Annotated in this window: 241 protein-coding genes, 2 tRNA genes, 1 other RNA gene, 2 pseudogenes, 1 riboswitch and 1 other annotated feature (2 of these 248 only partly in view); of the genes and pseudogenes, 219 read left to right on the top strand and 27 right to left on the bottom strand. The window is 43.3% G+C overall.

Annotation, left to right across the window (positions count from 1 at the left end; genetic code table 11):
- The 7 genes from PGR14_RS00310 to PGR14_RS16190 all read left to right on the top strand — a co-directional run.
- A protein-coding gene (locus PGR14_RS00310; protein ID WP_270222826.1) for a GIY-YIG nuclease family protein crosses the window boundary here: on the top strand, positions 1-697 show its 3' portion. Its footprint begins 182 nt before the window's first position; only the last 697 of its 879 coding nucleotides appear in the window; its start codon lies beyond the left edge, outside the window; its stop codon occupies positions 695-697.
- A 90-nt stretch (positions 698-787) separates the two neighbouring features.
- A complete protein-coding gene (locus tag PGR14_RS00315) occupies positions 788-1075 on the top strand; it encodes a hypothetical protein (RefSeq protein ID WP_227084519.1) in 288 nt (95 codons plus the stop codon).
- Positions 1076-1203: 128 nt separating this feature from the next.
- Positions 1204-1701 carry a YaiI/YqxD family protein gene (locus PGR14_RS00320; protein ID WP_055155661.1) on the top strand — a complete coding sequence of 166 codons (498 nt, stop codon included), beginning with the start codon at positions 1204-1206 and terminating at the stop codon, positions 1699-1701.
- Positions 1698-2129: a flavodoxin family protein gene (locus PGR14_RS00325; RefSeq protein ID WP_055155660.1), complete on the top strand. Its 432-nt coding sequence runs from the start codon at positions 1698-1700 to the stop codon at positions 2127-2129. Before PGR14_RS00320 ends, PGR14_RS00325 begins: the two co-directional genes overlap by 4 nt.
- Before the next feature lie 542 nt (positions 2130-2671).
- Positions 2672-2747: riboswitch (cyclic di-GMP riboswitch) on the top strand.
- A 77-nt stretch (positions 2748-2824) separates the two neighbouring features.
- Positions 2825-3079 (top strand): hypothetical protein, encoded by a 255-nt coding sequence (locus PGR14_RS00330; RefSeq protein WP_055155659.1) that lies wholly within the window; start codon positions 2825-2827, stop codon positions 3077-3079.
- A 137-nt stretch (positions 3080-3216) separates the two neighbouring features.
- On the top strand, positions 3217-3846 hold the full coding sequence (locus PGR14_RS00335) for a nuclear transport factor 2 family protein (RefSeq protein WP_270222828.1): 630 nt from the start codon (positions 3217-3219) through the stop codon (positions 3844-3846).
- A 142-nt stretch (positions 3847-3988) separates the two neighbouring features.
- Complete coding sequence (locus PGR14_RS16190; protein ID WP_242860780.1) at positions 3989-4171, top strand: ATP-binding protein; 183 nt, start codon at positions 3989-3991, stop codon at positions 4169-4171.
- A 148-nt stretch (positions 4172-4319) separates the two neighbouring features.
- Here PGR14_RS16190 and aroC read toward each other — a convergent pair whose 3' ends face one another.
- Positions 4320-5438, bottom strand: a complete 1119-nt coding sequence (gene aroC, locus PGR14_RS00345; protein ID WP_055155656.1) for a chorismate synthase — start codon at positions 5436-5438, stop codon at positions 4320-4322.
- Between the two features lie 305 nt (positions 5439-5743).
- Here aroC and PGR14_RS00350 point away from each other — a divergent pair, with 305 nt between their 5' ends.
- From PGR14_RS00350 to aroB, 15 genes are all read left to right on the top strand, one after another.
- Positions 5744-7633, top strand: coding sequence for a L,D-transpeptidase family protein (locus tag PGR14_RS00350; protein ID WP_270222829.1), 1890 nt, complete (start codon positions 5744-5746; stop codon positions 7631-7633).
- Between the two features lie 22 nt (positions 7634-7655).
- Complete coding sequence (gene tgt, locus PGR14_RS00355; RefSeq protein WP_022220357.1) at positions 7656-8789, top strand: tRNA guanosine(34) transglycosylase Tgt; 1134 nt, start codon at positions 7656-7658, stop codon at positions 8787-8789.
- Between the two features lie 86 nt (positions 8790-8875).
- Complete coding sequence (yajC, locus tag PGR14_RS00360) at positions 8876-9154, top strand: preprotein translocase subunit YajC (RefSeq protein WP_008374927.1); 279 nt, start codon at positions 8876-8878, stop codon at positions 9152-9154.
- A gap of 130 nt (positions 9155-9284) precedes the next feature.
- Entirely contained in the window at positions 9285-10829 is a 1545-nt protein-coding gene (malQ, locus tag PGR14_RS00365) for a 4-alpha-glucanotransferase (protein WP_044999358.1), read from the top strand.
- Between the two features lies 1 nt (position 10830).
- Complete coding sequence (locus tag PGR14_RS00370) at positions 10831-11877, top strand: LacI family DNA-binding transcriptional regulator (RefSeq protein ID WP_022220358.1); 1047 nt, start codon at positions 10831-10833, stop codon at positions 11875-11877.
- Positions 11862-14120, top strand: a complete 2259-nt coding sequence (locus PGR14_RS00375; RefSeq protein ID WP_270222830.1) for a glycogen/starch/alpha-glucan phosphorylase — start codon at positions 11862-11864, stop codon at positions 14118-14120. Before PGR14_RS00370 ends, PGR14_RS00375 begins: the two co-directional genes overlap by 16 nt.
- 232 nt (positions 14121-14352) lie before the next feature.
- Complete coding sequence (locus PGR14_RS00380; RefSeq protein ID WP_270222831.1) at positions 14353-15669, top strand: Na+/H+ antiporter NhaC family protein; 1317 nt, start codon at positions 14353-14355, stop codon at positions 15667-15669.
- Positions 15670-15811: 142 nt separating this feature from the next.
- Positions 15812-16897: a 3-isopropylmalate dehydrogenase gene (leuB, locus tag PGR14_RS00385; protein WP_055297292.1), complete on the top strand. Its 1086-nt coding sequence runs from the start codon at positions 15812-15814 to the stop codon at positions 16895-16897.
- A gap of 103 nt (positions 16898-17000) precedes the next feature.
- A complete protein-coding gene (gene ilvD / locus PGR14_RS00390; RefSeq protein WP_008374941.1) occupies positions 17001-18671 on the top strand; it encodes a dihydroxy-acid dehydratase in 1671 nt (556 codons plus the stop codon).
- Between the two features lie 28 nt (positions 18672-18699).
- A complete protein-coding gene (gene ilvB / locus PGR14_RS00395; RefSeq protein ID WP_022220361.1) occupies positions 18700-20391 on the top strand; it encodes a biosynthetic-type acetolactate synthase large subunit in 1692 nt (563 codons plus the stop codon).
- A gap of 47 nt (positions 20392-20438) precedes the next feature.
- Complete coding sequence (serC, locus tag PGR14_RS00400) at positions 20439-21521, top strand: 3-phosphoserine/phosphohydroxythreonine transaminase (protein WP_022220362.1); 1083 nt, start codon at positions 20439-20441, stop codon at positions 21519-21521.
- A gap of 1 nt (position 21522) precedes the next feature.
- Positions 21523-22683, top strand: a complete 1161-nt coding sequence (locus PGR14_RS00405) for a phosphoglycerate dehydrogenase (RefSeq protein ID WP_195412846.1) — start codon at positions 21523-21525, stop codon at positions 22681-22683.
- A 454-nt stretch (positions 22684-23137) separates the two neighbouring features.
- Positions 23138-24007: a shikimate dehydrogenase gene (locus PGR14_RS00410; protein WP_055155649.1), complete on the top strand. Its 870-nt coding sequence runs from the start codon at positions 23138-23140 to the stop codon at positions 24005-24007.
- A 78-nt stretch (positions 24008-24085) separates the two neighbouring features.
- Positions 24086-24356 (top strand) — a binding site (T-box leader).
- A gap of 102 nt (positions 24357-24458) precedes the next feature.
- Positions 24459-25472, top strand: coding sequence for a 3-deoxy-7-phosphoheptulonate synthase (aroF, locus tag PGR14_RS00415; RefSeq protein WP_008374949.1), 1014 nt, complete (start codon positions 24459-24461; stop codon positions 25470-25472).
- A 28-nt stretch (positions 25473-25500) separates the two neighbouring features.
- Positions 25501-26559 carry a 3-dehydroquinate synthase gene (gene aroB, locus PGR14_RS00420; RefSeq protein WP_215633976.1) on the top strand — a complete coding sequence of 353 codons (1059 nt, stop codon included), beginning with the start codon at positions 25501-25503 and terminating at the stop codon, positions 26557-26559.
- A 349-nt stretch (positions 26560-26908) separates the two neighbouring features.
- Here the strand turns inward: aroB and PGR14_RS00425 are convergent, their stop codons facing one another.
- On the bottom strand, positions 26909-28081 hold the full coding sequence (locus PGR14_RS00425; RefSeq protein ID WP_008374954.1) for a ribose-phosphate pyrophosphokinase: 1173 nt from the start codon (positions 28079-28081) through the stop codon (positions 26909-26911).
- A gap of 172 nt (positions 28082-28253) precedes the next feature.
- On the opposite strand from PGR14_RS00425, the gene der reads away from it, so the two are divergent.
- The 4 genes from der (at position 28254) to PGR14_RS00445 (ending at position 33786) form a co-directional block, all read left to right on the top strand.
- Complete coding sequence (der, locus tag PGR14_RS00430; RefSeq protein ID WP_055246914.1) at positions 28254-29582, top strand: ribosome biogenesis GTPase Der; 1329 nt, start codon at positions 28254-28256, stop codon at positions 29580-29582.
- Position 29583: 1 nt separating this feature from the next.
- Complete coding sequence (gene plsY, locus PGR14_RS00435; protein ID WP_022220366.1) at positions 29584-30234, top strand: glycerol-3-phosphate 1-O-acyltransferase PlsY; 651 nt, start codon at positions 29584-29586, stop codon at positions 30232-30234.
- A 6-nt stretch (positions 30235-30240) separates the two neighbouring features.
- Complete coding sequence (locus PGR14_RS00440) at positions 30241-31251, top strand: NAD(P)H-dependent glycerol-3-phosphate dehydrogenase (RefSeq protein WP_055246909.1); 1011 nt, start codon at positions 30241-30243, stop codon at positions 31249-31251.
- An 84-nt stretch (positions 31252-31335) separates the two neighbouring features.
- Positions 31336-33786 carry a cation-translocating P-type ATPase gene (locus PGR14_RS00445; RefSeq protein ID WP_270222832.1) on the top strand — a complete coding sequence of 817 codons (2451 nt, stop codon included), beginning with the start codon at positions 31336-31338 and terminating at the stop codon, positions 33784-33786.
- 51 nt (positions 33787-33837) lie between these two features.
- Here PGR14_RS00445 and PGR14_RS00450 read toward each other — a convergent pair whose 3' ends face one another.
- Positions 33838-34821, bottom strand: coding sequence for a cation diffusion facilitator family transporter (locus PGR14_RS00450; protein ID WP_270222833.1), 984 nt, complete (start codon positions 34819-34821; stop codon positions 33838-33840).
- A 212-nt stretch (positions 34822-35033) separates the two neighbouring features.
- Between PGR14_RS00450 and spoIVA the strand changes: the two genes are divergently transcribed.
- From spoIVA to PGR14_RS00480, 6 genes are all read left to right on the top strand, one after another.
- Complete coding sequence (gene spoIVA / locus PGR14_RS00455) at positions 35034-36506, top strand: stage IV sporulation protein A (protein WP_270222834.1); 1473 nt, start codon at positions 35034-35036, stop codon at positions 36504-36506.
- 164 nt (positions 36507-36670) lie between these two features.
- A complete protein-coding gene (locus PGR14_RS00460; RefSeq protein ID WP_008374969.1) occupies positions 36671-37156 on the top strand; it encodes a MogA/MoaB family molybdenum cofactor biosynthesis protein in 486 nt (161 codons plus the stop codon).
- An 8-nt stretch (positions 37157-37164) separates the two neighbouring features.
- Positions 37165-37854: an MBL fold metallo-hydrolase gene (locus PGR14_RS00465; RefSeq protein ID WP_055260580.1), complete on the top strand. Its 690-nt coding sequence runs from the start codon at positions 37165-37167 to the stop codon at positions 37852-37854.
- 11 nt (positions 37855-37865) lie between these two features.
- Positions 37866-38339 (top strand): ribonuclease HI, encoded by a 474-nt coding sequence (rnhA, locus tag PGR14_RS00470; RefSeq protein WP_008374972.1) that lies wholly within the window; start codon positions 37866-37868, stop codon positions 38337-38339.
- Positions 38340-38385: 46 nt separating this feature from the next.
- Positions 38386-38733: RNase P RNA component class A (gene rnpB, locus PGR14_RS00475), an RNA gene on the top strand.
- A 231-nt stretch (positions 38734-38964) separates the two neighbouring features.
- Positions 38965-39894: a hypothetical protein gene (locus PGR14_RS00480; protein ID WP_270222835.1), complete on the top strand. Its 930-nt coding sequence runs from the start codon at positions 38965-38967 to the stop codon at positions 39892-39894.
- 393 nt (positions 39895-40287) lie between these two features.
- Here the strand turns inward: PGR14_RS00480 and PGR14_RS00485 are convergent, their stop codons facing one another.
- The gene (locus PGR14_RS00485) at positions 40288-40734 is read right to left on the bottom strand and encodes an aspartate carbamoyltransferase regulatory subunit (protein ID WP_008374977.1); all 447 of its coding nucleotides are present in this window, start codon (positions 40732-40734) and stop codon (positions 40288-40290) included.
- A 14-nt stretch (positions 40735-40748) separates the two neighbouring features.
- Positions 40749-41669, bottom strand: a complete 921-nt coding sequence (gene pyrB, locus PGR14_RS00490) for an aspartate carbamoyltransferase (RefSeq protein WP_173685709.1) — start codon at positions 41667-41669, stop codon at positions 40749-40751.
- Between the two features lie 217 nt (positions 41670-41886).
- Here pyrB and pheA point away from each other — a divergent pair, with 217 nt between their 5' ends.
- Genes pheA through thiI form a run of 6 tightly spaced genes read left to right on the top strand, consistent with a single transcriptional unit; the run spans position 41887 to position 48471 of the window.
- Positions 41887-43017, top strand: coding sequence for a prephenate dehydratase (pheA, locus tag PGR14_RS00495; protein WP_055155638.1), 1131 nt, complete (start codon positions 41887-41889; stop codon positions 43015-43017).
- A 23-nt stretch (positions 43018-43040) separates the two neighbouring features.
- Positions 43041-44330, top strand: a complete 1290-nt coding sequence (locus PGR14_RS00500; RefSeq protein ID WP_055246896.1) for an ATP-binding protein — start codon at positions 43041-43043, stop codon at positions 44328-44330.
- Between the two features lie 13 nt (positions 44331-44343).
- Positions 44344-45306, top strand: a complete 963-nt coding sequence (prmA, locus tag PGR14_RS00505) for a 50S ribosomal protein L11 methyltransferase (RefSeq protein WP_211133250.1) — start codon at positions 44344-44346, stop codon at positions 45304-45306.
- 19 nt (positions 45307-45325) lie between these two features.
- Positions 45326-46063, top strand: a complete 738-nt coding sequence (locus PGR14_RS00510) for a 16S rRNA (uracil(1498)-N(3))-methyltransferase (protein WP_117823152.1) — start codon at positions 45326-45328, stop codon at positions 46061-46063.
- Between the two features lie 59 nt (positions 46064-46122).
- Positions 46123-47280, top strand: coding sequence for a cysteine desulfurase family protein (locus tag PGR14_RS00515; protein WP_008374989.1), 1158 nt, complete (start codon positions 46123-46125; stop codon positions 47278-47280).
- A gap of 9 nt (positions 47281-47289) precedes the next feature.
- Positions 47290-48471: a tRNA uracil 4-sulfurtransferase ThiI gene (thiI, locus tag PGR14_RS00520; protein WP_008374992.1), complete on the top strand. Its 1182-nt coding sequence runs from the start codon at positions 47290-47292 to the stop codon at positions 48469-48471.
- 92 nt (positions 48472-48563) lie between these two features.
- Here thiI and PGR14_RS00525 read toward each other — a convergent pair whose 3' ends face one another.
- Complete coding sequence (locus tag PGR14_RS00525; RefSeq protein WP_008374994.1) at positions 48564-48797, bottom strand: HPr family phosphocarrier protein; 234 nt, start codon at positions 48795-48797, stop codon at positions 48564-48566.
- A gap of 134 nt (positions 48798-48931) precedes the next feature.
- On the opposite strand from PGR14_RS00525, the gene mtaB reads away from it, so the two are divergent.
- The 8 genes from mtaB to PGR14_RS00565 all read left to right on the top strand — a co-directional run bounded on the left by mtaB (position 48932) and on the right by PGR14_RS00565 (position 56078).
- Positions 48932-50257, top strand: coding sequence for a tRNA (N(6)-L-threonylcarbamoyladenosine(37)-C(2))-methylthiotransferase MtaB (mtaB, locus tag PGR14_RS00530; protein ID WP_008374996.1), 1326 nt, complete (start codon positions 48932-48934; stop codon positions 50255-50257).
- Positions 50258-50308: 51 nt separating this feature from the next.
- Entirely contained in the window at positions 50309-50566 is a 258-nt protein-coding gene (locus PGR14_RS00535) for an IreB family regulatory phosphoprotein (RefSeq protein ID WP_008374998.1), read from the top strand.
- A gap of 12 nt (positions 50567-50578) precedes the next feature.
- Complete coding sequence (gene ruvX, locus PGR14_RS00540; RefSeq protein WP_044999233.1) at positions 50579-51007, top strand: Holliday junction resolvase RuvX; 429 nt, start codon at positions 50579-50581, stop codon at positions 51005-51007.
- Positions 51008-51046: 39 nt separating this feature from the next.
- Complete coding sequence (locus PGR14_RS00545) at positions 51047-51313, top strand: DUF1292 domain-containing protein (RefSeq protein WP_055246887.1); 267 nt, start codon at positions 51047-51049, stop codon at positions 51311-51313.
- Between the two features lie 122 nt (positions 51314-51435).
- Positions 51436-53100 (top strand): ribonuclease J, encoded by a 1665-nt coding sequence (locus PGR14_RS00550; RefSeq protein WP_022220372.1) that lies wholly within the window; start codon positions 51436-51438, stop codon positions 53098-53100.
- A gap of 154 nt (positions 53101-53254) precedes the next feature.
- A complete protein-coding gene (locus PGR14_RS00555; RefSeq protein WP_173686487.1) occupies positions 53255-53902 on the top strand; it encodes an O-methyltransferase in 648 nt (215 codons plus the stop codon).
- 36 nt (positions 53903-53938) lie between these two features.
- Complete coding sequence (locus PGR14_RS00560; protein ID WP_055155632.1) at positions 53939-55174, top strand: peptidase U32 family protein; 1236 nt, start codon at positions 53939-53941, stop codon at positions 55172-55174.
- Positions 55167-56078 carry a CPBP family intramembrane glutamic endopeptidase gene (locus PGR14_RS00565; protein ID WP_173686488.1) on the top strand — a complete coding sequence of 304 codons (912 nt, stop codon included), beginning with the start codon at positions 55167-55169 and terminating at the stop codon, positions 56076-56078. The genes PGR14_RS00560 and PGR14_RS00565 overlap by 8 nt, the downstream gene beginning before the upstream one ends.
- Positions 56079-56152: 74 nt before the next feature.
- On the opposite strand, the gene sigK is transcribed toward PGR14_RS00565, so the two are convergent.
- Positions 56153-56785 carry an RNA polymerase sporulation sigma factor SigK gene (sigK, locus tag PGR14_RS00570; RefSeq protein ID WP_055260587.1) on the bottom strand — a complete coding sequence of 211 codons (633 nt, stop codon included), beginning with the start codon at positions 56783-56785 and terminating at the stop codon, positions 56153-56155.
- 182 nt (positions 56786-56967) lie between these two features.
- Here sigK and PGR14_RS00575 point away from each other — a divergent pair, with 182 nt between their 5' ends.
- From PGR14_RS00575 to PGR14_RS00640, 14 genes are all read left to right on the top strand, one after another.
- Entirely contained in the window at positions 56968-58338 is a 1371-nt protein-coding gene (locus PGR14_RS00575; protein ID WP_243868426.1) for a Mur ligase family protein, read from the top strand.
- A 10-nt stretch (positions 58339-58348) separates the two neighbouring features.
- On the top strand, positions 58349-59083 hold the full coding sequence (locus tag PGR14_RS00580) for a type 1 glutamine amidotransferase (RefSeq protein ID WP_022220376.1): 735 nt from the start codon (positions 58349-58351) through the stop codon (positions 59081-59083).
- 458 nt (positions 59084-59541) lie between these two features.
- The gene (locus PGR14_RS00585) at positions 59542-61068 is read left to right on the top strand and encodes a YifB family Mg chelatase-like AAA ATPase (RefSeq protein ID WP_055155628.1); all 1527 of its coding nucleotides are present in this window, start codon (positions 59542-59544) and stop codon (positions 61066-61068) included.
- Positions 61069-61073: 5 nt separating this feature from the next.
- Positions 61074-62171 (top strand): DNA-processing protein DprA, encoded by a 1098-nt coding sequence (gene dprA / locus PGR14_RS00590; protein WP_008375019.1) that lies wholly within the window; start codon positions 61074-61076, stop codon positions 62169-62171.
- Positions 62172-62203: 32 nt separating this feature from the next.
- Complete coding sequence (gene topA, locus PGR14_RS00595) at positions 62204-64291, top strand: type I DNA topoisomerase (RefSeq protein ID WP_055246879.1); 2088 nt, start codon at positions 62204-62206, stop codon at positions 64289-64291.
- Between the two features lie 154 nt (positions 64292-64445).
- A complete protein-coding gene (codY, locus tag PGR14_RS00600) occupies positions 64446-65228 on the top strand; it encodes a GTP-sensing pleiotropic transcriptional regulator CodY (RefSeq protein WP_022220379.1) in 783 nt (260 codons plus the stop codon).
- Between the two features lie 87 nt (positions 65229-65315).
- A complete protein-coding gene (locus PGR14_RS00605; RefSeq protein ID WP_008375025.1) occupies positions 65316-65621 on the top strand; it encodes a hypothetical protein in 306 nt (101 codons plus the stop codon).
- A gap of 118 nt (positions 65622-65739) precedes the next feature.
- Positions 65740-66024, top strand: coding sequence for a co-chaperone GroES (locus tag PGR14_RS00610; RefSeq protein WP_022220380.1), 285 nt, complete (start codon positions 65740-65742; stop codon positions 66022-66024).
- Between the two features lie 83 nt (positions 66025-66107).
- Positions 66108-67733, top strand: a complete 1626-nt coding sequence (gene groL, locus PGR14_RS00615) for a chaperonin GroEL (RefSeq protein ID WP_055246877.1) — start codon at positions 66108-66110, stop codon at positions 67731-67733.
- Between the two features lie 100 nt (positions 67734-67833).
- Positions 67834-68325: a DUF6106 family protein gene (locus PGR14_RS00620; protein ID WP_008375032.1), complete on the top strand. Its 492-nt coding sequence runs from the start codon at positions 67834-67836 to the stop codon at positions 68323-68325.
- Between the two features lie 207 nt (positions 68326-68532).
- Complete coding sequence (guaB, locus tag PGR14_RS00625) at positions 68533-69987, top strand: IMP dehydrogenase (protein ID WP_055155624.1); 1455 nt, start codon at positions 68533-68535, stop codon at positions 69985-69987.
- Positions 69988-70263: 276 nt separating this feature from the next.
- On the top strand, positions 70264-70992 hold the full coding sequence (locus PGR14_RS00630; protein WP_055260590.1) for a peptidoglycan recognition protein family protein: 729 nt from the start codon (positions 70264-70266) through the stop codon (positions 70990-70992).
- Positions 70993-71098: 106 nt separating this feature from the next.
- A complete protein-coding gene (locus PGR14_RS00635; protein ID WP_022220383.1) occupies positions 71099-71890 on the top strand; it encodes a shikimate kinase in 792 nt (263 codons plus the stop codon).
- On the top strand, positions 71883-72398 hold the full coding sequence (locus tag PGR14_RS00640) for a YqeG family HAD IIIA-type phosphatase (RefSeq protein WP_055155622.1): 516 nt from the start codon (positions 71883-71885) through the stop codon (positions 72396-72398). Before PGR14_RS00635 ends, PGR14_RS00640 begins: the two co-directional genes overlap by 8 nt.
- A gap of 225 nt (positions 72399-72623) precedes the next feature.
- Here PGR14_RS00640 and PGR14_RS00645 read toward each other — a convergent pair whose 3' ends face one another.
- The gene (locus PGR14_RS00645; protein ID WP_055155621.1) at positions 72624-74624 is read right to left on the bottom strand and encodes an oxidoreductase; all 2001 of its coding nucleotides are present in this window, start codon (positions 74622-74624) and stop codon (positions 72624-72626) included.
- Between the two features lie 396 nt (positions 74625-75020).
- Here PGR14_RS00645 and PGR14_RS00650 point away from each other — a divergent pair, with 396 nt between their 5' ends.
- On the top strand, positions 75021-75911 hold the full coding sequence (locus PGR14_RS00650; protein ID WP_055246875.1) for a LysR family transcriptional regulator: 891 nt from the start codon (positions 75021-75023) through the stop codon (positions 75909-75911).
- Here the strand turns inward: PGR14_RS00650 and PGR14_RS00655 are convergent.
- The gene (locus PGR14_RS00655; protein ID WP_055260592.1) at positions 75908-76792 is read right to left on the bottom strand and encodes a LysR family transcriptional regulator; all 885 of its coding nucleotides are present in this window, start codon (positions 76790-76792) and stop codon (positions 75908-75910) included. The two genes, PGR14_RS00650 and PGR14_RS00655, sit on opposite strands and share 4 nt — an antisense overlap.
- A gap of 216 nt (positions 76793-77008) precedes the next feature.
- On the opposite strand from PGR14_RS00655, the gene PGR14_RS00660 reads away from it, so the two are divergent.
- The 13 genes from PGR14_RS00660 (at position 77009) to PGR14_RS00720 (ending at position 90554) form a co-directional block, all read left to right on the top strand.
- Entirely contained in the window at positions 77009-77887 is an 879-nt protein-coding gene (locus PGR14_RS00660; protein WP_055260593.1) for a shikimate dehydrogenase, read from the top strand.
- Between the two features lie 72 nt (positions 77888-77959).
- The gene (locus PGR14_RS00665) at positions 77960-79174 is read left to right on the top strand and encodes an MFS transporter (RefSeq protein ID WP_008375049.1); all 1215 of its coding nucleotides are present in this window, start codon (positions 77960-77962) and stop codon (positions 79172-79174) included.
- 18 nt (positions 79175-79192) lie between these two features.
- Complete coding sequence (gene aroD / locus PGR14_RS00670) at positions 79193-79957, top strand: type I 3-dehydroquinate dehydratase (RefSeq protein ID WP_055260594.1); 765 nt, start codon at positions 79193-79195, stop codon at positions 79955-79957.
- Between the two features lie 283 nt (positions 79958-80240).
- Positions 80241-80756, top strand: a complete 516-nt coding sequence (locus PGR14_RS00675) for a TRAP transporter small permease (protein ID WP_022220386.1) — start codon at positions 80241-80243, stop codon at positions 80754-80756.
- Positions 80741-82030 (top strand): TRAP transporter large permease, encoded by a 1290-nt coding sequence (locus PGR14_RS00680; protein WP_055260595.1) that lies wholly within the window; start codon positions 80741-80743, stop codon positions 82028-82030. Before PGR14_RS00675 ends, PGR14_RS00680 begins: the two co-directional genes overlap by 16 nt.
- Positions 82031-82041: 11 nt before the next feature.
- A complete protein-coding gene (locus tag PGR14_RS00685) occupies positions 82042-83049 on the top strand; it encodes a TRAP transporter substrate-binding protein (protein ID WP_055260596.1) in 1008 nt (335 codons plus the stop codon).
- A 142-nt stretch (positions 83050-83191) separates the two neighbouring features.
- Positions 83192-83749: an elongation factor P gene (gene efp, locus PGR14_RS00690; protein ID WP_022220387.1), complete on the top strand. Its 558-nt coding sequence runs from the start codon at positions 83192-83194 to the stop codon at positions 83747-83749.
- Between the two features lie 251 nt (positions 83750-84000).
- A complete protein-coding gene (locus tag PGR14_RS00695) occupies positions 84001-84834 on the top strand; it encodes a DUF5688 family protein (protein ID WP_055260597.1) in 834 nt (277 codons plus the stop codon).
- Between the two features lie 15 nt (positions 84835-84849).
- The gene (locus PGR14_RS00700; RefSeq protein ID WP_055260598.1) at positions 84850-85227 is read left to right on the top strand and encodes a PBECR2 nuclease fold domain-containing protein; all 378 of its coding nucleotides are present in this window, start codon (positions 84850-84852) and stop codon (positions 85225-85227) included.
- A gap of 347 nt (positions 85228-85574) precedes the next feature.
- Positions 85575-86288: a response regulator transcription factor gene (locus tag PGR14_RS00705; protein ID WP_008375063.1), complete on the top strand. Its 714-nt coding sequence runs from the start codon at positions 85575-85577 to the stop codon at positions 86286-86288.
- Positions 86278-87435 carry a sensor histidine kinase gene (locus tag PGR14_RS00710; RefSeq protein WP_055260599.1) on the top strand — a complete coding sequence of 386 codons (1158 nt, stop codon included), beginning with the start codon at positions 86278-86280 and terminating at the stop codon, positions 87433-87435. Before PGR14_RS00705 ends, PGR14_RS00710 begins: the two co-directional genes overlap by 11 nt.
- Before the next feature lie 69 nt (positions 87436-87504).
- Complete coding sequence (locus PGR14_RS00715) at positions 87505-88170, top strand: ABC transporter ATP-binding protein (protein WP_055260600.1); 666 nt, start codon at positions 87505-87507, stop codon at positions 88168-88170.
- Positions 88167-90554, top strand: a complete 2388-nt coding sequence (locus PGR14_RS00720) for an ABC transporter permease (RefSeq protein WP_055260601.1) — start codon at positions 88167-88169, stop codon at positions 90552-90554. Before PGR14_RS00715 ends, PGR14_RS00720 begins: the two co-directional genes overlap by 4 nt.
- A 198-nt stretch (positions 90555-90752) precedes the next feature.
- Here PGR14_RS00720 and PGR14_RS00725 read toward each other — a convergent pair.
- A tRNA-Arg gene (locus tag PGR14_RS00725) sits at positions 90753-90824 on the bottom strand.
- 258 nt (positions 90825-91082) lie between these two features.
- On the opposite strand from PGR14_RS00725, the gene PGR14_RS00730 reads away from it, so the two are divergent.
- The 6 genes from PGR14_RS00730 to PGR14_RS00755 all read left to right on the top strand — a co-directional run bounded on the left by PGR14_RS00730 (position 91083) and on the right by PGR14_RS00755 (position 101916).
- Positions 91083-91706: a hypothetical protein gene (locus tag PGR14_RS00730; protein WP_055260602.1), complete on the top strand. Its 624-nt coding sequence runs from the start codon at positions 91083-91085 to the stop codon at positions 91704-91706.
- A 252-nt stretch (positions 91707-91958) separates the two neighbouring features.
- Entirely contained in the window at positions 91959-93725 is a 1767-nt protein-coding gene (argS, locus tag PGR14_RS00735; RefSeq protein WP_055260708.1) for an arginine--tRNA ligase, read from the top strand.
- A gap of 51 nt (positions 93726-93776) precedes the next feature.
- Complete coding sequence (locus tag PGR14_RS00740) at positions 93777-94922, top strand: alanyl-tRNA editing protein (protein WP_022219956.1); 1146 nt, start codon at positions 93777-93779, stop codon at positions 94920-94922.
- A gap of 19 nt (positions 94923-94941) precedes the next feature.
- A complete protein-coding gene (locus PGR14_RS00745; protein WP_055155607.1) occupies positions 94942-95721 on the top strand; it encodes a CPBP family intramembrane glutamic endopeptidase in 780 nt (259 codons plus the stop codon).
- Positions 95722-95868: 147 nt separating this feature from the next.
- Complete coding sequence (gene gltB / locus PGR14_RS00750; protein WP_055155606.1) at positions 95869-100404, top strand: glutamate synthase large subunit; 4536 nt, start codon at positions 95869-95871, stop codon at positions 100402-100404.
- A gap of 12 nt (positions 100405-100416) precedes the next feature.
- Positions 100417-101916, top strand: coding sequence for a glutamate synthase subunit beta (locus PGR14_RS00755; RefSeq protein ID WP_270222841.1), 1500 nt, complete (start codon positions 100417-100419; stop codon positions 101914-101916).
- Positions 101917-102020: 104 nt separating this feature from the next.
- On the opposite strand, the gene PGR14_RS00760 is transcribed toward PGR14_RS00755, so the two are convergent.
- Entirely contained in the window at positions 102021-102389 is a 369-nt protein-coding gene (locus PGR14_RS00760; RefSeq protein WP_117556070.1) for a VOC family protein, read from the bottom strand.
- 385 nt (positions 102390-102774) lie between these two features.
- Between PGR14_RS00760 and PGR14_RS00765 the strand changes: the two genes are divergently transcribed.
- A complete protein-coding gene (locus tag PGR14_RS00765) occupies positions 102775-103953 on the top strand; it encodes a C40 family peptidase (protein ID WP_270222843.1) in 1179 nt (392 codons plus the stop codon).
- A 181-nt stretch (positions 103954-104134) separates the two neighbouring features.
- On the opposite strand, the gene PGR14_RS16365 is transcribed toward PGR14_RS00765, so the two are convergent.
- Positions 104135-104491, bottom strand: coding sequence for a zinc-ribbon domain-containing protein (locus PGR14_RS16365; RefSeq protein ID WP_215633957.1), 357 nt, complete (start codon positions 104489-104491; stop codon positions 104135-104137).
- Between PGR14_RS16365 and PGR14_RS00770 the strand changes: the two genes are divergently transcribed.
- The 13 genes from PGR14_RS00770 to PGR14_RS00830 all read left to right on the top strand — a co-directional run bounded on the left by PGR14_RS00770 (position 104485) and on the right by PGR14_RS00830 (position 114782).
- Positions 104485-104871: a site-specific integrase gene (locus PGR14_RS00770; RefSeq protein ID WP_117834088.1), complete on the top strand. Its 387-nt coding sequence runs from the start codon at positions 104485-104487 to the stop codon at positions 104869-104871. The genes PGR14_RS16365 and PGR14_RS00770 overlap by 7 nt on opposite strands.
- Before the next feature lie 155 nt (positions 104872-105026).
- The gene (locus PGR14_RS00775; RefSeq protein WP_270222845.1) at positions 105027-105584 is read left to right on the top strand and encodes an RNA 2'-phosphotransferase; all 558 of its coding nucleotides are present in this window, start codon (positions 105027-105029) and stop codon (positions 105582-105584) included.
- A 29-nt stretch (positions 105585-105613) separates the two neighbouring features.
- On the top strand, positions 105614-105781 hold the full coding sequence (locus PGR14_RS00780) for a hypothetical protein (protein ID WP_008375100.1): 168 nt from the start codon (positions 105614-105616) through the stop codon (positions 105779-105781).
- A gap of 47 nt (positions 105782-105828) precedes the next feature.
- A complete protein-coding gene (ispH, locus tag PGR14_RS00785) occupies positions 105829-106683 on the top strand; it encodes a 4-hydroxy-3-methylbut-2-enyl diphosphate reductase (RefSeq protein ID WP_008375102.1) in 855 nt (284 codons plus the stop codon).
- Positions 106664-107743, top strand: a complete 1080-nt coding sequence (gene rpsA, locus PGR14_RS00790) for a 30S ribosomal protein S1 (protein ID WP_008375104.1) — start codon at positions 106664-106666, stop codon at positions 107741-107743. Before ispH ends, rpsA begins: the two co-directional genes overlap by 20 nt.
- Positions 107744-108068: 325 nt before the next feature.
- Positions 108069-109388 carry an electron transport complex subunit RsxC gene (gene rsxC / locus PGR14_RS00795; RefSeq protein WP_022220469.1) on the top strand — a complete coding sequence of 440 codons (1320 nt, stop codon included), beginning with the start codon at positions 108069-108071 and terminating at the stop codon, positions 109386-109388.
- Between the two features lie 25 nt (positions 109389-109413).
- The gene (locus PGR14_RS00800; protein ID WP_022220470.1) at positions 109414-110385 is read left to right on the top strand and encodes an RnfABCDGE type electron transport complex subunit D; all 972 of its coding nucleotides are present in this window, start codon (positions 109414-109416) and stop codon (positions 110383-110385) included.
- A complete protein-coding gene (locus PGR14_RS00805; protein ID WP_022220471.1) occupies positions 110385-110987 on the top strand; it encodes an RnfABCDGE type electron transport complex subunit G in 603 nt (200 codons plus the stop codon). Before PGR14_RS00800 ends, PGR14_RS00805 begins: the two co-directional genes overlap by 1 nt.
- The gene (rsxE, locus tag PGR14_RS00810) at positions 110980-111681 is read left to right on the top strand and encodes an electron transport complex subunit RsxE (protein WP_022220472.1); all 702 of its coding nucleotides are present in this window, start codon (positions 110980-110982) and stop codon (positions 111679-111681) included. Before PGR14_RS00805 ends, rsxE begins: the two co-directional genes overlap by 8 nt.
- A gap of 14 nt (positions 111682-111695) precedes the next feature.
- Complete coding sequence (locus tag PGR14_RS00815; RefSeq protein ID WP_055155598.1) at positions 111696-112271, top strand: electron transport complex protein RnfA; 576 nt, start codon at positions 111696-111698, stop codon at positions 112269-112271.
- Positions 112272-112289: 18 nt separating this feature from the next.
- Positions 112290-113081 (top strand): RnfABCDGE type electron transport complex subunit B, encoded by a 792-nt coding sequence (locus PGR14_RS00820; RefSeq protein WP_008375116.1) that lies wholly within the window; start codon positions 112290-112292, stop codon positions 113079-113081.
- A gap of 251 nt (positions 113082-113332) precedes the next feature.
- The gene (locus tag PGR14_RS00825) at positions 113333-114301 is read left to right on the top strand and encodes a hypothetical protein (protein WP_270222846.1); all 969 of its coding nucleotides are present in this window, start codon (positions 113333-113335) and stop codon (positions 114299-114301) included.
- Positions 114302-114350: 49 nt separating this feature from the next.
- On the top strand, positions 114351-114782 hold the full coding sequence (locus PGR14_RS00830) for a DUF2752 domain-containing protein (RefSeq protein ID WP_227084694.1): 432 nt from the start codon (positions 114351-114353) through the stop codon (positions 114780-114782).
- Between the two features lie 162 nt (positions 114783-114944).
- Here the strand turns inward: PGR14_RS00830 and PGR14_RS00835 are convergent, their stop codons facing one another.
- On the bottom strand, positions 114945-116345 hold the full coding sequence (locus PGR14_RS00835) for an aldehyde dehydrogenase (RefSeq protein WP_270222872.1): 1401 nt from the start codon (positions 116343-116345) through the stop codon (positions 114945-114947).
- Positions 116346-116559: 214 nt separating this feature from the next.
- On the opposite strand from PGR14_RS00835, the gene PGR14_RS00840 reads away from it, so the two are divergent.
- Together PGR14_RS00840 and murI are read left to right on the top strand one after the other, a co-directional pair.
- A complete protein-coding gene (locus PGR14_RS00840; RefSeq protein WP_173686573.1) occupies positions 116560-117090 on the top strand; it encodes a DUF3877 family protein in 531 nt (176 codons plus the stop codon).
- Between the two features lie 157 nt (positions 117091-117247).
- Positions 117248-118030 (top strand): glutamate racemase, encoded by a 783-nt coding sequence (gene murI / locus PGR14_RS00845; protein WP_055246832.1) that lies wholly within the window; start codon positions 117248-117250, stop codon positions 118028-118030.
- 115 nt (positions 118031-118145) lie between these two features.
- Here murI and PGR14_RS00850 read toward each other — a convergent pair whose 3' ends face one another.
- Positions 118146-119882: an Rqc2 family fibronectin-binding protein gene (locus PGR14_RS00850; RefSeq protein WP_055246830.1), complete on the bottom strand. Its 1737-nt coding sequence runs from the start codon at positions 119880-119882 to the stop codon at positions 118146-118148.
- Between the two features lie 196 nt (positions 119883-120078).
- Here PGR14_RS00850 and PGR14_RS00855 point away from each other — a divergent pair, with 196 nt between their 5' ends.
- From PGR14_RS00855 to PGR14_RS00895, 9 genes are all read left to right on the top strand, one after another.
- Positions 120079-120957, top strand: coding sequence for a YicC/YloC family endoribonuclease (locus PGR14_RS00855; protein WP_008375132.1), 879 nt, complete (start codon positions 120079-120081; stop codon positions 120955-120957).
- 69 nt (positions 120958-121026) lie between these two features.
- Positions 121027-121650 (top strand): guanylate kinase, encoded by a 624-nt coding sequence (gene gmk, locus PGR14_RS00860; RefSeq protein WP_022220477.1) that lies wholly within the window; start codon positions 121027-121029, stop codon positions 121648-121650.
- Between the two features lie 16 nt (positions 121651-121666).
- Positions 121667-121909, top strand: a complete 243-nt coding sequence (gene rpoZ, locus PGR14_RS00865; RefSeq protein ID WP_022220478.1) for a DNA-directed RNA polymerase subunit omega — start codon at positions 121667-121669, stop codon at positions 121907-121909.
- Positions 121910-122027: 118 nt separating this feature from the next.
- Positions 122028-123368, top strand: coding sequence for a 30S ribosomal protein S12 methylthiotransferase RimO (rimO, locus tag PGR14_RS00870; protein WP_008375138.1), 1341 nt, complete (start codon positions 122028-122030; stop codon positions 123366-123368).
- Entirely contained in the window at positions 123365-123907 is a 543-nt protein-coding gene (gene pgsA, locus PGR14_RS00875) for a CDP-diacylglycerol--glycerol-3-phosphate 3-phosphatidyltransferase (RefSeq protein ID WP_055155589.1), read from the top strand. Before rimO ends, pgsA begins: the two co-directional genes overlap by 4 nt.
- A 1-nt stretch (position 123908) precedes the next feature.
- Positions 123909-125159 (top strand): competence/damage-inducible protein A, encoded by a 1251-nt coding sequence (locus PGR14_RS00880; RefSeq protein WP_055246828.1) that lies wholly within the window; start codon positions 123909-123911, stop codon positions 125157-125159.
- A 43-nt stretch (positions 125160-125202) separates the two neighbouring features.
- On the top strand, positions 125203-126678 hold the full coding sequence (locus PGR14_RS00885) for a GNAT family N-acetyltransferase (RefSeq protein ID WP_055246826.1): 1476 nt from the start codon (positions 125203-125205) through the stop codon (positions 126676-126678).
- Positions 126679-126777: 99 nt separating this feature from the next.
- Positions 126778-127470 carry an iron-sulfur cluster assembly scaffold protein gene (locus PGR14_RS00890; protein ID WP_022220480.1) on the top strand — a complete coding sequence of 231 codons (693 nt, stop codon included), beginning with the start codon at positions 126778-126780 and terminating at the stop codon, positions 127468-127470.
- Between the two features lie 60 nt (positions 127471-127530).
- Positions 127531-128541, top strand: a complete 1011-nt coding sequence (locus PGR14_RS00895; RefSeq protein ID WP_008375150.1) for a GGGtGRT protein — start codon at positions 127531-127533, stop codon at positions 128539-128541.
- A gap of 128 nt (positions 128542-128669) precedes the next feature.
- On the opposite strand, the gene PGR14_RS00900 is transcribed toward PGR14_RS00895, so the two are convergent.
- The gene (locus tag PGR14_RS00900; RefSeq protein WP_270222873.1) at positions 128670-129104 is read right to left on the bottom strand and encodes a tyrosine-type recombinase/integrase; all 435 of its coding nucleotides are present in this window, start codon (positions 129102-129104) and stop codon (positions 128670-128672) included.
- Between the two features lie 121 nt (positions 129105-129225).
- Here PGR14_RS00900 and PGR14_RS00905 point away from each other — a divergent pair, with 121 nt between their 5' ends.
- The 7 genes from PGR14_RS00905 to PGR14_RS00935 all read left to right on the top strand — a co-directional run bounded on the left by PGR14_RS00905 (position 129226) and on the right by PGR14_RS00935 (position 135042).
- The gene (locus PGR14_RS00905; RefSeq protein ID WP_055260607.1) at positions 129226-129453 is read left to right on the top strand and encodes a polymorphic toxin type 50 domain-containing protein; all 228 of its coding nucleotides are present in this window, start codon (positions 129226-129228) and stop codon (positions 129451-129453) included.
- 2 nt (positions 129454-129455) lie between these two features.
- Positions 129456-129668, top strand: a complete 213-nt coding sequence (locus PGR14_RS00910) for a hypothetical protein (protein ID WP_055155584.1) — start codon at positions 129456-129458, stop codon at positions 129666-129668.
- A 300-nt stretch (positions 129669-129968) separates the two neighbouring features.
- Positions 129969-130262: a phage holin family protein gene (locus PGR14_RS00915; protein WP_172676441.1), complete on the top strand. Its 294-nt coding sequence runs from the start codon at positions 129969-129971 to the stop codon at positions 130260-130262.
- A gap of 13 nt (positions 130263-130275) precedes the next feature.
- Positions 130276-131316 carry a GH25 family lysozyme gene (locus PGR14_RS00920; RefSeq protein WP_055260608.1) on the top strand — a complete coding sequence of 347 codons (1041 nt, stop codon included), beginning with the start codon at positions 130276-130278 and terminating at the stop codon, positions 131314-131316.
- Between the two features lie 125 nt (positions 131317-131441).
- Complete coding sequence (locus PGR14_RS00925; protein ID WP_008375159.1) at positions 131442-132134, top strand: hypothetical protein; 693 nt, start codon at positions 131442-131444, stop codon at positions 132132-132134.
- Positions 132135-132287: 153 nt separating this feature from the next.
- Positions 132288-132995 (top strand): response regulator transcription factor, encoded by a 708-nt coding sequence (locus PGR14_RS00930; protein WP_008375161.1) that lies wholly within the window; start codon positions 132288-132290, stop codon positions 132993-132995.
- Complete coding sequence (locus PGR14_RS00935; RefSeq protein WP_055260609.1) at positions 132967-135042, top strand: sensor histidine kinase; 2076 nt, start codon at positions 132967-132969, stop codon at positions 135040-135042. Before PGR14_RS00930 ends, PGR14_RS00935 begins: the two co-directional genes overlap by 29 nt.
- Before the next feature lie 105 nt (positions 135043-135147).
- Here the strand turns inward: PGR14_RS00935 and PGR14_RS00940 are convergent, their stop codons facing one another.
- Entirely contained in the window at positions 135148-136134 is a 987-nt protein-coding gene (locus tag PGR14_RS00940) for an FAD:protein FMN transferase (RefSeq protein ID WP_008375163.1), read from the bottom strand.
- Between the two features lie 411 nt (positions 136135-136545).
- Between PGR14_RS00940 and PGR14_RS00945 the strand changes: the two genes are divergently transcribed.
- The 29 genes from PGR14_RS00945 to PGR14_RS01085 all read left to right on the top strand — a co-directional run bounded on the left by PGR14_RS00945 (position 136546) and on the right by PGR14_RS01085 (position 165943).
- Positions 136546-136950 (top strand): NusG domain II-containing protein, encoded by a 405-nt coding sequence (locus PGR14_RS00945; RefSeq protein WP_055247193.1) that lies wholly within the window; start codon positions 136546-136548, stop codon positions 136948-136950.
- Between the two features lie 3 nt (positions 136951-136953).
- A complete protein-coding gene (locus PGR14_RS00950) occupies positions 136954-137457 on the top strand; it encodes a Gx transporter family protein (RefSeq protein WP_008375166.1) in 504 nt (167 codons plus the stop codon).
- Positions 137458-137471: 14 nt separating this feature from the next.
- On the top strand, positions 137472-138083 hold the full coding sequence (ruvA, locus tag PGR14_RS00955; RefSeq protein ID WP_055260611.1) for a Holliday junction branch migration protein RuvA: 612 nt from the start codon (positions 137472-137474) through the stop codon (positions 138081-138083).
- Between the two features lie 10 nt (positions 138084-138093).
- Positions 138094-139095 carry a Holliday junction branch migration DNA helicase RuvB gene (ruvB, locus tag PGR14_RS00960; RefSeq protein ID WP_022221063.1) on the top strand — a complete coding sequence of 334 codons (1002 nt, stop codon included), beginning with the start codon at positions 138094-138096 and terminating at the stop codon, positions 139093-139095.
- Between the two features lie 14 nt (positions 139096-139109).
- Positions 139110-139907 carry an FAD binding domain-containing protein gene (locus PGR14_RS00965; RefSeq protein WP_008375170.1) on the top strand — a complete coding sequence of 266 codons (798 nt, stop codon included), beginning with the start codon at positions 139110-139112 and terminating at the stop codon, positions 139905-139907.
- On the top strand, positions 139897-140364 hold the full coding sequence (locus tag PGR14_RS00970; RefSeq protein WP_008375171.1) for a (2Fe-2S)-binding protein: 468 nt from the start codon (positions 139897-139899) through the stop codon (positions 140362-140364). The genes PGR14_RS00965 and PGR14_RS00970 overlap by 11 nt, the downstream gene beginning before the upstream one ends.
- Positions 140361-142643: a xanthine dehydrogenase family protein molybdopterin-binding subunit gene (locus tag PGR14_RS00975; RefSeq protein ID WP_008375173.1), complete on the top strand. Its 2283-nt coding sequence runs from the start codon at positions 140361-140363 to the stop codon at positions 142641-142643. Before PGR14_RS00970 ends, PGR14_RS00975 begins: the two co-directional genes overlap by 4 nt.
- Positions 142633-144057, top strand: coding sequence for a selenium cofactor biosynthesis protein YqeC (gene yqeC, locus PGR14_RS00980; RefSeq protein WP_172679835.1), 1425 nt, complete (start codon positions 142633-142635; stop codon positions 144055-144057). Before PGR14_RS00975 ends, yqeC begins: the two co-directional genes overlap by 11 nt.
- A gap of 136 nt (positions 144058-144193) precedes the next feature.
- Positions 144194-145525 (top strand): uracil-xanthine permease family protein, encoded by a 1332-nt coding sequence (locus PGR14_RS00985; protein WP_055155574.1) that lies wholly within the window; start codon positions 144194-144196, stop codon positions 145523-145525.
- On the top strand, positions 145526-146314 hold the full coding sequence (yqeB, locus tag PGR14_RS00990; protein WP_055260612.1) for a selenium-dependent molybdenum cofactor biosynthesis protein YqeB: 789 nt from the start codon (positions 145526-145528) through the stop codon (positions 146312-146314). It abuts the gene before it with no gap.
- Positions 146315-146442: 128 nt separating this feature from the next.
- The gene (locus PGR14_RS00995) at positions 146443-147480 is read left to right on the top strand and encodes a molybdopterin-binding protein (protein ID WP_055260613.1); all 1038 of its coding nucleotides are present in this window, start codon (positions 146443-146445) and stop codon (positions 147478-147480) included.
- 4 nt (positions 147481-147484) lie between these two features.
- On the top strand, positions 147485-148381 hold the full coding sequence (modA, locus tag PGR14_RS01000; protein ID WP_270222848.1) for a molybdate ABC transporter substrate-binding protein: 897 nt from the start codon (positions 147485-147487) through the stop codon (positions 148379-148381).
- 12 nt (positions 148382-148393) lie between these two features.
- Positions 148394-149098, top strand: coding sequence for a molybdate ABC transporter permease subunit (modB, locus tag PGR14_RS01005; protein ID WP_055247202.1), 705 nt, complete (start codon positions 148394-148396; stop codon positions 149096-149098).
- The gene (locus PGR14_RS01010; protein ID WP_055247203.1) at positions 149092-150141 is read left to right on the top strand and encodes a sulfate/molybdate ABC transporter ATP-binding protein; all 1050 of its coding nucleotides are present in this window, start codon (positions 149092-149094) and stop codon (positions 150139-150141) included. The genes modB and PGR14_RS01010 overlap by 7 nt, the downstream gene beginning before the upstream one ends.
- A 56-nt stretch (positions 150142-150197) precedes the next feature.
- Positions 150198-150872: a Crp/Fnr family transcriptional regulator gene (locus PGR14_RS01015; RefSeq protein WP_055247206.1), complete on the top strand. Its 675-nt coding sequence runs from the start codon at positions 150198-150200 to the stop codon at positions 150870-150872.
- 94 nt (positions 150873-150966) lie between these two features.
- Positions 150967-151380: a cell division protein ZapA gene (gene zapA, locus PGR14_RS01020; protein ID WP_008375194.1), complete on the top strand. Its 414-nt coding sequence runs from the start codon at positions 150967-150969 to the stop codon at positions 151378-151380.
- Positions 151381-151481: 101 nt separating this feature from the next.
- The gene (locus PGR14_RS01025; RefSeq protein WP_055247208.1) at positions 151482-153896 is read left to right on the top strand and encodes a U32 family peptidase; all 2415 of its coding nucleotides are present in this window, start codon (positions 151482-151484) and stop codon (positions 153894-153896) included.
- 8 nt (positions 153897-153904) lie between these two features.
- Complete coding sequence (locus tag PGR14_RS01030) at positions 153905-155437, top strand: FtsW/RodA/SpoVE family cell cycle protein (RefSeq protein WP_055247210.1); 1533 nt, start codon at positions 153905-153907, stop codon at positions 155435-155437.
- 76 nt (positions 155438-155513) lie between these two features.
- The gene (locus PGR14_RS01035) at positions 155514-156851 is read left to right on the top strand and encodes a peptidoglycan D,D-transpeptidase FtsI family protein (RefSeq protein WP_055247399.1); all 1338 of its coding nucleotides are present in this window, start codon (positions 155514-155516) and stop codon (positions 156849-156851) included.
- A 20-nt stretch (positions 156852-156871) separates the two neighbouring features.
- Positions 156872-157198: a hypothetical protein gene (locus PGR14_RS01040; protein ID WP_055247212.1), complete on the top strand. Its 327-nt coding sequence runs from the start codon at positions 156872-156874 to the stop codon at positions 157196-157198.
- Positions 157195-158310 (top strand): DUF2953 domain-containing protein, encoded by a 1116-nt coding sequence (locus PGR14_RS01045; RefSeq protein WP_055247214.1) that lies wholly within the window; start codon positions 157195-157197, stop codon positions 158308-158310. Before PGR14_RS01040 ends, PGR14_RS01045 begins: the two co-directional genes overlap by 4 nt.
- Positions 158311-158346: 36 nt before the next feature.
- Positions 158347-158754, top strand: coding sequence for a GerW family sporulation protein (locus tag PGR14_RS01050; protein WP_055155563.1), 408 nt, complete (start codon positions 158347-158349; stop codon positions 158752-158754).
- A 53-nt stretch (positions 158755-158807) separates the two neighbouring features.
- Positions 158808-158945, top strand: coding sequence for a hypothetical protein (locus PGR14_RS01055; RefSeq protein WP_008375213.1), 138 nt, complete (start codon positions 158808-158810; stop codon positions 158943-158945).
- A gap of 187 nt (positions 158946-159132) precedes the next feature.
- The gene (rpsB, locus tag PGR14_RS01060; protein WP_044999249.1) at positions 159133-159876 is read left to right on the top strand and encodes a 30S ribosomal protein S2; all 744 of its coding nucleotides are present in this window, start codon (positions 159133-159135) and stop codon (positions 159874-159876) included.
- Positions 159877-159921: 45 nt separating this feature from the next.
- Positions 159922-160854 (top strand): translation elongation factor Ts, encoded by a 933-nt coding sequence (gene tsf, locus PGR14_RS01065; protein ID WP_044999250.1) that lies wholly within the window; start codon positions 159922-159924, stop codon positions 160852-160854.
- A 304-nt stretch (positions 160855-161158) separates the two neighbouring features.
- Positions 161159-161296 (top strand): hypothetical protein, encoded by a 138-nt coding sequence (locus PGR14_RS01070; RefSeq protein WP_156330620.1) that lies wholly within the window; start codon positions 161159-161161, stop codon positions 161294-161296.
- 444 nt (positions 161297-161740) lie between these two features.
- Entirely contained in the window at positions 161741-162967 is a 1227-nt protein-coding gene (locus PGR14_RS01075) for an efflux RND transporter periplasmic adaptor subunit (protein WP_082424141.1), read from the top strand.
- Positions 162968-162970: 3 nt separating this feature from the next.
- Entirely contained in the window at positions 162971-164671 is a 1701-nt protein-coding gene (locus tag PGR14_RS01080; protein WP_055247216.1) for a hypothetical protein, read from the top strand.
- A gap of 15 nt (positions 164672-164686) precedes the next feature.
- Entirely contained in the window at positions 164687-165943 is a 1257-nt protein-coding gene (locus PGR14_RS01085; RefSeq protein WP_055247218.1) for an ABC transporter permease, read from the top strand.
- Positions 165944-166025: 82 nt separating this feature from the next.
- Here the strand turns inward: PGR14_RS01085 and PGR14_RS01090 are convergent, their stop codons facing one another.
- The gene (locus tag PGR14_RS01090; RefSeq protein WP_055247220.1) at positions 166026-166961 is read right to left on the bottom strand and encodes a LysR family transcriptional regulator; all 936 of its coding nucleotides are present in this window, start codon (positions 166959-166961) and stop codon (positions 166026-166028) included.
- 139 nt (positions 166962-167100) lie between these two features.
- Here PGR14_RS01090 and PGR14_RS01095 point away from each other — a divergent pair, with 139 nt between their 5' ends.
- The 4 genes from PGR14_RS01095 (at position 167101) to PGR14_RS01110 (ending at position 175119) form a co-directional block, all read left to right on the top strand.
- Entirely contained in the window at positions 167101-168537 is a 1437-nt protein-coding gene (locus PGR14_RS01095) for an aspartate ammonia-lyase (RefSeq protein ID WP_055247222.1), read from the top strand.
- A 97-nt stretch (positions 168538-168634) separates the two neighbouring features.
- On the top strand, positions 168635-172252 hold the full coding sequence (locus PGR14_RS01100) for an ABC transporter ATP-binding protein/permease (RefSeq protein WP_055247224.1): 3618 nt from the start codon (positions 168635-168637) through the stop codon (positions 172250-172252).
- A 25-nt stretch (positions 172253-172277) separates the two neighbouring features.
- The gene (locus PGR14_RS01105) at positions 172278-173678 is read left to right on the top strand and encodes a uracil-xanthine permease family protein (RefSeq protein ID WP_055247226.1); all 1401 of its coding nucleotides are present in this window, start codon (positions 172278-172280) and stop codon (positions 173676-173678) included.
- A 547-nt stretch (positions 173679-174225) separates the two neighbouring features.
- A complete protein-coding gene (locus PGR14_RS01110) occupies positions 174226-175119 on the top strand; it encodes a LysR family transcriptional regulator (RefSeq protein WP_008375245.1) in 894 nt (297 codons plus the stop codon).
- A 188-nt stretch (positions 175120-175307) separates the two neighbouring features.
- Here PGR14_RS01110 and PGR14_RS01115 read toward each other — a convergent pair whose 3' ends face one another.
- Positions 175308-177683, bottom strand: coding sequence for a phosphoketolase family protein (locus tag PGR14_RS01115; protein WP_008375246.1), 2376 nt, complete (start codon positions 177681-177683; stop codon positions 175308-175310).
- A gap of 310 nt (positions 177684-177993) precedes the next feature.
- Between PGR14_RS01115 and PGR14_RS01120 the strand changes: the two genes are divergently transcribed.
- The 12 genes from PGR14_RS01120 to recG all read left to right on the top strand — a co-directional run bounded on the left by PGR14_RS01120 (position 177994) and on the right by recG (position 188303).
- Positions 177994-178908: a nucleotidyltransferase family protein gene (locus PGR14_RS01120; RefSeq protein ID WP_055247228.1), complete on the top strand. Its 915-nt coding sequence runs from the start codon at positions 177994-177996 to the stop codon at positions 178906-178908.
- A gap of 22 nt (positions 178909-178930) precedes the next feature.
- Positions 178931-179641: a YveK family protein gene (locus PGR14_RS01125; RefSeq protein ID WP_070098610.1), complete on the top strand. Its 711-nt coding sequence runs from the start codon at positions 178931-178933 to the stop codon at positions 179639-179641.
- The gene (locus PGR14_RS01130) at positions 179638-180414 is read left to right on the top strand and encodes a class B sortase (protein ID WP_055247232.1); all 777 of its coding nucleotides are present in this window, start codon (positions 179638-179640) and stop codon (positions 180412-180414) included. The genes PGR14_RS01125 and PGR14_RS01130 overlap by 4 nt, the downstream gene beginning before the upstream one ends.
- Positions 180404-181387, top strand: a complete 984-nt coding sequence (locus PGR14_RS01135) for an LCP family protein (protein WP_055247234.1) — start codon at positions 180404-180406, stop codon at positions 181385-181387. The genes PGR14_RS01130 and PGR14_RS01135 overlap by 11 nt, the downstream gene beginning before the upstream one ends.
- A gap of 63 nt (positions 181388-181450) precedes the next feature.
- Positions 181451-182059, top strand: coding sequence for a hypothetical protein (locus PGR14_RS01140; RefSeq protein WP_055247236.1), 609 nt, complete (start codon positions 181451-181453; stop codon positions 182057-182059).
- Positions 182060-182144: 85 nt separating this feature from the next.
- Complete coding sequence (locus PGR14_RS01145) at positions 182145-182849, top strand: CpsB/CapC family capsule biosynthesis tyrosine phosphatase (RefSeq protein WP_055247238.1); 705 nt, start codon at positions 182145-182147, stop codon at positions 182847-182849.
- A gap of 44 nt (positions 182850-182893) precedes the next feature.
- Complete coding sequence (locus tag PGR14_RS01150; protein WP_022219989.1) at positions 182894-183607, top strand: CpsD/CapB family tyrosine-protein kinase; 714 nt, start codon at positions 182894-182896, stop codon at positions 183605-183607.
- Between the two features lie 107 nt (positions 183608-183714).
- Positions 183715-183903, top strand: coding sequence for a 50S ribosomal protein L28 (gene rpmB / locus PGR14_RS01155; RefSeq protein ID WP_022219990.1), 189 nt, complete (start codon positions 183715-183717; stop codon positions 183901-183903).
- Between the two features lie 123 nt (positions 183904-184026).
- Entirely contained in the window at positions 184027-184149 is a 123-nt protein-coding gene (locus tag PGR14_RS01160; protein WP_008375261.1) for a hypothetical protein, read from the top strand.
- Between the two features lie 44 nt (positions 184150-184193).
- Positions 184194-184553 (top strand): Asp23/Gls24 family envelope stress response protein, encoded by a 360-nt coding sequence (locus PGR14_RS01165; protein WP_008375262.1) that lies wholly within the window; start codon positions 184194-184196, stop codon positions 184551-184553.
- A gap of 17 nt (positions 184554-184570) precedes the next feature.
- Positions 184571-186238: a DAK2 domain-containing protein gene (locus PGR14_RS01170; protein ID WP_055157854.1), complete on the top strand. Its 1668-nt coding sequence runs from the start codon at positions 184571-184573 to the stop codon at positions 186236-186238.
- A gap of 4 nt (positions 186239-186242) precedes the next feature.
- Positions 186243-188303, top strand: coding sequence for an ATP-dependent DNA helicase RecG (gene recG / locus PGR14_RS01175; protein ID WP_055260615.1), 2061 nt, complete (start codon positions 186243-186245; stop codon positions 188301-188303).
- A gap of 40 nt (positions 188304-188343) precedes the next feature.
- On the opposite strand, the gene PGR14_RS01180 is transcribed toward recG, so the two are convergent.
- Positions 188344-189567: a transglutaminase domain-containing protein gene (locus tag PGR14_RS01180; RefSeq protein WP_055247240.1), complete on the bottom strand. Its 1224-nt coding sequence runs from the start codon at positions 189565-189567 to the stop codon at positions 188344-188346.
- Positions 189568-189695: 128 nt separating this feature from the next.
- On the opposite strand from PGR14_RS01180, the pseudogene PGR14_RS01185 reads away from it, so the two are divergent.
- Positions 189696-190577: pseudogene (locus tag PGR14_RS01185) on the top strand (carboxypeptidase-like regulatory domain-containing protein); the annotation flags it as partial.
- Positions 190578-190631: 54 nt separating this feature from the next.
- Here the strand turns inward: PGR14_RS01185 and PGR14_RS01190 are convergent.
- From PGR14_RS01190 to PGR14_RS01210, 5 genes are all read right to left on the bottom strand, one after another.
- Entirely contained in the window at positions 190632-192119 is a 1488-nt protein-coding gene (locus PGR14_RS01190; protein WP_270222852.1) for a recombinase family protein, read from the bottom strand.
- A 353-nt stretch (positions 192120-192472) separates the two neighbouring features.
- The gene (locus PGR14_RS01195) at positions 192473-193234 is read right to left on the bottom strand and encodes a type II toxin-antitoxin system PemK/MazF family toxin (protein ID WP_215633829.1); all 762 of its coding nucleotides are present in this window, start codon (positions 193232-193234) and stop codon (positions 192473-192475) included.
- Positions 193235-193435: 201 nt separating this feature from the next.
- Positions 193436-193933 (bottom strand): hypothetical protein, encoded by a 498-nt coding sequence (locus PGR14_RS01200; protein WP_270222853.1) that lies wholly within the window; start codon positions 193931-193933, stop codon positions 193436-193438.
- A 126-nt stretch (positions 193934-194059) separates the two neighbouring features.
- Positions 194060-194584 (bottom strand): NINE protein, encoded by a 525-nt coding sequence (locus PGR14_RS01205; RefSeq protein WP_215633831.1) that lies wholly within the window; start codon positions 194582-194584, stop codon positions 194060-194062.
- Between the two features lie 54 nt (positions 194585-194638).
- A complete protein-coding gene (locus PGR14_RS01210) occupies positions 194639-195268 on the bottom strand; it encodes a LexA family protein (RefSeq protein WP_082424145.1) in 630 nt (209 codons plus the stop codon).
- A gap of 157 nt (positions 195269-195425) precedes the next feature.
- On the opposite strand from PGR14_RS01210, the gene PGR14_RS01215 reads away from it, so the two are divergent.
- Both PGR14_RS01215 and PGR14_RS01220 read left to right on the top strand, forming a co-directional pair.
- Positions 195426-195623 (top strand): helix-turn-helix transcriptional regulator, encoded by a 198-nt coding sequence (locus PGR14_RS01215; RefSeq protein ID WP_070098893.1) that lies wholly within the window; start codon positions 195426-195428, stop codon positions 195621-195623.
- A gap of 51 nt (positions 195624-195674) precedes the next feature.
- The gene (locus PGR14_RS01220; protein ID WP_055296924.1) at positions 195675-195893 is read left to right on the top strand and encodes a hypothetical protein; all 219 of its coding nucleotides are present in this window, start codon (positions 195675-195677) and stop codon (positions 195891-195893) included.
- A 118-nt stretch (positions 195894-196011) separates the two neighbouring features.
- Here PGR14_RS01220 and PGR14_RS01225 read toward each other — a convergent pair whose 3' ends face one another.
- On the bottom strand, positions 196012-196620 hold the full coding sequence (locus PGR14_RS01225) for a hypothetical protein (protein WP_215633832.1): 609 nt from the start codon (positions 196618-196620) through the stop codon (positions 196012-196014).
- 104 nt (positions 196621-196724) lie between these two features.
- Between PGR14_RS01225 and PGR14_RS01230 the strand changes: the two genes are divergently transcribed.
- The 47 genes from PGR14_RS01230 to PGR14_RS01460 all read left to right on the top strand — a co-directional run bounded on the left by PGR14_RS01230 (position 196725) and on the right by PGR14_RS01460 (position 222716).
- A complete protein-coding gene (locus PGR14_RS01230) occupies positions 196725-196868 on the top strand; it encodes a hypothetical protein (RefSeq protein WP_156330621.1) in 144 nt (47 codons plus the stop codon).
- Between the two features lie 36 nt (positions 196869-196904).
- Positions 196905-197141 carry a hypothetical protein gene (locus PGR14_RS01235; RefSeq protein WP_055296928.1) on the top strand — a complete coding sequence of 79 codons (237 nt, stop codon included), beginning with the start codon at positions 196905-196907 and terminating at the stop codon, positions 197139-197141.
- Positions 197119-197316, top strand: coding sequence for a hypothetical protein (locus PGR14_RS01240; protein WP_055296930.1), 198 nt, complete (start codon positions 197119-197121; stop codon positions 197314-197316). Before PGR14_RS01235 ends, PGR14_RS01240 begins: the two co-directional genes overlap by 23 nt.
- Positions 197313-197666 carry a DUF3846 domain-containing protein gene (locus PGR14_RS01245; RefSeq protein WP_055296932.1) on the top strand — a complete coding sequence of 118 codons (354 nt, stop codon included), beginning with the start codon at positions 197313-197315 and terminating at the stop codon, positions 197664-197666. Before PGR14_RS01240 ends, PGR14_RS01245 begins: the two co-directional genes overlap by 4 nt.
- 164 nt (positions 197667-197830) lie before the next feature.
- Positions 197831-198667 (top strand): rolling circle replication-associated protein, encoded by an 837-nt coding sequence (locus tag PGR14_RS01250; RefSeq protein ID WP_242859465.1) that lies wholly within the window; start codon positions 197831-197833, stop codon positions 198665-198667.
- Positions 198579-199019, top strand: coding sequence for an RNase H family protein (locus PGR14_RS01255; protein WP_082424149.1), 441 nt, complete (start codon positions 198579-198581; stop codon positions 199017-199019). Before PGR14_RS01250 ends, PGR14_RS01255 begins: the two co-directional genes overlap by 89 nt.
- Positions 199009-199284, top strand: a complete 276-nt coding sequence (locus tag PGR14_RS01260) for a hypothetical protein (RefSeq protein WP_055296937.1) — start codon at positions 199009-199011, stop codon at positions 199282-199284. Before PGR14_RS01255 ends, PGR14_RS01260 begins: the two co-directional genes overlap by 11 nt.
- A complete protein-coding gene (locus PGR14_RS01265; protein WP_215633833.1) occupies positions 199281-200636 on the top strand; it encodes a ParB/RepB/Spo0J family partition protein in 1356 nt (451 codons plus the stop codon). Before PGR14_RS01260 ends, PGR14_RS01265 begins: the two co-directional genes overlap by 4 nt.
- Position 200637: 1 nt before the next feature.
- Positions 200638-200919 (top strand): hypothetical protein, encoded by a 282-nt coding sequence (locus PGR14_RS01270; protein ID WP_215633834.1) that lies wholly within the window; start codon positions 200638-200640, stop codon positions 200917-200919.
- Positions 200876-201229, top strand: a complete 354-nt coding sequence (locus PGR14_RS01275) for a hypothetical protein (protein WP_178413923.1) — start codon at positions 200876-200878, stop codon at positions 201227-201229. Before PGR14_RS01270 ends, PGR14_RS01275 begins: the two co-directional genes overlap by 44 nt.
- A gap of 76 nt (positions 201230-201305) precedes the next feature.
- On the top strand, positions 201306-202424 hold the full coding sequence (locus PGR14_RS01280; RefSeq protein ID WP_215633835.1) for a DUF4317 family protein: 1119 nt from the start codon (positions 201306-201308) through the stop codon (positions 202422-202424).
- A gap of 75 nt (positions 202425-202499) precedes the next feature.
- Positions 202500-202721, top strand: a complete 222-nt coding sequence (locus PGR14_RS01285; RefSeq protein ID WP_270222856.1) for a hypothetical protein — start codon at positions 202500-202502, stop codon at positions 202719-202721.
- A 2-nt stretch (positions 202722-202723) separates the two neighbouring features.
- Positions 202724-203128, top strand: coding sequence for a hypothetical protein (locus PGR14_RS01290; RefSeq protein ID WP_270222857.1), 405 nt, complete (start codon positions 202724-202726; stop codon positions 203126-203128).
- On the top strand, positions 203121-203339 hold the full coding sequence (locus PGR14_RS01295) for a hypothetical protein (RefSeq protein ID WP_178024565.1): 219 nt from the start codon (positions 203121-203123) through the stop codon (positions 203337-203339). The genes PGR14_RS01290 and PGR14_RS01295 overlap by 8 nt, the downstream gene beginning before the upstream one ends.
- Positions 203340-203353: 14 nt before the next feature.
- Positions 203354-203620, top strand: coding sequence for a hypothetical protein (locus PGR14_RS01300; RefSeq protein WP_178024563.1), 267 nt, complete (start codon positions 203354-203356; stop codon positions 203618-203620).
- Positions 203621-203851: 231 nt separating this feature from the next.
- Positions 203852-204082: a hypothetical protein gene (locus PGR14_RS01305; protein WP_215633838.1), complete on the top strand. Its 231-nt coding sequence runs from the start codon at positions 203852-203854 to the stop codon at positions 204080-204082.
- Between the two features lie 41 nt (positions 204083-204123).
- On the top strand, positions 204124-204420 hold the full coding sequence (locus tag PGR14_RS01310; protein WP_215633839.1) for a DUF551 domain-containing protein: 297 nt from the start codon (positions 204124-204126) through the stop codon (positions 204418-204420).
- On the top strand, positions 204417-204632 hold the full coding sequence (locus PGR14_RS01315) for a hypothetical protein (RefSeq protein WP_215633840.1): 216 nt from the start codon (positions 204417-204419) through the stop codon (positions 204630-204632). Before PGR14_RS01310 ends, PGR14_RS01315 begins: the two co-directional genes overlap by 4 nt.
- 52 nt (positions 204633-204684) lie before the next feature.
- A complete protein-coding gene (locus tag PGR14_RS01320) occupies positions 204685-205017 on the top strand; it encodes a hypothetical protein (protein WP_215633841.1) in 333 nt (110 codons plus the stop codon).
- The gene (locus PGR14_RS01325; protein ID WP_178413916.1) at positions 205007-205234 is read left to right on the top strand and encodes a hypothetical protein; all 228 of its coding nucleotides are present in this window, start codon (positions 205007-205009) and stop codon (positions 205232-205234) included. Before PGR14_RS01320 ends, PGR14_RS01325 begins: the two co-directional genes overlap by 11 nt.
- Entirely contained in the window at positions 205227-205739 is a 513-nt protein-coding gene (locus PGR14_RS01330; RefSeq protein WP_178413915.1) for a YopX family protein, read from the top strand. The genes PGR14_RS01325 and PGR14_RS01330 overlap by 8 nt, the downstream gene beginning before the upstream one ends.
- Positions 205739-205963, top strand: coding sequence for a DUF551 domain-containing protein (locus tag PGR14_RS01335; RefSeq protein WP_215633842.1), 225 nt, complete (start codon positions 205739-205741; stop codon positions 205961-205963). The genes PGR14_RS01330 and PGR14_RS01335 overlap by 1 nt, the downstream gene beginning before the upstream one ends.
- 28 nt (positions 205964-205991) lie before the next feature.
- Complete coding sequence (locus tag PGR14_RS01340; RefSeq protein WP_173698902.1) at positions 205992-206288, top strand: hypothetical protein; 297 nt, start codon at positions 205992-205994, stop codon at positions 206286-206288.
- Complete coding sequence (locus tag PGR14_RS01345) at positions 206276-206728, top strand: hypothetical protein (RefSeq protein WP_055296961.1); 453 nt, start codon at positions 206276-206278, stop codon at positions 206726-206728. Before PGR14_RS01340 ends, PGR14_RS01345 begins: the two co-directional genes overlap by 13 nt.
- Positions 206729-206920: 192 nt before the next feature.
- Positions 206921-207274 carry a hypothetical protein gene (locus PGR14_RS01350; RefSeq protein WP_055296963.1) on the top strand — a complete coding sequence of 118 codons (354 nt, stop codon included), beginning with the start codon at positions 206921-206923 and terminating at the stop codon, positions 207272-207274.
- 106 nt (positions 207275-207380) lie between these two features.
- Positions 207381-207650: a hypothetical protein gene (locus tag PGR14_RS01355; RefSeq protein ID WP_055296965.1), complete on the top strand. Its 270-nt coding sequence runs from the start codon at positions 207381-207383 to the stop codon at positions 207648-207650.
- A complete protein-coding gene (locus PGR14_RS01360; protein WP_156330622.1) occupies positions 207586-209019 on the top strand; it encodes a hypothetical protein in 1434 nt (477 codons plus the stop codon). Before PGR14_RS01355 ends, PGR14_RS01360 begins: the two co-directional genes overlap by 65 nt.
- The gene (locus PGR14_RS01365; RefSeq protein ID WP_055296971.1) at positions 209019-210452 is read left to right on the top strand and encodes a phage portal protein; all 1434 of its coding nucleotides are present in this window, start codon (positions 209019-209021) and stop codon (positions 210450-210452) included. The genes PGR14_RS01360 and PGR14_RS01365 overlap by 1 nt, the downstream gene beginning before the upstream one ends.
- A complete protein-coding gene (locus PGR14_RS01370; RefSeq protein ID WP_055296974.1) occupies positions 210397-211680 on the top strand; it encodes a VG15 protein in 1284 nt (427 codons plus the stop codon). Before PGR14_RS01365 ends, PGR14_RS01370 begins: the two co-directional genes overlap by 56 nt.
- Before the next feature lie 5 nt (positions 211681-211685).
- The gene (locus PGR14_RS01375; RefSeq protein ID WP_156330623.1) at positions 211686-211844 is read left to right on the top strand and encodes a hypothetical protein; all 159 of its coding nucleotides are present in this window, start codon (positions 211686-211688) and stop codon (positions 211842-211844) included.
- Between the two features lie 26 nt (positions 211845-211870).
- Positions 211871-212011 carry a hypothetical protein gene (locus PGR14_RS01380; RefSeq protein ID WP_156330624.1) on the top strand — a complete coding sequence of 47 codons (141 nt, stop codon included), beginning with the start codon at positions 211871-211873 and terminating at the stop codon, positions 212009-212011.
- A 64-nt stretch (positions 212012-212075) separates the two neighbouring features.
- Positions 212076-212570, top strand: coding sequence for a DUF2829 domain-containing protein (locus tag PGR14_RS01385; protein ID WP_055296978.1), 495 nt, complete (start codon positions 212076-212078; stop codon positions 212568-212570).
- Between the two features lie 116 nt (positions 212571-212686).
- Positions 212687-213133 carry a capsid assembly scaffolding protein Gp46 family protein gene (locus PGR14_RS01390; protein ID WP_215633843.1) on the top strand — a complete coding sequence of 149 codons (447 nt, stop codon included), beginning with the start codon at positions 212687-212689 and terminating at the stop codon, positions 213131-213133.
- A 5-nt stretch (positions 213134-213138) separates the two neighbouring features.
- Positions 213139-214035, top strand: coding sequence for a phage major capsid protein (locus PGR14_RS01395; RefSeq protein WP_215633844.1), 897 nt, complete (start codon positions 213139-213141; stop codon positions 214033-214035).
- A gap of 1 nt (position 214036) precedes the next feature.
- Positions 214037-214318, top strand: coding sequence for a hypothetical protein (locus PGR14_RS01400; RefSeq protein WP_055296984.1), 282 nt, complete (start codon positions 214037-214039; stop codon positions 214316-214318).
- 8 nt (positions 214319-214326) lie between these two features.
- Complete coding sequence (locus tag PGR14_RS01405; protein WP_055296986.1) at positions 214327-214704, top strand: Gp19/Gp15/Gp42 family protein; 378 nt, start codon at positions 214327-214329, stop codon at positions 214702-214704.
- Positions 214697-215029: a hypothetical protein gene (locus PGR14_RS01410; protein WP_055296988.1), complete on the top strand. Its 333-nt coding sequence runs from the start codon at positions 214697-214699 to the stop codon at positions 215027-215029. Before PGR14_RS01405 ends, PGR14_RS01410 begins: the two co-directional genes overlap by 8 nt.
- The gene (locus tag PGR14_RS01415) at positions 215022-215246 is read left to right on the top strand and encodes a hypothetical protein (RefSeq protein ID WP_055296990.1); all 225 of its coding nucleotides are present in this window, start codon (positions 215022-215024) and stop codon (positions 215244-215246) included. The genes PGR14_RS01410 and PGR14_RS01415 overlap by 8 nt, the downstream gene beginning before the upstream one ends.
- The gene (locus PGR14_RS01420) at positions 215227-215562 is read left to right on the top strand and encodes a hypothetical protein (protein ID WP_055296992.1); all 336 of its coding nucleotides are present in this window, start codon (positions 215227-215229) and stop codon (positions 215560-215562) included. Before PGR14_RS01415 ends, PGR14_RS01420 begins: the two co-directional genes overlap by 20 nt.
- 15 nt (positions 215563-215577) lie before the next feature.
- Positions 215578-216132 (top strand): phage tail tube protein, encoded by a 555-nt coding sequence (locus tag PGR14_RS01425; RefSeq protein WP_055296994.1) that lies wholly within the window; start codon positions 215578-215580, stop codon positions 216130-216132.
- Entirely contained in the window at positions 216132-216395 is a 264-nt protein-coding gene (locus tag PGR14_RS01430) for a hypothetical protein (protein WP_242859466.1), read from the top strand. The genes PGR14_RS01425 and PGR14_RS01430 overlap by 1 nt, the downstream gene beginning before the upstream one ends.
- 185 nt (positions 216396-216580) lie before the next feature.
- Positions 216581-216778 (top strand): DUF5361 domain-containing protein, encoded by a 198-nt coding sequence (locus PGR14_RS01435; protein ID WP_242859467.1) that lies wholly within the window; start codon positions 216581-216583, stop codon positions 216776-216778.
- 1 nt (position 216779) lies between these two features.
- Positions 216780-218651 carry a phage tail protein gene (locus PGR14_RS01440; RefSeq protein WP_055296999.1) on the top strand — a complete coding sequence of 624 codons (1872 nt, stop codon included), beginning with the start codon at positions 216780-216782 and terminating at the stop codon, positions 218649-218651.
- On the top strand, positions 218648-219487 hold the full coding sequence (locus PGR14_RS01445) for a hypothetical protein (RefSeq protein WP_055297001.1): 840 nt from the start codon (positions 218648-218650) through the stop codon (positions 219485-219487). Before PGR14_RS01440 ends, PGR14_RS01445 begins: the two co-directional genes overlap by 4 nt.
- Positions 219478-220482: a Gp37-like protein gene (locus PGR14_RS01450; protein WP_055297003.1), complete on the top strand. Its 1005-nt coding sequence runs from the start codon at positions 219478-219480 to the stop codon at positions 220480-220482. The genes PGR14_RS01445 and PGR14_RS01450 overlap by 10 nt, the downstream gene beginning before the upstream one ends.
- Positions 220482-221327, top strand: coding sequence for a hypothetical protein (locus tag PGR14_RS01455; protein WP_270222860.1), 846 nt, complete (start codon positions 220482-220484; stop codon positions 221325-221327). Before PGR14_RS01450 ends, PGR14_RS01455 begins: the two co-directional genes overlap by 1 nt.
- Positions 221328-221726: 399 nt before the next feature.
- Positions 221727-222716, top strand: coding sequence for a tyrosine-type recombinase/integrase (locus tag PGR14_RS01460; protein ID WP_118199360.1), 990 nt, complete (start codon positions 221727-221729; stop codon positions 222714-222716).
- A gap of 489 nt (positions 222717-223205) precedes the next feature.
- Here the strand turns inward: PGR14_RS01460 and PGR14_RS01465 are convergent, their stop codons facing one another.
- Positions 223206-223499, bottom strand: a complete 294-nt coding sequence (locus PGR14_RS01465; protein WP_270222861.1) for a hypothetical protein — start codon at positions 223497-223499, stop codon at positions 223206-223208.
- Between the two features lie 74 nt (positions 223500-223573).
- On the opposite strand from PGR14_RS01465, the gene PGR14_RS01470 reads away from it, so the two are divergent.
- The 10 genes and pseudogenes from PGR14_RS01470 (at position 223574) to PGR14_RS01515 (ending at position 228513) form a co-directional block, all read left to right on the top strand.
- Complete coding sequence (locus PGR14_RS01470; RefSeq protein ID WP_270222863.1) at positions 223574-223987, top strand: hypothetical protein; 414 nt, start codon at positions 223574-223576, stop codon at positions 223985-223987.
- Between the two features lie 64 nt (positions 223988-224051).
- Positions 224052-224192 (top strand): CD1375 family protein, encoded by a 141-nt coding sequence (locus PGR14_RS01475; RefSeq protein WP_172676495.1) that lies wholly within the window; start codon positions 224052-224054, stop codon positions 224190-224192.
- Between the two features lie 13 nt (positions 224193-224205).
- Entirely contained in the window at positions 224206-225090 is an 885-nt protein-coding gene (locus tag PGR14_RS01480; protein ID WP_270222864.1) for an Ig-like domain-containing protein, read from the top strand.
- Positions 225091-225101: 11 nt separating this feature from the next.
- Entirely contained in the window at positions 225102-225485 is a 384-nt protein-coding gene (locus PGR14_RS01485) for a PF13754 domain-containing protein (RefSeq protein ID WP_270222865.1), read from the top strand.
- A complete protein-coding gene (locus tag PGR14_RS01490) occupies positions 225472-225738 on the top strand; it encodes a hypothetical protein (protein ID WP_055262293.1) in 267 nt (88 codons plus the stop codon). Before PGR14_RS01485 ends, PGR14_RS01490 begins: the two co-directional genes overlap by 14 nt.
- The gene (locus PGR14_RS01495; RefSeq protein WP_172679836.1) at positions 225738-225899 is read left to right on the top strand and encodes a hypothetical protein; all 162 of its coding nucleotides are present in this window, start codon (positions 225738-225740) and stop codon (positions 225897-225899) included. Before PGR14_RS01490 ends, PGR14_RS01495 begins: the two co-directional genes overlap by 1 nt.
- A gap of 16 nt (positions 225900-225915) precedes the next feature.
- Complete coding sequence (locus PGR14_RS01500; protein WP_117835815.1) at positions 225916-226389, top strand: phage holin family protein; 474 nt, start codon at positions 225916-225918, stop codon at positions 226387-226389.
- A gap of 28 nt (positions 226390-226417) precedes the next feature.
- Positions 226418-227608: a GH25 family lysozyme gene (locus tag PGR14_RS01505; protein WP_270222866.1), complete on the top strand. Its 1191-nt coding sequence runs from the start codon at positions 226418-226420 to the stop codon at positions 227606-227608.
- Between the two features lie 80 nt (positions 227609-227688).
- Positions 227689-228078: pseudogene (locus tag PGR14_RS01510) on the top strand (peptidoglycan-binding protein); the annotation flags it as partial.
- A gap of 228 nt (positions 228079-228306) precedes the next feature.
- Positions 228307-228513, top strand: a complete 207-nt coding sequence (locus PGR14_RS01515) for an alpha/beta-type small acid-soluble spore protein (RefSeq protein WP_022220917.1) — start codon at positions 228307-228309, stop codon at positions 228511-228513.
- A 90-nt stretch (positions 228514-228603) separates the two neighbouring features.
- Here the strand turns inward: PGR14_RS01515 and PGR14_RS01520 are convergent.
- Positions 228604-228676 (bottom strand) — tRNA-Thr (locus PGR14_RS01520).
- A 237-nt stretch (positions 228677-228913) separates the two neighbouring features.
- On the opposite strand from PGR14_RS01520, the gene PGR14_RS01525 reads away from it, so the two are divergent.
- Both PGR14_RS01525 and carB read left to right on the top strand, forming a co-directional pair.
- On the top strand, positions 228914-229984 hold the full coding sequence (locus tag PGR14_RS01525) for a carbamoyl phosphate synthase small subunit (protein ID WP_008375271.1): 1071 nt from the start codon (positions 228914-228916) through the stop codon (positions 229982-229984).
- Positions 229984-230686, top strand: partial view of a carbamoyl-phosphate synthase large subunit gene (gene carB / locus PGR14_RS01530; protein WP_008375273.1) — the beginning only. 2498 nt of this gene lie beyond the right edge of the window; the window shows 703 of its 3201 coding nt (coding positions 1-703); it begins with the start codon at positions 229984-229986; the stop codon falls past the right edge of the window. Before PGR14_RS01525 ends, carB begins: the two co-directional genes overlap by 1 nt.

Genomic DNA, 230686 nt, shown 5'->3' on the forward strand with positions numbered 1-230686 from the left:
TGGAACAGATTCAGTATATATCGGAGAAGCGGAAAATGTAAAAGAACGTTTGTTGCAACATTTGCGAGACTATCAAGCTGAAAAAGAGAAATATTATTGGACCACGGCAGTGATTTTTATAGGGAGAGACCTGAACAAGGCATTGATTCGTTATCTTGAAAATCGATTTGTAGATATTGCAAGACAGTGTAAACGGTATCTGGTGCTTACAAAAAACACATATCGAAATACGGTGATGAAGGAATCGCAAATAGCAGTCATGGAAGAATTTATTGATAATGTGAGAATTTTGATAAGTGTTTTAGGATACAAAGTATTGGAACCTGTCAATAAACCAGCAACTATAGAAGAAAATGATGGTAACGAAATTGAAAAAGAAGAAATAAAGTTGCACTTAGAGAGAACGGTGAAGGGAATAGGAAAGATAGAAGCTGATGGTATTTGTACATCTGAAGGTTTCGTAGTGCTAAACGGAAGTCATATTGCTCCAGAGGATGATGAGACAATCTCAGCAGGTATTAAAGAAAAGAGAAGTAAAGCTAATATTGTAGAGGGTATTCTACAGGAGGATGTTTTGTTTTCAAGTCCATCTGGTGCAGCAATGTTTGTGGTAGGTAAGAGTGCTAACGGATTGACAAGCTGGAAAAATGCAGACGGTATTACACTTAAAGATATTGAAAGCGATGAAACAAAATGAAACTAATGTTATTGCGAATCGAATGAGAATTAAATGTGACTTTGTTTAAGTTTACGAATGAAATTCTTGGAGTATAGGAGCAAGATGGATATGTGGAATGACATATATAAGCCTGATTCGATTGGAAGTGAGGGCGGTACGATTATTGCAGATGAGGAATATAAAGAATCGTGCAGGATAACCTTGGAAAGATGTGAAAGGTATGATGCAATTACATGTGGTGTATATGGAAGTATGATGCATACAACTTTTTGTGATAAAAGTCATAGTCAGGAAGTATTTGATAACATGAAAAGAGATCTACAGGAATTTATTGATAAGGATACAACAGCTGAGGAAGAAGATATTTTCTATGAAGAGTTTACAAGTAAATATTGATTGGAAGATTGGTTTGATGACAGGAAAATGGAACAGATTCTGCATCAGAAACCGGTTCAGCTGAAGCGAGAGGCAGAATACGAACAGCAGAGCTTATTCTTATAATGGTTCAGAGGAGGAATAGAAAGATGCAAATATTTGTTGATGCAGATGCCTGCCCAGTGGTTGCAATCATTGAAAAGATTGCAAAAGAAAATAGTATTCCGGTAACGTTGTTGTGTGATACGAATCATGTTCTGTCATCGGCTTATAGCGAAGTGATTGTAGTAGGGGCAGGAGCAGATGCAGTAGATTATAAACTGATCAGTATCTGCCATAAAGGAGATATTGTCGTATCACAGGACTATGGTGTTGCAGCAATGGCATTGGGAAAAGGTGCTTATGCCATTCATCAATCGGGCAAATGGTACACGAATGACAATATTGATCAGATGCTTATGGAACGTCATTTGAATAAAAAAGCCAGAAGAAGTTCCCATAAGAATCATATCAAGGGACCGAAAAAACGAACAGAAGAAGATGATGTAAGGTTTGCACAGTCTTTTGAAAAAATGCTCATGATGGTACAGGAGAAATTTCAAAAGAATACTAAAACAATGGAGACAGGCAGAAAGGAAAACAAATGAGAAAAGCAATCGTATATGCATCTGTACATCATGGAAATACAGAAAAACTAGTAAAGGGCATAGCAGAAGAATGCCAGGTCGATTTGATTGATGCTGTAAAACAGCCAGATGTAGATCTGAGCAGTTATGATATGATTGGATTTGCATCCGGAATCTATTTTTCAAAATTTCATCAGTCAATATTGGGATTTGCAGAGAAGAATCTACCGGACAATAAAAAGGTATTTCTGATCTGTACTTATGGTGGAAGTGCGAATTATAAATCCATAGAGCAGATTTTGGACGAGAAGCGTTCTAAAGTGATAGGAAAATTCGGATGCAAGGGTTATGACACATTTGGTCCATTTAAACTGGTAGGTGGTATTGCAAAAGGACATCCGGATGAGGAAGATATAAAAAATACAGTTGAGTTTGTAAAAGGATTATAAGTAGCCCGCAAATAAAAAGTCAAGGCTAAAACTTTTATGTGACAAACGTAGCTGTCTGTGATATTATAAAGATGATATAAGCGAAAAAGACTTTTGCGGAAACGAAAGTATCTTCAAATTTTATTTTACGGATGTACTTCCTATAATAAAACTAATTACTTGCAAAATTGATAACTAATATTTTTTCTGCTATTACAGGTACAATAAGAACATGTAATAACAGAAATGAGGTATAGTTACTTGCAGATAGAGAAGTATATATCAGATAAAATAACATCTATATGTGAGAAGCGTGATATCAGTAAATGCAGATTATCGCAGCTGCCGGGAATTTCCCAGTCGTCACTGAGAGAATCATGACGCAGGAAACAGTAATGTCAATGCTGCGTGGACTTTGGAAGTAGGAGAACAGTTCGAGTATATGTATCGGCTGTTCTTTTTTATTTTTCAGCGTTAAAGCGGTGAGGTTTTTCTTATGCACGATAGATTGTGGGAGTATAATAACATCAATATTTTTGCATAAGTTTAAAAACTATAAATAATAGGATGATCGGCAAACCAGATGAAAATCTGGGACGCAAAGCTACAGGGCCTGTAAAATGGCAGCCAGTTGCATGAAATGAGATGCACTGTCTGTAGGACAGTGTTTTTTTTCATAGATGTAACTATAATAATTTTATAAGGATGACAGAGGAATGAGAATCAAATTCATCTGTTTATGCCAAGTATCGCTTTTTATGGATCTGAAAATTGCAGAAGAAGGATCTGTTTCTGTGGCGTCACAGGCAGAAACAGATGAGCATATCGCTTCTGTCAGGCTGTGGCAGCAAAAGCGCGAAAAAAGAAGATGCAGAAACAATCACGGTGTACTTATTTTGATGACTGCTATCGGTCAGAGCCAGTCCGAGTCAGAGGCAGATGTATATTACTTGTGGAAGACAATGAACTGAACAGTGGCATGAATTCCATTGATTACAATGCAATTTCAGATCAGTTAACTATAATTATGGTCGCCTTTAAAGAAGGATGGATACATCGGGATCATTGGATATTTTGACAGTTAAGTTTTTTAAAGAGAGGGTAGCGTATGGATGATTTTAAAAAACTCACAGAACAACTTTTGAAAATATATATTAATGCCGGATCAGTAAATAATCTTGGTATAGAAAATTATTTTGATGAAAATATCAGTCTGATTGGAACTGGGAAACATGAGTTATTCACGAATCTGCATGAGTTTTTAGAATCATTCAAATTTGATGTAAAACGAAGAGAAAAAATCAGACTTGAAGTAAGAAATTTACATCAGGAAGAAGAAAGACTTGATGATGACCATGTTCTTGCACATGGAACAGTAGATTTTACTGGTCTGTTTAAAGATGGTTCAATCTGTTTTAAAATGGAGACAAGATTTACGATTATCTATAAGTGGACGAATGGAAAATGGATGGTTCAGCATCTGCATCATTCAACACCGGATCTGGAACAGATGGACGGTGAAGAGTTCCCTCTCGCATTGGGGAAGCAGGTCAAAAAAACCCGGCAGGCCCTTCATGCATTAGGTACTGCTTATTATCATATCTCAAGGCTGAACTTAAAAACAAAGAAGATAGAACTTGTTAAAAGATCTCGAGAAATGGATATGGGTATTAAAGAGAATACTTCAGATTGGGATCCTCAGTTCAAGATTATCGAAGATATTTCTTGCAAGAATTGAGAATGATAAGGTTGAGATGGAATACACTGTTTCAAATGTCCATGAGTGCTTTGAAAATTGTGTCATTATGTTCCAACAACAGGCAGAAAGTAAAAATCAGACGATCTCTTTGACAGAACAAATCATGTATCCGTATGTGTATATGGATGCACCTCACCTGTCAGAAGTCTGTCTTAATATAATAAGCAATGCAATAAAGTATACAAATACAGGAGGTTGGATATCCTGTAATGTTGTACAGAAATCCTGTGAAAAAGAAGACTGGTGCAATATGATCATTAGTATTACCGATAATGGAATCGGTTATAAAAAGCCACCTGTCTGAGGTGGCTTTTTGTGTGTCAGAAATTATTTCAAAGCCCAGACAGTTATTATAAAAAATAAGGAGGAACTCTATGGAATAGAAGTCTGACGGTATAATAGCAGATAAAACATACAAAATATACATGAAGTTTTATCTTGAAAATCAGATATCAAAATAAGGCCACCACATCAGTGCCGTAGAAGCTTTTGAGTTTGTCCATTCGGGCACTCATGTTGGTGAAGAGCAGATCGAGGATCGTGATTGCGGCCATGGATTCTACGACTACGACGGCGCGTGGGACAATGACCGGGTCGTGACGTCCTTTAATGATCATTTCGGTGTTTTCTCCATCTTTGGTGACGGTGGACTGTGGCTGTGAAATGGACGGAGTCGGCTTTACTGCCGCGCGGAAGATGATCTTGCTTCCGTCACTCATACCGCCGAGGACACCGCCTGCATGGTTGGTGTCTTTGGTGATCCTTCCATCTTTTGTATGGAAGGAATCATTGTTGATACTTCCTTTTGTATCTGCAGCTTTAAAGCCGTCACCGATCTCAAAGCCTTTGACTGCTCCGATGGACAGCATTGCTTTGGCAAGATTGGCGTCCAGTTTTTCAAATACGGTATCACCGATTCCTACCGGCATACCGGTAACAACACATTCAATGATGCCTCCTGAGGAATCCTGATTTTTAATACATTCTTCCAGATAGGCAGATGCTTTTTGGGCATATGCGTTGCTTGGCATATAAATCGGGTTCTGGAAAATCTCTTCTGGATGGTATTCATTTTCCGGAACAGATACCGGGCCGATTGCTTTCGTATAAGCATGTACTTCAATGCCAAGTTCTTTCAAAATCTTAGCAGCAACTGCACCTGCTGCAACTCTGGCAGTAGTTTCTCTTCCGGAAGAGCGTCCCCCTCCTCTGTAATCACGGAAACCATACTTTTCATCAAATGTATAATCTGCGTGTCCCGGCCTGTATGTGTTCATAATATTTCCGTAATCACGGGAACGCTGATCCTGGTTCTGTACGAGAATTGAAATCGGAGTTCCGGTCGTCCGGCCTTCAAATACGCCGGACCAGATCTGTGCCATATCACTTTCCTTACGGCCGGTTGTAAACTGGCTTTGTCCGGGTTTTCTTCTATCCAGATAAACCTGGATATCCTCCTCTGAAAGAGAAAGCCCTGCCGGACATCCGTCGATCACAACACCGATCCCCTTTCCGTGCGATTCCCCCCATGTAGAAATCTGAAACAATCTTCCATAAATAGATCCTGCCATACTATATACCATCCTTTCTGTAAGCTTTTATTTATAAAGAATTAATTTGTGAATCAGTCAAAACAAAAAACGAACAATAAAGCAGAAGAACACTTGCGCGATGGGATTTGAAACATTTCGTTTATTCTATTTGTCATCACAACGCAAATCATTCATTCCCCCAAAATCACCTCATTATTATAATAGAAGATTCCCATCCCAACAAGTGATAAAAATATGAAAGTTAAAGTTATGTATTGTATTTACACGCCCCTTCGTATTATAATGACTACATATTGAGTGAAAAAAGGAAGTCAATAGTATAAATGAGTGAAAAAAGTATGAATGAAAAAAACGAAAGAAATCTTGACAGCACAGTAGATGAAATCATGGAAGAGATCAGAGAGCAGAATGTAAGTGAGGTGAAGGACATCAATGAAAAAGAACAGAAAAGCGAAGAAAGACCGCGGAAAAAGAAAGTCACTAAAACAAAACGTCCTTCAGGCTATCACGTATCTGGCGATGGTGTGGATCATAAAGCAGCCTCAGGCGAAGATCGACCGGTTAAGAAAAAGGCTCCGCGCCGGAAAAAGAAAGTAGTTCGTGAAGAGACCGGGCTTCTGGATCTGGATGGAGCAGAAGAATGGCGGGATGAAGAAGAGACAGCAGTACCACCGGTTATTAAAAGTGCAGATATTTTAAGCAGTGGAGATGCAGAAACATTCAATCCGGATGAGGAAGAAATTTTTGATGATTCTTTCTTTGATGAAGAAGAGGAAAAGCCGCATAGAAGAACTAAACGGAAGAAAAAGCAAGGCTCAAAAAAGTCCGGTAAAGTGGTTAAAATTGTAGTTGGTGCTGTGGTTGGAGTGGCAGCGGTTGTTTACCTTGGATTTTCCGTATATTTCATGAATCATTTTTATTTTAATACGAAGATCAACGGTGTGAACTTCTCCGGAAAATCAGTTTCGGCAGTAGAGTCATACATGAAGAGTCAGGTAGATGGATATGTTCTCACGATGAAGGAATCAGACGGAACAGAAGAGAAGATTGCCGGAACAGATATTTCTCTTGCGTACAAAGCAGGAGATGAACTGCAGAAGCTCGTAAAAGAGCAGAATGCATTTCTGTGGCCGGTCTGCCTTGGAAAGACACAGACAATTACGGCATCAGTCGGTGTTACATATGACGAAAACCAGCTGGATACCCTGATTAACGGTCTCGAGTGTATGCAGGCAGATCAGCAGGTTGAACCGGTAAATGCACATCCGGAGTATGACGGCAATTCGTATGTAGTCAAAGCCGGGGAGACCGGAAGTAAGATTGATACCGAGAATTTCAAAAAGGTAGTGAAAGAATCAATCGAAGGTTTCAAAAGCGAGATTGACATGACCGCTGAAGACTGCTATGTAGAACCAAAATACACAATCGAGTCAGAAGAAGTGAAGAAAGCATGTGACGATATGAATAAGTATCTGAAGGCAAGTATCACTTATACCTTTGGTTCGAATACAGAAGTTGTAGATAAAGATCTGATTTCCCAGTGGGTAACGGTAGATGATAACATGGCAGTTACCTTTAACAGTGATGCAGTTGTAAAATATGTACAGCAGCTGGAGAGTAAGTATGACACTTACCAGACAAAGAGAACATTTACAACCGGAGGCGGTAACAGTGCAACGGTTGAAGGTGGAGACTATGGATGGATCATTGATGAAGCTGCCGAGATTGCAGCCCTTGAAGCGAATATCCGCAATGGAGAGACTGTAACGAGAGAGGCGAATTATTCACAGACTGCAGCAAGTCATGACGGAGCAGACTGGGGGAATACTTATGTTGAAGTCGATCTGACAAACCAGTATATGTATCTTTTTGTAAATGGTGCAATTGTGACACAGGGACCGATCGTTACCGGTAAGCCAAGCAGAGGAGATGCTACACCGCAGGGAGTATATATTCTGAAATACAAAGAAAAAGATACAACCCTTCGTGGACCAAAGAAGGAAGATGGAAGTTACGAATGGGAATCACCGGTTACTTACTGGATGCCGTTTAACGGTGGAATCGGACTGCATGATGCACCGTGGCAGACGAACTTTGGCGGGGACTGGTATCTGGAACATGGGTCACGCGGATGTGTCAATCTACAGTATGATGTTGCAGAGACAGTGTTCAACAATGTAGATTCCGGAACACCGGTTGTATGTCATTACTAAATTTGAGAGAGAGGTCAATTTTATGTATGAACTGATAAAAAGGGACGGTCGCGCCAAGCGCGGCCGCTTCCATACCGTACACGGAGTGATCGAGACTCCTGTATTTATGAATGTAGGAACAATTGCAGCGATCAAAGGGGCTGTTTCTACCGCAGATCTTGAAGAAATCGGAACACAGGTGGAGCTGTCTAATACTTATCATTTGCATGTGCGTCCGGGGGATCAGGTAGTGAAAAAGCTTGGCGGGCTGCACAAATTTATGGCCTGGGATAAGCCGATTCTTACTGATTCCGGCGGATTCCAGGTGTTTTCTCTTGCCGGACTCAGAAAGATTAAGGAAGAGGGTGTATACTTCAATTCCCATATTGACGGAAGAAAGATTTTTATGGGACCGGAAGAAAGTATGCAGATTCAGTCGAATCTGGCGTCTACGATCGCAATGGCATTTGATGAATGTCCGTCCAGCGTAGCGGAAAGGAAATATATGCAGGCATCGGTAGAGCGTACAACGAGATGGCTCGCAAGATGTAAAGAAGAGATGGCAAGACTCAATTCTCTTGATGATACGATCAACAAACATCAGATGCTTTTCGGGATCAATCAGGGTGGTGTCTATGAAGATATCCGTATTGAGCATGCACAGCAGATCGCAGAGATGGATTTGGATGGATACGCAGTCGGCGGACTCGCAGTTGGTGAGACACATGAAGAGATGTACCGGATCCTGGATGCAGTAGTTCCGTGTCTTCCGGTTGCCAGACCGACCTATCTGATGGGAGTCGGAACGCCGGCAAACATTCTGGAAGCGGTAGACAGAGGTGTGGATTTCTTTGACTGCGTATATCCAAGCCGTAACGGAAGACATGGACATGTTTATACAAAACATGGTAAGCTGAATCTGTTCAATGCAAAATTTGAACTGGATGAACGCCCGATCGAAGAAGGCTGTCAGTGCCCGGCCTGCCGCCGTTATTCAAGAGCTTATATCCGTCATCTGCTGAAAGCAAAAGAGATGCTTGGAATGCGGCTTTGCGTTCTCCACAATTTATATTATTATAATCATCTTATGGAAGACATCAGAGAGGCGATCGAAGAGGGAAGATATGCCAGGTTTAAGAAAGAGACACTGGCAAAAATGGAAGAAAAAGAAGATTAGGATAAAAAAATTCTAAAATGTCTTGATGAATGTCCTATTATTGTGTATGATGGTAACAGTGTCTATTTTAGCAGGAGGAAAGAAGAATGAATAATCCAATCGTACTTATTTTATTTTACGTTGTAATTATCGGAGGATTCTGGTGGTTACTGATGAGACCACAGAAAAAGGAACAGAAGAGAGTACAGCTGATGTTATCTGAACTGGCTGTAGGAGATACTGTTCTTACAACAAGCGGTTTTTACGGGGTTGTTATTGATATTACAGATGAAGACGTAATCGTTGAATTCGGAAGCAACAAGAACTGCCGTATCCCGATGCAGAAATCTGCGATCATGCAGGTTGAAAAGCCGGAGAACAACTAAATCAAATTTTTTGAAAAAGTTGAAAAAAAGCATTGCATTTTATATGCAATGCTTTTATAATACAATTATTGGAAACGTTACCGATACCGATACCGAAACCGTTGCTGTAGAAAGATATGAGGTGCATATTATGAGAACAAGCGGTATATTACTGCCGGTGGCAAGTCTGCCATCAAAATATGGAATAGGTGCTTTTTCGAAAGAAGCATACAAGTTTGTGGATACACTTGAGAAGGCAGGTCAGAGCTACTGGCAGATCCTTCCGTTAGGCCCGACAGGGTATGGAGATTCGCCGTATCAGTCTTTCTCGACTTTTGCAGGAAATCCGTATTTTATAGACCTGGAAAAGCTGATAAAAAAGGGCTGGATTACAAAAGATGAATGTAAGGCATATGACTTTGGTGATAATGCAGGATATGTGGATTATGAAAAGATTTATAACTGCAGGTATGAGATCTTAAGAAAAGCATATGAAAGAAGCCGGATCGCAGATGATGCAGATTTTCAGAAATTCTGTAAGGAGAATAAAGAATGGCTGGATGATTATGCGCTTTATACGGAGATCAAAGCCGCGAATGATGGGAAGAGCTGGAGTGAATGGGAAGATGAATATCGTCTGAGAGATGAGCTGGCGCTGGAAAAATTCGCCAAAGAGAATCGGGAAGGCATCCTGTTCCAGAAGTTTATGCAATATGAATTTGCAACACAGTGGGGTGCACTGAAAGCATATGCGAATGAAAAAGGGATTGAGATCATTGGTGATATCCCGATTTATGTAGCGTTCGACAGCGCAGACAGTTGGTCGCATCCGGAACTGTTCCAGTTTGATGAGAACGGACTTCCGACTGGTGTTGCAGGGTGCCCGCCAGATGCATTTAGTGCAACCGGACAGCTTTGGGGCAATCCGCTTTATAAGTGGGAATATCATAAAAAGACCGGATATGCATGGTGGATGAAGAGAATCCGTCATTGTGTTGAACTTTATGACGTGATCCGAATTGATCATTTCCGTGGATTTGATGAATATTATTCCATTCCATACGGAGATCTGACAGCGGAATTCGGACATTGGGAAAAAGGACCGGGAATGGATATTTTCCGGACGGTAAAAGAGACTCTGGGTGATGTGAAAATTATTGCAGAGGATCTTGGATTCCTGACAGACAGTGTGATCCGGATGGTGGAAGAGTCCGGATATCCGGGAATGAAAGTTCTGGAGTTTGCATTTGATTCCAGAGAGCCTAGCAACTATCTGCCACATAATTATGATAAGAACTGCGTAGTATACACGGGAACCCATGACAATGAAACACTGGCAGGATGGTACAGAGAATTAAAAAAAGAAGATAAGAAGTTCGCACTTCGCTATATGGGAAGAAAGAAACTCAGTGTCAATGAAGCAGTATGGGAAATCATCCGTCTTGCGCAGTCGAGCGTGGCGGATACCTGTATCATTCCGATTCAGGATTATCTCTGCCTCGGTAATGAAGCGAGGATCAATCATCCGTCAACCCTTGGCGGTAATTGGATCTGGAGACTTCATAGGGATGAGATCTCAAAAAAACTTGTGAAAAAGATCCGCAGGATGACAGAACTTTATTGCAGGATCCCGGAGAAGACAGAGATGCTCCTTAAGGCTGAAGATGCGGAGGACTTAGGAGAAGAAAAGAAATAAAATGGGAATGACGATTAAAGATATTGCGAAGAAGTGCGGGGTCGGAGTCAGCACCGTGTCCCGTGCGCTGAACAATCATCCGGATATCAATCCTGAGACCAAAAAGATGATTTTAAAGACGGTTGAAGAATCAAATTTTGTGCCGAATAACAGTGCGAGGAATCTGAAACGGACCGATTCGAAATCCATTGCGATTCTGGTAAAGGAGATTGATAATCCATTTTTCGCGACGATGATGCGGGTAATGGAAAAAAAGATCCGCAGACAGAAATATTCCTTTTTTATCCAGCATATGGGAAAGGATCAGGATGAGGTCGATACCGCACTGGAGTTGATCAAAGAAAAAAAGCTCAGAGGGATTATTTTCCTGGGTGGGGATTTCAGGAAGAACAAAGAGCGGATTGCAAAGATAAAGGTTCCGTTTGTTGTAAGTACGGCAGCGTTTGATAAACTGCCGGAGAAATGTATCGCATCCTATGTATCAATTGACGACCGTGCGGAAAGCCGTAAGATCGTAGATTATCTGTGCGAGACCGGACATAAAAAGATTGCAATCCTTGCCTCGGATAAGAAAGATGAGAACATCGGAAAACTCAGACTGGAAGGTTACAGGGAAGCACTAAAGGCACATGGCCTGGAAGCGGATGAGGAAAGAATCTGTTATCTGGATGAAGAAGATACCACTTATTCGATGGAAAACGGATATCGGATGATGAAAAAACTGTTGAAAAAAGAAACAGAATTTACCGCAGTATTTGCAATTTCCGATCTGATGGTGATTGGTGCATGCAAGGCACTTTTGGAAGAGGGAAAAAGGATTCCGGAAGATGTGGCGGTTGCAGGATTTGACGGACTTGACTATACCGGATTTTATCAGCCAGCGATCACTACGATGGCGCAGCCGGTTGAAGAGATCGCGAGACAGTCTGTCGGGATTCTGTTTGACATGATAGAAACAAAGAAAAGCCAGGAAGGAAAATATCTTCCGGCAACACTGAAAGAAAGAGAATCAACTACAGGAGGTAGAAGAACATGGAAGCAAGACTGACAGAGATTTTACAGGAGAAATTCCAGACAGGACTTGAACAGGCAACGAATGAACAGGTATATTATGCGCTGCTTACACTGACAAAGGAACGGATCAAAGAAGGACCGAAGAACGAAGGAAAGAGAAAACTCTATTATATTTCCGCAGAATTCCTGATCGGAAAGCTTTTATCCAACAACCTGATCAACCTTGGAATTTATGATGAGACAGCAGAGGTGCTGAAAAAGCATGGGAAAAATCTTGCAGAGATCGAAGAAGTTGAACCGGAACCGTCTCTTGGAAATGGTGGACTTGGACGATTGGCAGCCTGCTTCCTGGATTCCATTGCAACACTCGGACTTCCGGGAGACGGAATCGGGCTGAACTATCATATGGGTCTGTTCAAACAGGTATTTACCGACCACAAACAGGATGAACAGAAGAATCCGTGGATTGAAAAAGACAGCTGGCTCAATGATACCGGTATTTCATTTGAAGTCCCGTTCAAGGATTTCAGTCTTCGTTCCCATCTGTATGATATTGATGTAACCGGATACGAAGGCGGAAGCAACAAACTTCATCTTTTTGATGTAGAGACGGTAAATGATGCAATCGTTGGAAACGGAATCAATTTTGATAAGAACGATATCCGTGAGAACCTGACGCTGTTCCTCTATCCGGATGACAGCGACAAGGCAGGAAATCTGCTCCGTATTTATCAGCAGTATTTTATGGTTTCCAATGCAGCACAGTATATCATCCGCGAGTGTGAAGAAAAGGGATATGATCTCAGAAAGCTTCATGAGCATGTGGCGATCCAGATCAATGATACACATCCTTCTATGGTTATTCCGGAGCTGATCCGTCTTCTTGTTCAGAAACAGATCGACTTCAATGAGGCGATTGAGATCGTACAGAAGACCTGCGCATATACCAATCACACCATCCTCGCAGAAGCACTGGAAAAATGGCCGGTTGATTATCTGGAGCAGGTTGCACCGCAGATCGTTCCGATCATCCGAGATCTGGATGCAAGAATTAAGGGAAGATATAAAGATCCGAGAGTCCATATTATCGATGATCAGAATCGTGTACATATGGCTCATATGGACATCCATTATGGATACAGTGTCAACGGAGTTGCGTATCTTCATACAGAGATCCTGAAAAATGAAGAACTGAAACCGTTCTATGACATTTACCCACAGAAATTCAACAACAAGACTAATGGTATTACGTTCAGAAGATGGCTGCTGCACTGCAACCATGAACTGACTGCATGGCTGGATGAGAAGATCGGACCGAATTACCGAAAAGATGCAACAAAGCTTGAAAAACTGCTTGACTATGTAAATGATGAGGAAACTTTAAAGAGCCTTCTTGTAGTAAAACAGAAAAAGAAAGAGGATCTGGCAGCTTACTTAAAAGAAACACAGGGACTGGAAATCAATCCAAATTCAATTTTTGATATTCAGGTAAAACGTCTGCATGAATACAAGCGTCAGCAGATGAATGCATTATATGTGATCTATAAATATCTGGAGATCAAGAGCGGAAAGAAACCGGAGACTCCGATCACGGTAATCTTTGGAGCCAAGGCTGCACCGGCTTATATTATTGCAAAGGATATCATTCATCTGATCCTCTGCCTGCAGGAGCTGATTGATAACGATCCGGAAGTTGCACCGTATCTGAAAGTGGTTATGGTAGAAAACTACAACGTGACACTGGCAGAAAAGCTGATCCCGTCCTGTGATATTTCTGAACAGATTTCTCTTGCATCCAAAGAAGCAAGTGGAACAGGTAACATGAAATTCATGCTGAACGGGGCTGTGACAATGGGAACAGAAGATGGAGCCAACGTAGAAATCCATCAGTTTGTAGGGGATGAAAATATCTACATCTTCGGAGAATCCAGTGAACAGGTTATCGAGCATTACCGCAAGATGGATTATAATGCAGTTGATTACTATATCAATGATGAAGAGATCCGCAGACTGGTAGACTTTATCATCAGCCCGGAACTTCTCCGTATCGGAGATAAATACCTGCTTCTTGAACTGCATGCAGAACTGATTCGTAAAGACTGGTTCATGACACTTCTTGATGTGAAAGATTATATCCAGAAGAAAGAACAGGCTTACACAGATTATGAAGACCGCATGGCATGGGCAAAGAAGATGGTTGTGAATATCGCAAAAGCAGGATATTTCTCATCTGACAGAACCATTGCTGAATACAACAGAGACATCTGGCATCTGTAAAATGTATATGTAAAAAACAGAAGTCTGTCCTGAAAAAACAGAGACAGACTTCTGTTTTTTGTGCAAAAGTGTATTTTTATACGGTTTCTGCAGGAACTTTCTGTATTTCCCTTGTTGCGGGAAAAGAGAAGGATATGCTATGATAAGGAGAAATATTGCTGTTTGTTTTCCGGATATGGAAAAGTTTTTGGGAAGATCCGGGAAGCAATAGAAGCAGATGAGAGGTGAATATATGGAAAAAAGAAGAAAAAGTGCATCACTTTTGCCGGTCGGTGTATTTCTGGTATTTTATCTGGGACTGGGTATTTTATTTGAATACATAATGAAAATTCCAATGGGGTTTTATAATGTACCGATCGTAGTGGCGTTTCTGGCGGCACTCCTGGTCGCGTGTCTGCAGAACAGAAAGGTTGGCTTTGATGAGAAGCTGGAGATCATGGGACGGGGAATCGGAGATAAGAATATTATCACAATGCTGCTGATTTTCCTGACGGCGGGAACTTTTGTGGGAGTGGTTGGAAGAAGCAGTGCAGAGAGTGTGGCGTATTTTATGCTATCGATCATCCCGGCACGGTTTGCGGTTGCCGTTCTGTTTGTGGTTGCATGTTTTGTTTCAACAGCAATGGGAACTTCGGTTGGGACGATCACCCTTCTGACTCCGATTGCGGCGGCAGTTTCGCAGTCGTCCGGTTTTTCCCTGGCACTTTGCGTGGCATCGGTGATGGGAGGCTCCATGTTCGGGGACAATCTTTCTTTCATATCAGATACAACAATTGCTGCCTGCAACGGGCAGGGATGTGAGATGAAAGATAAATTCCGGGAAAATTTCTGGATCGCACTTCCGGCGGCGATCGTATCGCTGGTTCTGATTCTGGTCAGCTCTTTCCGGGCAGAGATCGGAACGGCAGTTACGCACGAATACAATCTGACGCAGATCATTCCGTATGTGCTGGTGCTGGTCGGCGGGATCGCAGGGTTCAACGTCTTTCTGGTACTTTTGACAGGAATTGTGTCCGGTGCGGTGATCATGCTTGCAATGGGGCAGGTAACACCGTATGAAATGCTTGCTGCCATGGGCTCAGGTGTATCCGGGATGTTTGAAACCTGTATGGTGGCGGTGCTGGTTGCTGCAATGTGTGCGCTGATCCGGGAAAATGGTGGCTTTGATGTATTGCTGGATGTGATCCACCGTGTCTTTAAGGGATCGAAAAGTGGTCAGCTGGGTGTTGGTATTTTGGTAGCGCTTCTGGATGTGGCAACAGCGAACAATACCGTAGCAATTGTGATGGCTAATCCAATTGCAAAGGAAATGGCAGATGATTATCAGATCACACCGAGAAAGACAGCCTCCCTTCTGGATACTTTTTCCTGTATTTCACAGGGGGTGATCCCGTATGGTGCGCAGATGCTGGTGGCAATTTCGGCAGTGCATGAGCTCGGCGGTGAGATTTCTGCATTTCAGATCATTCCGAAGCTTTTTTATCCGGGAATGCTGTTTGTCAGTTCGCTGATCTTTATCTTTGTGATTCCACAGAAAACAGGAAAATAAAACAGAGTTCACTCTGGATTTTTATACTTTTACAGATTAAAGGGTTGAAACCTGACGAAAAATACGGTATTATAATGTTTAACAGATTTTTGGAACGAAAAATGGTACAAAAATCACAGATACATAGAAGGGAATGACAAAGATGAGCCTGAAAATCGGAGTAATTAAAGGTGACGGAATCGGTCCGGAGATTGTAACGGAAGCGATGAAAGTTCTTGATAAAGCAGGAGAGGTATACGGATTTGACTGTTCTTATGAACAGCTGCTTCTTGGGGGCGCATCCATTGATGTACATGGAGTCCCGCTTACAGATGAGACGGTAGCAAAAGCAAAAGCATGTGATGCCGTACTGATGGGATCTATTGGAGGAGATGCAAAGACTTCCCCGTGGTATAAGCTGGAACCGTCAAAGAGACCGGAGGCCGGTCTTCTGAAGATCAGAAAAGAACTGAACCTGTTCGCAAATCTGCGTCCGGCGGTTTTGTATAATGAACTGAAGGGTGCATGTCCTCTGAAAGAAGAGATTACAGAAGGCGGATTTGATCTGATGATCATGCGTGAACTGACAGGCGGTCTTTATTTTGGAGAGAGGAAGACAGAAGAAGTGGATGGTGTGATGACTGCATTCGATTCACTTACCTATAATGAGGATGAGATCCGCAGGATTGCGATCCGCGCGTTTGACATTGCAATGAAGAGAAGAAAGAAAGTGACAAGCGTCGATAAGGCGAATGTACTGGATTCTTCAAGACTCTGGAGAAAAGTAGTAGAAGAAGTTGCGAAAGATTATCCGGAAGTTACACTGGAGCATATGCTGGTTGACAACTGTGCAATGCAGCTTGTAAGAGATCCGAAGCAGTTTGATGTCATTCTTACAGAGAATATGTTCGGAGACATCCTTTCTGATGAAGCAAGCATGGTAACCGGTTCGATCGGAATGCTGGCAAGTGCAAGTCTGAATGAAACCAGGTTCGGACTGTATGAACCAAGTGGCGGTTCGGCACCGGATATAGCAGGACAGGGAATTGCAAACCCGATAGCAACAATTCTTTCAGCAGCAATGATGCTTCGTTTCAGCCTGGATCAGGATAAAGCAGCAGATGCGATTGAAGCAGCAGTTTCCCAGGTGTTAAAAGATGGATACAGAACCGGGGATATTATGTCAGACGGATGTACAAAGGTTGGAACAGCCCGGATGGGAGATCTGATCTGCGAAAGAATTCGATAGTCAAGGATTGGGAAAGATACAGTTCCGTACTGCTATGGGGAAAGAGAAGCAGGACGGAACTGTAATAGAATAGAGCCAAAAGTTACAGGAGGATTATAAAATCATGAGAAGTGATAATGTAAAAACAGGTATGCAGCAGGCGCCGCACAGATCATTGTTCAATGCGCTTGGTCTTACAAAAGAAGAACTGGAGAGACCGCTTGTCGGAATCGTATGTTCTTATAACGAAATCGTTCCGGGACATATGAACCTGGATAAAATTGCAAATGCAGTAAAGATGGGAGTTGCCATGGCAGGTGGAACACCGATCATGTTCCCGGCAATCGCAGTCTGTGACGGTATTGCAATGGGACACATCGGTATGAAGTATTCTCTGGTAACGAGAGATCTGATCGCAGATTCGACAGAAGCAATGGCAATGGCGCATCAGTTTGACGCCCTTGTTATGATCCCGAACTGTGATAAAAATGTACCTGGGCTTTTGATGGCAGCAGCCCGTATTAATGTACCTACAGTGTTCGTCAGTGGCGGACCAATGCTTGCGGGACATGTAAAAGGACAGAAGAGAAGTCTTTCCAGCATGTTCGAGGCAGTTGGATCCTACGCAGCAGGAACAATGGACGAATGTGATGTATGTGAATTTGAAAATAAAGTATGTCCTACCTGCGGATCATGCTCCGGAATGTATACAGCTAACAGCATGAACTGTCTGACAGAAGTACTTGGTATGGGACTTCAGGGGAATGGAACAATTCCGGCTGTATATTCAGAAAGAATCCGTCTTGCAAAACATGCAGGTATGCAGGTAATGGAAATGTACAGAAGAAATATCCGTCCGAGAGACATTATGACAAAAGAAGCCATCTTAAATGCCCTTACTGTTGATATGGCACTTGGATGCTCAACCAACAGTATGCTTCACCTTCCGGCGATCGCACATGAGATCGGTATGGATTTTGAGATTGATTTTGCAAACGGAATCAGCGAAAAGACTCCGAACCTCTGTCACCTTGCACCGGCAGGTCCGACATATATGGAAGACTTGAATGAAGCGGGTGGTGTATATGCTGTTATGAACGAGCTGAATAAGAAAGGTCTTCTTTACACAGACTGCATGACAGTAACCGGAAAGACAGTTGGAGAAAATATCGCAGGATGCGAAAACAAAAATCCGGAAGTAATCCGTCCGATCGACAATCCATACAGCCAGACGGGTGGACTTGCAGTCCTCAAAGGTAATATCGCACCGGACGGCAGTGTTGTAAAACGTTCTGCAGTTGTACCGGAAATGCTGGTACATGAAGGACCTGCAAGAGTATTTGAATGTGAAGATGATGCGATCAAGGCAATTAAAGGAGGAGATATCCATCCGGGAGATGTTGTAGTTATCCGTTACGTCGGACCAAAGGGTGGTCCTGGTATGCCGGAAATGCTGAATCCAACTTCTGCAATCGCAGGTATGGGACTTGGTTCATCGGTAGCACTTATTACAGACGGCCGTTTCAGCGGTGCATCCCGTGGAGCTTCTATCGGACACGTATCACCGGAAGCGGCAGTCGGCGGTCCGGTAGCACTGATCGAGGAAGGCGATATTATCGAGATCGATATCCCGAACCTGAAATTAAATGCAAGAATTTCAGATGAAGAACTTGCAAGAAGAAAAGAAAAATGGCAGCCAAGAGAACCGGAAGTTACAACAGGATATCTTGCAAGATATGCAGCAATGGTAACTTCAGGAAACCGTGGAGCAGTTCTGGAAGTTCCACACAAATAAAATAAAATCTGGACAAGGGGAATGTACAATGCAGTTAAATGGTGCAGAAATACTGATAGAGTGTTTAAAAGAGCAAGGCGTGGATACCGTATTCGGATATCCGGGCGGCGCAATTTTAAATGTATATGATGAATTATATAAGCATAGTAATGAAATCAGACATATCCTTACATCGCATGAGCAGGGAGCTTCTCATGCGGCGGACGGATATGCGCGTGCCACTGGTAAGGTTGGGGTGTGTTTTGCAACCAGTGGACCTGGAGCAACAAATCTCGTAACAGGAATCGCGACCGCATTTATGGATTCTATTCCGATTGTTGCGATCACCTGTAATGTAGGGGTACCGCTTCTTGGAAAAGACAGCTTCCAGGAAATTGACATTACCGGTATTACGATGCCGATCACAAAGTATAATTTTATTGTGAAGAATGTCAATGATCTTGCAAAGACGATCCGCAAGGCGTTTGAGATCGCACAGTCCGGAAGACCGGGACCGGTGCTGATCGATATCCCGAAAGATGTGACAGGCAATAAAGCAGAGTATGAGCCTGTCAAAATCCAGCCAATCGTAAAATACAAAAAAGAAATCTGCATGGAAGATATTGACAAGGCAGTAGAGATGATCGAAGAAGCAAAGCGTCCGTTTGTATTCGTCGGAGGCGGAGCTATATTATCTGATGCAAGTGAAGAACTCCGTGCATTCGTAGACAAGGTACAGTGTCCGGTATGTGATTCCCTGATGGGAAAAGGTGCATTTCCGGGAACTGATGAACTTTATACAGGAATGCTTGGTATGCATGGTACCAAGACATCGAACTTTGGAGTCAGTGAAAGCGATCTTCTGATCGTAGTCGGTGCAAGATTCTCCGACCGTGTCACAGGTAATCCAAATAAATTTGCAAGTAATGCAAAAATTCTCCAGTTTGATATTGATGTGGCAGAGATGAACAAAAATGTCATTATCGATGAAGGTGTGGTTGGAGATATCAAAGAAGTACTTGCGGCAGTTAATGAAAAACTGCCACAGCAGGAACACACCGAATGGATCAAAAAGATCCAGGAATATAAAGCAAAATACCCGCTTGCCTATCATCCGGAAAGTCTGACCGGTCCGTATGTGATCGAAGAGATTTACAAACAGACAGAAGGTGATGCGATCATCGTCACAGAAGTTGGACAACATCAGATGTGGGCAGCGCAGTATTATAAATTCACAAAACCGAGAACACTGCTTACGTCAGGTGGTCTTGGAACCATGGGATACGGTCTTGGAGCTGCAATCGGAGCCAAGATGGGAAGACCGGAGAAGACGGTAGTCAATATCGCCGGAGACGGATGCTTCCGTATGAATATGAATGAAGTTGCAACAGCGGCGCGTTATAACATTCCAATTATCCAGGTTGTAGTGAACAACCATGTGCTTGGTATGGTAAGACAGTGGCAGAATCTGTTTTACGGACAGCGCTATTCAGCAACTGTTCTGAATGATGCAGTAGATTTTGTGAAACTCGCAGAAGCGATGGGGGCGAAAGCGGTAAGAGCTACGACCAGAGAAGAATTCGCAGATGCATTTAAGTTTGCTTTAAATGCAGGCGGTCCGGTGGTGATTGACTGCCAGATCGACAGCGATGACAAGGTATGGCCGATGGTTGCTCCGGGTGCTCCGATCAGTGAAGCTTTTGACGAGAAGGATCTGCAGGAAAAACAGCAGACAAACTAAAAAACATATGCAGCGACAGATACGCAGAGCAGGAATGGAGGAGTAATATGAAACGAGTTTACAATTTTTCAGCAGGACCGGCAGTACTGCCGGAAGAAGTTTTACGAGAAGCAGCAGATGAGATGCTGGATTACAAAGGATGTGGAATGTCCGTTATGGAGATGAGTCATCGCTCGAAAGCTTTTGCTGAAATCATTGAAACCGCTGAACAGGATCTTCGTGATTTGATGGGAATCCCGGATAATTACAAAGTACTGTTCCTTCAGGGTGGCGCAAGCCAGCAGTTTGCAATGATTCCAATGAATCTGATGAAGAACAAAGTAGCGGATTATATTGTTACCGGGCAGTGGGCTAAAAAGGCAGCTGCCGAGGCATCCAAATATGGAAAGGTGAATAAGATCGCATCGTCCGAGGATAAAACCTTTTCGTACATTCCTGACTGTTCGGATCTGCCGGTTGATGAAGATGCAGATTATGTATATATCTGCGAAAATAATACAATTTACGGAACCAAATTCAAGGAACTTCCGAACACGAAAGGCAAGACACTGGTAGCGGATGTATCATCCTGCTTCCTGTCTGAGCCTGTAGATGTGACAAAATATGGTCTCATCTATGGCGGAGTCCAGAAGAATATCGGACCAGCGGGTGTTGTTATCGCGATCATCCGTGAAGATCTGATTACAGAGGATGTACTTCCGGGAACACCGACCATGCTTACATACAAGACACATGCAGACGCAGGTTCTCTTTACAATACACCGCCGGCATACGGAATCTATATCTGCGGTAAGGTATTTAAATGGCTCAAAAAGATGGGCGGACTGGAAGTTATGAAAGAACGCAACGAAAAGAAAGCCAAACTGCTCTATGATTACCTGGATCAGAGCAAACTGTTCAAAGGTACGGTAGAAAAGAAAGACCGTTCTCTTATGAATGTACCATTTGTGACAGGCAGTGATGAGCTGGATGCCAAATTTGTAAAAGAGGCAAAAGAAGCAGGTCTTGAGAATCTGAAAGGACACCGTACTGTTGGGGGTATGCGTGCAAGTATTTATAACGCAATGCCATACGAAGGTGTGGAAGCCCTGGTTGCATTTATGAAGAAGTTTGAGGAGGAGAATCTGTAATATGTATAAATATTTTTGCCTAAACCCGATTTCTCCTGTTGGACTGGAGAAATTCAATGATGACTATGTGCCTGCCGGTGAGATGGCAGGAGCAGATGCGGTACTTGTAAGAAGTGCCGGAATGCATGAACTGGAATTTGATAAAGATTTAAAAGCGATTGCCCGTGCCGGGGCCGGTGTAAATAATATTCCACTGGACAAATGTGCGGAGCAGGGAATCGTTGTATTTAATACACCAGGGGCAAATGCCAATGGTGTAAAAGAGCTGGTGATCGCCGGTATGCTGCTTGCATCCAGAGATATCCTTGGCGGTATCAACTGGGTACAGGAGAACGAAGAAGATGGCAATATTGCCAAAGATGCAGAAAAAGCGAAAAAAGCATTTGCAGGCTGTGAGATCCAGGGAAAGAAGCTTGGTGTGATCGGTCTTGGTGCAATCGGTGTCCTGGTTGCCAATGCGGCTACGCATCTTGGGATGGAAGTGTATGGCTATGATCCATATGTTTCTGTAGATTCTGCATGGAGACTTTCAAGAAGTATCCATCACACTAAGAATGTAGATGAGATCTACAAGGAGTGTGATTATATCACAATCCATGTACCGGCACTGGAAGATACAAAGGGTATGATCAATAAGAATGCCATCAGTCTGATGAAAGAGGGCGTTGTGATCCTGAACTTTGCAAGAGATGTACTGGTGAACAGTGAAGACATTGTGGATGCACTTGTTGGTGGAAAAGTCGGACGCTATGTAACTGACTTTCCGACACCGGAGATCGCAGGAGTGAAGCATGCGATTGTCATTCCGCATCTGGGAGCGTCAACTGCTGAATCAGAAGACAATTGTGCAAAGATGGCAGTAGAAGAGCTGAAGGATTTCCTGGAAAATGGAAATATCCGTAATTCTGTCAACTTCCCGGCATGCGATATGGGTGTAAGGGATAAAACAAGAATTACGATCCTGCACAGGAATATTCCGAACATGATCGGTCAGTTTACTGCGCTTCTGGCAAAGGATAATGTCAATATCGATGATATGACGAATAAGAGCCGTGGCAGCTATGCATATACGATGATCGATGTGGATAATGATGTGGCAGAAGACGTGGTAAAAGGTCTGGAAATGATCGAGGGTGTTCTGAAAGTCAGAGTAATTGCATAAAAAGTGACAGAGGATGCGTTTGGAAAAGCGCATCCTCTTTTGATGCAAGGGAAGGAATCCAGGTAAACGGTCATTTTTTCAAACTGATCGGTTTTTATGATAATGAATGGGGATATACCAGTCAGATCTTCCGCATGATTTCGCATATGTACCAGGTGGACCATGGTGTAAAATAAAACAGATTGTAAATGAAAAAGTAAAACGTATATCAACAGTAACAGTCAGAAGCCATGAAGGAAAGAGTATCACGTGAACAAGAAGAAACGTGATACTCTTTTTGTTACATAGGAACATTCATTCTGATTTGGTATTCAAAATTTTTCAAAATGTTTTTTCAAAGGCAGAAAATATCGTCTTTTTTATAACGATGCTTGCGTATTTTGAAAAATATGGTATGATAAAGGACAAAAGTAGCACTTTACAGTGTGAAAATGTAACGCAGGAGGAAGAGATAATGGCATACGAGATTACAGGACATACAGTCCTTACCGGATTACTGGGGAGTCCGGTAGCACACAGCATTTCCCCAATGATGCATAACGAGGCATTTCGCCAGCTGGAGCTGGATTACGCATATTTGGCATTTGATGTTGGAACAGATAACTTAAAGACAGCAGTAGATGGTCTGAAAGTCATGGGAGTCAGAGGATTCAACCTGACTATGCCTGACAAGAATCTGATGTGCTCACTGGTTGATAAACTTTCACCGGCATCTGAGATCGGTGGGGCGGTCAACACTGTTGTAAATGATAACGGTGTCCTGACAGGTTATACGACAGACGGAATTGGATTCATGCGTGCAGTCAGTGAGACAGGCGTTGATATCATTGGCAAGAAAATGACACTTCTTGGAGCGGGTGGAGCCGCAGCAGCGATTCTGATCCAGGCAGCACTTGACAAAGTAGCAGAGATTTCGGTATTCAACATCCGTGATGAATTCTTCACACGTGCGGAGAAGACAATCGAGAAACTTCATGAGAAGACAGACTGCAAGATCAACCTCTATGACTTCTCTGACCCGGAAGTCCTCAAAAAGGAGATCGCAGAAAGTGCAATTCTGGTAAACGGAACTTCTATCGGTATGGCACCGAAGACAGACAGATGTATCATCACAGATGACAGTGTGTTCAGAAAAGATCTGTTTGTATTTGATGTAATCTACAATCCGGAAGAGACGTTATTCCTGAAGAAAGCAAAAGCAGCAGGATGCCAGACACTGAACGGTCTGAACATGCTGTTATATCAGGGTGCTGCATCATTTGAACTTTGGACAGGAAAAGAAATGCCGGTTGATATTATCAAAGAAAAATATTTCTCGCGTTAATTTGCTGTAAATGATTGACAAAGCCTATTGATTCGTGTAACATAAGCTATAGATTTTAAAAATTACATATTCTACTATCAAAATACAATGAAAAGAAGTAGTAAATATAATAAGACGTCACAGAGAGTCCTTTATCGGTGGAAGAAGGATACCGAAGATTATATTGAATTCCTCTTGGAGTAGGATACTGAATGCATTCTTTTGAAGAATTGTTAATAGGTATTTCCGGTAGCAGCCGTTATCTGCAAGGGTATAACCGTTATGAACGACGTACCTGACGAGGCAGTTGTCGTGAGACAATTGTAAAATGAGGTGGAACCACGAAGTATATAATACTCTCGTCCTCTGTTTTTACAGAAGACGGGGGTTTTTTGTTTCATAGGAAATTCCGAAGGAACTTCTAAAAGACATATTCGATGATTAGTAGAGAGAAGAGAAAGGGAAAAAGATTATGATTATCGTATTAAAACCAAGAACAAGTGATGAAAATGTAAAACGAGTTGAGAATATGGTCCGTGCAAAGGGACTGGAAGTACATACTGTAAAAGGTGAGGATCTTACAATTATCGGCTGTATCGGCGATACGGTCCGTGTGGATCCAAAGCTTTTCGAAGTAGACTCTTCTGTTGAGAAAGTTATGCATGTACAGGAACCTTATAAACTTGTAAACCGTGCATTCCATCCGGACGATACCATCGTAGATGTATCTGGTGTCAAAGTTGGTGGCGGACATCTGGCACTGATCGCCGGACCTTGTTCTGTGGAGTCAGAAGAGCAGGTGATCGAGATCGCAAAGGCTGTTAAGGCATCCGGTGCAAATATGCTCCGTGGTGGTGCATTCAAGCCGAGAACAAGCCCATATTCATTCCAGGGACTGGGTCTTGAAGGTCTGGAAATCTTATGTGCAGCAAGAGAAGAGACAGGGCTTCCGATCGTAACAGAGCTGATGTCACCGGAATATCTGGAAATCTTCGATGAAAAGGTAGACCTGATCCAGATCGGTGCACGTAACATGCAGAACTATGACCTGTTAAAACAGCTCGGACAGACAAAGAGACCGATCCTTTTGAAGAGAGGACTTAATGCAACTTACGAAGAATGGATGATGTCAGCAGAATACATTATGGCATCCGGAAATCCAAATGTTATCCTCTGCGAAAGAGGAATCCGTACCTTCGAGACTTATACCAGAAATACACTGGATCTTCAGTCTATTCCGGTAGTAAGAAAACTCAGCCATCTTCCGGTAGTTGTAGACCCGAGCCACGCAGGAGGAAAATGGTGGCTGGTTGATCCGATGGCAAAAGCATCAGTTGCGGCAGGAGCGGACGGGCTGATCATCGAAGTACATAACAGTCCGGAAACGGCACTTTGTGACGGAGCACAGTCGCTGAAACCGGAAAAATATGATACACTGTTAAAAGAGATTACCGGAATCGCAAAAGCAGTCGGTAAAGAAATGTAAAAAACAGCAGCCTGGGAGGAACAAAACGATGAAAATGACGGTAGATTTAAAGAAACACAGCTATCCGATCTATATTGAAAGAGGAATTCTGAAAGAAGCAGCAGAAAGAATAGCGGAAGTGTATCAGGGATCAAAGATCATGATCATTTCCGATGACAGAGTTTATTCTTATTACGGAGAAGCGCTTAAGAAAAATCTTTCTGAAAAATATGAGTGTGCGGAAACCGTGATTCCACATGGAGAACCGTCAAAAGCATTCGAAACCCTTCCGGGGGTATACAGTTCTCTTCTGGAAGCAAAGATTTCCAGAACAGACCTGATCGTTGCACTTGGCGGTGGAGTGGTAGGAGACCTTGCCGGATTTGTGGCAGCGACCTTTCTTAGAGGAATCAAGTTCGTACAGATTCCAACTTCCATTCTTGCACAGGTAGATTCTTCTGTTGGTGGAAAAGTTGCAGTCGATCTTCCGCAGGGTAAGAACCTGGTAGGTGCTTTTTATCAGCCGAAGATGGTACTGATCGATCCGGATGTGCTGGAAACCTTGCCGGATCGTTACGTGACGGATGGCATGGGGGAGATTATCAAATACGGATGCATCAAAGACCGCAAGCTTTTTGATCTTCTGGAAAAATGCGGATGCTATGAGAATCTGAAAGAGCATTTAACTGATGTGATCGCAACCTGTGTCGATATCAAACGCCGTGTTGTGGAAGAAGACGAGTTTGATACCGGAGAGAGGATTCTCCTGAACTTCGGACATACCCTTGCCCACACCATTGAGCAGCACTTCCACTATGAAAGAGAAAGCCACGGTGAAGCCGTAGCCATCGGAATGTACCAGATCACAAAGATTGCTGAAGAGAAAGGACTCACCAAAAAAGGCGAAGCCGAGCACATCCGGAAAGTCCTGGAAGCTTATAAACTTCCGGTAAAAGCCGATGTCCCACTCCCACAGCTTACCGAAGCAATCAAGCTGGATAAAAAAACACTGAATAATAAATTAAAAGTCGTCCTTCTCCATGAAATCGGAGATTCCTATACATACCCGACCGGACAGGAATTCTTTGATGGGGACAGGACAGTATAAGTAAATACGATAAATAAGAATGCCGTAAAACCATGAAAGATATTGGTTTTACGGCATTTTAGTTAAAATGATGCAGTATTTTCAAAATAATATGATATAAAAAAGAGCTTCTTGTTTGCCAGAAAAGTAAAAATATACTAACAAACAGCCGCAAGAGAACCATAAAACAGGACAGATTCCATTTTTGTGCAATGGAGATGAGACTCAAAAATCGTGGAAGCCATTGCTGAACACGATTTTCGCTTTCAGAGGCTCATCGGAATGGTTTGCACAAAGGAAGCTGTCCTGTTTTATGGTTCTTTTGCGGCGTCTGTTCGCTAATATATCCTTACTATCCCGCCAACAAAATTTATCTCATATTTCTCTTCGCAAGCAAATCATGAATCTTATCCGTCGGATTCATAACCGCACTAATAGATGTAGAATGATTCATCGAATCAATGATCAGTGCAAGGAACTTACTCATATCTGCTTCAATGAAATACGGTTTATCATGAAGCTGAGGAGGCAGATAGGTCAGATTGGTTGTGATCAGTCTGTCCAGATAGCCCTTTTCATAATATTCATCGAACTTGTCAAGACCTTCTGTGAAGAGACCAAAAGTAGTACATACAAATACACGCTCAGCACCGCGGTCTTTTAACTGCCTGGTAACATCCAGCATACTTTCACCGGAAGAAATCATGTCATCGATGATGATAACGGTCTTTCCATGTACATCGTCACCTAAGAATTCATGTGCAACGATCGGATTTTTACCATTTACGATGGTAGAATAATCACGGCGTTTGTAGAACATACCCATATCAACACCGAGTACGTTGGAGAAGTATACGGCTCTTTGCATTGCACCTTCATCCGGGCTGATGATCATCAGATGGTCTTTGTCTGCTTTCAGATCCGGTTCTGCTTTAAACAGAGCTTTGATGAACTGATACAGAGGGTTGAAGCTGTCGAAACCATTGAGTGGGATCGCATTCTGTACACGCGGATCATGTGCGTCAAATGTAAGAATGTTAGATACACCCATTGCGGTTAATTCTTCCAGAGCCATTGCACAGTCCAGAGATTCGCGTTTGGTTCTCTTGTGCTGGCGGCTTTCGTAAAGGAATGGCATAATTACATTTACACGGTGTGCCTTTCCTGTAGAAGCGGAGATGATACGCTTCAGATCCTGATAGTGATCATCCGGTGACATATGATTGATATGTCCGTTTACTGTGTATGTCAGGCTGTAGTTGCAGACATCCACCATAATAAAGAGATCTTTTCCGCGGATACTTTCGCCAAACATTCCCTTTGCTTCCCCCGAACCAAAACGTGGGCAACTGTTCTTTGCAAGATAAGAATCCGCTTCATAAGATGAATAGATTGCAGGATCCAGAAAATCATGCAGAGAATTTTTGCGGAACGATACGATGTACTGATCCACTTTTTCTGCCAGATCCTTGCAGCTTTCCAGGGCAGCAATTTTAAGTGGTGCTGTCGGAAGAGCTTTTTCCATAAGTTCGATATTTGTCATGAGTGCCTCCTTATAATAAGCGTTTTAAGTGCTTTTTATCTAATCTTACTTATCTTTTATACCATTATTTAAAAGCAATGACAAGAAAGAGGCGTTAAAAAATTGCATTTTTTGAAGAAATCTAGTATGATATAGAAGCAGAATTCCGAATAAATATCAGGAGGAAGAAAATATGAGTAAACCAGTTGTTGCCATTGTAGGGCGGCCGAACGTTGGAAAGTCGACGCTTTTTAATGCACTGGCAGGAGAAAAGATAGCAATCGTTAAAGATACGCCGGGTGTTACCCGCGACAGAATTTATGCAGAAGTGAATTGGCTCGATAAAGAATTTACGTTGATCGATACCGGTGGAATCGAGCCGGACAGCCGTGATGTGATCCTCTCCCAGATGAGAGAGCAGGCACAGATCGCCATTGACACTGCGGATGTGATCCTGTTTATGACAGATGTAAAGCAGGGACTTGTAGATTCCGATTCAAAAGTGGCAGATATGCTCCGCCGCTCCCACAAGCCAGTCATCCTTGTTGTCAATAAAGTGGACAATTTTAACAAGATGATGCCGGATGTGTATGAATTTTATAATCTGGGAATCGGAGATCCGGTTCCGATCTCAGCATCGGAACGAATTGGAATCGGAGATATGCTGGATAAGGTTCTGGCACATTTTCCGGAAGGGGCAGGCCAGGAAGAGGAAGATGACCGTCCGAGAATTGCAATCGTTGGGAAGCCGAACGTTGGGAAGTCTTCAATCATCAACCGTCTGATCGGAAAAGACCGTGTGATCGTATCCGATATTGCCGGAACTACAAGAGATGCCATTGACACGGAAGTAGTGCACAATGGAAAAGAGTATGTATTCATTGATACAGCAGGACTTCGCCGTAAGAATAAGATCAAAGAGGAACTGGAGCGCTACAGTATTATCCGTACAGTTACGGCAGTAGAAAGAGCGGATGTGGTCCTGGTTGTGATCGATGCGGCAGAAGGAGTAACCGAGCAGGATGCCAAGATCGCAGGAATCGCACATGAGCGTGGAAAAGGTGTCATCATCGTTGTAAATAAATGGGATGCCATTGAAAAGAACGATAAGACCACGAGGGAATATGAGCATCAGATCAGGATGGTGCTGTCTTTCCTGCCTTACGCAGAGATCATGTATGTGTCTGCACTGACAGGCCAGAGACTTCCGAAGCTCTTTGACATGATCGACACCGTTATTGAGAACCAGACACTCCGTGTGGCTACGGGTGTCCTTAACGAGATCATGACCGAAGCTGTTGCAATGCAGCAGCCGCCGTCAGATAAGGGAAAACGGCTGAAACTTTACTATATTACCCAGGTAGCGGTCAAACCGCCGACATTTGTCATCTTTGTAAATGATAAAGAACTGATGCATTTCTCTTATACGAGATATCTGGAGAATAAGATCCGTGAAGCGTTTGGCTTCCGTGGAACGTCTCTTAAATTCTTTATCAGGGAGAGAAAGGAGAAAGACAAATAAGATGGAACGTCTTGTATGTTTGCTGATCGGCTATATATTTGGTCTGTTTCAGACCGGCTATTTCTATGGAAAAACTCAGGGGGTAGATATCCGCAAGATGGGAAGCGGAAATGCAGGTTCTACCAATGCACTTCGCACCATGGGAATCAAAGCCGGAATGATCACCCTGCTAGGTGACTGCTTCAAATGCGTGATCGCAGTTCTGGTGGTCCGCGGAATTTACGGACAGTCTCACGCAGATATTTTACCGCTCCTTTCGCTGTATACAGGTTTTGGGGCAGTGCTCGGACATAATTTTCCATTCTATCTGAAGTTCAAGGGCGGAAAGGGAATTGCAGTTACGGCAGGTATGATCTTATCTACAGATATTCGGATTGCGGCAGTATGTTTGATCGTGTTTATCGTAATTGTTGCCGTGACACGTTATGTATCACTGGGATCGCTGGTGATTTCCGTACTGTTCCTTGTCGGACTCGTCGTTGACGGACAGATGGGAATGTTTGGAATGATGCAGAAGTATCTGTTTGAAATGTATGGAATCGGAGCACTTTTTGTTCTCTCTGCATTTATCCGTCACCGTGCGAATATCGGACGTCTGAGAAATGGTACAGAGAGCAAGATCAGTTTTTCAAAAAAGAAAAATAAGAGGTAATAATTTATGGCAGAAATCGGAGTTATCGGTTCAGGAAGCTGGGGAACGGCTCTGGCCCTGGTACTGAATAAAAACGGACATCATGTAACCATCTGGTCTTATTTAAAAGAAGAAGCAGATGAGATCAGAAAAAAGCGGGAAAATCCAAGTAAGCTTCCGGGCGTTCATATCCCGGAGGAGATCGAGATCACAACAGATCTGCAGGGAAGTGTGGAAGGAAAAGATGTGGTCGTTCTTGCAGTTCCGTCTATGGCAACCAGAGCTACGGCGAAGAAAATGTGCCCGTATGTAAAGGAAGAGCAAATTCTGGTCAATGTGGCAAAAGGAATTGAAGAGGGTACTTTAAAGACGCTTTCTGAGCAGATTGAAGAAGAGATTCCGCAGGCAAATGTAGCTGTTCTTTCTGGTCCAAGTCACGCAGAAGAAGTAAGCCGCGAACTTCCGACAACGGTTGTAGTCGGAGCAGAGACAGAAGAAACCGCCATTTATCTGCAGAAAATTTTCATGAATGATGTATTTCGTGTCTACACAAGCCCGGATATTAAAGGAATTGAGCTTGGCGGTTCCCTGAAAAATGTAATCGCACTTGCAGCCGGAGTTGCAGATGGACTAGGATACGGGGATAACACCAAAGCTGCACTGATCACCAGAGGAATTGCGGAGATCACAAGACTTGGTGTAAAGATGGGCGGAAAGCTGGAATCCTTTACCGGACTTACCGGAATCGGTGATCTGATCGTCACCTGTGCAAGTAAGCACAGTCGTAACCGTAAGGCAGGTGTTCTGATCGGTGAGGGAATGACGATGGAAGAAGCGATGGCTGAGGTCAAGATGGTAGTTGAGGGTGTGTATTCAGCAAAAGCGGCAAGAGAGCTGGCTGAAAAATATGAGGTATCCATGCCGATCGTGGAAAAGGTCAATCAGGTACTTTTTGAAGGCAAACCCGCAAAGGATGCGGTAAGTGAACTGATGATGCGTGACGGGCGCAGCGAATACAGTAACCTTCCGTGGGATTAAAGTTTCAAAGAAATTTCATAAAGTCTTAATGGAAAATCCTTCCGTATAGGCGTATAATGACGTGTATACAGGAGGATTTTTTGTATGAAATTCGGAAAAAAAGAAAAAGAAACACAAGAGGAAGAAGTCGTTCGCGGCGAGATCCAGCGTGTGGTTCCAGACTACCGGGTAGGTCTTAATCCCGAGCAGATCCGGATAAGGGAAGAGAATGGCTGGACCAATGATGAGGTTGCTCCACCGGGACTTACGACAAAAGAGATTGTTCATAATAATATATTTACCTATTTCAACCTGATCTTTCTGATTCTGGCGATTCTGCTGTGCCTGGTAGGTTCTTTTCGAAATCTGACATTCCTGCCGGTTATCATCTGTAATACACTGATCGGGATCATTCAGGAGATCCGTTCCAAGAAAGTACTGGATAGGCTGACCATGCTGAATGCACCGCACGCGGAAGTAATCCGTGGAGGGGTATCGCTGAATCTGGAGGCGGATCAGCTGGTTGTGGACGACATTGTTGTATTTCGTGCAGGGAACCAGATCTGTGCAGATGCGGTTGTTGAGGCTGGCGAGGTTCAGGTCAATGAATCTTTACTTACCGGTGAATCTGATGAGATCACGAAAAAGCGTGGAGACCGTCTGATGTCAGGTAGTTTTGTGGTATCAGGAAGCTGTCATGCACGCCTGGACAAGGTTGGAGCGGATTCCTATATTTCACAGCTGACTCTGGAAGCAAAAGCCATGCAGCAGGGGGAACAGTCGGAGATGATCCGTTCCCTGGACAAGCTGGTAAAAATGGTCGGAATCGCACTGATTCCGATAGGAATCATTTTGTTTGTGCAGAGTTATTTCTATAATCACGACAGCTTCCGGCAGAGTATTATCTCCATGGTTGCTGCAGTGATCGGCATGATCCCGGAAGGATTATATCTTCTTGCAAGCGTGGCACTTGCGGTAAGTGCAATGCGTCTTGCATCGAAAAAGGTATTGCTCCATGATATGAAGAGTATCGAGACTCTGGCGCGGGTTAATGTGCTTTGTGTTGACAAGACAGGTACGATCACAGAAGACAGTATGTGTGTCAGTGAAGTGGTGAAAGCCAAGGCCTATGACGAAGAAAAGATGCCGGATCTGAACCGGATGATCGGCGATTTTGTCAAAGGAATGGACGCGGATAACAGCACGATGCATGCGATGCAAGAACATTTTACAGAGCATTCAGATAAAGTGCCGGAAAAAGTGATTCCTTTTTCTTCCACGGTCAAATACAGCGGAGTAATTTTCAAAGATCAGGCATATGTGCTTGGTGCACCGGAATTTGTCCTGCGTGAGGATTATACAAAGTATCAGGGAAGAATAGAACAGTATACGTCCAGGGGGTTCCGTGTACTGGTATTTGGAAGCTATGATGGAGAGCCGGATGGTAAGCCGCTGACTGGAACGGTAACGCCGCTTGGTTATGTCCTCCTTCTCAATAAAGTCAGGGAAGAAGCGCCTGCGACTTTCAAATATTTTGCGGACCAGGGTGTTGCGATAAAAGTTATTTCGGGTGATAATCCGATCACCGTATCGGAGACTGCGAAGCAGGCCGGAATTGAAGGCGCAGAGAATTACGTGGATGCGGGAACATTAAAGACCGAAGAAGATATTGCCCTTGCGGTGAGCAAATATACGGTCTTCGGAAGGGTAATCCCGGAACAGAAAAGACAGTTTGTGCAGGCACTGAAAAAGCAGGGAATGACGGTCGCTATGACCGGTGATGGTGTTAATGATGTACTTGCCCTGAAGGATGCAGACTGTTCGGTGGCGATGGCATCAGGAAGCGATGCGGCGGTCCAGGCGTCCCAGGTGGTACTTCTGGAATCCGATTTTTCAAGGATGCCGGAGGTTGTTCTGGAAGGAAGAAGAGTTGTCAATAACATTCAGCGTTCAGCAAGTCTGTTCCTGGTGAAGAATATTTTTTCCTTCCTGCTTGCAATTTTCTCGGCAGTCTTTATGATTACCTATCCGCTGGAGCCATCCCAGGTATCGCTGATCAGCATGTATACGATCGGTATTCCGGCATTCTTCCTGGCACTGCAGCCGAACCGGGATATCATTAAGGGACACTTCCTGACCAATGTGTTCTTAAAGGCACTTCCGGCAGGACTTACGGATGTACTTGCGGTTGGTGCGCTGGTTGTATTTGGACAGACGTTCGGAGTTGCATCCAAAGATATTTCTACGGCGGCGACGATGCTGCTTGCAATTGTCGGATTCATGATCCTTTACCGAATCTGCCAGCCGATGAATGCACTGCGTATGATCGTCTGGATCGGATGCGTGATCGGACTGTTAGGATGCAGTATCTTCCTGCCACAGTTATTTGCGATTACGGGAATGTCCAGAAAATGCATTATGCTTTTTGTAATATTCTCTATTGCGACCGAGCCGGTACTTCGGTATCTGACGAAGCTGATCGAATGGCTGAGAAAGCAGTACATAAAATTTATCAAGAATCCAATCAAAGAATTTAAAGGAAAAGCTGCCGTTTAAGGCAGCTTTTCTTGGAAAATGAGTATTTTTAAAGAATAAGGATCAGATAATTCAGTCTGCAAATTTTGCATTCTGATCCACTTCTTCCGACTGGCTTACGATATGATTGGTCAATGCCTCATCATCCGTGGTAAACACAATATCCGGCAGAAGTTCAAAATAAAAATCCGTATATTTTTTCGCAAGAGCCTGGATACAGAAATTCTGTACGATCTTAAACCGGGTAATGGAAACCAGATCTTTGTCAAAGGTGATGTAAACACTGATCCAGAGCTTTCTTCCGGTACGGAGAATGTCATAGTAGAGTTTTTTGTAACCATAGGCATTTAGGACAGGTTCGATCGTTTCTTTAATTTCATCAACAGTCTCTTCCTCCGGCGGGATCAGGAACAGATCCCGAAGTCCGGTTATTACCGTCTTTATCGGTGTCGGCAGCATAAAGATGGACAGGGTGACGGTAATGATCTGGTCAAGATAAGGTGTTATGGGTCTGAACCATGGAAAAGGCAGCAGAACCGGAAGAAAGAAGGCAATTGCCATACCGAAAGAGGCAATACTGTCGATCTCCCAGCCTTCCATTTCCATTGTGATCATTGGGGAATCCATCAGACGATTCTTATATTTGAGATAAATGGATACGGTAATTCCCAGAAAAAATGCAAATAATTCAAACCAGGCAATGGTATCAAAAGCGACTTTTCTGCCACCATGGATCATGATTTCGATATTGTTCAGGATCAGCCCGACGGTAACGCCAGTCATGGTAATGCCCTTGACAACGACAAACATAGATTCAATCTGCATATAACCGAACGGGTGCTTTTCATTGGATGGCTTGTAAAGTAGCGGAATCAGAAAAAGCGACGGCAGGAGCATGCAGAACTCGACTCCGTCATAGATTGCGTCCAGAAGAACTGCCTGGGAACTGGTGTAGATTGCCATGACGATCTCAACGATAACGAAAAACAGATTCCCGTACAGGGAGACAGACATGGCTTTTTTTTCTCTTTTTTGTGCTTTTCTTCCTACGTGCATAGGATACCTCCTTTTTTGACTGTAAGAAAATCCCAATAGGATTTTCTGATAAATGAAAGGCATTACGTGCCTGTAATACGTTTTTTTGTTACCATTTATCATACCCGATTTTGAAATTGATGGCAAGAAAGTAAAAGTGAACTGGCAGTATAGTTGTTCTAAACAGGGGAAAGCCCGCATACACTGTATCAGCAATCAAAGGGGGACAGTGTATGGATACATTTGATTTATACAAGGATATACAGTGCCGGACGAATGGAGAGATCTATCTGGGTGTGGTAGGACCGGTACGGAGTGGCAAATCAACCTTTATCAAGCGTTTTATGGATGTGCTGGTGCTGCCGAAAATGACCGATGAGCATGCAAAAGAGCGGACGGTGGATGAGCTTCCGCAGTCTGCGTCAGGGAAGAGCATCATGACAACGGAGCCGAAATTTGTGCCAAAAGAAGCTGCCGAAATCCAGCTCGCAAAGGATGTGAGTGTGCTGGTGCGTCTGATCGATTGTGTGGGCTATATGGTGGAGGGAGCCGCCGGTTACATGGAAAATGGAGCAGAACGTCTGGTGAAAACGCCGTGGAACGAAAAAGAAATTCCGTTTACAAAGGCGGCAGAAATCGGGACGAAAAAGGTAATCCATGACCACTCTACGATCGGGATTGTTGTGACGACAGACGGAAGTATCGGAGAGCTTCCCAGAAACAGCTACCGGGCGGCAGAAAAGAAAACGATCCAGGAGCTGAAAAGCATTGGCAAGCCGTTCGTGGTCTTGGTCAATACCCGGAAACCGTACAGCGCAGAGGCAAAAAACGTGGCAGAAGAAATCCAGAAAGAATATCAGGTAACGGCACTTCCGGTCAACTGTGAACAGCTCCGGGAAGAAGATATCCACCGGATCATGGAAAATGTGCTCTTTGCATTTCCGGTCACAGAAGTAAAATTTTTCCTTCCAAAATGGGTGGAAATACTTACAGCAGATCACAAGGTCCGGGAAGAGCTGGTATCTTATGCAAGAGAAGTCATGGGCAGAATCGGAGAAATCCGGGATGCGATGGAGATCCGGAAGCCGGAGCAGAGTACCTACATAAATGCAGTAAATGTAACAGGTGTGTCCATGGATACCGGTGAGATCTCGGTTGAAATCAAGGTGGAAGATGGCTGTTATTATGAAATGTTAAGTGATCTGACCGGAACGCAGATCAGCGGGGAATATGATCTGATCCATACAGTGCGTAATCTTGCCATGCTCCAGAAAGAATATGAAAGTGTCAAAGATGCACTTGCTTCGGTTAAAATGAAAGGCTACGGTGTAGTCAGCGCGACAAGAGAAGAAATCCGGCTGGACGATCCAGTGGTAATCCGGCAGGGCAATAAATACGGAGTAAAGATCCGTTCGGAAGCACCTTCTATCCATATGATCCGAGCTAACATTGAGACCGAGATCGCGCCGATCGTGGGGAGTGAGCAGCAGGCAAAGGATCTGGTAAATTATATCAACGAGGCGGCAAAGAGCCCGGATGGAGTCTGGGGAACCAATATTTTCGGAAAATCGATCGAAGAGCTGGTGATGGATGGCGTGCGAAACAAGATCGCCATGATCGGAGATGAGAGTCAGGCAAAACTGCAGGACACCATGCAGAAGATCGTCAATGACAGCAACGGAGGTATGGTTTGCATCATTATCTAAAATTTTTCTTAAATCAATTCGATTGGCGGCAGGAAACTTGCATGGCAATCCGAGAGTATGTTATACTAAAGTCTATACGTTAGGGGATACATTTTCATGGAATGAATGGTCATATAAGATACCATGAAATCTATACGTGAGGAGAAAAGAAAAGAGGGACATCTATGAAAGTAGCAATTGTATCAGCAGACACCATGATATACAGAAAACAGAAGGATGATACGTGTTCGCCAATCGTGCGAAGAGTGCTCGATCAGGTCAGCTTCAAGACAGAGCTTGTACAGCCGGTACCAAATGACAGGGAGGTTATCCGCAAGATCCTTGCGAAGATCGCGGATGCACAGATGGCAGATCTGATCCTTACGATCGGTGGGATCGGATGCAGAGAAGAGGACTGTGTTCCGGAAGCGACAAAGGCAGTGGTCGATAAGGAGATTCCGGGGATCGGAGAGTCGATGCGTCTTTTTATGACACGGACCAGAAAAAGGGCAATGCTGACGAGAGGAACAGCAGGTATCCGGGGTAAATCCCTGATCGTCAATCTTCCGGGAAGTCCGAAGATCATTAAAGAGTGTCTGGAATATGTTCTTCCGGAGATTGTTTATGCGACAGAGACGGCAGCCGGTGAACATGATGATGTTGAGGAGTAGGCAGACAGATGAGGGTGACGTATATCGGACACAGCGGATTTTCGGTGGAACTGGAATCCCATATTCTATTATTTGACTATTATGAAGGAACGATGCCGGAGTTTGATCCAGCGAAGAAGCTGTTGGTGTTTGCCAGCCATTCCCATCCGGATCATTTTAACAGAGAGATCCTGAAGCTTGCGGATGTGTATCCGGATGTGGAATATATTTTCCCGAAGGATATCAGAATTGCGAAAAAGGAGCAGCGTGAATCGGAACATTTCATGCGAAAAAGGGATGAGATTACTGTCGGGGATACAAAGGTAAAAAGTCTGTGCTCAACCGATGAAGGGGTTGCCTTTCTGGTAAGATGCGAAGACAGGATCATTTATCATGCAGGGGATCTGAACTGGTGGCACTGGGAAGAGGAAGATGATGCGTATAACCGGATGATGCGCGGCGATTATCAAAAGGAGATTGAAACGCTGGCCGGTGAGAAGATCGATCTTGCATTTGTCGTGCTTGACCCGAGACAGGAAGAGCAGTTTTACTGGGGCTTTGACTGGTATATGCGGCATACGGATACGAAGATTGTATTTCCGATGCATATGTGGAAGCAGTACGAGGTGCAGGACCGGCTTATCGGAATGGAAGTATCAGAACCATACCGGGAGAAGATCATGCGGGTCCGGGAAAAGGGACAGGTATTTGAACTATAAGGAGACAATTTATGAAAGTCAGTATTTATACAGATGGAGCGGCAAGAGGTAATCCGGACGGACCGGGCGGTTATGGAGTCGTTCTGGAATATGTAGACCCGAAGGGAGAACTTCACGTTAAAGAGCTTTCCGGCGGCTATGTGCGGACAACCAATAACCGGATGGAGCTGATGGCTGTCATCCGGGGGCTGGAAGCGCTCAACAGACCTTGCGAGGTAGAGCTTTATTCTGATTCCCAATATGTGGTCAATGCATTCAATCAGCACTGGATTGAGGGATGGATCAAAAAGGGCTGGAAGCGTGGGAAGAATGAGCCGGTCAAGAATACCGACCTGTGGAAGCGTCTTCTGGAAGCGAAAAAGCCGCACCAGGTGAACTTCAATTGGGTAAAAGGGCATGATGGACACCCGCAGAATGAACGTTGTGATACTCTTGCGACAACGGCCGCAGACGGAAATGAGCTGCAGGTTGATCCGGGAGTGTAGAAGAAATCCTTTACACTGATAAAAAAATGTGATAAAGTATCTAAGGCAAGTAAGACAGACGTTCGCGGATGCAGGTGCCGAAAGGCCGCAGACGAGGAAAGTCCGGGCTTCACAGGGCAGGATGCCGGATAACGTCCGGTAGAGGTGACTCTAAGGATAGTGCAACAGAAATATACCGCCTGCAGATGCAGGTAAGGTTGGAAGGGCAGTGTAAGAGACTACCGCCTGGGTGGTAACACACAGGGCATATGTAAACCCCATCCGAAGCAAGACCGAAAAGAAGTGGTATGGCGGCCCGTCATGCTTCAGGTTGGTCGCTTGAGTCTGCTGGCAACAGCAGAACTGGATAGATGAACGTCCACGACATAACCCGGCTTATCGTTTTGCTTGCTTTTTTATTTTTAATTGAGAAATTTTGAAAAGAATCTGTATTCATATTCATGAAGGATATAGATTCTTTTTTTGTTGCGGTGCCATTTAAAAAACTTTAATTTTTATGATATTGTAGTATTGTGTGAATGATTTTTTGAGTGGAATGAAAAATAAAAAAACGTGATAATCCGTTTGACAATCGTTTGGAAAATATGGTAGTTTTAGGAGGATTAAAGTTATGTAGGAGTGTCAAATGAGGAATGATTGTTTTCAAAGTCTGGAAAGAGGAAATGTAGCATATTACCATCTTCCGGGCTTGTTTGAATTTTATGAACTGTACAGACTTTTTTTGCCGCTGTTTTATACACACAGGGAGTATTTCTATGACTGGTGTGAGATTGGTTCCATTTATGGAGCCCCGGAAGACTGCCTGTGGGGCGGAGGACGTGTGGAAGCAGGAGAAGCAGAGACGGAAGAAGTGCTTGCACTTATGCAGAAGTACGGGATTTCTGCCCGTCTGACCTTTAGTAATTCTCTGCTCAGGAAAGAGCACCTTGCGGATCAGAGATGCAATATGCTTTGTCAGTTATTTGAGAAAAGCACAGGTGTGAAAAACGGTGTGATCGTGCATTCAGAGCTGCTGGTGGATTATCTGAAAAAGAAGTATCCGGGGTTCTATCTGGTTTCATCTACCACGAAAGTGTTGACCGAATTTCAGGAGTGTCTGCGGGAAATCCAGAGAGAAGATTTTCAATATGTCGTGCCGGATTTCCGTCTGAATAAGATGTTGGATAAATGGAATACATTATCAGAAGGTCAGAAGGATAAAGTCGAATTCCTGTGTAATGAGTGTTGTTGGTTCGGCTGCAGGGACCGGAAAGCCTGTTATGAGGATGTGAGCCGGAAGAATCTCGGAGAAGATGGAGAGGAACACCGGTGTACTGCGCCAAATGCAAAGGAAGGCTATCGTTTTTCAAAAGCAATGACAAATCCGGGATTTATCAGTGTAGATGATATCAAAAATATCTATTTGCCGATGGGATTTACAAATTTTAAGATCGAAGGCAGGGGACTTGGAAGTGCGCTGATCCTGGAATTTCTGCTGTATTATATGACAAAGCCGGAATATCAGCTGCATGTAAGAGAGGAATTGTATCTGGATAATATGCTGGATTTGTTTTAAATCAAGAGAAAGATTTTTATGGACAAATACCAGAAGTTTCGAAGACATATTCGCTTTTGTTTTTCTGCGTCTATAGGAGGTATTTTTTATGTTATTAAGTATTGCGCTGATCCTGCTTGTTGGAATGTGTATGAGTTGGATATGTCAGGACTGAAGAAAATAGGAAGATCCGCAGTGATGATGTGCTTTGTCCCTGCAAGCCTATGACTGCATTCTGTCAATATCCACTGTATGCTGTGCCGGACAAACATACTGCAGAAAACAGGACGAGCAATACCAAGATCTCCTTTCTTACTGTACGAAGGAGACAAAAAATAAAGGACGCATGAAAAAATTTTCTTTTTTCATGCGTCCTTTGCGTGGCACCTGTCCGCCTAGTCCAACAAGCCGACGCTAGCCCCGCTTTCTGTTGTATTTCTCTTCACAGTATTTACATCTATACACTTCGTTCTCCGGATCAGTCAGTACAAACACATGATCCAGTCCCTGTTCAATTGAAGTAATACATCTCGGATTGTGGCATCTGATCACATTCTTGATTTCAGATGGCAGTTTCAGTTCTTTTTTCTCAACAATCTTGGAATCTTCGATAATGTTTACCGTGATATTATGATCGATAAAACCAAGGATATCCAGATCAATGATATCGATCGGGCATTCAATCTTGATGATGTCCTTTTTACCCATCTTGTTACTTTTGGCATTCTTGATGATGGCTACGCAGCAGTCAAGCTGATCAAGTTTCAGATATTTGTAGATATCCATGCTTTTTCCTGCTTTGATGTGATCCAGTACGAAGCCCTCTGAAATTTTCCCAATGTTCAGTGTATTTTCAACCATGTCTTTCGCCTCCCTTAATCTACATGAATATCCAAAAGTGTCAGGATCAGTGCCATACGGATATAGACACCATACTGTACCTGCTTGAAATAAACAGCTCTTGGATCATCATCAACTTCAACAGAAATTTCGTTGACACGCGGAAGTGGATGGAGAACCAGCATATCTTTTGGTGCAAGTTCCATTTTCTCTTTGTCCAGGATGTAGAAATCTTTCATACGGATATAATCTTCCTCGTTGAAGAAACGTTCCTTCTGAACACGTGTCATATAAAGGATATCGAGATCCGGAAGGGCATCCTCCAGGCGTTCTACTTCTGTATATGGGATATTTTTCTTATCCAGTACGTCTTTGCGTACATAACCTGGCAGACGGAGTTCCTCCGGTGAAATAAGTACAAACTCGATGTTCTCATAACGCACCAGGGCATTGATCAGAGAATGTACGGTACGACCGAATTTGAGATCTCCACAGAGTCCGATCTTCAGATTATTCAGACGTCCTTTTAAAGAACGGATGGTTAAAAGGTCAGTCAGTGTCTGTGTAGGATGCTGATGTCCGCCATCACCTGCGTTGATCACCGGGATTGAAGAGTACTGCGCTGCAACCATCGGTGCACCTTCTTTTGGATGTCTGATCGCACAGATATCTGCATAGCAGGAAACCATACGGATCGTATCTGCTACGCTTTCCCCTTTGGTAGCAGAGCTGGAAGCTGCCGAAGAAAAGCCAAGTACATTACCACCGAGATTCATCATTGCTGCTTCATGACTCAGTCGGGTACGGGTACTTGGCTCATAGAATAAAGTGGCAAGCTTTTTGCCTGCGCAGGCGTGTGCATATTTTTCCGGATGAGCTTCGATATCACCTGCAAGATCCATAAGCTGGTCGAGCTCTTCCACAGAAAAATCTAAAGGACTCATTAAATGTCTCATAAGAAACCTCCTTAAAAATAACCGCAGAATATGTGCGGGTTCATATATTCTTTATCTATAATATAACAAAAACATGGTTATTTCAACAAAGTTTTACATGTTTTTTCTGATCGGGTTTGCGAAGAAATGTAGATTTTACAGAAAAAATATATTATAATGAAAAATTAGTAACGTCAGCGTAAGAAGACATAAGGATAAAACGATAAGGAGTGGGACAATGCAGAGTCTGGAAGAGATGAGAAAAGAGCTGGATGTGATCGATGACCAGATCACCACGCTTTATGAGAGACGTATGAAGGTCTGCGAAGGAGTTGCAGAATATAAGATAAAGAACGGACGAAAGGTATTTGATAAGACAAGAGAGAACGAGAAACTGGCAGCAGTAGCAGAAAAGGTGTCCACAGATTTTAACAAAAAAGGGATCCGGGAGCTTTTTGAACAGCTGATGAGCATGAGCAGAAAGCTGCAGTACCAGCGTCTTTCTGAGGAAGGAGTTCTGGGAAGACTTCCCTTTATCGGACTGGATCAGCTGGATCTTGATGGTGCACGTGTGGTCTTCCAGGGAGTGGAAGGAGCCAACAACCAGGCAGCTATGTTAAAATATTTTGGGAAAAATGTGAAAAACTTCCATGTACCGTCATTCCGTGATGCAATGGAAGCAATTGAAGAGGGAAGCGCAGATTATGCAGTCCTTCCAATTGAAAATTCTTCCGCAGGTCCGGTGACACAGGTGTATGACCTTCTGGTGGAATTTGAAAATTACATTGTAGGAGAGACGGTCCTTCCGATTAAGCATATGCTTGCCGGAGTGAAAGGAACTACACTTTCCAGCATTGAAAGAGTGTATTCACATCCACAAGGACTGATGCAGACATCCCATTTCCTGGATGAACACGGAACCTGGCAGCAGATCAGTGTTGCCAATACTTCTATGGCGGCCAAGAAGATGATGGAAGACCAGGATACCACGCAGGCAGCTGTCTGCAACGAATATGCAGCAGAGCTTTACGGACTGGATATCCTGGCAAGAGAGATCAATGACGAATCTGACAACAGTACAAGATTTATCATTGTCACAAACCAGAAGGTATTCCTGAAAAATGCATCCAAGATCAGTATTTGCTTTGAAATACCGCATGAGAGTGGATCGTTGTACCATCTGCTTTCCCATTTTATTTACAATGACCTGAACATGACAAAGATCGAATCCCGGCCGGTAGAAGGAAAAAGCTGGGAATATCGTTTCTTTGTGGACTTTGAAGGAAATCTGGCAGATGCCGCAGTGAAAAATGCGATCCGTGGACTGAGGGAAGAAGCACTGAATCTGAAAATCCTTGGAAATTATTAGACTGAAAAAGAGAGGACACGGCTATGAGAACAAATGAACTGATATTATATCGTTATATGGAACATGAAGATCTGCTTCGGGACATGACATTTCTGATCGACAATGCAGATAATGATTATTACAACAAAGAGGATTTGAAGAGCCTTCTTTTCGAAAATTTAAATGAGCTGATCGAGCTGGCTGCAAACTATGGATTCGAGGGGAACCTCTGGCATACCTTCCTGACGTTCCTGCTTGCCAACAGTGAGAATGCTTACAGCACAGCCTGTGAAGTGGTAGGAGAGGTAGAGGGAAGCGTCAATAAAGCAGCCCTTCATGATTTTAAGATTTTCAAAGAACTGTTCGAATATGATCTGAAAGAGATGGGTGAAAAGCTCGGTACAGACAGCCTGGAACTGATTGAGGACTATCATCCGGTCAATGCCAAGGGACATGTATTTAACAAGAGGATTCGCGACCGGATCTGCGACTTAAGCAAAGCTCTTGCGCAGACAGATGATGCAGAAGAATTTAAGACAACTGTAACCCAGTTCTACAAAGAATTTGGAGTGGGAACTTTCGGACTTCACAAGGCATTCCGTATTGAGCATACGGAAGAAGGAGCACAGATCGTGCCGATCACCAAGATCGCACACGTCCATCTGGACGATCTGGTGGGCTATGACATTGCCAAGAAGAAACTGATCGATAATACCGAGGCATTTGTAAAGGGTAAAAAAGCTAATAACTGTCTGCTTTTTGGTGATGCCGGAACCGGTAAATCTTCTTCGATCAAGGCAATCCTGAACCAGTATTATGACCAGGGACTTCGTATGATCGAAGTGTACAAGCATCAGTTCAAAGACCTGAATGATGTGATCGCACAGATCAAGAACCGGAATTACAAATTTATTATTTATATGGATGATCTTTCTTTTGAAGAATTCGAGATTGAGTACAAATATCTGAAAGCGGTGATCGAAGGCGGTCTGGAGAAGAAACCGGATAATATCCTGATCTATGCAACTTCCAACAGAAGACATCTGGTACGTGAGACATTCAAAGATAAAGCTGACAGAGATGAAGAACTGCATACCAATGATACCGTACAGGAGAAACTTTCGCTGGTAGCAAGATTCGGCGTGACCATTTATTTTGGAAAACCGGATAAAAAAGAATTCCAGAAGATTGTCACCACGCTTGCAGATCGTTACGGTGTCGAGATGGAAGAGGAAAAGCTTCTTCTGGAGGCAAACAAATGGGAATTGAGCCATGGTGGATTAAGCGGACGTACTGCACAGCAGTTTATTGATTATTTGCTTGGACAACAATAAAAGGAGAACCAATATGAAGTGGAATAAATTCAGATTAAAGACAACAACCGAGGCAGAAGACATTGTCAGTAGTATGCTGATGGACCTTGGTGTACAGGGAATCGAGATTGAGGATAAGATTCCGATGACACAGGCGGAAAAAGAGCAGATGTTTGTTGATATCCTTCCGGAGACAGGAATCAATGACGGCATCGCATATATCAGTTTCTATCTGGAAGAAGATGAAGATAAAGAAAGTCTTCTGGAAGCTGTGAAAAATGAACTGGAAGATATGCGTGCCTATGTGGAAGTAGGTGAAGGAACGATAGAAGAATCCCAGACAGAGGATGTGGACTGGGTCAATAACTGGAAAAAATATTTTCACCAGTTCTATGTGGATGATATCCTGATCATTCCGTCCTGGGAAGAAGTAAAGCCGGAAGATGAAGGCAAGATGATCGTGCATATCGATCCGGGAACTGCATTCGGAACGGGAATGCATGAGACCACACAGCTCTGCATCCGTCAGCTCCGCAAATATGTGACAGAGGACACCAGAATTCTGGATGTAGGATGCGGAAGTGGAATTCTTGGAATGCTGGCGTTGATGTTCGGTGCAAAGTATTCTGTAGGAACAGACCTGGATCCGTGTGCGATTGATGCAACCTATGAAAATATGGAAGTCAACGGTATTTCAAAGGATAAATACGAAGTAATGATCGGAAATATCATTGATGATAAGGAGGTCCAGGATAAAGTTGGTTATGGATGCTATGATATCGTTGTGGCGAATATTCTTGCAGACGTACTGGTGCCGCTGACACCGGTGATCGTGAACCAGTTAAAAGATGGTGGTATCTACGTGACAAGTGGTATCATCGAAGACAAGGAGGAGACGGTAAAAGCAGCGGTAGAGGCAGCAGGACTCACGGTCCTGGAGGTTCATCATCAGGGAGAATGGGTATCTGTAACAGCGAGAAAAGAAACGAAAGCGTAGGCAGAGAGGATCAGAAAAGATGCATCATTTTTTTGTAACACCACAGCAGATCTCCGGAGATAAGATCCGGATTGAAGGCGGAGATGTTAATCATATGAAGAATGTGCTCCGGATGAAGCTGCATGAAAAGGCTGAAATCAGTGACGGAGAAAGCAGAACCTATCTGTGCGAGGTGGAAGCCTATGAAGAAGATGTGGCGGTTCTGCATATTCTGGAAGAGATGGAAGCGGACACGGAACCGGCGTCAAAGCTGTATCTTTTCCAGGGGCTTCCTAAAAGCGACAAGATGGAGCTGATCGTACAAAAAGCGGTGGAGCTTGGCGTGTATCAGGTGATTCCTGTAGCGATGAAGCGTTCTGTTGTTCGTCTGGATGATAAGAAAGCAGCGAAAAAAGCAGACCGTTGGAATTCCATCGCAGAAAGTGCGGCAAAGCAGGCCGGAAGAAGCCGGATCCCGGAAGTTACCATGCCGCTTTCTTATAAAGAAGCACTGAAAATGGCAGAAGAGCTTGATGTGACGTTGCTTCCGTATGAACTTGCAGGTGGTATGGAAGTGACAAGAGAAGTGATCCGCCAGATTAAAAGTGGACAGTCTGTTGGGATTTTTATCGGACCAGAGGGTGGATTTGAACCGGAAGAAGTTGATGCAGCAGTCAGTATGGGGGCGAAGGTCATCACCCTGGGCAGGCGGATCCTGCGGACAGAGACAGCCGGACTTGCAACGCTTGCTGTACTGATGTTTGAACTGGAACAGTAGACCGGCAGGCAAAGAACTGCATAAGATAAAGAGAAGAAGTGTTTGGGAGACAAAGAAAAATGGAAGTTTATCTGGATAATTCAGCAACAACGAGAGCCTATGAGTGTGTTCGGGATATAGTCGGAAAAGTGATGTGTGAGGATTACGGCAATCCATCCTCCATGCATAAAAAAGGTGTGGATGCAGAAGCGTATGTCCGTGAGGCGAAGGAGACACTTGCAAAAATTCTGAAGGTGCAGGAAAAGGAACTTTATTTCACATCCGGTGGAACAGAAAGTGACAACCTTGCATTGATCGGAGGTGCACGTGCCAATCACCGTGCCGGCAAGCATCTGATCACCAGTTCAATTGAACATCCGGCAATTCTCAATACCATGCGTTACCTGGAAGAGGAGGAGGGCTATCGTGTGACCTATCTTCCGGTTGATGAGTATGGACGGATCCGCCTGGATGCGTTAAAGGAAGCGCTCTGTGACGAGACGATCCTGGTATCGGTCATGTATGTGAATAACGAAGTGGGATCGGTTCAGCCGATTGCAGAAGCATCTGCGATCGTAAAGGCTTATAATAAAAATATCCTGTTCCATGTGGATGCAGTACAGGGATTTGGAAAATATAAGATTTACCCGAAAAAGATGGGAATCGATATGCTTTCTGTAAGCGGACATAAGATCCATGGACCGAAGGGAATCGGTTTTATCTATATCAATGAAAAAGCAAAAGTAAAACCGATCATTTTCGGAGGCGAGCAGCAGAAAAACATGCGTTCCGGAACAGAAAATGTACCGGGGATTGCAGGAATCGGGCTGGCAGCAAAGACGATTTACACAGACCTGGATGAAAAGGTGGCACATATGCGTGCCTTGAAACAGCACTTTATCGAAGGGGTACAGAAAATCGATCATACTGTGATCCACGGACTTTATGATGAAACAAGTGCACCACATATCATCAGTGTGGGATTTGCAGGAATCCGGAGTGAGGTTCTTCTTCATACACTGGAAGAGAAGGGAATTTATGTATCATCCGGTTCGGCATGTGCATCCAACCATCCGGCGATCAGCGGAGTGCTAAAGGGAATCGGAGCCGGAAAAGAATATCTGGACGCAACGCTCAGATTCAGTATGTCAGAATTTACTACAGAAGAAGAAATTGACTATACGCTGGAAACATTATATAATTGTGTACCGATGCTTAGAAAGTACACACGCCATTAGGAGGAAAGAATGAAGTTTCAGACTTATTTGATAAAATATGGAGAAATCGGAATCAAAGGAAAGAACCGCTATATGTTCGAGGATGCGCTGGTAAGACAGATCAAGCATTCATTAAAGGACCTGGATGGATTATTCCATACTTATAAAGCACAGGGAAGAGTTTATGTGGACTGTGACGGAGATTATGACGGAGATGAAGTGGTAGAAGCTCTGAAAAGAGTATTCGGAATTGTAGGGATCTGTCCGGTTGTCCGTGTAGAGGATAAAGGATTTGAAGAACTGAAAAAAGATGTGATCGCATACATGGATGAGGTTTATCCGGATAAGAATATCACATTTAAGGTAGAGTCCCGTCGTGCAAAGAAAACCTATCCGAAGAAATCAATGGAGATCAATTATGACCTCGGAGAAGCTATTCTGTATGCATTCCCGGAAATCCGGGTAGATGTACACCACCCGGATGTACTGCTTCATGTAGAGGTAAGAGAAGAGATTTATATCTATTCCGAGATCATTCCGGGACCTGGCGGTATGCCGATCGGGACCAATGGAACCGCGATGCTTCTGCTTTCCGGTGGAATCGACAGTCCGGTTGCAGGTTATATGATCTCCAAACGTGGCGTCGGACTGGAGGCAACCTATTTCCATGCACCGCCGTACACCAGCGAGAGGGCCAAACAGAAGGTAGTGGATCTTGCAAAGCAGGTTTCCAAATATACAGGACCGATCAAGCTGCATGTAGTCAACTTTACCGATATCCAGCTTTATATCTATGAAAAATGCCCACATGATGAACTGACGATCATCATGCGCCGTTATATGATGCGGATTGCAGAGCATTTTGCAAAAGAAGACGGATGCCTGGGACTTATTACTGGTGAAAGTATCGGACAGGTGGCAAGCCAGACCATGCAGAGCCTGATGGCAACCAACGATGTATGTACATTGCCGGTATATCGGCCGCTGATCGGATTTGACAAGCAGGAGATCGTAGATATTTCAGAGAAGATCGGAACCTATGAGACTTCCATTCTTCCATACGAAGATTGTTGTACGATCTTCGTGGCAAAACATCCGGTAACCAAACCGAATGTAGAAGTGATCCGCAAATCAGAAGAAAACTTAAGTGAAAAGATTGATGAACTGTTTGCAGAAGCAGTGAATACTGTGGAGACGATCATCGTAAAATAATAAAAGAAAAAGGGGAGCTTTTTCAGGCTCTCCTCAAAAAAAGAAAGGACGCAGTACAGAAAATGTACTGCGTCCTGATACTTCACATTCTATTATACTAAGTATGGTTTCAGAAGTTCGATGATGTTATCAGCATCCTGGTTCTCAGCATGGATGTTCAGATCGATCGGTTTAGAAAGATCAAGACTGAAGATACCCATGATAGATTTTGCATCAATCACATATCTTCCGGATACCAGGTCAAAATCGTAATCGTATTTTGTGATTTCGTTTACGAATGATTTTACTTTGTCGATAGAATTTAAAGAAATTTGTACGGTTTTCATTGAAAACACACCTCCTTGATTTCATTTTCTATAGTTATATTAAAAGTTATACATAAAAAAGTCAAGGAACAAAACGCCGAAGAATGAATGAAATTTTCGTTAAATGTTATAAATATTGAAAGTAGGATGAATTTATGAAAAAAGCAGCATTACACAACCTGGGCTGTAAGGTAAATGCTTATGAAACAGAAGCGATGCAGGAACTGCTGGAAAAGAACGGATATGAGATCGTACCGTTTCATGATCTGGCAGATGTCTATGTGATCAATACCTGCTCGGTGACGAATATGGCAGACCGCAAGTCCAGACAGATGATCCATCGTGCCCGAAAACAGAATCCTGATGCAGTGATCGTAGCGGCCGGCTGTTATGTGCAGGCGCAGGCGGATATGGGTGAGCTGGATGAGAATATAGATATTGTAATCGGGAATAATAAAAAAAAGGATCTGATCCGCCTTCTGGAAGAATATTTTAAAGAAGACATTCCGGAACAGATGCAGGAGGTCATTGACATTAACCATACCTTCGAGTATGAGAGCCTCCATCTTTCCCGGACAGCAGAGCATACAAGGGCATATCTGAAAGTGCAGGATGGCTGCAACCAGTTCTGTACCTACTGCATCATTCCTTATGCGAGAGGACGCGTGCGCAGCAGGAAAAAGGAAGATGTAGTGGAAGAGGTGCGTACACTTGCGGAACATGGGTATCAGGAAGTGGTGCTTACCGGAATCCATCTCAGTTCTTACGGATTGGAATGGAAAGATGAAAATGGAAAGCAGACAGAAGGACTCCTGGATCTGATCCGCGCGGTACATGGAGTTGAAGGGATCAAAAGGATCCGTCTGGGTTCTCTGGAACCGCGTATCGTGACGGAAGAATTTGCAAAAGAACTGGCTTGCCTGCCGAAGATATGTCCGCATTTTCACCTGTCTCTGCAGAGCGGATGTGATGCAACCCTGAAACGGATGAACCGCAGATATGATGCGGCAGAATATCGGGAAAAATGTGAGCTTCTCCGGAAGTATTTTGAAAATCCGGCACTGACAACCGATGTGATCGTAGGATTCCCGCAGGAATCAGAGGAAGAATTTGAAGCCTCCCGGGACTTTGTAGACAGCATCAATTTTTATGAGACTCATATATTTAAGTATTCAAAGCGCCAGGGAACGAAGGCTGCGAAGATGGACGGGCAGATCCCGGAACATGAAAAAACGCGAAGAAGCAATATCATGCTGGAACTGAACCGTAAAAAAATGCAGCGCTATGAAGAAGGATGGCTTGGAAAAAAGGTGGAAGTTCTATTTGAAGAGATGACAGAGCGTGATGGGAAAAATTATGTCACAGGGCACACCAAGGAATATCTGCGGATTGGGGTTCCATGCGAACCGGAACAGGCAGACCGGTGGACCAATCAGTTAAAAGAGATAGAACTTACTTCACTTTCACAAATTATGCATTGAATTTTTGTATAGATTATATTAAAATGAATATGAAGTATTGGAGGTCGTAAGATGAAAGATATAACGAATACACAATTTTTTCAGGTAGAGACAGGACCACAGATCCAGGCAAAAGATATTCTGGAAATTGTATATAATGCTCTGGTGGAAAAAGGATATAATCCGGTGAATCAGATTGTAGGATACATTATGTCCGGTGATCCTACATACATTACCAGCTATAACGGAGCAAGAAGCCTTGTGATGAAGGTTGAGCGGGATGAGATAGTAGAAGAATTATTAAAAGCTTATATCAGACATGAACTGTAGGTTGAAGATATGATGCGGATAATGGGACTTGATTATGGTACGAAGACCGTAGGTGTTGCTGTAAGTGATCCTCTGGGGATTACGGCACAGGCAGTGGAGACGGTTACGAGGAAGGACGAGAACAAGCTTCGGAAGACACTGGCAAGGATTGAGAGCCTTGCAACCGAATATGGAGTAGAGAAGTTTGTGATCGGTTTTCCGAAACATATGAATAATGATATCGGAGAACGGGCAGAGAAGGCACTGGAATTTGGAGAGATGCTGAAGCGGCGTACCGGCATTGAGATCGTGATGTGGGATGAGCGCCTTACAACGGTGGAAGCGGAACGGACACTTATGGAATCCGGCGTAAGACGGGAGAACCGCAAGCAGTATGTGGATCAAATCGCGGCTGTATTTATATTGCAGGGATATCTGGACTCTCTGGGTATGCAAAAGTAACAGGCTTTGGAATACAATCAGACGATAAGGGGAAAGTATATGAAGAATGAAAAATTAACGTTTACATGCGGAGAAGGCGGCGAAGCAGAAGAATTTTTTGTTGTGGAGCAGACCAGACTGAATGGAGTGACTTACCTTCTGGTTGCAGATTCAGAAGAGGATGATGCAGAGTGCCTGATCTTGAAGGATACAAGTACGCCGGAAGAGAAGGACAGCGTTTATGAGATGGTAGAAGAGGAAGTAGAGCTTAATGCCGTACTCAAGGTGTTCGAAGAGCTTCTGGAGGATGTGGAGATTGAAGTGTAGACGGAACTGTCAAAAGAATATTTCTGACAGATAAGAACGGGGTTCGCACACAGAGGCGGACTCCGAATTTTACGATAATTAAATGTACGGATGAGATACATAAAATATATGGAGGTGTGAGATTGAAGAAAAAAAGCAACTCAAAACTTAAGATCATTCCGCTTGGAGGCCTTGAAAAGATCGGAATGAATATCACTGCCTTTGAATATGAAGACAGTATTATTGTAGTAGATTGCGGATTGTCGTTCCCGGAAGATGATATGCTCGGAATCGATCTTGTAATCCCGGATATCAGTTACCTTAAGAGCAATGCGGATAAGGTGAAGGGTTTTGTGATCACACATGGACATGAGGATCACATTGGAGCGCTTCCTTATGTGCTTAAAGAGATTAATCTGCCGATTTATACAACAAAGCTGACTATGGGAATTATCGAGAAAAAGCTCACAGAGCACAATCTTCTCCGCTCAACCAAAAGAAAAGTAGTGCGCCATGGACAGTCGATCAATCTTGGAAAATTCAGAATTGAATTTATCAAGACGAACCACAGTATCCAGGATGCATCGGCACTGGCAATCTATTCGCCGGCAGGTATTGTTGTGCATACCGGAGACTTTAAGGTAGATTATACACCGGTATTTGGTGATGCGATTGATCTGCAGCGTTTTGCAGAAATTGGCAAGAAAGGGGTACTGGCATTGATGTCAGACAGTACCAATGCGGAGAGACCTGGTTTTACACAGTCAGAAAGGACAGTGGGAGCTACATTTGACCGGCTTTTTGCCGAACACTCCAATACAAGAATTATTGTAGCAACCTTCGCTTCGAATGTAGACCGTGTACAGCAGATCATCAATACGTCTTACAAGTATGGACGTAAAGTAGTTGTAGAAGGCCGCAGTATGGTAAATATCATTTCGGTTGCATCAGAGCTTGGCTATTTGAATGTGCCGGAGAATACGCTGATCGAGACAGATCAGTTGAAAAACTATCCAAGAGAGAAGACAACGATCATCACAACCGGAAGCCAGGGAGAATCTATGGCGGCTCTGTCACGTATGGCAGCAGATATCCATAAGAAGATCTCGATCATGCCGGGTGACACGATCATTTTAAGCTCTAATCCGATCCCGGGTAATGAAAAAGCGGTATCGAATATCATCAATGAACTCTCTGAAAAGGGAGCGAATGTTATTTTCCAGGATACGCACGTATCCGGACATGCGTGCCAGGAAGAGCTGAAGCTGATCTATTCACTGGTAAAACCAAAATATGCAATTCCGGTTCACGGAGAATACCGTCATCTGAAAGCGAACGCAGGTATTGCAAAATCTCTTGGGATTCCGAAGGACAACATTTTTATCCTCAAGTCAGGCGATGTACTCGCACTGGATGATGAAAGTGCAGAAGTTTTAGATAAGGTACACACAGGAGAAATCCTGGTAGATGGACTCGGTGTTGGTGATGTCGGTAATATTGTACTGCGTGATCGTCAGCATCTGGCAGAAGACGGAATCCTGATTGTTGTTCTGACACTGGAAAAGCGTACCAACCAGCTTCTTGCCGGACCTGATATCGTATCCCGTGGATTTGTTTATGTACGTGAATCTGAAAGCCTGATGGAAGAGGCACGGAAGGTTGTTACGGAAGCGGTTGAAAAATGTCTGATGAGCCGTCATGCTGACTGGAGCAAGATTAAGCTTGTGATCCGCGACACAATGAATGATTTTATCTGGAAAAGAACCAAGAGAAAACCAATGATCCTTCCGATCATTATGGATGTATAATATAAAGATGCCTGTGGCATTTTTATGAAAATAAGCAGATGCGAAGATATCTGCATAAAGAAGCGCAGTCAGAGTTGAAAAGAAAATAAACTTTGTCTGCGCTTCTATGATAAATGTATAGGATAAGAATTCCCTTGGAAGAAAAGAGGAAGATATGATAGTAGAAGAACGACTGACGACTTACCTCCATTCTCTGGAAAGCGCGGACATCCCCGTTCTCGATGAGATCGAACAGGAAGCCCTTGCGGACATGGTTCCGATCATCCGCAAAGAGACAAAAAGTTTTCTGAAAGTAATGCTGGAGATCAAACGTCCGGTAAAGATTCTTGAAATTGGGACAGCAGTTGGATTTTCGGCAATTCTGATGGGAAAATATTCTCCGGAGGAATGTCGCATTACAACAATCGAAAATTACGAAAAAAGGATTCCAATTGCCAGAGCCAATTTTGCCAGGGCAGGTATGGAACAGAAAATTATGTTGCTTGAAGGCGATGCACTGGAGATTATGAAAGGCATGCCGGATGATGCAGGATTTGATTTTGTGTTTATGGATGCCGCAAAGGGACAATATCCGGCATATTTAGAACAGGTGATGCGTTTCCTTGTGCCGGGAGGGATCCTGATCACGGATAATGTGTTGCAGGACGGAGATATTATTGAGTCACGGTTTGCGGTGGAAAGAAGAGACCGCACGATCCATAGCCGGATGAGGGAGTATCTGTATACTCTGAAACATCATCCTGAGCTTGAGACATCTATTCTTCCGCTGGGAGATGGAGTGGCACTGAGCGTGCGAAAATAAAAACAGGAGATAACAGTAACAGAAAGGAAAAAAATAATGTCAAGACATCCTGAATTATTGATACCGGCAAGCAGCCTGGAAGTGTTGAAGACTGCAGTCGTATTTGGAGCAGATGCAGTTTATATTGGAGGAGAAGCATTTGGACTTCGTGCAAAGGCAAAGAACTTTTCCAAAGAAGATATGATGGAAGGAATCCGGTTTGCACATGAGCATGATGTAAAAGTATATGTAACTGCAAATATTCTGGCACATAACTACGATCTGGAAGGCGTGCGGGAATATTTTAAAGAGTTAAAGGAAATAAAACCGGATGCATTGATCATTGCTGATCCGGGTGTATTTGAGATCGCAAAAGAAGTATGTCCGGAAATTGAAAGACATGTGAGTACACAGGCCAATAATACAAATTATGCAACTTATATGTTCTGGTACAGACAAGGGGCGAGCAGAGTTGTATCTGCAAGAGAACTTTCCATGCGTGAGATCAAAGAAATCCGTGCACATATCCCGGATGATCTGGAGATTGAGACATTCGTACACGGTGCAATGTGTATTTCTTATTCCGGAAGATGTCTGCTCAGTAATTTCTTTACAGGCAGGGATGCAAACCATGGCGCATGCACTCATCCGTGCCGCTGGAAATATTCTGTTGTGGAAGAAACCCGTCCGGGAGAATATATGCCGGTTTATGAAAATGAGAGAGGAACGTATATTTTCAATTCAAAAGACCTCTGCATGATCGAACATATTCCGGAGCTTATCGATGCGGGGATTGACAGCTTCAAGATCGAAGGAAGAATGAAAACGGCTCTGTATGTGGCAACTGTAGCGAGAACATACCGGAAAGCAATTGATGATTATCAGAAAGATCCGGAGCTTTACAGGAAGAATATGCCGTGGTATCTGGACCAGATCTCGAATTGTACCTATCGGCAGTTTACAACTGGATTTTTCTTTGGAAAACCATCGGAAGAGGCACAGATTTATGACAGCAACACCTATATCCGGGAGTACACATATCTTGGAATCACAGAAGAGATTAAAGACGGTATGGTGAAGATCGAACAGAGAAATAAATTTTCGGTGGGCGAGACGATTGAGATCATGAAACCGAACGGAGATAACGTGGAGGTTCAGGTAAAACGGATCGTAAATGAAGAAGGAGAAGAACAGGAGAGTGCACCACATCCGAAGCAGGTACTGTATGTAGAACTGTCCGGTAGGGCTGACAAGTACGATATTCTCAGAAGAAAAGAGGAAGCAGATGAATAAAAAAACGTGGAAGCCATATGCGGCGATCGTACTGATCCTTCTGTACGGCGTGGATATATTCTGGCTTTCCAGATTTTGTGTCTATTATTTTGGTGAGTGGGGAATTCCAATGTATGAGGGTCTTCTTGCGGTGCTGGCACTTGGAATAGTAGTGCTTTTCAGGGAAGACGTAAAGCGTGCATTTCCATTTCACAGACCGACGATCGCAAAGACTGTCGGAACATTGCTGATGTGGATCGGAACCCTTCTGATCACGATGATTCCGACATCGATCCTGCTTTATGTATTTCCGGAGCAGATGAGTGGGGCTACAGAAAGTGTGAGTGAATTATCCGGCGGACTGCCGTTTGGACTTGCATTTCTTCTGATCTGTGTCACGCCGGCGATTTTTGAGGAAATAGCATTCAGAGGCGGGCTTTTCAGCTGTTTTCGTGGCTTTAGGAGTCCATGGCCGGCAATTCTGATCAGTGCAGCAGTGTTCGGTGCATTTCACGGAAGCTTCTGGCGGTTTGTGCCGACAGCGATGCTTGGAATCGCCATGGGATATCTGCTTGCCGAGACGGATAACATGTTTTATAACATGTTCTTCCATCTGATCAATAATGCGTTACCGACATTGCTTTTACAGCTTACTTCCAGTGTGGCTTCAGAGCAGATGGAAAGTGCAGAAGCTATGGCATCGACAGGCATTTTGCTTGTGACGGTGGCGGTGTATTTTATTTATGCTTCGGCAGGACCGTTTCTGATTTATGCGGGAAATTACCTGATCCATAAAGGACAGCCAGGATACGACAGGGGACTTCTGCCAAGAGAGAAAAAGAAAACTCTGTTGGGGCTTGTGCTTGTAAGTAGCGTCTTTCTGGGACTTGGCATTCTGCTTTTTGGTATAGGAATGTTTGAGTAGAGTGTCCTGTCTGCCGGTGTGAAAGAAGCATCATGAATTTTAAAATGGACAGACAGGATTTAGACCGGCAAAAATTAAAAATGAGAAGGAAGAAAGCAGGGGCGGAGTTTTTGAATCGCCCCTTTTTCAATTCGCGAAACGTAGGAACGTGAGATGCCAAGAGAAGCTGCAACTTCTTTCTGGGTATATTCTTTTTCACCATAAAGACCGTAGCGTTTTTTCAGTACCAGCTGTTCGCGGTCGGTGAGAACGGATTCCAGTTTTTCATAGAGAAGAGAAATATCATTTTTCAGGGCAAGCTGCATACAGGCATCTTCTTCATCAGATTCGATGACATCATACAGGCGGATCTCATTCCCTTCCCGGTCTGTACCAATCGGTTCGTATAGGGAGGTTTCCCGGTTACTCTTCCGCTTGGTGCGCAGCATCATCAGAAGTTCATTTTCGATGCAGCGGCAGGCGTAGGTGGCAAGCCGGGCTTTTTTGTCCGGGTTAAAGGTGGAAACTGCTTTGATAAGGCCGATGGTTCCAATGGACAGAAGATCTTCTGTATCGTCCTCCAGATGCTGATATTTTTTTATGACATGAGCGACCAGACGGAGATTGCGCTCGATCAGAATATGACGGGCCTCATTGTCACCGTCTGCACTGCGTCTCAGAAGCTCGGATTCCTCTTTTGGAGTAAGAGGCGGAGGAAAGGATTTCAATACGATTACCTCAAAATAGAGTTACTAACATTGTATGTAAAAGTGAAATGTTCTGTGCTTTTCCATTCGGGTTATTTTGCGCTTGTGGTACGTCTGAAAATGCGTTATAATGAGCGTTGAATCATGTAGTAGCAGATATGTTTTACAAAAGAAATGAGATTACGAGAGAAAAGGAAAAAATTATGGGAATAAGGACAAGATTAGCGGTACTTGCCTGTAAGACATCCAATGCAGTTCTGCGGCGGATGGGACGAGGCGGAACGAACCTGCCGGGCAAGATCGCATTAAAAATTGACAAAGATATTTTAAAGGAATTATCACGTGGGGTGAAGGTTACGGTAGTGACCGGAACCAATGGAAAGACGACCACGTCCCGTATGATCGAGCAGGCATTTGAAGAAGCCGGATATAAGTACTTCGCAAATAAATCCGGTGCCAATCTTCTGACCGGGATCATTACGGTGTTTGCACAGCACTGCAGTCTTTCTGGCAAGTGTTCCTACACACACGCACTGATCGAGTGCGATGAGGCAGCGTTCCGTAAGACCAGTGAGATGCTGCCGGTAGAGTGTCTGGTAGTCAACAATATTTTCCGTGACCAGTTGGACAGATATGGGGAGATCACCCACACGTTGAATGCAATCCGCGAAGGAATTACCCACGTACCGGATGCAACCCTGTGCCTGAACGCGGACTGTTCATTGACGTCATCTCTTGCAGATGATGTACCGAATAAGGTTGTATGGTTCGGGGTGGATGTGCCGATTTACAAAGAGACAGCGTTTGAATTGTCTGATGCAGTGTACTGTATTCATTGTAAGACAGAATATGAATACGATTACAGAACTTACAGCCATCTTGGTGGTTTCCGCTGTCCGAAATGTGGATATCACCGGCAGACACCGCAGGTTGGCGTGACGCAGGTAGTGCGTACCGGAGCAGATTCTTCGGATATCGTGTTAAATGCATTCGGGCATAGCCATGATGTGCACATTAATCTTCCGGGAGGTTACAATATTTACAATGCGGCAGCCTGTGTTGCGGCTGCGAAGATTGTTGGAATCGATGAAGACACAGCAGTTGATGCACTCAGCAGATTTGAGTGTGGTTTCGGACGTGCGGAACAGTTTGAACTTGGCAAGTCTAAAGCACGTATGATGCTTGTCAAGAACCCGGCAGGGTACAATCAGGTCATCAACCAGATCTCTAATGATGAGGAAGAGTGCAAGATTGCGTTCCTTCTGAATGACCGTTATGCAGATGGAACCGATATCAGCTGGATCTGGGATGTGGATTTTGAAGCACTTGCCCGCCAGAGCGCACGTTTTACCCGTATTCTGGTATCCGGAGTCCGTGCAGATGATATGGCGCTCCGCCTGAAATATGCAGGATTTGACACTGGACGGATTGAAGTGATCCGCGACTATGAGAACCTTTTAGAAGCAATCGGAGCGGATGAGACACCGACATTTATTATGCCGACTTATACCGCTATGTTTGATCTGCGCGGCGAGATCAGCAAGCATACTGATATCAAGGCATTTTACGAATAAGGAGGGAATTATGGAACTGAATATTTGTCATCTCTATCCGGACATCCTTAATCTGTATGGAGACCGGGGCAATATCATTACAATGAAACGTCGTATGGAGGATCGGGGAATCAAGGTCAATGTAGAAGGCTGCTCGATCGGAGAAACTCTGGATGCAAACCGCTATGATATCTTCTTCATTGGCGGAGGTCAGGATTTTGAACAGGAAGTCCTTCTGAAAGACCTGGGGACCGGAAAAGCAGCAGAGATCCGCGCGGCTGTGGAAGATGAAAAGACCTTCCTCGCAATCTGCGGAGGCTATCAGATGCTTGGCCAGTATTATAAGACCTGGGATGGTGTCCAGCTCGATTTTACCGGCGCGATCAACATTCATACCGTTGGATCAAAAGAGCGTATGATCGGCAATTATATGTTTGAGACCCTCCCGGAGAGCAGTGGAGCTGTCGTAGTCGGCTTTGAAAATCATTCCGGCAAGACCTACCTGGGTGAAGGCGTATCACCACTCGGCAAAATGCTCAAAGGCTACGGCAACAACGGAGAAGACCAAACCGAAGGAGCCCGCTACAAAAATGTCTTCGGAACCTATTCGCACGGCTCCCTTTTACCAAAGAACCCGGTACTCTGTGATTTTATATTACAAACTGCCCTAGAACGTAAATACGGTCAAATAGAACCACTTGCGCCACTGGAAGACACCCTGGAATTAAACGCCAACGAATACATGAAACAAAGATTAAGCAAATAATGCTTATTTAGAAAATGCCACTGCACACAGGGTTCCATCCCACCTGTGCAGTGGCATTTTGTCCCATCTATGATACAGCAAGGCAAAACTTTGCCAGTAAAGTACGGCGGTTGTCGTGGGAAAATCATCTCTTTCGATTTACTTATTGTGCAATGGAGAGAAGACTCAAAAATCATTGAAGCCATTGCTGAAAATGATTTTCGCTTTCAGAGGCTTCTCGGAATGGTTTGCACAATGGAATCGAAAGAGATGATTCTCCCACGATGACCTCACAACCTACTCCCACAAATTTCCCCTCCCAATCATCTTGACAAAATCCCCTCCCCATACTATCATAAGGATACATTTTCTAAAAGATATCGGTTTTCTTTTAGCAAATCACTCATGGCATTTCGCCATACATTTTCTGAAATAAAACTTCTGAACTTTTGCCGGGGAAAGGCAAGGGTGAATTTAATATGGGATTTTATAAGGTACATTCGGCAACGATTCTGGGGCTGAAAGTAGAATTTGTGCAGGTAGAGGCAGATGCAGGGAACGGACTTCCAATGTTTCATATGGTGGGATATCTGTCTTCTGAGGTAAAGGAAGCCGCAGAACGGGTAAGAACTGCCATGCGCAATGCCGGTTATACCATGCCGGCGAAAAAGATTGTGATCAATCTGTCGCCGGCATGTGTCCGCAAGAAGGGATCGGTATTTGACCTTCCAATTGCAGTTGCAGTACTTGGGGCAATGGGGATTTTCCCGGAAAAAGCAGTGGAGGATATTTTACTTGCAGGAGAGCTCGGACTGGATGGAAAGCTACAGCCGGTAGAGGGAATCCTTCCGATTGTTCTGGAAGCAAAGAAGGCTGGTTTTAGGTGTTGTGTGATTCCAAAGTCAAATGAGGATGAGGGAAGGCTGGCGCAGGGAATACAGATTTTTGGGGCAGAGACTCTGGAGGAGGTATGCAGATGGCTGAAGGGTGAGTATATGCCTCAGATGGAGAAACCTGACCAGGAAGAGGCTCATGGAATGGAAGAATGGGACATAGATTATAGTGATATTCAGGGACAGGAAGCAGTAAAAAGAGCGACGATGGTGGCGGTGGCAGGAGGACATAACCTGCTTTATGTCGGTCCGCCTGGTTCCGGAAAGACGATGCTTGCCAAACGGATCCCGACGATCCTACCACCGCTTGACCGGGAAGAAAGTCTGGAGATCACGGGGATTTACAGTACGGCTGGACTGCTTAAAAGAAAGAATCCGCTGATCTGGCAGAGACCGTTCCGAGAGGTCCATCATACTGTGACACGGGCAGCGCTCATCGGAGGCGGACGAATCCCATCGCCGGGAGAAGCAACACTTGCGCATGGAGGTGTGCTTTTTCTGGATGAGCTGGCGGAGTTTCCGAGAGGTGTTCTGGAAGTGCTCAGGCAGCCGTTGGAAGAAAAATGCATTCATCTGGCAAGGCAGCAGGGAGCTTATATTTTTCCGGCAGACTTTATGTTGGTTGCTGCAACAAATCCATGTCCCTGCGGAATGGCTCCTGGTCCCCAATGTACCTGTACGCCCGGGCAGATCCGGAATTATCAGGGAAAGTTGAGCCAGCCGTTTCTGGATCGGATTGATATCTGCATGGAGGCACCCAAGGTCGAATATGAAGAACTGACCGGAAAGGGAACAGGGATGGATTCCAGAACCATGCGAGGAAAAGTGATGCTTGCAAGAATGCGTCAGATGGATCGTTTTCGAGAAGAAAAGCTGACAAAAAATGCGCAGATGGGGCAAAATGAAATTGAAAAATACTGCCGTCTTGGGAAAGAGGAAGAACGGATGATGCGCCAGGCTTATGAAGTGATGAAGCTGACGGTGAGAAGCTATCATAAAGTGTTGAAGGTGGCACGGACGATTGCAGATATGGAGGAAAAAGAGGAGATCGATCTTGTGACACTCCGAGAGGCACTGGGTTATCGGGTTATGGATAAAGAATACTGGGGATAAGAGAAATGAGTGAAATGTGGTATACATACTGGCTGGCGTGTGTGGAAGGAATCACAGGTGACAGAAAGTGTGAATTATGCAGAAAGAACGGATCTGCGGAAGCAGTATATTATATAGAAGAAAAAGGGATCAGAGAACAGATAATTACAGAAAAAGAGTGGGGGATCCTGAAAGAAAGTAAGAAAAAAAGGAATTGGAGGGAAGCGTATCAAAAAGTGGTGGATCGGGGAATTCAGATGGCAGTCCGGGGACAGAACAATTATCCGAAACGGTTTGAAGAACTTGCGGGAATGCCGTATGCACTCTTTTTTATCGGGGAGATGCCACGGGAGGGAATGCCGTCGGTGGCAGTGGTGGGTGCCAGAAGATGTAGCAGCTATGGTGAGAAAATGACGCTTCGCTTTGTTGAAAGACTTGCGGAGAGCGGAATCCAGATTATCAGTGGAATGGCACTGGGAATTGACGGAATGGCACACCGGGCTGCATTAAATGTCGGAGGGAAAACATTTGCGGTTCTGGGAGGCGGAGCAGATGTATGTTATCCTGCGGCACATAAAGGACTCTATAAAGATTTAATAAAGCGGGGAGGCATACTGTCTGAACAGCCACCGGGAACGCCACCGGTTGCCTGGCATTTTCCGGCAAGAAACCGTCTGATCAGCGGACTTGCCGATGTGGTACTTGTTATGGAGGCAAAAGAAAAGAGCGGATCCCTGATTACAGCAGACATGGCTCTTGAACAAGGAAGAGACATTTATGCTCTCCCGGGGATGGTGACAGAGCCACTGAGCTGTGGTTGTAACCGCCTGATCCGGCAGGGAGCAGGGATTCTTCTGAATGAAGAAGATTTGTTGGAAGAACTGGTTATAAAAGGGCTGCTAAAGAAGAAAATCGCAATTATATCAGACACGAAAAATAAAATAAAGCTTGAAACGAAAGAAAATTTGGTGTATAGTAAGCTCGGTTTGTATCCGCGGGGGCTGGATGATTTACAGAGAGAAACCGGACTTACTCCACAGGAGGTGATGGGAATCTGTGTATCTCTTCAGTTGAAAGGATGCATTCAGGAAAGATCAAAAAATTATTATGTCAGAGCTAAATGATCTGACACTATTAATATGGAGGAATATAATATATGGCACGTTATCTTGTGATTGTAGAGTCACCGACAAAAGTGAAGACCATAAAGAAATTTCTCGGCAGCAATTACGTGGTAATGGCATCAAACGGACATGTAAGAGATTTGCCGAAAAGTCAGATGGGAGTAGACCTGGAGCATGACTTTGAGCCGAAATACATTACAATCAGAGGAAAAGGTGAGATCCTTGCAGGACTTAGAAAAGAAGTAAAAAAAGCAGATAAGATTTATCTTGCAACTGACCCGGACCGCGAAGGAGAAGCAATTTCCTGGCACTTGATGAAAGCACTTAAGCTGGAAGGAAAGAAAGTATACCGGATCAGTTTTAACGAGATCACTAAAAGTGCGGTAAAGGCATCCCTGAAAAATGCACGTGATATCGACATGGATCTGGTAGATGCGCAGCAGGCGCGTCGTGTGCTGGATCGTATCGTGGGATATAAGATCAGTCCGGTTCTCTGGGCAAAAGTAAAAAGAGGACTTAGTGCCGGTCGTGTGCAGTCTGTGGCACTTCGCATCATTGCAGACCGGGAAGATGAGATCGCAGCGTTTATTCCGGAAGAATACTGGTCACTGGACGCCAATTTCAAGGTAAAGGGAGAAAAGAAGCCTCTTACAGCAAAATTCTATGGAACAAAGGATGAGAAGATCACCATCCATAACGAAGAAGAACTGCATAAGATTCTTGCAGATCTGGAAGAGGCAGAATATGAAGTGGTCGATGTAAAACGCGGAGAGAGAAGTAAAAAAGCACCGCTTCCGTTTACGACCAGTACCCTTCAGCAGGAGGCATCCAAAGCACTGAATTTTGCAACTTCAAAGACGATGCGTATCGCACAGCAGCTTTATGAAGGTGTAGATATTAAAGGAAGTGGAACGGTTGGTCTGATCACTTACCTGCGTACGGATTCGACCCGTATTTCTGAGGAGGCGGATGCAAATGCAAGAGCCTATGTTGGAAAAGCCTACGGAGAAGAGTATGTGGCAGAGACTGCATCGGAACAGAAGCAGAAAAATGACGGGAAAAATATTCAGGATGCACACGAAGCCATCCGCCCGTCAGATGTTACCCGTGTTCCGGCAGAAATCAAAGAATCTCTTACAAGAGACCAGTTCCGTCTGTATCAGCTGATCTGGAAGCGTTTTGTGGCGAGCAGAATGCAGCCGGCAAAATATGAGACAACTTCTGTTAAAATTGGAGCAGATGATTACCGTTTTACGGTATCGGCATCTAAGATTATATTTGAAGGTTTCCGTCTGGCATATGTGGAAAGCGATGAGGAAAAACAGAGTGGAAATGTAATGGTCAATAGTATCGATAAAGATTCAGAACTGACGAAAGAATCCTTTGACTATAAGCAGCATTTCACACAGCCACCTGCACATTACACCGAGGCATCTCTTGTAAAGACACTGGAAGAACTTGGAATCGGACGTCCGAGTACCTATGCACCAACAATCTCTACGATCATTACAAGAAGATACGTTGCAAAAGAGAACAAGAATCTTTATATGACAGAGCTTGGTGAAGTGGTCAATAATATTATGAAGCAGTCTTTCGCAAGCATTGTTGATGTCAACTTTACCGCTTATATGGAAGGACTTCTGGATATGATCGCAGAAGGAAAGGTAGAGTGGAAATCGGTTATCAGCAATTTCTATCCGGATCTGAAAGAAGCGGTTGAAAAAGCAGAAAAAGAGCTGGAAACAGTTAAAATCGAGGATGAGGTAACCGATGTAGTCTGCGAAGAATGTGGAAGAAATATGGTTATCAAATACGGTCCCCATGGAAAGTTCCTTGCATGTCCAGGATTCCCGGAATGCCGCAACACCAAACCGTATCTGGAGAAAATCGGAGTTGCCTGCCCGAAATGTGGAAAAGACATTGTATTGCGCAAGACAAAGAAAGGCAGACGTTATTATGGATGTGAGGATAATCCGGAATGTGATTTTATGTCATGGCAGAAGCCGTCAGAAGAAAAATGTCCGAAATGCGGAAGTTATATGGTAGAAAAGGGAAATAAACTTGTCTGCGGTAATGAACAGTGTGGGTTTGTTAAAAATAAAGAGAAAGATGAAAAATAAATCAAATTTCATTGAACTATTCAGAATTGTATGATAATATATTTGTGTGCACATTTTTTTGACTAATTTGTGTGCATAATTTCAACAATATTTCATATTCGTAAAAAATGCGACCGGAAACGCACATTTTTAATAAAAATATATGGAGGCAGATATGAGCGTACAACTATTGGATAAAACAAGAAAAATTAACAAACTGTTGCACAATAATAATTCAAGCAAAGTTGTGTTTACAGATATCTGTGAAGTTTTGACAGAGATTCTGGCATCGAATGTACTGGTAGTCAGTAAGAAAGGAAAGGTACTCGGTGTCAGCACATGCGAAGGAGTCCCGGAGATCCATGAGCTTTTGCAGGACGAAGTGGGAGAACATATTGATCCGATGTTAAATGAACGTCTTCTAAGTATTCTTTCCACAAAAGAGAATGTTAATCTGCAGACACTTGGATTTACAGCTGATGTATCCCAGGGATATCAGGCGATCATTACTCCGATCAACATTGCAGGAGAGAGACTTGGAACTCTGTTTTTATACAGAAAAGAGTCCATGTACGAAATTGATGACATCATTTTGAGTGAGTACGGAACCACTGTCGTGGGACTTGAGATGCTCCGCTCTGTTAATGAAGAGAGTGCAGAAGAGACCAGAAAAGAACAGATCGTACAATCTGCGATCAGCACCCTTTCTTTCTCTGAGCTGGAAGCAATCATCCATATTTTTGATGAACTTAACGGAATGGAAGGGATTCTGGTGGCAAGCAAGATTGCAGACCGTGTGGGAATCACCCGTTCTGTAATTGTCAATGCACTCCGCAAATTTGAGAGTGCGGGTGTGATCGAATCCCGTTCATCCGGTATGAAAGGAACTTACATCAAGGTTGTGAATGATTACGTGTTCAAAGAACTGGATAAGATAAAAAAAGAAAAAATGAATTAAGGATAAAAGTAAAAGAGGGGTATCAGACAAATCTGATGCCCTTTTCTTTAACGGGGAATTATATTTGTAAAAAGGAGAGAAGAGAGCATGTATGATGGAGATAAAGCTGTACTTACGATGGTACAGTATCTGAAAGAAGATAAGGAAAAAGATGAGAATATTTATGAGGCAACAGTCATAGAATATCAGAAGGAGATGGAGCAGGTACATCTGATCCTGCGCTCAGGCAGTCTTTCTGATATTTCACTGGATGCAGTATATGAATGCCGGATCCGGACGATCACTTGTGAGACTGTGTGTACAGGGATGATAAAGGAGCGTTATGAGAACCGTGCAGGTATGATTCTGGTCCTGCAGGTGACGAATGGATTTTATGAAATAAATCTAAAGTAATTATAAAATTCAAAATCGAATGTTGACAAAAAAGAAAGAGAGTGCTATCTTATACCTAGAAAGTTTTTAGCACTCGATTTTATTGAGTGCTAACAAGATAGAGTTAGGAGGAATTATAATGAAATTAGAACCATTAGCTGACAGAGTTGTATTAAAACAGTTAGTTGCAGAGGAGACTACCAAATCAGGAATCGTACTTCCTGGACAGTCAAAGGAAAAACCACAGCAGGCAGAAGTTGTTGCTGTAGGACCTGGCGGAGTTGTTGATGGAAAAGAAGTTACGATGAATGTTTCAGTAGGTGATAAAGTTATCTATTCCAAATATGCAGGTACAGAAGTAGAACTCGATGATGAAGAATACATCATTGTAAAACAGAATGATATTCTTGCAGTGATCAGATAATCCGGCAGGATATCATATACAGATAAAAATCAGATTTTCAGATCAGAACAGAATTTTATTTTTAAGAATCAGGAGTGATAGAAATGGCAAAGGAAATTAAATACGGAGCAGATGCAAGAAAGGCACTGGAAGCAGGTGTCAACAAACTTGCTGATACAGTAAGAGTAACAATCGGACCAAAAGGAAGAAACGTAGTTCTGGATAAATCATTCGGAGCACCGCTTATCACAAATGACGGTGTAACAATCGCAAAAGAAATCGAACTGGAAGATGCATTTGAAAATATGGGAGCACAGCTGATCCGTGAAGTTGCATCTAAGACCAACGATGTTGCAGGTGATGGTACAACAACAGCAACTGTTCTTGCACAGGCTATGGTACACGAAGGAATGAAGAACCTGGAAGCAGGTGCAAACCCGATCGTATTAAGAAAAGGTATGAAGAAAGCAACAGACTGTGCTGTAGAAGCTATCAAGAAGATGAGCAGCAAAGTTACAGGAAGAGAGCAGATCGCAAGAGTAGCAGCTATCTCAGCAAGTGATGACAGTGTTGGTGAGATGGTAGCAGAAGCTATGGACAAAGTTTCCAACGATGGCGTTATCACAATTGAAGAGTCAAAGACAATGAAGACAGAGCTTGACCTTGTAGAAGGTATGCAATTTGACCGTGGATATATTTCAGCATATATGTGCACTGATATGGAAAAGATGGAAGCAAATCTTGACGATCCATATATCCTGATCACAGACAAGAAGATTTCTAATATTCAGGAAATCCTTCCACTGCTGGAACAGATCGTACAGTCAGGAGCAAAACTTCTTATCGTAGCAGAAGATATCGAAGGAGAAGCTCTTACAACTCTGATCGTCAACAAACTGCGTGGAACATTCAATGTAGTTGCAGTAAAAGCACCTGGATATGGTGACAGAAGAAAAGCTATGCTGGAAGATATTGCAACCTTAACAGGCGGACAGGTAATCTCAGAAGAACTTGGTCTGGAACTGAAAGATACAACAATGGCACAGCTTGGACGTGCAAAATCTGTAAAAGTTCAGAAAGAGAATACAGTCATCGTTGATGGTATGGGCGATAAGGCTGCTCTGGAAGCCAGAATCGGACAGATTAAAGCTCAGATCGAAGAGACAACATCTGATTTTGATAAAGAAAAACTTCAGGAAAGACTTGCAAAACTCGCCGGCGGAGTTGCAGTTATCCGTGTAGGTGCTGCTACTGAGACAGAGATGAAAGAAGCAAAACTCCGTATGGAAGATGCTCTTAATGCAACAAGAGCAGCAGTAGAAGAAGGAATCATTGCAGGTGGTGGATCAGCATACATTCATGCATCAAAAGAAGTTGCCAAACTTGCAGAAACTCTGGAAGGTGATGAAAAGACAGGGGCAAAAGTAGTCCTCAAAGCTCTGGAAGCACCATTATTCCACATTTCAGCTAACGCAGGTCTTGAAGGTGCAGTTATCATCAACAAGGTAAGAGAAGCTGAACCGGGAAATGGCTTTGATGCTTACAATGAAGAATATGTAGATATGGTGAAAGCAGGTATCCTTGATCCTGCAAAAGTAACAAGAAGCGCACTGCAGAACGCTACAAGTGTTGCATCTACACTCCTTACAACAGAATCCGTTGTTGCTAACATCAAAGAAGATGCACCGGCTATGCCGGCAGGCGGAGCTCCGGGAATGGGCATGATGTAAGCTAAAAATATGATTTTTAGAAAACTCCTCAGAAGAGGAGTTTTCTTTTTATTATAAAAGTGTTACAATAGTTCTAATATATAAATTTGGAGGTTAGGATATGGGTGATTTTTACACAGAACAGCTGGTGAAGAGGCAGAAAGCATCTTCGACGACGCTGATCAAAGCAATACTTATCATACTTACTGTTCTGTCGGTCGTACTTATATTTATGATCCCATTCGGAATAATTGGTCCGGTGATCATGATCGCACTGGATGTTTTTTTGTTCCGGAGTATGGATGTTGAATATGAGTATTTATTTGTGAATGGGAGTCTTGATATTGATAAGATTATGGCAAAATCCCGTCGGAAAAATATGTTTTCCATGGAGATGACGGATCTTGAGATGATGGCACCTTCCGGTTCGCCGGAACTCAGACCTTATCAAGGACTGAAAGGAACCGATTACAGTTCAGGTATGCCGGGGGCAGATACATATGAGCTGATCGTTGTAAATAACGGGGAAAAGAAAAAAATTATTTTTGAGCCAAATAAGGCAGTTTGTGAAGGACTGAAGATGCTGGCACCAAGAAAAGTATTTTGTAAATAATTCCCGAAAGACGTGCAGAAAAGCTTGCAGGTTCCGGGGTACAATTGCATCCAGAAAGACGGTTACGTAAAATTATCAGTGATCTGTAGAAATGTGATTGTCACGGACGGACGAATGTACTCGATAAAGGACTTGACATAGCATAGATTTATGCGTTATCATAGCAGATAATCAAAATTACAGACGAGAGAGAAAGGAAGAAAAATCATGGGAAAGATTATTGGAGAAGGAATCACCTTCGATGATGTACTTCTGGTACCTTCTTATTCAGAAGTAATTCCAAATCAGGTTGATTTATCAACTTATCTTACAAAGGGCATTAAGCTTAACATACCGATGATGAGTGCGGGAATGGACACTGTTACCGAACATCGTATGGCGATCGCTATGGCACGCCAGGGAGGTATCGGTATTATTCACAAGAATATGTCGATTGAACAGCAGGCAGAAGAAGTAGACAAGGTTAAGCGTTCTGAGAATGGTGTCATTACAGATCCATTCTATCTGTCGCCGGAGCATACACTGGCAGATGCTAATGAACTGATGGCGAAGTTCCGTATTTCCGGAGTTCCGATCACAGAGGGAAGAAAGCTGGTAGGTATCATTACGAACCGTGACCTCAAGTTTGAAGAAGATTTCTCCAAGAAGATCAAAGAATCCATGACAAGCGAAGGTCTTGTAACAGCACAGGAAGGTATCACCCTGGAAGAAGCAAAGAAGATCCTCGCAAAAGCAAGAAAAGAAAAACTTCCAATCGTAGACAAAGATTTTAACTTAAAAGGTCTGATCACAATTAAAGATATTGAGAAACAGATCAAATACCCACTGTCAGCAAAAGACGCGCAGGGAAGACTTCTGTGTGGTGCAGCGATCGGTATTACAGCGAACTGTCTTGAAAGAGCAGAAGCTCTTGTAAAAGCAAAAGTTGATGTAGTAGTACTTGATTCGGCACACGGACATTCAGCAAATGTACTTCGTACCGTAAGAATGATCAAGGATGCATTCCCGGATCTTCAGGTGATCGCAGGTAACGTTGCAACAGGAGAAGCAACAAAAGCACTGATCGATGCAGGTGTTGATGCAGTAAAGGTTGGTATCGGACCTGGATCCATCTGTACAACCCGTATCGTAGCCGGTATCGGTGTACCACAGATCACAGCTGTTATGGACTGCTACGAAGCAGCAAAAGAGTCGGGAATTCCGATTATTGCAGATGGTGGTATTAAGTACTCAGGTGATATGACAAAAGCGATCGCAGCCGGAGCCAACGTATGTATGATGGGAAGTATCTTCGCAGGATGCGATGAGAGCCCGGGAACATTCGAACTCTATCAGGGAAGAAAATACAAAGTATATCGTGGAATGGGATCTATCGCAGCAATGGAGAACGGAAGCAAAGACAGATACTTCCAGACAGATGCGAAGAAGCTTGTACCGGAAGGCGTAGAAGGACGAGTTGCCTATAAAGGATCTGTAGAAGATACTGTATTCCAGTTAATGGGCGGTCTCCGTTCCGGAATGGGTTATTGTGGAGCACCAGACATCGAAACTCTCAAGACAACAGGACGTTTCGTAAAAATTTCTTCTGCATCCCTCAAAGAAAGCCATCCACACGACATCCACATCACAAAAGAAGCACCAAACTACAGCGTAGATGAATAAGATGCAAAATTAATCAAGAGAGAAGAATCATTTCCGTAAGAGAGACGATTCTTCTCTCTTACATTATCCAACTATTTTCAAACTTCACCCAAACCTTCAACAGTCAACTGAATCCAGCGGCAATTGTTTTTTCGGAGGGGTACACGTCCCCTTCCGACTACCTTAATAAAAAAATAATAATTTTTTCAACAATTTCTCATCATTTTATGATAGTCTGGATATAGTTAGGATTCCAACAGAAAATTTGCAAAAAACACAAAAGATTGAGATGACGAAATGAACCGAAGAAAGAAGAAAAACACCAGAGCCAACCTGTACAGGGGTGGCGATGGAAAAAGCTATTATGAGGCGAATAAGAGGCGCAGAATGAGCCGTTATATAAAGGTGGGGAGTACGATCCTGATCACACTGCTTCTTGCACTTTCTATTATGAAGATCAGTGGAAGAGGAATCTTTGCACAGAGAGCATACAGTGAGCTTTCTGATGAAGTGATCAGTGCCCAAAAGCCGGATATTGATGTAGAACTGTTAACTGTGAATGAATATTCAAGACCGGGACTTTCAACCAATGAGATTACCGGAATAGTCATTCATTACACTGCCAATCCTGGTTCGACAGCGATGGAGAACAGAGACTATTTTGAGGGACTGAAGGACAGTCACATTACGCAGGCAAGCAGTAATTTTGTAGTAGGACTGGACGGGGAAATCGTACAGTGCGTACCAACCTGGGAGGTTGCATATGCGTCCAATACACGGAATTTTGATACGGTGTCCATTGAGTGTTGTCATCCGGATGAGACCGGAAAGTTCAACGAGGCAACTTATAAGAGCATGGTACAACTTACAGCATGGCTGTGTGAAAAGTTTTCGCTGACAGAAGAAGATGTGATCCGACATTATGATATTACAGGGAAAATCTGTCCGAAATACTTTGTCGAAAATGAAGATGCTTGGAATCAGTTTAAAAGTGATGTAAAAGCGGTCCTGGATAACGCAAAATAAAAAATATCTATTGATTCACTTCCAAAGTGTCTGCTATAATGTTTTAATACAACGGGCAATTGAAGGCACCCGGAAAGCAGTAGAGTGAGAAACGAGGAATTGATAGATGAACGATTTGGAATTATACCGTGAAGAGCTTGCAAACTGTGATGCGAAGATCACAGAGGCATTAAAAGAAAGATATGCGATCATTGAAAAGATCATGGCATACAAAGAAGAGTATGGTATGCCGATCCTGCAGCCGGAACAGGAAGAAAAGCAGAAGAAGAGACTGATGTTCAGCCTTCACAATGATAAGCACAGAGACGAGATTTATGATGTATTTGAGCGTATCCAGCGCAACAGTAAGAAGATCCAGGCTAGGAAGCTTTTTGATTACAACATTGTCCTGATCGGGTTTATGGGAGCTGGAAAAAGTACGATCTCTGATTATCTTAGTACCATGTTTGCCATGGAAGTGGTTGAGATGGACCAGCTGATTGCAGAACGCGAAGGCATGAGTATTTCCGATATTTTTGAAACCTATGGGGAGGAATACTTCCGTAATATGGAAACCAATCTTCTGATCGAGATGCAGGAGAAGAAGAATGTGATCATTTCCTGTGGTGGTGGTGTGGCAATGCGTGAACGCAATGTCGCAGAGATGAAGAAAAATGGTCGTGTAGTACTCCTTACTGCACATCCACAGACCATTCTTGACCGTGTAAAAGACAGTGACGACAGACCGCTGCTCAATGGGCACAAGAATGTAGAATATATCGAGCAGCTGATGGAAGCAAGAAGAGAAAAATACGAGGCGGCTGCAGATATCGTTGTAGATACAGATAACAAGACGGTTCTGCAGATCTGTGAAGATCTGATTCAGAAGCTTCTGGAAATGGATGAGAATCATGTTTAAGACCTTTTATCCGGACGAATATGTAGCGTCCACTTATGTACTGGATTTTGAAAAAATGTATCGGGAAGGCTGTCGTGGACTGGTATTTGACATTGACAATACGCTGGTTCCGCATGGAGCACCGGCAGATGAGAGAGCAATCTGTCTTTTTGACAGGCTGCGCAGCATCGGGTTTGATACATGCCTGATTTCCAATAACCAGGAACCACGTGTAAAGCCTTTTGCCGAAAAGGTGCAGAGCAAGTATGTGTTTAACGCGCATAAGCCTTCCACGAAGAATTATATAAAAGCCATGGAGCTGATGCAAACGGACAGAGGAAACACTGTATTTATCGGAGATCAGCTTTTTACGGATGTGTGGGGAGCGAAGCGTACCGGGATGAAGAGTATTCTGGTGAAGCCAATCTATCCAAAAGAAGAGATCCAGATTGTGCTGAAAAGATATCTGGAGAAGATTGTATTACATTTCTATAAAAAAGAGAACGAAAAGAGAATGTCCTGCAAGTAGGCAGGGCATTTTTTGATAGGAAATTCCGAAGGAACTTCCTATCAAATAAAAGGCACTGCGTGCCAAAGATGTGTACTCGCACGAAGATGAAGAATGTCGCAAGCGACTGCGCTCGGCGCGAAAATGTGCCTTTGCACATTCTTTTTAGTAAAGTAAATAGAAATCCCCCGGTTCTCATAACGAGAACCAGGGGACATCAGGGGGGGATACTATATTTACAAAATCTTATAAGTAGTCATGTTTGGCAAGAACATTCAGGATGTTACGTCCTTCTTCTGTACCTTCGATGATACGGCGGGCACGTACACTATCACCGATGTTCATGATTTCAACATCTTCATCTTCGAATTCTTTACGGACTGCATCGAGGATCGGAGCGTTTGCTCTCATACCAAGACATACAAATCCATAATCAAATAACATTTCTTCTTCATTTCCTTCTGGCGTTTTAACAAGGAAGGAATCTGCTTTAACTTCAAGAAGAGCAGTATTCGGACACTGTTTTACACCATATTTATCCATCAGTGCAAAGGTTCCGACTTTGGATACCGGATCAATTCCGTTACCGATTACCGGCATCATTTCCACAATGCTTACATCAGCGCCACGTGGAGCAAAGAATTCTACTACGTCAAGACCTACGGCACCGCCACCGATAACAACGACTTTTTTACCTTTCAGATCTTCTGGATATTCCATAACATGGTTGATCATATTTGTAATAGAAGAAACTTTTCCGCCCTCTTTGTCAATATTCTCATGAAGGCCCTTGATCGGTGGAAGGAGCGGATTAGAACCGGTAGCATTTACAATAATGTTCGGGTTCATGCTTCTGATCATTTCAATCGTAGCTTCCGTGTTCTTGAAGATGAACAGGTTTTTCAGCTTGCTTGCGCGATGGATCAGATAGTTCGGGAAGTCAGCAAGTCTCTTCTTATCCGGGATCTTGGAGATCAGGGCGGCAAGTCCGCCGAGTTCCGGTTTCTTCTCGATCAGGAAAGTAGTGCATCCAACCTCGGCAGCTGTACATGCAGCTTCCAGTCCGGCAGTACCACCACCGATCACAACAACGTTGCAAGGCTTGTTGATTTTCTGCTTTTTGTAATCTTCGCCGCCATTTACAGACGGGTTAACAGTACAACGGATCGGACGGTTGATTCCGATACGGTGTCCTGCACATCCGATGTTACAAGAAATACATTTACGGATATCACATTCATCACCGAATTCTACTTTATTTACCCATTCCGGATCAGCGATCAGTCCACGTCCCATACCGATCAGGTCAGCATCGCCTCTTGCAAGAATATCTTCGGCAACCTGTGGGTTACGGATGTTACCCATTGTCATACATGGTTTGCCGTAACGTTCTTTTACAGCTTTTGCCATATAAGAACGCCATCCATCCGGAAGGTAATTGGCATCAATCTGGTACTGAATGGATCCGTTCAGACCGGCAGATACGTCGAATACGTCAACTTCTTCCTGGAAGTACTGAAGGTAATCAAGACAGTCATCCAAAGTATTTCCGCCTTCCATAAATTCATCCGCACTGATACGAACAAAGATAGGGAAGAATGGTCCAACCTGTCTTCTAACTTCTTCAATAACAAGTTTTGCAAGTCTTGCACGGTTTTCCAAAGATCCGCCGAATTCGTCTGTTCTCTTATTTGTAAGAGGTGAAAGGAACTGGCTTATAAGGTAAGAATGTCCTGCGTGGATTTCTACAGCGTCAAACCCTGCGATCTGAGCACGTTTTGCGGCTTCACCGTATTTTTTTACAATATGCATGATTTCATCTTTTTCCAGTGGACGCGGGATTTCACCGCCTGCTTTTGAAGGAACATCAGAAGCAGAAACCGGCTGCATATTGATACGTGCTGACTGTGCAGAAGCACCGGCATGATTGATCTGGATTGCAATGCAGGATCCATGTTTGTGTACTGTTTCGCAAAGTTTGAAAAGTCTTGGAATGTAGTTATCCTGATCGATACGAAGCTGTGTGGTTCCGTTAGATCCCTGTGGAGAATCAACGCTGGCGTTCTCTACGATGAGAAGTCCTGTACCGCCTTTTGCACGCTGCTCGTAATAATTGATATGAAGAAAACTCATTTCACCATTCTGTTCACCGTAGTTGGTTCCCATTGGAGTCATGACGATACGGTTCTTGACCGTCATATGTTTGATGGTAAATGGCTCGAAAATGTGTTTGTATTTGCTTTTCATTAGAAATTCCTCCGTAAAAATGACTTAATAATCAAAATAAAATGATGTGAGTGTCAAAAGTAAATTTTGCCACTCACTGATGTAATCGGATTTCTCCATTGCTATGCAATTCCTGTAATCCTCAAAAAATCTTAGTCACACGAGGTTGTCTTATACCGGCTTGGGCGTACCGGTTTTTGTTAAATCCATTATAACTACAAAAAACTGAAAAATACAAATTGAAAATACATAGAAAAATAATAGAATATAACTATAGAAACAGCGAAAAAGATAAAAATAAAATTATACTAGGAAGACGGGAAGTGGAAAAAGATAGACAATTTAAACAAAACTATAGAATAATTAAATAATTTATGCTATGTTTAATATAAGAACAGGAAAGAGGGTGATGGTTTTATGAATCTGAATCAGTTGCATTACTTTGTGACACTAGCACATATAGAACACTATACCAGAGCGGCGGAAATGCTGTCCATTACGCAGCCAAGTCTCAGCCATGCCATAAGTATGCTGGAGCAGGAGCTTGAGACAAACCTGTTTGAAAAAAGAGGGCGTAACGTTGTACTGACAAAGTACGGAAAAGTATTTCTGGAATATGTAGAAGAAGCTTTAAAGATTCTGGACAGTGGTGTAAAAAAGACAAGGGCGTTGACAAGTGACACCGGCGGGGTGATCGATCTCGCATATATTTTTACGCTTGGAAGTGTATTTGTTCCACAGCTTGTAGGCGGTTTTTTGAAGGAACACGAAGACTGGGATGTGAATTTCCGTTTTTCTGTCGGAAATACGACAGAGATTATACAAGGGTTGAAAGAGGAGAAGTATGACATCGCTCTCTGCTCGCGAAAAGAAAAAGAATCCGGGATTGATTTTGTACCGATCGCTAAGGAAAAATTGGTTGTTGTTGTTCCAAGAGGCCATGAGCTTGCCGGAAGAGGATCTGTTGATCTGAAGGAAACACTTCCTTATCCCCAGGTATATTTCACCAAGAACAGCGGGCTCAGACCGGTGATCGACCAGTTGTTTGAACAGACCGGAGGGACACCGAAGATAGCATATGAGATTCTGGAAGATGCATCGATGGCAGGTCTTGTGGCAGAAAATTTTGGAATTGCGGTAATGCCGGAGATTCCTATACTTAAAAATCTGAATGTAGATGTACTGGATATTGAGAATCCACCATACGAACGTTATATATATCTGGCGAAGCTGAAGGAAAAATATCTGGCGCCGGTTGTAAAAGAATTTATTGAATATGTAAAAGAAAGCAATGGGAAGGCACTTTAATAGGCCTTCCCATCTCTTTTGACAAACTGGATGAAACGTTTGACAGCGGGAATCTGGTATTTGTCGCGGATGTATCCCATATAAACGGTGTGGGTAAGGTCTGCATCGGAAAGCGGGAGTACGGTTACATTTGCCTGATCAACCGCATCGACCCTGGCAACAAGGGCGATTCCGAAATCTTCGGCAACCAGGGCAGCAATTGCGTTTTCATCCGGACACTCACAGACGATGTTTACCTTCAGCTTCTTTTCTTTATAGAAGTTACGGGTGAAGCCACCGAGTCCGGAATAGCGGTCATACCCGATCAGAGGATAGTCGGTAAGGTCACTGCAACAGACGGATTCTTTCTGGACAAGAGGATGTTCTTTTGGAGTAATTACAACCATATTCTGGTTCAGAATGGGTACAAAGGAAATATCCGGTTCATCCGCAACGAAAGAACCAAAGATCACATCGTGGCGGTCGGATTTGAGCCCCTGGATCATATCTGCAGTGTGCGTTTGGTTAAAATTGAAGGTTACATGCTTGTTGCGGTCTATATCCAGGAAGGATCGCACTGTATGCGGAATATAGTAGTTTGCCAGCGGAAATACATAGGCGATATCAATATGTCCGCCGCTTCCGGCAAGCTGCTTCATCTTATGCTCGGCAATATGTACCTCCTCGAGGATCCGGTTGACATGTTCCAGGAAGACGCGGCCGGATTTGGTGAGGACAACATTGCGTCCCTGATGTTCAAAAAGCATCAGTCCAAGTTCTTCTTCCAGAAGCGACATGGACCGGCTGAGGCTTGGCTGGGAGATCTTAAGTAATTCTGCAGCCTGTCGGAAATGCTGCAGTGTTGCTACTTTTTGGAAATATTCAAGCTGATTTAGCGTCATGGTAAAAAATCCTTTCTATATTATATAAAATAATCATACCATAACTGATGCCAAAAAGCTATCAAAAACACATATAAGATGTATTTGAACTATCAAATGATATCGTCTATAATTTAACTATCAAGAGGTTGTTTAAAAATTAACAAAAATTGGGCAAACGTTAAAAACATTCTCAAAGAAATAAATTTCGATGGAAGAAGAAAAGGAGAACAAATCATGGCAGAGAGAATTACAGGACACACAGAACTTATCGGACTTATGGCTTATCCAATCAGACATTCAAGCTCACCGGCAATGCATAATGAAGCATTTGCTTACCTTGGATTGGATTATGCTTACCTTGCATTTGAAGTTGACAACAGCACACTGGAAGATGCAGTAAAAGGACTTCGTGCTCTGAAAATGGTAGGATCTAACGTGTCTATGCCAAATAAAACAGTTGTTGGACAGTATCTGGACAAATTATCTCCGGCAGCAGAGCTTTGTGGAGCAGTTAACACAATCGTAAATGAAGATGGTGTTTTAACGGGACACATCACAGACGGCATCGGATTCATGCAGGCATTAAGAGATAACGATATCGATGTGATCGGAAAGAAGATGACAATCGCAGGCGCAGGCGGAGCTGCTACAGCAATTGAAATCCAGGCTGCACTTGACGGTGTAAAAGAAATTTCTATTTTCAATATTCATGATAAATTCTGGGCAAACGCTGAAGAAACAGTAAGAAAGATCAATGAAAAGACAAATTGCAAAGCTACTCTTTACGATCTGGATGACAAAGAAAAATTAAGAGAAGAAATGAACGATTCATACATCTTCGTAAACGGAACAGGTGTTGGTATGAAACCACTGGAAGGAATGTCAGTTGTACCGGATAAATCATTCTTCCGTCCGGAACTTATTGTTATTGATGTTCCTTACTCACCACTGGAAACAAAGATGCGTTCTATGGCAAAAGAAGTTGGATGTAAGACAATGAACGGTCTTGGAATGATGTTATTCCAGGGAGCAGCAGCATTCAAACTCTGGACAGGAAAAGAAATGCCGATCGAACACATGAAAGAAGTATTAAACATCAGATACGATGATTAATACCCGGCAGGCTTGTATTGAATTTAAGAAGAAATCGAAAAAATTTGAAAAACAGGAATGTGAGGAAAAGAGATGAATAAGAAATACATACCCAGCGCCCTGATCCTTTATTTAAACTACTTTATCCATGGTGTCGGATGTTCCATCCTTGGACAGGCAGTCATCAAGGAAGCACTTGCCGCTTCCTGGGGCGTAGAAGTTATGGCAATCACTGCAATTTCAGCAGCACTCGGACTTGGACGTCTGATCGCGCTTCCGTTCGCCGGACCGCTTTCTGACAAACTCGGACGTCGTATTTCAACAGCGATCGGTAGTGGATCCTATGCAATCTACCTGATCGGACTTGCACTTGCATTTAATGCAGGAACAAATGGTGGATACCAGATCGCATATATCTGTGCAATCGTTGGTGGTATCGCAAACTCTTTCCTGGATACAGGAATTTACCCGGCTGTTTCAGAAATCATTTACAAAGCACCGGGCGTTGCAACTATGGGAATCAAATTCTTTATTTCTGTATCGCAGATGCTTTTACCGTTCGTACTTGGTGTAACTGTCGCTACAACAGCAACAGGAGCAACCTCTTACAACACACTGTTCTATGCATGTGGAATCGCTTATCTTGTACTTCTGGTACTGGTTATGATCTTCCCACTCCCGGATACAGATCAGAAAGCAGCGGGAAAGAAAGAAGGCCTGATCGACAGCTTAAAGCATACCCATTTCTCTGTAGAATCCATCGCAATGATCCTGATCGGATTCACATGTACAGGTACCTTCCAGTTATGGCTGAACTGTGCACAGAACTTTGCAAAAGAGAATGTTGGCTGGGCTGATCCGTCCATCATGCAGACATACTATTCAGCAGGAACAATGCTTGCACTCGTTGTAACTGCACTTTTAACAAGAAAGATCAAAGACGTAAGATTTATCCTGGGATACCCGGTAATCTGTCTTGTAACAATGATCGCTGTTCTGGTTGGAAAGAGCCAGACACTTATGATTGCAGGTGCATTCCTGATCGGATGGGCAGGAGCAGGCGGACTTCTTCAGATCGCAACTTCTGTATGCAACATGCTTTTCCCGAAGATCAAAGGAACTGTAACAGCACTTGTTATGATCGCATCTTCCCTGTGTAACTACACCATCCTTACAGCAGCATCCAAAATGCAGCCGTCACAGGTTATGGTTATGAATATCGTTCTTACAGCAGTTGGAGTCCTTCTTGGATTATTTGTAAACTTACGTTATACTAAGATGGTAGAACAGGCTCAGGCTGACAACTAGAAAAAGGAGAAAACAGACATGAGTAAATATGTAGAAGTTCGTGGCGTTAAGATCGGTGAAGGAGTACCGAAAATCTGTGTACCGATCGTCGGAAAGACAAAAGAAGAAATTCTTGCAGCAGCAAGATCTTTTGAGGATGTTGCGCTTGATGTTGTAGAATGGCGTGTAGACTGGTTCGAAGGTGTATTTGACTTCGCACAGGTTGAAGATGTATTAAAAGACCTTCGTCCGGCACTTGGCGAAACTCCGATTCTTTTCACATTCCGTACTTCTAAAGAAGGCGGCGAAAAAGCAATCGAAGCTGACACATATGCAGAGCTGAACAAGAAAGCTGCAGCAACAGGACTGGTTGACCTTGTGGATGTAGAAGCATTTACAGGGGACGAAGTTGTAAAAGATATCATCGAAGGCGCGCATGCACACGGCGTAAAAGTCGTTGCATCCAACCATGACTTCGATAAGACACCGGACAAAGACGATATCGTAGGACGCCTTGTGAAAATGCAGGAACTCGGCGCAGATATACCGAAAATTGCAGTAATGCCACAGTGCAAAAAGGATGTACTTACACTTCTTGAAGCAACACGTGAAATGGCAGAAGAACATGCAGACCGTCCGATCATTACAATGTCTATGGCAGGTACCGGACTGATCAGTCGCCTGTGCGGTGAAGTATTCGGTTCAGCACTTACTTTCGGGGCAGTAGGAAAAGCTTCTGCACCTGGACAGATGAATGCATCAGATTTAAGAGAAATCCTGACTCTGATCGATAAGAGCATCTAGTGAAGAAACATCCGGAGAAGTCCTGTGGCGGATCCGTTATGTTTAACCTGAATGAAGAGTGAAAAAGGCAGGATAAAGACCCGCAGTCATACCGGGGATTCCGGTGGATTGCGGGCCTTTATCATATTCTGGTTTTGTTAAAAAACTAACCGATTTCTGAAAGTGAAAAAATTATAGAAAATTTTGCTATTTAAAGAGATAAAAGCAAATAGAAAAAAATAGACAAATTCTTCGGTAATTGATATCATTTTTGTATGATTACATGAATGGAGGGCAAATGCGAATGAAGAAAACAGTAATCTGGCTGGATAACTATCTGGAAGAATTTTTTATGGTGATAAGCCTGATCCTGATGACAGTGATCATGGGGATCCAGGTGTTTTCCAGATATGTACTCGGCTCAGCGCCGTCCTGGTCGGAGGAGATTACCCGTTACCTGTTTGTATGGTCGGGATTTTTGAGCGTCAGCTATTGCACAAAAAAATGTATTTCCATTAAGATCGAACAGTTTGTGTCAATTTTCCCACGAAGAGGGAAGGCACTTTTTAAACTGGTCAACCATACCTTTGAACTGATGGTATTTCTTTACCTGATACCGTTTGCGTTTAAGTATATGATGTCAGCAGTAGAGAGCGGACAGGTAAGTCCGGCGTGCCACATCCCGATGTATTATGTGCAGGCAGCACCGCTTGCAAGTTTTATCCTGGTAGCGATCCGTATTATCCAGCGATGGTTTGCAGAATTAAAAGTAGTAAGAGAAAAAGATGAGAAAGGAGAAAAAGCATGCCGGCAGCAGTAGTATTTATCTTATTTGTAATCTGTCTGATCATTGCCATTCCGGTATCAATCGCGCTTACGATCGCATCGGTCCTTCCGGGTGCTTTTGATCCATCCTTCACAGCCAGCGGACAGTTTGTGATCCGTTCTATGCTGGGAGGAATTGACAGCTTTCCGCTCCTTGCGGTTCCGATGTTCGTACTTTCCGGAATCATCATGGCAAGAGGCGGCATTTCCAAAAAATTATTTGATGTATTTTCCTATTTTCTTGGAAATCTGACAGCGGGTCTGCCGTGCGCGGTCATTGTAACCTGTCTGTTTTATGGTGCAATCTCAGGCTCCGGACCGGCGACGGTTGCAGCAGTCGGAAGTATGACGATCCCGATTCTGATCGAGCTTGGATACGATAAGGATTTTTCCGCGGCGATCGTAGCCGTGGCAGGTGGTCTTGGAGTTATTATTCCACCAAGTATTCCGTTTATCATGTTCGGAAGTGCTTCCGGTGAATCAGTAAGTGACCTGTTTATCGCAGGGATCATTCCGGGACTTCTGATCGGCGGACTTCTGATGGTTTATGCAGTTTATTACTGTAAAAAGAATGGAGAGGACAAAGAAAAGATCCAGAAAGTAGTCGGAGAACTTCATGAGAAAGGACTTCTGAAGGTTTTAAAAGAAAGCTTCTGGGCACTTTTGAGTCCGGTTATCATTCTGGGATGCATCTATTCCGGAATCGCATCGCCGACAGAAGCGGCAGTCATTTCGGTGTTTTACGCACTGATCGTCAGCCTGTTTATTTATAAGACGATGACATTTAAAGATATCTGGCCGGCACTGGTGGAAGGCGTGCGCACCTATGCACCGATCATGTTTATCCTTGCAGCATCGATTGCATTTTCAAGAGTTCTGACTCTGATGCAGATCCCACAGATGGTAAGCACCTGGATCCTGACGCACTTTACCAATAAGATCGTCCTGCTTCTGGTGATCAATGTATTCCTTCTGATCGTGGGAATGGTCATGGATACAACACCGGCAATCTTGATCCTGACACCGATCCTTCTGCCGATCGTAACAGCAGTCGGCATGAATCCGATCCACTTTGGAATCATGATGGTTGTCAACCTTGCAATCGGATTTGTAACACCGCCGATCGGAGTCAATCTGTTTGTGGCAAGCTCGCTTACAGATATCCCGATCATGCGGATTTCCAAACATGCGATGCCAATGATCGGCTACTTCCTTGTTGCACTTTTGTTAATTACATTTATCCCGGCGATCAGCCTGGCACTGATATAGGAGGTAGCAGCATGAAGAAAGCAGTAAGAATGGCGGTAGCGGCAGGAATGTGTGCGGCACTTGCACTTAGTGCGGGGTGTCAGAAAAAGACGGTTGCGGATGATGAGGTACAGCGATATGCATGGCCGCTTGCAACGGCGAGTCCGGAGGATACCGTAACACAGATCTATGCAGAAAAATTTGCGGAAGAAGTAGAAGAATTAAGTGATGGCAAGATGAAGATCCAGGTCTATCCGAACGGTACGATCGGAGGGGACAGGGAGCTTCTGGAGAGCTGTAAGGATGGGGATATTCCGTTTGTGATCCAGAATACCGCACCGCAGGTAACTTTCATGCCGGATCTTGCGGTGTTTGATATTCCGTGCCGATTCAGTACGATTGATGAAGTACGTGAAAAGGTAGATGATCCGGAATTCTATGGACTTCTGGAGAATGTCTATGAGAATGGCGGATATAAGCTCCTTGGCTATGCAGACCAGGGATTCCGTGTTATGTCAACGAATAAAATGGTCGAATCATTGGCTGATTTTAAAGGACAGAAGATCCGTACCATGGAGAATTCCTACCATATGGATTTCTGGAAAAAACTGAAAGCATCTCCGACACCGATGAGTTTCAGTGAGGTGTATATCGGGCTGCAGCAGGGAACCATTGATGCCCAGGAAAATCCATACGAGGTTATCGTATCTAACAAGCTTTATGAACAGCAGGATTATGTGGTGGAAACCAATCATCTGCCGCATCTGATCTCTCTGATCGTCAGTGATGAATTTTTTCAGGATCTGCCGGAAGATAAGCAGGCAATCCTTGTAGAAGCTGCTGAGATCGCCAAAGAAGAGGCTCGCCAGGCATCGGATGACCGGATTGCAGACAAGATCAAAGTAATTGAGGACAGTGGAACACAGATTGTTACACTTAGTGATGAACTGAGAGCAGAAATCCGTGAGGCAGTGCAGCCGGTTTACGATGAAATCGAGAAAAATGTGGATAAAAAACTCTATAATGCCTATATGAAATAGCAAAAAAATACGGAAAATCAGGGGAATCTGTAATTGATTGAAATTTTTTGTTGAAAAATAGAGTTTTTTATTATAGAATTATAAGTAATGTATATAAAAAGTAAAAGGAATGCCCCAGGGCATATATAAGGAGGATATTACAATGATTTCAGCAGGCGATTTTAGAAATGGTCTTACAGTACTGATCGAAGGTAACATTTATCAGATTCTGGAATTCCAGCATGTAAAACCGGGAAAGGGAGCAGCTTTCGTTAGAACAAAACTTAAAAACATCATCAGTGGTGGTGTAGTAGAAAAGACTTTCCGTCCGACAGAGAAATTCGATACCGCTCATATCGACAGAAAAGATATGCAGTATCTGTATTCTGATGGTGAACTCTATCACTTCATGGATGTTGAGACATTCGACCAGATCGCAGTTGATGGAGATACAGTAGGAGATTCCCTCAAGTTTGTAAAAGAGAACGAGATGGTTAAAGTATGTTCACATGAAGGTAACGTATTCTCAGTAGAGCCGCCAATCAGTGTGGAACTTGAAGTTACAGAGACAGAGCCGGGAGTAAAAGGTGATACAGCTACAGGTGCTACCAAACCGGCTATCGTTGAAACAGGAGCAAGTGTTCTTGTACCGCTTTTCGTTAACCAGGGTGACAAGATCAAAATTGATACCCGTACAGGAGAGTACAGCTCAAGAGCATAATCCTTTCGTCATAATTCACAAAATTAAGACAGAGATAAAAGCCGAAAGCAGAGGCAGGTCCTCATGCTTTCGGCTTTTTTGCATGTCAATGCCATTTTGGAGGGAAAAAGAATGTTCTTGTAATCTGAAAAAAGGGCAGATATAATTGGCAGTACACACCTGCTTGAATGCAGGTGATATTCAAATCATAAGCTGCCTTAAGATGGCAGAAAAGGTTTTTTGCGGCGCATGGCTTTCGGGAAGGAGAACGGATGAATTATACAGAATTTATGAATGCTATGTTATGCGAGATCAGAGGACAGGTAGATGCGCAGGTGAGGACGGAGTTGTACACCGTGACGAAGAATAATGGAACCAGAAGAACAGGGATTCTTTTTAAGCAGGAGGACAGCAACCTTGCACCGACGATCTATCTGGAGGAATTTTACCAGAAGTATCTGAAGGGGCAGCAGGTACCGGATCTGGCGGATTCCATTTGCAGTATTTATCAGGAGATACGGGTGAAGAAGACCTGTGATTGTCAGAATCTGTTTGATTTTAATCATGTAAAAGAGCATATCGTGTACAAGCTGATCCGGCGGGATGCCAACGAAGAACTGTTAAAGCAGATTCCTTATGAGCCGTTCCTGGATCTGGCAGTGGTCTATTATATCCAGATAGACAACACACGCTTTGGCTCGGCGGCGATCCAGATCCGCAACGAGCATCTGCGGTACTGGTGTGTGGAAAAGGAAGAAATCCGCCGTCTTGCCGAGAAGAATACACCGCGGATCTATCCGGTGCAGATCCGGCAGATTGTGCGCTTTATGTATGTGGCGACGAACGAGCAGTGCAGTCTGGGGGCAGCAGTGATGCGGTATCCGGATTTCCGGGAAAAGGTCAGGGGGATGATCAGAGGGGATTTCTATATCCTGCCAAGCAGTATCCATGAAGTGATACTGGTGCCGGAAAGCTTTGGACTGGAGCCGGAGCGGATGCAGGAAATGGTAAAAGAGATCAATCAGACCGGAGTGGCACCGGAGGAAGTACTTTCGGATTCCGTGTATTACTTTGATGGGGAGGAGATTCGGATCGTGGCGAAGTAGGGATAGATTATAAACGTGTATAGAGTAGGGAAAATTGACAGGGAAATATACCATTGTATAGCAGAGGATATAGTAACAGATGAAATTATTATAACTGTTGTGCAGATTATGCATATTCGGGAAAGACATCCCAATGATTATGAACTTTTTTCTACATACTTTGACAAGATAATACGGGATCCGGATTATATAATTGAAGCGAAGAAACCCAATACAGCGTTGATACTAAAAGAAATTAAGGACGTTAAAGAAGTATTTAAAATGGTTTTACGTTTGATTACATCAAAGGATAATCTGGACTACAAAAATTCAATTATCACATTTATGAAAATAGATGATAAGGAATGGAACAGGCTGCTGCGCAACAAGAAAATTCTTTACAAAAGAGAATAATATTGATATACTGAATGTAGAGAAAAATTCATTCATATGATTATCTAAGGTGGAAGATTTCGTGCGATCCACACGCCGATGGTATAGACAGGGGAAACCTGAGAGATGCAGGAGAAGCGCACGTCTGCTGGATAATCATTTGAAGAAGACTTAAAGAGGTGTCGCAGGTTTGCGGCACCTTTTTGTGTATACGATGAGCCAAGTGCAGATTTGTGCTTGCACAAGAATCTGTATTTTGCGAATGTACATCACCTGGCTGTTAAGCGAGATGGTGTACAAAGTATACGAATCAAGTAGGAGTCAGCTTACGTAATCATACAATAGAAATAAAGAAAGGAATTCCGAGCATGAACACAGAAATTTTAGTAATTGAAGATGACGACCTGGTAAGACAGGGAATCGTAGACATCCTGGAACTAAAGGGATGGAATGCGGTTGCAGCGAAGTCTTGTAGCGAAGCACTCGTAAGGATTCGAGGAGAAGAATATATGCTGTATGTACTGGATATGAAGCTGCCAGACGGGAACGGAATCATGCTCTGCAGGGAGATCCGCAGATATACAGACAATCCCATTCTTTTCTTATCAGCCTATGACAGTGAAGAATTTATCGTAGAAGGATTTGAAGCGGGAGCAAATGACTATGTGATCAAGCCTTTCCGCACATTTGAATTTATTGCGAGAATCAAGGCTTTGCTGCGACGTACCGGTATGCAAAACGGCAAGAAAGTGAAAAAAGGAATCAAAAGCGGAGAATATGAACTGGATTTGCAGAAGCAGATTTTGCAGAAGGATGGTGTCCGAATCGATCTTACAAGGACCGAATATCAGATTCTGTGCAGCCTTCTTGCAAACGCACCGAATCTTGTTGCGAGGGAGTTCCTGTTGGATACGATCTGGGATTTTAATGAAAATTATATCGATGACAATACTTTGTCTGTACATATGAACCGGCTGAGAAAGAAGCTGACTGCAGAAAATGAGCAGGATCCGATTGAGACAAAGCGTGGAGTTGGTTATGCATGGACGCTGAAAGCTGAGGATGTGTATGATGAGATCTGAGAGAAAGACGGAGAAATGGAGAATACCGGGAAAATGGACTCTGATTTTTCTTTTGATATTGCTGGCTTTTTATGGATACCAGAATATTCTTGCAGAAAATTATGAAAGACAGGTTGTTTCCTGGATCGGACAGACAGAAAAAGACAGAACGGTTTCTGCCTTTACAGAACCGGATGAAGAAGCATATCAGAAGGGCTGCGAGGCATTGAAAGAGGCAGGATATGAAGAAACAGGAAAAATCTGGCTGGAAAAGAGAATCCGAAGTTACGGAATAGGTGTGTTTGTGGCTGCGATCGGCATCATCTGCATTGTTGGTCTGCTGACAGAACTGCACATGGAGAAAAGACGGAAAAAAGCACTGGATAATCAATTGGAAGAAAAAGACAGGGAACTGGAAGCAAAGCTGGCGGAAGAAAAAGAATTTCTGCATCGTGACCGGCAGAAAATGGGGACTTACATGGAAAATATTTCCCATCAGCTAAAAACACCGATCGCGGGAACACTTCTGAATCTGGAGGTTCTTCTTGTGACAGAAGAGGATGAAAAACGGTATCAGAAGATGGAAGACTGTGTGAAAAAGGTGCAATGGATGTCCGATATGACGATCGTGCTTCTTAGGCTTGCGCAGATTGATTCCGGGAAAATCTGGATGAAGCGGAAAAAAGAAAATCTGACCGGACTGATCGAAGAATGTATAGACAGAACACAGCCTTTAGCGGAAGAAAAAGGAGTTGGATTTGAAATGGATGTTCCAAAAGAATGCCTGCTTTCCTGCGACGGATTTTGGCTGAAAGAGGCAATGGAAAATGTACTGAAAAATGCCGTAGAATATGCAGATACAGGAAGCCTGATTCAGATTCTGCTGAAAGAAGATACGGACTATTATAAGCTGTATATCACCAATCGGGGAAAACGGATTAAAGAAGAGAAAAGAGAGCTGATTTTTGACCGTTTCTACCAGATGGAACAGGGAAGTGGAATCGGAATTGGTCTGCATCTGGCAAAGGAAATTGTCACGCTCCATCAGGGAACACTGAAGGTTGTGGATCGAAGCGGCTTGGAGGAGGCGACAACCTTCCAGTTTATACTGCCGAAGATGATTGCAAAAGATCATGCACAGGAAGAAATAAATCTTACGATTTCGTAAGATTAGGGTAAGTGAATCGAAAGACTGATCTGATATAGTAAGACTAACAAATGAAGGAGGTGGCAGAAGATGAAAACCGTAATCAGACTGGACAAGGTAAGCAAAAGCTATATCCTTGGTGAAAAGAAAATCACAGCATTAAAGGAGTTTTCTTTTGAAGTGAAAAGCGGTGAATTTGTGGCAGTGATGGGACGAAGCGGATCCGGGAAATCTACTTTTCTTAAGATTGCAGGAACACTGGAAAAGCCAGATACCGGAGCAGTCTTCCTGAATGGAATACAGATTAACGGGCTTTCCCAAAAGAAGATCTGCAAGATCCGGCAGAAGAAAATCGGGTTTATTTTCCAACAGTATCAGTTACTGCCGGAGTATACGATCTGGGATAATGTATGCATGCCGCTTTATATCGCGCATACGGTACCGGATAAAGCTTATATCCGACAGCTTCTTGAAAAGGTCGGATTATGGGACAGGAACGGAGATTATCCGGATCAGTTATCTGGTGGAGAGCAGCAGAGAGTGGCAATTGCCCGTGCAATGGCAGCAAAGCCGGGAGTGATCCTTGCGGATGAACCGACCGGGAATCTGGACTATCAGACCGGACAGGAGATCATGAAACTGATCTGCGCATCCAGAGAGCTTTACCGTCAGACAATTGTCATGGTGACACATGATATGGACAGTGCCAATTATGCGGACAGGATTGTGTATATGGAAGATGGTGCATTGCGATGAAAAGACATGGAATTGAACGGGAACTCAGTATAAAAAGAATCCGCAGCCAGAAGAAATACAGTATCCTGATAGTCTCAGTCCTGCTTCTTACCTGCACACTGATTCAGATTGGTTTTCAGATGTCGGAAGGACTGAAAGCCGCATATATCGAGAATCGTAAAGCAGTATATGGGGAGTGGGAACAGGTATTTTTGGATATGGATGAAAGCTCGGTAAAAGTGGCAGAAGAGAATCCATTTCTTGCACAGACCGGGAAAATAAGTATCTATGGGGCGATCGCCGGAGATTATCTGGAAAACCGTCAGATGAATATCGGGACAATGGACGAGACGGCGTGGAAGCTTGGCAGACTGGAAATGAAAGAAGGACGCCTGCCGAAAAATGAGCATGAGATCGTAATGGAATACAGTACACTTCGCTCACTTGGATATGAGGAGATGCTTGGAAAAGAGATTACACTGGATATTACACCGGCGCTTTCCATTCTGGAGCAGGGGGAATCAAAAAGCTATTCGTATACTTTATGCGGGATCCTAAAAGATTATCAGATAAACTGGGAAATCTGCAACCGGCATCGGTTTCCAACTGGAATTGTGACACAGGAAGGCGGGAACAGGATCGGCTCTGTTCAGGATATGCATATGCTTGTAAAAGCGAAAGAAGGCAGTGAAAATGTTTATAAAGATCTGAAAGACAGCGAAGAACTTACCTGCGGCATGGATGACAATGTGGAACAGGACAAACTTTCTGATGTAAGTCTTCCATATATGGATTTTCTGGAAAATATCCGTTTGCTGATTGGTGGTGCGTCGATCTGTATCCTGTTTCTTACGGTATCGCGTTCGATTATCTCAAGAGAACAGTTCTGGAGGTTCCTGGATGCACTTGGAATGAGAAGAGGGCAGATGTACCAGATTATTTTCTGGGAAGCAGTTCTGTTTGGTGCAGGAGCTGTTATTGTTGGAAATCTTGCAGGGATTTGGATTTACCAGCTTGTTATACCTGCTTTTGAAAAGATAACCGAGCAGACATTACCACAGGCGATTGCATGGGAAGGAGTCCTTTTTGGAACTGGCTTCAGTATCTTATGTATTGCTGCAAGTTATGGACTCAGTGCAGTACAGCTTCGCATACTTCTGAAAGAAAAAAAGAAGAAAGTTCAGAAAAGAAGGGGAAAGTACAGGAAGATCGTAAGGTTTACGCCGGGGAGAGTTTTACTTCATAAATGGCAGATGCATCGTGTGCGTAAGAGTGTGGAAATCGTTCTTCTGGCAAGTGTTTTACTGGTTGTGGGATTTGGGAAGATGGAAATATCAACCAGACAGGAAGAACTGAAAGTATATCAAAGGCTGACAGGAAATGGATACTATTTGAGTACAATGGAGATTACGAATTCTCCGGGAATTTCCAGGCAGACAGTTGATAAACTGGAACAGGTTGCCGGAGTAACTTCTGTAGAACAATATCATAACAATGAAAAAGAGGAGTTCTGGATTGATCTGTCAGAATATGCTGAAAGCGAGTATTTTCAGAAAGTAGTCGAAACATTGGTGGCATATTTGAATGAGACATCAATAAAGGAAAAGATATCTATTGAGAAAGTAAGATTGTCTTTGCTTACAATAGACAGATGGCAGGATATACAGCGTTTTCTGAGAAATCTGGATGAAGGCAGCCTGACAAAAGAAGAATTTGAACAGGGAGATTTTTGCATTCTGGATCTTACAGAGTTGCAGGAATATGACGGGAAGTATCTGAGTGCATTCAGCCCGGACGGACAAGGAATATCAGAAGATACGGTACAGGTTGGTGATGAACTTCCGGTTTATACATTGAATGAGAATGGAAGTAGAAACGAAAATCCGATTCCAGTAACAGCGATTTTACGTGGCATGAAGGAAGAAGATGTGCGGAATCCACAGATAGGTGGATCTGGTATATCGATGATTGTTGGAAAGAATTTCTGGAAGAAATTTGGGAAAAGCAGAATTATGGAATATGATCAGATTGTAAAAATTCTGGTATCGGATGATGCGGATGCGTATGATACGGAAGGGCATATTCTAAGTATTTTAAAACAGGGAACAGCTGTAAATGTGCAGAATAACCATGAAGAGTATAAGAAAATACGTCAGGAATTATATTCCTTTATAGGAATGTACAGCATTTTTGCAGTGTTTTACATGATTCTGATTTCCATAGTTTTGTATCAGATGTTTCTTGCGGAGAAGCAGGAAGAAAAAAGAGAAGGGGAAATCTTACAGTCACTTGGAATGGAAGAAAAGTTCCTGAAGAAAATGCATCGGATAGAAGTTCTTTGGATGACGGGATGCGCAGGAGTGATTGGAGTTTTTACGTTATGGGGTGCTTGCCGACTGATATAGAGGAGGCTTTGAAGAAAGAATAAATTAGTTGAAAGCAGCCGGAAATGGCTGTAATATAGGCTGGATTTTTCTTGCTCATTATTGGTGTTCTGCTGATTCAGGCAAAGCGTATAGAAGCAAAAGAACGGATTCAGGTGGGAATTGGATTAGTGGCAATAAAAAAGACTGTCAAGCCATAAAAGCTTCACAGTCTTTTCACGTCCCTGATCAGAATCGAACTGACGCACCCGCCTCCGGAGGGCGGTGCTCTATCCACTGAGCTACAAGGACATTTACTAATATAGCACTTGCCCAGAAAAAAATCAAGAAGAAATTTCGAACAGGACAAGTAAAACGGGATGAACAGAATAGCAGCCGAAATACCATTTGAAAGTGATTTGATACACAGAGTGGGCATCAGCATAAAGCAATTTTAATGCAGAAAAAGAATAAATAATCGCTTCGACAAAACCAGTCAAAACAAGTCTTCCTTCGCTATTGACGCAAAAGCGGGCATTGCGTATGATAGGTGGCAAAGGAGGAAATGCCATGTCGGAAGAAAAAAGGATGCCCGTCCTTACAGGCCAAAAGAAGCAGATTTTCTACACTGGTCTTGTGTATCTGCTGGTTTGCTTTATGACGGCGGGAGTCACCGTTTTTCTTACGAAAGAGAAAAAAGATGAGGTAAAAGAAGTAAGTGCAGTTGTTACAGAAGAGCCAAAAGTAAATACCGGATATGCAGCGATGGAAACCAATCCACTTCTGGAGAACCGGGACGAAGAGCTTGCGAATGCAGTAGAAGCATATTATCAGGAACTTTCCGGAAAAGAAGCCTATGCCGAAGCATACGATGGGATTGCGATTTACACGAAAGACGGCAAAGCAAAAGGCAGCAGGATCCTGTATGTACGGTACAATATGAAGATCCGTGGAATTTATACTGAAGTACCGGGACTTGAAACCTTATATGCGGTCAAGGACAAAGATGGAAAATTCGATATTCAGGCAGAGATCTTTGACGAGCAGATTCAGACGATAATTGAAGAAGTTTCCGCACAGACAGATGTGCAGGAGCTGTTTGCACAGGTAGAAGCGGATTATGAACAGGCACTTGGTTCAGATGCAATGCTCGCACAGGCGGTGGAAGATCTGAAAAATGCAGTGGATCAGTAACACTGTAAATACAGCGAGCCAGTAACGTCTGAAAAAAGCGGTAAAGTCTATGAAAAAATGTTGTGCGTCAGCAGAAGTGGATGCTGTCTTGCCAAAAATTCATAAAGAATGCAGAATTTCAGGCAACATCCAGTCTCCGGATTGCGATTTTCTATTGCGCTTACATAAGGATTCAGATATAATAAATAAAGCGGCGCAGGCAAAGAGTCTGCGCTAACGTTTATGATGAAAAAGAGAGGAACGATCGATACTATGAAGAAGATCCTGGATCTGATTACAGAAGAAATGGAACAGGCATTTGCAGATGCCGGATACGAGAAAGAACTGGCGCGTGTTACACTTTCCAACCGCCCGGATTTATGTGAATATCAGTGCAATGGTGCGATGGCAGGTGCAAAAAAGTACCACAAAGCACCGATCATGATCGCAGAAGAAGTTGTGGCAAAGATTCCGGAGAACGGATATATCAGCGGAGCAGAAGCAGTTAAGCCAGGTTTCATCAACCTGAAGACCAACCCGGCAGCAGTCGCAGATTATCTGAACCAGATGGAAGCAGACGAAAAGCTCGGCGTGGAAGAAGTAGAGAATCCAAAGACAATCGTCATTGATTACGGCGGACCGAATGTGGCAAAACCGCTTCACGTCGGACATCTCCGCTCCGCGATCATCGGGGAAAGCGTAAAGAGAATCACCCGTTTTATGGGCAATAAAGTGGTTGGTGATATCCACCTTGGAGACTGGGGATATCAGATGGGACTGATCATCACAGAACTGAAGAAACGCCAGCCGGATCTTCCGTATTTTGATGATAATTTCACCGGAGAATATCCAAAAGAAGCACCATTTACCATCAGTGACCTGGAGGAAATCTATCCGGCAGCGTCCGCTTATGCAAAAGAGCATGATGATTACAGAGAAGAAGCACTGGATGCAACCTTCCAGCTGCAGAGCGGAAAGCGCGGTTACCGTGCAATCTGGGATCACATTATGAATGTGTCTGTGACAGACTTAAAGAAAAACTATGCGAACCTGAATGTTGAATTTGACCTCTGGAAAGGGGAATCTGACGCACAGAAATACATCCCGGATATGGTGGAAAGGCTGAAGAAGGAAGGCTATGCGCATATTGATAATGGAGCACTCGTGGTAGATGTCAAAGAAGAGACCGATACCAAAGAGATCCCACCGTGTATGATCCTGAAGTCCGACGGTGCAGCACTTTATGATACCACAGACCTTGCAACACTGGTAGAGCGTGAAGAACTGTTCCAGCCGAACGAAGTTATCTATGTAGTTGACAAACGTCAGGAACTGCATTTTGTACAGGTATTCCGCTGCGCGAAGAAGACCGGCATTGTAAAAGAGGATACAAAGCTTACTTTCCTTGGATTTGGTACGATGAACGGAAAAGACGGGAAACCGTTCAAGACCAGAGAAGGCGGCGTTATGCGTCTTGAGAACCTGATCCGCGAGATCACAGAAAAGATGTATGAAAAGATCACAGAGAACCGTACAGTATCGGAAGAAGAGGCAAAAGCAACAGCGAAGATGGTCGGAATGGCTGCGATCAAATACGGAGACCTCTCCAATCAGGCAGCAAAAGACTATGTATTCGATGTAGACAGATTCACTTCTTTTGAAGGAAATACAGGTCCGTACATCCTGTACACCATCGTTCGTATCAAATCCATCCTGAACAAGTACAAAGAATCAGGAAAGAGTATGGACGATATCAAGATCCTTTCGGCTACAAGTGAGAGCGAAAAGGCTCTGATGCTGGAAGCTGCGAAGTTTGGCAGTGTGATGGAGAATGTATACGAAGAACTTGCACCACACAAGATCTGCGCATATATTTATGATCTTGCAAATGCATTTAACCGTTTCTACCATGAGACAAAGATCCTGGCAGAAGAGGATGAACAGAAGCAGAAGAGCTACATTGCCCTTCTTACACTGACAAGAGACATTTTGACAACCTGCATCGATCTGCTTGGATTTGAAGCACCGGAAAGAATGTAAAAAGGCAGAAGCATCAGAAGTAATGACAATACGATAAAGAGGCGAGGACATATGACAGAGAAATTGTTTTACACAGACAGTCACCTGCAGGAATTTACTGCGGAGGTTGTGTCCTGCCGCCCGTGTGATAACGGATATGAGGCAGTTCTTTCAAGAACTGCCTTTTTTCCAGAAGGCGGCGGTCAGGCAGCAGATACCGGAGTGATTGACGGGATCAGAGTATATGATGTACAGGAAAAAGGAGAACAGATCTTTCACTATCTGGAAGGAGAACTGGAAGAAGGAAAGACCGTGACCGGTCAGATCGACTGGGACAAACGTTTTTCACGGATGCAGCAGCACAGCGGAGAACATATCGTATCGGGAATCGTTCATGCACGTTTTGGATATGATAATGTGGGATTCCATTTGAATGATGAGCTGTGCACTCTGGACTTAAGTGGTCCGCTCACGAAGGAGGAGCTTCGCGAGGTGGAAAATGCGGCAAATGAAGCGGTATTTGCAAATGTACCGGTTCAGATAAGTTATCCGTCCAAAGAAAAATTGAAGACGTTGGATTACCGCAGTAAGATAGAGATTGACGGACAGGTGCGTATCGTGACGATACCGGGATATGACGTGTGTGCCTGTTGTGCACCGCATGTGTATTTTACCGGAGAGATCGGTCTTATCAAACTGGTGCAGAGTCAGAATTATAAAGGCGGTATCCGGATCACTATGCTGTGCGGAAGAAGGGCACTGAAGGATTATCAGCAGAAAGAAGAAAGCGTGAAGGCGATCATGGGAAGCCTTTCAGCGAAGGAAGAATTGATTGCTGAAGCAGTTGAACGCGTAAAAGAGGAATGTACACAGCTGAAGAGTGAACTTGCAGAGACAAGATATCAGATTCTTGAAGCACAGGCAGAAAAAATTCCGGAGGGACAGAAAAAGGTCTGTATTTTTGATAGCAAATTAAGTGGGAATGAACCACGTGAGCTTATGAACCTTGTACTGAAAAAAGGAACAGAAGTATGTGCGGTATTTGCAGGAAACGAAGAGAGTGGATACCGTTATGTGATCGGCAGTGAGACAGAGGATGTGCGCCCGTACAGCAAGATCCTCAAAGAACAGTTTGACGGAAGAGGCGGTGGAAAACCGGTCATGGTACAGGGTTCTGTAAATGGAAGTGAAGAGGCAATTCGAAAAGTTTTTGAGTAAGAGAAGGCGGAGATGAAGAATGCGAGACAGGAAAACAGGGAGAATTATCTGGTATTTGTTCAGTGCGGTTCTGATCAAATGGGGTGTGGAGATCGCAGTAGCGACATTTGCACTTTCCTGCGGTCTGCGCAGCAATATGGGAATTGGGGCAGTCTCTTCGATCATCACGATCCCAATGATTGCGTGGATCTACCGGAAAGATCAGGGACGCTATGAAAAGCAGCAGGAATCCTGGTGGAAATATAAAGCGGCTTCCCGATATGGAATGTGGCTTGTTATGCTCGTCGGTGCAGTGACTGCGTGTGTGGCGATGAATGATATCGTCATGCTGATGAATATGCAGAGGATCAGCCAGATTTATCAGAGCACAGAGCAGATCATTTACAGTGCACCGCGTTGGCTTCAGCTGGCGGGAGCCGGGATTCTGGCTCCGGTCGCAGAAGAGCTTGTTTACCGCGGGATGATCTACCGGCGGATGCGCGAGAGCCTTACCGCTGTGCAGGCAGGTGTGTTTGTATCCATTTTGTTCGGTGTCGGTCATGGAAATCTGCCACAGGGACTTTATGCAATGGTACTCGGACTTCTGCTTGCTTGCATTTATGAGAAATTCCGGAATATTGCAGCTCCGATTCTGTTCCATATTGTTGTGAATATTACGTCATTATTGCTTTCGTGGTATGGGGGCTTTGAATGGATTCTGGGAACAGAGGGAAAAGCAGTTGGAATTACTGTACTGGCTACGTTGATTACTGTTATAATTTATGTAAAAATAAAAAATATAAGACAAGAAATACGATAATTAACTGAAAAATACTGAAAAAGTTTACAAAATAAATAATATCTGACAATTTCTGTAAAATTAGGGGTTTACTTTTGCAGACAAATGCTGTATAGTGTTAAATCATAAAAGCAACAACAAAACCGTTTTACAGAAAGGGCAGGTTATATGAGTGTAATACAACAAAATACAGAACAAGGCTTATACAGCCCTGATTTTGAGCATGACAACTGCGGTATCGGAGCTGTTGTGAACATCAAAGGGCAAAAGAGTCATGATACAGTCGCAAATGCGCTGAAAATCGTAGAAAATCTTGAACATAGAGCTGGCAAGGATGCCGAAGGGAAGACAGGAGACGGTGTAGGAATACTGTTACAGATTTCGCACAAGTTCTTTACAAATGTCTGTCGTCCCCTCGGCATCTTTTTAGGTTCTGAGAGAGATTACGGTGTGGGAATGTTTTTCTTCCCACAGGACGAACTGAAAAGGAATCAGGCAAAAAATATTTTCGAAGTTATTGTCGAAAAAGAAGGACTGAAATTCCTTGGATGGAGGGAAGTGCCGATCCGTAAAGAGATCCTTGGAAAGAAAGCACTCGAATGCATGCCGTGCATTATGCAGGGATTTATCGAACGACCGAAAAAAGTAAAACAAGGACTGGATTTTGACCGCAGACTTTATGTGGTAAGAAGAGTCTTTGAACAGAGCAGTGATGATACCTATGTAGCATCCCTGTCAAGCAGAACCATCGTGTACAAAGGAATGTTCCTTGTAAAACAGCTCCGGATGTTCTTTGAAGATCTGCAGAACCCGGATTATGAATCTGCAATTGCAGTTGTACATTCCAGATTCAGTACAAACACTAATCCAAGCTGGGAAAGAGCACATCCGAACCGTTTCATCGTACATAACGGAGAGATCAATACCATTCGCGGCAATGCAGATAAGATGCGGGCCAGAGAGGAAAACATGGAATCCGAGCATCTGGAAGGAGAGCTTTATAAAGTCCTTCCGGCAATCAATACCGCAGGTTCCGATTCTGCCATGCTGGATAACACGCTGGAATTCATGGTGATGAGTGGCATGCCGCTTCCGTTGGCAGTTATGATCACCATCCCGGAGCCATGGGCACAGAATGCAACGATGTCACAGAAAATCAAGGATTTCTATCAGTATTACGCAACGATGATGGAGCCATGGGACGGACCGGCATCCATCCTGTTCTCAGATGGAGATATTTTAGGAGCCGTACTTGACCGAAATGGACTCAGACCTTCCAGATATTACATCACAGATGATGACACACTGATCCTTTCTTCTGAGGTTGGTGTTCTGGATATCCCGCCGGAGAAGATCGTAGTCAAAGAAAGAATCCATCCAGGTAAGATGCTTCTTGTTGATACTGTTCAGGGGCGTGTCATCGACGACCAGGAACTGAAAGAAGAATATGCGGCAAGACAGCCTTATGGCGAATGGTTGAACAGTCAGTTGGTCAATTTAAGCGATTTAAAGATCCCGAATCAGAAAGTACCGCAGTATTCTAGAGAAGAATGCCAGAGACTGCAGAAAGCATTTGGATATTCTTACGAAGAAGTGAAGACTTCTATTTTAAATATGGCAATGAATGGAAGCGAAGGAATCGGAGCCATGGGTATCGATGCACCACTTGCCGTTCTTTCTGAGCAGCATCAGTCTTTGTTTGGATATTTTAAACAGTTATTTGCACAGGTAACGAACCCGCCGATCGACGCGATCCGTGAAAAAATCGTGACTTCGACAACGGTATATGTCGGAGAAGAAGGAAACCTTTTGGAACAGAAAGAGGAAAATTGTCATGTACTGAAGATCAATGATCCGATCCTGACAGATACCGATCTCCTGAAGATCCGTAACATGAAAGTCGACGGTTTCCGTGTGGCAGAAATTTCTACTACTTATTATAAAAACTCCAGCCTGGAAAAAGCGATCGATTATCTGTTTATCCAGGTAGACCGTGCAATCCGTGAAGGCATGAATATCCTGATCTTAAGTGACAGAGGTGTGGATGAATATCATATTGCGATCCCGTCCCTGCTTGCAACCTCAGCGGTTCATCAGCATCTGGTAAGAACTAAGAGAAGAACAGAGGTTGCCATGATCCTTGAGACCGGAGAACCAAGAGAAGTACATCATTTCGCAACGCTTTTGGGATATGGTGCATCTGCAATCAACCCGTATCTTGCACATGAATCGATCAAACAGTTGATCGATACAGATATGCTTCAGAAAGATTATTATGCAGCAGTCAATGACTATAATGAAGCTGTTATAAGCGGAATTGTCAAAATTGCATCGAAGATGGGAATTTCCACGATCCAGTCTTATCAGGGATCCATGATCTTTGAAGCGATTGGATTAAAACCGGAATTCATTGAAAAATATTTCACCGGAACTGTCAGCCGTGTCGGTGGTATCGGACTGGAAGAAATTGCAAAAGATTATATGGCAAGGCATTCCGAGGCCTTTGATCCGCTGGGACTTTCCGTAGATCTGACGTTGAACAGTGTGGGACAACACAAGTCGAAGAGCGGTGGTGAAAAGCATCTGTACAACCCGAGAACGATCCATATGCTCCAGCAGTCTACAAGGCGCGGGGATTATGAAATGTTCAAGCAGTACACGCAGATGGTTGATGAAGAATCCAAAGGAATCACACTCCGTGGACAGATGGACTTCAATTATCCAAAGAAAGGAGTTCCGCTTTCAGAAGTAGAGAGTGTGGATTCGATCGTGACCAGATTCAAGACCGGTGCAATGTCTTACGGATCAATTTCAAAGGAAGCACACGAAACCCTTGCCCTTGCAATGAATGCACTGCACGGTAAGTCAAACTCCGGTGAAGGCGGAGAGGATATCGAGCGCCTTGGAACCGACAGAGGTTCTGCGATCAAACAGGTTGCCAGTGGACGTTTTGGTGTTACAAGCAGATATCTTGTCAGTGCAAAAGAGATCCAGATCAAGATGGCGCAGGGAGCAAAACCTGGAGAAGGTGGACATCTGCCGGGGGGAAAGGTTTACCCTTGGGTAGCAAAAACCAGACATTCTACGCCGGGTGTGGGACTGATCTCACCGCCGCCGCATCACGATATTTACTCGATCGAAGATCTGGCACAGCTGATCTATGACTGTAAAAATGCAAACAAGGATGCAAGAATTTCTGTGAAACTGGTATCTGAAGCCGGTGTCGGAACGGTTGCAGCGGGTGTTGCAAAAGCAGGAGCCGGACTGGTTCTGATCTCCGGTTATGACGGAGGTACAGGAGCTGCACCGAGAAGTTCTATCCATAATACCGGACTTCCGTGGGAGCTTGGACTTTCTGAAACACATCAGACACTGATCCAGAACGGACTGAGAGAAAGAGTCCGTATCGAGACAGACGGTAAGCTGATGAGTGGTCGTGATGTGGCGATCGCAGCACTTCTCGGTGCAGAGGAATTTGGATTTGCGACGGCACCGCTTGTAACCATGGGGTGCGTAATGATGCGTGTATGTAACTTGGATACCTGTCCGGTCGGAATTGCAACCCAGAATCCGGAACTGAGAAAGAGATTTGCCGGAAAACCAGAATATGTCATCAATTTCATGCGTTTTATCGCGGAAGAATTAAGAGAATATATGGCAAAACTTGGCATTCGTACTGTAGATGAACTGGTGGGAAGGACAGACCTTCTGAAAGTGAGAGATGTGCCGACATCCAAACGTGCCGCAACACTGGATCTTTCCAGAATCCTCAATAATCCGTATGCAAAAGAGAAGAAAGGCATGATCTTCAATCCGAAGAAAGTCTTTGATTTTGAACTAAATAAAACACTGGATGAAAGAGTCCTGGTAAAGGAACTTCTTCCGTCACTGGAAAAGAAACAGAAGAGAATCCTGGAGCTGGATGTAAAAAATACAGACCGTACATTCGGCACAATCTTCGGTTCTGAGATTACAAGACGTTATCCGGACGGACTGGAAGAAGACAGCTATGTGTTGAAATGTAAGGGCGCAGGCGGACAGTCATTCGGAGCATTTATACCAAAAGGTCTGACACTGGAACTGACCGGTGACAGCAATGATTATTTTGGAAAAGGACTTTCCGGTGGTAAACTGATCGTTTATCCGCCGACTGGTGTGAAATTTAAAGCTGATGAAAATATTATTATTGGTAACGTAGCGCTTTATGGTGCAACAAGCGGAAAAGCCTATATCAATGGTGTGGCAGGCGAACGTTTCTGTGTCCGTAACTCCGGAGCAACAGCAGTTGTAGAAGGGGTCGGTGATCATGGATGCGAATATATGACTGGTGGACGGGTTGCAATTCTTGGCAAGACCGGAAAGAACTTTGCAGCAGGTATGAGTGGCGGTGTTGCCTACGTTCTGGATATGGACAGTGATCTTTATACAAAAGTCAACAAACAGATGGTTAATATCGAAAAAGTAACATCTAAGTTCGATGTATCTGAATTGAAAGGTATGATCGAAGAACATGTAGCAGCAACCAATTCCGAGACGGGAAAAGAAATCCTGGATCATTTCAAAGAATATCTGCCGAAGTTTAAGAAGATCATTCCGCGTGATTACGAGAGAATGCTGACCCGCATCCTTCAGCTGGAAGAAAAAGGTCTCAGCAGCGAACAGGCAAAAACCGAAGCATTTTATGCGATCAAAGAAGGAAGATAGGAGGCCAAAAACGTGGGAAAAGCAACAGGATTTATGGATTATGACAGACGCGATGCAGAGTGCGAATCTCCAAAAGAGAGAATTAAGCATTTCCGGGAATTCCACACGCCTCTGTCAAAAGAAGAGCAGGAAATACAGGGCGCCAGATGTATGGCATGCGGCGTCCCGTTCTGCCAGGCGGGACAGATGATCGCAGGGATGGCAAGCGGCTGTCCTCTGCATAATCTGGTGCCGGAGTGGAATGACCTGATTTATCACGGCAACTGGGAAGAGGCATATTACCGGCTGAAAAAGACAAACAATTTTCCGGAATTTACTTCCAGGGTATGCCCGGGACTTTGTGAGGCGGCATGTACCTGCAACCTGCACGGAAGCCCTGTGACGACTAAAGCAAATGAATATGGGATTATTGAAAATGCTTACGAAAAGGGATATGCAAAAGCATGTCCGCCGAAAGCGCGTACCGGCAAAAAGATAGCGATAATCGGTTCCGGACCTTCCGGTCTCACAGTCGCAGATCAGTTAAATAAACGAGGACATCTGGTAACAGTATTTGAGCGGGAAGATAAGCCGGGTGGACTTCTCCGCTATGGAATCCCGAATATGAAGCTGGAAAAACAGTTCATCGACCGGAAACTTGCAGTAATGGAAGAAGAAGGCATCCGTTTTGAAACTGGCTGCAATATTGGAAAAGATAAGAAATCTGCAGAACTTCTGAAAGCATTTGACCGGGTGGTGCTTTGTTGCGGTGCATCCCATCCGCGTGATATAAAAGTACCCGGAAGAGATGCAAAAGGAATCTACTTTGCAGTAGATTTTCTGAAATCAACTACGAAATGTCTCTGGAAAAATGAGATGCAGCTGAAAGAAGGCGAATATATTTCTGCAAAGGGCAAAAATGTAATTGTCATCGGTGGTGGCGATACGGGAAATGACTGTGTTGGAACGTCGATCCGTCATGGTGCAAAATCCGTTCTTCAGCTGGAAATGATGCCGAAACTTCCGGATGAGAGAAGCGCTATGAATCCATGGCCGGAGTGGCCGAGAGTCTGCAAGACAGACTATGGTCAGCAGGAAGCAATTGCTCTCTGGGGACATGATCCGAGGGTTTATCAGACAACGGTAAAGGAATTTGTCAAAGATAAGAATGGAAATCTTTGCAAGGTGGTTCTTGTGAAACTGGAAAGCAAGAAGGATGAAAAGACCGGACGTATGATGATGGCAGAGGTCGCAGGAAGTGAGTACACGGTAAATGCAGAACTGGTGCTGATCGCAGCGGGGTTCCTCGGAAGTGAGGATTATGTGACAAAGGCATTCGGTGTGGAAGTCAATGAGCGCACGAATGTTAAAACAGCTCCGGGTGAGTATAAAACGAATGTGCCGAATATATTTACGGCAGGAGATATGCACAGAGGACAGTCGCTGGTTGTGTGGGCAATCCGGGAAGGAAGAGAAGCGGCACAGCAGATAGATCTGGATCTGATGGGGTATACGAATCTGTCAGTACAGTAATTAGTGGCGTTTGATTTTATGAAGGCGTAGCCCGCCGCAAGGTGTAGGAAGTGGTTCCTGCACCTTGCGGCGGGCTACGCTTTTAATGAAAATGTGCAATAGATTTATTTTTCAGGTACGATTTCTAACCAGTAGCCGTCTGGGTCTTCGATGAAGTAGATACCCATGGACTCATTTTCGAAACAGACGCAGTTCATTTCTTTATGGTGTGCGAGGGCGGCATCCATGTCGTCTACGGTGAAGGCGAGGTGGATTTCGTTGTCGCCGAGGTCGTATGGGCGGTCCATGTCGCGAAGCCAGGTGAGCTCGAGCTGATGAACGGAGCTTCCATCACCGAGGTAGACGAGCTTAAAACTTCCGTCAGCAGCATCTTTTTCGCGGACTACGGTGAGTCCGAGTGCATCTTTGTAGAATTGAATTGATTTTTCAAGGTCACGTACATTTAAGTTGTTATGGTTGAATTTGAAATTCATAGTGGAATCCTTCTTTCTTATTTAGTATTCTAGATTTATTGATTATGAAGTCAGTTTAGCATAAATAATAAGGATTACGCAAGGAATTCTAAATTCCTTAATTTCTTCTGCAACCAACTAGTTATTGTTCACTTCCGTGTCAATCACTACGCTGACTGGCACGGAGGATACATGTTTTATCTTGAATGGCATCTTGCTCATCGTCTTGTGTCTCCATTGGATAGTTGCCTGATTATTAGGAGTGATAACGAAAATATCAGTATATTATGATACCCTAGTAGAATATTACAAAAATGTTAAATTGTATTGCAAAAAATAGAAAAATGGTATATAATCGACCACAGGGTTAGGAAAATAATTAGTAAAAAATATAGGATGGGTGATTATGAGAAAATTTAAACAAGCATTTTTGGCATCTGTTCTTGCAAGTTCAATGGTAGTTACGCCAGTATTTGCAGATGATGTCAGCAATCTGCAGAATAGTAAAAATGCAGCACAGAGTGAAGTGAATTCTCTTCAGTCAGAATTGCAGACACTAATTGAAAAAATGAGTAAGCTGGAAGATGATCTGGTGTCAACAGGTCAGCAGATCACACAGGCACAGGATGATCTTACTGTTGCTAAAGAAAAAGAACATCAGCAGTACGAAGATATGAAGAAGCGTATCAAGTATATGTATGAAGAAGGCAACTCGACTGCGATTGAGACTCTGATCAGTGCTGAGAATTTCTCAGACTTGCTTAACAAAGCAGAGTATGTTCAGAACGTACATAGTTATGACAGAAAGCAGCTTCAGGAATATATTGATACCAAGCAGCAGATTGCAGATCTGAAAGCACAGCTTGAAGAAGATCAGGCGAATCTGGAGTCTATGCAGTCTGATTATGAGGCAGAGCAGACGACGCTGAGTAATACGCTGGAATCTAAGAAAGAAGAAGTCGCAGATCTGGATCAACAGCTTCAGGCAGCTGTAGCAGCAGCTGAAGCAAAGAGGCAGGCAGAAGAAGCTGCAAAGGCAGCAAAAGCAGCTGAGTCAACAAAGTCAAATTCGACCGTTGCATCGACAAGCAACAGTGGTTCACAGACTGTAGGTAATACAACAAATAACAATGGTAATAACAACACAACCGTTACACCGAGTGCACCAAGTACACCAAGTACGCCAAGTACCCCGACAGTGACTCCGGATACAAGTAATAATAACAGCAGTAGTGATAACGGTGGAAGTACATATGGCAACGGAAGCGCTATTTTAAGTGCAGCAGCAGCATACCTTGGAGTTCCTTATGTATGGGGCGGTACTTCGGGAAGTGGTGTTGATTGTTCAGGTCTTGTATACCTGGCACATCAGGCATGTGGTATTCCAATTACACGTAACTCATACAGTCAGGGAAGTGGCGGACAGGCAGTGTCAGACCCGCAGCCGGGTGATGTTGTATGTTACGGAGGACATGTGGGAATCTACGCAGGAGGCGGACAGATGATTCATGCACCGCAGCCGGGTGAGGTCGTATGTTATACAAGTGTTAATTATGCATACCACTGGTATAGAAGATACTGGTAAGAAACGAAGTAACTGAAGTAAGTAAAAAAATTTTTTTGCGGAAATCGACGAAAACGTACATAATTCCATGAGAAGTTAAATACTGATTTTTGCTAAAAACTTGAAAAACGTACAAAATAAAAGAGATTTTCATTTGGCATAGGCCATTTGAAAATCTCTTTTTTGAAACTATTTTATTAACCTAAAAAAACTTCTTTTTTCTACGGCGTCCTTTGCAATAAGGACAGGATTCACGATGTCTCTTTTGATAGAAAACTTTATCAGCTGGACTCAATGGATATTTATGTTCAGAGCTTCTTTTACAGTTCCACCAAACCTTTTGTGAATATGTATCTAATATTTCATCGGGATTTACAAGGCAATAGTTTGCAATAAAATCCCAATCTTCCATTAAATCAGGATGAAGCGCGGCAAAGGATGTTTTTCCAGGAAGTGCTTTACGACCGGAACAATAAGGACAATCGGTAACTCCATTTATAACATCGATGATTCGAGCAGGATAATTACCGTGACAAGTAGGGCAACAATTTATTGGCATCACTAGAGCTGAAAGATAAGGTGAATTGGGACTATTTTATTTTGTTGGTTGCAAAAACAGGAATGAGATTTTCTGAACTAATTAAGCAATTGCCAGAGGATAAGCCAATTTTTGTTGATGGGGCAGTATACAATTCAACAGTAAACAATATACTTGCAAGACACTGTAAAGAATGCAATATACCAGTAATATCAATTCATGGATTGCGGCATACGCATGCGTCTTTGCTGCTGTTTACAGGCGTATCTATTGCTAGTGTAGCAAGAAGATTGGGACATTCGAGTATGACAACAACACAGAAAACATATTTACATATTATTCAGGAATTGGAAAATAAAGATATTGATTTAGTTATGCGTTCATTATCAAGTTTAAGTTAACGAATTACACGGCTTGCGTTGATTAAGAGTGATAAGAAAATGACCTGATTTATTTATACAAAAATCGGTATAAATAAGTTGGGTCATTTATTGTGCAGTATATTTGATTATGGTAATATAAAGATATGAATTTTCCAAAAGAAAAGAGAATGAAAATGAATATAACAAGTACAAGTAAATTTGTAAGTTTAATCCTACGCCATAAACCAGAAACAATTGGAATCCAATTGGATGAACATGGTTGGGCAAATGTAGACGGGCTGATTGCCGGAATTTCGAAAACACGTGAATTTAATAGAGAAATGCTGGAAGAAATTGTTTGGACAGATAATAAGCAAAGATTTACCTTTAATGAAAATAAAACAAAGATTCGGGCAAATCAGGGACATTCGATTCCTGTTGATGTAGAATTACCAGCAACAATACCGCCTGAAACGCTCTGGCATGGAACTGGAGAAAAATATGTTGCATCCATTGATCAACAAGGATTGATTCCAAAGGGTAGGTTATATGTGCATTTATCATCAGACGCAGCTACAGCTACGAAAGTCGGCTCACGTCACGGAAAACCAGTGCTTTATATCGTAAAAACAAAAGAAATGTATGACGATGGATATTCATTTTTCTTATCAAAAAATGGAGTATGGTTAACAAAAGAAGTCCCCGTAAAATATTTAATCAAAGAACAGACAGAAAGATTGCTGAACAGATAGGAACATTCCGGAAAGGTGAGTACTGCCGGGTGTGCGAGCTCCTTGAAAAAACGATTTATGGAGAGGAAGAACTGGAAGAATATGAGAAACGTACACTGAACCGGTTCATGAAAAAACTTACTGTTCCGGGCGAAAAATGTAATCTGAAGATGCGGATGAATCTGCGCTATGCATGTTTCAAATTTCTAGGTATGTAAAAAGAATCACTTATCAGAAAAATAAAAACAACAGGAGGAAACTAAAAATGGAAGTAATACGCGCAAAAAGTGCCGGATTCTGCTTTGGTGTAAAACGCGCTGTCGATACAGTATATGAGCAGGTTGAAAAACAGATGGGAAAACAGATCTATACTTATGGTCCGATCATCCATAATGAAGAGGTTGTAAAGGACATGGAAGCACATGGCGTAAAAGTCCTGCACAGTGAGGAAGAACTGAAAGGTCTGGAAGAAGGACTGGTGATTATCCGCTCTCATGGTGTTCCAAAGAGAATCTGTGACCTAATGGATGAAAAAGGCATCGAATATGTAGATGCAACCTGTCCGTTTGTGAAAAGAATCCATAAGATTGTTGCCGAAGAAAGTAAAAAAGGCAGCCGGATCATTATCATTGGTAATCCGGATCACCCTGAGGTTGAAGGAATCCGGGGCTGGGCAGGAGAAAATGTAACCGTTATAAAAAATGCAGAAGAAGCAGAAAAATTTGAAAATACTACATCTGAAAGAATTTGTATTGTGTCTCAGACGACATTTAATTACAATAAATTCAAAGATTTAGTTGAAATTATTTCAGAAAAGGGTTATGATATAAGTGTTTTAAATACGATTTGTAATGCAACCAGAGAGCGTCAGACAGAAGCAAGGAGCATTGCAAAAGAGGTGGATGCTATGATTGTAATCGGAGACAAACATAGTTCCAATACCCAGAAACTGTATGAAATATGCAGCAGGGAATGTCACAATACGTACTATATACAGACACTTGACGATTTTGATATGAATCAATTAAGGTCCGTGGAAACAGTAGGTATTACAGCAGGGGCATCCACGCCCAACAATATAATTGAGGAGGTTCAAAATAATGTCAGAATTAACTTTTGAACAAATGTTAGACGAGTCATTTAAAACAATTCATAATGGAGAGGTCGTAGATGGTACTGTAATTGATGTTAAGCCAGATGAAATCATCTTAAATATAGGATACAAAGCAGACGGTATCATCACCAGAAGTGAATATACCAATGATAACAGTGTAGATCTTACAACTGTTGTTTCTGTTGGCGATCCGATGACTGTTAAAGTACTGAAAGTCAATGATGGAGAAGGACAGGTTCTTCTTACATACAAGAGACTTGTTGCAGAAAAAGGTAACGAAAGATTAAAAGAAGCATTCGAGAACAAAGAAGTCCTGAAAGCACCGGTTACTCAGATCCTTGGCGGTGGATTAAGCGTTGTTGTAGATGAAGCAAGAGTATTCATCCCGGCAAGTCTTGTATCAGATACTTACGAAAAAGACCTTTCTAAGTACAAAGATCAGGAAATCGAATTTGTTATCAGCGAATTCAATCCAAGAAGAAACCGTATCATCGGTGACAGAAGACAGCTTCTTGTTGCTGAAAGAGCAGAAAAGCAGAAAGAACTCTTCGCTAAACTTAAAGTCGGTGATGTGATCGAAGGAACAGTTAAGAACGTAACAGATTTCGGTGCATTTATCGATCTCGGCGGAGTAGACGGACTTCTTCATATCTCAGAGATGTCATGGGGAAGAGTTGACAATCCGAAGAAAGTATTCACAGTTGGTGAAACTCTTAAAGTTCTTGTTAAAGATATCCATGATACAAAAGTTGCACTCAGCTTAAAATTCCCGGAGACAAATCCATGGGCTAACGCAGCTGAGAAGTACGCTGTAGGTACAGTTGTAACAGGAAAAGTTGCAAGAATGACAGACTTTGGTGCATTCGTAGAACTTGCTCCTGGAGTAGATGCACTCCTTCATGTATCACAGATCTCAAGAGCACATGTTGAAAAACCTTCAGACGTACTTTCTGTAGGTCAGGAGATTACAGCTAAGATCGTAGATCTTAACGAAGCTGACAAGAAGATCAGCCTTAGCATGAAAGCACTTGAAAATGCAGAAGCTCAGGAAGAAACTGAAGAATAATTAAATAAGATATACAAGGATAGAGACTGATTGAAGTCTCTATCTTTTGTTTGAAAAAACTGGTAGACATAACTAACTACAGCTGAAAAAAGTTTTCGGATCCATAAGTGATCTCGATAAGTAAGATGAAAAATTTTACCGAATAGTCAGAAAATTCACAAAGAGAGGTCGTAGTAGCCTCTCTTTTTTGTGTAGGGAGACTATTGTGTTAAAAAAACGACAAGATGTACTGGAAAATATACAATAAAATGACGAAAGTTACTGGAATTGTAGGATTTATTTTAGTATATTTATAAGAGAGAAAACAGGAAGGAAGGATATCAAAATGGGACTTTTGACATTTAAAGGCGGAGTTCATCCGAACGACGGAAAAAGTCTTGCGAAAGACAAGGCAATCGTAGAACTTCTGCCACAGGGTGATCTTGTATACCCGTTATCCCAGCATATCGGAGCACCGGCTAAGCCAGTAGTAGCAAAAGGTGACCATGTGCTTAAAGGGCAGAAAATTGCCGAAGCGGGGGGCTTCGTGTCTGCACCGATCTATGCATCCGTATCAGGTACTGTAAAAGCGATTGAACCGCGTGTGAATCCGACAGGTTCTAAAGTGAACAGTATCATCATTGCAAATGACGGTCAATACGAAGAAGTAGAATATCCACAGCCAAAACCTCTTTCTGAACTGACAAAAGAAGAGATTCTGAATATCATTGGAGAGGCTGGCGTAGTAGGTATGGGTGGAGCAGGTTTCCCTACCAGAGTGAAGCTTTCACCAAAAGAGCCAGACAAAATTGATTATATCATTGCAAACTGTGCGGAATGTGAGCCGTATATTACTGCCGATTACAGAAGAATGCTGGAGAATCCGGAACTTCTGGTAGAAGGTATGCGTGTGATCCTGAAGCTTTTTGACAATGCGAAAGGTTTATTTGCAATCGAAGATAACAAACCGGACTGTATCGCAAAATTAAAAGAGCTGACCAAGGACGAGCCTCGTATGGAAGTCAGAGAGATGATGACCAAGTACCCACAGGGCGCAGAACGTCAGCTGATTTTTGCAAATACAGGACGTGCGATCAACTCTACCATGCTTCCGGCAGATGCTGGATGTGTAGTAGACAACGTAGAGACCATCATCAGCATTTACAATGCAGTAGTAAAAGGCATTCCGTCTATGGAACGTGTCGTTACTGTAACAGGGGATGGAGTTGTAAATCCTGGTAACTACAAAGTACTCTTCGGAACCAACCAGAACGAACTGATCGAAGCCGCCGGCGGACTCAAAGAAGGCTGTGAAAAAGTTATTTCAGGTGGACCGATGATGGGATTTGCGATGTATACGACCGATACACCGATCACCAAAACATCTTCATCTATTCTTTGCATGTCAAAAGATGAAGTATCAGCCTGTGAACCGACAGCATGTATCAACTGCGGACGGTGCGTTGACGCCTGTCCAAGCCGCATTATTCCGTCAAGACTGGCTGATTTTGCAGAACGCCATGACGAAGAAGCATTCCTCAAATTCAATGGTCTTGAATGTGTAGAATGTGGATCCTGCAGTTATGTATGTCCGGCTAAGAGACAACTGAAGCAGGCAATCGGATCGATGAGAAAAACCGCACTTGCCAACAAAAAGAAAAAATAGAATAGAGAGGAAGAGGTGAACAAAAGTGAGTGAACAGTTAAAAGTATCATCTTCACCACATATCCGTTCTAAAGAGACAACCGGCAATATCATGCTGTGGGTTATCATCGCTCTGTTACCGGCAACTTTCTTTGGAATTTACAACTTCCGTGACACACATGCATGGCTGCTTGTTATTGTGACAACAGCAGCAGCAGTTCTTACGGAGTACATTTACGAAAAACTGATGCATAAAAAGATTACGATCAAGGATTTCAGTGCCGCAGTTACAGGACTTCTGCTTGCACTCAACCTTCCGCCGACAGCCCCGATCTGGATGGGAATCATCGGAAGTGTATTCGCAATCCTGGTTGTAAAGCAGCTCTTTGGCGGATTGGGACAGAACTTCATGAACCCTGCACTTGGAGCAAGATGTTTCCTTCTTATTTCCTTCACAGGAAGAATGACAAGCTTCGTATATGACGGCGTATCCGGTGCAACACCACTGGCAACGATCCGTGCTAATATCGAAGCAGGAAATGCAGCACTTGACGGTGTGAACAGCATGGACATGCTGATCGGAAATATTGCCGGAACCATCGGTGAGACATCCGTTATCGCAATCGTGATCGGAGCGATCATCCTGATCCTCAAAGGAATCATTGATCTTCGTATCCCGGGTACATATATTGTGACATTTGCACTTTTCATCGGAATCTTCGGTGGATTTGTAGATGGAATTGGATTCTTCAACGTTCAGTACATGACAGCAGAACTCTGTGGTGGTGGTCTGATGCTTGGAGCATGGTTTATGGCAACCGATTATGTAACTTCCCCGATCACCAAAAAAGGGCAGATCGTATATGGTATCCTTCTTGGATGTCTGACTGGTCTGTTCCGTCTGTTCGGTGGTTCAGCAGAAGGTGTATCTTATGCGATCATCTTCAGTAACCTTCTTGTACCGCTGATCGAGAGAGTTACTCTTCCAAAGCCTTTCGGTAAAGGAGGAGAAAAATAATGAATAAGATTATCAAAAATACACTGATCCTTGCAGCAATCACCGTTGTATCCGGTCTGGTACTTGGAGCTGCTTACGAAGTAACAAAAGGTCCAATCGCACAGACACAGGCAAAGCAGAAACAGGAAGCCTGTCAGGCCGTTTATCCGGAAGCAGATTCCTTTGAGGCAATGGACGTAGATCAGAAAGCTGCCAAAGAAGCAATCAAAAAGATGGGAACGAATGCAACAGTAGATGAAGTCTATTCTGCTGTTATGGATGGAAGCGAAGCTGGTTATGTTATAACAGTAACTGACAAAGATGGTTACGGCGGAGATATCCAGATCACAGTCGGTATCATGAGTGACGGTACGGTAAATGGCATTTCTTTCCTTTCCATCAGCGAGACAGCAGGTCTTGGTATGCGTGCGAAAGAACCAAGCTTTTACAATCAGTTTGCAGGACAGCAGGCTGAAAAATTCTATGTATCCAAAGATGGCGGAGACGGACAGCCGATCGATGCTTTGAGTGGTGCAACCATCACTTCCCGTGCAGTCACAGGAGCTGTCAACACAGCACTTGGATATTACCAGACAGCGTTAGGAGGTAGTGGAAATGAATAAATGTACAGAAAGACTTTATAACGGTCTTGTAAAAGAAAACCCGACCTTTGTTATGATGCTTGGTATGTGTCCGACACTGGCGGTTACAACATCCGCAATCAACGGTATTGGTATGGGACTTTCTACCACAGTGGTATTGATTTTCTCAAACCTTTTGATTTCCATGCTGCGTAAGATCATTCCGGATTCGGTTCGTATGCCGGCATTTATCGTAGTCGTAGCAACACTTGTTACTGTGGTACAGTTCCTTCTGGAAGGTTTTGTACCTAGTCTTTATGCATCACTTGGTGTATATATTCCTCTGATCGTAGTTAACTGTATCATCCTTGGACGTGCAGAAGCATATGCATCAAAGAACCCGGTCCTTCCATCTGTATTTGATGGTATTGGTATGGGACTTGGATTCACACTTGGTCTTACCTGCATCGGTATCGTCAGAGAGCTGATTGGTTCCGGAAAATTATTCGGATTTCAGGTTATGCCTGATATCTACGAACCTGTTACTATTTTCATCCTTGCTCCTGGTGCATTCCTTGTCCTTGCATTCCTTGTTGCGGCACGTAACAAGATCATGAAGAAACTGGAAGCAAAAGGAAAGAAAGTTGTCAAAGCGCAGGGATGTTGTGAAGGCGGATGCGCTTCATGCGGCGGATGCGACGGACACGTGTTCCCGACAGGTCAGGAAAAGGAATAGGAGGGAGATAAGAGATGAAAGAATTACTTATTATAGCAGTTGGTTCGGCGCTTGTTAACAACGTCGTACTCAGCCAGTTCCTCGGTATCTGTCCTTTCCTTGGTGTTTCTAAGAAAATTGAGACAGCAGCCGGCATGGGCGGCGCAGTTGTTTTCGTTATTACAATCGCATCTTTCATTACCGGTGCGATCTACCAGTTCATCTTACATCCGGCAGGATTTGAGTATCTGCAGACCATCGTATTTATTCTGGTTATCGCAGCACTCGTTCAGTTTGTAGAAATGTTCCTCAAGAAGGTTATGCCTCCGCTTTATAATGCACTTGGTGTATATCTCCCGTTGATCACAACAAACTGTGCAGTACTTGGTGTATCACTGAACTGTGTAACAAAAGGATATAACATTCTTGAAGGTGTTGTATACGGATTCTCCACAGCAGTCGGATTCACGATCGCGATCGTGATCATGGCTGGTATCCGTGAGAAGATCGAATACAACGATATCAGTGAGTCTTTCCAGGGAACTCCGATCGTACTGCTTACTGCAGCACTGATGTCCATCGCGTTCTTTGGATTCTCAGGAATCATTTAACAGAAGGAGGACCGTGTTATGAGTATAACAGGAGTATTGATTGCTGCACTTATCGTAGGCGGTACCGGCGTATTCATCGGTGTCTTCCTTGGAATTGCAGGCAAGAAATTTGCAGTTGAAGTAGATGAAAAAGAAGAAGCGATTCTCGCAGAACTTCCGGGTAACAACTGTGGTGGATGTGGATATGCCGGATGTTCCGGTCTTGCAGCAGCTATCGCAAAAGGAGAAGCTCCGGTCGGACAGTGTCCGGTCGGCGGTGCTCCGGTAGCAGCAAAGATCGCAGCGATCATGGGCGAAGAAGCCGGTGAAAGCGTACACGAAGTTGCATTTGTAAAATGTGCAGGAACCTGCGAAAAAGCAAAACAGGCATATGATTATACAGGAATTACAGATTGCCAGATGGCAGCCATGATGCAGAATGGCGGACCAAAAGGATGTTCTTTCGGATGTCTTGGTTTCGGAAGCTGCGTAAAGGCATGTCCGTTCGATGCGATCCATATCGTAGACGGAATTGCAGTAGTCGACAAAGAAGCATGTAAAGCCTGTGGTAAATGTATCGCTACTTGTCCAAAACATCTGATCGAGCTTGTACCTTATGAACAGAAGCATCTCGTACAGTGCAGCTCAAAAGATAAAGGAAAAGACGTTATGAGCGTATGTTCCGTAGGATGTATCGGATGTAAGATGTGTGAAAAAGTATGTGAATCTGATGCAGTACATGTAGTAGATAACATCGCACACATTGATCCGGAAAAATGTACAAACTGTGGAAAATGTGCGGAGAAATGTCCGAAGAAGATCATTAAGTAAATAAATAATGAAAAAAAGGATCCGGATGCTGTTTCGGAGGCTAAGAACAAGTTTTTCTTAGGCTTCTGCAAATGCATCCGGATCCTTTTTTTATTGAGTTCATTCGACTGCGGAAGGATGAAAGGATGGAAAGAGAAAGTTAGGAAAATTTAATTTTTAGAATATCGTGGGGTATGTTATAATAGAAAAAATGGAGAAGGAAAAGAAAAATTATTGGTTGACGGTTAGGTGGAAAATCATCCAAAATAGAAATGAAAATAGAGACAAAATACGACATTGCATCATCTGTAAATATTGGCGCAGAGTATGACAAGGGCGTGAAGAAACTCTTTAAGAGCAAAGAGATCATTGTGCCGATTATGGAGATGGTGATTCCGGAATATGAAGGGTGTTCGCAGGAAGAGATCCTGAATTGTCTGGACCTTGCATCGATTACATCGGATGAGGTTGTCAGTGACGCACCGGTTTCGGAGACGGATGAATATCGGATACGGGGCGAAGATACAGAACTTTCTGGAGGTTCGGATAAGCTGATTCGGTTTGATTCAAAGTTTAGGATTCGCAATCCGAAGCTTTCAGAGGAAAATATTTTGGTGAATCTTCATATTGATCTTGAAGGACAGAAAAGTTATACGCCGAAGAATCCAACCTATCCCATTATAAAAAGAGGACTTTATTATGTCGCAAGGGATTTGAGCAGTCAGCTTGGAGTGGCAACTGGAAAGACAAATTATGCAGATCTGGAGAAGTGTTATTCAATCTGGATCTGTTTGGAAGATGTCCCGGTAAGATTGAGAAATACAATGACGGAATATCGCATAAGAAAAGAAGATGTTCTGGGAGAGACGGACGAACCGGAAGAAGATTATGACCTGATGAGTGTAATTGTTATCCGGATGGGAGAAAAATCAGAAGAGAGAGGGATATTTGATTATCTTAATCAGGTATTTGTGGGAAATATAGAAGAAATAGAGACTTATTCACATATTGAATGGGAAGATGAATTTAAGGAGGATGTGGCTATGACGATGACAGGGTTTAGTGATATATTAGTTAGAAGAGGGAGAGAAGAAGGCAGAGAAGAAGGGCGAGAGGAGACAACGGTTAAATTTATCTGGAGTTTACATGAAATGGATTTTACAGATGATATGATTTCGGAAGCAGTAAAAAGACCGATTGATTATGTGCAGGATATTTTGAAAAAAGATGCACCTCAATAAGAAAGTTGGGAACACTTTTGTGAAAAATAGATTAATAGCAGGAATAAAGATGCTTTTACAGGACTTATGGAATATCCGCATTGCGATTCTTGTATTTGCAATTTATTTTGTTATAGGAAGAAAGTTTTTATACAGTCTGTGTCCAATGGTGATCATGACGGGATTTCCTTGTCCGGGATGCGGGCTTACAAGAGCGATGTTTATGGTGCTGCGAGGGGACTTTGCCGGGGCATGGAAAATGCATCCGTTTATTTATGGTGTGATTATTCTGGTGGGATGGTTTGGCATGCGGAGATACATACAGAGAAAAGAAACGAAGAGTCTTGGGAAATGGGTGATTCTTCTGTGCGTAGGGCTGATTCTATATTATGTGTTCCGAATGGTAAGGTATTTTCCGGGAGATGCTCCGATGAGTTATTACTATGGAAGCGTGGGATACCGGGTGTGGGAGATAATTAGAAGTGGAAGAAATTATTTATAGTAGAGTATATAAAAGTGCCGCGAAGTCATCAAAACGATGATGGAGCGGCACTTTTTTGGATTATTTACAAAAGATACTATGGAACCTTTTTGTGCAGAATCAGCAGGAGACAGCTTTATGGGAATAGCGACACTGACTAATTTATGTCTTCCCGCGCTAATCCTAGCGCAGGAAGCCTCTCAGCATTTTTTCTTTCCAGAACCGGTACTTCTGATACCGTATCGGCAGATCCATCCAGGTTTTCTTATCGACTATGCTTCTCTGATGTGTGAAGCATTCAAATCCTTCTTTTCCATGATAGCATCCCATGCCGCTTTCTCCGACACCGCCGAACGGCATCTGGCTGGTGGCGAGGTGGATGATGGTATCGTTGATGCAGCCGCCGCCAAAATGGCATTTGGCAAGGACTTTCTTTTTGGCAGCAGGATCTTCGGTGAAAAGATAGAGTGCAAGCGGGTGGGGATGGGATTCGACCTGCTGGATTGCATCATTCAGGTCAGAATAGGTAAGTACCGGAAGAATCGGTCCGAAAATTTCTTCGCCCATGACCGGATCGTCCCAGGTGACATCTTTTAGGATGGTCGGGGCAATGCGCAGGGCAGACGGATCGGACTCACCTCCACAGACCAGCTTATCGGCAGCAATCAGGTTCTGCAGCCGGTGAAAATGTTTTTCGTTGATGATTTTCCCATAATCCGGATTTTGAAGAGGCTGTTTGCCAAACTGCCGGTGGATTTCTTTTTCCAGTGCCTGAAGCAGCTGGTTTCGAACAGAAGCATCGCAGAGGATATAATCCGGGGCAACGCAGGTCTGTCCGCAGTTGAGGTATTTTCCGAATACGATCCGTCTTGCGGTGAGAAAAATTTTCGCCGTGGAATCCACGATGCACGGGCTTTTCCCACCAAGCTCCAGAGTGACGGGAGTCAGGTATTCGGCAGCATGACGAAGGACTTCTTTTCCAACCGTTTTTCCTCCGGTGAAAAAGATTTTGTCAAAACGCTGGTTTAAGAGCGCCTGATTTTCTTCCCGGCCTCCGGTGATCATCGTTGCATATTTCGGCGGATAACATTCCTTGAGGATCTGGCTCAGAATCTGACTGGTGTGTGGAGCGTAAGCGCTTGGCTTCAGGATGACGGTATTTCCGGCGGCGAGCGCATCGATCAGCGGTTCTAAAGTGAGGAGTACCGGGTAATTCCAGGGACTCATGATCAGTACGGTTCCGTAGGGGGATGGCGATTGAAAGCTTTTGGCGGCGAAGTGTGCCAGCGGAGTAGGGACGGTTTTACAGCGCATCAGCTTTGGTAAATGCCTTTGCATCCAGGTAAGCTCGGAAAGTGTCAGACCGATTTCGCACATATAGCTTTCCATCCGGCTTTTTCCAAGATCCGCTTTTAGTGCTGTATACAGATCTTGTTCATGGCGTTTGAGTGCAAGTTTTAGCTGTTCTAATTGTTTTAATCGAAAAGAAAGCGGAAGTGTTGCGCCGGTTGCAAAAAAATCACGCTGCGTGGAAATCCGCTGTCTGATTGTCTGTTCATCCATGTGTTTTAACCTCCCAGGTATCTGGATATTTAAGTTTCGATTCCTGTTTTCCAAATTGTGTTTATATTCTTGAAGAGTCTTTTATACTGAAAATAATGTATATTTCTTTTATGATAACGAAAATAAGGGAATTCTTCAACGGTGTGAGTGGCGAAAATGGAAAGAATGTGATAAAATATTTTTGTTTGCAGCAGCAGACTTACATAATTTTATTAAGACAGGAGTTTTAATATATATGGGATACGAGCGTTTGGAAAAGAGTTTAATCGATCTGGTAAAGGAAGAGCAGGCAAAGCTCGGATATCGGAAAGAGATGATCCGGCTTTATTATCCGCTCAGTTCACTGAATCATTTTATGGAGACGAATGCAGATTCTGAAGAAATGCAGGAGCTCCTTGCAGATTTTCCGAAAGCAGCAGAAGATATTTTCGGGGAAGTCGGGATTACACATGCAAAGGACCGTTTTTGCTTTGCTTTATCGGAAAAAGCATCGGAATATGTGCATGAAAATATGAAACCGAATGAATTTATCAAAGAGCTGGTGGAACTTGTCGCAAAGCATGGCTGCACGATGGAAGATATCGAAGTATTGTTCCGTTCTCATTCAGACAAGATCGTGGCAGAACCTATGGATAATGGAGAATTTGACCGGATGATCCGGTTTGAAGAGGGAGAAGACAAGTATTATTATTGCTTTAAAGATGAAGGATGCCATATTATTTATCATCGTTTCCTGCCGGAAGATTATGCAGATTTTGATTTTTAAATCGAACATTGCGGGAATTGCATAGCAATGGAGCAATCCGGTTACATCAGTGAGTGGCAAAATTTACTTTTGACACACACATCATTAAATTGAATAAAAATGGATACAAATTTTGGCTTTAAACCAGATAAGAAAATAAGAAATCGAGGTAACACCAATGAAAATCGGAATATATGATTCAGGGATCGGCGGACTTTCTGTGCTTCACCGCGCACTGAAAAAGATGCCGGAAGCAGAATTTATATATTATGCGGATACAAAGCATGTTCCATACGGAGAAAAGACGAGGGAACAGATCAAAGGATATGTAGAAGAGGTTCTGAATTTCCTGATCGCGAAGGAAGTTGATGCAATCGTAATCGCCTGTAATACGGCAACCAGCGTGGCAACGAAAGAATTCAGAGGCGAATTTGCCGTACCGATCGTCGGTATGGAACCGGCAGTTAAGCGCGCGCTCAAGCTCTATCAGGATATGCAGAAACGGATTCTGGTAACAGCAACACCGGTTACGATAGCCGGAGAAAAATTACACAGCCTTCTGGAAAAAGTAGATACCGAACACGAAGTAGACCTTGCGCCACTTCCAAAACTGGTCCGCTTTGCCGAAGCCGGAAGATTCCAGGACCCGGAAGTAGATGAATACCTGAAAAACAGCCTTCAGAGCTATACACTCAACCAGTATGCTGCAGTCGTACTTGGCTGTACTCACTTCAACTACTTCAAACAATCCTTCCGCAAAATCTTCCCGGGAGAAATCCACTTTGTAGACGGCAACGAAGGCACCCTTCGCCAGCTAAAACGAGTTCTCCCCGAACAAACCACCCCAGGAGAACCCAGCAAAGTCACCTACTACTTCTCCGGAAAACCTGTTGATGATGAGGGGATGAAGAAAATCCAGGCATGTATGATGCAGTTAGATAAAGTATATGAGATCAAGTAAATACTGATATCGAATTATAAAAAATAAAACACTAAAACAAGCCAAATAGTTTATAGTAAAATATAAGAACTATTTGGCTTGTTTTTATTCTTCTCTGGTGGTGTCACAACCTATCTTATTGTACTTCCTGAATCCCAGAAATATCACTATCTATCATCATCGAATAATTGGTATAATACACGACAAACCCAGGCTTGCTTCCATTTGGTTTTTTAACCTGCTTTTTCTCTACATAGTCAACCTCTACCTTTTCAGCCCCGGAATTCTTCGAGTAATGCGCAGCAAGTCTGGCTGCCTCTTCAAAGGTCCGGTCCGGAAGTTCTTCCCCGTTCGTCTTCACGATGACATGGGAACCCGGTGCCTTTTTCGCATGGAACCACCAGTCCCCGCCATTTGCAAAATGGAAGGTGAGTTCTTCGTTCTGAAGATTATTTTTTCCAACATACATATGGAAACCGTCTGAAGAAATATAGTGGAACGGTTTGCTTGTGATCTTCACCTTTTTGGCAGACTGCTTTCTGCGGATAAATCCACTTTCGATCAGTTCTTCCTTGATCTGGATCAGGTCATCCTCGCTTCGTGCAATATCCAGGGATTTGCTGACGGACTCCAGATAATCAATCTCATCTTTCGTTTCTTTGATCAGTTCTGAAAGAGCCTCGAAAGTACGTTTCTGTTTATTATACCGGTCAAAATATTTCTTTGCATTTTCCTGCGGTGTTTTCTGCGGATCCAGCGGAATTTTGATCATTTCGTTAGTATAATAATTGAGTGCTTCCAGTTCTTTTGCACCTTCTTCCAGATTGTAACCGTAGGTGTGGATCAGTTCTCCGTATACCTTGTATTTATCGCGGCTTTCCGTATCGCGAAGCTGCTTTAACTGCAGGTCGTATTTCTTGCGGTTACGTTCCAGTGCTGTCTGAACCACACGGCGCAGATCCGAAGATTTCTGGCGGATCCGGGTGATCAGATCACGGGAAGAATAATAAGTCCGGATCACTTCGGAAATCGAATCATAAGATTTTACCTGATAGTTGGAAAAGTGGGTGAGCAGAAGAGATGAGAACTCTTTCGGCTCATTTCCATCGTAATAAATAGCAGGAGAGAATTTGCTTTCTGTCACCTGCTCCATAAAATAGGTAAACTGCCGGTACAGATGCGCCAGCAGATCACCGGACATCTCCGATGCCGGAACAGAGGAGTCGATTCCTGCCAGATAGCAGATCTCTTCGGCGACAACCGGACTGATTCCGGTAAAACTGTTGTAGATCGCTTTTCCGACCGGCATTGGTTTGGAGAGAAGTTCCTGTGTGAAATTTTCCTCCGGTATGCCAAGTGGATTCTCTTTTTTCATAGTATCCGGGATAAAATATTCTCTTCCCGGAAGAACCTCACGCACAGAACTCATCTGCGCGGAAACATGCTTGATACTGTCGATGATCATTCCTTTTTCATTACAGAAAATAATATTGCTGTGCTTGCCCATGATCTCAACGATCAGGGATTTGCGGCACAGATCTCCAAGTTCATCCAGGTGCTCGATCTCGAAGCGGATGATCCGTTCCAGGGAAGGCTGAGAAATGCCTACGATGCGGCCATTTGCAATATGTTTTCTCAGAAGCATACAGAAATTCGGCGCAGTCATTGGACTTGGTTTGTTATCTCTGGAGAGATAGATCAGCGGCAGGGATGCACTTGCGGAGATGACCAGTCTTACCTGTCCTTTCGCAGGTTTGATCGTGAGAAGCAGTTCATCATTTTCCGGCTGTGCGATCTTGGCGATCCGCCCGTTCAGGATGGTATCATTTAATTCTTTTACGATATTTGCGATTGTAATTCCATCAAAAGCCATTTTAAAAATTCACCTCATATTTATCCGGGAATATGCCAGGGCACATTCTTTTTTCAATGGGCTCATTATAGCATAGAGAGGCATGCATAGACAAGTGAAAATGCCCTGTCACCCGGTTGACGAGTAAGTGTAAATGAACTATAATAATCGATAGTAAAACGGCCATTAAAAGGTCAGTAAGAAGAGGGAAAATCAAATGATAAAAAGTATGACAGGCTTTGGACGGTGTGAGATCGCCGAAGCAGACCGCAAATTTACCGTAGAAATGAAGGGGGTTAATCACCGTTACCTGGATGTGAATATCCGTATGCCAAAGAAGCTTAACTTCTTTGAGTCCGCGATCCGCAACCTGCTCAAGCAGTATGTGCAGAGAGGAAAGATTGATATTTTCATCGGGTATGAAGATATGACAGAAAGCCAGATGACTTTGAAATATAACCAGAAGCTGGCAGAAGAATATATGGCAAGTTTTAAGCAGATGGAAGAACAGTTTGGGCTTGACAATGATGTGCGGGTATCCACACTTGCACGCTGCCCGGAAGTCCTTACGATGGAAGAACAGTCTGTGGATGAGGAAGAACTGTGGAGTGGTCTTGAAAAAGCAATGAAAGGCGCATGCGAACAGTTTGTACAGACCAAGACTACAGAAGGTGAGAACCTGAAAAAGGATATCATTGGCAAGCTGGATGGAATGCTGGAAGTTGTTGCCAGGGTTGAAGAGCGATCTCCGCAGATCGTTGCTGAATACCGGGAGAAGCTGGAAACGAAAGTGAAGGAGCTTCTTGGGGACACCCAGATTGACGAAGGACGGATCGCGGCTGAGGTTGTGATCTTCTCTGACAAGATCTGTACAGATGAAGAAGTGGTAAGGCTGAAAAGCCATATCAAGCATATGAAGGAAACTCTGGAACAGACAGAGGGAATCGGACGCAAGCTTGATTTCATTGCGCAGGAGATGAACCGTGAGGCGAACACGATCTTATCCAAGGCAAATGATCTGGAAGTATCCAATTATGCGATTGATCTGAAGACTGAGATTGAAAAAGTCCGTGAGCAGATTCAAAATATTGAATAAAGCTTTGAAAAATGTAAAAAGATGTGTTAAAATAACATTTCAATGTCTGAGTATGCAGGAGAACTGATTATGAGAGAAAAAAAAGGAATTCTTATTGTAGTATCCGGATTTTCCGGAGCCGGTAAGGGAACACTGATGAAAAAGCTGATGCAGGACTATGATAATTATGCATTATCGATCTCTGCAACCACGCGACAGCCTCGTGTCGGGGAAGAAGATGGAAGAGAGTATTTTTTCAGAACCAAAGAAGAATTTGAAAAAATGATTGCGCGTGATGAGCTTATAGAGTATGCTAGATATGTAGAAAATTACTATGGAACTCCGAAGCAGTATGTTATGGAGCAGTTAGAGGCAGGCAAGGATGTGATCCTTGAGATTGAGATCCAGGGTGCGTTGAAAGTGAAAGAGAAGTATCCGGATACCCTGCTGATGTTCGTGACTCCGCCGAGTGCGCAGGTACTGAAAGACAGACTGGTAGGACGGGGAACCGAGACCGCAGAAGTGATCGATTCGAGAATGAAGCGGGCAGTAGAAGAATCACAGGGCGTAGAGAAGTACGATTATCTTGTGATCAATGATGACCTGGAGCGCTGCGCAAAAGAGATGCACAGCATTATTCAGGGTGAGCATGACCGGGTAAGCCGGAATGCTGACTTTATAGATGATATCAGAAAAGAACTGAAGGAACTGTAGGAAAGGAGCAGAATTTATGTTACATCCATCATATACCGATTTGATGAAAGTAGTAAATCAGGACGTGGAAGAAGGCGCAACTAAGATTGTCAACAGCCGTTATTCTATCGTTCTTGCAACAGCAAAGAGAGCGAGACAGATCATTGACGGCGAGATGCCGCTTGTTCCTGTTAAGGACGGCGAAAAGCCGCTTTCTATTGCAATTGATGAGCTGAACAGTGGAAAGATCAAAATTATTGCAGAAGATGCAGATAAATAAAAGAAGTTCGATACCCTGCAGCTGTCTGCGGGGTATTCTTATGATAGGGGATTTTATTTTCCGGTGAAGATGATTTCCCCTGCCGCCCAGAAATTATGCTTGAGGAGAAATTTATTTTATGAATATATTATTCATTTCATTAGGCTGTGACAAGAACCTTGTGGATTCGGAGGTCATGCTTGGGATTCTTGCAAAGGACGGTCATCAGATGGTGGACGATGAGACAATGGCAGATGTCATTATCATTAACACCTGCTGCTTTATCCATGACGCAAAGGAAGAGAGTATCCAGAATATTCTTGAGATGGCAGATCTGAAGAAGACCGGTAGATTAAAAGCCCTGATCGTAACAGGCTGTCTTGCACAGAGATACAAAGAAGAGATCATTCAGGAAATCCCGGAGGTTGATGCGGTTCTCGGAACGACTTCTTATGAAGAGATCGCACACGTGATCGATGGAGTTTTAAGCGACAGTCCGATGGAGCGCGGAGATGTGCGCCTGACTATGAAGGATGTGGATTATCTCCCGGTGACAGACACGCACCGTATGGTGACGACCGGCGGACATTTCGCTTATCTGAAGATTGCAGAAGGCTGTGACAAGCACTGTACTTACTGTATTATCCCGAAGGTACGAGGAGATTTTCGGAGTGTGCCGATGGAGCATCTGCTGGAGGAAGCGCAGAATCTGGCAGACGGAGGGGTGAAGGAGCTGATCCTGGTAGCACAGGAGACCACCATGTACGGAACCGATCTGTACGGGGAGAAGCGGCTTCCACAGCTTTTGAGAGCGCTTTGCAAGATCAGCGGACTTCGCTGGATCCGTATTTTATACTGCTATCCGGAGGAAATCACGGATGAGCTGATTCAGGTGATCAAGGAGGAACCAAAGATCTGCCATTATCTGGATCTCCCGATTCAGCATGCAAGCGATGGTATCCTGAAGAGAATGGGAAGACGGACTTCCAGAGCGCAGCTCATCGAGACCATTGAGAAGCTTCGACGTGAGATTCCGGATATCGCACTTCGCACAACTTTGATCACTGGATTCCCGGGAGAGACACAGGAACAGCATGAAGAGCTGATGGATTTTGTGGATCAGATGGAATTCGACAGACTTGGCGTATTTACCTACTCACCGGAAGAGGATACTCCTGCAGCATCTATGCCGGATCAGATCCCGGAAGAAGTCAAAGAGGAACGTCAGGCAGAGCTCATGGAACTTCAGCAGGATATCGTATTTGACCAGGCAGAAGACCGGATTGGGGAAGAGCTGCTTGTGATGATCGAAGGCAAGGTAGCAGATGAGAATGCCTATGTGGGAAGAACCTACCGGGATGCGCCGAATGTAGACGGACTTATTTTTGTGAACACATCGGAAGAACTGATGTCGGGAGATTTTGCAAAGGTAAAAGTGACCGGATCGGCAGATTATGATTTGATAGGAGAGTTATTATGAATTTACCAAATAAGTTAACGATTTTACGAGTGATTTTAATTCCGTTTTTTGTAGTGTTTATGTTATTTGATATTACCGGAGCAGCAGATAAGTGGATCGCACTTGTGATCTTCTGTGTTGCCAGCCTGACAGATATGCTGGATGGGAAAATCGCCAGAAAGTACAACCTGGTAACGAACTTCGGTAAATTTATGGATCCGCTTGCAGACAAGCTGCTGGTATGTACCGCGCTGATCTGTCTGACATCTATGAACCGACTGAATGTCATTGTTGTTCTGGTGATCATTGCCAGAGAATTTATCATCAGCGGATTCCGTCTGGTTGCTTCTGACAATGGAATCGTCATTGCGGCAAGCTACTGGGGCAAATTCAAAACCGTATCACAGATGGCACTGATCATTGTGCTGATCATGGATCTGGGCGGTGTGTGGAATGTTGTAGGAACAGTCCTTACATGGGTAGCACTGCTCCTGACCGTCGTTTCACTGATCGATTATATTGCAAAGAACAAACAGGTATTAACACAGGGAGGCATGTAAAATGGTTGTAGAGCTGATTTCTGTCGGCACTGAAATTTTACTTGGCAACATTGTGAATACAAACGCAGCATACCTAGCAGAGAAATGTGCTCTGCTAGGTTGTTCTTTATATCACCAGACTGTTGTCGGTGACAATGAAGAGCGTATGGAAGAAGCAATCCGCCAGGCAATAGAGCGCGCTGATATCGTAATTCTGACAGGGGGACTTGGCCCTACCAAGGATGATCTGACAAAAGAAGTAACTGCAAAGGTATTTAGCAGAAAACTTTATATGGATGAACATTCCAAAGCACGGATCCAGGATTATTTTGAAAAGATAAAGAGTAAAAAAGTAACGGAAAATAACTGGAAGCAGGCGTTGGTTCCGGAAGGCGCGATCGTGATCGACAATCTGAACGGAACGGCACCTGGACTGATCCTGGAGGATAAAGAGCGCGGCAAAGCAGCGATCCTGATCCCTGGTCCTCCGAATGAGATGAAGCCGATGTTTGAACACGACATTGCACCGTACCTCAATAAAAAGCAGCTGGAGGGAATCTATTCCCATATGGTAAAAGTGTGCGGGATTGGGGAAAGCAGGGCAGAGACCATGGTTGCGGATCTGATGGATGCACAGACCAATCCGACGCTTGCGCCTTATGCAAAGACAGGAGAGGTACATTTTCGTGTGACTGCAAGAGCATGCTCTGAAGAAGCGGCAGAAAAACTGATGGAGCCGATGATCGAAGAGATGAAGAAGCGTTTTGGTGATGCTGTTTATACGACCGAAGAGAATGTGACACTGGAAGAGTCGGTGATCCGTCTTCTGGAAGAGAAGAAGATGACTGTGACAACGGCAGAATCCTGTACAGGCGGAAAGCTTTCCGGCAGACTTCTGAATGTGTCGGGAGCTTCCAGCGTGTACAATGAAGGATATATTACTTATGCGAATGCATCGAAGGAAAAGATTCTTGGTGTGAAGCATGAGACACTGGAAACCTACGGGGCAGTCAGTGAACAGACAGCAGCAGAGATGGCACTTGGGGCAGCAAAGGCGGCAGGTGCGGATGCGGCACTTAGTGTAACCGGAATCGCAGGACCTGGCGGCGGCACAGCGGAAAAACCGGTCGGACTTGTGTATATCGGATGTGCGGTAAATGGAGAGGTAACGGTAAGAGAGTACCGTTTTACCGGCAATCGTGAGAAGAACCGGGACTATGCGGTTGCACGTGCGATCACGCTCTTGCGGGAAGAACTTTTAAAGAGGGCGTAAGAGAGAAAACCAGTTCATTCTGGAAAAGATGAGGTACAGAAAAATGATCATAAAAAGACTATATAGCAGTCAGGAGGTTGTGGAAGGTCTGCATCTGGTATGGGATGTATTTATCAGAGAAAACGCCAATTCCTGTACACAGCAGGGAATCGAGGAATTTGCCCGTTTTATCAAGATGGAGAATTTTATGCCTCTTGTCGAAAGCGGAGAGATGATCGTCTTTGGCGCGGTAGAAGGACAGGATCTTGGCGGTGTCGGAGCCGTGCGGAGGGATGGACATATTTCCCTTCTGTTTGTCCGCCCGGATTTGCGGAGAAAAGGGATTGCGAAGGCTCTTGTTGGTGAAATGTGCAGATACTGTACGATGCAGTTTGCTCTGATGCGTATGACGGTCAATGCATCGGTTGTGAGTACGGAAGCTTATCACCATATGGGATTCCGGGATCTGGCACCGGTTCAGGAAAAGAACGGGATCCGTTTTGTTCCGATGGATTTGATGATATCACCGGCAAATGTAAGATCTTCCTATAATGGAAAGAAACATACGGGACTTTTTATCGGGATCGCAGTTACCGTACTTATTTTTCTGATATTCCTGGGACTGCTCTTCGGAAAAATCATCAGCAATTTTGCGAGTGGTGAAGGAAAACAGGAGGATTCGTCACAGATTTTTGAATATAACCCGGATGAGGACGGAGAAATTGACGATATCTTTGGCAGTAATGGAAATGAAGAGGATAATAAGGACAGCAGTTCTGAAGAAGCACAGGGAATCGAGGCAATTGAAGGCTACGAGGCAGAAAATCTGCCGTATACGATCACGGAGGAAAATTACACTTATTTTTCCAATGGAAATAAAGGCGAATATCCGATGCAGTTTGATGTCAAATATCCGCAGATCACAGGTGTGGAAGGTGAAAATATTGACAAGATCAATGAAATGCTGAAGGACTGTGCGATGAGTACGGTCAATACCTTATATCTGGCTCCGAGTGATTCTATGAAAGAGAAAATGTTGGAGGAATCGAACCCGTTTTTAGGAAGTCTTGTAACGTACAAGGTTTCTTATGCAGGAGAAGATTTTATCAGCGTAGCATTCAATGATATTTATTATGCAGGAAATACTTCTGCACAGTATTGTGACCTCCGTACCCGCAACATCCGTATTTCTGACGCAAAGCAGTTTGAAGTGGCAGATATCGTGGATCTAAGCGATGCATTTATGCACGATTGGATGAAAAAGATGAAGGGTGAAGCACCATCGGCAGAGGTGTTAAGCAGTGTGAAATTAAATGATTTCCGACAGATTTTAAATGGGGAAATCCTGGAGAACCGGTACTTTGATGCATTCTTTGTAGATAAGGATGGAATTGAGATCGGAATTACTTACCATTACCCGGGAGATGGAAAAAAATCTTCTGCGGAGAGTGGATGGATCACAGCGCCGTTTACTATGAAAGAAATAATTGAATATAAAACAGACAGTGAGTTCTGGAATCTTGTACAAAGTAACAATTGACGAATGTCGAAAATTGTGCGAAAATAAATACATATGGTGTTAAAACAATCACAAACGCCTTATAAAAGAAAAACAGATGTATTTGAAAGGAGTTTTAACATGATTTATTCACATGAAGTAGAAATGATGTGTCCGGTAGCTCAGGGTGCAAACCACGGACCAGCTCCAATTCCGGAAGAAGCAAAATGGGTAAAGGCTAAAGAAATCAAAGATATTTCCGGTCTTACACATGGTGTCGGCTGGTGTGCTCCACAGCAGGGTGCATGCAAACTTACTTTGAACGTTAAAGATGGTATTATTCAGGAAGCACTTGTGGAGACTATCGGATGTTCAGGAATGACTCATTCCGCAGCTATGGCTTCAGAAATTCTTCCAGGAAAGACTATTTTGGAAGCACTTAACACAGACCTTGTCTGTGATGCAATTAATACAGCAATGAGAGAACTTTTCTTACAGATCGTATACGGAAGAACTCAGAGTGCATTCTCAGAAGAAGGACTTCCGATCGGTGCAGGACTTGAAGACCTTGGTAAAGGACTTCGTTCACAGGTTGGTACAATGTACGGAACTCTCGCAAAAGGACCACGTTACCTGGAAATGGCAGAAGGTTATGTAACAGGAATCGCTCTTGATGACCATGATGAAATCATCGGATACCAGTTCGTAAGTCTTGGAAAATTCACAGACTTTGTCAAAGCAGGCGATACTCCGAATGAAGCTTGGGAAAAAGCTAAAGGACAGTACGGACGTGTAGCTGATGCCGTTAAGATCATTGATCCGCGTAAAAACTAATTACATACATAAGTAATTAACGGGTTATATAGGCAACAATATTTTCAGGAGGACAATTAAATGGCTTTATTTGAATCATATGAGAGAAGAATTGATAAAATCAATGAAGTTTTAAACAGCTATGGCATTGCTTCACTCGAAGAAGCTGAAAAGATCACAAAGGATGCCGGACTGGATGTATACAACCAGATCAAAGGTATTCAGCCAATCTGTTTTGAAAACGCATGCTGGGCTTACATCACAGGTGCAGCAATCGCAATCAAAAAAGGATGTACAAGAGCAGCAGACGCTGCAGCAGCAATCGGAGAAGGACTTCAGGCTTTCTGTATTCCGGGATCTGTAGCAGATCAGAGAAAAGTAGGTCTGGGACATGGTAACCTTGGAAAGATGCTTCTTGAAGAAACAACAGACTGCTTCTGCTTCCTTGCAGGACATGAATCATTCGCAGCTGCTGAAGGTGCAATCGGTATCGCTGAAAAAGCAAACAAAGTTCGTCAGAAACCTCTTCGTGTTATCCTGAACGGTCTTGGAAAAGATGCTGCAAAGATCATTTCAAGAATTAACGGATTCACATATGTTCAGACAGACTATGACTATTATACAGGAGAACTGAAAGAAGTTCAGAGAATCGCTTACTCTGACGGACTTCGTTCTAAAGTAAACTGCTACGGTGCAAATGATGTACGTGAAGGTGTAGCTATCATGTGGAAAGAAGGCGTTGACGTTTCTATCACAGGTAACTCTACAAACCCGACACGTTTCCAGCATCCGGTTGCAGGTACATACAAGAAAGAATGCGTAGAAGCAGGAAAGAAATACTTCTCAGTTGCTTCAGGTGGTGGTACAGGACGTACACTTCATCCGGACAACATGGCAGCAGGACCGGCTTCTTACGGTATGACAGATACACTCGGACGTATGCACTCTGATGCACAGTTCGCAGGATCTTCATCTGTACCGGCTCACGTAGAAATGATGGGTCTTATCGGTGCAGGTAACAACCCGATGGTCGGAATGACAGTCGCTGTTGCTGTAAGCATTGAGGAAGCTCACAAAGCTGGTAAATTCTAAGAAAACCGCGTAAAATAAGGGCTTGTGAATGCAGTAGATGGTAGTAAAAAGTAGGAAAATGTAGTTAACTCATACATTACTCATACATTAGTCCTACACCTTACTCATACACTATACGAACTAACAATTTACTGTATTTTCAGTATTTCATTATGCAACCATTGTGGGTCACGCTTAGTATAGACTTTTTCAGTAATGTCGTATATTTCGTGACCCACCATTTTTTTAATGGCATATTCATCAACCCCAGCATTCTTGCACATCGTTATAAAAGTATTTCTACTGTCATGAGGTCTGTGATCTGGATTCAATTCTAAAGCATCAACAAGTGCTTCTATTCTACGTCTATACTTATCATATGTTAGCATTAAATTAGATTTTGCCGTATTCGTATCGGTACAATTAAATAAGTATTCACTGTTCAACTCTTGTGCCTTATTGTACCATTTAATAACAAGAGGTCTAATTCTAGGATGAATAGGAACTGTTCGGTTAGTACCTGCTTTAGTCTTCATATCACCAGTTATTTCCCGGTTTTCAAGATCTACTTTTTCAAGCTCAATCTAAACATTGATTTGATTCGTTCTTTTGTAGATGGAGACGGTGTTCTACTTTCACCCTTCTTATCTACATATATTCCATTTTCCATTGCATCTTTTAAATGAAGCACTCTTACTGAGCTATTTGTACGATGATTTAGATTATGCACAAAGATTAGTTGATAAACACAGTGAAAAGGGAACCCCGTTACTTGACAAAAATGGAAATTGGTTACGGAAAGAAAAATTTACAGATACGAAAGCTATTGGTGTTCATTTAGATATAAACGGGAAGAAAGTAGAAACTGATGCCGGTATGATCGTATATTCTAAAACCGGAACTCATGTATATCCAAGAAAGGAAATCAAATAAGTATGAAAATAACAAAGGATTTAGAAGGAAAAAGAGTAAAAATTACAGATATTGATAACGAAATATTTGAGGGAATTGTATCTGACTATATTTATCCTGAAGATAATGAGCCAGAAGGAGTAGCTGGAATTTGTATCGAAGATTGTCCTCAACGTCCTGGCGACTGGATAGGGTTTAATGAACACGATATTAAAGAAATTAAAATAACAGACTAAAAACATTACGGAAGACTTGGTTAATAGCTGAGTCTTCTATTTTTATGTATGGAGGTAAAAGCAGTGAGTGAAGAAAAAGTAAATTATTTTGAAGAGGAAATGAAAGCTCTTTTAGCCGGTTATATAAGTGATCAGGATACGCATTAAATCAATACGTATGCAAAATTAAGCCAACAGGGCATTACTTTCTTTTGACACCAAATCCTATTTCTCACATATACTAATATCACATCTGATTGAATCGTTTATATATAAAATCTTCCTTAAAGTTCTAAAAAAGAAAGGCAGGCTATCCAGATAATGGAGCAACTTATGGATTATGTAAAACCGGAACTGCTTATTGTGACCGCAGTTCTATACTTTTTCGGAATTGCACTTAAACAAGCAGAATTTATCAAAGATAAATATATTCCGATCACGCTTGGGGCGACAGGCATTATCATCTGCGGGATCTGGGTGACATCTACCGCACATTTCGCAGGAGCACAGGATGTGTTGACCGCAGTTTTCGCATCCGTAACGCAGGGCATTGTTGTTGCAGGACTGAGTACCTACATCCATCAGATTATCAAGCAGGCAGGAAAAGAAGAGTAGGAGTAGAAGTGGTATGGCATTAAATGGAATTGACATCAGTAACTGGCAAAGTGGGATCAATCTTGCGGTTGTCCCGTGTGATTTTGTGGTGATTAAGGCGACAGAAGGAACCGGTTATGTAAATCCGGATTACGAAAGAGCCTACCGCCAGGCGAAAACAGCAGGGAAATGCCTGGGCATTTATCACTATGCGTCTGGTGGAAATATACAGGCGGAGGCAGAATATTTTCTGAAGAATGCAGGGAGCCGTGTGGGGGAGGCAATGCTTGTGCTGGACTGGGAAGGGCGGTCCAATCCGGCATTTGGTGTGAATGACCGGGAATGGGTGAAAGCCTGGTGTAATTATATTTCAACAAAGACCAGCGTCAATCCTGTGATTTATGTGCAGCAAAGTATGATGAGCCGATTGCAGAATATCGGAAACTATGGACTGTGGGTAGCGCAGTACGCGAGTATGGAGCCAATCGGGTACCAGGAAAATCCATGGAATGAGGGTGCATATGCCTGTGTGATGCGGCAGTACAGTTCTTCGGGAAGATTAAGCGGATGGAATGGCAATCTGGATTTGAATAAATTCTACGGAGACCGGCAGGCGTGGAGCCGGTATGCTGGAAAAGGAAACCAGACAACTTCAGAGAAACCTTCTGAAGAGGAAGAAAACCAGGAAGGAACTACGCTGGATCTGGTTTTTCGGACGATGCGTGGAGAATTTGGAAATGGGGAAGAACGGAAAAGCTGGCTTGGAACCAGATATGGAGAAGTGCAGGGGATGATCGACTATATTTCCGGTGCCAGTACAGAGACACTGGCAAAGGAAGTGCGTGCCGGGAAATATGGCAACGGGGAAGTGCGGAAAACGGTTCTGGGGAAACGGTATGAAGAAGTACAAAGCAGAGTCAATGCCGAAGAAAACAAGTATCATATCGTCAAATCCGGGGATACGCTTTCGAAAATTGCAACGATATACGGAACATCTTATCAGGAAATCGCAAGGTTGAACAAACTACAAAATCCGAATCTGATTTATGTCGGTCAGAGGCTGCGGATCAAATAACCGGCTAATAGATTTGATATTCAGAATCTGGTCTTTGAATTCAGTAATTTGGCAAAAAGAGCTATTGTTTTCAGCTTTTTGGTGTGCTATGATGAAAAAAATGAATACACAGGAGGTTTTGGGATATGGATAATAACTTAAATGACCAGATAACTGAGAATAGTGAAGGGGAGGAAAAGAGTCCATCTTCTTACACCGATCCCAATGCAGGATATACAGAAGCAGAGCCGCAGGCAAAGAATGACAATAGCGTGCCAAAAGAGGCAGCGGACGATAATTTAAAGCAGGAAGAAAAAAGTCATCCGGCATATACTTACGGTGAAATGCCAAAGTCAGAAAACGGAAGCGGTTACGGACAGTCAGCACCGGACGGAAGCGCTTGCCATTCCGGAACTTCGGATGGAACTTATGAAAATAATACTTACAACGGAAATTCGTATTATAACGGAACCAATCAGAGCGGAGCTTATACCAATGGGTACTCTGACAACCAGTATCAGAATAGCGGTTATAATACCGGATTTAACGCGAGCGGCTATAATAACAATTACAATAGCCAGAACAATTGTCAGATGCCGCCAAAGCAGATGGATCTATCTCCACTTTCTACCGGAGAATGGCTTTTAACGATGATTGTCGGAATTATTCCATGTGCGGGACTGATTCTGTATATTATCTGGGCGTTTGGTAATAGTGGCAATCTGAACCGGCGTAACTACTGCAGAGCATCCCTGATCCTTCAGGTGATTTCCTATGTGCTTGTGATTTTCTTTGTTATCATCGCAGCGATCGGCAGAGTAAGCTATTATGGTTATTAAATAAGTATCTGGCAGGCTTTTCGGCAGGGCAGCAGTGCTTTGCTGAAAAGCTTTTTCATTTTTTTAGAAATTCTTTAGAAATCTATTCCGGTTCTCTTTAGCTTTAGGAGATAGACTATAGTCAAGGATGAGAAAAAGAGGAGAAAAGCAGTTATGGAAATGAATCATGTACTGGTCGTTGAAGACGACAAGGAAATCAGAGAAGGTGTGGAAATATACCTGAAAAGTCAGGGATACGAAGTATTTCAGGCGGCAGATGGGATTGAAGGTCTGGAAGTGATCGAGAAAGAGGAAATCCATCTTGCAATCGTCGATATTATGATGCCGCGGATGGATGGAATCCGTATGACGATGAAGCTTCGGGAAAAATATGATTTTCCGGTGATCATGCTGTCGGCAAAATCAGAGGAAGTGGATAAGATCATGGGACTGAATATCGGGGCAGATGATTATGTGACGAAGCCATTTACACCGATGGAGCTTCTTGCAAGGGTGAATTCACAGCTCAGAAGATACCGGATGTTTGCAGAGAAGCTAAGAGATCGTGAAGAAAATCAGAATATCCATGTGATCGGCGGTCTGGAGCTGAATGAAGCTACGGTGGAGGTATCGGTTGACGGAGAACCGGTGCGCCTGACACCGATTGAGTACAAAATCCTGCTTCTCCTTATGAAGAGTCCTGGAAGAGTTTTTTCGGCAGAGGAAATTTACGAGCGTGTATGGAATGAAAAAGCGATCAATACCGATACGATCATGGTCCATATCCGGAATATCCGTGAAAAAATTGAGAGCTGCCCGAAAGAACCAAAATATTTAAAGGTGGTGTGGGGCGTTGGATACAAAATCGAAAAACAGGCATAAACTAGGGATTGTCCTGATTTTAGGTGTAATCTTACTTGCGACGGTGATCGTGTTAGGAAACTATAATACTTTTTATAAGAATGCAAAAAAGGAGCAGGACAGTCTGACACAGAATTACCGGACGAGTGAGTCCTTTATGAAGACATTTATTCGGGACTGCTATGTATTGTATTCCAAAGAATCCGGAAACGAATATAACGTAAAGTTTCTGGATGATTATTATCCGGAATTTGATGAGAAATTTAACCGGCAGATTGCATATATGAATTACCAGGTGCAGGATGCAAACGGAGAGGTAATCGATGGATACCGGTCGAATAGAGATTCCTGGGAAAAAGTGAAAGATACCGAGCTTGCAGATTATGCTCTTGGGATTAAGATCTCGTTTGACAAAAACGGTGAAATCAAGATTGATCAGGTGATGGGAACGGAAGTAACCAAACAGGAAGCTGTTCTGAAGATCCTGACCTCAAATCTGCCGGAAAAAATATTTGAATATGAAGATGAAAGTGAGATTGAAAATATTTCACCAAAAGACAGGACCTATTATTTCATGATGACGGAAGCAAAGCTGAATGCTTATGTTATGCGGGTATATCCGATTTCTTCAATGGTGGGAAACGCGGCGGTTTATACAATCTTGACCCTTATATTGTTGGTCGCACTTCTGGCATGGCTGATTCCGATGAAGAAAGATCTGCATACAGGAGATGAAAAAATTTTCCATGTACCATTTGAAATTGCGATAGCGACTGGTATTACTGGAATTAGCCTGATTTTCAGCTATCTTGGAGAACTGATTATGCACGCGAAAGGAAATGTGTGGCCAATCGATTTTCTGGTCTGGTTTGTTTTCTTTGCAGTCATGTACTGGGTATCCGGCTGTGTACGCCAGATCCGGCTTCTTGGAGTAAAGGAATATGTGAAAAAAAGAGTTCTGCTGATCTGGATCTGGAGAAGATTCGGAAACGGAATCCGAGGTGGTATCCGCTGGTGCAAGAATAAGATCGAAGCATTTTATCATTCGCTGGATCAGTTCAATTTCAAGGAAAAGAACAATAAGATTATTTTGAAAATCGTGCTGTTCAATTTCGCAATACTGCTGGTGATCTGTTCATTCTGGTATTACGGAATTGCAGGACTGATCGTATATTCTGTAATCCTGTTCCTGATCCTGCAAAAATATTTTAATGATCTCCGGAAAAAATATGCATTGCTTTTGGAGGCAACCAATAAAATTGCAGACGGAAATCTGGATGTAGAGATTGAAGGTGATCTTGGTGTGTTTAGTCCGTTCCGTAATGAAATCCAGAAGATCCAGACCGGATTTAAGAAAGCGGTAAAGGAAGAAGTAAAGAGCCAGCGTATGAAAACAGAACTGATCACAAACGTATCACATGATCTGAAAACACCGCTGACTGCGATCATAACCTATGTGAATCTGTTGAAAGACGAGAAAGATGAGGAAAAGCGAAAGGATTATATTGATATTCTGGAATGCAAATCTATGCGTCTGAAAGTCCTGATCGAAGACCTCTTTGAGATCAGCAAAGCAAGCAGCCAGAATGTAAACCTGAATTTGATGAACGTGGATATCGTCAATCTGTTTAAACAGGTAAAATTTGAGCTGGAAGATAAGTTCGAAGAAAAAGGTCTGGAGTTCAGGACCACTTTTCCGGAAGAAAAAGTGATTCTTCGTCTGGACAGTCAGAAGACCTACCGGATCTTTGAGAATCTTCTGAATAACATTGTAAAATATGCGCTTCCGGGAACAAGAGTTTATGTGGAAATCGAAAAGACGGAGAAAGATGTATTTATCCGCCTGAAAAATATTTCTGCAACTGAGCTCACCTTCAATCCGGAAGAAATTACAGAACGCTTCGTCCGCGGAGATGAGTCCCGCAATACCGAAGGCTCCGGTCTTGGCCTTGCAATCGTAAAAAGCTTCGTAGGTCTCCAAGGAGGAAGCTTCCATATCGAAACCGAAGCAGATCTCTTCAAAGCCGAAATCCGCTGGGCTTTGCCGGGAGAAGAGACAGTGAAGTAGGAAACATAAGAAAAATAAATGGTACCGGATTCAATTTTTTTTATAACTGAATCTGGTACCATTTATTTTTCTGATTTGTCTCACAACCTACATCATTCAACTTTTTTACTTTGGAAATCCGCTGGAGTAATGAATCTCATAATCATCCGTGATAAAGAGTGCCTCTGCCCCCTTGATTCCTTCGATATATTTCAATCCATCATCTAACCCCATCGCAAAGCAGGTCGTACTAAGTGCGTCCGCTTCCGTAGAAGAGTCACAGACAATACTCACCCCAAGCAGATCATTTTCATAAGGATACCCGGTTTTCGGATCTAAGATATGGTGATAAATCTTGTCGTCCACCTTAAAATACCGCTCATAAATACCGGAAGAAACCACAGATTGATCCTTGATCTTTACACTGGTGATCGCTTCTCCATTCTGTGCAAACGGCTTCTGGATACCGATATTATAATCCGAACCATCCGGTTTGCCGCCAAGAGCCAGCACATTTCCGCCCAGATTGATCAGTGCATGGGATACATTCTGCTCTTTCAGATATGCTTTCAGCTGATCCGCAATATATCCCTTTGCAATTCCGCCAAGATCAATAGCCGCCTCCGGATCCAGAAGCTGAACCGTATTTCCATCAACCCTCACATTCTCATATCCGATATGACTTTTCGCTTGCTGAATCGCCGCATCATCCGGAACGGTCCCCGTATTATTCTTAAAATCCCACAAGTCACTAAGTGGAGCGATCGTAATATCAAACTTTCCATCTGCCAGACGGCTGTATTCCACGCCTTTCTGAATCAAATCCACCGTATCACCCGAAAGTGTCACAGGCTCCCCGTTTGCATGGTTCAGCTCATAAATCTCGCTTCCTTCCGAAGTCCGGCTAAACCGCGCATTATAATCCTCACATTTCGCCACACAAGCATCCAGAACATCCTCTGAATCCTTATCATAAACCGTAATCGTCACCACCGTATCAAACACCGTCACCGTCCGCGACACCGGCTGTGGCGAACTCCCAGAACATCCACCCAGACAAAAAGTCCCAAACAAACTCAAACAAATACCAATTCCCAAACTTTTTATTTTCATCGCAAACCTCCTCAAACCATAACCTACAGCATTGTTTTTTTCATAAACTTCCTAAAAACGACATAATGAAAATTTACGAATCTCAGGTCTGTGCAATCAGCCAATGCACAGCCGTGAGGGAAGCGAAAGTCCTGCACGCCTCTATTTTGTGCAATGGAGATGAAACACAAAAATCGTGGAAGCCATTGCTGAACACGATTTTCGCCCTAAGTGGTTCATCGGAATGGTTTGCACAACTTGAGGCGTGCAGGACTTTCGCTTCCCTCACGGCGTCCCCATTCTCTTCTTCCACAAACCGTCTCATTCGTCAATTACCCCATTATACGTTCCCCTATGAAAAAAATCAATCGAACACTTGATTGCATTAGATAAAATGATGTGTTAGAATAAACAAAGAAAAAGGAGAACCCTATGAGCCATAAAGAAAATAAGAGCCATGAGGAGAAAGCATCCGGTTTTAAAAAGAATGATCTGATTCTTGTCCTCCTTGTATTTGTTGCGGCAGGCATTTTTTTTGCAGGACATCTATTCACGAGCCAGAAAAGCGCAGGCGTTGTAGAAATACAGATTGACGGGAAAGTGGTAGAGACACTGGATCTGCAGAAAGAGCGTGCATTTAAGATCAACGGAGGAACGAACACCGTGCAGATCGAGAACGGAAAAGTGAAAATGGCAGCGGCCAACTGTCCGGATCAGATCTGTGTACACCAGAAAGCAATTTCAAGGAACGGAGAGAGTATTATCTGCCTTCCGAATAAGATCGTTCTGAAAATTGTCGATGGAGAAGAAGCCGAACTGGATGCGGTGACGAATTAAGATATGAAGAAAAATACAGTCAGAATAGCGTGGTTTGGTGTATTTACTGCCCTTGCGCTGATATTTAGTTATGTAGAGACTCTGATCCCGTTTCAGATCGGGATTCCGGGGGTTAAGCTTGGACTGGCGAATCTGATCGTTGTGGTGGCACTGTACAAGATGGGTGGAAAGGATGCCATGTTGCTTTCGGTGACGCGTATCGTGCTGTCCGGATTTATTTTTGCCAGTCTGTTTAGTATTTTATACAGTCTGGCAGGCGGACTTTTAAGCCTTGCAGTGATGGTGATTTTGAAAAAGCGGGGATCATTCAGTGTTTTTGGAGTCAGCATGGCAGGTGGTGTCTTTCATAATGTCGGTCAGCTGATCGTAGCGATGCTGGTCGTGGAGACATTCAGCGTCGCCTATTATGTGCCGGTGCTTCTGATCGCAGGAGTGATCACCGGATTTATTATCGGAGTTGTGGCAAATGAAATGCTCAAAAGACTTGGCAGCATCGTATTGTCATAGCATGGGAGGAAGAGATGATTTCATATATAAGAGGGGAGCTTGTAGCTCTCGAAGAAGATAAAGTGATCGTAGATGTAGGCGGCGTAGGCTACGGGATTTTTATGTCCGGACAGGCGATGGGACAGCTTCCGCCGGTTGGGAGTAAAGTGAAGATCCACACCTATCTGAATGTCAAAGAAGATGCCATGCAGCTGTATGGATTTTTAAACCGTGATGCGCTTTCTGTGTTCAAACTTCTGATCGGTGTCAGTGGGATCGGACCGAAAGGAGGTCTTGGGATTCTGGCGCAGCTTACACCGGACGAACTTCGATTTGCCGTGATGTCGAAGGACATCAAGGCAATTTCAGCAGCACCGGGAATTGGCAAGAAGACGGCGGAGAAGCTGATCGTGGAACTGAAGGATAAGCTGAAGATTGAGGACGTACTGGATCACCAGGTGGAAGCGGCAAATGGAGCTGATGAAGATACGGTAAATGCACAAGGACTTCAGGCAGATGCGGTACAGGCACTTACGGCGCTTGGCTATGGAAGTACTGAGGCACTGCAGGCAGTACGAAAAGTGGAAATGGATGAGAGCACGACGGTGGAAGATCTGCTGAAGGGTGCACTCAAATATTTGATATAAGAGGATTAGGATGGGAAGAAGAATTATTACCACAGAGAATCTGGAAGAGGATGTAAAAATTGAGAGCCATTTAAGACCTCAGCTTCTGGAAGATTATATTGGACAGGCGAAGGCAAAAGAGACTCTTAAGATTTATATAGAAGCGGCAAAAAGCAGGGGAGAGGCACTGGATCATGTGCTGTTTTACGGCCCGCCGGGACTTGGAAAGACAACCCTCGCCGGGATCATTGCGAATGAAATGGGCGTAAATATCAAGATCACGTCAGGTCCTGCGATCGAGAAACCTGGGGAAATGGCGGCAATCCTTAATAATCTCCAGGAAGGAGATGTGCTATTTGTAGATGAGATCCACCGGCTGAACCGGCAGGTGGAGGAAGTACTTTATCCGGCGATGGAAGATTTTGCAATCGATATTATGATCGGAAAAGGGGCTTCGGCAAGGTCGATCCGTCTGGATCTGCCGCATTTTACACTGGTAGGGGCAACCACCCGTGCCGGAATGCTGACAGCTCCGCTCCGGGATCGTTTCGGGGTTGTGAACCGTCTGGAATTTTATACGGAAAAAGAACTGCAGACCATCATCATCCGTTCAGCAGGCGTGCTGGATGTGGAGATCGATGAAAAGGGAGCCCTTGAGATGGCAAGACGTTCCAGAGGAACGCCAAGGCTTGCCAACCGGCTTTTGAAAAGAGTCCGGGATTTTGCCCAGGTCAAATACGAGGGGGTGATCACCGAAGAGGTGGCAAGGCAGGCACTGGATCTTCTGGATGTGGACCGGCTTGGACTTGATCATGTAGACCGTAATCTTTTGACGACCATGATTGAAAAATTTCAGGGAGGTCCGGTAGGACTGGATACCCTTGCGGCAGCGATCGGGGAAGATGCCGGAACCGTAGAAGATGTCTATGAGCCATATCTTCTGAAGAATGGCTTTTTACAGAGAACACCAAGAGGAAGGGTGGTCACAGATCTTGCGTATACCCATCTTGGATTTGACAAGAACAAAGAATAGAAAGGAAAGAGACGATGCTGAAGATAAAACAATATGTGAAAGCAGAGAGTCTGGAGCAGGCGTATGAACTGAACCAGAAAAAGACGAACCGGATCGTCGGTGGAATGCTCTGGCTGAAAATGAGTACTGCGCAGATCCAGACTGCGATCGATCTGTCCGGACTCGGACTGGATCAGATTGAAGAGACGGAGGATGCATGGAAGATTGGATGTATGGTATCCCTTCGTGATCTGGAGTTACACGAAGGATTAAATGAATTGAGCTGCAACATGATCAGAGAAAGTGTGAGAAGTATTGTCGGTGTACAGTTCCGGAATCTTGCGACGATCGGCGGAAGTATTTTCGGACGGTTTGGATTTTCGGATGTACTGACCTGTTTCCTTGCACTGGATACAGAAGTAGAACTTTATAAAGGTGGGATCATTTCTCTGGAAGAGTTTGCAAAGATGGAGAGAGATAATGATATCCTTGTCCGTGTGATCGTAAAGAAAACACCGGGAAAGGGAAGCTATCAGTCACACCGTAATACCAAGACGGATTTTCCGGTACTGGCGGTTGCTGCTGACCGTTATGGAGATGAACTAAAGGTGGCAGTTGGGGCAAGACCGATGAAAGCAGTCTGTATTCACGTTCCGGCAGAACAGCTGGATGCGTGCACAGATCTGAAAAAATTTGCAAAAGAGCTTGCAGTCCAGGTGCCGATGGGAAGCAATATGCGTGGAAGTGCAGCGTATCGTACCCATCTTGCAGAGGTTCTGATCCGCAGAGCGTTAGAGAGAATCACAAACGGAGGTGAAAAGAATGCAGATTAGTCTGACACTGAATGGAAAAAAGATTACAGAAGAGATCGCAGCTGATCTGCTTCTGATCGATTTCGTGAGAAATCATGGATGTTACAGCGTAAAGCGCGGCTGTGAGACTTCCAACTGTGGACTTTGTACCGTATTTTTAGATGAGAAGCCGGTACTTTCCTGTTCCGTGCTTGCTGCAAGAGCAGACGGGCACAAGGTAGATACGCTGGAAGGACTGCAGGAGGAAGCAGAAGAATTTGGCTCTTTTATCGCAGGACAGGGGGCGGAGCAGTGCGGATTCTGTAATCCGGGTATGATCATGAATGCAATCGCACTTTTCCGCGAGAATCCGGATCCAAGTGATGACGAGATCCGGGAATACCTTGCGGGGAATCTCTGCCGCTGTTCAGGCTACGAGGGACAGCTCAGAGGAATCCATGATTTTCTGGAGTACAAAAGAAAAGGAGGAGCCAGATGAAAGCAGTAGGAGTACCATTTGTAAAAAAAGATGCGAAAGCACTGGTGACTGGAAAGCCGGTATATACAAATGATCTGGCACCAAAGGATTGCCTGATCGTTAAGCTTCTAAGAAGTCCGCATGCCAATGCGATGATCCAGGAGATCAAGACAGATGTGGCAATGCGTGTGCCGGGAATTGAAGCAATCTATACCTGGAAGGATGTACCGCAGCAGCGTTTTACAATTGCAGGACAGACCTGGCCGGAGCCTAGTCCGTATGACCGGTTGATCCTGGACCAGCATGTTCGCTTTGTAGGAGATCCGGTAGCGATCATTGCCGGAGAAAATGAAGCCTGCGTAGAACGTGCAATGAAGATGATCAAGGTCAAATACGAGGTTCTTCCGGCAGTATTAGATCCTGAGGAAGCGCTGGATGGTCCAATTCTGGTGCATCCGGAGGACAGCTGGAAGGCATTGTGCCCGGTAGGAGCAGATAACAAGCGGAATCTTTGTGCACAGGCAGAAGATGGACATGGGGATGTAGAGAAAGTTCTTGCAGAATGCGATGTTGTTGTAGAACATACATATCATGTCAAAGCGGCACAGCAGGCAATGATGGAACCATTTCAGACGGTCTGCTTTATGGATATGTATGGAAGACTGAATGTGATGAGTTCTACGCAGATCGTTTACCATGTGCGCCGTATTGTTTCCAATGCGCTTGGTATTCCAAAATCTAAAATCCGTGCGTTTAAACCAAGGATCGGTGGTGGATTTGGGGCAAAACAGACGGCGGTAAGTGAGGTTTATCCGGCGTTTGTAACCTGGAAAACCGGAAAGCCATCGAAAATTGTATTTACAAGAGAGGAATCCCAGATTGCATCCTCACCGCGTCATGATATGGCGGTGACGGTTCGCATGGGAGCAGATAAAGAGGGAAATATCCGGGCAATTGATCTGTATACACTTTCTAACACAGGAGCATACGGGGAACATGGACCGACAACGGTCGGACTTTCCGGACATAAGGCGATTCCGCTTTATGGTTCATTAGATGCATACCGGTTCCGTTACGATGTGGTCTATACCAACCGGATGGCAGCAGGAGCTTATCGTGGATATGGAGCGACGCAGGGAATCTTTGCGGTTGAGACATCTGTTAACGAACTGGCAGAAAAACTTGGCATGGATCCGATGGAGATCCGTATGAAGAATATGGTCAAAGAAGGACAGTTCATGCCGGCATATTATGGGGAGACAGCGAATAGCTGTGCACTTGATAAATGCCTTGCGAGAGTAAAAGAAATGTCCGGATGGGATGAAAAGTATCCAAGAAAAGTTATGCCGGATGGCAAAATCCGCAGCGTCGGAGTAGCACTTGCCATGCAGGGATCCTGCATTTCCAATGTAGATGTCGGATCTGCAACGATCAAACTGGGCGAGGATGGTGTCTACAATATGTCAATCGCGGCAGCGGACATGGGAACCGGGTGTGATACGATTCTTGCACAGATGGCAGCAGAATGTCTGGACTGTGATCTGGATGATATTGCAGTATCCGGAGCAGATACCGATACTTCGCCGTATGATTCAGGCTCTTATGCATCAAGTACGACTTATGTGACCGGTATGGCGGTGACAAGAGCCGGTGAGGAACTGAAAAAGCGGATCGTCAGACAGGCAGCGAAGATGCTGAAATGTGAAGTGGATGAGGTTGATTTCGATGGACACATTGCAAGAAGCGATAAGACCGGAGAAGAGGTGACACTTGCGGCAATCGGAGCAGGGGCAATGTGTGGAAGTGATATTGCGCTTCAGGTAACAGAAAGCCACAGTTCGCCGGTATCTCCGCCGCCTTATATGGCAGGCGCTGTTGAAATCGAATTGGATCCGGAGACAGGACATGTCGAGATCCTGGATTACTATGCAGTGGTTGACTGCGGAACTGTTATTAACCCGAATCTTGCGAGGGTACAGGCGGAAGGCGGAATCGTGCAAGGAATCGGTATGACTCTTTATGAGAATATTCAGTACACGGAAAAAGGACAGCTTCTGAACAATTCATTTATGCAGTACAAGATTCCGACCCGAATGGATATGGGAAATCTGCATGTGGAATTTGAGAGCAGCTATGAGCCGACCGGACCATTTGGTGCAAAATCGATTGGCGAAATCGTCATCAATACACCGGCTCCGGCATTGACGCATGCAATCGCAAATGCAACAGGTCTGTGGTTCCGTGAACTTCCGATTACAAGTGAACAGATTGCAATGGGAATTATGGAAAATGAAAATTAAACTGATTTATCTGGCGGCTGGAAACAGCCGCCGTTTTAACAGCCAAAGGATGCAAAATACAGAACCGCCACAATCAGAAGCAGAGAACAAACTGCTTTATCTGTTGGATGAAAAGCCGATGTTCCGCTATTTATTCGACCGTCTGGTAAAAGTCTGTCAAAGGCATCCGGAATGGGAAATGATTGTGGTAACACAGTATCCGGAGATTGAGCATCAGGTAAAAGCACTTCTGGAAAACGAGCAGCAAGGTGAACGTTTCCCGGTAAAAACAGTGATTTCAAAAGACAGCTATAAAGGAGCAGCCTATTCGGTAAAAGCAGGGATCCGTGCGGCAGGAGATGCTGATGCCTATGCATTTTTTGTGGCGGATCAGCCTTATTTTACAGAAGAAAGCGTGGAAGGATTCCTGGAAAAGATGGAGCGGGAGGCAAAAGTTGTACCGGGATGTGTGACCTGGAATGGACAGGAAGGCAATCCGGTCTGGTTTCCGGCAAAGTACGGGAAAGAACTTCTGGAACTGGAAGGAGATGCCGGAGGAAGAAAGGTGTTCCGCAGATACCGGGAAAAAGCAGTATTTTACGAGGTGAGCCTGGAAAAAGAGCTGGAAGATATTGATTATATGCCGGAAATAGAAAAAATGCGGATAACAGAAGGAGGCACAGAGAAAACTTTCCATGTATATGTCATCGAAAATGGAAAGCTTCAAAGGAAAGAGTCTCTGCTTATGGCACTTGGACTTACGGAGCAGATGGTACCGAGAATTGCTGCCGTGGGTGCGGGAGGTAAGACTTCTCTTTTGAAACAGCTGCTCGCTGAATACCAAGAGAAGGGTGCCCTCCCGGTTCTGGTGACTACAACCCATATGAAAAAAGAGACTGCCCCTTATTTTGTAATGGAGGATTCTATCGAAAAAATTCTGGAAGTGCATAAAAGAGAAGGCATGGTGATCGCCGGTCTGGATGCAGGAGGAGGCAGGATCAAAAGCCTTTCTGTACCGGTAATGGAAAAGATCTGGGAGCTTCCTGCGCCGGTTCTTGTGGAAGCGGATGGTGCACGGATGCTTCCGGCGAAAGTGCCGGGGGAGAAAGAACCGGTTATTCCAAAGCAGATCCAGATAGTCCTTTCTGTATATGGACTCGATGCCATCGGACAAAGGATAAAAGACTGCTGTTTCCGGCCTGAGCTTGTGGCACAGGTACTTGGAAAAGCAGTGGAAGAGGTTCTGACGGAGGAGGATCTGGCAGGGCTGGCTGTTTCGGCAAAAGGTGGGAAAAAGAATGTCCTGCCGGAAATGGATTTCTATATTGTACTAAACAAAGCAGATGACGAAAAACGTCTGAAAATGGCAGAGAGAATCGCCTTAAGAGTAGAACGGGATTCTGGTGAAAAAGTACGGATTACATCGTTTCGTTAATATTTTGGAAAAATAAAGCAATTGTGTGTTGAAAAATGGAACATTGCCGAATTGTCATTGAAAACCATTCGTGCTATCATAGATACGATAGCTTTGACAACGAAAGTTGTAAGTGGGTAGAGAAGGAGGCAAAAAAGTGAGTACGAAGAATAGTAATACTTCACAGGAACTATTTAACCTTAACGGAAAACCATCCTTTGGTCAGGCACTTCCGCTGGCATTCCAGCATGTAGTGGCGATGATCATTGGCTGTGTTGCACCGGCGATCATTCTTGCCGGTGTGTCCGGACTTTCAGAATCAGACACGGTTGTCCTGATTCAGGCATCTCTTGCAATGTCAGCGATTTCGACATTCATCCAGCTTTTTCCGTTTATCAAATTTAAGTCTTATCAGATAGGAGCCGGGCTTCCGGTTATTATGGGAATCAGCTTTGCGTACGTGCCGATCATGCAGTCAATTGCACAGGATGCAGATGTTGGAACAATACTTGGTGCACAGATCGTGGGCGGTATTGTTGCGATTATTGTAGGAATATTTATCAAGCAGATCCGTCATCTTTTCCCGCCGCTGGTTACGGGAACGGTTGTATTTGCAATCGGACTTTCGCTGTATCCGACCGCAGTCAATTATATGGCAGGTGGAGCAGGAAGTGCGGATTATGGTTCATGGCAGAACTGGCTTGTTGCGATCATCACACTGGCAGTCGTAACAGGACTGAATCATTTTGGAAAGGGCTTTTTAAAGCTTTCTTCCGTTTTGATCGGAATCATAGTTGGATATGTAGTTGCGCTTGGCTTTGGAATGGTGGATTTTTCTTCCGTATTAACGGCAAAATGGGTACAGTTCCCACAGCCGATGCATTTCGGAATTAAATTCGAGCCATCCTCATGTGTTGCGATTGCGGTATTGTTTGCAATCAGCTCTATTCAGGCAATCGGAGACTTTTCAGCAACGACGACCGGAGGAATGGACCGTATGCCGACGGATGAGGAATTAAGCGGTGGTATCATTGGTTATGGAGTCAGCAATATTGTCTGCGCATTTTTCAGCGGACTCCCGACAGCAACCTACAGTCAGAATGTCGGAATCGTAAGTTCTACGAAAGTAGTAGCAAAGAGAGTATTTGGAATTGCAGCGATGATCATGCTGGTTGCAGGAATCATGCCAAAGATCGCATACATTCTTCTAACTATTCCGTCATGTGTGCTTGGAGGTGCAACAATCTCTGTATTTGCAATGATTTCCATGACGGGTATCAAACTGATCAATAATTCAAAGATGAATTATAGAAATACATCCATCGTAGGACTTGCCATTGCACTTGGAATGGGTGTGACACAGGCAAATGCAGCACTTGCGCAGCTCCCTGCATGGGTAACAACCATTTTCGGTAAATCACCGGTTGCACTGTCTACTCTGGTTGCAGTGTTCCTGAATCTGGTTTTACCAAAGGAGAAAGAAGAGTAAATGAAGATCCTGATAAGAGGAGCCGGGGATCTTGCCACGGGAATTGCAGCAGAGCTGTGGGAAAGAGGACATCAGATCCTGATGACGGATGTTGCCATCCCACTCACCGTCAGACGTGAGGTGGCATTTTCAAGAGCGGTGTACGAAGAACATGCAGTGGTAGAAGGAATAGAAGCAGTTCTTGCCGACAATTTTGAAGAAGCAGAAACAATTATGGCAACACGGAAAATTGCTGTCATGGTGGATGAAAAAGCAGAAGTGCGGAAAGAATATCTGCCGGATGTACTGGTTGACGGGATCATGGCAAAAAAGAATCTTGGGACCCGGATCAGTGACGCTCCTCTTGTTATCGGTATCGGACCGGGCTTTACGGCAGCCGGAGACTGCCATTTTGTGATTGAAACGCAAAGAGGTGATCATCTGGGCGAAGTGATCCGCGAGGGAAGTGCAATCCCCAACACCGGAATTCCGGGAAATATTGGCGGCTATACGGTGGAACGCCTTTTAAAGGCATCCGCAGACGGAATCATGCATCCGGTCGCGAGAATTGGTGATGTGGTGAAAAAAGGGCAGATTGTTGCAAGGTGCGGAGATGAACCTGTCTATGCGAGGCTCCACGGGATTGTCCGTGGGATGCTCCAGGAAGGTGTACCGGTCAAAAAAGGATTGAAGATCGGAGATGTGGATGCAAGGATAGAGGAAAAACTTTGTTATACGATTTCGGATAAAGCACGAAAGATCGGAAACGGAGTTGCGGAAGCAATCGATCTTGTCTATAAAACAAAATAAAAAGTTGTCTGGACAACTTATTTATCCATCCTTTTTATGGTAAAATATAAAAAGGTTTGGGCAGAATACCTGCCGCAGTGACGGCAGGTATTTTTATGCCATAATCCATATAAAGTGAGGAACAAAAAATGAAACTGGTAAGAACAGAAGATGCAGTGGGGCAGGTGCTGTGCCATGACATTACACAGATTATTCCGGGAGTTGTAAAGGATGCTGTTTTCCGGAAGGGACATATTGTTACCGAAGAAGACATTCCGGTACTTTTATCTGTGGGAAAAGAGAATCTTTATATCTGGGAAAAACAGGAAGGTATGCTTCATGAAAATGAGGCGGCTGAGATTTTGCGTCAGATCTGTCAGGGTGAGCATATGCATCCTTCCGGGGTGAAGGAAGGAAAGATCGAACTGATCGCCGATTGTGAAGGGGTATTGAAGATCAATACCGAAAAGTTGAATGCGGTGAACAGTCTTGGTGAGATGATGATCGCATCCAGACATGGAAATTTTCCGGTGAAAACCGGAGATAAGATTGCAGGAACAAGGATCATTCCGCTTGTGATCGAAGAAGAAAAGATGCAGAAGGCCTGTGAAGTGGCAGGAAAAGAACCGATTTTCCGGATTCTTCCGTACCAGAAGAAAAAAGCGGGAATCGTAACGACGGGAAGTGAAGTGTATTATCATCGGATTGAGGATAAATTTACTCCGGTTGTGATCGACAAACTGAAAGAATGTGGCGTTACAGAGGTGAAGCAGATCCAGTGCAACGATGATCATGAGATGATCACAGAAGCAATCCAGACTCTGATCGAGGATGGTTCTGACCTGATCGTCTGTACCGGTGGAATGAGTGTAGATCCGGATGACAGGACTCCGCTTGCGATCAAAAATGCCTGTACGGAAGTGGTGACTTATGGGGCACCGGTTCTTCCGGGAGCCATGTTTATGCTTGCTTATTGTGAAAAAGAAGGCAGACAGATTCCGGTCATGGGTCTTCCGGGATGCGTGATGTATGCAAAACGGACGATTTTTGATCTGGTTCTTCCGAGGATTATGTGTGATGAAAAGCTGCATGAAAAAGATTTCCGGCTTCTTGGACAGGGAGGACTTTGTCTGTCCTGTCCGGTGTGTACTTTTCCAAACTGTGGATTTGGAAAAGGAGGATATTAAAATCATGAGAAAGAATAACTTATTTAAGAAAACAGTGGCAGTAGGTCTGGTTCTGCTGATGACAGCATCACTTGCTGCATGTGACGGTAAAAAGACCGACACAAAAACAGAAGACAAAAAGACAGAAACAAAGGCTGGTAAAGAAGAGGATGTAGAGCTTCAGGTATTTATCGCAGCCAGCCTGAATACGGCAATGACAGATATTGCAGAGCGTTATGAAAAAGAGCATCCGAATGTGAAGATCGTCTACAATGCAGACAGCTCAGGAACTCTGCTGACACAGATCGAAGAAGGATATGAGTGTGACCTGTTCTTCTCCGCAGCACAGAAACAGATGGATCAGCTTGAGGCTGACGGACTGGTAGTAGAAGGAACACGCCATAATGTAGTGAACAATCAGGTAGTTGTTATCACATTAAAGGACAGTGATACAGCAGTAACCGGGCTTGAAAACTTAAATGAGGCAAAGAGCATTGCACTTGCAGGCGGAAGTGTACCAGTTGGAAAATACACCCGTCAGGCGTTGATGAATCTCGGAATTCTGGACAAAGTAGACGATGCGTCTACCATCACAACAGAACAGGTTTCTGAAGCTCTTGGTGGAGCAGAAATCAGTGAGCAGGCAAATGTAAGCAAGGTGCTGATCGCCGTTACAGAGGGTGCATGCGAAGTTGGAACAACTTATTATTCTGATACATACGGATATGAGGATCAGATCAAGATCCTTCAGACAGTAAACTATGATCTGACAGGTAACGTGATTTATCCGATCTGCCGTGTGGAAAATAAAGAGGCAGATGATGCAAAGAAAAAAGCAGCCGATGATTTCCTTGCATATGTAACATCCGATGACGCAAAGAAGATCTTTGACAGCTACTATTTCGATACAAACGTAGAGTAAAAGAGGAACGATATGGAAGAAATAAGACAGATCCTTGCAGGACTTGACTGGAGTCCGCTTTTCATTTCAATCAAAACAGGAATCGCAGCAACGATCGTGTCATTCTTCCTGGGAATATGGGCAGCAAGAAAGGTGCTGAAAGCGAAGACGGGTCTCAGGGCTGTGCTGGATGGGATTCTGACACTGCCGCTGGTGCTTCCGCCGACGGTTGCAGGATTTTTCCTGCTGCTCATTTTCAGTACGAGAAGAACCGTTGGATCGTATCTTTATACGACATTTGATATCAAGATCGTACAGTCCTGGGCAGGATGCGTGATCGCGGCAACTGTGATTGCATTTCCACTGATGTACCGGAATGCAAGAGCAGCATTTGAACAGGTGGATGTGAACCTGATCTATGCGGCGCAGACGCTCGGTATGCCGGAGTGGAAGATTTTCTGGAGGGTGATCATGCCGGCGGCAGGTCCTGGAGTTGCATCCGGTACAATTCTTGCATTTGCAAGAGCGCTTGGAGAATATGGTGCGACCTCCATGCTTGCGGGCAATATTCCAGGAAAGACGGCAACCATTTCCCAGAGGATTGCAATGGTCATCCAGGACGGTGATTATCAGACGGCAGGCGTGTGGGTCGGAATTGTAATCCTGATCGCATTCGGAATAATAGTACTTATGAATCTGGCATTTGGAAAGGGAATGAAACATACAAAGCAATGGTAGAACTAGAGATAAAAAAACAGTATGGAAAATTCAGGCTGGATGTTGCCTTTAAAAGTGAAAAAAAGCGGATCGGAATCCTGGGCGCTTCCGGATGTGGGAAAAGCCTGACCTTGAAAAGTATTGCCGGGATCGAAAGACCGGAAAAAGGGCGGATCGTGATTGACGGAGTTACCCTTTTTGATGCCGGAAAAAAGATTTTTCTGAAGCCACAAAAAAGGAAAGTCGGTTATCTTTTTCAGAATTATGCGTTGTTTCCGAACATGACCGTGGAGCAGAATATCGGGATTGGATTTACCGGAAACAAAGAAGATAAGCAGAAAATGGTAGAACAGTTGATCCATCATTTCCAGCTGGACGGACTGGAAAAGCTTTATCCGTCAAAGCTTTCTGGCGGACAGCAGCAGAGAACGGCACTGGCACGGATTATGGCATATGAACCGGATGTGATCCTTCTGGATGAACCATTTTCGGCACTGGATGCGTATCTTCGGGAGCGGATGCTGACCGAGCTGATGGAAATGCTGAGTGATTATGAAGGTACGGTGATCATGGTGTCCCACAGCAGGGATGAAATCTACAGCTTCAGTGAAGAGGTTCTGGTAATTGAAGATGGACATGGAATCCGCCTGGGTCCGGTAAAAGAAGTATTTAATGCACCGCGCTATAAGACAGCGGCAAGACTTACCGGATGTAAAAATATTGCAGATGTTTACCGGATGGATGCGCAGACGGTGTATGTGAAAGACTGGGATGTGCAGCTGATTTTTAAAGGACGTAGTGTGCCGGAGAATGTGAAGGCAATCGGGATCCGAGCTCATGATCTGATTCCGGTGTATGGAACGATATCCGGAGCTATGCTGAAAGTTAAAGAATGGAAAAGTGTGGATTATCCATTTGAACGAAAATATTTTATCCAATGCGAGTCGGGATGTGAGGACTTCTGCTGGTTTGTCCAAAGAGAGATTTCTGCCACTCTGGAAGAAAAAGGAATGCCGGATGCACTCGCATTTCCGGAAGAAAAAGTGCTGTTCCTTGAAGGATAGCGTGGCAGATGCTATAATGGACAAATAGAGAAAACGGGCAGAAGGTGGCAGCATAAATGCAGAAAGAACAAGACAGGGAAGCGATTTACCGGAGCATTTTCTTCTGTGATATGGATCGGAAGAAGGCGGATGAGATCATTAACCGGTTAGACGGCAGAACCGTAACCTATGACAAGGGCGAAATCATCATAAGAGAAAGAGAAAAACTGAACAATATCGGAATCCTGCTTGACGGGGTACTCTGTAAAGTGCAGTATTACCGGGATGGAACCGAACAGCTGGTCCAGAAGCTTGTCAGCTCGTTTGTTGTGGGAGTGGAGATTGCGGTCAGTGAAAAAAAGACGAGTCCTTATGATGTTTATGCATCGGAACAGGCACACATTTTCTGGTTTCCTGTACGGGCGATGGAAGAAGAGGGCGTTCTGGATCTGCGTGAGAGGATTGAGTTTTACAAGAAAGCGGTTCATTTCCTTGCAAATGAAGATATCCGCAAGTACAGGAAGATTGAATTGCTGTCGATCAGAGGAATCCGGGAAAGAATCGAGCAGTATCTGAGAATTCAGCAAAGCCGCCATAAAAGCAATGCCTTTGATATTGAATTTAACAGAGAACAGATGGCAAATTATCTGGGGATCAACCGGAGTGTGCTGTCACATGAGTTGAAAAAAATGGAAAAAGAGGGGATTTTGAAGGTCAGAAAGAATCATTTTGAGCTGGCTGATAAAGAATAAAACAGAATTTCTGCTGAAAATATCGAAAAGTGGTTGGTTTTTATCAGAATATAGTTTATAATGAAAAAAGGATTAGGCGGCAAGGAGGTTCTTTATGGCATCGTCAAAAAATTATACAGAAGTTTTGATAGGCGGCAAAGTATTCACCCTGAGCGGATTTGAAAGCGAAGATTATCTGCAGAAGGTATCCACTTATCTGAACCATAAAATCGAGGAATGTACAAGCAGCGATGGATATCGTAAGCAGAGTGCGGAAGCCAGAAGTGTGCTTCTTGCTTTAAATATAGCAGATGATTATTTTAAAGCCAAGAAACAGGGCGGCGCATTAGAAAGCGACATCGAGGCAAAAGACAAAGAGATGTACGATTTAAAGCATGAACTGATCTCAGTACAGATCAAGTATGAGAATGCTGAAAAAGCACTGGATAAACTCAAGGCAGAGAACCAGGAACTTCAGATGAAGATCGTACAGCTTGAAACAGAAATGAAAAATCACCGTACAAAATAGACTGTCCTGAGGCAGTCTATTTTTGATACTCCGGTATACAAAGAGAAATGTCTGCAACACAGGGGCTTTGTATACAGGTTATTTAAAGATAGAGGAGTTATATGAAAGACAGAGTTGAAATCCTTGCACCGGCAGGGAGTATGGAGTGCCTGAAAGCGGCAATTGCAGCAGGAGCTGATGCGGTATATACAGGGGGAGCCCTTTTCGGGGCACGTGCTTATGCACATAACCTGACGGAGGAAGAACTTTTAGAGGCAATTGATTATGTGCATTTGCATGGAAGAAGACTGTATCTGACCGTGAATACACTGATCAAAGACCGTGAGATGGAAAAACAGATGTATGATTATCTGCTCCCTTATTACCGGCAGGGGCTGGATGCGGTGATCGTGCAGGATATTGGACTGTTCCGTTTTATCCGGAAGCATTTTCCGGATCTTCCGATCCACGCAAGTACCCAGATGACGCTTACGGGAGTGGATGGGGCGAAGTTTCTGGAAAAGGAAGGTGCACAGCGGATTGTTACATCCAGAGAACTGAGTATGGCAGAGGTGAAGAAGATTGCCGATGAGACAGAGCTCGAGATTGAAAGCTTTGTACATGGTGCACTCTGCTATTGCTATTCTGGTCAGTGCCTGTTCAGCAGTTTTATCGGCGGCAGAAGTGGCAACCGTGGACAGTGCGCACAGCCGTGCAGACTGCTTTACCGGACACCGGAAGCAAAGAGACCACAGTATCTGCTGAGTCTTAAGGATATCTGTACATTGGAACTGATCCCGGAGATGATCGAGAGCGGGATTTATTCTTTCAAGATTGAAGGCCGGATGAAGAAGCCGGAGTATGCGGCAGCAGTCGCTTTCCAGTACCGGAAATATGCCGATCTTTATCTGAAATATTACGAAGAATGTCCGGCAGAAGAGGATCCGGCAGCGTATGCGATGAAGAAATACCGTGTCCGCGAGGAGGATCGGCAGATGCTGCTGGATCTCTATAACCGTGGCGGTTTCCATACGGGTTATTATCATACACAGAATGGACGGGAGATGATTTCCTTAAACCGTCCGAACCATGCAGGAGTGCCGGCAGTAAAGGTACTTGCTAAAAAAGGCAGAAATGTGACTGCAAAAGCACTGACAGACCTGTATCCGCAGGATATTATTGAACTCCCGATGCGCAAAGGCAGGGAAAAAGCAGATAATTATACCTGTAAGGATGCAGTCAGAAAAGGAATGAATGTGCAGATCCCGGTATTTGCAGATACCCCGTTCAAGAGGGATGAAATCTGGATGCGTACAAGAAACAGCACATTGATTGACACGCTGCGTGAAGAATTTGTAAATGGAAAAATAAAAGAACGGATCTGCGGAACTTTCCGGCTGTATCCGCAGGAAAAGGCAACGCTTACGGTGAAGTGCCGGGATGCCGAGATTACGGTTGCCGGTGAAAAAGCACAGGAAGCACTGAGCCAGCCGATGAGCAGAGAGCGGATTGAAAAGCAGCTGCGCAAGACGGGAAATACGGAATTTGAATTTTCCTTTTTAAAGGCCGAGATCGGAGAAAAAGTATTTCTTCCGATGCAGAGCCTGAACGAACTTCGAAGAGAAGCACTGGAGACGCTGGAAAAAGTGATCTGTGAGAAATACAGAAGAAGTGGTGAAGTGAAAGATCCGGAAGAAGATAAGACAGAGCTTTCAATGGAAGAAGAGGTACTTTCCGGATGGACGGCATCGGTAAGAACCGCAGAACAGATGGAAGTGATTCTGGAAGAAGAAGCAATCGGAAGAATCTATGTGGATTGTACCATGTTCCCTCGCATCTGGGAGAAGGACAGCTATGTGGAGTGGATTACAAAAGTACATGCAGCAGGGAAAGAAATTTATCTGGTCATGCCGTATATTTTCCGGGAAAGAACCAGAAAACAGTATGAAGCTGCATATAACCGGATATTCGGAGCCGGATGGGACGGCATTCTGATCGCCAATTATGAAAGTTTTGCGTTTCTGAAAGAGCATGGTTATACCGGAAGGATTATGACCGATTACAATCTGTATGAATTTAATCAGGAAAGCAGGAAATTCTGGAAGGAAAAGGGAGTTTTTGAATTTACAGCGCCCGTGGAACTGACAGAAAGAGAACTCCAGGATCTCCGGGTAAAGGATGGAGAAGTGATCGTATATGGTTATCTTCCGATGATGATATCTGCAGGATGTATTCAGAAAACGACCAGAGGATGTCTGAAAAAATCCGGACAGACGACAATAACTGACAGATATCGTAATCCATTTGTGGTAAAAAATGAATGTGATTACTGTTATAATATCCTTTACAATTATGTACCATTATATCTGGGAGACCGGATGGAAGAGGTATATCAGATCGGTCCTGGGCGGATCCGACTGATGTTTACTACTGAAAGGCAGCAGGAGGTAAGGCAGATTTTAAGTGCGTATTTTGAAGGAAAAGAGCTTCCGGAGGGAACGTACACCAGGGGACACTGGAAAAGAGGAATAAAGTAGGTGGAATTTTGATCAATATAATTGTAGAGCTGTCAAAATATCTGATGATAGCCCTGATGCTGGTCTATACATTTGAATGTTTTGCAGTATTTAATTACACAGATGAGTATACACAGAGAAGTATTTTCAGAAAGCAGAATGTGCTGATGTTTCTGCTTCATATGATTGCATTTCTGGTGATGTATCTGCAGACAAATGAAACAAAAATGATCGGATTTTACGGGATGCAGGTGGTACTGTTTCTGGCGGTCATTTTGCTGTATACAATAATTTACCCGCGGGTGTCGCGGCTGGTTGTAAATAATATGTGTATGCTGATGGCAGTCGGCTTTATTATGATCACCAGACTTTCGTATTCGCTTGCAGTAAAGCAGTTTCTCATTGTCAGTGCATCTGTAGCGATAAGTCTTGTGATCCCGGTCATCATCCGGAAGGTAAAAGCTCTGTCAGAATGGAAAATATTCTATGCAATTGCAGGTGTTGTAATGCTTGGGGTCGTTATCATTGTAGGACGTGTGACTGGAGGAGCGATGCTGAATGTTGCAATCGGAGGTTTTACCCTTCAGCCATCTGAGCTTGTGAAGATCATTTTTGTATTTTTCGTTGCGGCGAGTCTGAAGACTGATACTTCATTTAAGAATATTGTGATCACAACGGCAGTGGCAGCAATGCATGTGCTGATCTTGGTTCTATCAAAAGACCTTGGTGCGGCGCTGATCATTTTTGCTGTATATCTGGTGATGCTCTATGTGGCAAGCAGACAGCCACTTTATGTACTTGTCGGACTGATTGCAGGAAGTGGGGCATCAGTTGTGGCATATAAATTATTTAACCACGTCCGTGTGCGTGTACTGGTATGGAAGAATCCATTTACCGTTTACAATGAAGGTGGTTATCAGGTGGCACAATCCTTGATGGCGATCGGCACAGGAAGCTGGTTTGGAATGGGACTTTTTCAAGGGGCGGCAGATCAGATACCTGTTGCAGAGTCAGATTTCATTTTTTCGGCAATTGCGGAGGAAATGGGATTGATTTTTGCACTTGGTCTGATACTGGTATGTGTCAGTGTTTATATGATGTTTCTGAATATTGCGATGCAGCTTCGGGACAGCTTTTATAAACTGGTGGCACTGGGACTTGGAACCTGTTATATTTTTCAGACATTTCTGACGATCGGAGGTGTGACAAAGTTCATTCCGTCTACCGGAGTGACACTTCCACTGGTAAGCTACGGTGGAACCTCCGTCCTCAGTACGATCATTATGTTTGCGATCATTCAGGGACTGTATGTATTAAGAGAAGACGAGGAAGAAGACATTGAAAGAAAAAAATTACAGAGAAGACGAACTTCCAGATCTGGATCAGCAGCTGGAGAGCCTGCCAGACGAGAGCGGGTATCACGACCAAAAGAAGAAGGCAGAAGGAAAAAGCCGCAGCAGACGAACGGATGGCGAACCGAAGAAAAAGGCCGAACGCAGCAGCCTAAAAAACGGACAGCGGCGTCCGAAAGAAGCACAGGCAGAAAGAAGCGGAGCCAGTAAGAAAAAAGAGAAGCAGATGACCAATAAAGAACTGACGAGAGTTACTTATATTTTTGTAACACTGTTTTTGGTACTGATGGGATATCTGGTTTATTTTAATGTGGTAAAAAGTAAAGAGGTTGTCAACAGCACGTACAATATCCGTCAGGATCTTCTTGCGGACCGTGTGCTGCGTGGCAGTATTACAGATAAAAATGGAGAAGTGCTTGCACAGACTGTGACAAATGATGATGGATCGGAAACACGGGAATATCCGGAAGGAGAAGTGTTTGCACATGTTGTCGGATATGCCGCAAAAGGAAAATCCGGACTGGAATCATCACAGAATTTCAATCTTCTGACTTCAAATGCCTTTTTCCTGGAAAAGCTGGCGAATGAATTTAAAGACCAGAAGAATACGGGAGATACGGTGGTCACAACCTTGGATGCGAACCTGCAGAATGCAGCATATAATGCACTGGGAGATAACAAAGGTGCAGTTGTCGTGATGGAGCCAAGTACAGGGAAGATCCTGGCAATGGTATCGAAGCCGTCTTTTGATCCGAATAATGTTTCGGAAAACTGGGATGCACTGAACAATGACGAGAACAGTTCGCTTCTTAACAGGGCTACACTTGGACAGTATACACCGGGGTCGACATTCAAGCTGGTGACAACACTTGCTTTTATGCGGCAGAATCCAGATTATAACAATTATTCGTTTGAATGTAACGGAGAATTCTCACAGAATGGGGCAACGATCCACTGTTATAACAGTACTGCCCATGGGGAAGAGAGTCTGACGGATTCGGTTGCAAATTCCTGCAATTCTTCGTTTTCAAATATCGGGCTGCAGCTGGATAAGGCAGAATGGAGAAAGACTGCCAAACAGATGCTGTTTAACAGCAAGCTTCCGGGTGATGTGAAATATAATGAAAGCAGTTTTCGCCTGAAAACAGATGCAGGAGATGCAGATACGATGATGACTGCAATTGGTCAGGGAGAGACACAGGTCAGTCCGTACCATATGGCGATGCTCGTTTCGGCGATCGCAAATGGTGGAAAGCTGATGAAGCCGTATCTGGTGGACAAGATTACAAATTATGCAGGCACAACGGTGAAGAAATATATGCCGGAAAGCTACAAAGAGCTGATGACATCATCTGAAGCTGCACAGCTTACGGAATACATGAAGGCGGTTGTGGATTATGGTACCGGAGCTGCGCTTTCAGGTGCGTCTTATACAGTGGCAGGAAAAACCGGAACTGCTGAGGTCAGTGAAGATGGAAATACAGTACATTCCTGGTTTGTCGGATTTTCCAATGTGGATAATCCGGAGCTGGCGATCAGCGTCTGTGTCGAGGATGCGGATACGGCGACCATTACAGGTGTTAGTGTCGCAAAGCAGGTGTTTGATTCTTACTATAATAATTAAAGGTCAAGGTGACAGCGCACATGAGGTTTCACAAAAATCTTTATGTCAGCGAGAGCATGACAAAAAAGAAAGAAAAAGTGATTGCAAAACTGAATAAAAAAAAGTATCCGTTGAATACTTATGTGATTGCGCTGATCGAAGAAGGGGAAAATCAGCTGGAATTTTATTCGACGTTGATGTTCCGACAGGGAAGTGTGATTGATGATGATATTTTCGTTGTCGGTATAGCGGGTGGATATGATGATGCGCTGTATCTGGTAGAAGAGATCGCGAAGGAAGTTTATGAAAAAACAGGGGATCTGGATATCCGGTCCTACATCAGAGAGCGGGAGAGGGAAGAAGCATGATTCTACATATCATTGGATTGATTTTGAAGATTATCGGAATAATTCTTCTGGTGATTCTGGGAATTCTGCTACTTGTGATCGGTGTCCTTCTCTTTGTACCGCTGAGGTATGAACTGCGTGCCGAGTTTCCGGGGAAGCTGGAAGATGCAGAGGGGAATCTTAAGATTTCATGGCTGCTTCATCTGATTGCAGGAAGAGTGGAGTATCGGAACGGCGATGTGAAATGGCAGGGGCGGATTGCCTGGAAGAAGTTGGGAGATGTTCTGGAAGCGGAAGATAAACCGGTGAGAAAGAAGGAGAAAAAGCCGGATGGCGGAAAAAAAGCCGGTGCGGAGAAGGCCAGTGAGAGAACGGCAGAAAGAAATGATGCGGCAGATGTAAAGAAGCCGCAGACGCTGCCGGAAAAGAGAGCCGAAAGCGGAACGTATGCAAAGCCAGAGCATACGGACGTGAAAGATGAGAAGTCCAAAACAGAAACACAGGGAAGTCCTGACACGAAGGTGAAAACATTTTCAGAAAAAAAAGAAGAGAATGCTACACCGGAAAAGGAAAGTGAATCCAGAGAAAAAAAGGATGTTCATGGCGAGAGAGGATTCGGAAAGGCTCACAAAACTCCACGAAAGCGGAAGAAACCAGTCAAAGCATTTGGAAAACTGATCCGAAAGCTCAGTCAGAAGCTTCGTGAGATCCTGGAAAAGATCAAATGTACATGGAAGAATTTATGTGATAAAATAAAGAATATTGCAGAGAAAAAAGATAAAATTCTGGAATTTCTGGAACAGGAAAATCATAAAGCAGCTTTTGCACGTGGCAAAAAGGAACTGGTCTGGGTGAAGCGTTTTCTGAAGCCGAAAAAGCTTCGCGTAAAACTGCATTTCGGTTTTGAAGATCCTTACCATACCGGACAGGTACTGGCACTTTGTGGAATGTTTTATGCATTTATCGGAGAAAATATGGATCTGGAACCGGATTTTGAAAAGCGGGTACTGGAAGGTTCCGTTTATGTAAAAGGAAGACTAAGAACAGTTCATATGGCAGTATTTGCAGCAAAGATGCTGCTGGATAAGAATATCCGCAGCACTTACCATGATATCAGGGAGTTTAAATGGTAAAGCATTTGATAGAAAATAACAGGAGGAATCGAAAAAATGGCAGTAGATAATCAGTTTAAAGAGACAGTAGATGCATTGTTTAAAGGGATGAACGGCGTGGTATCATCCAAAACCGTTGTAGGAGATGCAATCCACATCGGAGATACGATCATTCTTCCGCTTGTTGATGTATCTTTTGCAATCGGAGCAGGGGCATTTCATGCGGACAAAAAGGACAGAGGAGCCGGCGGACTCGGCGGAAAGATGATCCCGAGTGCGGTGCTTGTGATCCAGAACGGAACAACCAGACTGGTCAACATCAAGAATCAGGATACCATGACCAAGATCCTGGATATGGTCCCGGATGTGATCGACCGTTTTAAATCCCCATCTGAGGATAAAATGACCGAAGAGGATGTGGCAGATCTGTTAAATGAAGCAGATTCTCCGGAAAATCAGGAATAGACGTAGGTTTCTGGCATATATTTATTGTAAAAGAGGAAAAAGCAGGAACGAAGATGAAACGGGTATTTGGTTTTGCACTGTTTTTTGTGGCACTTGGTATGGTGATCATGATGTTCATTCCGAGCATATTTATCGGAATTCTGATCGTTCTGCTGTGCCTCCTTGTCGGATATCAGCTTTTTTGCTGCTGATTTTGAAAAAATATGAGAACCTGCAGGGGAAACCCTGAAAAAAGCCTTGCGTATGCAGGGCTTTTGTGATACAATGCTAACGTTGCAAAAAAACACGTGTGTGGTTTATCCCGGTGGTGCCAAAGCTGACAAGCATGGTTCGCGGACATAAGCACACGGAAGTAAAAAACCAATGGAGGAAAGAAACATGAGCGTTATTTCAATGAAACAACTTTTAGAAGCAGGTGTTCATTTCGGACATCAGACAAGAAGATGGAACCCTAAGATGGCAGAGTACATCTACACAGAAAGAAATGGTATCTACATCATCGACCTTCAGAAATCTGTAGGTAAAGTAGATGAAGCTTACCAGGCAGTATCTGACATCGCAGCAGAAGGTGGAAAGATCCTTTTCGTAGGAACAAAGAAACAGGCTCAGGATGCTATCAAGACAGAAGCAGAACGTTGCGGAATGTACTATGTTAACGAAAGATGGCTTGGAGGAATGCTTACAAACTTCAAGACAATCCAGAGCAGAATCGCTCGTCTGAAAGAAATCGAAGCTATGTCAGAAGACGGAACATTCGATGTACTGCCGAAGAAAGAAGTTATCGAAATCAAGAAAGAATGGGAAAAGCTTGAAAAGAACCTTGGCGGAATCAAAGAAATGAAGAGAATCCCGGATGCTATCTTTGTAGTAGATCCTAAGAAAGAAAGAATCTGTGTTCAGGAAGCTCACACACTTGGAATCCCGCTGATCGGTATTGCTGATACAAACTGTGATCCGGAAGAACTTGATTATGTAATTCCAGGAAACGATGATGCTATCAGAGCTGTAAAACTTATCGTATCTAAGATGGCTGATGCTGTAATCGAAGCAAACCAGGGCGAAGCAGAAGAAGTTTACGAAGGCGAAGACGTAGAAACAGCTGAAGAAACAACAGAAGAATAATTCGAACAATCCAAAAGATCATATTGAAAGATGGAGGAAAAAATCATGGCAATCACAGCAAGCATGGTAAAAGAATTAAGAGAAATGACAGGCGCTGGTATGATGGACTGCAAAAAAGCTCTGAACGAATCTAACGGAGATATGGATGCAGCAATCGAATACCTCAGAAAGAACGGCGAAGCTAAGGCTGTTAAGAAAGCCGGACGTATCGCAGCTGAAGGTATTGTTATGGCAGACGTTAAAGAAGATAAGACAGCAGCTATCGTAGAAGTTAACTCTGAGACAGACTTCGTTGCTAAGAACGCTGATTTCCAGGCATTCGTAAAAGCAGTTGTTAATCAGGCACTTACTACAAAAGCTACAGATATGGAAGGATTCATGGCTGAAGCTTGGAACGAAGATGCTTCTAAGACAGTTAACGATGCACTTACAGAAAAGATTTCTGTAATCGGAGAAAAGCTCAGCATCAGAAGATTCGAAAAGATCGTTACAGATGGCTGTGTAGTATCTTACATTCACGGTGGCGGACGTATCGGTGTTCTTGTAGAAGCTGATACAGCAGTTGTTAACGATGCTGTTAAAGAAGCTCTGAAAAACGTAGCTATGCAGGTAGCAGCTTTAAATGCTAAGTATGTAAGCCAGGCAGATGTAGATGCTGATTACATCGCACATGAGAAAGAAATTCTTCTTGCTCAGATCATGAACGACCCGAAAGAATCTCAGAAACCGGAAAAGGTTATCCAGGGAATGATTTCCGGACGTATCAACAAAGAGATGAAGGAAATCTGTCTGTTAGATCAGGTATATGTAAAAGCTGAAGACGGAAAACAGTCTGTAGCTAAATACCTTGACGAAGTTGGAAAAGCTAACGGAACAACTATCACTCTGAAGAAATTCGTTCGTTTCGAGACAGGTGAAGGTCTTGAAAAGAAAAATGAAGATTTCGCAGCTGAAGTTGCAGCTCAGATGAACGCATAATCTTACAGTTCGCATAAGAATTTGAACCGTATGATTATCATGTAAATCAACGAAAAACCTTGAATTTCCTATGAAAATGGGATGATTCAAGGTTTTTTTGCGTTGCCAAGCATGCGACAAAAAGGTCCGGTGGACCTTTTTTAGTGTTGAGGAATAAATTTTGACTTATCGAAAATTACCGCTATTTATGCATGGAATTGGGTAAAAGTTGGGGAGTGAGTTGGGGAATTTCAATTTCCCAACTGGCGTGTGAAACTTCGCCTCATTCTTCTAAAATAAGTAGGCGAAGATTGCCTGTTTTAATTTGTTAGATTCTGTTCTTGCAAGTACGATGATTTCCAACAGTGAGTATATCGTGATGCTTAATCAGGCAGAGCCGGACAGAGCAAAACTGGCAACACTACTAAATATCTCCACAGAACAGATGGGATATATGCGGTGAAGAGTTGAAGGTTATGGACAAAGTTACGGAGCGATTGTTGTGGGGAGATTATTTATGTAGAAATAAAAGAACGAGAGTTCAGTCAAAAGATTATATGACACAGAAATGAACGAAAATTTAAGAAAATCTAAATAGTATTTCCAACTGTTTTCCAGTATACTGAAACTATAATTGGACATTGGAACTTAAGTTATGTGGTGAGGGTATAGTGCGATAACTTAGAGGGACAAATTGGATCTGGAAAGTGCTGCGGCTTCCTTATTGAGGCAATGGAGAGGAAACTCAGGAATCGTGGAAGCCTTTGCTGAACACGATTCCCGCTTTCAGAGGTTCCGCGGAATGGTTTGCCGAAGGAAAGCCGCAGCACTTTCTATATACACTTTGTCGGACTAACTTCAACAAACTTTTACACCTTAAAAGTAGAATGATGAGGAGGGAATGAAAATGAATGTAAATGGGAATTTCAAAGACAATCTGATGGGGAAGAAAAAGGTGATTTTTATTGGATGCCTTATTTTTGCAGTCGCTCTGATTGCCGCAATCCTGCACATGGTTTCGGGAGGGGGAAAGGATTCCGCGAAGAACATCCTCTACGCGGATAAGGTCAGCGTGATCACCGGAAACGGAAGCGGAACCGTGAATCGCTTTGCAGGCGTTGTGGAGGCGCAGGATACTTTAAAAATCTCACTTTCAGAAGGACAGAAAGTGAAAGAGATTTTCGTGGAAAAAGGGCAGGAAGTGGAGCCTGGGACGAAACTCTTTGAATATGATACAGAGGAGCTTGCGATGACACTGGAGCAGGGAAATCTGGAGCTGGAAAAGATAGGAAACAGTATTTCCAATCTGAATTCACAGATTGCGGCCTTAACGACAGAGAAAAAGAATGCATCGGCAGGTGAGCAGCTTTCTTATACAACGCAGATCCAGGAGCTGCAGACGAATGTAAAACAGGAAGAATATAATTATAAAGTAAAAGAACTGGAAGTGAACCGGACGAAGAAGAGTCTGGAATCATCCACGGTGACATCCACGATTGCAGGAATTATCCAGGAGATCAATCCGGATCCTGGTTATGATGATTACAGTGGAGAAAAGCAGGCATTTATGAGCATTCTTTCTACCGGAAAATACCGAATTAAGGGAAAAATCAGTGAACAGAATATCGGTGAGCTTCAGCCGGGAATGGATGTGACGGTGCGGGCAAGGAATAACCAGGAGGAAATCTGGAAGGGATCTGTAGATGTGATCGACACAGAAAAACCGGAGAGCAGTTCACAAAGCGAGATGTATTCCGGTTCGGATTCTTCTGCCCGGGCAACTAAGTATCCATTTTATGTAACGCTTGAAACCAGTGATGGTCTGATGCTGGGACAGCATGTATATATCGAGCCTGGAACCGGAGTAAATACAGAGGGATTACATCTGATGACTGCTTATATTGTAGATGCAGACGGGAAAGAGCCTTACGTCTGGGTAGCAAATAAAAAGGACAGACTGGAAAAGAGAAATGTAAAGCTTGGTGCTTATGATGAGGAGCAGGATACATGGGAAATCACAGAAGGACTGAAAGAGACGGATTACATTGTCTGGCCGGATGGAGAATGTAAAGAAGGAGCAGCCGTTCAGAAGAACGAAAATGTACAGGCAGGAGGCATGGAAGAGGGGGAATAAAGGATGACTTTTCAAAAAAGAAATAAGAAAAAAATTCTTCAGATCGGGATTGCTTTGGTTGTCTGTGTATGTTTCATTGGAGGCGGCACTTTATTTGCAATGAAAAAAAGTGAAAAAGCGGTCAAGGTAGCACCGGTAGCCAGTATGAGTAATGGTGGATGGTATTCAGAATCGGATATTTATGATTATGCGAAGGTGCAGGCAGGTGCGAGCCAGGACATTTACCATGATGATACCCTTACGATCAAGGAGATTTATGTCAAATCAGGGGATACGGTGAAGATCGGCGATCGTCTGGTTGCCTATGATACTACGCTTGCAGGACTTGAGCAGGAAATGAAGCAGATGGAGATTCAGGGGATTGAACTGAATATTCAGAATCAAAAGGCAGAATTAGAGCAGTTGAAAAATGCAAAGATTGTTGCGTCTGTTGAAAGAAGTCAGGATGAACTACGAAAAATGACTGCAAAAGGAACCAGACCTGGAATAATACGGACTGCAGATGCAAAGAAAAATGAAGGGGAAAATCCGGATACTTCCGAAAATCCTGAGCAGCCGGAGACACCAGAAAATCCGGAAGGACCGGAAAAACCATCAATCGGGAAACCGTTTCCGGAAGAACTGAAGGATAAGATCATTTATAAAGAGATTACAAAGGACGCTGCTCCTTATAATGAAGATGGAGATGGAACAAAGGAAAAGCCGTATCGCTATCTTTGTGCGCCGGGAGCAACGGTGAATGCGGAGTTCATGCTGAAAATGCTGGAAGAGAGGGCAGTCTGTATCTTTGATGTAGTGGATCAGGAGAAGGAACCGACGCTTCTTTTATACTCCTGGACGCTGGACGGAAAGACCGGACAGGTGATAAAGCCCGAAAATCCGGAACAGCCGGAGACACCGGAAGAGCCGAAAATTCCGGACGAACCGGATAATCCTGGTGGATATGAGGAGCCGGATCCGGGAGATGCAGATGGAATGACCAGGGAAGAGCAGGCAAAGCAGATCCAGGAAAAAGAACAGAAGATCAAGGACCTGGATCTGGAAAAGCGAACAGCACAACTGGAATTGAAAAAGCTGGATAAAAAAGTAAATAATGGTGTTGTAAAAAGTACAGTAGAGGGAACGGTAAAATCTGTACTTGACGAAGAAGAGGCAAAGCTGGAGAATAAACCGGTTATATCTGTGACCGGAAAAAATGGTTGTTATGTAATCGGAGGGATTGCCGAAAGCAGCTATGATAAATTAAAAGAGGGTATGAATGTGATGGTGACTTCCTGGAATACGGGGAACTCTTATGAGGCAACGATCACCAGTATCGGTAATTCACCGGTTGAAAGTATGAAGAGCAGCGAGAATCCTAATATGTCCTACTATCCGTTTACTGCAGTGGTTGAAAAAGATGCAGATCTTTCATCTGGTGAGGGTGTCAGTATTTCCGTAGACGGACTTTCGGGTGACAGTGGGAATTCGATTTACCTGGAACAGATGTTCATAAGAGAAGACGGAAACCGCTCCTATGTATACAAGAAAGGAAAACATGGAAGGCTGGAAAAGCAGTATGTAGAGGGTGGAAAAAATATGTACGGTTCCATTGAAATCGTTTCCGGACTTACCATGGAGGATGAGATTGCATTTCCGTATGGAAGAAATGTAAAAGAGGGTGCGAAGACAAAGACAGTGGAGTCATTGTATGATTATAATTAATGAGGGGGTGAGGAGATGCTTGAAGATATCAGGCTGGCATTTCAGGGAATCTGGAGTCATAAGTTGCGGTCTGCGCTGACGATGCTTGGTATTATTATCGGAATCGGATCGATCATTGCAATTGTTTCAACGATCAAAGGAACCAATGAGCAGATCAAGAAAAATCTGGTTGGCGCGGGAAATAATGCGGTCAATATCCAGCTTTATCAGGGAGACTGGACACTGGATCTGTCTTATCAGGAGGTTCCGGATGGAATACCGGAGATTTCAGATCAGGTACTTGGTGAGATCCAGACACTGGATGAGGTGGAAAGTGCAGCCCTTTATCACAGACGGAATGAATATGATGCTGTATATGCAGGCAGTCAGAAGCTGGCAAGCTGTAATATTTTTGGAATAGATTCCAATTATCTGGATGCCTATGGATTTCAGATCACAAAAGGGCGTGGCTTTTCCAAAAAAGATTTTACTGCAAACCGAAAAGTTGTGCTGCTTGATAAAACGACAGCCACAGCTCTATTCCCGGATGGAAATGTGATTGGAAAGATTATTGAGGTTAAAGGGGAGCCATTTACGGTGATCGGTATGATGGCGAGAAAAGAAAATTCACAGCCGGTGATCAATTCGATGGAAGACTATTATCGTTATGTATCCACGGATGGAAGTGGAACGATCTGTATTCCGGATACACTGTGGCCGATTATTTATCAGTACGATGAACCGCAGAATCTGGTTGTCCGCGCGACAAGCACAGATGAGATGACTGCGGCAGGAGAAAAGGCGGCAGATATCCTGAACAGTTACCTGACCGTGTCTGATGAGACGATAAAGTATAAAGGGGAAGATCTTCTGGAACAGGCGAACCAGATCCAGGAGATCAGCAGCTCGACGAACCAGCAGCTGCTCTGGATTGCAAGCATTTCACTTCTGGTTGGCGGGATCGGTGTTATGAATATTATGCTGGTGTCTGTGACAGAAAGAACGAGAGAAATCGGTCTGAAAAAGGCACTGGGGGCAAGAAAAAGAAGGATCCTGACGCAGTTTCTGACGGAAGCGGCAGTACTTACCCTTCTCGGAGGTCTGATCGGTGTGGCAGGAGGGATTGCGCTTGCCTATATTATTTCCGCAGTCTCGGCAGTTCCGGTGGCAATCAGCGGAGTGTCCATTCTGGTCGGAGTAGTATTTTCCACACTGATCGGAATTATTTTCGGACTCCTTCCGTCGGTGAAGGCGGCGAACATGAATCCAATCGATGCACTGAGAAGTGAGTAGGTTTATGTAGAGAAGAATTATTTGTCGGATCCAAGATTGCAGATAAATAGATAGTATCTGTTCTGCAGGAAAGTGGCGTGCCTTACTGGCACGCCATTTTTAAAAATTCTTCCATTGCCCTTGTCTGGTAGCGACCATTTTTCCAGTAGAACCGGATGTCACGGCTGCTTTCGCATGCAGGAAGCTTATAGTACACCACATCAGAGGTAAGAGGTACTTTTGAGAGCATGATATCTCCGATAAAAGAGATCCCCATGCCGGAGCAGGTGATGTTGTAAGAAGTCATCTGCTGATCCATTTCCAGGATGATATTTGGTTCAAAGAGATTGTTCTGGCAGATCATACGGGCACGTTTTCCAGTGTCGTTTTCCGGTTTCAGCATAATAAAAGGCTCACTTTTAAAGCGTGTCAGAGGAACGGGAGGACAGGATTCTTCCAGAAATTTTTTGCTCAGGATATCTTCTACAGGAAGCTGATAGGAGCGCAGCGTATTATTGATCGGGAATGCTCCCGGAACAGCAAGGATCAGGTGCTCTTCCTGAAATTTACGGTAGCCGTAGATGGTGGCATCCAGAACACTGCTGTCCAGCATCAGATCCAGCTGCCCGTGTCGCAGCATACGGGCAAGATTGGCAGTGGTTTCTTCAACCAGGCTGATTTGGATCAGAGGATATCTGCGGGCAAAATCCGCGATCAGCGAAGGCAGGATCCAGGAGGAAAACAAGTTGCTTCCTCCGAGGGTGAGTGTTCCTTTTTTTAGGTCGCCCCAGTCATTTGCAAATCCTTCAAATTCATTCTGGATACTTTTTATTTTTTCTACCGCTTTGATATACTGTACCCCACATTCGGTAAGGGAAAGTGGTTTGGTACTCCGGTCAAAGATCGGATATCCGATGTGATGCTCGACACGCTTTACGTTGGCACTGAGTGAAGGCTGTGAGATAAATAACTTCTCAGCCGCCTTGGAAAAGCTTTTTTCCAGATAAACTTCATAGACATATTCCATTCCCTGAAACATAGGTATTCTCCTTTGACATAGTTTTAAAATTATAGTTACTATAAAAATATATGTATTAGATTATATTGTAACACAGAGCTATAATGAAAACAACAAAGGCAATACGCCAGAGAAAAATGGAAAATCGAGGGATTTTGAGATGGAAAATGGAAAAGAAAACAAGACAGGTTATCGTGTAGAACAGGATTCAATAGGGGCAAAAGATATTCCAGGAGATGTATATTACGGGGTACAGTCACTGCGTGCTGCGGAGAATTTCCGTATTACCGGGCTGAATATGCATCCGGAGATCATCAACAGTCTTGCGTACATAAAGAAAGCATCTGCGATCACCAACTGCGAGAGTGGGATTCTGGAAAAGAAAAAGGCAAAAGCAATCGTACAGGCATGTGATGAAATCCTTACAGGAAAATTGCATGAGTACTTTATCGTAGATCCGATCCAGGGAGGTGCGGGTACTTCTCTGAACATGAATGCAAACGAAGTCATTGCCAACCGTGCGATTGAGATTCTTGGCGGGAAAAAGGGAGATTATTCAGCAATAAATCCGAATGATGATGTAAACTGCGGACAGTCCACAAATGATGTTATTCCGACAGCTGGCAAGATGACTTCACTCAGACTTCTTCAGAATCTGAAAAAAGAACTGCTCAGACTTCATGGAGCGCTCTGCAAAAAGGCAGAGGAATTTGACCATGTGATCAAAATGGGACGCACCCAAATGCAGGATGCAGTTCCGATCCGTCTGGGTCAGGAATTTCAGGCATATTCCGATGCCATCATGCGTGATATCCACCGTATGGATAATGCGATGGACGAGATGCGTACCGTCAACATGGGTGGAACGGCAGTCGGAACCGGAATCAATGCAGATGAAGCCTATGTAAGCCGCATTGTTCCGAATCTTTCAAAAATATCTGATATTCAGTTTGTCCAGGCTTTTGATCTGATCGATGCAACCCAGAACCTGGATCCGTTTGTGGCAGTATCCGGTGCAGTGAAAGCGTGTGCAGTCACACTTTCCAAGATTGCCAATGACCTGCGTCTGATGTCATCCGGACCAAGAGCCGGATTTGGTGAGATTAACCTTCCGGCAAAGCAAAATGGTTCTTCGATCATGCCGGGAAAAGTGAATCCGGTCATCCCGGAAGTAGTGAACCAGGTCGCATTTAACATCATTGGAAATGATGTGACGATCACGATGGCAGCAGAGGGTGGACAGCTGGAACTGAATGCGTTTGAACCGATCGTATTCTACTGTCTGTTCCAGTCGATCGATACACTTGCATATGCAGTGCAGACTTTTATTGACAACTGTGTGACAGGAATCACAGCCAATGAAGAGAGATGCCGTCAGCTGGTAGAGAACAGCATCGGCGTAATTACTGCAATCTGTCCGCATGTAGGCTATGAGAAAGCAGCGGAAATTGCGAAAAAAGCAATGAAGACCGGGGAATCCATCCGTAATCTGATCCTCAGAGAAGGTCTTTTAAGTGAAAAAGAGATGGAAACCGTTCTGGATCCGGTCAATATGACAGAGCCAGGTATTTCGGGAAAAGAACTTCTCAGAAAATAAAGAATAAAATTTTTCTAAAAGACATGATTTTCTCCTTTTAAGGGTGTACAATGAAACATACGCGTTTCATGAGTTACAACTTAAAAGGAGAATTTTTATGCTTCAAATTCAACATATCTGCAAAGAATACCGTACAGGTACGCTGGTACAGAAGGCACTGGATGATGTAAGCCTGAATTTCAGGAACAATGAATTTGTTGCGATCCTGGGACCGAGTGGTTCGGGAAAGACGACGTTTCTTAACATCATCGGTGGACTGGATCGGTACGATAGTGGTGATCTGATCATCAACGGGATTTCTACGAAAAAATATAAAGACAGAGACTGGGATTCCTATCGGAATCATACAATTGGTTTTGTATTTCAGAGTTATAATCTGATTCCACATCAGACGGTGCTTGCCAATGTGGAGCTGGCACTGACTATTTCTGGGATCGGGAAGGAAGAACGGAAAAAGAGAGCGATTGAGGCTCTGAAAAAAGTTGGTCTTGGGGAGCAGTTGCATAAAAAACCGAGCCAGATGTCAGGCGGACAGATGCAGAGGGTGGCAATCGCCCGTGCGCTGGTCAATGATCCGGATATCCTGCTTGCTGATGAGCCGACAGGAGCGCTGGATACGGCGACCAGTGTGCAGGTTATGGAACTTTTAAAAGAAGTGGCAAAAGACCGGCTTGTTGTAATGGTTACACATAACCCAGAGCTTGCTGAAGAATATGCGACCCGTATCGTAACACTCAAGGACGGAAAGATCCGTTCGGATACGGACGAATTTTATGTCAATGAAGCGGTCATGAAGGAGCCGGAGCATAAGAATATGGGAAAAGCTTCCATGTCATTTCTGACGGCTCTTTCCCTGAGCTTTAATAACTTAAAGACGAAGAAAGCAAGGACTCTTCTGACATCTTTTGCCGGTTCTATTGGAATTATCGGGATTGCACTGATACTGGCACTTTCCAACGGAGTCAATGCCTACATCAAGTCAATTGAAGAAGAGACTCTTTCCGAGTATCCGCTTCAGATCCAGAGTACCGGATTTGATATGACATCGATGATGGTAGGCAATATGGACAGTGGTTCGGGCAGTTCGGATAAGAAGGAGACAAAAAAAGACGGGGAAGTCAAGGTTATGCAGATGATGACCAATATGTTTTCCACGATGGATTCCAATGACCTGAAGTCTTTAAAAGAATATCTGGATGGAGGAAAAAGTGGAATTGAGGACTATACCAGTGCCGTTGAATATTCTTATAATATTTCACCAAGAATCTATCGGCAGAACAAGGATGGTTCCATTCGCCAGGTGAATCCGGACAAATCCTTTGAGTCGCTTGGAATCAGCTCTGGCGCAAGTACCAACAGTTTGATGTCATCGATGATGAGTACGAATGTTTTTTATGAAATGCCTAAGACGGAGGGACTTTATGAGAACCAGTATGATGTGAAGGCGGGACGCTGGCCGCAGAATTATAATGAATGTGTACTGGTGCTGACTTCGGACGGAGGCATGAGTGATTTTCTCCTTTATACTTTGGGACTGCGGGATCAGATGGAACTGGACGAAATGATCCAGGAATTTATCAATGAAGAAGATGTCAATACACCGGCAGATATTGGAAATTACACATACGAGGATATTTTAGACAAAACGTTCAAATTGGTCAATGTATCTGAATGCTATGAATATGACAGCCAGTATAAGGTTTGGAAGGATAAATCCGATAATAAGGAATATATGAAGAAACTCGTGGATCAGGGCGAAGAACTTAAAATCGTCGGAATCGTACAGGCATCGGAAGATGCAAATGCTTCCGCTCTGACACCGGGGATTGGCTATCCGCAGAGACTTACTGAGCATGTCGCAAAAGAGGCTGCAAAAAGTGAGATTGTAAAGGATCAGCTGAAAAATCCGTCAAAGAATGTATTTACTGGAGAACCGTTCGGGACGACAGAAGAGAAGAATGGACTGGATGCGGACAGCCTGTTTACGGTCGATGAGGATGCACTTCAGAAAGCATTTGGTTTTGATAACAGTGTACTTTCCGGTGGATTTTCCGGTGATCTGTTGTCAGCAGATTCAGTGAATCTGGAAAATGCATTCCGGATGGGTGGGGATTCTCTGGATTTGTCCGGGATGATAAATCTGGATCAGATCAGTCTTGACGTGTCCGGTATGCCACAGATGAATCTTGGCGATATGATCGGAAGCCTGGATCTTACCGTAAAACCGGGTGGAATGCAGAAGTTGTCTGAGGGTGTTATGGAAGGTTATCAGGAGTATGTGAAATTCCATCCAGAAGCAGATTATTCAAATCTGGCGAAAGATTTTATGGATTACCTGATGACGGATGAAGCGCAGAAGATCCTGAAAGATAATCTGCAGGAGATCATTGAGAGCACCGGTGGGTTTAAGATTACAATTGATCAGATGCAGGAGCTTGTACAGCGTGTGATGGAAGGATATCAAAAGTATGCTGCGGAAAAAGGATATACAGATCCGGATAAATTTGGAGAATATCTGGCGGAGTATTTACAGACCGAGGAAGCAAAAGAGATTATGAATACCTGGCAGCAGGAGATTTTTGGAGATACGGTGATAAATATTACTTCTGACCAGCTGAAAAAACTGACAAAAGAACTGGCGAGTAGTTATCCGGCATATGCTGCAGCGAATGGAAAAGCAGATCCGACCAAAATGGGAGATTATTTTCTGAACTACCTTGCTACAGCAGATGGAAAACAGCGTCTGATGAACGGGCTTTCCGAGGTGATCGATATGGATCAGCTGGAGAGCCAGTTAAGTGCGACAATGGGAAGTTACATGGCAAAGGCAATGGGAACTTATACCCGAGCAATTTCGGATGTGCTTGAGACACAGATCACTTCGGCAATGAATCAGATCGTCACTCAGATCACAGAAGAAATCGGGAACGCCATGCAGGCTGCCATGGGAAATGTGGGAACCCATCTGCAGAACATGCTTGGAAGTTCGATGAAGATTGATACCGATGCATTTGCAAAGGCATTTCAGATGAATATGACAGAAGATGATCTGAAAGAGCTGATGACATCCATGACAATGAGCGCGACTGCTTCCTATGACAATAATCTGCAGAAGCTTGGATACGTGGATTTTGCGAACCCGAGTCAGATTTCCATATATCCGACGGATTTTGAGAGCAAGGAAAAAGTGGTGAAAATCCTGGATTCTTATAACAGCCGGATGGAAAAAGAAGGAAAAGAGGAACAGATCATCACTTATACCGATATAGTCGGAACACTGATGTCTTCCGTGACAAATATCGTGGATATCATCAGCTACGTGCTGATTGCGTTTGTGGCGATTTCCCTTGTAGTATCTTCAATTATGATCGGGGTTATCACCTACATCAGTGTACTGGAACGGAAGAAGGAGATTGGAATCCTGCGCGCGATCGGGGCATCTAAGAGAAATGTATCGCAGGTATTTAATGCAGAAACCGTTATCATTGGTCTGTGTGCCGGACTGATCGGAATCGGACTGTCACTGCTGCTTCTGATCCCTGGAAATATGATCATCCATGCGGTGGCAGATAATAACAAAATTAATGCATTTTTACCAGTGCTTCCGGCAATTGTGCTGATTCTTTTGAGTATCGGGCTTACCCTGCTCGGTGGAATCATTCCGTCAAGGAAAGCAGCAAAGAGCGATCCGGTGACAGCGCTTAGGACAGAATAAAAAAAGAGAATGAGGGAAAAGGAAAATGGATAAAGAGAAAAATACAAAAGCAGTGAGTGAGGAAAATATTTACTGTCTGAATGGAAGAGTGCCGGTAAAAAAGGCGATTCCGTTCGGACTACAGCATGTTCTGGCAATGTTTGTGTCGAATCTGGCACCGGTGCTGATCGTGTGCAGTGCGGCATTTGTGAGAGGATCGGAGAATCACTTAAGTGCTGCGGAAATTACGCAGCTTCTGCAGTGCGCGATGTTTGCAGCGGGGATCGGGACCTGTCTGCAGCTTTACCCGGTATGGAAGATTGGCTCCAGGCTTCCGATCGTTATGGGAGTCAGTTTTACCTTTCTTGGTAGTCTGCTGATGATCTGTACCAATCCGGAACTTGGATATGAAGGGATGGTAGGTGCGGTGATCGCCGGAGGTATTTTTGAGGGACTGGTAGGAATGAGTGCCAAATACTGGAAACGGCTCCTGACACCGGTAGTATCGGCATGTGTGGTGATTGCGATTGGGCTTTCCCTCTTGTCGGTAGGAATGGATTCCTGGGGCGGTGGAAATGGAGCCGAAGATTTTGGAGCGTGGTATCATCTTCTGGTCGGATTTTTCACACTGGTTGTGTGTCTGGCTGCCCGTTATCTGTTAAAAGGTGTATACAAGAACCTGAATGTACTGGTTGGTCTGGTCTGTGGGTATCTTCTGTCCATTATATTTACTGTGGCAGGGATTGCACCGATGGTTGATTTTTCAGGAATTACAAAGACGATCGAGCAGGTTGGTGTATTCAGCCTTCCAAAGCTTGTATTTTTTACTTCCCATAAACCGGTTTTTGATCTGGGAGCATTCTTTACTATTGCAATTGTATTCCTGGTATCGGCAGCGGAGACAACGGGTGCAACTACTGCAGTGTGTACCGGTGCACTTGGACGGGATATCAAGATGGAGGAACTGCAGGGGTCTCTTGCCGTGGATGGATTTTCCAGTGCGATTTCAGGATGCTTTGGATGTCTGCCGCTTACTTCTTTCAGTCAGAATATCGGGCTCGTCACTATGACGGGAGTTATCAACCGTTTTACTATTCTGATGGGGGCTTTGATTTTGATCCTTGCTTCTCTGTTCCCGCCGCTTGGAGCTTTTTTCAATTCGCTTCCGCAGGCGGTACTTGGAGGATGTACGGTTATGATGTTCGGATCGATCATGTATGAAGGAATCAAGATGCTCAAAGGGTGTGTGTTTGATGACAGAACTATGATCATCGTATCGCTGGCATTCTGTATCGGTGTCGGACTGACACAGACTTCCGGAAACTTCTTTTCCGCATTTCCGAAGGAGGTAGGAGATATTTTTAATGGAAATGCAGTTGCAGGGGTGTTCGTGGTGTCATTGATCTTAAGTATCTGCCTTCCGAAGAAAAAAACAACAGATTTGTAAAATGTGATAAAAATAAGTCAATCAGAAGGAAGAGATGAACGAGGATGAGGACAAAAAGAAAGATCGAAGCGCAGGCGTCTGAACAATTATAATCGAAAAATGTTGAGCAAATAAGGAACTGCGTGCCGGAGATGCGCACTTGCACGAAGATGAAGAATGTCGCAAGCGACCGCGCTCGGCGCGAGAATGTGCCGAGGCACATTCTTTTTTAGTGTGGAAGTGACCAGTTCCAGAAGCTTGTTCATTATATTTGACCAGCTTGGAAGTATTTGCTGTATAGAGCATTGGAATCAATGTAGCAGCGTCCTGGAATTGCTGCATTTCTCCTGGTGAAAATCCGGTTGTGCCGCATACCAGGGCTTTTTGTGTTTCACTACGAGGGAGAGTACCTCCAGACTGGTTTCTCTGGTAGAAAAATCGATGATGACTTGACCGGATCCGCACCGAATATTCAGTAAGCTATGATTCCAATTGTAAGAACTAAAAAAGCATGCTATACTTACGGCAGATGAAAAACTGACAGGATAAGACAACAAAGGAGAGACACATGAATTCTAATTTTGAATATTATAAAGTTTTTTATTATGTGGCGAAGTATGAGAACCTTACAAAGGCATCCAGCGTTCTGAAGACGAGCCAGCCGGCGGTGACGAGAACGATACACAACCTGGAAAATGAACTGGGATGCCGGTTATTTACCAGAAGCAAATCCGGCATGAAGCTGACACCGGAGGGAAGAACCTTTTACAGCTATGTATCGGCAGGGTGCGCCCAGTTTTTTAAAGGGGAAAATGATCTGAGCAATCTGATCAGTCTGGAGAACGGGACAATCTATATCAGTGCGACTGAGACAGCCTTGCACTGCTTCCTGTTCCGGGCAATGGGAGAGTTCAACAGCATTTATCCGAACGTACATTTCAAAATCTTAAATAACAGTACCATGGACTCGGTCAACGCGGTAAAAGAAGGAAAGGTAGACCTTGCATTTGTGTCAACGGATCTGCAGGTAAATAAGCCGCTCAGGATGAAGAAACTGCGGGAATACCATGAGGTGCTGATCGGCGGCAGTCGTTACATAGAATTAAAAGGAAGAAAGATTTCATTGGAGGAGCTTTCGACTTATCCCTGGATCAGCCTGACTTCGGAGGCACTGACCAGAAAATTCCTGAATAATTATTTTGCAGATCATGGTCTGCAGTTTTTGCCGGATATGGAGCTTGCGACGACAGACCTGATCTTGCCGGCAGTCCGTCACAATCTTGGAATTGGATTTGTCCCGGAAGAATTTGCCGAAGAAGAGAAGAAGGCAGAAAATGTATTTGAAATCGAAGTGGAAGAGAAGCTTCCGACCAGAAATATTATTCTGATCTATGATACTGAGTATCCTCAGAGTATTGCATCGAAGGAGTTTCAGAAGTTTCTGAGCAGTCAGAAGAACTAAAGAAGAAATAGATTTTCAAAGTGGATTGTGCAAATCGGTATCCTTTGTAGCCGGGATGTGTATCTGCAAAGAAAAATATAAGGAGAATGCCCCGGAATTTTTTATGTGTGGATCATAATTCCGGAGCATTTTTATATTTGTAAGTATAAAGTTATAAAGTAGAATTTTGGATTAGAAAACGATTGATATTATTTATGCCATTCCCAGTTTCTGATTTCTTCCAGATCCTGTCCATATTCAGCGATGTACTGCTTGTGCTCAACCAGTTTGTCGTTCATCTTCTGAATCAGGAATGATCCCTTATTGCCAAGCTGTGGCAGATGCATGATTGCATCTTTTACAAGGTTGAAACGGTCAATCTGGTTCTGTACACGCATGTCAAATGGAGTAGTGATCGTACCTTCTTCCTGATATCCATGAACAGAAATGTTGTGGTTGTGACGTTCGTATGTCAGCTCATGAATCAGTGTCGGATATCCGTGGAATGCAAAGATAACCGGTTTATCTTTTGTGAAGATTGCATCGTATTCTGCATCACTTAATCCGTGTGGATGTTTGTGGTCTGATTCCAGTTTGAACAGGTCAACTACATTGACAACGCGGATCTTGAGCTCTGGCATTTCATCACGAAGGATAGTAACAGCAGCCATAACTTCAAGAGTAGGAGTGTCACCGCAGCAAGCCATAACAACATCTGGTTCTTCACCGCAGTCATTACTTGCCCATTCCCAGATACCGATACCCTGTGTACAATGCTTTACAGCCTGTTCCATAGTCAGCCACTGGCAGCTTGGATGTTTAGACGCTACGATTGCATTGACATAGTTCTTACTCTTGATGCAGTGGTCGAAGCATGAGAGTAAGCAGTTTGTATCCGGTGGTAAATACATGCGGACAACGTCTGCCTTTTTATTGGCAATGTGATCCAGAAATCCTGGATCCTGATGTGTAAATCCGTTATGATCCTGTTGCCATACATTAGATGTCAGGATAAAGTTCAGCGAAGCAATCGGCTGTCTCCATGAAAGCTGGTTGCAGACCTTCAGCCATTTTGCATGCTGTGCTGCCATAGAGTCAACGATACGGATGAATGCTTCATAGCTTGCAAAGAATCCATGACGTCCTGTCAGAAGATATCCTTCCAGCCATCCTTCACACATATGTTCACTTAACATACCGTCCATGATACGTCCGTCTCTTGCAAGGCAGTCATCAGTGTCAAGCAAGTCTGCCTGCCAGTCACGTTTCTGTTCTTCAAATACTTTGTACAGACGGTTGGACATACTTTCATCTGGTCCGAAGATACGGAAGTTCTTACTGTCTTCATTTAATTTGAAGATGTCGCGGATGTATCCGCCAAGTTCGATCATATCCTGTGCTTTTGTCTTGCCAGGTTCTACTTCGATTCCGTATGAGCGGAAATCCGGAAGACGAAGGTCTTTCAGAAGAAGTCCGCCATTTGCATGCGGGTTTGCACCAAGACGGGCATCTCCCTTTGGAGCAAGTTCTGCAAGTTCCGGAATCAGACGTCCTTTTTCATCGAAGAGTTCTTCTGCATGGTAGCTTTCCAACCATTCTTTCAGAAGGTCAAGATGTTCTGGTGATTCCATAGAAAGCGGTACCTGATGTGCACGGAAAGATCCTTCAATCTGGAGTCCGTCAACAACCTTTGGTCCTGTCCATCCCTTTGGAGTACGAAGAACGATCATTGGCCAGAACGGACGGGTAGGATCATTGTTTTCACGGGCATTTTTCTGGATTGCTTTGATTTCTTCGATGCAGGCATCCATAGTCTCAGCCATTTTTCTGTGCATAGTCATCGGATCATCACCTTCTACGAAGTAAGGTTTCCATCCGCAGCCCTTGAAGAAGTTTTCTACTTCCTCATGAGAAATACGTGAGAAAATGGTCGGGTTACTGATCTTGTATCCGTTCAGATGAAGGATTGGAAGAACAGCACCGTCTGTGATCGGGTTCAGGAATTTGTTGGACTGCCATGAAGTAGCAAGCGGCCCTGTTTCAGCTTCACCGTCACCGACAACAACTGTAGCGATAAGATCTGGGTTGTCCAGAACAGCACCAAAGCCGTGAGCAATTGAATATCCAAGTTCTCCACCCTCATTGATAGAACCTGGTGTTTCTGGAGCACAGTGACTCGGAACTCCGCATGGGAATGAGAACTGCTTGAACATTTTCTTCATGCCTTCCTCATTCTGGCTGATGTTCGGATAAACTTCACTATAAGAACCTTCCAGATAAGTGTTGGCGATCAGGAAGTTTCCGCCATGTCCTGGACCGGAAAGAAGAATCATATCCAGATCATAACGTTTGATGACACGGTTGCAGTGTACATAGATGAAGTTTTGTCCAGGTACGGTTCCCCAGTGTCCGACGATTTTTTTCTTGATCTGATCCATGGTCAATGGCTTTTTCAGAAGCGGATTATCAAGAAGGTATAACTGACCGGCTGACAGGTAGTTGGCAGCACGCCAGTAGGCATTCATTTTGTTGAGCAGTTCATCAGATAATGGCTGCTTTTCAAGACATAATTTATTGTCTTCCATTTTTGTACCTCTCTCTTTCTCTAGTTCATTTTTGTTATTTTTTTAACTGAGTTCATCATATCATGAGTAAAAGATAACGTAAAATAGCAATAATGAATTATATTCATATCAAAATGTTATGGATAGGAAGAGGGGGAGTTCCTTAATTTCGTAATAGGTGGTAGACATTGTGGAAAAATTGAAGTATAATTACGAATAGCTGTTTTTATGTAAGATTTTTGAATAAAGCGTTTAAAATGTTAATGTTTTGACGGAGAAAAACAGTGTATATAATGTAGATTGACAGTTTTTTAGTGAGGGAGAATTTATTATGAAGACTACTCTGATTATTATGGCAGCAGGAATCGGTTCAAGATTTGGAACAGGAATCAAGCAGCTCGCCAAGATGTCTCCGAATGGGGAGATCATTATGGATTACTCTATTTATGATGCAAAAGAAGCTGGTTTTGACAAGGTTGTATTTATTATCAGAAAAGATATTGAAGAAGAATTCCGTTCTGTAATCGGGAATCGTATCGGAGATCAGATCGAGGTGGAATATGTATATCAGGATCTTGCAGATATTCCAGCTGGTTTTGAAGTTCCGGAGGGACGTACCAAACCTTGGGGAACTGGTCAGGCAGTCCTGTGTTGTAAAGATGTAGTAAAAGAACCGTTTGTGATCATCAATGCAGATGATTATTATGGAAAGGAAGCGTTTAAGCTTCTCCATGATTACTTGATTGCGCACGCAGAGACAGCAGATAAGATGCAGATGGGAATGGCTGGTTTTATTCTGAAGAATACGGTTAGTGAAAATGGAACAGTTACCCGCGGCGTATGTGTGGTAGATGAAAATGGAATGCTTGAACAGATCCATGAGACGACTGGAATCAGTATCCAGGCTGACGGGGTACACTGCGACAGCGAAGCGGTTCAGAAATGGATCACACCAGATTCTAATGTATCCATGAATATGTGGGCTGGTTATCCGGATTTCATTCAGGTTCTGGATGAGAGATTCGCAGAATTTTTAAAAGATGAAGCAGGAGATCCTTTAAAAAAAGAATATCTTCTTCCAAATATTGTAGGAGATCTTTTAAAAGAAGGAAATGTGGATGTAAAGGTTCTGGAAACACACGATAAATGGATCGGTATTACTTATAAAGAAGATACAGAACTTGCACAGGCCGGATTCAAGAAGATGACAGAAGATGGCGTTTATCCGGAAAAATTGTGGAATTAAAGAACAGAAGAGGAAAAAAACTATGAGTGAGTTGAAACAGTTAGAAATGCAAAAAGATGATGAGATGGAGATTGATCTCGGAGAAATTTTTCATTTGCTGATGAATAAATTGTGGATAATTGTTTTGTGTTTTATCATAGGAGCGACACTTGCGTTTGGTGGTACGAAACTGCTGATCACACCGAAATATTCCGCTTCCTCAATGATTTATATCTTAACAAAAACAACAAGTGTGACATCCCTTGCAGATATTCAGATGGGTACGCAGCTTACAGCAGACTTTGAGATTTTGGCAACGAGCCGTCCTGTTCTCGAAGAAGTAATTGAAAAATTAAATCTGGATTATACATATGAAGAGTTAAAAAGTATGATTCAGACAGATAATCAGACAGATACCCGTATTTTGAGATTTACTGTTTTGGATGCAAACGCTAAAGAAGCAAAGAAAATTGCAAATGAACTTGCGGATGTGACAGCTGAGAGAGTGGCATATGTAATGTCCAGTGACAAGCCGAAGGTTGTTGAAGAAGCTGTTGTGCCAAAATATCCTTCTTCACCGAATACTAAGAAGAATACTGCAATGGGTGGACTTGCATTTGCGTTTGTGGCAGCTACTGTTATTGTACTTCGTTATCTCATGAATGATACAATTCAGACAGAAGAAGATATTAAAAAATATCTTGGACTTCATATGCTTGCAGCGATTCCGACAGAAAAGAGGGAATCGATTTGAAAGACAGGACAAGAAAGATTATTGTTGCGGTGTTGCTTGTGATAGCAGTCTGCTGTGCAGGTTATCTGATTTGGTATTACGCCACGGCGGCAAAGACGAAGCAGTCGTATGATGATGCAAAAAAGCTGGCAACGGAAAATGTGAAACCGTCAAAAACAGATAGTGATGACGGAGAGCAGACAAAGCCGGAGATACCGGTTGATTTTACTGCTCTTCAGGAAAAAAATCCGGACATTTACGCATGGATTAAGATTGATGGAACAACCGTTGATTATCCGGTTTGCCAGAATAATGAGGATGATAATTATTATCTATCTCATACCTGGGAACGGGTAGAAGCGGCGGATGGTGCTATTTTTACACAGGCATGCAACAGTAAGAATTTTACAGATTTCAATACGGTTATTTACGGACATCAGATGGGTGAGGGTGTAGATACCATGTTTCATACACTGGATCGTTATCTGGAAGAAGGATATATTGAAAAATATCCAAATGTGATCATTTATACACCAGATCATGTTCTGACTTACCGGATTTTTGCGGCAGTTATTTATGATGACCGTCATCTGATCAACTCTTTCAATTATGTAATGGATGACCAGAGACAGGCTTTCCTGGATTCACTTCAGGATTCCAGAGACCTGAGAAGCCGTTACAGTGATATCGAAAGCGTAGGAACAGAAGACCGGATCCTGTCGCTCAGTACCTGTGTGACGGGAGAATCAAACCATAGACTTCTTGTGGAGGCGGTTCTGACAAATGAAGAATAGAAATCTGGTAATCGTGATACTTGCAGTTATCTGCGCAGGGCTGTTGGCAGGTGTCGTTTATACGGTTACAAAAGGGAAAAGCGGTACGCAGAAAAAACAGGAGGCATCGGCAGAAGCGGGTGCAGACGAAACGGAATCACAGTCCGGAATCATCGAAGAAGACGGAAAGAAATACAAACTCAACCCGGATATCAAGACCGTTCTGTTCATGGGTGTTGACAAGGAAGAAAAAGCAGATCTTGGTAATAACCCGGGAGAAAACGGACAGAGCGACAGCCTGAATCTTCTGGTCCTTAATAAAGAAGAGAAGACGGCACAGATCATTCAGATTTCCAGAGATTCTATGGTGGGAATCGATATTTATGATGTGACAGGTAACAGGCTGATGACGGAAAATGGGCAGATCGCACTTCAGTACGCATATGGGGACGGGGCAGAAGAGAGCTGCCGTCTGACATCTGAGAAGGTATCAGAACTGATGTATGGCGTGAATGTGGATTCTTATTTTTCACTGACGCTGGAGGGGCTGGTTGCAGCAACCGATGCGGTTGGAGGAATTACTCTTACCGTGCCAGAAGATTATACAGCTGTTGATCCTGCATTTGAAAAAGGTGCAGAAGTTACTCTTAATGGGGAACTTGCTGAAAAATATGTCCGTAAAAGAGATATTGAAGTCCTTGACAGTAACAATCAGCGCATGGAACGTCAGTCACAGTTTATGGATGCTCTGATCGAGAAGATGCAGAGTATTCAAAGCGAAACAGAGTATCTTTCTCTGTACCAGAAATTGGAGGATTACATGACAACAAACATGACTGCGGATGAGATGGAAGAGCTGACAGATTATAAGGTTGCAGAGGACACCGTGAAAGTTCCGGGTGAGATTATTGAGAAAGACGGACATGCGCAGTATCTGGTAGACAATAAAGAATTAAAAAAAATAATATTAAAAATGTTTTACAAAATAATGTAATTGTAGTATAGTATAGCTTGATATAGCGAATATCAAATAAACTATGTGAGGAGGTCAAAGAAAATGAAGTCAAGAATCTTAAAGACAGTTGGTCTTATTGCAGCTATGGTATCCTGCATTGGAATGACGGCATTTGCAGCACCAAGCCCGGCAGCTTCTACAGTTGTTACAGCTGTAAGCAACGCAACAGATACAGATGGTAATGCTGTGAATGTTTCTATCACATCTGAGATCCCGACAGAATACACACAGGCAGTTGCAGACATTAAGACTGAAGCAAAATTGAAAGAAGTAATTGGAAGCGATTTTAATGCGAATATGACAGTTGCTGATGTTAAGGAAGTTACAGCGCCGGAAGGAGCTAAATTCCCACTTAAGATCACATTCGTAATGAAAGGTGTAACAGCTTCTTCTAAAGTTCAGATCCTGCATTACAATAGATCAGCATCAGCTTGGGAGAAGATTGATACAACTGTTGCAGATGGAACAGTAACAGGTACATTTAGTTCACTGTCACCGGTTGCATTTGTTGTTGACAAGACAACTCTTACATCCGCTACAGGAACAGCTACTTCACCGGCTACAAGCGCAACAGCTGTATCAGCAGTTGCAGTACTTGGACTGGCAGCAGTAGCAGCAGTATTCGGTCTTAAAAAGAAAGCTGTTAGATAATTTACAAACATATGTTGAAAGCGCTTCTTTGTGGCAGTAGTCACCGTGAGGGGCGTTTTCTTTTTGACAGGAGAGATACGTTTTGATGTTGGTAGATATTCATTGTCATATTCTTCCGGGAGTGGATGATGGAGCACCGGATATGGAGACTTCCAGAGCAATGATACGGGATGCCTATGAGCAGGGAGTACGTTATATCATTGCGACTCCACATTACAGACCGGAGATGTTTGAGCCTTCCATGAAAAAGGTGATCCGGGTATACCATGAACTTCGCGATTATGCTGAAGAAGTTGGAATTGGACTGAGGCTTGGCTGCGAGTATTACCGGAATGAGCAGATGATCCGGCATCTTGATAAGAAGCTTCGGCCGACGATGCTTGGAAGCAGATATGTTTTGGCAGAGTTTTCAACCAATGACAGTTTTGTCACGGTCCGTAATTACATTTATGAGCTGATCACCAAGGGATATCGACCGATCGTTGCACATGTTGAAAGGTATTTTTGCTGTCAGGAACCGGAGAGAATCCAGGAACTGAAAAAACTTGGAGCACAGATCCAGATAAATGCAGATTCCGTATTGGGATATGAAGGACATACGATTAAAAAGTTCTGTGCCGGCCTGATGAAAGAGGATCTTGTGGATTTTATAGGATCAGATGCACACAATCTGGAGGGGCGGAAGATGAACCTCGGGAAGTGTGCCACTTACGTCAGAAAAAAGATGGGACAGGATTACGCAGAAGAGATTTTTGTAGATAATCCAAGACGGATATGGAAGAGCAGATAAAGAGATTCAGATAGCCCCGCGTGGGGAAGAAAGCAGGTGTTTTGTTGAAAAAGGTTAATTTATCGATTGAAAAGAAAAGCTACGGGGTGCGTGAAGCAATCCGGACATTGCGTACCAATCTGCAGTTTTGCGGAGATGATAAAAGAGTCATTCTTGTAACAAGCTGTGTGCCGAGAGAGGGGAAAAGCTCTGTTTCTGTTGCGCTGGCAGAATCAATTGCAGACATGGGAAAATCTGTTATTCTTGTTGATGCGGATATCAGGAATTCTGTTATGGCATCGAAACTTCAGATTACCGGTGCAGATAAAGGGCTGTCACACTTCCTCTCCGGACAGTGTGTGCTTGCAGATGTGATTATGGCGACAAATATTCCGAAATTTCATATTCTTCTTTCCGGACCGGAGGCTCCGAATCCGACAGAGCTTCTGGAATCCAAACGTTTTACCGGTATGCTGGAGTCCATGAAGAATGTCTATGATTATATTATCATTGACTGTCCGCCGCTTGGTCTTGTTATTGATGCGGCAATCATCGGACATCAGAGTGATGGCGCGATCATTGTTGTCGAAGCAGGTAAGACCAAATACCGTCTGGTGCAGAATGTAAAAGACCAGCTGGAAAATTCGGGAGTGTCCGTTCTTGGTGTTGTCCTTAACAAGGTAGAGCGTAAGAACCAGAAGGGATATTATAACAAATATTATGGCTCACAGAAGTATGAGGGCTATTATGGACACAATGAAGAAACAAAAAATGCATAAAAGTGAAAATAACACTTGCAATTGTTAAAAGTTTCTGTTAAAATAACTATTGTTGTGAGTCTGCAAGATTTGTAAGCGGACATTTCAGATCGTTAGGAGGTGCAATCATGGCTAAATGTGCTATTTGTGAAAAGGGTGCTCATTTCGGAAATAACGTAAGTCACTCTCATAGAAGATCATCTAAGATGTGGAAATCTAACGTAAAATCCGTTAGAGTTAAAACGGAAAACGGCGGAACACAGAAAATGTACGTATGTACAAGCTGCCTGAAATCCGGACGCGTTGAAAGAGCTTAATCTGAGCGGAATGATAAGAACCGAAGCTTTTAAGCTTCGGTTTTTTGCGTATACGATGAGTCAAATACGGAGTTATCCAGATTTGTGCTCGCACAAAAATCTGATTAGATCTGTATTTGGCGAATGTACGACAGTGGACTGTTAAGTGAGCTGCCGTATAATCAGGCAGGTGTCAGCATGCCTGATTATCGGGCTGCATTGGTTGTAAAAGCATTGGAAATAGAGTATAATATTTTCAACGTTTAAAAATAGATTTATTGATATGAATTTTGAGAATTGGAGGATGGCATATGAAGGGAAGTATGAGTACTGATTTAGGAATCATCACGATCGATCCGGAAGTGATCGCAAAATATGCAGGATCTGTAGCAGTTGAATGTTTTGGAATTGTCGGTATGGCAGCTGTCAGCATGAAAGATGGTCTGGTAAAACTTTTGAAAAAAGAAAGCCTTACAAAGGGAATCCAGGTCGGAATCTCTGATGAGAATAAGATTACACTTAATTTTCATGTGGTCGTAGCTTACGGAGTAAGTATTTCAGCAGTAACAGACAATCTGATCAGCAACGTGAAGTATAAAGTTGAAGAATTTACAGGTATGAGCGTCGATAAGATCAACATCTATATCGAAGGCGTCCGCGTGATCGATTAATTAAGGAGGAACTTGTTGTGGCAACAAAGAGTATCGATGTAGAACTGCTTGCGAAGATGTTTCTTGCAGGCGCACAGAATATAGAAGCAAAAAAGGAATATATCAATGAACTGAACGTGTTCCCTGTACCGGATGGTGATACAGGAACCAATATGTCTATGACAATTATGGCGGCAGCGAAAGAAGTAACTGCACTGGAAGGCATGGATATGGCTTCTCTTGCGAAGGCAATTTCATCCGGTTCTCTCCGTGGTGCAAGAGGTAACTCCGGTGTTATTCTATCCCAGCTGCTCCGCGGATTCACAAAATCCATCAAGACGGAAAGCGAAATTGATGTACCTGCACTTGCAAGAGCAGCTGTACGTGCAAAAGAGACAGCATATAAGGCTGTTATGAAGCCGAAAGAAGGTACGATTCTTACCGTTGCAAAAGGGGTGGCTGAAAAGGCTCAGACACTTGCAGAGGAGACAGATGATCTGGAAGAATTTCTCCCGAAGCTGATTGAAGAGGCAGAGACTGTTCTGGCAAAGACTCCGGATATGCTTCCTGTATTAAAGGAGGCAGGTGTTGTAGATTCCGGCGGACAGGGACTTCTGGAAGTACTGCGCGGGGCATATGATGCATTCCTCGGTAAAGAGATTGACTACAGCGCACTTGCACCAACTCCTCAGGCTGTTAATGCAACAAAGGTTGAAACTGAGGGTACAGTGGATATCAAATTTGGATACTGTACCGAATTTATTATTCTTCTGGATAAAGAATTTACAGAAAAGGATGAAATAGAATTTAAGGCTTATCTGGAATCCATTGGTGATTCTATCGTATGTGTAGCAGATGAAGACGTTGTTAAGATACATGTTCATACGAACGATCCGGGACTTGCAATCCAGAAAGCACTTACTTATGGACAGTTATCCCGTATGAAGATTGATAATATGCGTGAAGAGCATCAGGAAAAGCTGATCAAAGATGCAGAAAAGCTTGCAGCAGCCCAGAAAGAGAAAGAAAAAGCCAAAGAGCCACGTAAAAAGGTCGGATTTATTGCTGTTTCGATCGGAGAAGGATTAAATGAAATCTTCAAAGAACTTGGCGTGGACTACATTATCGAGGGTGGTCAGACCATGAACCCGAGTACGGAAGATATGCTGACAGCGATCGATCATGTAAATGCAGACTATATTTACATTCTTCCGAATAATAAGAATATCGTAATGGCTGCAAATCAGGCGCGTGATCTGACAGAAGACAAGGATATTATTGTAATTCCGACAAAGACCGTTCCGCAGGGAATCACAGCAGTTCTGAATTACAATGCAGAAGAAGATGTGGATACAAATGAAGAGACGATGCTGGAAGCGATCAAATGTGTAAAAACAGGTCAGGTGACTTATGCTGTCCGTGATACCCACATCGATGATAAAGAAATCCATGAAGGTGATATCATGGGAATTGGTGATGCAGGTATCCTTGCAGTTGGCAAGTCTGTCGATGGTACTACAAAGGACATGCTGGCGCAGCTGGTAAATGATGATTCTGAACTGATCAGTCTCTATTATGGAGAAGAAGTTTCCGAAGAAGAAGCAGAAAAGCTGACAGCAGAGATTGAAGAATTATATCCGGATATGGACGTAGATGCACACATGGGCGGACAGCCGATTTATTACTATGTGTTGGCGGTAGAATAGGCTTATGAATGAGCAGTCAGAAATCCGTAACCTGAAAGGAATCGGGGCAAAAACCGAGGAACTGTTTCACAAGATGGGAATTTTTACCATCGGCGATCTGCTCCGTTATTATCCCAGAGGATATGATGTATATGAAGAGCCGGTAAGCGTAGGAGAGCTGGAAGAAGGAAAGATCAGCACGGTAAAAGGTGTGATATACGGAAGAGTACAGGTTGGAGGAGGAAAGCGTATGCAGATTACGACAGCATACGTAAAAGATCTGACTGGTACTTTGAAGGTGATCTGGTTTCGTATGCCATTTCTGCGTAATACATTGAAGCAGGGAATGCCGGTTATCATAAGAGGACGGGTAGTTTCAAAAAAGGATCAGCTGATTATGGAGCATCCAGAGTTATTTTCACCACCGGATAGTTACGATAAAAAGTGTGGAACTCTTCAGCCAATTTATCCGTTAACTGCCGGTATGACGAACAATGCGGTAGCAAAAGCGGTTAAAGGTGCGATGGAATATCTGGATCTCGTCTCTGATGATCTACCGAAAGATCTGCGCCTTCGATATCATCTGGCTGAGTATAACTATGCGATCCGCGGGATACATTTTCCACTGGATAAGGCAGAATTCTACCATGCAAGAGAGAGACTTGTATTTGAAGAATTTTTAGTTTTCGTGCTTGCTCTTCGCAGGACGAGGGAGCGAAATGAGCGTGCCGAAAACGGATTTATGATAAAAAGGCGGTCGGAAATCGACCGCTTTCTTGCAAATCTGCCATATGAACTGACCGGAGCGCAGAAGAGAGTCTGGGAACAGATCCAGGAAGAGATGTGCGGAAAGCTAGTGATGTCACGCCTGATCCAGGGGGATGTTGGCTCTGGTAAGACAATAGTAGCGCTTCTGGCTCTTCTTCTGGCGGCACTGAACGGTTATCAGGGCGCAATGATGGCTCCGACAGAAGTTCTGGCCAAGCAGCATTACGAATCAATCATAGAGATGCTGGAAAAGTATCAGATTCCGGTGAAAACCGAGCTCTTGACCGGGTCGATGACAGCAAAGGAAAAAAGGGAAGCTTATCAGAGGATTGCTGCGGGAGAAGTGCAGATTGTTCTGGGAACCCATGCACTGATCCAGGAGAAGGTGGAATACCAGAATCTGGCACTTGTTGTTACCGATGAACAGCACCGATTTGGTGTCCGTCAGAGAGAGGCACTTGCCGGGAAAGGACAAATTCCTCATATTCTTGTAATGAGTGCGACACCGATTCCTCGAACATTGGCAATCATTTTATATGGAGATCTGGATATTTCGGTGATTGATGAACTTCCGGCAAACCGTCTGCCAATCAAGAACTGTGTGGTGGATACCAGTTACCGACCGACTGCTTACCGCTTTATGCAGAAGCAGGTCGCCGAAGGAAGACAGTGCTATGTGATTTGCCCGATGGTAGAAGAGAGCGAGGCAATGGATGCAGAGAATGTTCTTGACTATGCGCAGCTTCTGCAAAGTGAGATGGGTGACAAGATCCGGATCGCTGCGCTTCATGGGCGGATGAAACAGGCAGAAAAAGACGAGATCATGGGAGCATTTGCAAAGAATGAGATCCAGGTCCTGGTGTCGACAACAGTTATCGAGGTTGGTATCAATGTGCCGAATGCTACGGTGATCATGGTGGAGAATGCTGAGCGTTTTGGACTGGCACAGCTTCATCAGCTCCGCGGGCGCGTAGGACGTGGCAGACACCAGTCCTATTGTATTTTTATGAGTGGTTCGAAGACGAAAGAGACAAAAAAACGACTTGAGATCCTGAACAAATCCAATGATGGATTTTTTATTGCGAATGAAGATCTGAAGCTTCGGGGACCAGGAGATCTTTTTGGAATCCGGCAAAGCGGATTAATGGATTTCCGGATCGGAGATGTGTTCCAGGATTCGGAGCTTCTGAAAAAAGCAGGAGAAGCATCGGGGGAAATCCTGAGGGAAGATCCACTGTTAGAAGGCGAAAAATATAAACTGCTTGGTGAAAAGCTTGCGGCATACATTTCGGGAAATAATCTGGAAACGACGTTGTAGATAAAAAGATAGTGGGCAAATTGTTCTGCCCACTATCTTTTTATTCATAAAACCAGTAAATAATAAATTTGTTAAGGGATGCTTCTTCACTGTATGAATAAGAAACCTGCCAAAGCCCATATAGCTCACCCAGGTATCCTGCACCTTCTTCCATGAGGGTTTCGTGCATTTCATCCACGACCTCCTGATAGACTGCATCATCTGACATTTTAAATATCGTATAAGCCTCCTGGCTCTCAATCGATCTGTCGATCACTTCTCGCAACATACCAGGCTCATAGGTATCATAATACATGCCGTTCAGCTGATAATAGTTCAGATTTTCAGACTGACATGACGGATATACATAGTCCGTGCTGATCATATGTGTTTTTTCTAGCTCTTTTTCACTGCAGCAGAGATAATCGTAAGCAATCAGGTTCGGTATCTGATAGCCATTATCTTCGCCGAGAAAAATCGGATCTCCCCAGGTTGTATCTACATAATAATACTGACCATTGCACTGAACAATATTCCATGCATGGTCTGCGACGCCTCCATTTGGATCTGTAGTCTGTCCGGTTACATAGATACAGTAAATACCCAGTTGTTGCAGCAGATACTGGCAGCTTTTTGCATAGCCGGCACAAACCGATCTTTTTCCGACAAGAGCACTGTAAATATTCTGGTTATCCGGTGCATCAAGATCATAATCTACGTTATCTATGAGATAGGTGTAAATGTATTTTATCTTTTCGTATTCATCTGAAAGGTCTGAAATGCCAGAAAGACAGGAGGTTCTTGCCGATTCAATCTCCTGATTCCGTTGTTCTTTTTCTTCTCCCTCATAAAGATAATTGGGCTCTATTACTACATATCGGCTCTGCCCTTCAGACTGAGAATATTCTGTGGAAGTCGCATTTCCATCACACCAGAAAATTTCCGGTCTGTCATTTAACACATTCTGAAATACTTCATTTGCAGTATTCGCGTTGCTGCAATGCAGATAAATTTCTTTTTTATTTTCCTGGATACCCTGAAGAATTTCCCGGTAAACCGTTTGCTCTTCATCAGAAAGCTGTTCATAGTAGAATTCTCCGGTAACCTCTGCATCCGTAATTTTTTCCTGTTCATAAGGAACTTCTTCCGGCGCGGAACTCTCTGCTTTCGGAGTGGCTGACATTTGTCTGCCGATCAGGATTCCTCCGGATATAAGACAGAGACAGCCAAGTCCCAAAAGAATGAACGAAAAAAATTTCCCTGTTTGATGCATCTTTTTTCGCATAATCTATTTAATTCCTCCAAATACTCATCTGTATGTTTCATCATAACATACCCTTCATTTTTGCACAACACGGACATTTTTTACATATAATGTTTCTGACAGTATAAAAAGCCTTGAGGATATCAGATATGAGATTTTTGAAAGCCATGCAGACTTCTGATCGGGGAAATTTGCAGATACAGATTACTTCGTCTATTGATTCTTTTCCTGTTCCAGATGCGTCAATCCGTATTTCCTATACAGGTATTCCTGAAAACACACTGGAAGAACTGACAACCGATAGCTCCGGACAAAGTGAAACTATTGAGCTTGACGCACCGCCTGTGGAGTATAGCCTGGATGCAACAAATGAAGAACAGCCATATGCGGAATATACCCTGGAAGTAAACGCTCCGGGATTCGAGCCGGTCAACATCGCAGGAACGGAAATACTGGCCGGTGTGACGGCAATTCAGAAGATTCGTCTGCGTCCACTTGTCACGGAAGACCAGACCCCGGAAATCTTTGTGATTCCTGCACATACTCTGTACGGTGTGTATCCGCCGAAAATCCCGGAAAACGAGATCAAGCCGGTAAACGAAACCGGTGAGATTGTGCTAAGCAGAGTTGTCGTGCCGGAATACATTGTTGTTCATAATGGCTCACCACGCGATTCTACCGCACAGAATTATTATGTAAAATATAAAGATTATATTAAAAATGTTGCTTCCAGTGAAATCTATGCAACATGGCCGGAAAATACGATCCGGGCAAATGTACTGGCAATCATGTCTTTTACGCTGAACCGGGTTTATACCGAATGGTATCGCAATCAGGGCTATGATTTCACAATTACATCTTCTACGGCTTTTGATCACAAATGGATTCCGGAACGAAATGTTTTTGACTCCATTTCTACAGTGGTGGACGAACTGTTTGCAGATTATCTTTCCAGACCGAATGTAAGGCAGCCGATTCTGACACAATACTGTGACGGAAGACAGGTTCAGTGTCCGAACTGGATGACCAAATTGCCACAACCGATAAAGTAGCCGGAAAGCCCGTAAATACGTGGGTTTCCGGCATTATGAGTGGTATAAAAAGAAATGAATTTTCAGAGTATCGGATTCCCGATCGTAAACAATCTTATCTATAATCTGCTTTAAAGCTTCATTTTTCTGGACAAGAGAGTAAGAATCAGAAACCAGAATATCATGGACGGAGCTTACCCGATCCAGCATTTTAGGAGTAGGATCATCCGGAATCTTATCCGGTGTATTTTCTTCCAGCTCTGCAAGCTGCCGTTCCAGAGAGTCTCTTTCTTTGGCAATCAGAGCTTTATTTTCTTTATATTCTTCCAGTGTATCAATACCCTCTCTGTATGACGCACGTATCCTGTCCTCTTTGCCTTTCAAACTGACAAGGCGTTCACTTATAAGGGTACGCTCATTAGAAAGCTCCTGTGGGCGAATTTCGCGCATTTCATAAACAATCGAATTGGAACCAAGAGCTTCTTCTAATGCTTTCAGGACTTCCTTTTCGATCACCAGAGAGCTTACACCGTGTGGTTTATCACATTTTCCTTTGCTGTATCCGTAGCAGGAGAAGTACGCATATTTTTCCCCGTTGGCTCGCTTCATGGTCGTAGCGGTCAGTGTGCGCCCGCATACCGGGCATTTCAGAAGTCCGGACAACCAGTGCTTATATGTAGAAGAGGGGCGCTTTCCAACCGGTTTATAGATCTTTTTCAGGCGTTCCTGGGCGGCATCGAAGAGTTCTTTACTTATAATCGCCTCCTGCATTCCGTCAGCAATGATCCACTCGTCCAGGTCTTTGATCCGGTTGGTGGCGTTTTCCATCCGGTTCCATCGGATCATACCGCAGTAGGATGGATTTTGAATAATATATTCGATACTGCGCCGTTCAAAAGCTTTCCCGTGGGACGTTTTCAGTCCGAGAGAGTTCAGATGTCGGGCAATATCAAAGAAACTCATTTTCCCATTTACATATTTATCAAAGATCATACGGACAATCGCAGCTTCTTCCGGAACGATAACCGGAGGCTTGCCACGTTCTATAACTTTATAGCCAAGCGGCGGTCTTGCCTGGTATGCACCGCGGGTAGCGTTTTCTTTCATGCCACGGAATACCTCACCGGATAAGCGAATGGAGTAGTATTCATCCATCCACTCTATGATACGTTCGATCAGAGAACCGAACGGACCGTCTGCCAGTGGCTCGGAGATGCTGATCACATCTACATTATGTTGCTTCTTTAAAAGAGATTTATACACAATGGATTCTTCCTGATTCCGGGCGAACCGGCTGAATTTCCATACCAGGATGCAGTCAACCGGATGATCGGGACCTTTGGCCAGACCAATCATTTCTTGAAAACCGGGACGTTTATCGGCTTTTCTTCCGGAGATACCGAGATCCGTGAAGATCTTCAGGATTACAATATTATTTTTGGCTGCATAATCCCGGAGGAGATGCTCCTGGGAATCCGGAGAGATTTCTTCTTGATCGTGCGTGGATACACGGATATATCCGTATGCATATTTTAGGCTCATTGTATCAGCTCCTTTGTATTTTATGTAAAAAAGGGTACAAAAATAACAGCCAGCAGAAGAACATGAGTTCTGCTTGCGGTGGCTGCCCGAAGATGATACACTATATTTTGAACGTACTGGTGTATCCTTCGGGGCATTAGTCTTGAGCCGTTCCTGTTGGCGCAGGAGCGGTTTTATTTTGAAAAAATGTTTATATAACGTAAAAGACCTCGCATTTCTACGAGGTCTTTCAATAAATACGGCTCGCCAGATGACTGGGAGCATTGTCTTGTATACTGCCGGTTAACGGCTTTGTTTTAGCTTATTTATTATATACCTCATTATATGAAAATGTCAATAAAATATGTTGATTTTTAAATTTTTCTATTTGTAAAGTTAGAAATAATTTCCTGATCTATGCGATCAAGCTTTTCGTTGGAAAGCTTTACATTGCTTAAAATATCGAAATTAGTTTTCGGATCATAAATTCGTATTTTGCTGATGGTTGTGATTTGTCCAACTAAAGCAATACTACCAAGTTTTGCTTTATTGATTTCGTTTCTCATTCTTTTTAATAACAATAAATCCCTTGCACAATCCTCTAAATCCTTTTGGAATTTATGCATGTCTTCTGGATGAGTTTTGTAAGTGGCGTCAACTTCTTTCTTGAGGTCAAAGACTTTCTTTTCCAGAGGTCTTTGAATATAAGTAATTTTGGAAACTAACCCTGTGTATAGTTCGTTACCTAAATAGATACAACCTTTATGAAGATGATCTACATCAGATTTCTTCTTAACAGAGGTAAGCGGAACAACAGTTATTACAGGGGAGTTCTTTGAATTATTTTTTTCGACAACAACGCAATAGTGCAACCCACCTTCTTCGCTACCAATATTATAACCAAGATGGACTTTTATGATTTCACCTCGTTTGTATCTTCTTAAACTGGATGGGGAAAAACGAGATTCAAAATCGAGAAAAGTAGACCAATCTTCAAGCCAATAACTTAATTTGTCAGCTTTTCCACGGGTTTTAGAATCTGGACTATTGATCAAAGAGTCGATATAGTGTTCCATTTTTGCCAAAGCCTTTTCTTTATGTCGTTTAAGCTCTTCTTTTGTTAAATTACGTCCCATATATTCACCTCATTTCTTTTGGAAACAAAAATGTAATTGTTTATATAGTTACGATTAGTTCTCTTGCGCGGCTGCTCCGGAGAGGATACAATATTATTTGGATTTAGGTATCTCTTCGGAGTGCTTAATAGAGAAACATATTGGCGTATGTTTCATCCTATGACCGTTCCTGTTGGCGCAGGAGCGGTTCTTTTATTTATATTATTCTATCTGATCAAGGGTTATAGTTTTTGTTATTCCGGAAACTGTTACCTGATAGGTAATCTGCTTGCTTGAATCGGAATAAGAAAACTCTTTTGTATCGTCCAGAGAGGCGAGAAGAGCGGAATCGGTTGCTTCTTTGTCTCTGGTAGATGTCCAAGTATATTCTTCAGAATATTCTGTAGGAGCAGTATAGGTTCCAACCCAGTAAACAGCAGTCGTGTTTCCTTCATCCATGATCCAGTTTATTGTGATGGTATCCTCTGTAATATCTGCCTGCATCCAAGTACCGTCATCGTCTTTATATTCCCATTTTCCAGTCAGCACGACAGGTTCTTTGACTTCTTCCTTTGCTTCCTCTTTTGGAGTTTCGGCAGATGCTTCTGTCTTCTTGGATGATTCTTTTGTTCCTTTTGATGAATCGGAGCTATTGCCGCAGGCTGTAAATGACAGTGCCATGCTTCCGATCAGAATCAATGCTACAAGTTTCTTTTTCATAATTTTTCCTCCTCATATAAAGTGGTTCTATATAATCGCATATGCGGTTATACCAATTTCATCACCGATAACTGTGGTATAAAATACACCACATAATTATCCACCTGTTTACAGATCCCGTACTTATTACTTTTTTTTATAAAATGACAGAGTGATCATTACATTTCCGCAATCTATGGATTCGTATGTTGCTATTACATAACGGTTCGGAGAAAGATAATCGTGTATCATGTCCTGCAATTGACCTTTATGGATATAACCGATATTTGTATTTTTCCAAGTGAAAAAAATTGCACGGCTATCGTATTTGTTTGTTGGTTCCGGCTGAATACCAAGCGAAGAACCGAATGGAATATCGAAATAAAAAGGTTCTTTAGTGCAGAGGTTAACCTGATTATAATTGTACGCTAAGTTATAAGAATTATCATTAATATGTAATATTCCAGGAACAGAAGGCGCGATATACTGCTTTAACTGGAACGATGAAGGTGAAGAAGAAAAAGCTTTAAATATATCGTAAATCCATCCAATTCCGAATAAACCAAATGTGAAAAGGTAAAGAATCCCCATTCCAATTTTTTTATCAATAAATTTATGAAGACCAAACCATCCACCCAAAATAGTTACAATAATTCTAACTGTTTTATTCATAAAATCCTCCAATTTGCGTTAAAAATAAATACATGAATGTGTGTTTGTATCCGCTTAAAATTTTCGCCGTAGTTCTACAACTTTCCCGATAATTTTAACAGGCTTCTCGCTGATTTCTTTTTGGCTGAAATACATAGGTTCGTAATTAGGATTTAGCGAAATAAGAGCAATACTATCTGCATATTTCTTTAGCCTTTTACATACGCCATCGTTTCCGTTGATAAGAGCAATAACGATTTCGTCAGACTCGGCATCATCTTGTTTTCTAACAATTACTGTGTCTCCGTTATGAATATCTGGTTCCATTGAGTCACCACTAATTTTTAATCCAAAAAACTCACCTGTTTTTGCTAATTCTTCAGGGATTTCTTCTTCATCTACAATATCCGTAATGGCTTCTAGTGGAATGCCGGCGGCAACGCGTCCAAGAACTTTTATTATATTAGATTTAGGAAAAGGTTGCTCGGTATGTTCGTCTATTAAAAAAGATTTTTCAATATGGAAATAATCGGCAAGTCGTTGAACTTTTCCCATTCTTGGCAAAGCTATACCTTGACACCATGTATTAAATGTTTGCGGAGAAACAGATATCGCATCAGCGACTTCTTTTTGGGTTTTATTTGCTTTGGACAAATAAAAGTTTAAGTTCTTAGAAAAAATTTTTTTCTGTTCTATATCAGTCATATTTTGTCACCTCTTTCATAATCACATACTACAATATAATTTGACTAAAATCAACTAAAAATCAAAAAAAATTGTATTTTAGTGTTGACATCAAATTAAATTTGACTTATAGTATAAGCGTAACGAGGAAAAATAAGATTTGTGGGAGGTGAATAAATTGAATAAGTTAAAAATTTCCCTTGCGGCGGCTAGAGTAAATGCTGAAATGACTCAAGAAGATGTAGCAAAGGAGATGCATGTCTCGAAAAATACAGTGGTAAATTGGGAAAAAGGTAAGTCAGAGCCTACAATTTCACAAAGCAGAGAACTTAGTAAGCTTTACAATATGCCATTGGAGTATATTTTTTTACCCTAATAATCAAATTAAATTTGATGCAAAAATAGATAGAGGAAGAGAGGTAAGAATGTGAAACTAAGAAAAATAATTGGTTGGATACTGGTTTTTGTGCCATTACTTCTTGTGACTGTTGGCGAACGTTATTTTCCAACAGACATAAGCATTATGTTGATGCGGATATTGATGGGGCTTGGTTTATTGAGCATCAGCGTTGTGGGAACGTGCCTTATATCAAATGAATTGCCGATAAGAATAATTGTTGAGAAAGATGAAGAGAAAATGAGGTGAGGAAATGGGAATAGTGGTTGTCCTGTATATTGTTGGAATTGCTTTGATAATGGGATACCTGATAAACAGATATCCCAGAGAAAGAGTAGCTATTATATTCCTTTGTGCAATCGTTGTATTACAAGTTATCCAAAAATGTCTTCATCAAAAATAAAAAGAACAATGCATATGTAACAGCTAAAAGACGCGGAGATGCGAAACCGAGTAATAGGCTAAAAAATGCAATTGCTGGTAGTTCAATCCATATAAGAGCGAATATCATACGAATTTTAGAACGATATTGCCTGTAGTTAATTCGATAAGAAATACTGCGAACTGGGAGATGGGCTTGTTTACATAATTTGTCATATGTTTTGGAAATCTGATCGCAAATTTGGAACCATTGATTATAGCCATATTTATCCTCTTGCAGAGCAGATGGTTTTTCAAGCCAGCGAATCTCTTGACGTAAAACAGGATCAATAAGAAGAGAATGTGAGTTTTCTAATTCATAGTATTTAGAAAGAAAAGCATTTATGTCGTTAAGAGATACTTTTTTGTATAAAAAAGGTTCGATTTCTAAAAAGAGTGGATGGTATACCTTATCTAGTCTTTCACGAGCTAAAGTAGATAAATTAGAGTTTCGACTAATTAGTAATGTAAAGATGCCAAGAGTAAGAGTGACAGATGGCTCTAATAAAATATTTATAATTTTTTCTAAATCGATATTTGATACAAACGAAAGCATGATGATTATCCTTTCATAATTTGATACGGAAATTATACCAGACAGTAGTAGGACAAATCAACAAGTACAATCAGTATCGCATAGTTTAAAGAGAGGTGGTGGATTTGCAACATATTTTTATTGCAGAAATTGATGGAAAAGAAATTGACATGGCAGCCATGATGCCGGAAGAAAAGCAGAAGGCAATCATGGAAATGACCAGAAAGTTTGTAGAACATTTAGGATACCAGCAGGAGAAAACCGCGTAAGCGGTACCAGTTGGACAAGCAAAGGAGGGATAAGAGATGTTTTACAAGATCGCAAAGATACTCAGCGTAACGGCAAGCATTACCGGAATCTTGATGATGGCTGGTGCGTGCTCAGTGAAAAGTCAGGAGCTGTTTTACTTATATGCAGCACTTGGAATCACAACACTTACTACCGGAGCATTTGCACTGGAATACTTCCGGATCCGGGAAAGCCTGGAACGGAAAAGAAAAATAAGGGAGGCGAGGGAGCATGCCAGAAGAGAAGCAGCGTAAAAGGCGGATCAGAGTGGAGAAGCTGGATGAATGGATTGAGACTATGAAATCAATAGAAAGAGTCAATCGTGAATCCGAATATTTCAAACAGAGTGCGATCCCGTATTTAGAACAATATGTAGACAGCCTGAAAGAAGCAGGCAGAAAAACAGTAGTATTGGAGGACAAGCAGTGAAAACAGTAAAAGTAACACCGGATAACATTATATCGGTAATTGATGTAAACTTTGATGATTTCCGTGATCTACAGAAAGCAGTAGGCGGGCGTTTTGAAATCGTAAGCACGAAAACCTTATTTGAGACATTTAAGATGCCTATGATCATGCTAGTGGATGAGGACGGAAGAATGAAACAGAAAGAAGTCAACCGCCTTGGATCGTACTTTTATGATACAGATAGGCACGGATGGCCAATCTTAGGAGACGTTGTATTTGCAATCGCAGCCGGAGAGGATATCGAGGCACCATCAGATGCAGAAGCCTTAAAGATATTCCTGAAAATGAATTTTTCATATTTAGAAGAATAAAAAACGCTTGCGAAAAGAAATATCGCAAGCGCCGCAACCATAAAGGTACACGAATAATCTAAGCACTTATAGTGTACCTTTTAGCGGCTGGAAAGTCAAGTATTTACAGGGCGACTGCCCTTTTTAATAACTTGATAAGACTATTAAAGTTATGAGGACACGCTATGAGAATCAGACGAGTGACATACGATTTGGGAAACGTAATAGAGAGACAGGAATATCTGGACGGAAGGTATGGAGCACCGGGAGAGAAGAGAGCCAAGAAGAAGAAAGCCACACCGGAGGAAGTGGAGCAGGTCAACCAATGGACCAGGGAAAGGAAAGCACGTCACAGACTCCGGATGTATTTTAAGGTCAATGACTACTTTTTCACATTGACATATCCGAAAGAGGAACGTCCGCCGGACATGAAGCAGGCAAAGCAGGATTTCAAAGAGTTTTACCTGTTCTGCAAGAAGGAATACAAGAAAAGAGGACAGGAGCTCCGCTGGATCCGCAATATTGAATGTACCCCGTCCGGTAACTGGCACATCCATGTGGTTCTGAATCGAATACCGGATACAGATCTGATCATAGCTGTAGCCTGGAAACACGGAAAGGTTCGTAATAAGCAGTTACTCTATGAGAAAGGCGAGTTCCGGAAGCTGGCGCAATATGTTACCAAAAACGAGAAAACCCAGAAAAAATACGTGGATGAGGGCGTACTGGATCATGAGATTGCAGAAGCCAATTTTTCTACGTCTCGGAACATGCCGCTTCCAGAACCCAAAACAAAGATTTTATACCGGTGGCCGAAAGAACCAAAACCGCCGAAGGGATATTACATAGTAAAGGATTCTTTTTACGAAGGGATCAACAAAGCAACCGGATTCCCGTACAGACACTACGAAATGATCCGGATAAGGAGAGAAGATGAAGATAGAACTATACACAGAGGTAAACTTCCGGGGACCAACCGCAAAAAACGGAAAGTGCATCGCTCTGGTGGAGTGCGAGACTAAGAAAGGACCGGCAGTGAAAGCACAGATCGAGACCGAACAGAACACGACCTACCACAGAATGAGCATGATCGCTATCCTTGTCGGTCTGAGAATGCTCCGACCGTGTGAAGTGACTGTCTACACGCCGGATCAGTTCCTGGTCACCACCATAAACGAAGGAAACATGGACAAATGGAAACGGGAAGAGTGGCGCAGACCACATGGAAAAGAGATCAAGAACAAAGAGCTCTGGCAGGAGCTGTCGGAGCAGATGGAAAAACATCGTGTAAGCTTAGAGTTTTCTGAGTCTACGCGGTATTCCGATAGACTACAGTCTAAAATGCGGGAAAAGGAAGAAAACAATGAAATATAGGCAATGGAAAAAGAATTACAAGAAAAAGTATGGAGCAAATCCTCCGTTCGAGCTGGATAAACGAAAACAACGGCGGTATGAAAGGAAAATGGCGAGGCAGATAAATATAACATTGCCGACAATGATGGAGACGTTAACAAAAGAGATTGACGGATGGATGAAAAGCCTAAAATCAGCACTTATTACGATGTGCGAAAGTATGGCAATAACGCTTAATGATATAGCAGGACATTTAAGAGAAGAAAGGGAGGAAAAAATAAAATGACAACCAGTGGAATAACGAATATCAACGCCAAGCTGATTCACCAGCATCCGGATAACCCACGAAAAGACCTGGGTGATCTGACGGAGCTGAGTGAGTCAATCAAGAAAAAAGGGATCATGCAGAACCTTACGGTCATTCCGGGATACTGGGACGAAAAACGTACACACCATGAAGAAGGATACACGCTGATCATCGGGCACCGCCGGTTCGCCGCCGGAAAAATGGCAGGCGTAACTATGTATCCATGCCGGATCGTAGAGGACATGAGCTATAAAGACCAGGTCGGAACCATGCTGGAAGAGAATATGCAGCGCATCGACCTGACACCATTGGAACAGGCAGAAGGATTCCAGATGATGCTTGACCTTGGAGATACAGAAGAACAGATTGCAGAGAAGACCGGATTCTCCAGGACAACCGTGCGCCGGAGGCTGGAGATTGCGAAGCTTGACCGGGATCTGGTGAAGGAAAAGACGGATGAAGACGGGGCATATCAGCTAAACCTAAAAGATCTTGCCCAACTGTCGAGAATCGAGGATGTTGAAACCAGAAACCGAATCTTAAAAGATGCAACAGACTCCAGACAGATTCAGTGGAAAGTAGAAGCAGAGATTAAAAACAGGGAGAGGGAGAAGAATAAAAAGATTATTGTCGAACTCTTGAAGGCAGCAGGAATCAAGAAAGCACCAAAGGAGATTGAAAAAAAGAAGTATACGGCAGAACTAAAAGAGGTAAAAACGTTCAATCTGGAGAAAGAACCACCAAAGAGAATCAATATCCGCGGAAAAGAACTGTATTATCTGGATGGTTGGAATGGGATTGATGTAGTGAAAAAACTCCCGAAATCAGAAAAAGTTGAAACAGAATGGGACAGGCAGAGAAAAAAGATAAAGCAGTTGAAAGCTTTACAGAAAAAAATGAATGAAAGAAAAAAAGAATTCATCCGGACAATAGCGGACGGGAAAATCGAACTGCTAAAAGATGAGGAACGCCAGAAAAATATTGAAAAGATGATCCGGAACATGATGGAGAAGTCCTGTTGGTTAGGAAATGGAATGGTTCTAAAATTTTTTACCGGGAAAAGCCTGTATGATGCGGATGAGAAAGAAAAGGAAGAAGCAGAAGAAAAAATACAAACACTGGATACACAGGTTTTATTACTGATTGCAATGAACGACATGATGGATGATCATACCGGGGATTTGGTAGGGTATTCCGGAGAATACAAAGAGGATGCCGGAAAGAGATACCAGGAATGCTTCAAAATTTTAATGCGTTATGGCTGGAGTTATGAAAGAGAAGAGGCGGATTTGGTTTACGGCAACCATGAGCTATACAAAAAGGAGTCCTAAGATGGAGCAGTTAAGTGTAGAAGACTGGAAACCGGATGCCTGCCCGAAAAATATAACCGTAGAAGAATATCTGGCCACATTTCCCAAAATCAAATTAACCCGCCGGGAATATCTCCGGACACTTCCATTGTATCACGCGGCTCTGTACCTTGCAGAGACAACCAAAAAAGTACACAGTTCACAGGACTGGTATTTATACCTGAATGAAAAAGTAGACCAAAGCGGGGAGGTGTTGATCAATGAATATGATGTTTCCGAAACCAACCAAACAGAAGAAACGTAAGAAGCACAAAAAAAGCATCATGCAGCCAAAAGGCGACCGCCGGTGCTACCTGTGCATGTTACTGGATGGAGATTTTACATACAAGCCATATCTGGAAGAGCATCATGTTTTGTTTGGTAACACCCATGCATTTGCAGAGGCGGAAGGGTTAAAAGTCAATCTCTGCCTGGAACATCACCGAAACGGACCGGCAGCAGTCCATAACAATGCCAAGAACGCGCGGATCCTGATGGCGAAAGCTCAGGAGGTTTACGAAAGAACCCATACAAGGGAAGAATGGATGAAAAACGCCGGAAAGAATTATTTATAGGCACCACAGGAAGTTAATATATCACAATTTCGCAGAGTGCATGGCTGCCCGGTGCGGCAGCCAGAAAGGAGCGACAATGAGGAAAGAGTTATTTGAGCTAAAAAGAACTATGAGAATAGATTTATGTAACATCACCAAAATTACCGGGTACATCGTAGACAACGCCCGGGATTGCCGGCTGGAATTTACCAAGACCTTTTCAAACATCCCAGAAACGGAAAGATTCAAATATCTGGACATTTTTGAAAAGGTTTTATCCGGAAAGCCGGGAAAAAATATGTTCCAGTTGGATTTTCTGGACAGAGAAAGAGCCAGATATTTAAATGCCATTACAAATACGGAGCTGAAGGATGATGAAGTGCGCCAGATCTTTCTGGAAGAGATTGCAGAAACAATTGACGTATCGAATAAGACCTATACACTGATTTTAATTGCCAGCGGAATCTATGATATTCCAAAGATTGCTAAAGATGGAACGGATCTGGATGAAAGTGAAGAGGTATACCGGTACATGATCGGATGCTTATGCCCGGTGGGGTTATCGGCAGCAGGATTATCTTATTCGCCAGATCTGGCAGATATCCAGGAACGGACAAGGGACTGGACGGTAAGTATGCCAACACAGGGGTTCTTGTATCCGGCATTCACGGACCGCCACAGTGATCCGGATCACATCTGGTACTACAACAAACGTCCGAACAATCCGGACAAAGGATTGATCACACAAATGTTATGGTGCAAATTACCGTCTACACCAGAAGAACAGAAAATTGCATTCCGGGAAAGCCTAAATGCAGTGAATGGAAAAGTAAGCATGGAACAGGCGAAGGATTTATATCATTCGCTTGGAAGAATTAAAGATATTAAATCGGATTCGGAAGATAGAAGACTGAAAGCGAGCGAGATAGAGAATGTCTTAAAGAACATCGGAATTGATCCGGAGGTGGCAGCAGAAAGTGCAAAAGGTTGCAACACTGCCGAGATTGACACAGAGAACACCGTAAATACAAAGCGGTTTGAAATCGGACTTCTGGATGCACATGTGACTGTGAATGCTGATCGGACGGATCTGGTATCAACCAGAGTGATTGATGGTGAAGAATACATTCTGATCAAAGCAGACGGTGGTATCTGTGCAAATGGAATCATTTTAGAGAACCGGGAGAGTGAGAAAGATGAAGAGGAAGACGACTAAACCGGGAAATATGCGGGCATTCATATATCCGGTAAGCAAGAAAATGCGCAAAGTAAGACGGAAAGGAACAAAAAAATGAAAATTGGAGACAAAGTACAGTTAAGACGTAGGATCTCCCAGAAAGGTGGAAAGAGCAGACTTGCCACGGAAAAAGTCACGATCCTTGGGATTTATCCGCATCATGTGCAGGTCAGGAATCAGAAAGGGATTGTGAGATCATATATAAACTGGGAGTGGCAGCAGTTAACCAGCAAAGAAGGAATGGAAGGCGTGGAATCGTGGCGCAGGAAGGGATAACGATGGAAAGATTAACAGAATGGATCGGAGAAGGAGAAGACCGGTGCGCTGTACCGAGAATGGATTTAAGGAAAAACGGACATCAGAAGTGCTGCAATAAGCTGGCAGAGTATGAGGATCTGGAAGAGGCTGGAATCATTCAAAAATGGATTCCGGTGAAATGGCATGTGATATTGGATACCGAACGGGAAGAGGAAGGAATTCCGGAAGACATAATCTATTATCTGGACTGTCCAATGCCGGAAGATGGAGAAGAAATCATAGTAACAGACGGAAAAAGAGTATGGACCGATGAAAACTGCATTGACATTGTAGGACATTGTTTGGAGAGCGGAAACGATTGGAAAGACATGAAAGCATGGATGCCATTTCCGAAGCCATACAAGAAAGGCGGCAGTAATGACTGAAAAAGAAGTATGCCTGATGTGCGAAAACTATTCTGAAGACACAAAATGTGATCAGCATGATAGCTGTAAACTCATGGCGGTATTAAAAGAAAATCGGGCACTAAAGAAAAAAGTAAGCCAGTTGAAACGTCAATTGGACGAATCGGAACTGAAAAGATCATACATGGTAAATCCAAGTGCAATTGGATACCGTAATGATATGGGATGGTAAAGGAGAAGGAAAAAATGGGAAGATTATCGAAAAAAGATATGGAAGAGCTAAGAGAAGCCTGCAGTTATGATTGCGGATATACCGATACAGAAGAAGTTGTAAAAGATATCACAGCACAGGTCCTTGAAGAACTGGATTCAGATACGACGTATGGTGATGAGGTTGGACTGGTAGACAGTGACAGAGGCGAAGAATTTACAACGCTGGATGAGTTTGTGAGGATCTTCTGGGATAAGGCAGCAGAAAAGATCCTGAATGTTGTAGAGACGCAGGGGAGATAAGAGAATGGAAAATAGAGAATTAAAAGAGTATCTTGCAGAATTTGCTGATAATGCACAAATGAGCATTATAATAGCGAATCCAAAAAAAGAAAGGTGTACATTCTTGAAGAGCTGTTTATGATCAAAGACGAAAAAATAGGACAACCGGTGCTTTGCATCCAGATCGCAGAAGAAAGAGATATGGACGAGGACGAAAGAAAAGCAGCCGAGCAGGATGAGAAAGGAGAGTAAATGGGGCGCAGTATTTACTTTACAAATCAGGAAATCGAAAAGCTTATTGATTATGTAAGTAATTCGGTTGAACTGTTGGGAGAAGCAGAAGGTACATGGGAGCAGACTGCCGAGGATATGGAAAATGGACTTGGATCGGCAATAAGAAAATTATATAAAGGCAGAAGAGGCGAAAAGATTTATGCAAAATACAAGACGAAAAGAGGGAAAGGTAAGAGATCAAATTTCTGAAACTTTTATTTTTCAATTTCCAAAAGAAGAGGAGGCTGAAGATGAATAATCAACAAGCAATAGATAGATTAGTGGAACATCTTGGATGGGGCTGGACTGAGGAAACAGTAGAAGCCATTGAAATGGGGATACATGCACTAAAAGAAACACAGTGGATTCCATGCAGTGAGAAGATGCCGGAGGATAATACGGATGTAATTGTATGCTTTTACAGCGGAACAGTAACAGAGATGAGATATTGGGGAAATGGAATCTTTCAAGGAATCTATGAACACACGGCAAAAACAATTGTTGCATGGATGCCGTTACCGGAACCGTATAAGGAGAAAACAGAATGACAAATAGGGAATATATGATAAATCTATTGCTGGACGGTTTGGAATCACGCTTGAACCGAGCAAACATTGATGATGGTGGTGCAAGCGAAGAAGCTATGATTTATTACAACATAAATTGTCCATATTATGCAGGCGATAAAAGAGCATATTGCCGAAAAGAAGGTAGTCTAGTATCAAGTAGAGAGGTATGCGTAGATTGTAAAGCACATTGACTTGAACAGGAAGTTGATGAATAAAAACAAAACGACAAAGGAGTTGAGGACGATGAGACTAATTGATGCAGATAAGCTAGCACTCCACTTGAATGATTATGCTTTGCAAGAAGCTCCGTTCGGACGCAATGACAGTAAAAATCAGAAAGAAATCTACGAGACAATAAAAGAGTGCATGAAAGCGGTAGAAGAACAGCCGACAGCGTTTGACGTGGAGAATGTTGTCTCTAACTTAGAGCAGCTAAAGCTTGATGAAGCTTGCAATTATAAGGGGTGTGCAGATTGCCAATATCTCGATAAATGTTGGGATGGAGAAATGAGGGAAGAGCACGCTATGGATATAGCAATTGAAATCGTGAAAAGAGGTGGCCTAGATGAAAGTTAAGATCGAAGACTTCTTACTGGCAATGGGAGATTATTGCAGAGAGCATAGTCCTGAAGAGTGTGCTTCTTGCAAAATGAGTGTAGATCATGGAGATCCGGGCGATGGTACAGTTTTTTATGGATGCGCTATGTTTGGATGCGAGTATCCAAAATATGCCAAGATGGTGAAAAAAGAAATTTTGAAGTACATGAAAGAAAGGAAGAAGGATAATGGGTAGAGAAATATTATTTAAAGCCAAGGGCGGGGTGAGTGGTAAATGGGTTGAAGGATTGGTTTTTAATGCAGGTAATATGCAATATATTTATACCAAGCCGAAATCAGACGGCAGCAGACAGGAAATATATGAGGTTGATCCGGATACGATCTGCCAGTACACTGGACTCATGGATAAGAATGGAAAGAAGATCTGGGAGAATGATATCCTTATGTGCCATGATAATCCGGTTGATCTTGTAAAAGCAGTATTCGGAGAGTTTAACGTCATAGAAGCGAAAAGCGAAAAAGTAATAGACAGTGTAATTGGATGGCACTACGAAACGATTCCGACGGATGCTCTGAGCAAATGCGAGCCGTTTTGCTATTCAATGCCATTAACGGAAGATTATGTAAAATTGTGTGAGATGAAGGCTATCGGGAATATTTGGGATAAATCGGAGGATGCAAAACCAAAGGAAACCGATAATATTATTTATCATGATTTCATGAAGAAAGGAAGAGAATAATGAGTAATGGATGGATTCCAACAACAGAAAGACTCCCAGATCAACGGGAATTTATTGAGGCTTATGTCCGGCATGCATATGCAGCGGAGTTTCTGACCACGATCGAGGGAGCTGATAAGGCAACAACGCTGTATTATTCCCAGACTGGTGTCTGGTTCGATGAACAGGGAGAACCATATAAGGTTGTGGCGTGGATGCCGCTTCCGGAAAGGTATAAAGGATAATGGAAGATAAATATACAAAGATATTTGTATGGATAATTACGGCAGTTACAGTAATTATTGGAATGAAATGGACGGGATCGGCGTGGTGCTTATGGGGGCTGTTCATTCCGACAATGATAGAGTAGGAGATGATGAAACATTGTATAAAAACCAGGAAGGATATCGTGATCCGACAGCAGGCAAAGCCATCCAGGATGCAAGCCGCATTCCACACCACGTAAAGGAAGCGCATAAAGCATTAAAAGATATAGCAAGTCTGCTTGGATTCGAGGTCTTAGTATTGAGAGACAGGAAGACAGGGAGGGTATACCGATGGAAACAGTGAAAGAAGAGAACGAGAAGAAAAAGGAATACCTGAAACAGTACGGCAAAGCATTACGCCAGGAGAAGCGGATCGAGGAAGAGCTGGAACGCTTAAAGCTGGATAGGATGCTTCCGGGAGCACTGGCAGCGGATGGACTGCCAAAAAGCAGCAACCTTTCTGATCTGTCGGATTATGCAGCAGAAGTAGACGAACAGGAACGGAAAATGGTGGAACAGAGGAAGAAAAGAGTCAGGATCCGGACTGAGATCAGGGAAAGAATTGAGCAGATGGAAGACGAGACAGAGAAAGATATCCTGACTTATCACTACATAGATCTTATGAGATGGAAAGAAATCTGTGCAAGAACCGGGTATTGCTGGCAGTATGTACATAAAAAGCATTCAGATGCATTGAAAAATTTTAAATATGCGATAGAATGCGACACTCAACCTGTGATATAGTATATGCAGGTAAAGAATTGAAACAGGGCAGCAGTCGAAAGATTGTTGCCTTTTTCTTTGCCATGAATTCCAGAAAGAGGTTTTGGCGGTTTACTCTGGAAAGAATTTATTCATACGTCGGTACATTTGTTTGTTGCAATTACTTTTTTAGAACTCCTTATTACAGATACAGAAACCGTCAGAGGAAAAGATATGAAGGAACAACGGAACCCAAGAAGTGCCAACGGGAATCTGAGAAGAAAACACCGGGCGAGGTTTAAAGCAATAGGTGGAGAATGCGGGATATGTAAAGGCAGGCTTGGCCCCATACATTACAATGAACCAAGCGATAGCAAACATCCGTTGTCTTTTGTTATAGATGAAATCAAACCGGTGTCAAGGTGGCGTGAGTTTGGATATAACTCACGTGAAGCAGCGGCACAGGACTGGAACAACCTGCAACCGGCGCATTACTGTTGCAACGTAGCGAAAAGCAATAAAACGTTGAATGAAATGCAGAGGAGCCAGCAAAAGCCCAAAATGAACGTTACAGATGGGGAATGGTGAGAAGTGCAAACAGAGGGTGGGGAGGGTACCCCGCCACGCGGCGGCGGCGACCACCGCTGTCCAGCGCCGATTTACACACAGGAAAATTTTTGAAAGGTGAATTTAGATGGGAAGAGCTAAGAAAATGGCAACTGTAACAAGCGAGGGAAGCCGCTTGGAACGCTTGGAAAATTTAGCACTGATTCTCGCAAAACAGATTGATATATGCGCGAAAGATGCTGTTGATGGTCCAAAGACAATGCCACAGCTCTCCAGGCAATACAGAGAAACAATCAAAGAAATTGAAGAAATAAAAGGAATGGAGAAAGACGATGATGAAATCGGAGAAATCCTGTCGGCACGAAAAGCTGATGGGAAGCCAGACACCGTCCGATAGAATTGTTCCGGATTACGCTTATACGGATGGCCCCGATGCGGTAAAAGTGCTTGCGGTCGGGAAATTGATTGTGGATCCGTGGCAGAGTGAAGTGCTGAATGATTGGATGGGGCGTACAGAGGATGATGTTTGGTCAGCGCCGACATGTGGCTTATCTGTTCCAAGACAGAACGGGAAAACACTGGATACTTCCGGACGGATTGCATCCGGAATGATTCTGTATGCAGAATGGGTTATATACACAGCTCATCTGCAGAAAACTGCAACAGAAACCTTTATGGAATTGCGCGGCTTGTTTGAAAGCAGAGGACTCCGTAAGTATGTAAAAGAAATTAAGGCGGCACTCGGAAGAGAACAGATTATTCTAAAAAATGGTGGAAGAGTAGTATTTGTTGCCAGAACAAGGAATGGTGGTCGAGGACTGCATGGCGACTGTCTTGTGTTTGATGAAGCACAGGAATTGACAAGCGAGCAGCAGGCATCTTTTTTGCCGGCAATATCAGCGTCAAGGAATCCACAAACGATTTATCTTGGAACACCACCGGATGAAAATTGTACCGGCACAGTATTCCGGAAGATAAGAAAACGGGCAACGGAAGGTGAGAGCAAATCCACAGCCTGGACAGAATATTCTGTGAAAGAGATTGGAGATGTTACTGATCGTCAGAGATGGGCGGATTGCAATCCGGCACTGGGGCGAAGAATGACAGAAACAACCATAGCTGCAGAGTGCGAACAGATGGATGCGGACACGTTTGCAAGAGAGCGTCTCGGCTGGTGGTCGCCAATCAACAATGATCAGGACTATGCAATTGATAAGAAGAAATGGAAAGAATGTGCTTCGGAAAAAGAAAAACCGGAAGGGAAAACTGCTTACGGTGTAAAGTTTTCACTTGACGGTTCGATGGTAGCATTATGCGGAGCTGTCTGTCCAGAGGTAGGGGAAGCGAGAATTTCACTGATCGAGCTTAAAACAACGGACAGAGGAATCCAGTGGCTTGCGGACTGGCTGAATCAGAGATACAAGATGGCAAGCTGTGTGGTGATCGATGGAAGAAATGGAGTTGACTTCCTGATAGAGAAGATAACACCGGTGTGGAAATATAAGCAGTCAATTGTTCGGCCGGCAGCAAAAGAAGTGATAGCAGCGGCGAGTCAGCTATCACAGGAAATCAATGAACAGACTGTAACATGGTATAAATACCAAGAAATACTGAATGAGTCAGCAATTACGTCTGTAAAAAGACCGATTTCCGGTGGCTGGGGATTTGGTGGAGAAAACTCGATTCCGATTGAAGCAGCAGCACTTGCACTCTGGGGATGCAGAACATCGAAACGAAATCCGAACAGAAAGATGAGGATAGGATAATGGAGTTAAATTTTGGAAGAGTAGAAGGATTACCACCGGAAGAACAAGAGTGGCTGAAAGAATTGAAATATATATACGACTATCACCGAAGTACAAATCGAAAAAAACGTCGATATTACAACGGGAAAATCACGTTGAATGAGGTAAATTTGGGAATTGCACTACCTTCGGGTCTTGGAAGACTCGAAATCGGATGCGCCTGGGGTGCAAAAACGGTAGACGTGCTTGCCGGTAGATCAATGTTTGATGGCTTTGTTACGGAAAATGGAACAAAATCAGAAGATATGGATCAGATCATGAAAAGGAACCATCTGATTGCAGAATACAATAAAGCGGTTAAAGAAGAGTTGAAATATGGATGTGCATTTGCGGCAGTATCTGGACAGGAAGATGATGCAAGAGTACGTTTTTACTCACCGCATTGCGCCACAGCTTCGTGGAATGCACACGAAGGACGCATCCGATATGGATTTGCCTTTGAAGATGCGCGAAGAGACGAGTCGGATGTTACATGGTCTCCGGAACACGTAAATTTCTATACAGACACAGACATCTGGGAACTGGATCGGATTGGAGGTACATGGTATGCTACGCAGAATCCCCATGATTTCGGAGAACCCCTTATGGTGGCTCTGATCTGGGACGCAACAAACGATAAACCATTTGGTCAGTCAAGGCTAAAAGAGCCGATCCGCAGGCTAATCCAGGGATATGTAAGAACAGTCGCAAATGCAACGATTGGACTGGAATTTGCAACTTCTCCACAGAAGTATCTGCTCGGGGTGTCAGATGAACAATATGATATGCTGATTGATAATAAATTCAAACAGTATGTTGGAAGTATTCTCTACAGTACAAACAATCCGGAGACTGGGGAAAAGCCGAATTTCGGGCAACTTTCGCAGGGAAATATTGAACCACATGTTCAGATGCTCCGGATGCTTGCTACACAGTATTCAGCGGCAACGGGATTGGCGGTTACGGATGTTGGTGTGATAAATGATGCAAATCCGACTTCCAGTGAAGCAATTATTGCACAGTCACAGACCTTGATCCTTATGGCAGAACAGTTGAATAAATCAAATGGTGATGCATTGTATCGGATTGGACGGATGGCACTTGCAATTGAACTTGGAACGATTCCGGATGAGCTTCCGGAAGAAACACATGAGCTGATTGCACATTTTAAGAATCCGGCAATGCCAAGCGTGGCATCTACTACAGATGCAGCACTCAAAATTGCGACAGCGCGACAAGGATTTGCACAGACAGATATTTTCCTTGAAATGATTGGTTTTGATCAGGCGGATATCCGGCGAATCAGAGCGCAGGAACAGAGAGCAAAAGGAGATGCTATCTTGACGGAGGAATTTGGAAATGCAGATAACGGAGAAGGCGTGGGTGGAATACATAACGAAGATGTCACAGATTAGCCAGAAAGCAGCGGATCTGATGCAGTCCTGGGTTCAAAAGAATGGACTGGAAAATGATAAAGCACTTTTGGACTACGCCTATGCATTGTCACAACACTATGGACAGGCTATCGGTGCATTATCGTGTCAGATGTATGAAGCGACAGCGGCGGCACAGGGAGTAATAGTCCCTACGGCAGAAGTAGCAGATCTCCCGGACTATGGGGAAGTGGCGAAAGCAGTAAAAGGAACAAAAAAGCAGTCTCCGAACAATATTCCTGGAACGCTTGCAAGGCTTGTAAAACAGGTAGGTGCAGATACGACACTGAAAAATGCAGAGCGTGACGGGGCGCAGTTTGCCTGGGTACCACACGGAGATACCTGCGCTTTCTGCATTACGCTTGCGTCAAGAGGATGGCAGAATATGTCAAAGAAAGCTCTTAGAAATGGTCACGCGGAACACATTCATGCGCATTGCGATTGCGAATATGCAGTCCGGTTTGATGGAAAAAGCACGGTTGCAGGATATGATCCGGATAAGCATCTGGAGGAGTATCAGGAAGCAGGCGGTGACATCAATGCCATGCGCCGGATGAGATACAAAGAGAATAAAGAGGCTATTAATGCGAGGAAGAGAGAACTGTATGCAGAACAGGCTTACCGAAAGGTTAAAAGAGGAAAAGCAGAAGAAATTTCATTGACCAGAGGTGGCAAAGAAGTGGCGGTTTCGGTTAGAAAAGTGGAAAGCTATGATACATCTATGTATATATCAGATCAAGCACAGATAAAGCCAAAAGCATTGAATGCAATTAATCAGAACACAGAAAAGGCCTTGAAAGAATATGGTGTTCCAAGCGAACGGAAGCCAACAATTGTGATTCTGGCAGATGATGAACTGAAAAATGCCCTTGGTTTGTATGATCCGTGTACAAATACAGTATATTATAGTCAGTCAATAGCAAAGCAGGAAATACAGAAATTAGCTGGTGGAAAAGATGCTGTTGAAAGGCATGAAATGTGGCATATGAAACAGGCAGAAGAATTCCGAAAAGTGGGTTGGGAGATTACCAAAGAAAACCGTAGTGAATATCTGAAAGAACTGTGCAAAAAGGCAAAGAAAAATCTTGACGCATTAGGAATTACGCAGGATAATGTAAGTGAAATAAGCGATTATGCATATCAACAATATCAATTAGGACGATATGATGAAACGGAAGCAGAATATATGTTGATTTATAACAGGAGATAGAGAGAATGAAACTCATAAAGTATCCGGATGAGATAGAAAAGTTAATGAAAGTATACGAACCGTATGTCAATCATATTCATGATGGGAAAATTGAAAACGTGCCGGAAGAGGTTAGTGAAGCGTTTGAAAAAGTAAAAGCCTGGGCTTGGGAGCAAGAACAGTAACAGAGGGAAAAGAACCGGCAGGTTTTATGAAAATACGAATTCCGGATGGAGAGATTGTAGAGCATGAAAATACAAGCATGTTTGCAGCACCACACGTGAGGCGAGAATTGAAAAGGATTGCAAAGATGGATAATCCACCAAAAGAAAAAACGGTAATATGGTATTAAAAGCCACTGATCGGAAACGGTTGGTGGTATTTTTATACTCATTTTTAAGAAAGGAAGAAAGAACATGAGATTTGACGAGGCATTTAAAAGAATGAAGCAGGGTAGCAAAGTGAAAATTCCATCTTGGGGCGGTTATTGGTTTTGGTCAAAAGAGAAACAGACTATTATCATGCACACAAAAGATGGCGAAGAGTTGGATATCAGAGAGACAAAGATTCCAGATTATACATTTGGAAATATCTGTTCTGATGAATGGGTACTGGCAGACGGAGAAAATTGTCCGGAACTGGGCGGAGAAGCTCTGTTTTCATTTGGAGAAGCAATTAAATATCTGAAACGTGGAATGAAAGTGGCACGTAAAGGCTGGAATGGAAAGGGACAGTACATCCAGCTTGCAACCGGAATTTCATATAAAACAGAAGATGGGGATATTGTAAATTGTGAGCATGATGTCATCGGAAACATGGCTATTGCATTCTGCGGAACATCTGGTGTTCAGATGGGATGGTTAGCGTCCCAGGCTGATATGCTGTCAGAGGATTGGAAATTTGCAGAATAGGAAAGGCGGTGATCCAGATATCTCCCTTTAAGGCGCAGGGTTACGCGTCTTATTTTTATGGCAACACGTGCCTTAAACGTGGCAACTAAAAACACTCAAATCAGGAGGGAAACAAGATGGCAGATGACAAAACATTTACTCAGGCAGAAATGGATTCAATCATAGAGGGACGCCTTGCGAGAGAAAGACAGAAATATGCAGATTATGATGACCTGAAAGAAAAGGCAAGTAAGTACGATGAGTACCAGGCGCAGAATAAAACGGAACTTCAGAAGGAAAAAGAAAAGTCCGATGCGCTTCAGGCAAGATTAAGCGCACTTGAAAAGAAAGACACTGTAAGACAGGTAAGAGAAAAAGCAGCAAAAGACACTGGTGTACCGGTAGAATTACTGACAGGGGAAGATGAGGAAACCTGTAAAAAACAGGCAGAAGCGATTATGAAATTTGCGAAGCCGAAGAGTTATCCGGGGACTAAGGGGAACAGAAAAAAGACAACAGAATACAACTCAACGGATGATGCAATGAGGGAATTTGCACATCAGATTTTTGGTAAAGGAGAATAAAGAATATGGCAGCACTTATTAGTTCAGATTTTGAAATTCCGGCAGAGATTTCGCAGGGGATTTTTGAAAAAGCACAGAAAGGATCTACTCTGGCGCAGTTATCCGGAGCAAGACCGCAGAAATTTGGAAAGCAGCAGGTGTGGGTACTTACATCGCCACCGAAAGCAGAACTCGTAGGAGAGGCAGGGCAGAAATCGCCAACCCCAACTGCATATGCTTCTAAAACAGTAAATCCGTTCAAACTGCAGGTTACCATGAGATTTTCGCAGGAAGTACAGTGGGCAGACGAAGATGTACAGATCGGCGTACTGCAGGATCTGGCATCAAATGCGTCAATCGCACTAGGAAGAGCATTGGATCTTGTTGGAATTCACAAAATCAATCCGCTTACAGGAACGGTATCAAGCCTTGTAAAAGAAGGGCTGGTTGACACGAAACAGAGTGTGCAGCTTGCAGGCACAAAGTATGATGAAGCAATCGAGGCGGCAGCAGGAATGATCATCTCATCTGGTTATGTACCGAGTGGTATTGCAATGGATCCAACACTTTCCTTTGGCCTTTCCACTATGAGGGATGCGAATGGAAGAAAGATTTATCCGGAAATTGGATTCGGACAGAATCTGACAAATTTTGCCGGAATGACTGTGGCAGTATCTGATACAGTTTCTGCAAAAAATGAAATCACACCGGATACGAAGTTACTTGGAATCGTAGGACAGTTTGATGCGTTCAGATGGGGAGTGCAGAGATCAATTGGCGCTCACTTGATCGAATACGGTGATCCGGATGGGCTTGGAGACCTGCAGAGACAGAACCAGATTGCAATCCGTGCAGAAATTGTATACGGAATTGGAATCATGGATCAGGCAGCATTTACAAAGATCGTGAAGGCGGAAGAGTAATATGAAATATTTATACAAACAAACTGGAATAGTAGTGGAGTCTGACGATGTGTTAGACTCCACAATGTTTAAGCCGATTATTGAAGAAAAAACCGAGGATTTGATCGAGGATAGCGAAACAGAAACAGGAGTTACAGAAGCTAAAAATACAGAAGAACCTGTGGAAGAACTCAAAGAACCGACAGAAGACTCAGAGATTCCAGATATAGAAGAACCAGTCGAAGCAAAGAAAGAGGCATCAGCTAAGAACACCAGAAAGAGAACACAAACAGCGAAAAAGTAGGTGATACAATGATATACGCATCAATCGAGGATATTTGGAAACGAAAAGGAACAGATATTTCGGATACAGATTATGTAACGGCACTCTTGGAGGATGCCGCGATTATCATTGATGCATATAACCGCAATGCTACAGACGAGGCAAAGAAATTAGTGTCATGTAATATGGTTATCCGGACACTCGGAAGCAGAGAGGAAGGTGTACCTATTGGAACGACACAGACAACTACGACAGCAATGGTATATTCGCAGACCTGGACAAATGCAAATGGAAGCGGCGAATTGTATCTGACTAAATTGGATAAGAAAATCCTTGGTGTCGGGAATCGAATTGGCTATTTTAATCCATATTCGGATTTGATGCAGGAGGAAGAGGCTAATGATTAAAGGAATACCGGTGAAGCTCTACGAACGGACCGCAAGTGGGACAGATACATTCGGACATCCGATATATACAGAGACACCTGTGACCGTGGAAGACGTGTTGGTTGCTCCGGCATCGACAACAGAAGTGCTGGATATGCTTAATATTACTGGAAAAAAAGCAGTCTACAATATCGCAATTCCAAAAGGAGATACGCACGACTGGCAAGACTGCAGAGTGGATTTTTTTGGCACATCATGGCGGGTAATTGGATTCCCACAGCAAGGAATTGAAGAAAATATTCCAGGAAGATGGAATCAGAGATGGATGGTGGAGCGTTATGGTTAAAACGAAAGTTGAGTTAAATCGATCCGGTGTAAGAGAGTTGATGAAATCTGCAGAGATGCAGGCAATTTTACTGGAACAGGCAAATCAAATATCATCAGATGCAGAGAAAGAGTCGTATGTTGCGCAAACAAGAGCGGTTGTAAAAATAAATGGAGACGACGGAAACAATAGCTTGCTGAAAGCAATGGGTAGAAAAAATGATCGAGGAAAAAGTTAGAGAATATCTGGAAGACAAGCTTGATATTCCGGTAAGGATGGAAGAAGAACCGGGACTTCCGGAGGAATATGTACTGATTGAAAAGACTGGATCTGGCAAAGAAAATCATATTGCATCAGCAACTCTTGCTATCCAGTCTTATTCAGGATCCCTTTATGGGGCGGCATCACTCAATGAAAGAGTGAAAGAAGCAATGGAAAAAATTGTTGAAATGGATGATATCAGTAAGTGCCAGCTTAACAGCGACTACAACTATACGGATACAACAAGGAAGAAATATCGGTATCAGGCTGTATATGATATGGTTCATTTCTGATGAAGGAGGATAAAAATGTCAGATGCTAAAAATGTAAGTACAGGTAAGCCGAAAGTAGGTGGCGCGATTTTTAGAGCACCGCTCGGAACAACATTGCCAACAGATGCAACCACAGCATTAGATGCAGCATTTAAGTCACTTGGATATTGCTCGGAGGATGGACTCACTAATTCTAATAGTCCGGAAACTGACAACAAAAATGCTTGGGGCGGCGACACTGTATTGAATATGCAGACCAGTAAGAAAGATAATTTTAAGTTTACGATGATCGAAGCCTTGAATGTAGAGGTCCTGAAGAGTGTTTACGGAGATGATAATGTTACCGGAACACTTGAGGAAGGGATTACGGTAAAAGTAAATGCAGATGAAGCGGAACAGAATGCGTGGGCTGTGGATATGATTCTGAAAGACGCAGTGAAGCGTATCGTTATTCCGTGTGCAAGCATTACGGAAGTCGGAGACATTGTATATAAGGACGATGATGCGATTGGATACGAGACAACGTTATCGGCAGTACCGGATGCGGACGGACAGACACATTACGAATATATTAAGAGGAATAAGAAATAATGAAGGGAAAAACAAGCAGTGGTTTTGAGTATGAGTTAGATGAAGCGGCGTTGGATGATTATGAACTTCTGGAAGATCTATGTGAAATGGATGAAGGAGACATGACAAAAACAATCAGCGTATTAAACCGTCTTCTTGGAACAGAACAGAAAGAACGTTTGAAAGAACATTTACGAATGGAGAACGGAAGGGTACCGGCGTCGGAAATGATGAATGAAATTGGAGAAATTTTCGGAAATATAAAAGAAGGAAAAAACTCTTAGCCCTCGCCTACATGCTTAATTTAGATAAGGACGCACTTTTGTGTGATCTTGCAGAAACATATCATATTTATGACTATAAGTCGTTACCGTGCAGAATGGTAGCGACTTTTTCTTGTGGGTTGAGGGAAAATTCAAGAATCAAAATGAAAATGGTAGGGATAGATCCTATACCGGAACAAATTCTTATGGCAGCAATTGCAGATGGAACACGTATGACCGCCTGGTTACAATCCGAGGATGGAGCGACTGGGATAAACCGTCCGAAGTCATTACTTGGAATGACCATAGGTGATGGAACGGAAAAATCCAAAGAAATTCAGACGTTTGATTCCGGAGAAGATTTCGACAGAGAATGGGCAAGATTGACGGGAAAGGAGGGATAAGATGGCTACAGAACTTGCAAAAGCGTATGTGCAGATCATACCATCAGCGGTAGGAATTCAGGGAAGAATTCAAAAAGAAATAGAGCCGGAAGCAGATTCTGCTGGAAGTTCTTTTGGCGGGAAAATGGTTGGCATGATCAAAAAGGTTATTGCCACAGCAGCAATCGGGAAAGCTCTGTCAGCAAGCATCAGTGAAGGCGCGGCGCTGGAACAGAGCCTTGGTGGAATTGAAACATTATTTAAAGATTCTGCCGATAAAGTGAAAGCAAATGCGGCAAAAGCTTACCAAACAGCAGGAATGAGTGCAAATGACTACATGGAACTCACCACAAGCTTTTCTGCGAGCCTTCTTAGTTCCCTTGCTGGCGACACCTCCAAAGCTGCAGATGTGGCAGATATGGCAATGGTAGACATGTCTGATAATGCAAATAAGATGGGAACCAATATGGAAGACATCAAAAATGCATATCAGGGATTCGCCAAACAGAACTATACAATGCTGGACAACCTGAAGCTTGGATATGGTGGTACAAAGTCGGAGATGGAGCGTCTCTTGGCAGATGCACAGAAAATCAGTGGCGTGGAATACAATATTGACAATCTATCAGATGTCTACAGCGCAATTCACGTGATCCAGGGACAGTTGGATATTACCGGAACGACAGCAAAAGAAGCGGCAACGACTATATCTGGATCGTTCAACCAGATGAAAGCAGCGGCTAAAAATGTAATGGGAGAAATTGCTCTGGGAATGGATGTAGGACCGGCACTTAATGAACTGGCGAATACGATCATAACCTTTGCAGCTGGAAATCTGCTTCCGGCAGTATGGAATGTTATATCTGCACTTCCATCAGCAATCGTTACATTTGTAACGGCACTTGGTCCACAACTGTTTGCTGCAGTGTCTGGACTGATTCCACAAATTGCAAGCGGAATCACAACAGGAATACCGACTCTTTATCAGAGCGCAATGCAGCTTATGGATCAGTTTAATATCGGAATTCAGGAGCAGCTTCCGACTTTATTGCAGAAGGGTGTAGATTTTATAAGCAACATCGTCAACGGAATTTTGCAAAATTTACCGCAAGTAATAACGATGGCAGGAAATGTGATCACGTATTTTGTCAACACGATTATTTCTATGCTTCCAACTGTTTTAAGCGCAGGTGCAAGACTGCTTTTAAGGTTAGTAAATGGAATCATAAACAATTTGCCACAGATCACCCAGGCAGCAGTGACTGCAATCGTGCGTTTTGTAGCGTCAATTGGTCAGAATCTTCCGCAGATTCTCCAGAGTGGTATTACAATTATCGCTAAGCTGGCAGCAGGTTTGATACGTGCCATTCCGAATTTGGTTGGACAGATACCGGCAATTATCAGCGCAATTGTGAATGCTTTTACGAGCCAGAACTGGGGAAGAATTGGAATCAATATCATAAGCGGTATCGCATCCGGACTTCGTTCGGCGGCACATATGCTATGGGATGCTGTAAAAGGTGTTCTTGGTGGATTTAAAGAAAATGTTCTGGCATTCTTCGGAATTCACTCACCGTCACGTTGGGGAGCTTATGTTGGAGAGATGATCGATACCGGAATTGCGAATGGATTGATTGGCAAGACAACATTAGTATCCAATGCGGCAGCAGAGCTTCAGAAGTCTGTAAAAAAACCAATTGGAACAAGTATGGACCTTGCAATTTCTGGCAAAAGCAGCACTGAAAGTCAGAACAGCACGATTGCAGAGAAGCTGGAAGCATTACTGGAATATTTAAAAACAACATCCAGACGTGGAGACGGCAGTATAGTTATAAATTTAAATGACAGAGAAGTAGCAAGAGCTTTGAGAGAAATGGGGGTTGTGTTTGAATGATCGAGATTAAATATGTATGCTCCAATGGAGAAAAATACAATCTGATCGGAGACAAAATGAGAGCAACTTCCGGATATTTCCATGCTTATGAGTGGACACCTAATACAACAGAAAGAGAAATGGGTGTAACGGTGAATGCTTTTGCAAAAGAACCGGTGATGTATGATATTACTCTTACCGTGAGAGGCAAAGAAAAAGAAAGAAAGCGGATCCTTAATAAGCTTACGAATGCTTTTGAGTACGATGTGGTCAATCTGACTCCAGGAAGAATTTACTATGGCGAATACTACATTGATGGATATGTAAAAAAATCAAGCAATGAAGTATCGGGTGAAAATAATAGTCGTACAGATTGCAAGATAGAAATATACTGCCCGTATCCATTCTGGTCGATGGAGCAACAGGAAAGCTTTTATCCTGATTCTGCAAATAAAGGAAAGCCATATACATTCTTAGACTATCCGATAACGTATAATTATGATTATTCAAGAAAGAGTGCCGGAACGCAGAACTGGATTATCGATCATTTCCGAGATAATAACTTTGAAATGGTAATATATGGTCCATGCGCTGATCCAAGAATACTGATAAACGGTTATCCTTATCAGATTTATGAGACGTTAGAAGCAGGTGAATATATATTAATCGCCAGCAGAGAGAAGACGATCACAAAGCATCTGAGAAATGGAACTGTGCAAAATATTTTCGCAAAAAGAGCGAAAGACAAAAGCGTATTTGCACTGATTCCGTCTGGCGTACTGACTCTTAACTGGAGTGGTGAATTCGGCTTTGATATTAAGGTATACAAAGAAAGGAGCGTGCCGGAATGGAACTGATCTATACGGATCCGATAGGCAAAGAGCTCGGATATATCTTAAATGCAAATGTAGACATGGAAATCGGAGAAGATGAGAAAAGCTCAATCAATGATTTTGAGATCGAATTTAAGAGATCCGGTTGGAATGGTACGGTTGAGTTCGGAAGTCAGGTGTATGTTCCGGACACAGAGTATGGCGGAATAGTTCGGGAGGTAACTACAAGCACAAAAGCGAATAGTATCACCGTAAAGGGATATACCTGGCGCGGAATGATGACGAAAAAAATAATCAAGCCGGAAGAGGGACAGGATTATGCGATAGCATCCGGAGAAATAAATGAAATCATCAAAGGAAAAGTAGAAGAAGCATTTCCGGGCTTTTTCTACGGAGTCGTTGAAGATACAGGCATTCAGTTGACGAACTATCAGTTTGATCGATATTGTACGCTACATGAAGGTTTAAGGAAGATGCTGCAATCCGTAGGTTACCGCTTGGAAATCAAGTATATTCAAGGCGATAAATACGAAATGGGCTATGTTCGAGTAAGGGCTGTTCCTATCGTAGATTATTCATCGGAATACGAATTTTCAAACGATCAGAACATGAATTTTACGATGGATGACAATAAAAGAGGCGTGAATCACTTAGTATGCCTTGGAAAAGGAGAGTTAAAAGACCGCCTGGTTATCCATTTGTATGTCGACGAAAAGGGAAACGTAGGACAAACGCAGTACTATCGAGGAATTGATGAAATCGAAGAAACTTACGATAGCTCCGGATCAGAATACGATGACCTACTCAAAAATGGAATTGCGAAACTTACAAATTCCAAGAATAAGACGGAATATGACATGACGATGGAGAAAATAGAAGGAAGTATGGATATTGGAGACATCGTTGGTGGCCGAGATTATCTAACCGGTGCCAGCATGAAGAAGCCGATCGGAAGGAAGATATGGACGATTTCAGCTGGCAAAGAAAAAGTAGAGTATAAATTGGAAGGAGAGTCTTAATGGATATAATTACAGGATATACCGGAAGTCCACATGTTACTGCAGAACAGGACAGAGATATCAATATTGGAATTTTTGGAAATGAATCTTATGTGCTGCAAACAGGATCACAGTTGACTGCGGAAGTATCGTCAAACAATGAGATTAAAGTAAGAGATGGTGTGATCATGCATCAAGGGTGTGCTGCATCGATTAAAAAGAACACATACGATTCTCTCACCATTACAAATGGATCACAGGGAATGAAAAGGGTAGACCTTATCGTTGCCAGATACAGTAGAGATCCAAGTACAAATGAAGAATCACTTACCTTGAAAGTAATCCAGGGAACACCAAGCGAAAACAGTCCGACTGTACCAGGTTATACAACAGGAGATATACAGTCAGGAGATCTTGTAGCAGACATGCCACTTTACCAGGTCATTCTCAATGGACTTAATATCACGGAAGTTAAGAAGTTGTTTAGTGTGCAGGGATCCATTGCTGAATTAAGTAGCAATTTGAAAACGGCAACTGCTGATTCTGGTTGGAAATATATGACTAATGCAAATAATCTTTCAGAAAAGCTAAAATTCCGCAAAATAGGTCATGTGGTATTTGTTTCTGGATCGATAAGATTTTTAGATGGTGGGAAATTTGCAAACGATCAGGCTCTCGGCAGTGTCCCGTCAGGAATGACACCAAATGGTTATGGCGATTTTGAGTGCCTTATTCCAATAGCTATGCATAATGGTGGACCTGCTGGAACACAAGCACGTATATACATAAAAAATGGTGGAGTATATATCGTCGGTACAGATAGTGCCTCATTCGTAATGATTGCAACAACGGCTTATTTTAGCTAATTAGCTAACTGGTATAAAAATAGCTCTTGTCACAAAAAGAGTCCATGTGCCTCCATTTTTGTACGAAGTAATATGAAGCTTATCGCCTTTGCTACATTTTCCTGTAAAAGTAGAAACTAATTTGTAATAGTTTCCGTTATTTCCCATATTTACATTGTTTAATGCGCAAGCGATTTCCTGTTTATAGCTTTCACTGCTGATATTGGAGGAAACTATAACGATGAAAGCATATGTAACGCCAGCTTTCAAAAAGCTATTGGTATCCAAATTTGCTGTTCCTTGCGCCGTTGAATCAATAAATATTGGTTTCCTGTTCTCTAAAACAGTGTTAGTTTTGGTTAAATTGCTACTTAATTCAGTACGCCAGTTGATATACTGAAAGCAAAAAAGGAGCAATGTATGGAAGCGAAAATAATGGATGTATTGCGAAGAATGCAACCGGTTTTAGATGAAATGCAATTACGTGAGCTGAAAGAAGTGCTGCAGATGACATTTACCGGATGCAGAGTAATCCAGGAAACGGACCTGCAGGTTGTAGACAGGAGCTGGGAAGTGGATCTGGAAGAGTTTCTGATGAGTAAAGCACTGGAAGGAAAAGCATCAAAGACAGTGAAGCAATATCGGTATGAACTGGTTCGGTTACTGACCTATATCAATAAGCCAGTGAAGAACATAGATTCTGGAGATATTTCTGGATTCATGCGGGCTTATAAAATGATCCGCAAGGTAGCAAACCAGACACTAAAGAATGTCCGGGCAGTGTATAGCAGCTTCTTCGGATGGCTGCGAGATCGTGACCGGATTCGGAGAAATCCGATGGTGCTGGTGGAATCTATAAAAGTAGAAAAGAAGATCCGGAAACCATATACTGATGAAGAACGGGAGCGGATGCTGCGTAAATGCAGCAGTCTTCGGGATAAAGCGTTACTAGAATTCCTATATAGCACAGCAGTCAGAGTATCGGAGCTTTCAGAGATTAACAGGGAAGACATCCGGTATGCGAATAAAGAGCTGATTGTATATGGAAAAGGAGCGAAAGAAAGGACGGTGTACATCAATGAACGAACCAACATGTACCTGAAAGAATATCTGGAAAGCAGAAAAGACAATGATCCGGCGCTATTTGTCGGAAGCAAGAAACCGAATAGCCGGCTGACGAAAACAGGAATTGAGGATATCATCCGGCGGATCGGAGAGAAGGCGGGCGTAGAAAATGCACATCCGCATCGATTCCGGAGGACGGCTCTGACAAATGCACTGAACCGCGGAATGCCTCTGCAGGAGGCTATGATATTTGCGGGACACGCAAAGTCAGAGACAACCATGCGATACTGTACGGTGAATCAGGAAGGTGTACGGTATCATCACTTTAAATATTTAAGTGCATAAGTAAATAAACTTATTTATTTACACTCGGCATTGGTCGGGTGTTTTTGTTATGCGCTTTTATATATGTAACTTTATCAACCAGTCAAAGGAGGGATTCTGAACTAAGTAGCAATTTAGCAAAATCGGACGATAGTATTGCAACCATAAACAATAAACTGATTTCTATCGTAGAACGAGGAGTAAAGAACGGATACAACTACATAAAATATTCTAATGGAGATGCTGTTGTATGGTGTAAATACACATGGAATACTAACATTGATATAAGTTGGTATGGATTATATTTTGTTTCTAGTAAAGCTGTAGATTTTCCATTCACATTCAAGGAAGCACCATTGATTATAGTATCTCCTGGGACTACAAATGAACTATATTGGACAGGAGTCAATGAAGTAAGCACAACTGGATATAAACTTACAGCTTATTCGGTAAAAAAGGGAATGTGTTATTCACAATGTAATATGCTTATAATCGGAAAATGGAAATAATTTAGTTCTTTTTGTACAGAACAAATACATTCGCTAACGCAATACATGTTCCCGTTCCGAAATTGTGTCCTTTTATGTAAAGCAGATCCTCACTACTGTTATAATAACAGGACACGATATTTACCCATGCATCCCAATCTCCAACTAGGTCATATCCGATTACTCCAATAGGTGTGTAGCCATTTACTGTAGGCGGTTTTAAATAATAATTGAAATCCTTTCCTGCGCCAACGTTTATATTATTTGTTACAGTTACTTGCTTTACAGACAATAAACTTTTTAAATTATTGTTCATCGTTGTCTCTGCATTTTTTAATTTGCTATTTAGTTCAGAATCCCTCTAAAAAGAAGAAAGGGGCAAACAGAAAAATGAAAATCACATTCAATGATGGTCAGGAACTGCAGATCCAGCAGGTCACTGAGCAGACGGATGGCGCACTTCTGATCAAGACCATTTCAGCACACGAGGATCAGCTGAAGACTTTATTCTCTGATCAGACAACAACTAAGAGAATGTCTGTGAGCGAACGGGATGCAGATACCGTTGTGTATGAAAACTACACAAAGCTCGATGCAATCGTGAAGTACACGGCCGGCATTCTTGGTGTGTTAATGTACCGGGAAGGAGAGGATCCGGACAGCCGGATAGCAGCTCTGGAGGCAAGACTTAAAGAGGCAGAAGAGAAAAATACAGACCTGCAGTCAAGAGTCGAAAAAGCGGAGGAGAAAAATGAAATGCTCGAAGGATGCATTTTGGAAATGTCTGAAACGGTATATCAGTAAAACGATAATTGTATTAACCATTTTATTTTTATTCATATTATTACAAATTTCAGGAGGAAAAGAAATGATGGCAATGTTATGGGCACAGCAGATTATGTTAGGAAAGAAAACTTATTCACAGGTACCGAGACTTTTAAAGGACAAGGTAAAAGAGGTCCTGATTGATTCCGGAGCAGAAGATCTGGTAACAGAAGACAAGCAGTAGAGGTGAAGCGTAGATGGCAGTAAAAACAGTTCAATATATATTTAATGGTCAGGCATACAATCTGACCTATAATTCGACCTCCGGGAAATGGGAAGCTACGGTTACGGCTCCAAGTAAGTCGAGCTATAATCAGCCGGATCATGTTCTTGGCGGAACAGTAAAGGCTACAGATGAGGCCGGCAATACTACCACGGTAGATCAGAGTCATGCTACTCTCGGCGCATCACTTAAACTCCGTGTAAAAGAAAAGACAGCACCGACTATCACGATCACGTCTCCGTCTGCAGGAGCTTATATCACAAATACGACTCCGACTATCGAATTCCAGGTAAAAGATACAGACTCCGGAGTAAATGCAGGAACAATTGCAGTCACAGTTGATGGTACAGCTGTATCGACGGTAACAAAGACTGCTATTGACGGTGGATATAAGTGCACATGCACATCACCGACGTTAAAAGATGGATCACATACGATTTCGGTCAAAGCATCCGACAACGATGGTAATGCAGCTGCAGCTAAGACAGCAACATTTACAGTTGATACAGTGCCTCCGACACTGCAGATCACAGCTCCATCAAATAACCTTATAACCAACAAGAAGACAGTAACGGTAAGTGGTAAAACAGATGACGTATCATCTAAGCCAGTTACAGTAACGGTAAATGGAGCAACTGTAACGGTCGGAACAGACGGAACATTTACTAAGGACGTGACTCTTGCTGAGGGTGCAAACACCATCACAATCGTAGCTAAAGACAAAGCCGGAAAGACTACTACAGTCACACGTAAGGTTACTGTCGATACGTCAGCTCCGGTGATTAAGTCAGTGACTCTTACTCCGAATCCAGTAGACTGCGGAAAGACATTCATTATTGCAGTCGAGATTACCGACTAGGCGGTGCGCCTATGGTAGTAAAGGTAAGCGGTAAGATAGATGGAAAAGAAGTAATATTCGAAAGAGCTGAAGGGGACCGGTGGAATGCCATGGTCCCTTATGATTTAGATGGAATGTATGTGGTGGAGCTGACGGCAGAAAATGATGCAGGCAATATCGCATACTGCACGAAGATGCTGTTGATCGTTGATCCGGCTACTCTATGCGTAAGACTTGTTCCACTTGATTATATGGTGGAAATTGTTCCGGAAGACTGTAAGGTTACAGTTATTCCGGAAGACTATGCTGTAGAGGCAGTTCCGGAGCAGTATCAAGTTATCGCAGAGCCAGATCCGCTCTTTGTGGAGGTAATTTATCCGATACATGGAAGGGGGTGTTGTTGTGAACAAAATTAGATTTATCCTGGGCGAAGACAAGCACGTTAAGCTATTGGTGCGAAGTCCTAACGATGAGCCATTTACGATTCTGACAGCATCTTATGAGCTGGCACGTTACACAGACATCGTGGTGCAAGGAGAGTGCGATATCAATGAGCATTATCTTGACTGCAAGATTGCTCCGAAAGAAAAAGGAACACATATATTGGAAGTGACTTATACGGTTGCGGATTCGATCAGGAAAGCAAGGATAGAAGTTGAGGTGGTTTAATGCTTAAAATTACAGATGTGAAATTAAGCAAAAATACGGTTGCGACCGGGGAAAAATTTACGATTTCTGTACAGATCCAGGAAACGGTTGATTATCCGTATGACTATCCATACGATTATCCGATATCTTATACCGGAGCAGCAAAGCCGGTAAATTCATAAAGAAAGAATGAGGAATATGAAAGTGGAACAGGCAAACTATATCAAAGCAATTTTTACAGCAGTATTTGCTTTCCTGTCAGCGCTTCTTGGAGTGCTTGCAGTGCCGGTGATCCTGCTGGTGGTATGTAATCTGATTGATTATGCTACCGGACTTATGGCAAGCAAATACAGAGCACAGGATATCAATTCCTATAAAAGTATCAGAGGAATTTTCAAAAAGGTATCTATGTGGCTGTTGGTAGTTGTGGGAGCGATTATTGATGAAATGCTTCTATATGCATCAACTTCAATTGGTTGGAAGTCACCAGTCACATTTCTGGTGGCATGTGTCGTGGCAATGTGGCTGATCTGCAATGAGATTATCAGTATTTTAGAAAATATTCAGGACATGGGAGTGAATATCCCGGCATTTATGCAGCCACTTGTGAAACACATCCGATCGCAGGTGGAAGATCAGGTGAAAGTAGATAATGATTCAGGGGGCGAATAGTCGCCCTCTTTTTGAAAGGAGAAACATTATGGCAATGAATGGAATTGATATTGCAAGTTATCAGGCAGGAATCGACCTCAGTGTAGTACCGTGCGATTTTGTGATCGTAAAGGCAACAGAAGGAACAGGCTACGTGAACCCGGATTTCACAAGAGCTTACGCACAGGCTAAGAACGCCGGAAAGTGTCTCGGTATCTACCATTATGCGAATGGTGGAGATTACCAGAAAGAAGCAGATTACTTCCTTGATAGAATCGGAAAACGTGTAGGCGAATCAATTCTCTGTCTTGACTGGGAGGGGAAGAGCAACCCGGCATTCGGTAGCTCGGATTTTGCATGGTGCAAGAGCTGGCTTGACTATGTATACCAGAAAACAGGCGTAAGACCTCTTTTGTATTGTTCGCAGTCTGTAGCCTATAAATTCAACAATATCGGCAATTACGGACTCTGGATTGCACAGTACGCAGACATGAACGCCACAGGATACCAGGATAAGCCGTGGAATGAGGGAGCTTATGCTTGTGTTATCCGGCAGTATAGCTCTTGTGGTAGATTGAATGGATGGGGCGGTAATCTCGATCTGGATAAATTCTACGGCGACAAGGACGCATGGAACAAATACGCCGGAAAAGGAAACACAACCAAACCGGCAGAAACACCGAAACCGACAGTGAATACTCCGGGCGGATCCACGCTCGATCTGGTTGTTGGAGTCATGCAGGGCAAGTACGGTGATGGTGACAACCGCAAGAACGCCCTCGGAACACGGTATACGGAAGTGCAGAGCTTCATCGACCATATCTATTCTGCATCCGTAGATACACTGGTGAACGAAGTGAAAGCTGGTAAATATGGTAACGGTGACACAAGAAAGGTTGTTCTCGGTAGTCGTTACACAGAAGTACAGAACAAGATCAACGCTGCGTTTGCCAGAAAATCAAATGAGCAGATCGCACAGGAAGTTCTTGCCGGTAAATGGGGCAATGGAAACGACAGAAAGAATCGTCTATCAGCTGCCGGGTATGACTACAATACGATTCAGAATATCGTGAACGGTAAGTCAGGTGCTTCATCCGCACAGTATTACACTGTCCAGTCTGGAGATACGCTTTCCGGTATTGCAGCTAAATACGGCACCTCCTACCAGAAGGTTGCGCAGCTGAATGGAATCAGCAATCCGAATGTGATCTATGTTGGTCAGAGACTGCGGGTGAAATAAATCACGGTTGACAGCACCAAACATGAGGACTTAGAATTCCCTTAAAATAAGAAGAAATAACTTTATAGGTTGTGGCAAAATGGATGACCCAATGGGGTTCTAAAGCACTTGGTGATCAGGGGTATTCTCCGTCAGAAATCCTCCGCTATTATTACGGAGATGATATTTACATCAATACCGCTGAAGAAATTTCAGGCATTCCGTCTTCATGGCCAGGGTATACCCTTTCACAGGGCTCTTCTGGTACAAAAGTCCGGCAAATGCAGGAACAGCTAAATGTCATTGCCGGTGCATACCCGGCAATTCCGAAAATCACAGTTGACGGTATTTATGGTCCGGCAACAGCATCGTCTGTCAGAAAATTCCAGTCGGTGTTCGGTCTTCCGGTAACCGGAACTGTTGATTACCGTACATGGTATAAAATTTCCGAAATTTATGTAGGTGTATCCAGAATTGCAGAATTGTCCTGACTTGGATTTTATATTATGATCTAAGTTTTCTCACAAAGTCTGCTTTTATGCAAAGAATACCAAATGTGTCATGCTTCAGTTTAAAATGTTTCATACTCATCTGATGCAGATTACTGCAAAATAAAAAATGCTAAAATTAACAAAACCTCCCAGTGTAATCTGAATTTATTCTCCATATACTAGGAGCGTAACACAAAACAAAATGTTACAAAAAAGGAGGAAATGAATATGGCAAGTCGTTCATCAAACAGAGCAGCCGTGCCAGAAGCAAAAGGTGCACTGGACAAATTTAAATACGAGGTTGCAAGTGAACTGGGAGTACCGTTATCAGACGGGTACAACGGAGACTTAACTTCAAGACAGAACGGATCTGTCGGAGGTTATATGGTCAAGAAAATGATCGAAGAACAGGAAAAACAGATGTCCGGTCGATAGGGACGGTCAGTGAAGGTATCACAGGCATTTCTGCCGGATACAAAAAGGGAATGTCTGATAAACAGGCACTCCCTTTTTCTCTGATCACTAAGCTGGAAATCGGACTTGAACCGACGACCCCTTCATTACGAGTGAAGTGCTCTACCGACTGAGCTATTCCAGCATTCGTACTGCTTTTGCAGTCACGAATTATATTATATCAAATTTTTGAATAAAAGCAACTCTTTTTTAAAAAAATTACACTTTAAAATAAACATAAAAAATAGGTATTGAAATCTGTAACCAGATATGGTAAACTTTTTACAATTTGAGAAAGTGTGGGCGCTCTGGAATTGAAAAGACTCCAAGAGTGCCCCTTTTTTGAGAATAAAAGAGTATTACGAAGGGATAAGGTGAACATATGAAAGCGTTTCTAATTTTAGAAGACGGAACTGTGTTTGAAGGCACAAGCATCGGCTCAACAAAAGATATGATTAGTGAGATTGTATTCAATACTTCAATGACTGGATACTTAGAGGTGCTGACAGACCCTTCTTACGCCGGACAGGCCGTTGTCATGACATATCCGCTGATCGGAAACTATGGTATTACACCGGATATGGAGTCCAAGAAGGCGTGGCCGGATGGTTATATTGTAAGAGAATTGTCCAGAATGCCAAGCAACTTCCGTTGTGAAGGTACAATTCAGGATTTCCTGAAAGAACAGGATATTCCGGGAATTGCAGGAATTGATACCAGAGCACTTACCAAAATCCTCCGCGAAAAGGGTACAATGAATGGTATGATCACAACGAATGAAAATTACAATCTGGACGAGGTACTTCCGAAACTTCATGCATACAAAGTAGGAGATGTAGTTTCCAAAGTAACTTGCAGTGAAAAATATGTCTTAGAAGGCAATGGACCAAAAGTTGCATTGATGGACTTTGGTGCTAAGAACAACATTGCAAGGTCTTTAAATGATCGTGGATGTGAAGTTACCGTTTACCCGGCAAATACACCTGCAGAAGAGATCATTTCCGCAAATCCGGACGGTATCATGCTGTCGAACGGACCTGGCGATCCGGCGGATTGCACTTCCATTATTAAAGAAATCAGAAAATTATACGACTCAGATATCCCGATCTTTGCAATCTGTCTGGGACATCAGCTGATGGCACTCGCCAACGGTGGTAAGACCTATAAGTTGAAATACGGACACAGGGGCGGAAACCATCCGGTAAAAGATCTGCAGACAGGAAGAGTTTATATTTCTTCCCAGAACCATGGGTATGCTGTAGATGCTGATAGTATTCCGGAAAGCGTTGCAGTACCTGCATTTGTGAACGTCAATGACAATACAAACGAAGGAATGTCATACGTTGGAAAGAATATTTTCACAGTACAGTTCCATCCGGAAGCTTGCCCGGGACCACAGGATTCTGGTTACTTGTTTGACAGATTTATGGATATGATGGGAGGAACAAAATAATGCCAAGAAATAAAGACATAAAGAAAGTATTAGTTATTGGTTCCGGTCCAATCGTAATCGGACAGGCAGCAGAATTTGACTATGCCGGAACACAGGCATGCCGTTCACTGAAAGAAGAAGGACTTGAAGTTGTACTTCTGAATTCGAATCCGGCAACGATCATGACAGACAAAGATATTGCAGACCGCGTTTATATCGAACCACTTACGGTAGAAGTTGTAGAACAGCTGATCCTTAAAGAAAAACCGGACAGCGTACTTCCTACCCTTGGAGGCCAGGCCGGACTGAACCTTGCAATGGAGCTGGAAGAAGCAGGATTCCTTAAGGAACATAATGTGAGACTGATCGGTACAACGGCGGAAACCATCAAGAAAGCAGAAGACCGTCTGGAATTTAAAGATACCATGGAAAAGATCGGTGAGCCGGTTGCAGCTTCACTGGTCGTTGAAAATATAGAAGATGGTGTCGCGTTTGCAGATAAGATCGGATATCCTGTTGTTCTTCGTCCGGCATATACCCTCGGCGGAAGCGGTGGTGGTATCGCACATGATCAGGAACAATTGGAAGAAATCCTTGAGAATGGACTCCGTTTGTCACGTGTAGGACAGGTTCTTGTAGAACGCTGCATTGCAGGATGGAAAGAAATCGAGTACGAAGTAATGCGAGACAGTGCTGGAAACTGTATTACTGTATGTAATATGG

This window comes from Coprococcus sp. AF99-45 (assembly GCF_027663865.1).
Classification (GTDB): domain Bacteria; phylum Bacillota; class Clostridia; order Lachnospirales; family Lachnospiraceae; genus Allocoprococcus; species Allocoprococcus comes.

Excerpts from the sequence above, each read along its gene's own strand:
- PGR14_RS01450 (WP_055297003.1), top strand. The coding sequence starts at position 219,478 with ATGGAACTGATCTATACGGATCCGATAGGCAAAGAGCTCGGATATATC.
- PGR14_RS00820 (WP_008375116.1), top strand. The coding sequence starts at position 112,290 with ATGAGTATAACAGGAGTATTGATTGCTGCACTTATCGTAGGCGGTACC.
- PGR14_RS01380 (WP_156330624.1), top strand. The coding sequence starts at position 211,871 with ATGAAAATACGAATTCCGGATGGAGAGATTGTAGAGCATGAAAATACA.
- PGR14_RS01415 (WP_055296990.1), top strand. The coding sequence starts at position 215,022 with ATGGTTAAAACGAAAGTTGAGTTAAATCGATCCGGTGTAAGAGAGTTG.
- PGR14_RS00760 (WP_117556070.1), bottom strand. The coding sequence starts at position 102,389 with ATGAATTTCAAATTCAACCATAACAACTTAAATGTACGTGACCTTGAA.
- aroC (WP_055155656.1), bottom strand. The coding sequence starts at position 5,438 with ATGGCAGGATCTATTTATGGAAGATTGTTTCAGATTTCTACATGGGGG.
- PGR14_RS00330 (WP_055155659.1), top strand. The coding sequence starts at position 2,825 with ATGAGAATCAAATTCATCTGTTTATGCCAAGTATCGCTTTTTATGGAT.
- serC (WP_022220362.1), top strand. The coding sequence starts at position 20,439 with ATGAAACGAGTTTACAATTTTTCAGCAGGACCGGCAGTACTGCCGGAA.
- PGR14_RS01025 (WP_055247208.1), top strand. The coding sequence starts at position 151,482 with ATGAAAGACAGAGTTGAAATCCTTGCACCGGCAGGGAGTATGGAGTGC.
- PGR14_RS01180 (WP_055247240.1), bottom strand. The coding sequence starts at position 189,567 with ATGCGAAAAAAGATGCATCAAACAGGGAAATTTTTTTCGTTCATTCTT.
- PGR14_RS00450 (WP_270222833.1), bottom strand. The coding sequence starts at position 34,821 with ATGCACGTAGGAAGAAAAGCACAAAAAAGAGAAAAAAAAGCCATGTCT.
- PGR14_RS00745 (WP_055155607.1), top strand. The coding sequence starts at position 94,942 with ATGCGAGACAGGAAAACAGGGAGAATTATCTGGTATTTGTTCAGTGCG.
- PGR14_RS01235 (WP_055296928.1), top strand. The coding sequence starts at position 196,905 with ATGTTTTACAAGATCGCAAAGATACTCAGCGTAACGGCAAGCATTACC.
- PGR14_RS00565 (WP_173686488.1), top strand. The coding sequence starts at position 55,167 with ATGAATAAAAAAACGTGGAAGCCATATGCGGCGATCGTACTGATCCTT.
- PGR14_RS01080 (WP_055247216.1), top strand. The coding sequence starts at position 162,971 with ATGACTTTTCAAAAAAGAAATAAGAAAAAAATTCTTCAGATCGGGATT.
- PGR14_RS01440 (WP_055296999.1), top strand. The coding sequence starts at position 216,780 with ATGGCTACAGAACTTGCAAAAGCGTATGTGCAGATCATACCATCAGCG.
- PGR14_RS01295 (WP_178024565.1), top strand. The coding sequence starts at position 203,121 with ATGACTGAAAAAGAAGTATGCCTGATGTGCGAAAACTATTCTGAAGAC.
- yajC (WP_008374927.1), top strand. The coding sequence starts at position 8,876 with ATGAATAATCCAATCGTACTTATTTTATTTTACGTTGTAATTATCGGA.
- rsxC (WP_022220469.1), top strand. The coding sequence starts at position 108,069 with ATGGGACTTTTGACATTTAAAGGCGGAGTTCATCCGAACGACGGAAAA.
- PGR14_RS01385 (WP_055296978.1), top strand. The coding sequence starts at position 212,076 with ATGAGATTTGACGAGGCATTTAAAAGAATGAAGCAGGGTAGCAAAGTG.
- PGR14_RS00410 (WP_055155649.1), top strand. The coding sequence starts at position 23,138 with ATGGCATACGAGATTACAGGACATACAGTCCTTACCGGATTACTGGGG.
- rnhA (WP_008374972.1), top strand. The coding sequence starts at position 37,866 with ATGAAAGTCAGTATTTATACAGATGGAGCGGCAAGAGGTAATCCGGAC.
- PGR14_RS00995 (WP_055260613.1), top strand. The coding sequence starts at position 146,443 with ATGAAACTGGTAAGAACAGAAGATGCAGTGGGGCAGGTGCTGTGCCAT.
- PGR14_RS00730 (WP_055260602.1), top strand. The coding sequence starts at position 91,083 with ATGTCGGAAGAAAAAAGGATGCCCGTCCTTACAGGCCAAAAGAAGCAG.
- PGR14_RS00445 (WP_270222832.1), top strand. The coding sequence starts at position 31,336 with ATGAAATTCGGAAAAAAAGAAAAAGAAACACAAGAGGAAGAAGTCGTT.
- PGR14_RS16190 (WP_242860780.1), top strand. The coding sequence starts at position 3,989 with ATGGATGCACCTCACCTGTCAGAAGTCTGTCTTAATATAATAAGCAAT.
- PGR14_RS00465 (WP_055260580.1), top strand. The coding sequence starts at position 37,165 with ATGAGGGTGACGTATATCGGACACAGCGGATTTTCGGTGGAACTGGAA.
- PGR14_RS01480 (WP_270222864.1), top strand. The coding sequence starts at position 224,206 with ATGGCAGTAAAAACAGTTCAATATATATTTAATGGTCAGGCATACAAT.
- PGR14_RS00460 (WP_008374969.1), top strand. The coding sequence starts at position 36,671 with ATGAAAGTAGCAATTGTATCAGCAGACACCATGATATACAGAAAACAG.
- PGR14_RS01035 (WP_055247399.1), top strand. The coding sequence starts at position 155,514 with ATGGGATATCTGGTTTATTTTAATGTGGTAAAAAGTAAAGAGGTTGTC.
- gmk (WP_022220477.1), top strand. The coding sequence starts at position 121,027 with ATGAGAGAAAAAAAAGGAATTCTTATTGTAGTATCCGGATTTTCCGGA.
- PGR14_RS00580 (WP_022220376.1), top strand. The coding sequence starts at position 58,349 with ATGGAACTGAATATTTGTCATCTCTATCCGGACATCCTTAATCTGTAT.
- PGR14_RS01330 (WP_178413915.1), top strand. The coding sequence starts at position 205,227 with ATGGGTAGAGAAATATTATTTAAAGCCAAGGGCGGGGTGAGTGGTAAA.
- PGR14_RS01425 (WP_055296994.1), top strand. The coding sequence starts at position 215,578 with ATGTCAGATGCTAAAAATGTAAGTACAGGTAAGCCGAAAGTAGGTGGC.
- PGR14_RS00930 (WP_008375161.1), top strand. The coding sequence starts at position 132,288 with ATGGAAATGAATCATGTACTGGTCGTTGAAGACGACAAGGAAATCAGA.
- PGR14_RS01160 (WP_008375261.1), top strand. The coding sequence starts at position 184,027 with ATGTACGACAGTGGACTGTTAAGTGAGCTGCCGTATAATCAGGCAGGT.
- ruvB (WP_022221063.1), top strand. The coding sequence starts at position 138,094 with ATGGGAAGAAGAATTATTACCACAGAGAATCTGGAAGAGGATGTAAAA.
- pyrB (WP_173685709.1), bottom strand. The coding sequence starts at position 41,669 with ATGAGACATTTAATGAGTCCTTTAGATTTTTCTGTGGAAGAGCTCGAC.
- PGR14_RS01430 (WP_242859466.1), top strand. The coding sequence starts at position 216,132 with ATGAAGGGAAAAACAAGCAGTGGTTTTGAGTATGAGTTAGATGAAGCG.
- PGR14_RS00630 (WP_055260590.1), top strand. The coding sequence starts at position 70,264 with ATGAACCGAAGAAAGAAGAAAAACACCAGAGCCAACCTGTACAGGGGT.
- tgt (WP_022220357.1), top strand. The coding sequence starts at position 7,656 with ATGTATGAACTGATAAAAAGGGACGGTCGCGCCAAGCGCGGCCGCTTC.
- PGR14_RS00765 (WP_270222843.1), top strand. The coding sequence starts at position 102,775 with ATGAGAAAATTTAAACAAGCATTTTTGGCATCTGTTCTTGCAAGTTCA.
- PGR14_RS00970 (WP_008375171.1), top strand. The coding sequence starts at position 139,897 with ATGCAGATTAGTCTGACACTGAATGGAAAAAAGATTACAGAAGAGATC.
- PGR14_RS00525 (WP_008374994.1), bottom strand. The coding sequence starts at position 48,797 with ATGAAAACCGTACAAATTTCTTTAAATTCTATCGACAAAGTAAAATCA.
- murI (WP_055246832.1), top strand. The coding sequence starts at position 117,248 with ATGAAAATCGGAATATATGATTCAGGGATCGGCGGACTTTCTGTGCTT.
- topA (WP_055246879.1), top strand. The coding sequence starts at position 62,204 with ATGGCACGTTATCTTGTGATTGTAGAGTCACCGACAAAAGTGAAGACC.
- rpsA (WP_008375104.1), top strand. The coding sequence starts at position 106,664 with ATGTCAGAATTAACTTTTGAACAAATGTTAGACGAGTCATTTAAAACA.
- malQ (WP_044999358.1), top strand. The coding sequence starts at position 9,285 with ATGAGAACAAGCGGTATATTACTGCCGGTGGCAAGTCTGCCATCAAAA.
- PGR14_RS01275 (WP_178413923.1), top strand. The coding sequence starts at position 200,876 with ATGAATATGATGTTTCCGAAACCAACCAAACAGAAGAAACGTAAGAAG.
- PGR14_RS00380 (WP_270222831.1), top strand. The coding sequence starts at position 14,353 with ATGGAAAAAAGAAGAAAAAGTGCATCACTTTTGCCGGTCGGTGTATTT.
- PGR14_RS01375 (WP_156330623.1), top strand. The coding sequence starts at position 211,686 with ATGAAACTCATAAAGTATCCGGATGAGATAGAAAAGTTAATGAAAGTA.
- thiI (WP_008374992.1), top strand. The coding sequence starts at position 47,290 with ATGAAGTTTCAGACTTATTTGATAAAATATGGAGAAATCGGAATCAAA.
- guaB (WP_055155624.1), top strand. The coding sequence starts at position 68,533 with ATGGGAAAGATTATTGGAGAAGGAATCACCTTCGATGATGTACTTCTG.
- PGR14_RS01125 (WP_070098610.1), top strand. The coding sequence starts at position 178,931 with ATGAGTGAGTTGAAACAGTTAGAAATGCAAAAAGATGATGAGATGGAG.
- PGR14_RS01515 (WP_022220917.1), top strand. The coding sequence starts at position 228,307 with ATGGCAAGTCGTTCATCAAACAGAGCAGCCGTGCCAGAAGCAAAAGGT.
- PGR14_RS01500 (WP_117835815.1), top strand. The coding sequence starts at position 225,916 with ATGAAAGTGGAACAGGCAAACTATATCAAAGCAATTTTTACAGCAGTA.
- PGR14_RS00685 (WP_055260596.1), top strand. The coding sequence starts at position 82,042 with ATGAAGAAAGCAGTAAGAATGGCGGTAGCGGCAGGAATGTGTGCGGCA.
- PGR14_RS00910 (WP_055155584.1), top strand. The coding sequence starts at position 129,456 with ATGAAAATAACAAAGGATTTAGAAGGAAAAAGAGTAAAAATTACAGAT.
- dprA (WP_008375019.1), top strand. The coding sequence starts at position 61,074 with ATGAGTGAAATGTGGTATACATACTGGCTGGCGTGTGTGGAAGGAATC.
- der (WP_055246914.1), top strand. The coding sequence starts at position 28,254 with ATGAGTAAACCAGTTGTTGCCATTGTAGGGCGGCCGAACGTTGGAAAG.
- PGR14_RS00880 (WP_055246828.1), top strand. The coding sequence starts at position 123,909 with ATGGTTGTAGAGCTGATTTCTGTCGGCACTGAAATTTTACTTGGCAAC.
- PGR14_RS01300 (WP_178024563.1), top strand. The coding sequence starts at position 203,354 with ATGGGAAGATTATCGAAAAAAGATATGGAAGAGCTAAGAGAAGCCTGC.
- ruvX (WP_044999233.1), top strand. The coding sequence starts at position 50,579 with ATGCGGATAATGGGACTTGATTATGGTACGAAGACCGTAGGTGTTGCT.
- PGR14_RS01410 (WP_055296988.1), top strand. The coding sequence starts at position 214,697 with ATGATTAAAGGAATACCGGTGAAGCTCTACGAACGGACCGCAAGTGGG.
- PGR14_RS00325 (WP_055155660.1), top strand. The coding sequence starts at position 1,698 with ATGAGAAAAGCAATCGTATATGCATCTGTACATCATGGAAATACAGAA.
- PGR14_RS01475 (WP_172676495.1), top strand. The coding sequence starts at position 224,052 with ATGATGGCAATGTTATGGGCACAGCAGATTATGTTAGGAAAGAAAACT.
- PGR14_RS01085 (WP_055247218.1), top strand. The coding sequence starts at position 164,687 with ATGCTTGAAGATATCAGGCTGGCATTTCAGGGAATCTGGAGTCATAAG.
- PGR14_RS00640 (WP_055155622.1), top strand. The coding sequence starts at position 71,883 with ATGTTTAAGACCTTTTATCCGGACGAATATGTAGCGTCCACTTATGTA.
- PGR14_RS01315 (WP_215633840.1), top strand. The coding sequence starts at position 204,417 with ATGACAAATAGGGAATATATGATAAATCTATTGCTGGACGGTTTGGAA.
- PGR14_RS01055 (WP_008375213.1), top strand. The coding sequence starts at position 158,808 with ATGAAACGGGTATTTGGTTTTGCACTGTTTTTTGTGGCACTTGGTATG.
- codY (WP_022220379.1), top strand. The coding sequence starts at position 64,446 with ATGAGCGTACAACTATTGGATAAAACAAGAAAAATTAACAAACTGTTG.
- PGR14_RS01370 (WP_055296974.1), top strand. The coding sequence starts at position 210,397 with ATGCAGATAACGGAGAAGGCGTGGGTGGAATACATAACGAAGATGTCA.
- PGR14_RS00545 (WP_055246887.1), top strand. The coding sequence starts at position 51,047 with ATGAAGAATGAAAAATTAACGTTTACATGCGGAGAAGGCGGCGAAGCA.
- PGR14_RS00370 (WP_022220358.1), top strand. The coding sequence starts at position 10,831 with ATGGGAATGACGATTAAAGATATTGCGAAGAAGTGCGGGGTCGGAGTC.
- PGR14_RS01145 (WP_055247238.1), top strand. The coding sequence starts at position 182,145 with ATGTTGGTAGATATTCATTGTCATATTCTTCCGGGAGTGGATGATGGA.
- PGR14_RS01305 (WP_215633838.1), top strand. The coding sequence starts at position 203,852 with ATGGGGCGCAGTATTTACTTTACAAATCAGGAAATCGAAAAGCTTATT.
- PGR14_RS01285 (WP_270222856.1), top strand. The coding sequence starts at position 202,500 with ATGAAAATTGGAGACAAAGTACAGTTAAGACGTAGGATCTCCCAGAAA.
- PGR14_RS00805 (WP_022220471.1), top strand. The coding sequence starts at position 110,385 with ATGAATAAGATTATCAAAAATACACTGATCCTTGCAGCAATCACCGTT.
- PGR14_RS00645 (WP_055155621.1), bottom strand. The coding sequence starts at position 74,624 with ATGAAAAGCAAATACAAACACATTTTCGAGCCATTTACCATCAAACAT.
- PGR14_RS00650 (WP_055246875.1), top strand. The coding sequence starts at position 75,021 with ATGAATCTGAATCAGTTGCATTACTTTGTGACACTAGCACATATAGAA.
- PGR14_RS00915 (WP_172676441.1), top strand. The coding sequence starts at position 129,969 with ATGGAGCAACTTATGGATTATGTAAAACCGGAACTGCTTATTGTGACC.
- PGR14_RS00675 (WP_022220386.1), top strand. The coding sequence starts at position 80,241 with ATGAAGAAAACAGTAATCTGGCTGGATAACTATCTGGAAGAATTTTTT.
- ilvD (WP_008374941.1), top strand. The coding sequence starts at position 17,001 with ATGAGAAGTGATAATGTAAAAACAGGTATGCAGCAGGCGCCGCACAGA.
- yqeB (WP_055260612.1), top strand. The coding sequence starts at position 145,526 with ATGAAGATCCTGATAAGAGGAGCCGGGGATCTTGCCACGGGAATTGCA.
- argS (WP_055260708.1), top strand. The coding sequence starts at position 91,959 with ATGAAGAAGATCCTGGATCTGATTACAGAAGAAATGGAACAGGCATTT.
- PGR14_RS00585 (WP_055155628.1), top strand. The coding sequence starts at position 59,542 with ATGGGATTTTATAAGGTACATTCGGCAACGATTCTGGGGCTGAAAGTA.
- PGR14_RS01110 (WP_008375245.1), top strand. The coding sequence starts at position 174,226 with ATGAATTCTAATTTTGAATATTATAAAGTTTTTTATTATGTGGCGAAG.
- PGR14_RS01505 (WP_270222866.1), top strand. The coding sequence starts at position 226,418 with ATGGCAATGAATGGAATTGATATTGCAAGTTATCAGGCAGGAATCGAC.
- PGR14_RS00855 (WP_008375132.1), top strand. The coding sequence starts at position 120,079 with ATGATAAAAAGTATGACAGGCTTTGGACGGTGTGAGATCGCCGAAGCA.
- PGR14_RS01015 (WP_055247206.1), top strand. The coding sequence starts at position 150,198 with ATGCAGAAAGAACAAGACAGGGAAGCGATTTACCGGAGCATTTTCTTC.
- PGR14_RS00480 (WP_270222835.1), top strand. The coding sequence starts at position 38,965 with ATGAGGAATGATTGTTTTCAAAGTCTGGAAAGAGGAAATGTAGCATAT.
- PGR14_RS01190 (WP_270222852.1), bottom strand. The coding sequence starts at position 192,119 with ATGAGCCTAAAATATGCATACGGATATATCCGTGTATCCACGCACGAT.
- spoIVA (WP_270222834.1), top strand. The coding sequence starts at position 35,034 with ATGGATACATTTGATTTATACAAGGATATACAGTGCCGGACGAATGGA.
- PGR14_RS01420 (WP_055296992.1), top strand. The coding sequence starts at position 215,227 with ATGATCGAGGAAAAAGTTAGAGAATATCTGGAAGACAAGCTTGATATT.
- PGR14_RS01050 (WP_055155563.1), top strand. The coding sequence starts at position 158,347 with ATGGCAGTAGATAATCAGTTTAAAGAGACAGTAGATGCATTGTTTAAA.
- PGR14_RS00315 (WP_227084519.1), top strand. The coding sequence starts at position 788 with ATGTGGAATGACATATATAAGCCTGATTCGATTGGAAGTGAGGGCGGT.
- PGR14_RS00720 (WP_055260601.1), top strand. The coding sequence starts at position 88,167 with ATGAAAAGACATGGAATTGAACGGGAACTCAGTATAAAAAGAATCCGC.
- PGR14_RS00375 (WP_270222830.1), top strand. The coding sequence starts at position 11,862 with ATGGAAGCAAGACTGACAGAGATTTTACAGGAGAAATTCCAGACAGGA.
- PGR14_RS01325 (WP_178413916.1), top strand. The coding sequence starts at position 205,007 with ATGAAAGTTAAGATCGAAGACTTCTTACTGGCAATGGGAGATTATTGC.
- PGR14_RS00920 (WP_055260608.1), top strand. The coding sequence starts at position 130,276 with ATGGCATTAAATGGAATTGACATCAGTAACTGGCAAAGTGGGATCAAT.
- PGR14_RS00775 (WP_270222845.1), top strand. The coding sequence starts at position 105,027 with ATGAATATAACAAGTACAAGTAAATTTGTAAGTTTAATCCTACGCCAT.
- pheA (WP_055155638.1), top strand. The coding sequence starts at position 41,887 with ATGCAGAGTCTGGAAGAGATGAGAAAAGAGCTGGATGTGATCGATGAC.
- PGR14_RS01365 (WP_055296971.1), top strand. The coding sequence starts at position 209,019 with ATGGAGTTAAATTTTGGAAGAGTAGAAGGATTACCACCGGAAGAACAA.
- PGR14_RS00660 (WP_055260593.1), top strand. The coding sequence starts at position 77,009 with ATGGCAGAGAGAATTACAGGACACACAGAACTTATCGGACTTATGGCT.
- PGR14_RS01280 (WP_215633835.1), top strand. The coding sequence starts at position 201,306 with ATGAGGAAAGAGTTATTTGAGCTAAAAAGAACTATGAGAATAGATTTA.
- PGR14_RS00815 (WP_055155598.1), top strand. The coding sequence starts at position 111,696 with ATGAAAGAATTACTTATTATAGCAGTTGGTTCGGCGCTTGTTAACAAC.
- PGR14_RS01095 (WP_055247222.1), top strand. The coding sequence starts at position 167,101 with ATGGAAAATGGAAAAGAAAACAAGACAGGTTATCGTGTAGAACAGGAT.
- PGR14_RS00695 (WP_055260597.1), top strand. The coding sequence starts at position 84,001 with ATGAATTATACAGAATTTATGAATGCTATGTTATGCGAGATCAGAGGA.
- PGR14_RS01135 (WP_055247234.1), top strand. The coding sequence starts at position 180,404 with ATGAAGAATAGAAATCTGGTAATCGTGATACTTGCAGTTATCTGCGCA.
- PGR14_RS01225 (WP_215633832.1), bottom strand. The coding sequence starts at position 196,620 with ATGCTTTCGTTTGTATCAAATATCGATTTAGAAAAAATTATAAATATT.
- PGR14_RS00705 (WP_008375063.1), top strand. The coding sequence starts at position 85,575 with ATGAACACAGAAATTTTAGTAATTGAAGATGACGACCTGGTAAGACAG.
- rpsB (WP_044999249.1), top strand. The coding sequence starts at position 159,133 with ATGAGCGTTATTTCAATGAAACAACTTTTAGAAGCAGGTGTTCATTTC.
- PGR14_RS00715 (WP_055260600.1), top strand. The coding sequence starts at position 87,505 with ATGAAAACCGTAATCAGACTGGACAAGGTAAGCAAAAGCTATATCCTT.
- aroF (WP_008374949.1), top strand. The coding sequence starts at position 24,459 with ATGATTATCGTATTAAAACCAAGAACAAGTGATGAAAATGTAAAACGA.
- PGR14_RS01195 (WP_215633829.1), bottom strand. The coding sequence starts at position 193,234 with ATGGGACGTAATTTAACAAAAGAAGAGCTTAAACGACATAAAGAAAAG.
- modB (WP_055247202.1), top strand. The coding sequence starts at position 148,394 with ATGGAAGAAATAAGACAGATCCTTGCAGGACTTGACTGGAGTCCGCTT.
- PGR14_RS00425 (WP_008374954.1), bottom strand. The coding sequence starts at position 28,081 with ATGACAAATATCGAACTTATGGAAAAAGCTCTTCCGACAGCACCACTT.
- PGR14_RS01100 (WP_055247224.1), top strand. The coding sequence starts at position 168,635 with ATGCTTCAAATTCAACATATCTGCAAAGAATACCGTACAGGTACGCTG.
- PGR14_RS00655 (WP_055260592.1), bottom strand. The coding sequence starts at position 76,792 with ATGACGCTAAATCAGCTTGAATATTTCCAAAAAGTAGCAACACTGCAG.
- efp (WP_022220387.1), top strand. The coding sequence starts at position 83,192 with ATGATTTCAGCAGGCGATTTTAGAAATGGTCTTACAGTACTGATCGAA.
- PGR14_RS00535 (WP_008374998.1), top strand. The coding sequence starts at position 50,309 with ATGAAAGATATAACGAATACACAATTTTTTCAGGTAGAGACAGGACCA.
- gltB (WP_055155606.1), top strand. The coding sequence starts at position 95,869 with ATGAGTGTAATACAACAAAATACAGAACAAGGCTTATACAGCCCTGAT.
- zapA (WP_008375194.1), top strand. The coding sequence starts at position 150,967 with ATGGCATCGTCAAAAAATTATACAGAAGTTTTGATAGGCGGCAAAGTA.
- PGR14_RS01460 (WP_118199360.1), top strand. The coding sequence starts at position 221,727 with ATGGAAGCGAAAATAATGGATGTATTGCGAAGAATGCAACCGGTTTTA.
- PGR14_RS00610 (WP_022220380.1), top strand. The coding sequence starts at position 65,740 with ATGAAATTAGAACCATTAGCTGACAGAGTTGTATTAAAACAGTTAGTT.
- PGR14_RS01405 (WP_055296986.1), top strand. The coding sequence starts at position 214,327 with ATGATATACGCATCAATCGAGGATATTTGGAAACGAAAAGGAACAGAT.
- PGR14_RS00405 (WP_195412846.1), top strand. The coding sequence starts at position 21,523 with ATGTATAAATATTTTTGCCTAAACCCGATTTCTCCTGTTGGACTGGAG.
- PGR14_RS01075 (WP_082424141.1), top strand. The coding sequence starts at position 161,741 with ATGAATGTAAATGGGAATTTCAAAGACAATCTGATGGGGAAGAAAAAG.
- PGR14_RS00485 (WP_008374977.1), bottom strand. The coding sequence starts at position 40,734 with ATGGTTGAAAATACACTGAACATTGGGAAAATTTCAGAGGGCTTCGTA.
- ruvA (WP_055260611.1), top strand. The coding sequence starts at position 137,472 with ATGATTTCATATATAAGAGGGGAGCTTGTAGCTCTCGAAGAAGATAAA.
- PGR14_RS00740 (WP_022219956.1), top strand. The coding sequence starts at position 93,777 with ATGACAGAGAAATTGTTTTACACAGACAGTCACCTGCAGGAATTTACT.
- PGR14_RS01255 (WP_082424149.1), top strand. The coding sequence starts at position 198,579 with ATGAAGATAGAACTATACACAGAGGTAAACTTCCGGGGACCAACCGCA.
- PGR14_RS00665 (WP_008375049.1), top strand. The coding sequence starts at position 77,960 with ATGAATAAGAAATACATACCCAGCGCCCTGATCCTTTATTTAAACTAC.
- PGR14_RS00500 (WP_055246896.1), top strand. The coding sequence starts at position 43,041 with ATGAGAACAAATGAACTGATATTATATCGTTATATGGAACATGAAGAT.
- PGR14_RS01120 (WP_055247228.1), top strand. The coding sequence starts at position 177,994 with ATGAAGACTACTCTGATTATTATGGCAGCAGGAATCGGTTCAAGATTT.
- ilvB (WP_022220361.1), top strand. The coding sequence starts at position 18,700 with ATGCAGTTAAATGGTGCAGAAATACTGATAGAGTGTTTAAAAGAGCAA.
- PGR14_RS01470 (WP_270222863.1), top strand. The coding sequence starts at position 223,574 with ATGAAAATCACATTCAATGATGGTCAGGAACTGCAGATCCAGCAGGTC.
- PGR14_RS00710 (WP_055260599.1), top strand. The coding sequence starts at position 86,278 with ATGAGATCTGAGAGAAAGACGGAGAAATGGAGAATACCGGGAAAATGG.
- PGR14_RS01140 (WP_055247236.1), top strand. The coding sequence starts at position 181,451 with ATGAAGTCAAGAATCTTAAAGACAGTTGGTCTTATTGCAGCTATGGTA.
- rimO (WP_008375138.1), top strand. The coding sequence starts at position 122,028 with ATGAATATATTATTCATTTCATTAGGCTGTGACAAGAACCTTGTGGAT.
- PGR14_RS00940 (WP_008375163.1), bottom strand. The coding sequence starts at position 136,134 with ATGAAAATAAAAAGTTTGGGAATTGGTATTTGTTTGAGTTTGTTTGGG.
- PGR14_RS01345 (WP_055296961.1), top strand. The coding sequence starts at position 206,276 with ATGGAAACAGTGAAAGAAGAGAACGAGAAGAAAAAGGAATACCTGAAA.
- PGR14_RS01205 (WP_215633831.1), bottom strand. The coding sequence starts at position 194,584 with ATGAATAAAACAGTTAGAATTATTGTAACTATTTTGGGTGGATGGTTT.
- rpoZ (WP_022220478.1), top strand. The coding sequence starts at position 121,667 with ATGTTACATCCATCATATACCGATTTGATGAAAGTAGTAAATCAGGAC.
- PGR14_RS00555 (WP_173686487.1), top strand. The coding sequence starts at position 53,255 with ATGATAGTAGAAGAACGACTGACGACTTACCTCCATTCTCTGGAAAGC.
- PGR14_RS01445 (WP_055297001.1), top strand. The coding sequence starts at position 218,648 with ATGATCGAGATTAAATATGTATGCTCCAATGGAGAAAAATACAATCTG.
- PGR14_RS01250 (WP_242859465.1), top strand. The coding sequence starts at position 197,831 with ATGAGAATCAGACGAGTGACATACGATTTGGGAAACGTAATAGAGAGA.
- PGR14_RS16365 (WP_215633957.1), bottom strand. The coding sequence starts at position 104,491 with ATGCCAATAAATTGTTGCCCTACTTGTCACGGTAATTATCCTGCTCGA.
- PGR14_RS00895 (WP_008375150.1), top strand. The coding sequence starts at position 127,531 with ATGGCTTTATTTGAATCATATGAGAGAAGAATTGATAAAATCAATGAA.
- PGR14_RS00510 (WP_117823152.1), top strand. The coding sequence starts at position 45,326 with ATGCATCATTTTTTTGTAACACCACAGCAGATCTCCGGAGATAAGATC.
- PGR14_RS01390 (WP_215633843.1), top strand. The coding sequence starts at position 212,687 with ATGGCAGATGACAAAACATTTACTCAGGCAGAAATGGATTCAATCATA.
- PGR14_RS01270 (WP_215633834.1), top strand. The coding sequence starts at position 200,638 with ATGGAGCAGTTAAGTGTAGAAGACTGGAAACCGGATGCCTGCCCGAAA.
- ispH (WP_008375102.1), top strand. The coding sequence starts at position 105,829 with ATGGAAGTAATACGCGCAAAAAGTGCCGGATTCTGCTTTGGTGTAAAA.
- PGR14_RS01435 (WP_242859467.1), top strand. The coding sequence starts at position 216,581 with ATGGCAGCAATTGCAGATGGAACACGTATGACCGCCTGGTTACAATCC.
- leuB (WP_055297292.1), top strand. The coding sequence starts at position 15,812 with ATGAGCCTGAAAATCGGAGTAATTAAAGGTGACGGAATCGGTCCGGAG.
- PGR14_RS00945 (WP_055247193.1), top strand. The coding sequence starts at position 136,546 with ATGAGCCATAAAGAAAATAAGAGCCATGAGGAGAAAGCATCCGGTTTT.
- PGR14_RS00965 (WP_008375170.1), top strand. The coding sequence starts at position 139,110 with ATGCTGAAGATAAAACAATATGTGAAAGCAGAGAGTCTGGAGCAGGCG.
- PGR14_RS01455 (WP_270222860.1), top strand. The coding sequence starts at position 220,482 with ATGGATATAATTACAGGATATACCGGAAGTCCACATGTTACTGCAGAA.
- tsf (WP_044999250.1), top strand. The coding sequence starts at position 159,922 with ATGGCAATCACAGCAAGCATGGTAAAAGAATTAAGAGAAATGACAGGC.
- PGR14_RS01260 (WP_055296937.1), top strand. The coding sequence starts at position 199,009 with ATGAAATATAGGCAATGGAAAAAGAATTACAAGAAAAAGTATGGAGCA.
- PGR14_RS00575 (WP_243868426.1), top strand. The coding sequence starts at position 56,968 with ATGGGAATAAGGACAAGATTAGCGGTACTTGCCTGTAAGACATCCAAT.
- rpmB (WP_022219990.1), top strand. The coding sequence starts at position 183,715 with ATGGCTAAATGTGCTATTTGTGAAAAGGGTGCTCATTTCGGAAATAAC.
- PGR14_RS01495 (WP_172679836.1), top strand. The coding sequence starts at position 225,738 with ATGCTTAAAATTACAGATGTGAAATTAAGCAAAAATACGGTTGCGACC.
- prmA (WP_211133250.1), top strand. The coding sequence starts at position 44,344 with ATGAAGTGGAATAAATTCAGATTAAAGACAACAACCGAGGCAGAAGAC.
- PGR14_RS00350 (WP_270222829.1), top strand. The coding sequence starts at position 5,744 with ATGAGTGAAAAAAGTATGAATGAAAAAAACGAAAGAAATCTTGACAGC.
- PGR14_RS00620 (WP_008375032.1), top strand. The coding sequence starts at position 67,834 with ATGGGTGATTTTTACACAGAACAGCTGGTGAAGAGGCAGAAAGCATCT.
- PGR14_RS01040 (WP_055247212.1), top strand. The coding sequence starts at position 156,872 with ATGAGGTTTCACAAAAATCTTTATGTCAGCGAGAGCATGACAAAAAAG.
- PGR14_RS01310 (WP_215633839.1), top strand. The coding sequence starts at position 204,124 with ATGAATAATCAACAAGCAATAGATAGATTAGTGGAACATCTTGGATGG.
- PGR14_RS01485 (WP_270222865.1), top strand. The coding sequence starts at position 225,102 with ATGGTAGTAAAGGTAAGCGGTAAGATAGATGGAAAAGAAGTAATATTC.
- PGR14_RS00830 (WP_227084694.1), top strand. The coding sequence starts at position 114,351 with ATGCTTTTACAGGACTTATGGAATATCCGCATTGCGATTCTTGTATTT.
- PGR14_RS00975 (WP_008375173.1), top strand. The coding sequence starts at position 140,361 with ATGAAAGCAGTAGGAGTACCATTTGTAAAAAAAGATGCGAAAGCACTG.
- PGR14_RS01240 (WP_055296930.1), top strand. The coding sequence starts at position 197,119 with ATGCCAGAAGAGAAGCAGCGTAAAAGGCGGATCAGAGTGGAGAAGCTG.
- pgsA (WP_055155589.1), top strand. The coding sequence starts at position 123,365 with ATGAATTTACCAAATAAGTTAACGATTTTACGAGTGATTTTAATTCCG.
- PGR14_RS01090 (WP_055247220.1), bottom strand. The coding sequence starts at position 166,961 with ATGTTTCAGGGAATGGAATATGTCTATGAAGTTTATCTGGAAAAAAGC.
- PGR14_RS01115 (WP_008375246.1), bottom strand. The coding sequence starts at position 177,683 with ATGGAAGACAATAAATTATGTCTTGAAAAGCAGCCATTATCTGATGAA.
- PGR14_RS01290 (WP_270222857.1), top strand. The coding sequence starts at position 202,724 with ATGGAAAGATTAACAGAATGGATCGGAGAAGGAGAAGACCGGTGCGCT.
- PGR14_RS01105 (WP_055247226.1), top strand. The coding sequence starts at position 172,278 with ATGGATAAAGAGAAAAATACAAAAGCAGTGAGTGAGGAAAATATTTAC.
- PGR14_RS00605 (WP_008375025.1), top strand. The coding sequence starts at position 65,316 with ATGTATGATGGAGATAAAGCTGTACTTACGATGGTACAGTATCTGAAA.
- PGR14_RS00335 (WP_270222828.1), top strand. The coding sequence starts at position 3,217 with ATGGATGATTTTAAAAAACTCACAGAACAACTTTTGAAAATATATATT.
- PGR14_RS01400 (WP_055296984.1), top strand. The coding sequence starts at position 214,037 with ATGAAATATTTATACAAACAAACTGGAATAGTAGTGGAGTCTGACGAT.
- PGR14_RS01340 (WP_173698902.1), top strand. The coding sequence starts at position 205,992 with ATGGATAATTACGGCAGTTACAGTAATTATTGGAATGAAATGGACGGG.
- PGR14_RS00635 (WP_022220383.1), top strand. The coding sequence starts at position 71,099 with ATGAACGATTTGGAATTATACCGTGAAGAGCTTGCAAACTGTGATGCG.
- groL (WP_055246877.1), top strand. The coding sequence starts at position 66,108 with ATGGCAAAGGAAATTAAATACGGAGCAGATGCAAGAAAGGCACTGGAA.
- yqeC (WP_172679835.1), top strand. The coding sequence starts at position 142,633 with ATGAAAATTAAACTGATTTATCTGGCGGCTGGAAACAGCCGCCGTTTT.
- PGR14_RS00925 (WP_008375159.1), top strand. The coding sequence starts at position 131,442 with ATGGATAATAACTTAAATGACCAGATAACTGAGAATAGTGAAGGGGAG.
- aroB (WP_215633976.1), top strand. The coding sequence starts at position 25,501 with ATGAAAATGACGGTAGATTTAAAGAAACACAGCTATCCGATCTATATT.
- PGR14_RS00885 (WP_055246826.1), top strand. The coding sequence starts at position 125,203 with ATGATCATAAAAAGACTATATAGCAGTCAGGAGGTTGTGGAAGGTCTG.
- modA (WP_270222848.1), top strand. The coding sequence starts at position 147,485 with ATGAGAAAGAATAACTTATTTAAGAAAACAGTGGCAGTAGGTCTGGTT.
- PGR14_RS01210 (WP_082424145.1), bottom strand. The coding sequence starts at position 195,268 with ATGACTGATATAGAACAGAAAAAAATTTTTTCTAAGAACTTAAACTTT.
- PGR14_RS01355 (WP_055296965.1), top strand. The coding sequence starts at position 207,381 with ATGGGAAGAGCTAAGAAAATGGCAACTGTAACAAGCGAGGGAAGCCGC.
- PGR14_RS01265 (WP_215633833.1), top strand. The coding sequence starts at position 199,281 with ATGACAACCAGTGGAATAACGAATATCAACGCCAAGCTGATTCACCAG.
- PGR14_RS00440 (WP_055246909.1), top strand. The coding sequence starts at position 30,241 with ATGGCAGAAATCGGAGTTATCGGTTCAGGAAGCTGGGGAACGGCTCTG.
- PGR14_RS01165 (WP_008375262.1), top strand. The coding sequence starts at position 184,194 with ATGAAGGGAAGTATGAGTACTGATTTAGGAATCATCACGATCGATCCG.
- PGR14_RS01360 (WP_156330622.1), top strand. The coding sequence starts at position 207,586 with ATGATGAAATCGGAGAAATCCTGTCGGCACGAAAAGCTGATGGGAAGC.
- PGR14_RS01320 (WP_215633841.1), top strand. The coding sequence starts at position 204,685 with ATGAGACTAATTGATGCAGATAAGCTAGCACTCCACTTGAATGATTAT.
- PGR14_RS01045 (WP_055247214.1), top strand. The coding sequence starts at position 157,195 with ATGATTCTACATATCATTGGATTGATTTTGAAGATTATCGGAATAATT.
- PGR14_RS00825 (WP_270222846.1), top strand. The coding sequence starts at position 113,333 with ATGAAAATAGAGACAAAATACGACATTGCATCATCTGTAAATATTGGC.
- PGR14_RS01465 (WP_270222861.1), bottom strand. The coding sequence starts at position 223,499 with ATGAACAATAATTTAAAAAGTTTATTGTCTGTAAAGCAAGTAACTGTA.
- PGR14_RS00320 (WP_055155661.1), top strand. The coding sequence starts at position 1,204 with ATGCAAATATTTGTTGATGCAGATGCCTGCCCAGTGGTTGCAATCATT.
- PGR14_RS00850 (WP_055246830.1), bottom strand. The coding sequence starts at position 119,882 with ATGGCTTTTGATGGAATTACAATCGCAAATATCGTAAAAGAATTAAAT.
- rsxE (WP_022220472.1), top strand. The coding sequence starts at position 110,980 with ATGAATAAATGTACAGAAAGACTTTATAACGGTCTTGTAAAAGAAAAC.
- PGR14_RS01350 (WP_055296963.1), top strand. The coding sequence starts at position 206,921 with ATGAAGGAACAACGGAACCCAAGAAGTGCCAACGGGAATCTGAGAAGA.
- PGR14_RS00515 (WP_008374989.1), top strand. The coding sequence starts at position 46,123 with ATGGAAGTTTATCTGGATAATTCAGCAACAACGAGAGCCTATGAGTGT.
- mtaB (WP_008374996.1), top strand. The coding sequence starts at position 48,932 with ATGAAAAAAGCAGCATTACACAACCTGGGCTGTAAGGTAAATGCTTAT.
- PGR14_RS01395 (WP_215633844.1), top strand. The coding sequence starts at position 213,139 with ATGGCAGCACTTATTAGTTCAGATTTTGAAATTCCGGCAGAGATTTCG.
- plsY (WP_022220366.1), top strand. The coding sequence starts at position 29,584 with ATGGAACGTCTTGTATGTTTGCTGATCGGCTATATATTTGGTCTGTTT.
- PGR14_RS00680 (WP_055260595.1), top strand. The coding sequence starts at position 80,741 with ATGCCGGCAGCAGTAGTATTTATCTTATTTGTAATCTGTCTGATCATT.
- PGR14_RS00890 (WP_022220480.1), top strand. The coding sequence starts at position 126,778 with ATGATTTATTCACATGAAGTAGAAATGATGTGTCCGGTAGCTCAGGGT.
- PGR14_RS00560 (WP_055155632.1), top strand. The coding sequence starts at position 53,939 with ATGTCAAGACATCCTGAATTATTGATACCGGCAAGCAGCCTGGAAGTG.
- PGR14_RS01335 (WP_215633842.1), top strand. The coding sequence starts at position 205,739 with ATGAGTAATGGATGGATTCCAACAACAGAAAGACTCCCAGATCAACGG.
- recG (WP_055260615.1), top strand. The coding sequence starts at position 186,243 with ATGAATGAGCAGTCAGAAATCCGTAACCTGAAAGGAATCGGGGCAAAA.
- aroD (WP_055260594.1), top strand. The coding sequence starts at position 79,193 with ATGAGTAAATATGTAGAAGTTCGTGGCGTTAAGATCGGTGAAGGAGTA.
- PGR14_RS00950 (WP_008375166.1), top strand. The coding sequence starts at position 136,954 with ATGAAGAAAAATACAGTCAGAATAGCGTGGTTTGGTGTATTTACTGCC.
- PGR14_RS01010 (WP_055247203.1), top strand. The coding sequence starts at position 149,092 with ATGGTAGAACTAGAGATAAAAAAACAGTATGGAAAATTCAGGCTGGAT.
- PGR14_RS01200 (WP_270222853.1), bottom strand. The coding sequence starts at position 193,933 with ATGAAAAAGAAACTTGTAGCATTGATTCTGATCGGAAGCATGGCACTG.
- PGR14_RS01525 (WP_008375271.1), top strand. The coding sequence starts at position 228,914 with ATGAAAGCGTTTCTAATTTTAGAAGACGGAACTGTGTTTGAAGGCACA.
- PGR14_RS00840 (WP_173686573.1), top strand. The coding sequence starts at position 116,560 with ATGGGATACGAGCGTTTGGAAAAGAGTTTAATCGATCTGGTAAAGGAA.